At 66.9% G+C, this 224,659-nt stretch carries 225 protein-coding genes, 6 tRNA genes, 1 other RNA gene and 4 pseudogenes (2 of these 236 cut by a window edge); 136 read left to right on the top strand and 100 right to left on the bottom strand.

Annotated features, from left to right (window positions below):
* From FGL91_RS15565 to FGL91_RS15545, 5 genes are all read left to right on the top strand, one after another.
* Positions 1-589, top strand: partial view of an acetoin reductase gene (locus FGL91_RS15565; RefSeq protein WP_025104939.1) — the 3' portion only. The gene continues 197 nt to the left of window position 1, outside the view; the window shows 589 of its 786 coding nt (coding positions 198-786); its start codon lies off the left edge, out of view; its stop codon occupies positions 587-589.
* A 377-nt stretch (positions 590-966) separates the two neighbouring features.
* Positions 967-1,566 (top strand): hypothetical protein, encoded by a 600-nt coding sequence (locus FGL91_RS15560; protein WP_153244268.1) that lies wholly within the window; start codon positions 967-969, stop codon positions 1,564-1,566.
* Complete coding sequence (locus FGL91_RS15555; protein WP_079113303.1) at positions 1,563-2,042, top strand: cupin domain-containing protein; 480 nt, start codon at positions 1,563-1,565, stop codon at positions 2,040-2,042. The genes FGL91_RS15560 and FGL91_RS15555 overlap by 4 nt, the downstream gene beginning before the upstream one ends.
* Positions 2,043-2,595: 553 nt before the next feature.
* Positions 2,596-2,928 carry a cupin domain-containing protein gene (locus FGL91_RS15550; RefSeq protein WP_058631432.1) on the top strand — a complete coding sequence of 111 codons (333 nt, stop codon included), beginning with the start codon at positions 2,596-2,598 and terminating at the stop codon, positions 2,926-2,928.
* A 19-nt stretch (positions 2,929-2,947) separates the two neighbouring features.
* Positions 2,948-3,559 (top strand): uracil-DNA glycosylase family protein, encoded by a 612-nt coding sequence (locus tag FGL91_RS15545; RefSeq protein ID WP_054682934.1) that lies wholly within the window; start codon positions 2,948-2,950, stop codon positions 3,557-3,559.
* 403 nt (positions 3,560-3,962) lie between these two features.
* Here the strand turns inward: FGL91_RS15545 and FGL91_RS15540 are convergent.
* The 5 genes from FGL91_RS15540 to FGL91_RS15515 form a co-directional block, all read right to left on the bottom strand.
* Positions 3,963-5,215 (bottom strand): IS3 family transposase gene (locus FGL91_RS15540; protein WP_153244267.1). Its coding sequence is split into 2 segments (ribosomal slippage): positions 3,963-4,933 and positions 4,933-5,215, totalling 1,254 coding nucleotides; the frame shifts between segments, so codons are not numbered across the junction.
* A 395-nt stretch (positions 5,216-5,610) separates the two neighbouring features.
* Positions 5,611-6,606 (bottom strand): ATP-dependent DNA ligase, encoded by a 996-nt coding sequence (locus tag FGL91_RS15530; RefSeq protein WP_153244266.1) that lies wholly within the window; start codon positions 6,604-6,606, stop codon positions 5,611-5,613.
* A 3-nt stretch (positions 6,607-6,609) separates the two neighbouring features.
* Positions 6,610-6,837 carry a DUF2188 domain-containing protein gene (locus FGL91_RS15525; protein WP_153244265.1) on the bottom strand — a complete coding sequence of 76 codons (228 nt, stop codon included), beginning with the start codon at positions 6,835-6,837 and terminating at the stop codon, positions 6,610-6,612.
* Positions 6,780-7,097, bottom strand: coding sequence for a TetR/AcrR family transcriptional regulator (locus FGL91_RS15520; RefSeq protein ID WP_265491530.1), 318 nt, complete (start codon positions 7,095-7,097; stop codon positions 6,780-6,782). Before FGL91_RS15520 ends, FGL91_RS15525 begins: the two co-directional genes overlap by 58 nt.
* 334 nt (positions 7,098-7,431) lie before the next feature.
* On the bottom strand, positions 7,432-7,635 hold the full coding sequence (locus FGL91_RS15515; protein WP_153244263.1) for a hypothetical protein: 204 nt from the start codon (positions 7,633-7,635) through the stop codon (positions 7,432-7,434).
* 203 nt (positions 7,636-7,838) lie between these two features.
* Here FGL91_RS15515 and FGL91_RS15510 point away from each other — a divergent pair.
* Positions 7,839-8,510 (top strand): annotated as a pseudogene (locus FGL91_RS15510) (IS3 family transposase); the annotation flags it as partial.
* Positions 8,511-8,697: 187 nt separating this feature from the next.
* Here FGL91_RS15510 and FGL91_RS19150 read toward each other — a convergent pair.
* From FGL91_RS19150 to FGL91_RS19420, 4 genes and pseudogenes are all read right to left on the bottom strand, one after another.
* Complete coding sequence (locus FGL91_RS19150) at positions 8,698-9,279, bottom strand: hypothetical protein (RefSeq protein WP_227991648.1); 582 nt, start codon at positions 9,277-9,279, stop codon at positions 8,698-8,700.
* A 250-nt stretch (positions 9,280-9,529) separates the two neighbouring features.
* Positions 9,530-9,928, bottom strand: coding sequence for an MFS transporter (locus tag FGL91_RS19145; RefSeq protein ID WP_227991646.1), 399 nt, complete (start codon positions 9,926-9,928; stop codon positions 9,530-9,532).
* A gap of 76 nt (positions 9,929-10,004) precedes the next feature.
* On the bottom strand, positions 10,005-10,232 hold the full coding sequence (locus tag FGL91_RS19425) for an FCD domain-containing protein (protein WP_416202668.1): 228 nt from the start codon (positions 10,230-10,232) through the stop codon (positions 10,005-10,007).
* A gap of 137 nt (positions 10,233-10,369) precedes the next feature.
* Positions 10,370-10,609 (bottom strand): annotated as a pseudogene (locus FGL91_RS19420) (GntR family transcriptional regulator); the annotation flags it as partial.
* A 210-nt stretch (positions 10,610-10,819) separates the two neighbouring features.
* On the opposite strand from FGL91_RS19420, the gene FGL91_RS15495 reads away from it, so the two are divergent.
* The 3 genes from FGL91_RS15495 to FGL91_RS19415 all read left to right on the top strand — a co-directional run bounded on the left by FGL91_RS15495 (position 10,820) and on the right by FGL91_RS19415 (position 12,789).
* Positions 10,820-11,545, top strand: coding sequence for a tyrosine-protein phosphatase (locus tag FGL91_RS15495; protein WP_153244261.1), 726 nt, complete (start codon positions 10,820-10,822; stop codon positions 11,543-11,545).
* An 18-nt stretch (positions 11,546-11,563) separates the two neighbouring features.
* Positions 11,564-12,079 (top strand): AAA family ATPase, encoded by a 516-nt coding sequence (locus tag FGL91_RS15490; RefSeq protein WP_227991645.1) that lies wholly within the window; start codon positions 11,564-11,566, stop codon positions 12,077-12,079.
* Between the two features lie 257 nt (positions 12,080-12,336).
* A complete protein-coding gene (locus FGL91_RS19415) occupies positions 12,337-12,789 on the top strand; it encodes a GNAT family N-acetyltransferase (protein ID WP_153244260.1) in 453 nt (150 codons plus the stop codon).
* 470 nt (positions 12,790-13,259) lie between these two features.
* Here FGL91_RS19415 and FGL91_RS18960 read toward each other — a convergent pair whose 3' ends face one another.
* Positions 13,260-13,868 (bottom strand): NADPH-dependent F420 reductase, encoded by a 609-nt coding sequence (locus FGL91_RS18960; RefSeq protein ID WP_194239245.1) that lies wholly within the window; start codon positions 13,866-13,868, stop codon positions 13,260-13,262.
* 133 nt (positions 13,869-14,001) lie between these two features.
* The gene (locus FGL91_RS15475) at positions 14,002-15,117 is read right to left on the bottom strand and encodes a hypothetical protein (RefSeq protein WP_153244258.1); all 1,116 of its coding nucleotides are present in this window, start codon (positions 15,115-15,117) and stop codon (positions 14,002-14,004) included.
* A gap of 153 nt (positions 15,118-15,270) precedes the next feature.
* On the opposite strand from FGL91_RS15475, the gene FGL91_RS15470 reads away from it, so the two are divergent.
* Complete coding sequence (locus FGL91_RS15470; protein ID WP_153244257.1) at positions 15,271-15,753, top strand: hypothetical protein; 483 nt, start codon at positions 15,271-15,273, stop codon at positions 15,751-15,753.
* Between the two features lie 101 nt (positions 15,754-15,854).
* Here FGL91_RS15470 and FGL91_RS15465 read toward each other — a convergent pair whose 3' ends face one another.
* The 6 genes from FGL91_RS15465 to FGL91_RS15440 form a co-directional block, all read right to left on the bottom strand.
* Positions 15,855-16,202, bottom strand: coding sequence for a hypothetical protein (locus tag FGL91_RS15465; RefSeq protein ID WP_153244256.1), 348 nt, complete (start codon positions 16,200-16,202; stop codon positions 15,855-15,857).
* Positions 16,203-16,292: 90 nt separating this feature from the next.
* Positions 16,293-16,481 carry a hypothetical protein gene (locus FGL91_RS15460; RefSeq protein WP_153244255.1) on the bottom strand — a complete coding sequence of 63 codons (189 nt, stop codon included), beginning with the start codon at positions 16,479-16,481 and terminating at the stop codon, positions 16,293-16,295.
* Between the two features lie 346 nt (positions 16,482-16,827).
* Positions 16,828-17,901 carry an endonuclease NucS domain-containing protein gene (locus FGL91_RS15455; RefSeq protein ID WP_153244254.1) on the bottom strand — a complete coding sequence of 358 codons (1,074 nt, stop codon included), beginning with the start codon at positions 17,899-17,901 and terminating at the stop codon, positions 16,828-16,830.
* Between the two features lie 573 nt (positions 17,902-18,474).
* Positions 18,475-19,614, bottom strand: a complete 1,140-nt coding sequence (locus tag FGL91_RS15450) for a plasmid recombination protein (protein WP_153244253.1) — start codon at positions 19,612-19,614, stop codon at positions 18,475-18,477.
* Positions 19,615-20,065: 451 nt separating this feature from the next.
* Positions 20,066-21,667 (bottom strand): phage/plasmid primase, P4 family, encoded by a 1,602-nt coding sequence (locus FGL91_RS15445; RefSeq protein ID WP_194239244.1) that lies wholly within the window; start codon positions 21,665-21,667, stop codon positions 20,066-20,068.
* Between the two features lie 322 nt (positions 21,668-21,989).
* Positions 21,990-22,214: a helix-turn-helix domain-containing protein gene (locus FGL91_RS15440; RefSeq protein ID WP_153244251.1), complete on the bottom strand. Its 225-nt coding sequence runs from the start codon at positions 22,212-22,214 to the stop codon at positions 21,990-21,992.
* 471 nt (positions 22,215-22,685) lie between these two features.
* Between FGL91_RS15440 and FGL91_RS15435 the strand changes: the two genes are divergently transcribed.
* Positions 22,686-22,949, top strand: coding sequence for a hypothetical protein (locus tag FGL91_RS15435; protein WP_153244250.1), 264 nt, complete (start codon positions 22,686-22,688; stop codon positions 22,947-22,949).
* 28 nt (positions 22,950-22,977) lie between these two features.
* Here FGL91_RS15435 and FGL91_RS15430 read toward each other — a convergent pair whose 3' ends face one another.
* Positions 22,978-24,639, bottom strand: coding sequence for a recombinase family protein (locus tag FGL91_RS15430; RefSeq protein ID WP_153244249.1), 1,662 nt, complete (start codon positions 24,637-24,639; stop codon positions 22,978-22,980).
* A gap of 411 nt (positions 24,640-25,050) precedes the next feature.
* Here FGL91_RS15430 and FGL91_RS15425 point away from each other — a divergent pair, with 411 nt between their 5' ends.
* From FGL91_RS15425 to holA, 4 genes and pseudogenes are all read left to right on the top strand, one after another.
* Positions 25,051-27,798: a TrlF family AAA-like ATPase gene (locus tag FGL91_RS15425; protein WP_153244248.1), complete on the top strand. Its 2,748-nt coding sequence runs from the start codon at positions 25,051-25,053 to the stop codon at positions 27,796-27,798.
* Between the two features lie 103 nt (positions 27,799-27,901).
* A pseudogene (locus tag FGL91_RS19275) lies at positions 27,902-28,585 on the top strand (ComEC/Rec2 family competence protein); the annotation flags it as partial.
* A gap of 54 nt (positions 28,586-28,639) precedes the next feature.
* Positions 28,640-29,500 (top strand): ComEC/Rec2 family competence protein, encoded by an 861-nt coding sequence (locus FGL91_RS19270; protein ID WP_265491528.1) that lies wholly within the window; start codon positions 28,640-28,642, stop codon positions 29,498-29,500.
* A gap of 48 nt (positions 29,501-29,548) precedes the next feature.
* Entirely contained in the window at positions 29,549-30,586 is a 1,038-nt protein-coding gene (gene holA, locus FGL91_RS15415) for a DNA polymerase III subunit delta (RefSeq protein ID WP_153244246.1), read from the top strand.
* A 99-nt stretch (positions 30,587-30,685) separates the two neighbouring features.
* Here holA and rpsT read toward each other — a convergent pair whose 3' ends face one another.
* A complete protein-coding gene (rpsT, locus tag FGL91_RS15410) occupies positions 30,686-30,946 on the bottom strand; it encodes a 30S ribosomal protein S20 (protein WP_047519918.1) in 261 nt (86 codons plus the stop codon).
* Positions 30,947-31,168: 222 nt separating this feature from the next.
* Between rpsT and FGL91_RS15405 the strand changes: the two genes are divergently transcribed.
* Positions 31,169-32,542: a glycoside hydrolase family 1 protein gene (locus tag FGL91_RS15405; protein ID WP_153244245.1), complete on the top strand. Its 1,374-nt coding sequence runs from the start codon at positions 31,169-31,171 to the stop codon at positions 32,540-32,542.
* Positions 32,539-33,774, top strand: coding sequence for an MFS transporter (locus tag FGL91_RS15400; RefSeq protein WP_153244244.1), 1,236 nt, complete (start codon positions 32,539-32,541; stop codon positions 33,772-33,774). Before FGL91_RS15405 ends, FGL91_RS15400 begins: the two co-directional genes overlap by 4 nt.
* Here FGL91_RS15400 and FGL91_RS15395 read toward each other — a convergent pair.
* The 5 genes from FGL91_RS15395 to FGL91_RS15375 all read right to left on the bottom strand — a co-directional run bounded on the left by FGL91_RS15395 (position 33,769) and on the right by FGL91_RS15375 (position 40,223).
* Positions 33,769-34,500: an alpha/beta fold hydrolase gene (locus FGL91_RS15395; protein ID WP_153244243.1), complete on the bottom strand. Its 732-nt coding sequence runs from the start codon at positions 34,498-34,500 to the stop codon at positions 33,769-33,771. The genes FGL91_RS15400 and FGL91_RS15395 overlap by 6 nt on opposite strands.
* Positions 34,501-34,572: 72 nt before the next feature.
* Positions 34,573-36,282, bottom strand: coding sequence for an ABC transporter family substrate-binding protein (locus FGL91_RS15390; RefSeq protein ID WP_153244242.1), 1,710 nt, complete (start codon positions 36,280-36,282; stop codon positions 34,573-34,575).
* A gap of 116 nt (positions 36,283-36,398) precedes the next feature.
* Positions 36,399-38,327: an ABC transporter ATP-binding protein gene (locus tag FGL91_RS15385; RefSeq protein ID WP_153244241.1), complete on the bottom strand. Its 1,929-nt coding sequence runs from the start codon at positions 38,325-38,327 to the stop codon at positions 36,399-36,401.
* Positions 38,324-39,238, bottom strand: a complete 915-nt coding sequence (locus FGL91_RS15380) for an ABC transporter permease (RefSeq protein ID WP_047519929.1) — start codon at positions 39,236-39,238, stop codon at positions 38,324-38,326. Before FGL91_RS15380 ends, FGL91_RS15385 begins: the two co-directional genes overlap by 4 nt.
* Position 39,239: 1 nt before the next feature.
* A complete protein-coding gene (locus FGL91_RS15375; protein ID WP_047519931.1) occupies positions 39,240-40,223 on the bottom strand; it encodes an ABC transporter permease in 984 nt (327 codons plus the stop codon).
* A 240-nt stretch (positions 40,224-40,463) separates the two neighbouring features.
* Between FGL91_RS15375 and lepA the strand changes: the two genes are divergently transcribed.
* From lepA to hemW, 4 genes are all read left to right on the top strand, one after another.
* Positions 40,464-42,317, top strand: a complete 1,854-nt coding sequence (gene lepA / locus FGL91_RS15370; RefSeq protein WP_047519933.1) for a translation elongation factor 4 — start codon at positions 40,464-40,466, stop codon at positions 42,315-42,317.
* A gap of 29 nt (positions 42,318-42,346) precedes the next feature.
* The gene (locus FGL91_RS15365) at positions 42,347-42,814 is read left to right on the top strand and encodes a DUF1990 family protein (protein ID WP_134351397.1); all 468 of its coding nucleotides are present in this window, start codon (positions 42,347-42,349) and stop codon (positions 42,812-42,814) included.
* Between the two features lie 77 nt (positions 42,815-42,891).
* On the top strand, positions 42,892-43,545 hold the full coding sequence (locus FGL91_RS15360; protein WP_047519935.1) for a DUF1990 family protein: 654 nt from the start codon (positions 42,892-42,894) through the stop codon (positions 43,543-43,545).
* Entirely contained in the window at positions 43,545-44,762 is a 1,218-nt protein-coding gene (gene hemW / locus FGL91_RS15355; protein ID WP_153244239.1) for a radical SAM family heme chaperone HemW, read from the top strand. The genes FGL91_RS15360 and hemW overlap by 1 nt, the downstream gene beginning before the upstream one ends.
* 13 nt (positions 44,763-44,775) lie before the next feature.
* On the opposite strand, the gene FGL91_RS15350 is transcribed toward hemW, so the two are convergent.
* Positions 44,776-46,194: a carboxylesterase/lipase family protein gene (locus FGL91_RS15350; RefSeq protein WP_227991644.1), complete on the bottom strand. Its 1,419-nt coding sequence runs from the start codon at positions 46,192-46,194 to the stop codon at positions 44,776-44,778.
* 102 nt (positions 46,195-46,296) lie between these two features.
* On the opposite strand from FGL91_RS15350, the gene hrcA reads away from it, so the two are divergent.
* The 12 genes from hrcA (at position 46,297) to FGL91_RS15290 (ending at position 56,388) form a co-directional block, all read left to right on the top strand.
* Positions 46,297-47,328 (top strand): heat-inducible transcriptional repressor HrcA, encoded by a 1,032-nt coding sequence (gene hrcA / locus FGL91_RS15345; RefSeq protein ID WP_047519941.1) that lies wholly within the window; start codon positions 46,297-46,299, stop codon positions 47,326-47,328.
* Between the two features lie 36 nt (positions 47,329-47,364).
* Positions 47,365-48,480, top strand: a complete 1,116-nt coding sequence (dnaJ, locus tag FGL91_RS15340) for a molecular chaperone DnaJ (protein WP_131491196.1) — start codon at positions 47,365-47,367, stop codon at positions 48,478-48,480.
* A 2-nt stretch (positions 48,481-48,482) separates the two neighbouring features.
* The gene (locus FGL91_RS15335) at positions 48,483-49,211 is read left to right on the top strand and encodes a 16S rRNA (uracil(1498)-N(3))-methyltransferase (protein ID WP_153244237.1); all 729 of its coding nucleotides are present in this window, start codon (positions 48,483-48,485) and stop codon (positions 49,209-49,211) included.
* Positions 49,212-49,268: 57 nt separating this feature from the next.
* Entirely contained in the window at positions 49,269-49,619 is a 351-nt protein-coding gene (locus FGL91_RS15330) for a histidine triad nucleotide-binding protein (protein ID WP_047519947.1), read from the top strand.
* Positions 49,620-49,698: 79 nt separating this feature from the next.
* Entirely contained in the window at positions 49,699-50,724 is a 1,026-nt protein-coding gene (locus FGL91_RS15325; RefSeq protein ID WP_153244759.1) for a PhoH family protein, read from the top strand.
* Complete coding sequence (ybeY, locus tag FGL91_RS15320; RefSeq protein ID WP_047519949.1) at positions 50,721-51,179, top strand: rRNA maturation RNase YbeY; 459 nt, start codon at positions 50,721-50,723, stop codon at positions 51,177-51,179. The genes FGL91_RS15325 and ybeY overlap by 4 nt, the downstream gene beginning before the upstream one ends.
* Positions 51,176-52,471, top strand: coding sequence for a hemolysin family protein (locus FGL91_RS15315; RefSeq protein WP_047519951.1), 1,296 nt, complete (start codon positions 51,176-51,178; stop codon positions 52,469-52,471). The genes ybeY and FGL91_RS15315 overlap by 4 nt, the downstream gene beginning before the upstream one ends.
* The gene (gene era / locus FGL91_RS15310) at positions 52,446-53,360 is read left to right on the top strand and encodes a GTPase Era (RefSeq protein ID WP_153244236.1); all 915 of its coding nucleotides are present in this window, start codon (positions 52,446-52,448) and stop codon (positions 53,358-53,360) included. The genes FGL91_RS15315 and era overlap by 26 nt, the downstream gene beginning before the upstream one ends.
* Positions 53,361-53,414: 54 nt before the next feature.
* Positions 53,415-53,936: an RNA polymerase sigma factor gene (locus tag FGL91_RS15305; protein ID WP_153244235.1), complete on the top strand. Its 522-nt coding sequence runs from the start codon at positions 53,415-53,417 to the stop codon at positions 53,934-53,936.
* Positions 53,936-54,916, top strand: coding sequence for a hypothetical protein (locus FGL91_RS15300; RefSeq protein WP_153244234.1), 981 nt, complete (start codon positions 53,936-53,938; stop codon positions 54,914-54,916). Before FGL91_RS15305 ends, FGL91_RS15300 begins: the two co-directional genes overlap by 1 nt.
* A complete protein-coding gene (locus FGL91_RS15295; protein ID WP_153244233.1) occupies positions 54,913-55,386 on the top strand; it encodes a hypothetical protein in 474 nt (157 codons plus the stop codon). The genes FGL91_RS15300 and FGL91_RS15295 overlap by 4 nt, the downstream gene beginning before the upstream one ends.
* A gap of 12 nt (positions 55,387-55,398) precedes the next feature.
* Entirely contained in the window at positions 55,399-56,388 is a 990-nt protein-coding gene (locus FGL91_RS15290) for an NADP-dependent oxidoreductase (protein WP_153244232.1), read from the top strand.
* Here the strand turns inward: FGL91_RS15290 and FGL91_RS15285 are convergent.
* Entirely contained in the window at positions 56,360-57,007 is a 648-nt protein-coding gene (locus FGL91_RS15285) for a hypothetical protein (RefSeq protein ID WP_153244231.1), read from the bottom strand. The two genes, FGL91_RS15290 and FGL91_RS15285, sit on opposite strands and share 29 nt — an antisense overlap.
* 194 nt (positions 57,008-57,201) lie before the next feature.
* Here FGL91_RS15285 and leuA point away from each other — a divergent pair, with 194 nt between their 5' ends.
* On the top strand, positions 57,202-58,956 hold the full coding sequence (gene leuA / locus FGL91_RS15280) for a 2-isopropylmalate synthase (protein ID WP_153244230.1): 1,755 nt from the start codon (positions 57,202-57,204) through the stop codon (positions 58,954-58,956).
* A 97-nt stretch (positions 58,957-59,053) separates the two neighbouring features.
* Here leuA and FGL91_RS15275 read toward each other — a convergent pair whose 3' ends face one another.
* Positions 59,054-59,752, bottom strand: a complete 699-nt coding sequence (locus tag FGL91_RS15275) for a trimeric intracellular cation channel family protein (RefSeq protein ID WP_047520132.1) — start codon at positions 59,750-59,752, stop codon at positions 59,054-59,056.
* Positions 59,753-59,786: 34 nt separating this feature from the next.
* Here FGL91_RS15275 and recO point away from each other — a divergent pair, with 34 nt between their 5' ends.
* Complete coding sequence (gene recO / locus FGL91_RS15270) at positions 59,787-60,530, top strand: DNA repair protein RecO (RefSeq protein WP_047519966.1); 744 nt, start codon at positions 59,787-59,789, stop codon at positions 60,528-60,530.
* Positions 60,527-61,330, top strand: coding sequence for an isoprenyl transferase (locus tag FGL91_RS15265; RefSeq protein ID WP_131491188.1), 804 nt, complete (start codon positions 60,527-60,529; stop codon positions 61,328-61,330). The genes recO and FGL91_RS15265 overlap by 4 nt, the downstream gene beginning before the upstream one ends.
* Here FGL91_RS15265 and FGL91_RS15260 read toward each other — a convergent pair.
* Entirely contained in the window at positions 61,270-61,881 is a 612-nt protein-coding gene (locus FGL91_RS15260; protein ID WP_153244229.1) for an AAA family ATPase, read from the bottom strand. The genes FGL91_RS15265 and FGL91_RS15260 overlap by 61 nt on opposite strands.
* Before the next feature lie 69 nt (positions 61,882-61,950).
* Here FGL91_RS15260 and FGL91_RS15255 point away from each other — a divergent pair, with 69 nt between their 5' ends.
* Positions 61,951-62,637, top strand: a complete 687-nt coding sequence (locus FGL91_RS15255; protein ID WP_153244228.1) for a DsbA family oxidoreductase — start codon at positions 61,951-61,953, stop codon at positions 62,635-62,637.
* Here the strand turns inward: FGL91_RS15255 and FGL91_RS15250 are convergent.
* Positions 62,634-63,128, bottom strand: coding sequence for a glutathione peroxidase (locus FGL91_RS15250; RefSeq protein ID WP_047519974.1), 495 nt, complete (start codon positions 63,126-63,128; stop codon positions 62,634-62,636). The two genes, FGL91_RS15255 and FGL91_RS15250, sit on opposite strands and share 4 nt — an antisense overlap.
* Positions 63,129-63,187: 59 nt before the next feature.
* On the opposite strand from FGL91_RS15250, the gene dusB reads away from it, so the two are divergent.
* The 5 genes from dusB (at position 63,188) to FGL91_RS15225 (ending at position 68,558) form a co-directional block, all read left to right on the top strand.
* Positions 63,188-64,339: a tRNA dihydrouridine synthase DusB gene (gene dusB / locus FGL91_RS15245; RefSeq protein WP_131491186.1), complete on the top strand. Its 1,152-nt coding sequence runs from the start codon at positions 63,188-63,190 to the stop codon at positions 64,337-64,339.
* A complete protein-coding gene (locus FGL91_RS15240) occupies positions 64,329-65,714 on the top strand; it encodes a deoxyguanosinetriphosphate triphosphohydrolase (protein ID WP_131491185.1) in 1,386 nt (461 codons plus the stop codon). Before dusB ends, FGL91_RS15240 begins: the two co-directional genes overlap by 11 nt.
* On the top strand, positions 65,714-67,576 hold the full coding sequence (dnaG, locus tag FGL91_RS15235) for a DNA primase (RefSeq protein ID WP_131491184.1): 1,863 nt from the start codon (positions 65,714-65,716) through the stop codon (positions 67,574-67,576). The genes FGL91_RS15240 and dnaG overlap by 1 nt, the downstream gene beginning before the upstream one ends.
* Positions 67,577-67,612: 36 nt before the next feature.
* Positions 67,613-68,386 (top strand): ATP-binding cassette domain-containing protein, encoded by a 774-nt coding sequence (locus tag FGL91_RS15230; RefSeq protein WP_153244227.1) that lies wholly within the window; start codon positions 67,613-67,615, stop codon positions 68,384-68,386.
* A gap of 96 nt (positions 68,387-68,482) precedes the next feature.
* Positions 68,483-68,558: transfer RNA gene (locus tag FGL91_RS15225), tRNA-Asn, on the top strand.
* Positions 68,559-68,630: 72 nt separating this feature from the next.
* Here the strand turns inward: FGL91_RS15225 and FGL91_RS15220 are convergent.
* Positions 68,631-69,119 (bottom strand): septum formation family protein, encoded by a 489-nt coding sequence (locus tag FGL91_RS15220; RefSeq protein ID WP_153244226.1) that lies wholly within the window; start codon positions 69,117-69,119, stop codon positions 68,631-68,633.
* A 5-nt stretch (positions 69,120-69,124) separates the two neighbouring features.
* The gene (gene def / locus FGL91_RS15215; protein ID WP_153244225.1) at positions 69,125-69,691 is read right to left on the bottom strand and encodes a peptide deformylase; all 567 of its coding nucleotides are present in this window, start codon (positions 69,689-69,691) and stop codon (positions 69,125-69,127) included.
* Between the two features lie 61 nt (positions 69,692-69,752).
* Here def and FGL91_RS15210 point away from each other — a divergent pair, with 61 nt between their 5' ends.
* A complete protein-coding gene (locus FGL91_RS15210; RefSeq protein WP_131491354.1) occupies positions 69,753-70,862 on the top strand; it encodes a DMT family transporter in 1,110 nt (369 codons plus the stop codon).
* Positions 70,863-70,888: 26 nt separating this feature from the next.
* Here the strand turns inward: FGL91_RS15210 and pgl are convergent, their stop codons facing one another.
* Genes pgl through tkt form a run of 6 tightly spaced genes read right to left on the bottom strand, consistent with a single transcriptional unit; the run spans position 70,889 to position 79,002 of the window.
* Positions 70,889-71,668 carry a 6-phosphogluconolactonase gene (pgl, locus tag FGL91_RS15205; protein ID WP_194239242.1) on the bottom strand — a complete coding sequence of 260 codons (780 nt, stop codon included), beginning with the start codon at positions 71,666-71,668 and terminating at the stop codon, positions 70,889-70,891.
* A gap of 5 nt (positions 71,669-71,673) precedes the next feature.
* The gene (locus tag FGL91_RS15200; RefSeq protein ID WP_047519988.1) at positions 71,674-72,609 is read right to left on the bottom strand and encodes a glucose-6-phosphate dehydrogenase assembly protein OpcA; all 936 of its coding nucleotides are present in this window, start codon (positions 72,607-72,609) and stop codon (positions 71,674-71,676) included.
* A complete protein-coding gene (gene zwf, locus FGL91_RS15195; protein WP_047519990.1) occupies positions 72,606-74,156 on the bottom strand; it encodes a glucose-6-phosphate dehydrogenase in 1,551 nt (516 codons plus the stop codon). The genes FGL91_RS15200 and zwf overlap by 4 nt, the downstream gene beginning before the upstream one ends.
* 21 nt (positions 74,157-74,177) lie before the next feature.
* Positions 74,178-75,785 (bottom strand): glucose-6-phosphate isomerase, encoded by a 1,608-nt coding sequence (locus tag FGL91_RS15190; protein ID WP_131491179.1) that lies wholly within the window; start codon positions 75,783-75,785, stop codon positions 74,178-74,180.
* Positions 75,782-76,894 (bottom strand): transaldolase, encoded by a 1,113-nt coding sequence (gene tal, locus FGL91_RS15185; protein WP_153244224.1) that lies wholly within the window; start codon positions 76,892-76,894, stop codon positions 75,782-75,784. The genes FGL91_RS15190 and tal overlap by 4 nt, the downstream gene beginning before the upstream one ends.
* Positions 76,891-79,002, bottom strand: a complete 2,112-nt coding sequence (gene tkt, locus FGL91_RS15180) for a transketolase (protein WP_131491353.1) — start codon at positions 79,000-79,002, stop codon at positions 76,891-76,893. Before tkt ends, tal begins: the two co-directional genes overlap by 4 nt.
* 251 nt (positions 79,003-79,253) lie before the next feature.
* Between tkt and FGL91_RS15175 the strand changes: the two genes are divergently transcribed.
* The gene (locus FGL91_RS15175; RefSeq protein ID WP_131491177.1) at positions 79,254-80,159 is read left to right on the top strand and encodes a heme o synthase; all 906 of its coding nucleotides are present in this window, start codon (positions 79,254-79,256) and stop codon (positions 80,157-80,159) included.
* 69 nt (positions 80,160-80,228) lie between these two features.
* On the opposite strand, the gene FGL91_RS15170 is transcribed toward FGL91_RS15175, so the two are convergent.
* Positions 80,229-80,666 carry a tetraspanin family protein gene (locus tag FGL91_RS15170; RefSeq protein ID WP_131491176.1) on the bottom strand — a complete coding sequence of 146 codons (438 nt, stop codon included), beginning with the start codon at positions 80,664-80,666 and terminating at the stop codon, positions 80,229-80,231.
* Between the two features lie 65 nt (positions 80,667-80,731).
* Positions 80,732-81,850, bottom strand: coding sequence for a COX15/CtaA family protein (locus FGL91_RS15165; protein WP_227991640.1), 1,119 nt, complete (start codon positions 81,848-81,850; stop codon positions 80,732-80,734).
* 245 nt (positions 81,851-82,095) lie between these two features.
* On the opposite strand from FGL91_RS15165, the gene sufB reads away from it, so the two are divergent.
* The 6 genes from sufB (at position 82,096) to FGL91_RS15135 (ending at position 87,674) form a co-directional block, all read left to right on the top strand.
* Positions 82,096-83,514: a Fe-S cluster assembly protein SufB gene (gene sufB / locus FGL91_RS15160; protein WP_131491175.1), complete on the top strand. Its 1,419-nt coding sequence runs from the start codon at positions 82,096-82,098 to the stop codon at positions 83,512-83,514.
* Positions 83,514-84,719: a Fe-S cluster assembly protein SufD gene (sufD, locus tag FGL91_RS15155; protein ID WP_047520003.1), complete on the top strand. Its 1,206-nt coding sequence runs from the start codon at positions 83,514-83,516 to the stop codon at positions 84,717-84,719. The genes sufB and sufD overlap by 1 nt, the downstream gene beginning before the upstream one ends.
* Positions 84,716-85,042: a non-heme iron oxygenase ferredoxin subunit gene (locus FGL91_RS15150; RefSeq protein WP_131491174.1), complete on the top strand. Its 327-nt coding sequence runs from the start codon at positions 84,716-84,718 to the stop codon at positions 85,040-85,042. Before sufD ends, FGL91_RS15150 begins: the two co-directional genes overlap by 4 nt.
* A 3-nt stretch (positions 85,043-85,045) precedes the next feature.
* Positions 85,046-85,816, top strand: coding sequence for a Fe-S cluster assembly ATPase SufC (sufC, locus tag FGL91_RS15145; RefSeq protein WP_047520007.1), 771 nt, complete (start codon positions 85,046-85,048; stop codon positions 85,814-85,816).
* Positions 85,817-85,825: 9 nt separating this feature from the next.
* Positions 85,826-86,155, top strand: coding sequence for a metal-sulfur cluster assembly factor (locus FGL91_RS15140; protein WP_021200756.1), 330 nt, complete (start codon positions 85,826-85,828; stop codon positions 86,153-86,155).
* A 778-nt stretch (positions 86,156-86,933) separates the two neighbouring features.
* The gene (locus FGL91_RS15135) at positions 86,934-87,674 is read left to right on the top strand and encodes a hypothetical protein (protein ID WP_153244223.1); all 741 of its coding nucleotides are present in this window, start codon (positions 86,934-86,936) and stop codon (positions 87,672-87,674) included.
* Positions 87,675-87,906: 232 nt separating this feature from the next.
* Here FGL91_RS15135 and FGL91_RS15130 read toward each other — a convergent pair whose 3' ends face one another.
* Positions 87,907-88,344 (bottom strand): hypothetical protein, encoded by a 438-nt coding sequence (locus FGL91_RS15130; protein ID WP_153244222.1) that lies wholly within the window; start codon positions 88,342-88,344, stop codon positions 87,907-87,909.
* A 38-nt stretch (positions 88,345-88,382) separates the two neighbouring features.
* Positions 88,383-89,552, bottom strand: coding sequence for a hypothetical protein (locus tag FGL91_RS15125; RefSeq protein ID WP_153244221.1), 1,170 nt, complete (start codon positions 89,550-89,552; stop codon positions 88,383-88,385).
* A 141-nt stretch (positions 89,553-89,693) separates the two neighbouring features.
* On the opposite strand from FGL91_RS15125, the gene FGL91_RS15120 reads away from it, so the two are divergent.
* Positions 89,694-90,272, top strand: coding sequence for a hypothetical protein (locus tag FGL91_RS15120; protein WP_153244220.1), 579 nt, complete (start codon positions 89,694-89,696; stop codon positions 90,270-90,272).
* 416 nt (positions 90,273-90,688) lie between these two features.
* On the opposite strand, the gene FGL91_RS15115 is transcribed toward FGL91_RS15120, so the two are convergent.
* Entirely contained in the window at positions 90,689-91,726 is a 1,038-nt protein-coding gene (locus FGL91_RS15115) for a DUF4062 domain-containing protein (protein WP_153244219.1), read from the bottom strand.
* 55 nt (positions 91,727-91,781) lie between these two features.
* Between FGL91_RS15115 and FGL91_RS15110 the strand changes: the two genes are divergently transcribed.
* The 3 genes from FGL91_RS15110 (at position 91,782) to FGL91_RS15100 (ending at position 94,737) form a co-directional block, all read left to right on the top strand.
* Positions 91,782-92,552, top strand: a complete 771-nt coding sequence (locus FGL91_RS15110; protein WP_153244218.1) for a hypothetical protein — start codon at positions 91,782-91,784, stop codon at positions 92,550-92,552.
* Between the two features lie 323 nt (positions 92,553-92,875).
* The gene (locus FGL91_RS15105; RefSeq protein WP_153244217.1) at positions 92,876-93,187 is read left to right on the top strand and encodes a hypothetical protein; all 312 of its coding nucleotides are present in this window, start codon (positions 92,876-92,878) and stop codon (positions 93,185-93,187) included.
* A 395-nt stretch (positions 93,188-93,582) separates the two neighbouring features.
* The gene (locus FGL91_RS15100; protein ID WP_153244216.1) at positions 93,583-94,737 is read left to right on the top strand and encodes a MalY/PatB family protein; all 1,155 of its coding nucleotides are present in this window, start codon (positions 93,583-93,585) and stop codon (positions 94,735-94,737) included.
* Positions 94,738-94,818: 81 nt separating this feature from the next.
* Here FGL91_RS15100 and FGL91_RS15095 read toward each other — a convergent pair whose 3' ends face one another.
* Complete coding sequence (locus tag FGL91_RS15095) at positions 94,819-95,403, bottom strand: TetR family transcriptional regulator (protein ID WP_052193278.1); 585 nt, start codon at positions 95,401-95,403, stop codon at positions 94,819-94,821.
* A 76-nt stretch (positions 95,404-95,479) separates the two neighbouring features.
* Here FGL91_RS15095 and FGL91_RS15090 point away from each other — a divergent pair, with 76 nt between their 5' ends.
* On the top strand, positions 95,480-96,178 hold the full coding sequence (locus FGL91_RS15090) for an ABC transporter ATP-binding protein (protein ID WP_322619398.1): 699 nt from the start codon (positions 95,480-95,482) through the stop codon (positions 96,176-96,178).
* Positions 96,175-96,768 (top strand): CbiQ family ECF transporter T component, encoded by a 594-nt coding sequence (locus FGL91_RS15085; RefSeq protein WP_153244214.1) that lies wholly within the window; start codon positions 96,175-96,177, stop codon positions 96,766-96,768. The genes FGL91_RS15090 and FGL91_RS15085 overlap by 4 nt, the downstream gene beginning before the upstream one ends.
* Before the next feature lie 3 nt (positions 96,769-96,771).
* Here FGL91_RS15085 and FGL91_RS15080 read toward each other — a convergent pair whose 3' ends face one another.
* From FGL91_RS15080 to FGL91_RS15065, 4 genes are all read right to left on the bottom strand, one after another.
* On the bottom strand, positions 96,772-98,082 hold the full coding sequence (locus tag FGL91_RS15080; protein ID WP_153244213.1) for an acyltransferase family protein: 1,311 nt from the start codon (positions 98,080-98,082) through the stop codon (positions 96,772-96,774).
* A gap of 98 nt (positions 98,083-98,180) precedes the next feature.
* Positions 98,181-98,852, bottom strand: coding sequence for a response regulator (locus FGL91_RS15075; protein WP_131491169.1), 672 nt, complete (start codon positions 98,850-98,852; stop codon positions 98,181-98,183).
* Complete coding sequence (locus tag FGL91_RS15070) at positions 98,849-100,099, bottom strand: sensor histidine kinase (protein WP_153244212.1); 1,251 nt, start codon at positions 100,097-100,099, stop codon at positions 98,849-98,851. Before FGL91_RS15070 ends, FGL91_RS15075 begins: the two co-directional genes overlap by 4 nt.
* A gap of 5 nt (positions 100,100-100,104) precedes the next feature.
* The gene (locus FGL91_RS15065) at positions 100,105-100,722 is read right to left on the bottom strand and encodes a DedA family protein (protein WP_153244211.1); all 618 of its coding nucleotides are present in this window, start codon (positions 100,720-100,722) and stop codon (positions 100,105-100,107) included.
* Between the two features lie 163 nt (positions 100,723-100,885).
* On the opposite strand from FGL91_RS15065, the gene FGL91_RS15060 reads away from it, so the two are divergent.
* From FGL91_RS15060 to FGL91_RS15050, 3 genes are all read left to right on the top strand, one after another.
* Positions 100,886-102,484 (top strand): ABC-F family ATP-binding cassette domain-containing protein, encoded by a 1,599-nt coding sequence (locus FGL91_RS15060; RefSeq protein ID WP_047520019.1) that lies wholly within the window; start codon positions 100,886-100,888, stop codon positions 102,482-102,484.
* Between the two features lie 66 nt (positions 102,485-102,550).
* Positions 102,551-103,129: a pyridoxine/pyridoxamine 5'-phosphate oxidase gene (locus FGL91_RS15055; protein ID WP_131491166.1), complete on the top strand. Its 579-nt coding sequence runs from the start codon at positions 102,551-102,553 to the stop codon at positions 103,127-103,129.
* A complete protein-coding gene (locus tag FGL91_RS15050; RefSeq protein ID WP_131491165.1) occupies positions 103,126-103,560 on the top strand; it encodes a cupin domain-containing protein in 435 nt (144 codons plus the stop codon). Before FGL91_RS15055 ends, FGL91_RS15050 begins: the two co-directional genes overlap by 4 nt.
* A gap of 15 nt (positions 103,561-103,575) precedes the next feature.
* On the opposite strand, the gene FGL91_RS15045 is transcribed toward FGL91_RS15050, so the two are convergent.
* The 4 genes from FGL91_RS15045 to FGL91_RS15030 are packed head-to-tail and all read right to left on the bottom strand — an operon-like array spanning position 103,576 to position 105,483.
* The gene (locus FGL91_RS15045; RefSeq protein WP_131491164.1) at positions 103,576-104,388 is read right to left on the bottom strand and encodes an SURF1 family protein; all 813 of its coding nucleotides are present in this window, start codon (positions 104,386-104,388) and stop codon (positions 103,576-103,578) included.
* Positions 104,385-104,579 carry a hypothetical protein gene (locus FGL91_RS15040; protein ID WP_047520029.1) on the bottom strand — a complete coding sequence of 65 codons (195 nt, stop codon included), beginning with the start codon at positions 104,577-104,579 and terminating at the stop codon, positions 104,385-104,387. Before FGL91_RS15040 ends, FGL91_RS15045 begins: the two co-directional genes overlap by 4 nt.
* Positions 104,576-104,923: a DUF3099 domain-containing protein gene (locus tag FGL91_RS15035; RefSeq protein ID WP_047520031.1), complete on the bottom strand. Its 348-nt coding sequence runs from the start codon at positions 104,921-104,923 to the stop codon at positions 104,576-104,578. The genes FGL91_RS15040 and FGL91_RS15035 overlap by 4 nt, the downstream gene beginning before the upstream one ends.
* A 50-nt stretch (positions 104,924-104,973) precedes the next feature.
* Complete coding sequence (locus FGL91_RS15030) at positions 104,974-105,483, bottom strand: DUF4190 domain-containing protein (RefSeq protein ID WP_227991638.1); 510 nt, start codon at positions 105,481-105,483, stop codon at positions 104,974-104,976.
* 139 nt (positions 105,484-105,622) lie between these two features.
* Here FGL91_RS15030 and FGL91_RS15025 point away from each other — a divergent pair, with 139 nt between their 5' ends.
* A complete protein-coding gene (locus tag FGL91_RS15025) occupies positions 105,623-106,333 on the top strand; it encodes a beta-ketoacyl-ACP reductase (protein WP_153244209.1) in 711 nt (236 codons plus the stop codon).
* A gap of 15 nt (positions 106,334-106,348) precedes the next feature.
* Here FGL91_RS15025 and FGL91_RS15020 read toward each other — a convergent pair whose 3' ends face one another.
* The 3 genes from FGL91_RS15020 to FGL91_RS15010 are packed head-to-tail and all read right to left on the bottom strand — an operon-like array spanning position 106,349 to position 109,015.
* The gene (locus tag FGL91_RS15020) at positions 106,349-107,044 is read right to left on the bottom strand and encodes an alpha/beta fold hydrolase (protein WP_047520035.1); all 696 of its coding nucleotides are present in this window, start codon (positions 107,042-107,044) and stop codon (positions 106,349-106,351) included.
* 44 nt (positions 107,045-107,088) lie between these two features.
* Positions 107,089-107,724, bottom strand: a complete 636-nt coding sequence (gene serB, locus FGL91_RS15015; RefSeq protein WP_131491162.1) for a phosphoserine phosphatase SerB — start codon at positions 107,722-107,724, stop codon at positions 107,089-107,091.
* A gap of 49 nt (positions 107,725-107,773) precedes the next feature.
* A complete protein-coding gene (locus tag FGL91_RS15010; RefSeq protein ID WP_131491161.1) occupies positions 107,774-109,015 on the bottom strand; it encodes a glucose-1-phosphate adenylyltransferase in 1,242 nt (413 codons plus the stop codon).
* A gap of 46 nt (positions 109,016-109,061) precedes the next feature.
* On the opposite strand from FGL91_RS15010, the gene glgA reads away from it, so the two are divergent.
* The 3 genes from glgA to FGL91_RS14995 all read left to right on the top strand — a co-directional run bounded on the left by glgA (position 109,062) and on the right by FGL91_RS14995 (position 111,398).
* Positions 109,062-110,246 (top strand): glycogen synthase, encoded by a 1,185-nt coding sequence (gene glgA / locus FGL91_RS15005; RefSeq protein WP_153244208.1) that lies wholly within the window; start codon positions 109,062-109,064, stop codon positions 110,244-110,246.
* Between the two features lie 17 nt (positions 110,247-110,263).
* On the top strand, positions 110,264-111,049 hold the full coding sequence (locus FGL91_RS15000) for an ABC transporter ATP-binding protein (RefSeq protein WP_047520043.1): 786 nt from the start codon (positions 110,264-110,266) through the stop codon (positions 111,047-111,049).
* A 91-nt stretch (positions 111,050-111,140) separates the two neighbouring features.
* Entirely contained in the window at positions 111,141-111,398 is a 258-nt protein-coding gene (locus tag FGL91_RS14995; protein ID WP_047520045.1) for a type B 50S ribosomal protein L31, read from the top strand.
* 80 nt (positions 111,399-111,478) lie between these two features.
* On the opposite strand, the gene FGL91_RS14990 is transcribed toward FGL91_RS14995, so the two are convergent.
* Genes FGL91_RS14990 through FGL91_RS14980 form a run of 3 tightly spaced genes read right to left on the bottom strand, consistent with a single transcriptional unit; the run spans position 111,479 to position 115,073 of the window.
* On the bottom strand, positions 111,479-111,760 hold the full coding sequence (locus FGL91_RS14990; RefSeq protein ID WP_047520047.1) for a hypothetical protein: 282 nt from the start codon (positions 111,758-111,760) through the stop codon (positions 111,479-111,481).
* 59 nt (positions 111,761-111,819) lie between these two features.
* Positions 111,820-113,067: an alpha/beta fold hydrolase gene (locus FGL91_RS14985; protein ID WP_194239239.1), complete on the bottom strand. Its 1,248-nt coding sequence runs from the start codon at positions 113,065-113,067 to the stop codon at positions 111,820-111,822.
* Positions 113,068-113,069: 2 nt separating this feature from the next.
* Positions 113,070-115,073, bottom strand: a complete 2,004-nt coding sequence (locus FGL91_RS14980) for a DUF262 domain-containing protein (protein WP_153244206.1) — start codon at positions 115,071-115,073, stop codon at positions 113,070-113,072.
* Between the two features lie 176 nt (positions 115,074-115,249).
* Between FGL91_RS14980 and FGL91_RS14975 the strand changes: the two genes are divergently transcribed.
* Together FGL91_RS14975 and FGL91_RS14970 are read left to right on the top strand one after the other, a co-directional pair.
* On the top strand, positions 115,250-116,023 hold the full coding sequence (locus FGL91_RS14975; RefSeq protein ID WP_047520053.1) for a hypothetical protein: 774 nt from the start codon (positions 115,250-115,252) through the stop codon (positions 116,021-116,023).
* Between the two features lie 183 nt (positions 116,024-116,206).
* A complete protein-coding gene (locus tag FGL91_RS14970; RefSeq protein ID WP_028501717.1) occupies positions 116,207-116,710 on the top strand; it encodes a DUF3145 domain-containing protein in 504 nt (167 codons plus the stop codon).
* 139 nt (positions 116,711-116,849) lie between these two features.
* Here FGL91_RS14970 and FGL91_RS14965 read toward each other — a convergent pair whose 3' ends face one another.
* Positions 116,850-118,253 carry a PLP-dependent aminotransferase family protein gene (locus tag FGL91_RS14965; RefSeq protein WP_153244205.1) on the bottom strand — a complete coding sequence of 468 codons (1,404 nt, stop codon included), beginning with the start codon at positions 118,251-118,253 and terminating at the stop codon, positions 116,850-116,852.
* Positions 118,254-118,347: 94 nt separating this feature from the next.
* On the opposite strand from FGL91_RS14965, the gene FGL91_RS14960 reads away from it, so the two are divergent.
* On the top strand, positions 118,348-119,013 hold the full coding sequence (locus FGL91_RS14960) for a YczE/YyaS/YitT family protein (protein ID WP_052193280.1): 666 nt from the start codon (positions 118,348-118,350) through the stop codon (positions 119,011-119,013).
* 196 nt (positions 119,014-119,209) lie between these two features.
* Here the strand turns inward: FGL91_RS14960 and FGL91_RS14955 are convergent, their stop codons facing one another.
* The 6 genes from FGL91_RS14955 to aceE form a co-directional block, all read right to left on the bottom strand.
* Positions 119,210-120,448, bottom strand: coding sequence for a beta-ketoacyl-[acyl-carrier-protein] synthase family protein (locus FGL91_RS14955; RefSeq protein WP_131491155.1), 1,239 nt, complete (start codon positions 120,446-120,448; stop codon positions 119,210-119,212).
* Positions 120,449-120,545: 97 nt separating this feature from the next.
* Complete coding sequence (locus FGL91_RS14950; protein WP_017202249.1) at positions 120,546-120,794, bottom strand: acyl carrier protein; 249 nt, start codon at positions 120,792-120,794, stop codon at positions 120,546-120,548.
* 68 nt (positions 120,795-120,862) lie between these two features.
* A complete protein-coding gene (locus FGL91_RS14945; protein WP_153244204.1) occupies positions 120,863-121,864 on the bottom strand; it encodes a beta-ketoacyl-ACP synthase III in 1,002 nt (333 codons plus the stop codon).
* The gene (locus FGL91_RS14940) at positions 121,861-122,781 is read right to left on the bottom strand and encodes an ACP S-malonyltransferase (RefSeq protein WP_131491153.1); all 921 of its coding nucleotides are present in this window, start codon (positions 122,779-122,781) and stop codon (positions 121,861-121,863) included. Before FGL91_RS14940 ends, FGL91_RS14945 begins: the two co-directional genes overlap by 4 nt.
* Before the next feature lie 99 nt (positions 122,782-122,880).
* Complete coding sequence (locus FGL91_RS14935; RefSeq protein ID WP_047520064.1) at positions 122,881-124,077, bottom strand: PucR family transcriptional regulator; 1,197 nt, start codon at positions 124,075-124,077, stop codon at positions 122,881-122,883.
* Positions 124,078-124,108: 31 nt separating this feature from the next.
* The gene (gene aceE, locus FGL91_RS14930) at positions 124,109-126,835 is read right to left on the bottom strand and encodes a pyruvate dehydrogenase (acetyl-transferring), homodimeric type (RefSeq protein ID WP_131491152.1); all 2,727 of its coding nucleotides are present in this window, start codon (positions 126,833-126,835) and stop codon (positions 124,109-124,111) included.
* A 153-nt stretch (positions 126,836-126,988) separates the two neighbouring features.
* Here aceE and FGL91_RS14925 point away from each other — a divergent pair.
* Positions 126,989-127,061, top strand: a tRNA-Val gene (locus tag FGL91_RS14925).
* Here the strand turns inward: FGL91_RS14925 and FGL91_RS19410 are convergent.
* Positions 127,021-127,242, bottom strand: a complete 222-nt coding sequence (locus tag FGL91_RS19410) for a helix-turn-helix domain-containing protein (RefSeq protein ID WP_227992081.1) — start codon at positions 127,240-127,242, stop codon at positions 127,021-127,023. The genes FGL91_RS14925 and FGL91_RS19410 overlap by 41 nt on opposite strands.
* A gap of 161 nt (positions 127,243-127,403) precedes the next feature.
* Here FGL91_RS19410 and FGL91_RS19130 point away from each other — a divergent pair, with 161 nt between their 5' ends.
* The 23 genes from FGL91_RS19130 to FGL91_RS14810 all read left to right on the top strand — a co-directional run bounded on the left by FGL91_RS19130 (position 127,404) and on the right by FGL91_RS14810 (position 142,254).
* Positions 127,404-127,619 (top strand): helix-turn-helix domain-containing protein, encoded by a 216-nt coding sequence (locus tag FGL91_RS19130; RefSeq protein ID WP_153244203.1) that lies wholly within the window; start codon positions 127,404-127,406, stop codon positions 127,617-127,619.
* Between the two features lie 6 nt (positions 127,620-127,625).
* Positions 127,626-127,877, top strand: a complete 252-nt coding sequence (locus FGL91_RS14910) for a hypothetical protein (RefSeq protein WP_153244202.1) — start codon at positions 127,626-127,628, stop codon at positions 127,875-127,877.
* Positions 127,847-128,125 (top strand): hypothetical protein, encoded by a 279-nt coding sequence (locus tag FGL91_RS14905; protein ID WP_194239237.1) that lies wholly within the window; start codon positions 127,847-127,849, stop codon positions 128,123-128,125. The genes FGL91_RS14910 and FGL91_RS14905 overlap by 31 nt, the downstream gene beginning before the upstream one ends.
* Positions 128,122-128,250, top strand: coding sequence for a hypothetical protein (locus tag FGL91_RS19265; protein WP_265491354.1), 129 nt, complete (start codon positions 128,122-128,124; stop codon positions 128,248-128,250). The genes FGL91_RS14905 and FGL91_RS19265 overlap by 4 nt, the downstream gene beginning before the upstream one ends.
* Positions 128,243-128,575: a hypothetical protein gene (locus FGL91_RS14900; RefSeq protein ID WP_153244200.1), complete on the top strand. Its 333-nt coding sequence runs from the start codon at positions 128,243-128,245 to the stop codon at positions 128,573-128,575. The genes FGL91_RS19265 and FGL91_RS14900 overlap by 8 nt, the downstream gene beginning before the upstream one ends.
* Positions 128,572-128,754 carry a hypothetical protein gene (locus FGL91_RS14895; RefSeq protein WP_153244199.1) on the top strand — a complete coding sequence of 61 codons (183 nt, stop codon included), beginning with the start codon at positions 128,572-128,574 and terminating at the stop codon, positions 128,752-128,754. The genes FGL91_RS14900 and FGL91_RS14895 overlap by 4 nt, the downstream gene beginning before the upstream one ends.
* Positions 128,726-130,033 carry a DNA primase family protein gene (locus FGL91_RS14890; RefSeq protein ID WP_153244198.1) on the top strand — a complete coding sequence of 436 codons (1,308 nt, stop codon included), beginning with the start codon at positions 128,726-128,728 and terminating at the stop codon, positions 130,031-130,033. The genes FGL91_RS14895 and FGL91_RS14890 overlap by 29 nt, the downstream gene beginning before the upstream one ends.
* Before the next feature lie 276 nt (positions 130,034-130,309).
* The gene (locus tag FGL91_RS14885) at positions 130,310-130,699 is read left to right on the top strand and encodes a hypothetical protein (RefSeq protein ID WP_153244197.1); all 390 of its coding nucleotides are present in this window, start codon (positions 130,310-130,312) and stop codon (positions 130,697-130,699) included.
* Between the two features lie 13 nt (positions 130,700-130,712).
* The gene (locus FGL91_RS14880; protein WP_153244196.1) at positions 130,713-132,335 is read left to right on the top strand and encodes a hypothetical protein; all 1,623 of its coding nucleotides are present in this window, start codon (positions 130,713-130,715) and stop codon (positions 132,333-132,335) included.
* Between the two features lie 9 nt (positions 132,336-132,344).
* A complete protein-coding gene (locus FGL91_RS14875) occupies positions 132,345-132,578 on the top strand; it encodes a hypothetical protein (RefSeq protein ID WP_153244195.1) in 234 nt (77 codons plus the stop codon).
* A 22-nt stretch (positions 132,579-132,600) separates the two neighbouring features.
* On the top strand, positions 132,601-133,707 hold the full coding sequence (locus FGL91_RS14870) for a hypothetical protein (protein ID WP_153244194.1): 1,107 nt from the start codon (positions 132,601-132,603) through the stop codon (positions 133,705-133,707).
* 2 nt (positions 133,708-133,709) lie between these two features.
* Positions 133,710-135,434 (top strand): hypothetical protein, encoded by a 1,725-nt coding sequence (locus FGL91_RS14865; protein WP_153244193.1) that lies wholly within the window; start codon positions 133,710-133,712, stop codon positions 135,432-135,434.
* Positions 135,435-135,436: 2 nt separating this feature from the next.
* The gene (locus tag FGL91_RS14860) at positions 135,437-135,793 is read left to right on the top strand and encodes a hypothetical protein (RefSeq protein ID WP_153244192.1); all 357 of its coding nucleotides are present in this window, start codon (positions 135,437-135,439) and stop codon (positions 135,791-135,793) included.
* A complete protein-coding gene (locus tag FGL91_RS14855; RefSeq protein ID WP_153244191.1) occupies positions 135,783-136,169 on the top strand; it encodes a hypothetical protein in 387 nt (128 codons plus the stop codon). The genes FGL91_RS14860 and FGL91_RS14855 overlap by 11 nt, the downstream gene beginning before the upstream one ends.
* 9 nt (positions 136,170-136,178) lie before the next feature.
* Positions 136,179-136,601, top strand: a complete 423-nt coding sequence (locus FGL91_RS14850) for a hypothetical protein (RefSeq protein ID WP_153244190.1) — start codon at positions 136,179-136,181, stop codon at positions 136,599-136,601.
* 3 nt (positions 136,602-136,604) lie between these two features.
* Entirely contained in the window at positions 136,605-137,099 is a 495-nt protein-coding gene (locus FGL91_RS14845; protein WP_153244189.1) for a hypothetical protein, read from the top strand.
* 2 nt (positions 137,100-137,101) lie between these two features.
* Positions 137,102-138,232, top strand: coding sequence for a hypothetical protein (locus FGL91_RS14840; RefSeq protein WP_153244188.1), 1,131 nt, complete (start codon positions 137,102-137,104; stop codon positions 138,230-138,232).
* The gene (locus FGL91_RS14835; protein WP_153244187.1) at positions 138,232-138,588 is read left to right on the top strand and encodes a hypothetical protein; all 357 of its coding nucleotides are present in this window, start codon (positions 138,232-138,234) and stop codon (positions 138,586-138,588) included. The genes FGL91_RS14840 and FGL91_RS14835 overlap by 1 nt, the downstream gene beginning before the upstream one ends.
* Complete coding sequence (locus tag FGL91_RS14830) at positions 138,585-140,294, top strand: hypothetical protein (protein WP_153244186.1); 1,710 nt, start codon at positions 138,585-138,587, stop codon at positions 140,292-140,294. Before FGL91_RS14835 ends, FGL91_RS14830 begins: the two co-directional genes overlap by 4 nt.
* Position 140,295: 1 nt before the next feature.
* Positions 140,296-141,123, top strand: coding sequence for a tail fiber domain-containing protein (locus FGL91_RS14825; protein ID WP_153244185.1), 828 nt, complete (start codon positions 140,296-140,298; stop codon positions 141,121-141,123).
* Positions 141,110-141,724, top strand: a complete 615-nt coding sequence (locus tag FGL91_RS14820) for a hypothetical protein (protein ID WP_153244184.1) — start codon at positions 141,110-141,112, stop codon at positions 141,722-141,724. Before FGL91_RS14825 ends, FGL91_RS14820 begins: the two co-directional genes overlap by 14 nt.
* Positions 141,721-141,933 carry a hypothetical protein gene (locus FGL91_RS14815; protein ID WP_194239236.1) on the top strand — a complete coding sequence of 71 codons (213 nt, stop codon included), beginning with the start codon at positions 141,721-141,723 and terminating at the stop codon, positions 141,931-141,933. The genes FGL91_RS14820 and FGL91_RS14815 overlap by 4 nt, the downstream gene beginning before the upstream one ends.
* Before the next feature lie 12 nt (positions 141,934-141,945).
* Positions 141,946-142,254 carry a hypothetical protein gene (locus tag FGL91_RS14810; protein ID WP_153244182.1) on the top strand — a complete coding sequence of 103 codons (309 nt, stop codon included), beginning with the start codon at positions 141,946-141,948 and terminating at the stop codon, positions 142,252-142,254.
* Here the strand turns inward: FGL91_RS14810 and FGL91_RS14805 are convergent.
* From FGL91_RS14805 to FGL91_RS18950, 3 genes are all read right to left on the bottom strand, one after another.
* Positions 142,251-142,577, bottom strand: a complete 327-nt coding sequence (locus FGL91_RS14805) for a hypothetical protein (RefSeq protein ID WP_153244181.1) — start codon at positions 142,575-142,577, stop codon at positions 142,251-142,253. The genes FGL91_RS14810 and FGL91_RS14805 overlap by 4 nt on opposite strands.
* Positions 142,574-143,452 (bottom strand): tyrosine-type recombinase/integrase, encoded by an 879-nt coding sequence (locus FGL91_RS14800; RefSeq protein WP_153244180.1) that lies wholly within the window; start codon positions 143,450-143,452, stop codon positions 142,574-142,576. The genes FGL91_RS14805 and FGL91_RS14800 overlap by 4 nt, the downstream gene beginning before the upstream one ends.
* 151 nt (positions 143,453-143,603) lie before the next feature.
* On the bottom strand, positions 143,604-143,771 hold the full coding sequence (locus FGL91_RS18950) for a hypothetical protein (RefSeq protein WP_194239235.1): 168 nt from the start codon (positions 143,769-143,771) through the stop codon (positions 143,604-143,606).
* 27 nt (positions 143,772-143,798) lie between these two features.
* Here FGL91_RS18950 and FGL91_RS14795 point away from each other — a divergent pair, with 27 nt between their 5' ends.
* The 4 genes from FGL91_RS14795 to FGL91_RS14780 all read left to right on the top strand — a co-directional run bounded on the left by FGL91_RS14795 (position 143,799) and on the right by FGL91_RS14780 (position 147,199).
* Complete coding sequence (locus FGL91_RS14795) at positions 143,799-144,584, top strand: potassium channel family protein (protein ID WP_194239234.1); 786 nt, start codon at positions 143,799-143,801, stop codon at positions 144,582-144,584.
* 74 nt (positions 144,585-144,658) lie between these two features.
* Positions 144,659-145,216, top strand: a complete 558-nt coding sequence (locus FGL91_RS14790) for a dihydrofolate reductase family protein (RefSeq protein ID WP_131491150.1) — start codon at positions 144,659-144,661, stop codon at positions 145,214-145,216.
* An 83-nt stretch (positions 145,217-145,299) separates the two neighbouring features.
* The gene (locus FGL91_RS14785; RefSeq protein WP_131491149.1) at positions 145,300-146,187 is read left to right on the top strand and encodes a TIGR01777 family oxidoreductase; all 888 of its coding nucleotides are present in this window, start codon (positions 145,300-145,302) and stop codon (positions 146,185-146,187) included.
* Between the two features lie 58 nt (positions 146,188-146,245).
* Positions 146,246-147,199 carry an L-lactate dehydrogenase gene (locus FGL91_RS14780; protein ID WP_131491148.1) on the top strand — a complete coding sequence of 318 codons (954 nt, stop codon included), beginning with the start codon at positions 146,246-146,248 and terminating at the stop codon, positions 147,197-147,199.
* Between the two features lie 37 nt (positions 147,200-147,236).
* Here the strand turns inward: FGL91_RS14780 and FGL91_RS14775 are convergent, their stop codons facing one another.
* The gene (locus FGL91_RS14775; protein WP_153244178.1) at positions 147,237-148,001 is read right to left on the bottom strand and encodes an SDR family oxidoreductase; all 765 of its coding nucleotides are present in this window, start codon (positions 147,999-148,001) and stop codon (positions 147,237-147,239) included.
* 100 nt (positions 148,002-148,101) lie between these two features.
* On the opposite strand from FGL91_RS14775, the gene FGL91_RS14770 reads away from it, so the two are divergent.
* Positions 148,102-148,938: a helix-turn-helix transcriptional regulator gene (locus tag FGL91_RS14770; RefSeq protein ID WP_131491146.1), complete on the top strand. Its 837-nt coding sequence runs from the start codon at positions 148,102-148,104 to the stop codon at positions 148,936-148,938.
* A 12-nt stretch (positions 148,939-148,950) separates the two neighbouring features.
* Here the strand turns inward: FGL91_RS14770 and FGL91_RS14765 are convergent, their stop codons facing one another.
* Entirely contained in the window at positions 148,951-149,799 is an 849-nt protein-coding gene (locus FGL91_RS14765; protein WP_153244177.1) for an aldo/keto reductase, read from the bottom strand.
* Positions 149,800-149,841: 42 nt separating this feature from the next.
* On the opposite strand from FGL91_RS14765, the gene FGL91_RS14760 reads away from it, so the two are divergent.
* The 5 genes from FGL91_RS14760 (at position 149,842) to FGL91_RS14740 (ending at position 154,746) form a co-directional block, all read left to right on the top strand.
* Positions 149,842-150,264, top strand: coding sequence for a YchJ family protein (locus FGL91_RS14760; RefSeq protein WP_153244176.1), 423 nt, complete (start codon positions 149,842-149,844; stop codon positions 150,262-150,264).
* A gap of 36 nt (positions 150,265-150,300) precedes the next feature.
* Positions 150,301-151,035 (top strand): zinc ribbon domain-containing protein, encoded by a 735-nt coding sequence (locus FGL91_RS14755; RefSeq protein ID WP_047520074.1) that lies wholly within the window; start codon positions 150,301-150,303, stop codon positions 151,033-151,035.
* Positions 151,036-151,057: 22 nt separating this feature from the next.
* Positions 151,058-152,758 (top strand): bifunctional 3'-5' exonuclease/DNA polymerase, encoded by a 1,701-nt coding sequence (locus tag FGL91_RS14750; RefSeq protein ID WP_131491143.1) that lies wholly within the window; start codon positions 151,058-151,060, stop codon positions 152,756-152,758.
* Between the two features lie 40 nt (positions 152,759-152,798).
* Positions 152,799-153,155, top strand: an RNA gene (gene rnpB / locus FGL91_RS14745) — RNase P RNA component class A.
* A 109-nt stretch (positions 153,156-153,264) separates the two neighbouring features.
* Positions 153,265-154,746, top strand: coding sequence for an arylsulfatase (locus FGL91_RS14740; protein WP_153244175.1), 1,482 nt, complete (start codon positions 153,265-153,267; stop codon positions 154,744-154,746).
* 71 nt (positions 154,747-154,817) lie between these two features.
* Here the strand turns inward: FGL91_RS14740 and ppgK are convergent, their stop codons facing one another.
* The gene (gene ppgK / locus FGL91_RS14735; protein ID WP_047520080.1) at positions 154,818-155,564 is read right to left on the bottom strand and encodes a polyphosphate--glucose phosphotransferase; all 747 of its coding nucleotides are present in this window, start codon (positions 155,562-155,564) and stop codon (positions 154,818-154,820) included.
* Positions 155,565-155,632: 68 nt separating this feature from the next.
* Between ppgK and FGL91_RS14730 the strand changes: the two genes are divergently transcribed.
* From FGL91_RS14730 to FGL91_RS14715, 4 genes are read left to right on the top strand one after another with little or no spacing between them, the layout of a single operon-like run.
* On the top strand, positions 155,633-155,857 hold the full coding sequence (locus FGL91_RS14730; RefSeq protein WP_047520082.1) for a hypothetical protein: 225 nt from the start codon (positions 155,633-155,635) through the stop codon (positions 155,855-155,857).
* 2 nt (positions 155,858-155,859) lie between these two features.
* The gene (gene glnA, locus FGL91_RS14725) at positions 155,860-157,197 is read left to right on the top strand and encodes a type I glutamate--ammonia ligase (RefSeq protein ID WP_047520084.1); all 1,338 of its coding nucleotides are present in this window, start codon (positions 155,860-155,862) and stop codon (positions 157,195-157,197) included.
* Positions 157,198-157,204: 7 nt separating this feature from the next.
* The gene (locus FGL91_RS14720) at positions 157,205-160,180 is read left to right on the top strand and encodes a bifunctional [glutamine synthetase] adenylyltransferase/[glutamine synthetase]-adenylyl-L-tyrosine phosphorylase (protein WP_153244174.1); all 2,976 of its coding nucleotides are present in this window, start codon (positions 157,205-157,207) and stop codon (positions 160,178-160,180) included.
* A gap of 50 nt (positions 160,181-160,230) precedes the next feature.
* The gene (locus FGL91_RS14715) at positions 160,231-161,151 is read left to right on the top strand and encodes a diacylglycerol/lipid kinase family protein (RefSeq protein WP_131491140.1); all 921 of its coding nucleotides are present in this window, start codon (positions 160,231-160,233) and stop codon (positions 161,149-161,151) included.
* A 34-nt stretch (positions 161,152-161,185) separates the two neighbouring features.
* Here FGL91_RS14715 and FGL91_RS14710 read toward each other — a convergent pair whose 3' ends face one another.
* Together FGL91_RS14710 and glnA (FGL91_RS14705) are read right to left on the bottom strand one after the other, a co-directional pair.
* Positions 161,186-162,319 carry an AI-2E family transporter gene (locus tag FGL91_RS14710; RefSeq protein WP_131491139.1) on the bottom strand — a complete coding sequence of 378 codons (1,134 nt, stop codon included), beginning with the start codon at positions 162,317-162,319 and terminating at the stop codon, positions 161,186-161,188.
* Positions 162,320-162,490: 171 nt separating this feature from the next.
* Complete coding sequence (gene glnA, locus FGL91_RS14705; protein ID WP_047520093.1) at positions 162,491-163,915, bottom strand: type I glutamate--ammonia ligase; 1,425 nt, start codon at positions 163,913-163,915, stop codon at positions 162,491-162,493.
* 147 nt (positions 163,916-164,062) lie between these two features.
* On the opposite strand from glnA (FGL91_RS14705), the gene FGL91_RS14700 reads away from it, so the two are divergent.
* Positions 164,063-164,491: an RDD family protein gene (locus tag FGL91_RS14700; RefSeq protein WP_047520095.1), complete on the top strand. Its 429-nt coding sequence runs from the start codon at positions 164,063-164,065 to the stop codon at positions 164,489-164,491.
* Positions 164,492-164,518: 27 nt separating this feature from the next.
* Here FGL91_RS14700 and FGL91_RS14695 read toward each other — a convergent pair whose 3' ends face one another.
* Complete coding sequence (locus tag FGL91_RS14695; RefSeq protein WP_153244173.1) at positions 164,519-165,010, bottom strand: ATP-dependent zinc protease; 492 nt, start codon at positions 165,008-165,010, stop codon at positions 164,519-164,521.
* A 20-nt stretch (positions 165,011-165,030) separates the two neighbouring features.
* On the opposite strand from FGL91_RS14695, the gene FGL91_RS14690 reads away from it, so the two are divergent.
* On the top strand, positions 165,031-166,218 hold the full coding sequence (locus tag FGL91_RS14690) for a RimK family alpha-L-glutamate ligase (protein WP_047520097.1): 1,188 nt from the start codon (positions 165,031-165,033) through the stop codon (positions 166,216-166,218).
* Positions 166,219-166,275: 57 nt separating this feature from the next.
* On the opposite strand, the gene FGL91_RS14685 is transcribed toward FGL91_RS14690, so the two are convergent.
* Entirely contained in the window at positions 166,276-166,986 is a 711-nt protein-coding gene (locus FGL91_RS14685) for a DUF4191 domain-containing protein (protein ID WP_047520099.1), read from the bottom strand.
* Positions 166,987-167,275: 289 nt separating this feature from the next.
* Here FGL91_RS14685 and FGL91_RS19125 point away from each other — a divergent pair, with 289 nt between their 5' ends.
* Positions 167,276-168,673: a hypothetical protein gene (locus FGL91_RS19125; protein WP_227991637.1), complete on the top strand. Its 1,398-nt coding sequence runs from the start codon at positions 167,276-167,278 to the stop codon at positions 168,671-168,673.
* Between the two features lie 9 nt (positions 168,674-168,682).
* On the opposite strand, the gene sucB is transcribed toward FGL91_RS19125, so the two are convergent.
* From sucB to FGL91_RS14665, 3 genes are all read right to left on the bottom strand, one after another.
* Positions 168,683-170,437: a 2-oxoglutarate dehydrogenase, E2 component, dihydrolipoamide succinyltransferase gene (gene sucB / locus FGL91_RS14675; protein WP_153244172.1), complete on the bottom strand. Its 1,755-nt coding sequence runs from the start codon at positions 170,435-170,437 to the stop codon at positions 168,683-168,685.
* Positions 170,438-170,504: 67 nt separating this feature from the next.
* Complete coding sequence (lpdA, locus tag FGL91_RS14670; protein WP_153244171.1) at positions 170,505-171,878, bottom strand: dihydrolipoyl dehydrogenase; 1,374 nt, start codon at positions 171,876-171,878, stop codon at positions 170,505-170,507.
* 3 nt (positions 171,879-171,881) lie between these two features.
* Positions 171,882-173,354 carry a leucyl aminopeptidase gene (locus tag FGL91_RS14665; protein WP_153244170.1) on the bottom strand — a complete coding sequence of 491 codons (1,473 nt, stop codon included), beginning with the start codon at positions 173,352-173,354 and terminating at the stop codon, positions 171,882-171,884.
* A 113-nt stretch (positions 173,355-173,467) separates the two neighbouring features.
* Here FGL91_RS14665 and FGL91_RS14660 point away from each other — a divergent pair, with 113 nt between their 5' ends.
* From FGL91_RS14660 to FGL91_RS14650, 3 genes are all read left to right on the top strand, one after another.
* The gene (locus FGL91_RS14660) at positions 173,468-174,409 is read left to right on the top strand and encodes a proteasome assembly chaperone family protein (protein ID WP_131491133.1); all 942 of its coding nucleotides are present in this window, start codon (positions 173,468-173,470) and stop codon (positions 174,407-174,409) included.
* 168 nt (positions 174,410-174,577) lie between these two features.
* Positions 174,578-175,819, top strand: a complete 1,242-nt coding sequence (locus FGL91_RS14655) for an RNA polymerase sigma factor (RefSeq protein WP_047519402.1) — start codon at positions 174,578-174,580, stop codon at positions 175,817-175,819.
* The gene (locus FGL91_RS14650; RefSeq protein WP_153244169.1) at positions 175,816-176,511 is read left to right on the top strand and encodes a coenzyme F420-0:L-glutamate ligase; all 696 of its coding nucleotides are present in this window, start codon (positions 175,816-175,818) and stop codon (positions 176,509-176,511) included. Before FGL91_RS14655 ends, FGL91_RS14650 begins: the two co-directional genes overlap by 4 nt.
* A gap of 62 nt (positions 176,512-176,573) precedes the next feature.
* Here FGL91_RS14650 and FGL91_RS14645 read toward each other — a convergent pair whose 3' ends face one another.
* Entirely contained in the window at positions 176,574-177,590 is a 1,017-nt protein-coding gene (locus FGL91_RS14645; RefSeq protein ID WP_153244168.1) for a sugar-transfer associated ATP-grasp domain-containing protein, read from the bottom strand.
* 80 nt (positions 177,591-177,670) lie between these two features.
* Here FGL91_RS14645 and FGL91_RS14640 point away from each other — a divergent pair, with 80 nt between their 5' ends.
* Both FGL91_RS14640 and FGL91_RS14635 read left to right on the top strand, forming a co-directional pair.
* Positions 177,671-178,381 (top strand): alanine racemase, encoded by a 711-nt coding sequence (locus tag FGL91_RS14640; RefSeq protein WP_227991636.1) that lies wholly within the window; start codon positions 177,671-177,673, stop codon positions 178,379-178,381.
* A complete protein-coding gene (locus tag FGL91_RS14635) occupies positions 178,378-179,418 on the top strand; it encodes an alanine racemase (protein WP_153244167.1) in 1,041 nt (346 codons plus the stop codon). The genes FGL91_RS14640 and FGL91_RS14635 overlap by 4 nt, the downstream gene beginning before the upstream one ends.
* A 21-nt stretch (positions 179,419-179,439) precedes the next feature.
* Here the strand turns inward: FGL91_RS14635 and FGL91_RS14630 are convergent, their stop codons facing one another.
* Entirely contained in the window at positions 179,440-179,658 is a 219-nt protein-coding gene (locus FGL91_RS14630) for a hypothetical protein (protein ID WP_047519411.1), read from the bottom strand.
* A 181-nt stretch (positions 179,659-179,839) separates the two neighbouring features.
* On the opposite strand from FGL91_RS14630, the gene FGL91_RS14625 reads away from it, so the two are divergent.
* The gene (locus FGL91_RS14625; protein ID WP_407665288.1) at positions 179,840-181,978 is read left to right on the top strand and encodes a DNA gyrase/topoisomerase IV subunit B; all 2,139 of its coding nucleotides are present in this window, start codon (positions 179,840-179,842) and stop codon (positions 181,976-181,978) included.
* A gap of 61 nt (positions 181,979-182,039) precedes the next feature.
* Here the strand turns inward: FGL91_RS14625 and FGL91_RS14620 are convergent, their stop codons facing one another.
* Complete coding sequence (locus tag FGL91_RS14620; RefSeq protein WP_131491130.1) at positions 182,040-184,481, bottom strand: DNA gyrase/topoisomerase IV subunit A; 2,442 nt, start codon at positions 184,479-184,481, stop codon at positions 182,040-182,042.
* Between the two features lie 44 nt (positions 184,482-184,525).
* Between FGL91_RS14620 and FGL91_RS14615 the strand changes: the two genes are divergently transcribed.
* Positions 184,526-185,647: an alkaline phosphatase family protein gene (locus tag FGL91_RS14615; RefSeq protein WP_227991635.1), complete on the top strand. Its 1,122-nt coding sequence runs from the start codon at positions 184,526-184,528 to the stop codon at positions 185,645-185,647.
* A 31-nt stretch (positions 185,648-185,678) separates the two neighbouring features.
* Here the strand turns inward: FGL91_RS14615 and sepH are convergent, their stop codons facing one another.
* Positions 185,679-186,725 (bottom strand): septation protein SepH, encoded by a 1,047-nt coding sequence (gene sepH / locus FGL91_RS14610; protein ID WP_153244166.1) that lies wholly within the window; start codon positions 186,723-186,725, stop codon positions 185,679-185,681.
* A 198-nt stretch (positions 186,726-186,923) separates the two neighbouring features.
* On the opposite strand from sepH, the gene FGL91_RS14605 reads away from it, so the two are divergent.
* On the top strand, positions 186,924-187,217 hold the full coding sequence (locus FGL91_RS14605; protein ID WP_029259298.1) for a DUF4193 domain-containing protein: 294 nt from the start codon (positions 186,924-186,926) through the stop codon (positions 187,215-187,217).
* A 66-nt stretch (positions 187,218-187,283) separates the two neighbouring features.
* Here the strand turns inward: FGL91_RS14605 and FGL91_RS14600 are convergent, their stop codons facing one another.
* Positions 187,284-187,754 (bottom strand): DUF3093 domain-containing protein, encoded by a 471-nt coding sequence (locus FGL91_RS14600; protein ID WP_153244165.1) that lies wholly within the window; start codon positions 187,752-187,754, stop codon positions 187,284-187,286.
* Between the two features lie 12 nt (positions 187,755-187,766).
* Here FGL91_RS14600 and dut point away from each other — a divergent pair, with 12 nt between their 5' ends.
* From dut to dxs, 5 genes are all read left to right on the top strand, one after another.
* A complete protein-coding gene (dut, locus tag FGL91_RS14595; RefSeq protein ID WP_153244164.1) occupies positions 187,767-188,240 on the top strand; it encodes a dUTP diphosphatase in 474 nt (157 codons plus the stop codon).
* Entirely contained in the window at positions 188,233-188,820 is a 588-nt protein-coding gene (locus FGL91_RS14590; protein WP_047519423.1) for a DUF3710 domain-containing protein, read from the top strand. Before dut ends, FGL91_RS14590 begins: the two co-directional genes overlap by 8 nt.
* Positions 188,817-189,551 (top strand): DUF3159 domain-containing protein, encoded by a 735-nt coding sequence (locus FGL91_RS14585; protein ID WP_134353779.1) that lies wholly within the window; start codon positions 188,817-188,819, stop codon positions 189,549-189,551. Before FGL91_RS14590 ends, FGL91_RS14585 begins: the two co-directional genes overlap by 4 nt.
* Positions 189,552-189,704: 153 nt before the next feature.
* The gene (locus FGL91_RS14580) at positions 189,705-192,539 is read left to right on the top strand and encodes an aconitate hydratase (protein ID WP_153244163.1); all 2,835 of its coding nucleotides are present in this window, start codon (positions 189,705-189,707) and stop codon (positions 192,537-192,539) included.
* A 156-nt stretch (positions 192,540-192,695) separates the two neighbouring features.
* Positions 192,696-194,636 carry a 1-deoxy-D-xylulose-5-phosphate synthase gene (gene dxs / locus FGL91_RS14575; protein ID WP_131491126.1) on the top strand — a complete coding sequence of 647 codons (1,941 nt, stop codon included), beginning with the start codon at positions 192,696-192,698 and terminating at the stop codon, positions 194,634-194,636.
* 16 nt (positions 194,637-194,652) lie between these two features.
* On the opposite strand, the gene FGL91_RS14570 is transcribed toward dxs, so the two are convergent.
* Together FGL91_RS14570 and FGL91_RS14565 are read right to left on the bottom strand one after the other, a co-directional pair.
* Entirely contained in the window at positions 194,653-196,104 is a 1,452-nt protein-coding gene (locus FGL91_RS14570) for a glycerol-3-phosphate dehydrogenase/oxidase (protein WP_153244162.1), read from the bottom strand.
* Positions 196,101-196,679: a TetR/AcrR family transcriptional regulator gene (locus FGL91_RS14565; protein ID WP_047519431.1), complete on the bottom strand. Its 579-nt coding sequence runs from the start codon at positions 196,677-196,679 to the stop codon at positions 196,101-196,103. The genes FGL91_RS14570 and FGL91_RS14565 overlap by 4 nt, the downstream gene beginning before the upstream one ends.
* A gap of 20 nt (positions 196,680-196,699) precedes the next feature.
* Here FGL91_RS14565 and FGL91_RS14560 point away from each other — a divergent pair, with 20 nt between their 5' ends.
* From FGL91_RS14560 to FGL91_RS14550, 3 genes are read left to right on the top strand one after another with little or no spacing between them, the layout of a single operon-like run.
* The gene (locus FGL91_RS14560) at positions 196,700-198,322 is read left to right on the top strand and encodes an FAD-binding oxidoreductase (RefSeq protein WP_227991634.1); all 1,623 of its coding nucleotides are present in this window, start codon (positions 196,700-196,702) and stop codon (positions 198,320-198,322) included.
* Between the two features lies 1 nt (position 198,323).
* A complete protein-coding gene (locus FGL91_RS14555) occupies positions 198,324-199,229 on the top strand; it encodes a YegS/Rv2252/BmrU family lipid kinase (RefSeq protein WP_131491123.1) in 906 nt (301 codons plus the stop codon).
* Positions 199,222-200,853 carry a GMC family oxidoreductase gene (locus tag FGL91_RS14550; RefSeq protein ID WP_153244161.1) on the top strand — a complete coding sequence of 544 codons (1,632 nt, stop codon included), beginning with the start codon at positions 199,222-199,224 and terminating at the stop codon, positions 200,851-200,853. Before FGL91_RS14555 ends, FGL91_RS14550 begins: the two co-directional genes overlap by 8 nt.
* A 110-nt stretch (positions 200,854-200,963) precedes the next feature.
* On the opposite strand, the gene FGL91_RS14545 is transcribed toward FGL91_RS14550, so the two are convergent.
* From FGL91_RS14545 to FGL91_RS14530, 4 genes and pseudogenes are all read right to left on the bottom strand, one after another.
* Positions 200,964-203,108: a 3-hydroxyacyl-CoA dehydrogenase NAD-binding domain-containing protein gene (locus tag FGL91_RS14545; protein WP_153244752.1), complete on the bottom strand. Its 2,145-nt coding sequence runs from the start codon at positions 203,106-203,108 to the stop codon at positions 200,964-200,966.
* A gap of 8 nt (positions 203,109-203,116) precedes the next feature.
* A complete protein-coding gene (locus FGL91_RS14540; RefSeq protein ID WP_047519437.1) occupies positions 203,117-204,322 on the bottom strand; it encodes a thiolase family protein in 1,206 nt (401 codons plus the stop codon).
* A gap of 73 nt (positions 204,323-204,395) precedes the next feature.
* Positions 204,396-205,588, bottom strand: a pseudogene (locus FGL91_RS14535) (ribonuclease D).
* Complete coding sequence (locus FGL91_RS14530) at positions 205,581-206,162, bottom strand: DUF3000 domain-containing protein (protein WP_047519441.1); 582 nt, start codon at positions 206,160-206,162, stop codon at positions 205,581-205,583. The pseudogene FGL91_RS14535 and the gene FGL91_RS14530 overlap by 8 nt, the downstream one beginning before the upstream one ends.
* A gap of 25 nt (positions 206,163-206,187) precedes the next feature.
* Here FGL91_RS14530 and FGL91_RS14525 point away from each other — a divergent pair, with 25 nt between their 5' ends.
* Entirely contained in the window at positions 206,188-207,342 is a 1,155-nt protein-coding gene (locus FGL91_RS14525; RefSeq protein ID WP_131491120.1) for an alpha/beta hydrolase family protein, read from the top strand.
* Here the strand turns inward: FGL91_RS14525 and FGL91_RS14520 are convergent.
* Entirely contained in the window at positions 207,326-207,757 is a 432-nt protein-coding gene (locus tag FGL91_RS14520) for a SufE family protein (protein ID WP_047519445.1), read from the bottom strand. The two genes, FGL91_RS14525 and FGL91_RS14520, sit on opposite strands and share 17 nt — an antisense overlap.
* Positions 207,758-207,776: 19 nt before the next feature.
* Positions 207,777-208,670 carry a sulfurtransferase gene (locus FGL91_RS14515; RefSeq protein ID WP_131491119.1) on the bottom strand — a complete coding sequence of 298 codons (894 nt, stop codon included), beginning with the start codon at positions 208,668-208,670 and terminating at the stop codon, positions 207,777-207,779.
* A 146-nt stretch (positions 208,671-208,816) separates the two neighbouring features.
* Here FGL91_RS14515 and zapE point away from each other — a divergent pair, with 146 nt between their 5' ends.
* The 3 genes from zapE to FGL91_RS14500 all read left to right on the top strand — a co-directional run bounded on the left by zapE (position 208,817) and on the right by FGL91_RS14500 (position 211,820).
* Complete coding sequence (gene zapE / locus FGL91_RS14510) at positions 208,817-209,842, top strand: cell division protein ZapE (protein ID WP_134353770.1); 1,026 nt, start codon at positions 208,817-208,819, stop codon at positions 209,840-209,842.
* A 134-nt stretch (positions 209,843-209,976) separates the two neighbouring features.
* Positions 209,977-211,215 (top strand): ammonium transporter, encoded by a 1,239-nt coding sequence (locus FGL91_RS14505; RefSeq protein ID WP_047519451.1) that lies wholly within the window; start codon positions 209,977-209,979, stop codon positions 211,213-211,215.
* Positions 211,216-211,235: 20 nt separating this feature from the next.
* Positions 211,236-211,820, top strand: coding sequence for a type II toxin-antitoxin system PemK/MazF family toxin (locus FGL91_RS14500; RefSeq protein ID WP_194239232.1), 585 nt, complete (start codon positions 211,236-211,238; stop codon positions 211,818-211,820).
* Here FGL91_RS14500 and FGL91_RS14495 read toward each other — a convergent pair.
* Positions 211,786-212,943, bottom strand: a complete 1,158-nt coding sequence (locus FGL91_RS14495; protein WP_153244159.1) for a DUF1611 domain-containing protein — start codon at positions 212,941-212,943, stop codon at positions 211,786-211,788. The genes FGL91_RS14500 and FGL91_RS14495 overlap by 35 nt on opposite strands.
* 244 nt (positions 212,944-213,187) lie before the next feature.
* Between FGL91_RS14495 and FGL91_RS14490 the strand changes: the two genes are divergently transcribed.
* Positions 213,188-213,574 (top strand): SPW repeat domain-containing protein, encoded by a 387-nt coding sequence (locus tag FGL91_RS14490; protein WP_047519453.1) that lies wholly within the window; start codon positions 213,188-213,190, stop codon positions 213,572-213,574.
* Positions 213,575-213,633: 59 nt separating this feature from the next.
* Here the strand turns inward: FGL91_RS14490 and FGL91_RS14485 are convergent, their stop codons facing one another.
* Positions 213,634-214,080, bottom strand: a complete 447-nt coding sequence (locus FGL91_RS14485) for a GIY-YIG nuclease family protein (RefSeq protein WP_153244751.1) — start codon at positions 214,078-214,080, stop codon at positions 213,634-213,636.
* 134 nt (positions 214,081-214,214) lie between these two features.
* On the opposite strand from FGL91_RS14485, the gene FGL91_RS14480 reads away from it, so the two are divergent.
* Positions 214,215-215,276: a PQQ-dependent sugar dehydrogenase gene (locus tag FGL91_RS14480; RefSeq protein WP_153244158.1), complete on the top strand. Its 1,062-nt coding sequence runs from the start codon at positions 214,215-214,217 to the stop codon at positions 215,274-215,276.
* Between the two features lie 17 nt (positions 215,277-215,293).
* On the opposite strand, the gene FGL91_RS14475 is transcribed toward FGL91_RS14480, so the two are convergent.
* A tRNA-Val gene (locus FGL91_RS14475) sits at positions 215,294-215,369 on the bottom strand.
* Between the two features lie 151 nt (positions 215,370-215,520).
* Between FGL91_RS14475 and FGL91_RS14470 the strand changes: the two genes are divergently transcribed.
* The 6 genes from FGL91_RS14470 (at position 215,521) to FGL91_RS14445 (ending at position 219,336) form a co-directional block, all read left to right on the top strand.
* Positions 215,521-215,593 (top strand) — tRNA-Gly (locus tag FGL91_RS14470).
* Between the two features lie 54 nt (positions 215,594-215,647).
* Positions 215,648-215,718: transfer RNA gene (locus FGL91_RS14465), tRNA-Cys, on the top strand.
* 27 nt (positions 215,719-215,745) lie between these two features.
* Positions 215,746-215,817, top strand: a tRNA-Val gene (locus FGL91_RS14460).
* Positions 215,818-216,074: 257 nt separating this feature from the next.
* Entirely contained in the window at positions 216,075-216,560 is a 486-nt protein-coding gene (locus FGL91_RS14455) for a hypothetical protein (protein ID WP_153244157.1), read from the top strand.
* A 205-nt stretch (positions 216,561-216,765) separates the two neighbouring features.
* Positions 216,766-217,626 carry a M15 family metallopeptidase gene (locus tag FGL91_RS14450; protein WP_227991633.1) on the top strand — a complete coding sequence of 287 codons (861 nt, stop codon included), beginning with the start codon at positions 216,766-216,768 and terminating at the stop codon, positions 217,624-217,626.
* Between the two features lie 411 nt (positions 217,627-218,037).
* Positions 218,038-219,336 carry a VCBS repeat domain-containing M23 family metallopeptidase gene (locus FGL91_RS14445; protein ID WP_131491082.1) on the top strand — a complete coding sequence of 433 codons (1,299 nt, stop codon included), beginning with the start codon at positions 218,038-218,040 and terminating at the stop codon, positions 219,334-219,336.
* Between the two features lie 133 nt (positions 219,337-219,469).
* Here the strand turns inward: FGL91_RS14445 and FGL91_RS14440 are convergent, their stop codons facing one another.
* The 6 genes from FGL91_RS14440 to FGL91_RS14415 all read right to left on the bottom strand — a co-directional run bounded on the left by FGL91_RS14440 (position 219,470) and on the right by FGL91_RS14415 (position 224,419).
* The gene (locus FGL91_RS14440) at positions 219,470-220,696 is read right to left on the bottom strand and encodes a Dyp-type peroxidase (RefSeq protein WP_131491081.1); all 1,227 of its coding nucleotides are present in this window, start codon (positions 220,694-220,696) and stop codon (positions 219,470-219,472) included.
* Complete coding sequence (locus FGL91_RS14435; RefSeq protein WP_227991632.1) at positions 220,696-221,244, bottom strand: copper chaperone PCu(A)C; 549 nt, start codon at positions 221,242-221,244, stop codon at positions 220,696-220,698. Before FGL91_RS14435 ends, FGL91_RS14440 begins: the two co-directional genes overlap by 1 nt.
* A complete protein-coding gene (locus tag FGL91_RS14430) occupies positions 221,241-221,828 on the bottom strand; it encodes a copper resistance CopC family protein (protein ID WP_153244156.1) in 588 nt (195 codons plus the stop codon). Before FGL91_RS14430 ends, FGL91_RS14435 begins: the two co-directional genes overlap by 4 nt.
* Positions 221,829-221,945: 117 nt before the next feature.
* Complete coding sequence (locus tag FGL91_RS14425) at positions 221,946-222,551, bottom strand: hypothetical protein (protein ID WP_153244155.1); 606 nt, start codon at positions 222,549-222,551, stop codon at positions 221,946-221,948.
* A 42-nt stretch (positions 222,552-222,593) separates the two neighbouring features.
* A complete protein-coding gene (locus tag FGL91_RS14420) occupies positions 222,594-223,970 on the bottom strand; it encodes a cryptochrome/photolyase family protein (protein WP_153244154.1) in 1,377 nt (458 codons plus the stop codon).
* Between the two features lie 53 nt (positions 223,971-224,023).
* The gene (locus FGL91_RS14415; protein ID WP_153244153.1) at positions 224,024-224,419 is read right to left on the bottom strand and encodes a hypothetical protein; all 396 of its coding nucleotides are present in this window, start codon (positions 224,417-224,419) and stop codon (positions 224,024-224,026) included.
* A gap of 119 nt (positions 224,420-224,538) precedes the next feature.
* Here FGL91_RS14415 and FGL91_RS14410 point away from each other — a divergent pair, with 119 nt between their 5' ends.
* Positions 224,539-224,659: the 5' end (the start) of a GIN domain-containing protein gene (locus FGL91_RS14410; RefSeq protein ID WP_131491076.1), read on the top strand. It continues 650 nt past the right edge of the window; 121 of the gene's 771 nt are visible here — the first part of the coding sequence; its start codon is at positions 224,539-224,541; the stop codon falls past the right edge of the window.

Here is a 224,659-nt window from a genome sequence, read left to right as displayed (position 1 = left end):
GAAGCGCGACCAGGTCGTTGCCGCTGTCGACGCAGCCGCCGAACAGCTCGGCGGGTTCGATGTGATCGTCAACAACGCCGGCATCGCCCAGATCAAGCCCGTACTCGAGATCACCGCCGAAGAGCTCGATCAGATCTTCCGGATCAACGTCGACAGCGTGGTCTGGGGCATCCAGGCGGCCGCAGCGAAGTTCGAACAGCTCGGTCACGGTGGAAAGATCATCTCCGCGGCATCCATCGCGTCGATCCAGGGGTTCCCCATCCTCAGCGCGTATTCGGCCTCGAAGTTCGCCGTTCGCGGCTTCACCCAGGCGGCCGCGCAGGAGCTCGCTCCGAAGGGCATCACGGTGAACGCTTACGCGCCCGGCATCGTCGGCACCGGCATGTGGGAACTCATCGACGCCGAGCTCAGCAAGATCAACGGCAAGCCACTCGGCCAGAACCTCAAGGAAAACGTGGAGGGCATCGCGCTCGGCCGCATCGAGACCCCCGAGGACGTCGCGAAGGTCGTGTCGTTCTTCGCCGGCCCCGACTCGGACTACGTCACCGGCCAGGTGCTTCTCGTCGACGGCGGCATGCTTTACAACTGAGTCATCACTGACCGTCTCACCACCCGCCGCGCGTCGGCGTGTGACCCTCCCGGGCGCCCTCCGGTATCGGCAGCTCAGCCCGCAGACCGAGCAGTCGGAAAGGCCTCGTGAAGATCAGACGAAGTCACGACCGGATCGTACTCACCTGCCCCTCGACGCGACCTGCGTCGGGGGGCTTTTTCGCGCCCACAAATCGGCGCCCAGTGGTGCAGCCACCTCGATACGCCTGTACTGAATTACGTATCGAACGCGTCAGCCGCAACCTCCGCGAGCTCGAGGTCAGGGCGCGCACGCACGTCCGGCGGGTTCTGCCTGCCGGGACGCTCACCGCGCGTCGAGGGCTCCCGGCGAATGTGGTGTTCGCAGCCGCCTTGTCCATGGCGTTCTTCACCGCAGACCTGTTCATTCCGCTCGCCCTTACCAGCGTGCGAGGGATCAGCGCTACACTCGCCGGGATCGTCCTGACCGCAGGCATCATCGGGTGGACCGCCGGCGCCTATGCCCCCGCCCGGCTCCTGAAGTGGGGCATGACCAAGGGGGGCATCGCGCGCCTCGGAGCGATTCTCGTCATCGCGGGTTTGACGGTGATCGGTGCCGTGATCCTCACCACCGTCCCCGTCCCCGTCGCCGCCGTGGGCTGGATCATCGCCGGGCTCGGCGCCGGTCTCGGTTTCACGATCAACTCCATCGCCGTCCGCGATGATGCCGCTGGCACGGTCGGGCGCGCCTCATCGCAGATGGAGCTCGGCAACCAGGCCGGCATCGCCATCGGCACCGGGCTCGCCGGTGCCCTGGTCGCCACCATGGGCGCCACTGCAGCCGGACTAAGCGGCGTCCTCGTCGTCGCTGGGGCCGGCGTCGTACTCGCTCTCCTCGCCCCCCACGAGGTTCGCCGAAACCCACCCACCCTTGACTCCCCCCCGAAAGATGATGCTGACTTGGACTCGAAGTCCGAGCACAAAAGGAGAACACAATGACCATCAACGACATCGGGCCCCGCCCGAACGCGTTCGACATCGAAGAGGCCACCCGGCGGAACGAGAACTACCGCAGCGTGGCGTGGACCGGGAAGTATTTGCAGGTCACGCTGATGTCTATCCCGGTCGGGGAGTCCATCGGCCTGGAGGTCCACCAGAACACCGATCAGTTCCTGCGCCTCGATGCCGGACAGGGCAGGGCCGTCATGGGCCCGGCCAAGGACCGGCTCGACTTCGAGCAAAACGTCTCGGATGGGTGGTCTGTCCAGGTCCCCGCCGGCACCTGGCATGACGTGATCAACACTGGCGACGAACCGCTGCGCCTCTACGCGATTTATGCCCCGGTGCACCACGCACCTGGCATCACCCAGGGAACCAGCGACAAGGCAGAACAAGACGAAGCGACCGGTAAGGACGAGCCTCCCGCATGGACCGTCCAGCCCGAGGACAGCGCGCCGGACGAGCACGCCAACTGACGTCTACTTGTGTCACCGCTCCGTAAGGATGTTGCGGACGAGGATCGTCTTGGTCCACCCCGGGCAGCGCGCCCCGCCGCCGCGTGAAGACATCGGCCGGTCTCGACCGGCCGATGTCTTCACGCTCCCGCCCCTCACGCTGGTAGGTCTGACGATCACGGATGTCGAGGACCTCGACTGGGCCTCGTGTCAGAGTGTCGGCAAGGCCGCATGGTTCCTCGGGCAGGCCAACACTGTGCCCTGTCTGCGACACCGTGCGATCACAGAACGCCGCCACAAAGCGTCAAACTCCACACGCATGGGAACGATGCATCTGGCGGCGGAGAAAGCGGGTGCCCAGAAGCCGCTGGCAAAAATTTCACCGAGCTAAGAGGACGCCCGCCGAAAACGATCGTTCTCGGTGACCAGCGTGCTGAACGAGTGGCAGGCTCGGAGAGTAAGCCGAACGGGGACAGATAATAGGTACGAGCTTGAGCCAAGCTGTGTCGGCCAGCTTGGTTCCCGTAAGGCCGAGCAACCCCACGCACGATGACATTCGAACATCGGAAATGCTATGCAAAAGACCTCACTCATCGCCCTCGCGCGACACGAACTCTCTCAGGCGAAGGAAGCGTCCAGTGGTAGAAGCGCGAAGACCGTCTTCGGAGGACACGAGCATCAACTCCGACAAACGCTTATTGCTCTCAAGGCCGGCGAAAGCCTGGCTGAGCACGAAAGCTCCGGAGAGGCAACCCTGCAAGTCCTCGAGGGCCGCGTCCTGCTCAGATTCGGAGACCTGTCGTGGAACGGATCTCCCGGTGACCTCCTCATCATCCCGGACGGGCTCCACTCACTCGACGCCATCGAGGACTCAGTCATCCTCCTGACCGTCGTTAAGAAGCACTGAAGCAGGTTGCGTACGGATCGTGGGAACTCCGCAGTACGGTGCACTTGATCCTCTCGCGCTCATCCATGATGAGCTGATACACGATTCCACCAACAACGCGCTGCGAGAGCAGGGCATGGACCCCATTTACACGGTGGGTGCCGCTGCGCGCGTGGCCGTCATTGGCCAGGCGCCGGGACGCCGCGCGCAGGCAAGCGGGGTGCCGTGGGACGACGCCAGTGGTGCCACCCTCATGCAGTGGCTTGGTGTCACCGAAGGACAGTTCCGAGACCCGGACAATTTCGCTCTCTTGCCGATGGACTTCTACTACCCCGGCCCCGGTCGCAGCGGGTCGGGAGATGCGCCGCCGCGTCGAGGCTTCGCGGCCAGGTGGCATCCGCCGCTCTTCGCGTTGATGCCTGATATTCGTCTGACTTTGTTGATCGGACGCTACGCACAGCAGGCGTACTTGCCGATTGCGAAGACCGCGACGCTGACCGCGACGGTACGGAATTATCAGCAGTTTCTTCCTGAGCTGTTCCCTCTAGTGCACCCGTCGCCGCTCAACTTTCGTTGGCACGCGAGGAACCCATGGTTCGCCGCAGACGTCGTGGAAGATCTCCGTTGGCACATCGAGACCGCGTTGCGGTGAAACCGTTTCTGGGGGTGAATCAATCGCTGATGCCCGCGCACTACATCGGGTCGCGCCGGCCCGTGATGTCCTCCGTTTGGGGGACACCCAGTGGTAATGTCTGTGTGGTAGCTGGGGCTACGCGCGGGGCGTCTGGGGCGCTGCGCCAAACGCAATGAGGCGATGTCACATTCCGTGTGACGAGCCCTCTCCGAGCCACGATTCTGGGGAACTCGACGTTCTGAGAGGGCTACTCGCTCGGCTCACGAGGTTCTCCTGGCATGAGCCGTCCGTCCTCGTGATGCCGACGCTCCCGGCAGGCCTCCGAGCACCGACCAATGCCGGCGGCGGTCATCCTGTCGGAGCTTCGAGCACTTCATCGAGATGAGTCGCCCCGGCGTGTCCGGAGGGCTGGTTTCTGGTGTCAGCCCGCTCGTTCGAGGGGTTCGGTCAGAGCGTAGCTGAACTGCTCGGCCTCGAGCGGGGTGAGGCCGTCGATCGAGCCGTGGATTCGGTCGGTGTTGAACCACTGCACCCAGCCGGCGGTCGCGACCTCGACCTGATCGACGTCGCGCCACGGGCCTTCGTGGTGGATGAGTTCGGACTTGTAGAGCCCGATCTGGGACTCCGCGAGGGCGTTATCGTACGCATCACCGACGGACCCGACGGACGGGTCGATGCCCTCGTCGATGAGCCGGTCGGTGAACGAAATCGATGTGTAGACCGACCCGGCATCGGTGTGATGCGTGAGTCCGGCGAAGCCGGTGGCGCCTTCGCGCCGCCGAGTCCAGAGCGCCATCTCGAGGCAGTCCAGCACCAACGGGGTCGTCATGCTCGTCGCGGCCCGCCAGCCGAGGATGCGACGGGAGTGCGCGTCGAACACGAACGCGACGTACACCCACCCCGACCACGTCCACACGTAGGTGAAGTCGGCCACCCAGAGCTGATTCGTGCGGAACCGGGCGAAGTGCCGGTCGACGAGGTCGGCCGGCCTGCTTTCCCTCGGATCCGCGTCGACCGGGTTCTTGCGCCGCCCACGGACGACACCAGCGATCCCGAGCTCCCGCATGAGCCGCTCGACCGTGCGGCGGGCGATGTCATGCCCCTCACGTCGCAACCGCAACCAGAGCTTTCGAGCGCCGAGCAGCCGCCGTTGCTTGCGCCACGTGGCCAGGATGATCGGCTTCCACCGCTCGTCCGACACCTCCCGCGCCGACGGCTCCCGGCTCCGGGTGTCGTAGTAGCTCGATGGGGCGACCTTGCAACCGTGCTGGGTGAGCATGGCACAGATCGACTCGACACCCCACCGGAGCCCACCATCGGTGCGATCCTTGTGCTCGTCGATGAAGGCGACTATCGCAGGTGTGGCCGGTCGAGTTCGGCCGCGAAGAAAGCCGAGGCCGCCTTCAATATCTCGTTCGCACGCCGCAACTCAGCGTTCTCGCGCTTCAGCTTCTTGATCTCTGCCTGCGCGTCGCTCGTGACACCGGGCCGCTGCCCGCCATCGACCTGGACCCGGCGAATCCAGGTGCGGATCGTTTCGGGCGATCCGATCCCCAGCATGCCCGCGACCGCGGTGATCGCCGCGTACTCGCTCGGATACTCGGACCGCACCTCGGCGACCATACGGACAGCGCGCTCACGAAGCTCGCGCGGGTATTTGCTGGGACGTGCCATGAGACAGATCCTTCCAAGGAATTCTGCCTCCGGACACACCGGGGCGACTCAACCCGCGTGCCGCTCGACGTCGTGTGGATCCGCGACGGGCGCGTGGCGGGGATCGCTACGCTGCAACCGTGCTCGATCGCGCCATGTCCCCACGAAGCCTCCCCGGGGCCCGTAGACGCGATCCTCGAAGCTCCGGCCGGCACATTCGGCAGCGCCGCTCCCGGCTCAGTCGTCGACGTGGGGTCCGTGCCCGATTAAGGCGGCAGTGCTCAGCCCAGCGGTCGGGGCGGGCCCACCGGTCGAGGGGCTAGATGTTCCACCATCGAAGCGCAAAGGCGAAGAGCGGATCGACGATCCGCACTGCCGATGTCGGGCCAGACTCCTGAAACTTGGTGACGCCTCAATCAGCGAGAAGCCTCGACCTCGGCAACAGGGACGTCCGGCCTAGCGCGCAGGAAGCGCACGACATGGCGGAAGGACCGGCCCGTCATAGCCACGTCTGCTGCTATCTCGACGACAAACGGTTGGACGAGCGTCAGCCGTACCGGCTCCCTTCCTGACCGATTGAACCGGCTAAGGGCCCCCGGCTTCACCTCCTGCGGCCACGGGTGAGGCTCCGCAGGCTCCCGCAGCAACCGACCCAGTTCCCGCGCGGTGCTCGTCGCGAGGGTCGTCGAACGTCCAACTATCCGCAGCTCCCCGTCTATCGGCAGACCGATCACGAGTTCTTCGGGCCGCTCCCGCGCACCGATCACGGCGGCACAGATGACGTCGAGCGTGTCACGGTGTTTCACATTCACCCACGTTCGATCACCGCCGACGTAGGGCTGCGCGCCGCCCTTGACCACGAGCCCTTCAACCCCTGACGCCACGAGAGTGTCGAACCACTGGGCGGCTTCCGCCGCATCCGCGGTGACGGGGGAGAGGTTCAGCGGCGGCGACCATTCCCGCGCCAGCTCTTCGAGCAGCGCGCGCCGATCGTCCAGACGTAGGGCGCGTGCGTCGCGATCCGCGATCGCGAGGATGTCGAAGGCTACATACGACGCCGGCTGTGCACGGGAGAGCTTCGCGACGGTGCTGCTACTGCCGTTGGTACGGCGCAACAGGGCGTCGAAGTCCAGGCGGTCGTCCGACCACACCACGGCCTCGCCATCGAGGATGACGCCGCTGGGCAGCTGCGCGGCCGCGGCGACCAGTTCTGGGAATGCGCGGGTGAGGTTCTTGCCCTGCCTGGACCACAGAGTTACGTCCTCGTCGTCGACGACGAGCAGCAGCCGAAATCCATCCCACTTCGGCTCATACCGCGCGCCGCCCGGTAGCGCATCCTCGGCCGGGACCGTTCCAGCCGGCCGGGCCAACGCCACGCCTAGCGGCGGCCGCAGCCCGACCGGCAGGGGCATGGCTTAGCCCTTCACGTCTCGGGGGTCGTTGCCGTAGCTGTTGCGCTCGGCAATTTGTCCGTTCTCGTTCTTGATGATGTGCTCCACCTGGCGTTCCTTCGCGAGGTCACGTCCAGCGGTCACCGCATCTTCTTTCGTTCGGTGCGGGCCGCCTGTGGTCGAGCTGTCGCCGGTCACGCGGTTGTGCCAGGCGCCGTCCTCGTGGAAGGTCTCAACGTCTCCGGTAGGCATGTTGCTCCTTTCGTCTGGAGCTTCATTGTCGGCCCGGCGCGCGGTGAAGGGACAGCCCCTTGCGGGAACCCCATCTGACGCATCTTATGGGCGACATCCTGCAGAAAGCCTTGCCAATGCTCGGCGAACTCCTCATCCAGGTTCGATGTCAACTGTCCGAGGAGCAGAGCGATCACACCCTCAAGCAGATCCTCACGCCCGTGCACGTACCGGTAAAGAGACATCGCCTCCACACCCAACTCCTGAGCGAGCGAACGCATCGAGAGCCCCTGCGCACCAGAGCGATCAATCTGGCCAAGAGCAGTCTCGATAATGAGTTCGCGGCTCAGGCGGCCGGCCGCTGACCCTCTGGACTCCCGGCTAGATTCTCTCGACATGACGCGTCATCCCTCCCACCGGTCAAAGCACGCACCCTATCCGCGAGTGCAGCAGGACCGACCGATGTATGCCCACGGTAGCCCCGCTTACGTTGTAAGCAGGGCTACCGACCCTTGGCGCTGTCCAAGACTCCCGAGCGACTCCGACCACTAGACGGGTTGAGCTTGATTGGCGGACAGGAGAGAAGGCTTCGGTCGTAGGCGATAGTCGGCAGCGTCAATCGTCCCCGTCGGCGGCTTCGTCTTCTTCTGGGTTGAAGTGCGAAGGCGAGTCGGACAGGCCTGCGGCTACCCCGTCGGGGTTCGCGGGGATGGTGTTGTCTTCCCCCAGACCCCCGGGCTTGACCGTTCCCTCGGAATCGTTGGTCGAAACATCGGTGTCGGAGTATTCACGGCTCGATGCATTGCTATCGTTCGTCATCGGCTTCTGCTTTCACTATGTTCTGTACTGCAAGAGACGGCAAGAGTACCTCCTGTGACACGCTAGTTAGCACCCCACTGCCTATGGGACCCAGGTAACGGACAGGCGATGTTAGGAACTTCGCCACGCCTCAGCGTCAAGACGGTCTCACGACGCCGCGACTCAAGTCGGACACTAGCGGTCGACTGCTGCGCATGATCAGGTACCGGCGGGCGTATCACGACGCCCGCGCCGAGGGGTGGGTGGTGAACCACAAGAAGATCCAACGCCTGTGGCGTGACGAAGGGCTCCGGGTCCCGCAGCGGCGTCGACGCAAGCGCGTCGGGTCCTCGACCGTCGACGCGCCGACGGCGGACGCGCCGAACGTGGTGTGGGCAGTGGACTTTCAGTTCGACGCCGACGAGCACGGCCGACCGATCAAGATCTGCTCGATCGTCGACGAACACACCCGGGAGTGCATCGGCGGCCTCGTGGAGCGCTCGATTACCGCCGACCGACTCACCGCCCACCTCGAGGACCTCGTCGCCGCCCGGGGCGCCCCGGCGGTGCTCAGGTCGGACAACGGGCCGGAGTTCATCAGCGAGGCGATGGCCGACTGGGCCGGCACCCGCACCGGCCTGTCCTACATCCCTCCGGGCTCGCCGTGGCGCAACGGGTACGTCGAGTCGTTCAACAGCCGGATCCGCGACGAGTGCCTCAACATCAACAGCTTCTACTCGCTGCTGCACGCGCAGGTCATCATCGGCGACTGGAAGGACGAGTACAACCACCACCGCCGGCACTCCTCGCTCGGCTACCTACCCCCAGCCGAGTACGCTCGACAGTGCACCCATCAAATGGAAACCGACGACTCACAGAACGTCCGGACCGAATGAAGGGGGCGGCTCACGATCACAGGCGCCCTGGGCGCAGACGTCACCATGCCACTCCCGCTGCACCTCGACTGCATGGCGTCCTTGACGGCGACCGGCCCGCGGGGATCGCAAGCAGCTCGGAGCCTGGCGGCTGCCTCCGGAGCAACCGCGCTGCCAGTCCCATCGGACGGCGATGCCCGGCGACGCGCTACGGAAGGTGCCTGCGCCAGCTCAGAGCGACGATGCTGAAACTGATGAGCGCAAGAACCGCGCCGATGACGAACATGACCGTGTACGGGAGCCACGCACCCACTAGCGCAAGAACGGCCGGGATGAAGAATCCGATGTAGGTCAGCGAGTAGTACACGGCCGTGAGCCCCGCGAGATCGTCGGGGCCGGCGATACGCTGGATCTCGCGGAGACCACCAACGAGCAAGAGTCCATACGCAGCCCCGAGCGCGGCAGCGGCGACGACGACCCACGCCAACGAGTCGAGACCGACCGCGACGGCCGCCAGCACCATCCCCACGACGGTGACTGCGAGCGCCAAGCCGACACCGCGGGCCGAGCCGGGGTCATCGAAGCGGCCCGCAAGCCGCTGCGCGCCGACGCCGCATCCTAGTGCGATCACACACAGGAGCCCGCTCATCGCGATCTCCAAGCCCGGAGCCTTCGACATCATCAGGCCAGGCAGTATCGCGTAGGCACTGGCCGCTGTGCCGAAGACCCAGGGCGCCATGGGCACGACGACGAAAAGGAAGCGACGATGCACAGCGGACGGAATCTTCAAGTCCTCGAGTAACGGCCGACCGTCATCACTTGTCCGCCTACTCTCCGGCACCCGCCACAGCAGCGAGAATGATGCGATGGCTAGCACGATGTGCACGAAGTATGGGCTCTGCTGCGGTGCGGGCCCGAATTGCGCGAGCGCCGCAGCAACCCCCGCGCCCAGGGCAAAGCCCGCTGTGAGGGCGAGCGCCGCGCGCCCTGCGCCGCTCCCTTCCGGGCTCCGGTGTCGAACGGCGCCTGCGACAGCTCCTTCACCCAGGCAGTCCCCACCGCCATAACCAACCCAGCGCCACACCCGAGAGAACTCGCCCGGCGAACAACACGGTCGGCGATGAAGCGCCCAGCGCGAGCAGAACGCTCCCAGCGACAGCGACGAGCGGAGCAGGAAGGAAGAACGGCCGGCGTCCGAATCGGTCGGAGAGAGGGCCTCCGAGGATCAGAGCGGGCACGATACCGAGAACGTACGCACCGAGCAGAACGTCGAGCACGAGAGGCGTCATCTCGTCCTCCTGTCGGTACATCACCAGCAGGGGGGTGAATTCGTTACCACCCCACGCGACCGCGAAGAGCGCCGCGCACACGGCCATCCAGGGGCGGATGCGGTGCCGAGGACCCGCATCCGGGATCGGGAGGGAGTCCGTGATACTCATGGCAACAGCTCCCGATGTGTACGCCGGATGTGAGATTCGAGCGCGATTCGGAATGCGTCGCTATGCGCACCATCGATCAGCCGCGCGAGCTCGGTGTGGTCGTCGAGGACCCCTCGAGGCGGTCCGCGCGCTTCCACAGCGATCGCGCCGTCATCCGCCTCTGCCGATCGCTCAACGACGCGAAAAAGTCCGATAGCAGACGGTTTCCGCCGGCATCGACGACCGCAGCGTGAAAGTCCGCGTCCAGGACCGCGAAGCCGTGAAGGTCTTCCCGCGCAGCGGCATCACGCTGCCCCCCGAGGATCGTCTGCAGTCGCTCGACAAGTTCGGAACGCAGCCGGCATCGCCCGAGACCCGGGAGACGGCATCCGACTCGAGGAGAACGCGCGCCCGCACGATCTCCTCGCGTTCGTGTGGCCTCACCTCAACGACGAACGCACCGCGCTTGGGGTACAAACGCAACCACCCCTCGCCCTGCAGTCGCAGGAACGCCTCACGCACCGGAGTGCGACTCATACCAAGCTCGTTGGCCACCATCCCCTCGCTGATCATGCTTCCCCCAAGTAACGCGCCATCCAAGATCTGGGCACGCAAATGGTGGTAGGCAACCTCGGACGCGGATGCATGGCTAGCGGCACCAGATTCGGTCACGCTTGCCCCCCTTGTTTCTGAATACAACATAGATACTAGTCGCATACTCTACAAAAGACAACAAGAGAATGGCGGGGTGTTTTTACGGCGCGGCCTGAGCCAGCCTGGGCACAGGTTGTGGGAGTGGACCTGCCGAAAACGATCGTTTCCGGCGCTGTCACTCCTCGGGCCAGGGAATCACTGCCGCTAACGTTTGCCACAACCCCGGTTCGGCAAGGGTTTTCGGCAAGGCTGGCAAACATGAAACCCACGCTCCGCATCGATGGTCTCGCCAATGTGCGAGACCTCGGCGGTCTAGAGCGCACAGACGGAACCGTGACACCCTCGGGCGTATTTATCCGCTCGGAGAGGCTGGAACGAGTCGACTCGGAGGGGTGGCAAGCAATTCACGCCCACGGAGTACGCACCGTGATCGACCTTCGTCGACCAGATGAGTCGACGGGACAAGTCCCCCCGGCGGTCAAGCGCATCCACGTAGATCTTGACGGCAGCGATGAGACGGACTTCTGGAAGCAGTATGAAGAGGATGGCCGGTGGGGCACGCCCCTCTACTATCTCGCGCACCTCCAGGCGCTTCCAGACAGACTCGCGCTTGTACTGAACGCGATCGCTGACGCCGATGATGGAGCGATCCTCTTCCACTGCTCGGCAGGGTGGGATCGAACCGGCCTCGTCGCCGCCGTACTCCTGCGGGCGGTCGACGTCACCGACGATGCCGCCGTCGCCGACTACCTCAAGTCATTCACGAACGCGGACGCGATGGCTGCGCTGCACGAACGATCTATTGAGGTCGAAGAACGACAGCAAATCCTTGGCCGATTCGGCCACACCGCAGAATCCGCGTTCCGCGACATGTACGGGAACTTGGATCTCGAAGCCTGGTTTAGCGAATCGTGCATCGCGCCTGAAACACGAGTTGCCATCGAGACGTGGCGGGGAGCGGCTGCCTCACTACGCCCGGTTTGACCTTCGCGTCTGCCGTAAATGATCGTTGCCAGAGCGGGCGGGGCTATCGTCGGAGTGATGATCAGAGTTGTTTTGATGTGCGGGCCGGCGGGATCCGGAAAGTCGACCGTTGCGAGGCGACTGGAAGCGGAAGGCATGGTTCGTCTTTCATTCGACCAGGAAGCCTGGCGCAGGGGCATCCGGACGATGCCCCTGCCGAGCGATGTGCATGAAGAGATCGAGCAGGAGCTCCGCGCCCGCCTCATCGCGCTCGTCGCGGCTGACCAAGACGTGGTACTCGACTTCTCGTTCTGGTCCAAGCGTGCCCGTCTCATCTATCGGAACTTGCTGCGCCCGCTTGGAGTAGTGCCTGAGACGATCTATCTCGCGACGCCAAGGGCAGTCGCACTGGGACGACTCGCGGCACGGAGCCACGAGCACGCGGACGACTATGCGCTTTCCAACGACGTCGCGGCAGACTACTTCGACCACTTCGAACCCCCGACCGCCGAGGAAGGTCCCCTGACGGTGCTCGGCGCGGAACCGTCGCACTGAGCGATCGATCGATGAGACGCAGACCTGAAGATCGATCACTGTCCGGCCACGATCGGCGTTGAGGCTCACGAGGGGTGTTCACGTCCAGTCTCACCAGGGTCAGCGTTGATGAGAAGCTCGCGGTCGGAGGCCCACCGAAAACGATCGTTTTCGGTAGAGCCACCCGTATGCACCGCGGCCATCGCCGCTAACGCTCCCCGGAACTGCCATTCGGCAGACGGTTTCGGCGCTTGGTGTCTGCTCCATAAGCTGTGTTCATGTTCCGCCTACGCCGCCGGACCCCGAGCGACTGTGAAGCAGTTGTCAGCTGGGTCCCCGATTCAGACGCCTTGTACTTGTTCACAGGTCCCCGACTTCGTTGGCCCCTCGACACCGTGCAGCTATCGGAGATGGAAGATGAGGGGCACAGCGGATGGACGCTTGTCGAGGACGAATCAGACGAGGCGCTCGGACATTTCGATCTGGCAATCGATGGTGAGGCCGCTCGCCTAGGTCGCGTCTGCATCGATCCGATGCGCAGAGGGCAGGGTCTCGCGCACGTGCTCGTCGGCTGTGCCATAGACCGGGCGAGATCGCTCGGTGCGTCAGAAATGCGACTAAACGTGATCGTCGGCAACGACGCCGCGATACGAACCTATGAGCGTGCGGGGTTCACGACAAGTCCACGGTCGGATCGGCCGGACGTGCTCGTGATGTCCCGCGTACTGTAGCGCTCGGGAACGAAGGGGCCGGGCGCGCCGAGCGAAGCTGCGCTCTTAGCGCCCGCCGAAAACGATTGTGTGCGGTGAGTGCGAGGCTGAGGAGTGAATACGCCTGCCGCAAACGTTCTCCGAAACCCTGTTATGGCGGGGAGTTTCGGCGCACACGGCCAGAAGCACGGCGATCAGGATCTCCAGCGAGCCGTCGTCTCCGTACACGGGTCGGTCGCGATCTCCGATGGCGAACCTGTTCAGTGGATTCGGTACTCGGATCCCTCTGCGTCATACATCGTCAACGACCAGAAAGCGTCCGCGGGAGGATCTCCTCAGCCGCGGAGCGAAGCATGTAATCGCGCTGTCCGGTCAGCAACTCAGGATTCGTCAGTAGCTACCCGTTTCCAACCAAAATAGGAGTTCTGGTTGATGATGGGCGGCTGCCCCCTGTCACGCCGTCATCGCCGCGTTGTCGCTGGATCTGCTCATTAGGGCAAGAGAGCGAAACCGGATTCATTGCGCGTCTTCCCGAGCGCAGCGAGCACGATTTGGAGGAAGCCCATCGCCTCGAGCTCCCTCGCGCGGGAGAGGGGGCCAACGTCGACCGCCCGGAGCCCGGATGCCTCGATGAGGTTCGCAACCGCGATTTTCGCCTCGGCATAGTCTCCGGCGAACAGAACTGTCGTGGGGGTCGTGCCGTTCGTGCCGGTGGTGAGGGTGTCGCCAAGGTTGACGTTGAACGCCTTAACGACTGCCGTGCCTTCGGGGAGTTGCTCGGCGAGCTGGGCCGCGGTCGAGGAGTCAGCCGGCACCGCCAGTTCGTCGTACGTGGAGAAATCGATCGGATTGCTGATGTCGATCACGACTTTGCTGCGGAGTCGTTCCCGGTAATGCTCGAGGATGTTCGGGTAGGCGGAGTGCGGTACGGCGAGCACGACGAGGTCGCCGGTGAGCTCGTCGCCGAACCGCGCGTACGTGACGTCCGAGCGGTCACCCGATGAGCTCAGAAAGAATCTTGCGATCCGTTGAATCCATGCAAAAATTCTTCCACGAGCGCCCGATATCAGCGACATAGTTGGAATCGGATTGCGGGACATTCTCAATAGTCTTCTAGGGTGAGAAGCGCGAATCGGCGGGTGATGTGAGCGTTACCTCGCTGCTCGCCTTCTGGGGCGTGTCGGCACTGTTCATCACGCAGTCGTGCGCGACGGGTGGTGTCGTCGAGATCGGTCACGTGTTTCCCTTCTGTGTGATGGCGGCGTCTTCGTTGGCACCCTCGGTGGGCTCGGGGAGGTCGCGCGTGCGCATCACGGCGTCGACGCCGACCAAGCCGGCAAAGCGCACGGCATCGTTCCCGCCCATGAAGCGGTTCAGCGCGAACTTGGGCGGGAACTGCGCGAGGACAGAGATCTCCTCGTCGAAGTACTCCGTGGTCCTCATGGCGAAGATGCGCGTGGTGTCCAGGGCGCGGAAGCTGTCGATCGACAGGATCGATGTCTCCACGCTGCCGAAGATGAGCCGGTCGAACTCTTTCTGGTTGGTCCAGTGCTGACGAATGCGCTTGGCGATCCCCGCAGACTCGGATGACGCACCGACGTAGACCTGCCGGTACTCGTCGAGCACCATGATGTAGACCCCAGGCACGCCAATCCATTCGGTGAGATCTGTCACCTCGACCATGTCCGGGTGGCCGTCAAGCGCCAGCTGCAGAGTGGCTTCGAACTCGACCGCGTCGAGCGAAGCGAAATGGGCCATGTTCATGTCGAAGTTCGCCAGCGCGTCGGCCTGGTGCGCTTCGCACCACTCGTCGGTGAGGATGCGGTGCTCGGGATCATCGAAGTAGTGGTTCATCCGGTCCCACGCCCCCGGGCTGTCGTCTCGGGACCAGCGAGGCATCGAAGAACGCTTGTTGATGGTCGCGTAGGTGTCGCGGGAGATCTTCAGGCCACGGCCTGCGTTGCAGCGTACGGTCGTGCCGAAGTGCGTGGCTCGCTCGATACCGCTGGCGCGCGGCCGGCCGCGGCGTGGGATCGCGATACTGACCCCCCACACCTTCCGCGCAAGACGTGTCTGCCAGCGGTGCCAGACGAGCGTGTGACCGAAGTCGACCAGCGCCTGGAGAGTCACATTGGCGTTGGGGCCTGTCGCGACATTGAAGATCCGGGCGGGATCGAACTCGAGGTGCTCGCCTTCCGGGATGAGACCGGCACTGGTCAGCTCGAACGGGTCCGCGTCGAGCACCAGGTAGCCTTCGTCGAGCAGAGCCCGGCGCAACTCCTGACCAGTCGGCGCACTCGGCGCCCAAACGAGCGTCTCGCGCGGGGTGACGGTTATCTCCAGTTCCACCGGGATCAGCTCGACTCGATCATGTGGAACGCCTGAGCAGTCGTCACGATCAGCACGCCCAGCGATACGCGGGTTGGCAGCGGCATGGTGAGACTCTAGCGCCGAGCCCTTGGCTGCTGGGTGATCCTCTCACCACTGCGAGAGGATGGCGTCGTGCCCGAGACTGTCCGCTTCATCCTGAACCGCACCAGCGAGCCTCCCGGTGTGCTGCATCGGGAGGATTGCCCGACTATCCAGCATCAGGTACGAGGTGATGCTCGAATCGAGCAGTCCGGCGGGGTCGAGATCCTCGAAACCTACGAGGACGGTCTGGCGCTGGTCGGCCCTGGGGACGACACTCATCGAAGCTACTATCGGGCGTCGTACGTCAGCGTCGAGGAAGTCGCGACCATCGGCCAATATCGGCGCTGCAGGACATGCGTCCCTGACGTGCCGGAAGGGCCTCCGTCAGCGCAGGTGAACATCAAGACGGCAGAGACGCTCAATGCGTCCGACCTCGGTCGGGTCACCGTCGACGGCGAGGTCGAGCGGATCGAACACACGAGGGCGGGCACCGCGGTCACGCTGACGACAGGCGAGCAACTTCAGCTCCAAGAGGGTGAAACCGTCGCGTTCCCCAGGAAGACGCGGAAGTAGCCAACCGGCAGTAGCCGGAGCAGCGTGAGGATCAGCATCACCACCCACGTCGTTGACTCTGGCCCTAGATCCCTGCCGCATGAAGCGCGATGGACGCTCGTTCAGATTGAGTCGCTGAGAGCCAAATCCGAGAGGTCCCGGAAGGTGCGGATCGCGAAATCTCGGGCCGAGCCACCGGAGCTTGAAACGATGAGAGCTTCGGCGACGTTCACAATTGCCCATTCTGGGTCTTCACCGCGTCGAGCAAAGGGGTGCGATTCTGAAGCGTGTGGGCCAGCGGTGAGTGGTGGGCTCCAAACGAATCGCCAGACTCTCCCGGTGATCATCAGTCGGTAGTAGGCCTCTTCCATCGCGAACTCGACGCCCTTGGGGATGGTCCGAATGTCGAGGAACGGGAAAGCAGCATGCGTGATGTCAGCGATACCAGCGAGGTGGGGCCCTTCAAACACGTTGACTTCCTCGCACCGCTTTTCGAGCGGTGGTGGTGCTCGCCCGCAGAGAGCTACACCAGATTCTCGTGGTCATGCTATCGGTACGTTTCAGGCAAACGGCTCCAGCAGAGTCGGATCGGTGGGATCGGCGGTGCGCGAGCTGCTGACCTTCCGGTCGACGATGTGCTCGCGGATGGTCGAGGCGACGTCGCTCGAGGCGTGCTCGAGCATGGCCAGCGTCTCCGTCTTGCGGTCGCCGGTGAGCTTCTGGGCGCCATCAAGGTGGATCCTGGGCACCGCCAGGTACGCCGTGGGGGAGATCGAGGCCTCTACACCGCCGTTTAGCCCGTCGTAGCCCGCGGTAGCGTCCGGGTAGCGGACCGGCGAAAGGCTGAATCCGTTTCTGAACTGGTATTTCTGTTCAATGTAGCCATGTAGCTCGGTGCATCCCGTTCTGGCGAACCGGGTGGTGGGAGCTGATGATCTGTTCCATTCACAGGGTTAACAGATATACGGCTACAAAGCTACACGTATAAAAAAACCAGGTCAGGCTATATTACGAGCGTAGCTAGTCCGTAGCTCGAGTGATCCTCCGAGCTACGCTCGGGCTACCTCCGTCATTCGCGCCCCCGCGAGCAACGCTCTAATTGCGCGCATAGCCGCGCAGTAGTTGGCCTCGTGAGGGCAAGATCCATTGCCTCACGAGAAATCGAAGGCGTTCATTGACCAAAGAGGGGTCCTCGTCCCAGTACTTTCGCTCCTTGCGCCAGCCGCCCGCAAGCTCGATGGCGATTGCTAGCTGATGAGGAAAGTTGTGTGCTGGCTTGACTCTCTCGACACCGAGCGCAGCCTGCTCGTCGACCCACCAGTCGTAGAGCGCGTCGAGTAGCGAATATGGAACGTATGCCGTTGTAAATCGTGGCATGTACAACAGGGCGAAGCACAAGATGTCGCCGTGAGTACCTTTTCGAAAGAACGGGCGCTCATGGCCGGTTCGTCGTGGCTGTTGCTTCCTGAGCTGCACGAGGAGTTGGCTTGTACCCTGTTCGACCGCAGCGACTGTCGCAACGTGGAGTTCTTGAAACTGGGCACGCAAGCTGATCGGTCTGTCCCTCGCGGGGTCGAGATCGATCCATTCGGTGCAGGTTACCCACGTTTCGCCGCGCGCAGAGTAGCTTCCTACCAGGTGCACACTCATCGGCAGATCTTTATCGCGCATGAACCTGACCGCGCCTAGCGTCGCAGCGTCGATTGTCCGAGCTACGAGTGTCAACGTCTGCGTCTGATTCACCCTTGGCGGCAGAGCCACGCCGAAGACTTCGAAGAAGGCTTCGTTCAGGCCTGGCGGCGGCCCAGCGACTGCTCGTCTCTGCATGCTGTAGTCGCTGAAGATGCGCTCCAATTCAGCTCGACCGAGCGTCGCCGCCCATGCGCCGTACGCCACAAGCTGGCCGACCGCATCGTCTTTCGCACGGTCCCTCTTGAGCTCGATGACCTTCGTCGACGCGTTCTCATCTAGTGCTAGTAGGTCGAGCACTCGGCCGAGCGGTGTCGTGACCTGTCTCCCGATCACTAGGAGTTTTTCGCCGAGAACGTCGGGCGCAGACTCGACCATGTCCTCAAGGTCCGTCTCAACGCTGAACCTTTGCGCGTGCACAGGCTCGAGCCCGTCGGGCGAGACTCTCCAGAGGGGGACGGCGTTGACTCGGGTGGTCACCCTCACTTTTGTCCGCCTGAGGGCGTTCCGATCCTAGCGAGATCAGACAGGTGTGTGTGCAGCAGACGCGCGCTGGGATTAGTCATCATTGGTACCCTATTCACGACCACCGACACGGCTGATAAGCGTGGCGGTTGCCCCAGTTCTCACGGTCTTGTACCGGCTTGCCCGCCGATGAGCGAGGAGAGCCGCCTGTCTTAGGTGGGCCGTCAGCTGGCCGCGCCAACTCGCCCTCAAGCCTCGAGGGATCCAGGAAGCATCCGCCTGCACTCTGTGCAACCTGTTGGCTGGCGGCGGTGAGTTTCTTAGTCGGTCATCCTGGACTCATCGCTCTGGATCAGCCGTCCCGAGTGGCCACGAGTGGGCCACCGCGTGACCATAATGTGGACAGCAGGTCCAATGGAGGCCGTGGTCGCCACCTAGCGTGGCCGCGAGGTGGCCGTCTCCCGGCCATAGTATGGCCAGTTCACGCCCAGGAGATGCGAAGATCCAAGAGAAAATGGCTGGTGGCCGCGGGCTGACCGTATAGTGGTCACCCCGCGGCCACCAGCCGCCCACCCGCCGTCGAGCGGGTTATCTCTCGCGATCGAACCCTTTGAGTTCTGGTCGAGCGTCTTTCTCTATCTTTTCGAGCAACGCCCTCCGGGTGTTGCGTGATTTTGCCATGTCGGCGTCAAAGAGCTCGCGAAGTGGCTTACCGCCAACCTTCGCCTTGTCCAGCCACCGTTCCACGTCCGCGGGGACGCTCTCAAGGCGCGCATTGATGTTCCGCATCCGTTGGCTCTCCGCGTCGGCATCTTCTCGCGCTCGCGCGGCCATTCGCTGAGTAAGCTGCGCCTGGAGTCGAGTCTCATTCGCGTCGCGGACTGCATCCTCCGCTGCGAGCCTGCGAGCCGCCAGCTCTCGCTCCCTTTCGAGAACGGCGGACTCCCGATCATCGAGGTCGGAAACCCAGGCGGCCAAGTTTCGACGCATATATTCGCTCGCCTCCCGTTCCTTCTCGAGCTCACCGGTGGCGTCACGGAGCCAATCTGCTCTTCTCTGAAACTCGCTGCTACTGAGATGTTCTCTCGAGCGTTCCGTAACTCGATGCTCCACGTCGTAGCCGGCTTCGGCCATCACAGCGCGAAGCTCTTTGTGTTGGCGCCTCAGATCGGCTGGCCCCTTGAAGAAGTCCTTTTGGGAGAGCCGTCCGTCGTTTGTTAGGGGGACGACTGCCACATGGAGGGCCGGATGCAGTTCATCTAGGTGCACGGAAAACCCCACGATGTTGTCCGCGCCGAACTCCGCGACAACCCAATCCAGCGCCGTTCCCATGTATGCGTAGGAGTCCTTGCTCGGCCCCTTCTCGCGCCACGAGACATCGTGCTCGGCGAACCACTTGGGATCGAGCTGGAGGACGACGCCGCGAATCAAGACGGCGTCCTTCCGGAGAGCCCTCCCGACTGAGTCAAGGCGCTGCTTGAGGTAGTCATCGAGCTCGTCCGAAGGTGGCCGGCCATCGACGGATTCAAGACGCCTCACACTGCCCGAGCCGTCGTTGACCATCGTCATGTTGAGAGCAGTTCTCTCCGGGACGATGTTCGGATTCGACTGGGGGAAGATAAAGCCGGCTCTCTGGTCAGCGTCTCGCGCGATGTGCCTGAAGAAGGTCTTCGCGTGCCCGCCGCGCCCCACCTTGTGAGACACGTCATAGGTCATGGTGTAGCTCATGCTTCACCCCTCTCGACCTCGTCTGTGGTCTGTTCCGTCCTCGACGCAACAGACCACGGCGCCTGGTTTTCGGATACCGACAGGAGAAGCCCCTCGGGAAAGCCGCCGGAGCTTCTGACGAGCGAAGCGGGGTCAGAAGTGTATGGGGCTACACCTTTCTTCTGACGTGAGGGAAAACACCACCCGCCCAAGTAAGCGCAGGGGTGCTCCTGGCGCCCTGCGGGGCAAAGACCCCGCAGGGCGATGGCGCGGCCGGGCCGCGGGCAGGACACGGTCTGACAGCAGCCTCGTTCCCGTCCGCGCAAGTACACCGCGTCGTAGGCATCGCTGCGATCGCCGTCGGCGACGAGATGCACGTCAGTGCCGCTTGGGAGAGATGACGCCCGCAAATGGTGGACGCCGCCGCCGGGTCGTGGTGAGACTTCTCGGCGGGACTCGATGGATACATGCATCAGTCGTCTTGCCCGTCCAGCGGCGCGGTCGAGACCACACGACGAAGCAACCCCTTGTAGTTCGCCTTGAGCACGGGCACACAGCGCCTCCGCGGGTCGGTGCCTGTGTAGGTCGGATTCATCCAGCGCGTGAGGTTGTACTCCTCAATGAGGGGCTCTGGCTCCACCATCCGGCCGCCGGGGCGCGTCGAAGTGGCAGTGGGCATCCATTCTTCCGAGGCCCGGAGATGCTCTCGGAGCGACTCCGTGAACTGATTGAGTCCCTCGACAATTCCGCTGGGCTCGACCGTCGAGTGCCACGCTTTATACGCGTCGTACAGGAACGCCCAGGGGAGCAAGTCCCAGGCGAACTGGTCCTTGTGTTCCATCCACCAACCGACGACCTTATTGTTCGAGCTAAACCAGCGCTCGCTCGCTTGCTGCGATACGAGCGGGACATCGAACGCGGTGTGGGTCATGTGGAGCGCGCGCTTGAGTACGTAAGCGAGCACCTCAGGGTCTTTGAGGTATACATCGCGAATTGCCGTGTTCTCCATCCCTGAAAAGTTCTTGACCATCGGAACGAAGAGCATCCGTCGCAGCATGGACCGCGACTTGTCCTTGACCCGGGGGTTCGTCTCGTTCAAACACTGAATATCGAAGCCGAGCCAGCGCATGTAGACCGCACGCTCGTACTTCTCCTCGAGCTTGATCATGTCTCCGGTGATGCATGCCTTCCACGGGTCGAGGTTCGTGGCGAACACTCCCACTGCGTTCTCGTCGACCAGATTGACGTTGCGCGTCATCAGGGCGGCCAGGCTGAAGGTGTTACCGAAGGCGGCCAGCGGGATTGCGCTGTGCCCAGACGCTCCAACGAGGTTGCTGAGCATCTTGAGGAAGCTTCCCTTTCCGCCGTTTCCGGCGGGCCCGATGAGGAATGCAGATTTCTTCCAGCCGACGAATGGCCGCAGAGCTGCGCTCGCGACCTGCCACAGAAGCTCGGAGACTCCTTCGTCGTCAGATAGGGATTGGAACCACTCCTCGACTTCCCACTCGGTCCCGTCGGCCTGAGCTATGCGGGGGCTTTTTGCATGTTCGTCATACGCAGATTGAACTTTCGAGAGGAATACCCAGTCCTGTGAGAACTCGCGTAGGCGCTGGCGCGCGTGGTCGAAAACGCCGTTTGCAACTGGTATCAAATGCGCTTCGAGCGTGCGGCGCCGGACGGGGGCATGGGTGTGCATGCGTTTGAGTGCAGACTCGATCGCCGAGCTCTTGAAAGACGGACGGAGGTCGCTAATTAGCTTCTTCAGACGCGATTCGTCGGTGTTGTAGATTCCGTTGAGGTCGCCGGAGTCCTCATAAATCGCTAGCACGCCGTGCTTCTCGTTGCCGTGACCGTTGGTCAGGTCGACCTTGATAATCGGATATCGAGCAAGCAGGATGTTCACCACAGAGAGTTCGTCCAGCCAGAGGTGGGGGAGGAGCTTCGGTGCCGATGTGGACTGTCGCCCAATATTCTCTAGCTGAATCTCGGCATTGATGCGCGCAAGAACTCCGTCCCGGATCGCGCTCAGAGCTAGGTCAGGCTCGTCCGCAATGGAGTTCAGGTAGTCCACCACGGTGCGCCCGATGAGAGTCTCAAGGGACGGCGTTGTCGTACGCGATGATTGCGCGCTTCCGTAGCTAACCGAATGTCCCTGTTCAGCAGTAGAATCGAAAGCGACGCCGCCAAGTGTCTCTCCCGCCTCAGAGCTTTCCGCGCTGGGGCGGATTTCTTTCTCGGTCACTTGTGACGACCTCCCGAGAACAGTCCCTGCAACCGGAGCGACTGCTGCTGCGAAAGCGGGGGAGCGGCCGCTGCTCGATCCCGAGCCCAGATGCGAATGCTCTCCGGGTCGTGCGAGATGGTCGGACTCTGAATCCGCTCCAGCACGCCCGCGCTCAACGTGCGCTCCGCGACGGAGTGATCAGAGATGCGCGGTACGCCTCAAGATCCGAGGGGAGGATCCTCCAGAGGCCACCAAATTTGTAGGCGGTCAGCTTGCCTGCGCGGATGTCAGCGCGGAGAACGAAGCTCGATCGAGCGGTGATGTCCTCAGCTTGAGCGACAGAGAAGGCACTCAGCAGAGTTTCGGGCGTTGGTGTCGTTGAATCGGTGGACTCCACGGAACACTCCTTACGGTTATGTCCCGAAGAGGCCGCCGCGACGGGACTGAGTGTTCCGGCCACGATGGAAGTTGAAGATGGCTCCGCCGGTTCGTTCTTCTGTTGTGTTTGATACATTACATGCGTTGCCTAGCTCGGACAAGTCTGGGAATCGATAGGATGGTCGTCGTGCCGATCACACCCGAGACAGACATCGAAGACCGGGGATGGAGTATCGACCTCAGCGCCGATCGCCATCTTGTGTATCCGGGGGTATGGGCACCCGCGACTGTCAGAGCTTGGGGCGAGCTAGCGAACCTCCCCGGGGTGCAAGCTAACGAGCGTGATGGTTCAGTTCTCGAGATAGAAGCTCACCTCGGGCGTTCCAGTGGAAGCTACCGACTAAATAAGGTGACAGTGACCGCTGGACGAGGGGCCGAGGTCAGCGGTTCCCTGCTTCGTGCGGTAGCTCCGCTAAGCGTCCTGCGGTGGGTGCTTCCGCGCACGTTCCAGCTCGAAGGACGCGCGCTGTCAGACGCTGTCGTCGATTTTGTTGCCCCTGAATTTCGGCAACACCGAGATCGTCTCGCGCACCGGAAAGGGCAGGGCGTCGATGTGGCTGATGTGGCAACGGTCTACCGCCTCGCCAGTGTCGTCAGATACCCGCCCGCTAAGGCAGTGGCGGAAACCTTCGGGCTGCACGCACGGACCGCGACGAACTGGATCGTGCGAGCTCGTGAAGCCAACCTGCTCTGAGGGCTCAGGCTGAAGACCTGTCTAGTCGTCAGCGCCAGTCGAACGTCACACGCTCGGGATTGAGGCCGCGTTTGCCGACGGCTTCCGGCGGCACGCGATGCACCTGAGGCACGATTAGCTCGCGAATGACATGGCGCTGACGCACGATATCGCCCTTGTCAGTCCACTCTGCCCACGTTTCTCTGATCTGTCGGGATCGGACGAGTTCGACGATGAGAGGGTCAGCGCCGGCAAGCGACTCAAGCCGCTTCTGCGCCGCCTCAATCTTCGGTTCGACGAGATCACGCTGTTCGGTGAGCATGCGAAGATCCCGACGCCGCTCGGCTTCCATCGCGACTTGTTCGAGCCATTGCTCATGGCCTCGAATCTCGTCGACGATCGACCTCCGCTCGGCATCCACTTCCTCGTCTTGTCCACCAAGGGTGGCGAGGAAGTCAGGGCGTTCGAGGCGAGCGAGGACTAGCTCGGTAACCAGCAGGTCGAGATGTTCTTCGCGCATCGAGACGTGGAATCCCGGTCGTCCCGGCGTGCCGATGCAGTTATAGGCGTAGTAGCGAGGCCGGGGGATAACGTTGCCGTCCTCGTCGACCTTTGACGAGCCAGCATTCTGTTTTCCGGCTCGCATCCGGGCGCCGCAGATTCCGCACAGAGCGATCCCGGACAGCAGATGGGTAGCGGGCCAGTTGTTCGACTTGAATCCACGTGATGTCATCGCAGACTGGAGGCGCTGCCAGTCGTTGGGGTCGATCAAGGCGGGCCAGATGCCGTCGTACGTCGCAGCCTCGCCCTCGCGGGGGTTGTGCACTCGCTGACCCATGTACACGGGCATGGTCAACATCTGTTTAACAGCGGGCGCGGTCCAGCCAAGCGACCGTCGGTGCTCAGAGCGCGCGGGCCGTCGCGGTGGGATCTCGCGTTCATTGAACGTCGCTGCAATGTCGTAGTACGAGCGGCCAGCAAGCACCATCGCTGCCGCTTCCTTGACAACCCAGGCTTGATCCGGGTGCTCGATGATCTTGTCCAACACCTTGGTGCCGTTTGAGGTCACAGAGTAGACCCGTTGATAGCCGTAAACGTTCTTACCGTGGGGGCGACCGCGTTTCGCCGCCGCACGCATATCGCGTCTCAGCCTTTCGCTGGTCTTATCGGACTCGTACTCGGCGTCAGAGGCGTCTTCGCGGAGGCTGCGGCGATCCCGAGCGTTCGCTGGGTCGTAGACGCGGTTATGGGTCAGGACCCAGATGCTGACGCCGCGTTCACGGCAGAGGTCCACGAGGTCAATCCACTCACCAGTGCGGCGGGAACCGCGGCTCGACTCCCATATCGCGAGGAGATCAGCGTCGAAGGTGTCGTCCTCAAGATCTGAAATCAGCTGGGCGAATCCCTCACGCTGCCGTCGCGCGTAGCGGCTGGCACTTCGGTTGTCATCACGGTAGGGGGAGGAATGAACCTGCCATCCGCGTCCCTGGGCCTCAGCGACGATCTCATCGTGCTGCTGATCAGGACTCTTCCCCGTGCCTGAACGATCGAGCGAGACGCGGAGATACTCACGCACACGTTTGGCTGAGTCGAGAGGCATCGCGTCGAGCTTACCGCTGGGCACTCGCACGACATGCGCTCGCAGCTCGCGGTCGGCGATCCGATCGACCGAGTTCTCCGGCGCTGATCGGCTTCGTTTGTCGTCCGCCACGTTTGCATCATGATTCACCGTCCCTCTTCACTGGTCGTGTACAGGGCATCTAAGACGTCGCGACCGCGACCGTCGCGAGGGTGGCGTAGGCGGTCGGGCTTAGGGGCGGGGATCCATCCGCTGGTCACCTCGGGCGTGACGTCGGTGCCCTCCGATATGGTTTCCGACGTTCGATCGGTTGGGCCAGGCGGGGGCGAGCGAGGCCTGAGCATCTTCATCAAACCGGGCGTGCATGCCAGAGTTTTCGGCCGACTCGTGCCTTCGTGAAGAGCCAACCTTTGTCTAATCCATGTCCATGCGGTCTGACCCGGTAGTAGCGCGAGCGCCGCACGCTCGAACTGGTTTTGTACATCATCGTCCACTCGTGCCCGTCGGGCGGTTCTGGGGCCGATCCTCATGCCACGATGAAGCATGGAAAACTCAGAGGGTGAACCCCCCGCATATCTTGAGGGCGCAGCGCCTCAAACAGGCTATGTTGGCGCGAGATGGTGGAGTTTGGATATCCATGCTCACTCGCCGGCATCGTTCGATTACGGTGGGTTAGAGGGCGAGACAACGACCAATCCGCGGCCTTCGTTTGAGACTTGGGTCCGTGCATACATCGATGCTGGCGTCGACGGGATCGTAGTAACTGACCACAACTCGCATGAAGGGATTGACGCGGCGCGAGCCGCGCTCAGAACACTCCAGGACGCAGATCCCGGTTTGCCGCCACTTGTGATTTTTCCAGGAGTCGAGCTGACTCTCGCTGGAGGGTTTCATGCGCTTGCCGTGTTCGAGCACACGTGTGATGCCTCCATCGTCATCCGGGTGCTCGCGCGGTGCAAGTTCAACGGAACGCCAGGACGAAGCGATGATGTCGCCGACATGACTGTGAACGCGGCCGCTGAAGTGGTTCGCGACTTGGGCGGCATGCTAATCCCGGCCCACATCGACCAGCGCGCTGGCGTCCTCGATATGGATCCCCGCGAACTAGACACCCTCGCCGCCAGTGGTCATGTCATCGCGGCCGAAGTTGCTGATGACGGCAAGGTGGGCGAGGCAAGCAAACGTGGGTGGGTGCCGCTTCTCGGGTCCGACGCGCATCACCTAACCACGGATGGTGCTCCGGATCCGGCTGCAGCAAAAGCGCCGGGGACTCACCTGACGATGGTTAAAGCTGAGACACTCACTATGGAGGGCCTTCGGTTGGCGCTGGCCGAGCCGTCAGAGTCGATCCGTCGTTTTCGACGAGGTGACCACGACCTGAATGATGTGAAGCACGACCATATCAAAGCGATCATGGTGAGGCACAGGGGCGAGCATCGTGAGTTTACGTTCGGCCCATGGATGAACTGCCTGATCGGCGGTCGTGGCGTCGGGAAGTCAACGCTCGTTGAGCTCCTTCGCCTGGCGCATGGTCGGGTAGAAGAGCTGCCAGCCAATCTCGCGGCTGATCTGGCTCGATTTGCGCCAACGACAGATGCGAGCGAGCGATGGTGGAATGACGAGACTGAGATTGAGGTGATCTACGCACGAGGCGGACAGCTGCTGAGGATCAGGTGGGAGGGTGCTTCACCTTCACATTCAAGCCTCGCGCTTTGGGATGGTTCGGCGTGGGAGCAGCAATCGGGACGAGTAGTCGATCGTGCGCCTGTGCGAGTCTTCAGCCAGAAACAGATCTATGAAATGGCGACCAAGCCGCAAAGCTTCCTCCAGCTTGTCGACGACATGCCGGAGATTCAAAAAGCCGAGTGGGAGGAGCAATATGAGGAACTCCGGCTCAGGTTCAAGACCGAGCGGAACAAGCTCCGACAGCTCCTTGCAGAGTCGGAGAAGGCTGACCGCCTGAAAGGACAGCTCCAAGAGGTGCAAGCGCGACTACGCCACCTCGAAGATCTTCGTGCTAGCCCCGAGTACGCGACGCTGTCTCAGCTCGAGACGAAGACGCGGACTGTCGACTCGGCGAACTTGATGAGCAGCGAGATCGAAGCGATCATCGCTCAGCAGGCCGCCTCGCTTCGCACCCTGCCCATGGACGCCGATGAAAGCACCGAGTATCTGGACTACGTGGCTTCTTACGAGAGCGCCGCCATACTCCTCGATCAAGCCGCGGCAGTTGTCCGCTCCGCTCGTCAGGCTTGGATAGCTACAGGCACAGCGAAGTACTGGACCGAAGAGGCTGCGCGGCTGGGTGCGTGGATGAACGAACAGGGTGGTGTATCCGCTGCGTCCGCCGATCAGACCAGTCACGACCGAAAACTTGAAGCAGAGCTGACGGCCGAACTCAAACAGCTTGAGAACGCGGAGGCTAGGCGCAGCGCGCAAGAAGGGGTGATAGACGAGGTAATGCGGAGTATCCGTGCGAAGCGGGCTGAGCTTTTCACCCGCAGGCGGGACTATACGAAGAGTCTCAACGCTACGCAGGGAACTCGCACGAAGCTGGAGGTCTTCGAACAGGGAAGCGTTGCAGGCCTCGGTGATGAGTTGCGCACGTTGTTGCGGACACCTGATTCGTTCGAAGGAGCGTTCGCTCAGGATGGGATCCCGTTGTTAGTGAGCGATAAGGTGCCGCAAGACTCGCGATTCCCGCAGGACGTTTCGGGCTTCAAGGGCAAGTTGATTCAGCTCGTTGAGGCCGGCATTGAATCGGAGATTGCCAGCGCAGTGAGGATCGATGGTCGGTTTTACTCCAGGCTAGCTACTTCTGACAGCTTCGATCTGGTCACCGACATCATGCTTTGGTTCCCCGACGACCTCATTCGTGTGATGTACCAGGCGAACGGGCAGGCAGACTTCGTGGCCGTCGATCGAGGATCGCCTGGTCAAAAAACTGCAGCCCTTCTGGCTGTGATCCTTCAGATGGGGGACGAGCCCCTCTTGCTCGACCAGCCTGAGGACGACCTTGAGAACAAGCTGATCAGGTACCTCGCTGTGGAAACCCTCAAGAAGATCAAACAGAACCGGCAACTGATCGTGTCCACACATAACGCTAATGTGGTTGTGACCTCCGGAGCCGAGAACATCCTGGTGCTCGAACACGACGCGGCGTTGCCCGCTATCGAAGCTTCTGGAACATTGCAGCACCCCGACGTCAAGGACAGCGTTCGCGAGATCCTCGAAGGCGGAGAGGACGCAATCCGCACGCGCTTCATGCGATTGGTCGGCGTGCCTAGCTAGGTAGCTGATAGCGCTGCTCCTGTGTCGCCCATCATCCTTGGTGGCACAGGGGTAGCGTCATCCGGTTAGCTACCCACCTCTTTGACAAACTGTATCCGGCGCGAACTGCGCGATCGTCGTCGTCGCGCTCTTCTGGCTGACGGCGTTGTGCGGAGGAGGGCGCGCGTTGCGCGTCGCGCTCTCCCTCGTGGGCTTGGCCGGGTTCGTCGTGCTGGTCACCCCGGAGCCGAGCGTCATCCGCGCAGCGGTCATGGCGGCCATCGGGATGCTCACCGTGCTGCTGGGTCGTCCGAGTGCGGGCGCGGGCATGCTCTCCCTGTGCACCGCGGGCATACTCCTCGCCGATCCGTGGCTCGCGACGTCACCGGGTTTCGCGCTCTCGGTGGCGGCATCCGGGGCGTTGATACTGCTCGCCCCGCCTCTTGCCCGGGGGCTGGCGACAGTCATGCCCGACACGGTGGCGCTGGCGATCGCGGTCCCGCTCGCCGCGCAACTGGCATGCGGGCCGATCATCGCCTTGTTCGCAGAGCAGCAATCGCTGATCGGGGTCGCTGCGAATCTCCTCGCCGCTCCGGCGGCACCGATCGCCACGGTGATCGGTCTGTTGGCGTGTCTTGCTGCGCCGTTGCCGTTCCTCGCTGATCTGCTGACAGCGGCGTCCTGGCTTCCCGCCGCCTGGATCGCGACGACCGCCACGACGACGGCGCGACTGCCGAACGCGCAGCTGCTGCTTCCGGCGGGGATCGGCAGCGCGGCATTGGTGGCACTCGTCAGCGTGTGCGTGTCGGTCGTCCTCCTCCGATCCGCTGATGTTCCGCGCCGGCCGGCCACCGTGCGTGCGATGGCGTTCCTGCGGCGCGGCGCGGCGGCGGTTCTCATCATCGTGTCGTCGCTCGCCGGTGCCCGCATTCTCCTCGACGGTCCGCTCGCGACCGTGGCGTCGCCGGAGGGATGGTCCGTCGCCGCGTGCGACGTCGGTCAAGGAGATGCGCTGATCGTGCGCTCCGGCGACCGCGTCGCACTGATCGACACCGGGCCGGCGCCGGAACCGCTGGAAGCGTGTCTGCGGTCTCTCGGGGTGGAGCGGATCGACCTCCTCGTCCTGACACATTTCGACCTCGACCACGTCGGCGGGACCACCGCCGTCGTCGGTCGGGTGGACGCGGTGCTGCACGGACCCGTCACCGAGGATTCCGAGCGGCGCCTCCTCGCCGTGCTCCTCGACGGGGGTGCCCGTGTCGACGAGGCGTGGGCAGGGCAGCGGGGCGAACTCGGGGAGGCGACGTGGCGTGTCCTCTGGCCCCGGAGAGGGTCTCCCGTGTTTCCCTCAGGCAATGACGCCAGCGTGGTGATGGAGTTCGACGGGGGAGGAGTGCCGCGATCCCTGTTCCTCGGAGACCTCGCTGCGGCCTCCCAGCGCCTGCTGATGCGTGCGGCAGACCTCGGCGGGTATGACGTGGTCAAGGTGGCCCATCACGGCAGCGCGGATCAGGACCCCGGCCTGTACGAGGCGCTTCGGGCCCGGGTGGCGTTGTTCAGTGTCGGTGCGGACAACGACTACGGTCATCCGCGTAGCGAGACCCTCGACCTTCTGACAGCGACCGGGGCGCAGGATCTGCGCACGGACCAGCAGGGGAGGATCCTGCTCGGTGTGCACGGCGACGAACTGCAGGTGTGGACGGAGCATGCAGGTGAGGAGTGAGGAGAACGCCAGCCGGGCGGTGTCGGTGAGCGCCGGTAGGCTGGACCCATGGCAGCTTCGCGTACCCCCTCTCGCAGTGGTGCGAAGCCCACCAAGATCCCGCAGGTGTCGTGGCGAGAACCGCACCCCGCGCCGATCGTGCTCGTCTCGGGGCCGGAAGAGGTGTGCGCAGAGCGTGCGATCGCCGGCGTGCGCGACTACCTGCGCGCGGAAGATCCTGCACTCGAAGTCAGTGACGTGCGGGCCGACGACTACGCCCCGGGCGCACTGCTGTCCCTCACTTCTCCCTCGCTGTTCGGAGAACCGCGACTGGTGCGCGTCTCGGGTGTCGAGAAGTGCTCCGACGCCTTCATCCAGGAGGCCGTGTCGTACCTCGGCAACCCCCAGGAGGGGGCGACGGTCATCCTTCGCCACACGGGCGCCAGCGTGCGTGGCAAGAAGCTGCTCGACGCTCTTCGCACCGGTACCGGCGGAGGCATCGAGATCGCGTGCCCGGCCGTAAAGCGCGACAGCGACCGAGTGGACTTCGCCGCCGGAGAGTTCCGGGCGGCCAAGAAGCGCATCGCGCCGGCAGCCCTGCGTGCGCTTGTCTCCGCGTTCGCGGACGACCTGACCGAACTGGCGGCGGCCTGCCAGCAGCTCATCGGCGACGTCGACGGAGACATCTCGGAAGAGATCGTCACGAAGTACTACGGCGGTCGCGTCGAGGTCTCGGCGTTCGTCGTCGCGGATACGGCCATCGCCGGCCGCTACGGCGAAGCGCTCGTCGCGCTCCGGCACGCGCTGTCGTCCGGCGCCGACCCGGTGCCGATGGTCGCCGCCTTCGCAATGAAGCTCCGGACGATGGCGCGCGTGGCAGGCAACCGCGAGCCCAGCCGACAGCTCGCGCAGCGCCTGGGGATGAAGGATTGGCAGGTCGATCGTGCCCGCCGCGACCTGGCCGGCTGGAACGAGCGCTCTCTCGGGATGGCCATCCAGGCGACCGCCCGAGCCGATGGTGAGGTCAAAGGAGCGGCCCGCGACCCGATCTTCGCCCTGGAGCGCATGGTCACCGTGATCGCCACGCGCCAGCCCTTCGGCGAGTAACCGTCCCCCGCTTTCTCGATCCCGCGGGGGCCTCGAACCCGAGGGGACGAAGAAGGCCCGCCCCGATGAACGGGACGGGCCTTCCTGAGAAGCTTCGGCTCAGAGGGAAGCGACCTGCTTGGCGAGCGACGACTTGCGGTTCGACGCCTGGTTCTTGTGCAGGACACCCTTGCTGACGGCCTTGTCGAGCTTGACGGAAGCCTTCTTCAGGCCGGCCTCGGCTGCTGCCTTGTCGCCGGCGGTGACTGCCGTGCGGGTGGAGCGGATGAGGGTCTTGAGCTCGCTCTTCACGGCCTTGTTGCGCTCGTGTGCCTTCGCGTTGGTCTTGTTGCGCTTGATCTGCGACTTGATGTTTGCCACGTGTGGACGCTTTCTGTACAGGAGTGTTCGGAATGCCGGCAGCAGAAGAGGGCTGCTGCACAGCGGTCGTGAGGGAAGAACCCACACGCAAGCCAAGAGTCGAGTCTACCAGCAGACGGGGCGCTCGCGCGAAACGGCGAGCAGAATGCGAAACTCGGTCGCGCAATCGATGGTACCGGGTGCAGAATCATCACTGTCCCGACATCGATGTCAAGGAGCCCCATGATCCCTGCACGTGATCGTCCGTCTGTGCCCGTCGGGCTCCGTTGGTCCGCAGCGACCTCGGCCTTCCAGATCGAGGGGGCCCGTCCCACGGGGTCGACCGGGCGCTCCATCTGGGACGACTTCCTCGAACGGCCGGGCGCGATCATCGACGGGTCGACGGCGGACCCTGCATGTGACAGCTACCGACGACCGGAGTCCGACGTGGCCCTCGCCGCGGGGCTGGGCCTCGACCGTTACCGGTTCTCCATCCCGTGGGCACGCGTGCAACCCGGAGGTCGGGGCTCGGGGGACCGCGCGGCGCTCGACCATTACTCCCGGCTGGTTGACCACTTGCTCGAGGCCGGGGTCGCACCGTTTCCGACCCTGTTCCATTGGGAGATGCCCAGCGAGGTCGAGGCCGACGGTGGCTGGCTCCAGCGCGACACGGCCGAGCGCTTCGCCGACTACGCGACCATCGTCGCCGCCTGTCTCGGCGATCGCGTCGAGCAGTGGTACACGCTCAACGAGCCGGCGATGACGACGTTGCAGGGGTATGCGGTCGGCGCGCTCGCTCCCGGGAAGGAACTGCTCTTCGGCGCCCTGCCCACCGCCCACCATCAGCTCCTCGCGCACGCCCGTGCGGCTACGGTGCTGCACGGCCACGGCGCCGCCTCCGTCGGCCTCGTGAACAATCACACCTGGGTCCTCCCGCTCCGCGACACCGCCGAGGACCACCAGGCCGCCGCCGTGTACGGCGTGATCCACAACCGCGTTTTCAGCGAACCGCTCCTCGCCGGCCACTATCCGGATCTCGAGGCACTCGGGCTGCCACCGCTGCCCGTGCGCGACGGGGATCTGGAGGAGATCGCACGGTCGATCGACTTCTACGGCATCAACTTCTACAACCCCACGACGGTCACCGCTGCGGCGGAGGGAAGCCCGATACCGTTCGACATCGTGCCGACCCCCGGCGTCCCCGTCACCGGCTTCGGACCCGAGTGGCCCATCATGCCCGGTGCCCTGCGCGATCTGCTGATCGACCTGCACACGCGGCATCCGCATCTCCCGCCCGTGATCATCGGAGAGAACGGGGCGTCCTTCCCTGAGCCCGAGCGGGCTGCGCTCGTGGACGACACCGATCGCATCGACTATCTCTCAGGTCACATCGCGGCGGTTGGCGAGGCGATCGACGCCGGGGTGCCCGTCGAGGAGTACACGGTGTGGTCGCTCCTGGACAACTGGGAGTGGGCCGACGGGTACACCCAACGGTTCGGATTGGTGCACGTGGACTTCGAGACGGGCGAGCGCACACCCAAAGCGTCGTACGAGTGGTATCGCGACCTCATCGCGCGGTCGCGGGCGGCTTCCATCGCCGCGGAGGAGGCGCGGTGACCGGCGTCTCCGGCCCCCGCACGGTCAAGGCGGGCGCACGATGGATGTCGGTGTTCACGCTGGCGTGGCTCGCGATCTGGACGGTGCAGCTCACCCCCGTGCAACTGCTGCTTCCTCTGCAGCTCGACACTCCCGAAGACGACTGGATCCGCGGCGTGGTGTCTTCGGGGCTCGTCCTCGGGATCGGGGGACTCGCCGGTATCGTCGCGGGTCCCGCCGCCGGGGCGCTCTCTGATCGTGCGGCCGCGGGACGCCACCGCCGACGCCCCTGGGCCCTCGGGGGCGTTCTGCTCACCGCCGTGTGTCTCATCCTCACCGGTTTCGCCGAGGGACCCTGGGCCGTGGGCGCGGGCTGGGTCGGTGTGTCGATCGGCGTCGCCGTCTCCTCCGCAGCTTTCACGGCGCTCATCGCCGACCAGCTGCCCTCGACGCAGCGCGGCGCGGCGTCCGCAGCGGTGGGATCGAGTCAGGCGGTGGGCATCGTGCTCGGTGTCGGACTGGTGGTACTGCTCGGGCTCGACGTCCGCGCCGGCTATCTGCTGCTCGCCGCGGTGATCGCCGTCGTCGGCACCGGTGCGGCCCTGCTGCTGCCCGACCCGCCGAGTACCGAGGCGCTGCGGCCGAAACCTGGCGGACGCCGACCGCTCGCCTCCCTCCGCGACCGCGACTTCGCTTGGATGCTCTCGGGACGCCTCGTGACGAACGTCGGCAATGCTCTCGGCACCGCGCTGTTCCTCTTCTTCCTCTTGCATGGTCTCGGTCAGCCGACCGCTGCCGCTCAGGACAATCTCCTGCTGCTGATCGTGGTGTACACCGTGTTCGTCGTGCTCGCTTCCGTGGTCACCGGCATCGTGTCGGACCGGACAGGGAACAGGCGCACGCTCACCGTCGCCGCAACCGTCGTCCAGGCGGCCTCGGGCGTGGCGATCGCCCTGGTGCCCACGTTCGAGATGACCATGGTGGCCGCGGCTCTCATGGGATTGGGGTACGGAGCCTTCTCGACGGTCGGTCTCGCGTTCGCGGCCGACCTGCTCCCTGACGCACAGGATCACGCCAGGGACCTCGGGATCGTCAACGTCACCGCAGCCCTGGGACAGCTGATCGGACCGGTGCTCGGTGCGGCACTGGTCGCTCTCGTCGGCGGCTTCTGGCTCGTCTTCGTCGCTGCTGCCCTGCTGTCGCTGGTGGGAGGACTGCTCACCGCGTTCGCGCGCCAGCCGTCGCGCTCATGAGCCGGGCTGCTCCTCTTCCACCGTCGCGATGGCCAGCTGCAGCACGGCGTTGAAGACCCGTGGCCGCATCGCCGTGACCAGGTGCGTCGTGCGGGGCACGATGAGGAGCTCCGCATGGGGCGCGAGACGTCGGAACAAGGACTCGTTCAGACGCAGCTGGTCGTACTGCCCGTTCACGAACCAGAGCGGGACCGTGATCCGGGGGACGGCGGCGGCGATGTCCAGTGCGGCGAGGCTGCGCAGCGCCGTGTCCTGCATGTCCAGTGCATATCCACCGGCGGCGAAGTCGGATCTGGTCTCCGTGGGGATGGTGGCCTCGAGGACGCGACCGGTCAGCCACATACCGCGATCAGGCAGCGAGTCGACGGCCCGGGCGAAGAGGCGATAGGCGCGGAGTCCCGCACCGTGGGGGAGCGAGGTGCACGACGCCGCGACGAGAGCGGCCACCGGCGGTCGCTGTGCCCCGCCGACGTAGGCGAGACACAGCAGCCCGCCCATCGAATGCCCCACGAGCACGACGGGGCCCTTCTCCGCTGCCGCACGTACGGCGGCATCGATCGTGTGGAGCGCTTCGTGCAGCGTGAAGTCCTCTTCCATGCGGCTCCCGTGCCCGGGGAGATCGACCGCGGTCGACGCATACTCCTGCTCGTCGAGATACGTGGTCTGTGCGCGCCACATCGTCGCGGACGTGCGGATACCGTGCACGAGGACGATCTGGGTGCTCACGCGAACAGCATAAAGAAAGCGGGGCCGGTGAATGAACCACCGGCCCCGCTTCGATGCGAACGTCAGAGGATGTTACTTCTCCCAGCCGACGTTCTCGACGGGCTGGATGCCGAACAGGTCGAGACCCACGTAGGGCTCCGGCGTCAGGTTGGCGAGGCCTTCCTGGACCGTGTAGATCTGCGGGCCGTTGTACAGCGGGATCAGGCCCCAGCGCTTGTAGATCTCGGGCTCGAGCTCCATCGCGGCAGCGGTCTGAGCCTCGGGGTCGGACTGCGACTCGACCTTGTCCTTGATCTCGGCGTCGAGTTCGGCGTCACCGACACCCGACAGGTTGAGACCCGAGTCCGAGCAGTACAGCTGGCAGAACCAGGCGGCACCGAACGGGTCGGACGAGGTGAAGCGGAGACCGGAGACATCCCAGTTCTTCGAGGTGTAGTCCTCAGAGAACTGGCTGGCGGGACGGACCTCGACCTGGACGTCGATGCCGACCTCCTTCTCCTGCGCCTGCAGCGACTGTGCGAGAGCCTTCGAGGTGGCCGTGTCGTTCCAGATGGGGTAGACCACCGAGAGCTTCACGCCGTCCTTCTCACGGATGCCGTCCGAACCCTCGGTCCAGCCGGCCTCGTCGAGCAGCTTCTTGGCGCCCTCGACATCGAACTCCCAGCCTGCGGCCTTCATCGAGTCGGTGTAGCCGGGCTGGAACGAGAACAGGGTCAGCGAGCCGGCCGGGTCCTCTTCATAGCCGAGGCCGTTCCACGCGATCTGCTTCTGCTGGTCGATGTTGATGGCCTTGAAGAACGCCTCGCGGACCTTGACGTCCTCGAACTGCGGCTTGGAGGAGTCGACCTGCAGAATCGTGTTGGCCGTCTGCTGCGCGCGGTAGACCTTGGCGCCGTCGACGTCCTTGACCTGGTCGATGAGCTCCTGGGAGCCCGTCTCCACCATGTCGACCTCGCCGTTCTTGAAGGCGTTGACGCCGGCCTGGCCGTCCATACCCGTCATGGTGACCTTGTCGAGCAGCGGAGCGTCGCCCCACCACTCGGGGTTCGGCTTGAACGAGATGTAGCCCTTGGTCGCGTCATACTCGTCGACCGTGTAGGGACCGGCGCCCCACTCCGGGTGCGGGTTCTCGATCATCGCTTCGTTGAAGGTGTCCGGGTCTGCGAGTGCCGGGTGGATGACGCCACCGTTGAAGGGCATCTGCGGCCAGGCGAACTCGCCCTTGAAGGTGACGATCGCCGTCTTGGCGGTGTCGCCCTGCTCGACGGACTCGATGTCCTTGTAGCCGTCGGTGGCGTTCGGGTTGAAGCCCTCGTCGTAGGAGCGGTTGGCCTTCCACGTGGCGTCGATGGCGGTCCAGTCCATGTCCGTGCCATCGTTCCAGTGGGCCTCGTCGGTGAACGTGAAGGTCAGGACCGTCTTGCCATCCTTGACTTCGTTCTTCCACTCGTCGAGGTAGTTGTCGTTCTTGTACTGCGTGCCGTCCGGCTCCATCAGGATCAGCTGCGGCGTGTACCACGCGGCGATGCGTGCGGTGTCGGCGCTGCCGTCACTGTTGAAGGCGTTCAGCTGCGGCGGCACCTCACGGATCGCGAAGTTGACCTCGCCACCCTCCTGGAGGTTCTCGCGAGGCTGCGGGTTGTAGTCCGCCATCTCGACGTCGGTCTTCTCGCCGTTGTCGCCATTGTCGCCACTGCCGCTGTTGCCGGCAGCGCACCCGCTGAGCGCGAGTGCGAAAGCGCCGGTGAGTGCCAGCGCTCCCATCAGCTTGTACTGCTTCATGGTGCTCCTTTCGCCTTTCGGCGTGTCATAAGGGGAGAATAGTTCGCCCGGTACACGAATGCGGCCGAGCCAAGTGAATGCCGCCTAACCGTTATCGGACGGTGATCCGTCTCCGGTCAGGAGACGTTCGACAGGCCCGAGGTGGTCTCTGGATCGAAGACGATCCGCTGCCGCGTCCGCTCGATGTCGGGGTCGGGGACCGGGATCGCCGACAGCAGCGCCTTGGTGTACGGATGCCGGGGATTGTCGAAGACATCGTCCACGTCGCCGTGCTCCACGAAGTCGCCCAGGTACATGACGGCGACGCGATCCGCGATGTGACGTACCACGGAGAGGTCGTGAGCCACGAAGAGGTACGACAGGCCGAGCTTGACCTTGAGGTCGTCCAGGAGGTTGATGACGCCCGCCTGAATCGACACGTCGAGCGCCGACACCGGCTCGTCGAGCACCACGATCTTGGGGTTCGTCGACAGTGCACGGGCGATGCCGATGCGCTGCCTCTGCCCGCCCGAGAACGCCTGCGGGAACCGATCGCGATGCGCCGGGTTGAGGCCCACGAGGTCCATCAACTCACCGACGCGTCGGTTCACCTCCGCCTTCGGGGTGCCGATGGCCGTCAGCGGCTCGGAGATGATGTCCGCGACCGTCATGCGCGGGTCGAGCGCACCCATCGGGTCCTGGAACACGATCTGGATGTCGCGCCGCAACTCCCGCTCCACCTTGCGACTGCGGATGTCGTTGACACTCGTCCCGGCGATGACGATGTCACCCTCGGTCTGCTTGACCATGTCCATGATCTGCAGCAGCGTCGTGGTCTTCCCGCTCCCGGACTCGCCCACGATCGCCATAGTCTCGCCTTCGCGGACGTCGAAGCTGATGCCCTTGACGGCATGCACCTCGCCGACCTTGCGCTTGAGGAAGGCGCCCTTGAGGAGCGGGAAGGTCTTGGTGAGGTTCTTCACCTCGAGCGTGATGGGACGCTCCTCGCGGGGCAGGCGGGTGAGTTCGCTCTCCGGCGCCTCCCTGACCGGATACACCGGCAGTCCGCCGAGCAAGCCGCCGTCCTCGATCTCACTCGAACGGATGCAGGCGGCGCGATGTGCCTCGCCACCGCTGGTCAGGACGGGGAGGAGTTCCGGCTCACGCGTCCGGCACGCATCCATCACGATCGGGCAGCGGTCGGCGAACGGGCAGGCGTCGGGGAGGTTGATCAGGAGGGGCGGGTTGCCCTTGATCGGGGTCAGCGGTTCCTTCTCGGCCTTGTCCACGCGGGGGATCGCGCCGAGGAGTCCGATGGAGTAGGGCATCCTCGTCTGGTGGAACAGCTCGCGCACGGGCGCCTGCTCCACGGGCTTGCCGGCGTACATCACCATGACGTCGTCCGCGGTGCGGGCCACCACGCCCATGTCATGCGTGATCATCATGACAGCGGCGCCGGTCTCGGCCTGCGCCTTCTCGATCAGGTCGAGGATCTGCGCCTGGATCGTGACGTCGAGCGCCGTCGTCGGCTCGTCGGCGATGATCAGCTTCGGGTCGTTCGCCATCGCGATCGCGATCACCACGCGCTGACGCATTCCTCCGGAGAACTCGTGGGGGAACGCCTTCATCCGCTTCTCGGGCTCGGGGATGCCCACGAGCTTGAGCAGATCGATCGCCCGGGCGTTCGCCTCCTTGATGCTGAGGTTGCGGTGCACCGTGAGCGCCTCGATCAACTGGGTGCCGATCGTGTACACGGGCGTCAGCGAGGTCAGCGGGTCCTGGAACACCATCGAGATGCCGTTGCCACGGATACGGGAGAGCTGCGCGTCGGTCTTTCCGAGAAGCTCCTGCCCGTCGAACAAGATCGAGCCGGAGATCTTCGCGTTCTCGTCGAGCAGGCCCATGACGGCCAGCGAGGTGACGGACTTCCCGGAGCCGGACTCACCGACGATGCCGAGGGTCTTGCCGGCCTCCAGGTCGAAGGAGACGCCGCGCACGGCGTCGACACGGCCGGCTTCGGAGGCGAAGCTGACGGTGAGGTCGCGGACGGACAGTACGGGGCTCATGCGCGGCCTCCTGCAGCCGAGGTGGGGTCGAGGGCGTCACGCAGGCCGTCGGCGATCAACGCCATCGACACGGTCAGCAGCGTGAGCGTCAACGCCGGGAAGTAGAAGAGCCACGGAGAGCTCGTGATCGACGTGCTGCCCTCTCCGATGAGTGATCCGAGGGAGACGTCGGGGATCTTCACACCGAAGCCGATGAACGACAGGCCGGTCTCCGTCGTCACGGCCGCGACGATACCGAGCGTGAAGTTGATGACCAGCAGAGATCCGATGTTGGGGACCAGGTGTCGCAGCACGATGCGTGTGCCTCGGACGCCCATGTAGCGCGCCGCCTGCACGTACTCCCGCTCGCGAAGCGACAGTGCCATGGTCCAGATGATGCGCGCGGGGAAGAACCAGCTCACGAAGATCATCACGAGGGCGATGACCCACCAGACGCCTCCCGAGTCGTTCGAGATGACGGACAGCATCAGGAAGGTGGGGACAACCATCATGAAGTGGATGACCAGCAGCGCGATGCGTTCGAACCAGCCGCGGAAATAGGCGGCGGCCGTGCCGACGAGGGCCGACAGAATGGTGGTTCCGACCGACACCGTGATCGCGATCATGAGCGAGCGCTGCAAGCCGACCGCGGTCTGGGTGTAGGTGTCGTTTCCGGCGCCGTTCGTGCCGAACCAGTGCGCTGCCGAGGGCGGCGTGCTCAGTGCGAGGAAGTCCATGTCATTGACGGCGTACGGAGACAGCACCGGGCCGAGGGTCGCGAACAGGATCAGGGCGAGCAGGACGACGATGCCGCCGACGGCCGGCTTGTTGCGCATGTAACGGCGTGTGTAGAGCGTCCACTTCGAGAGGGACTTGCGGGGAGCTGCCTCGGTGGACGGCTCGACCAGCGGATCGATCATTTCGGTGGTCATATCAGCTCACCCTCACTCGCGGGTCGAGGACGACGACGACGACGTCCGCGAGGACCGCGCCGATCGCCGTCAGCACGGCGCCGAACGCGGCGACCGCCACCACGCCGTTGATGTCGTTCTGGTTGATGGTGTCGAGGAAGTAGCGGCCCATGCCCTGCCAGGCGAAGATCGACTCGGTCAGGATCGCGCCGGTGAAGATCGTCGGGATCGTGAAGGCGACCTGGGTCGCGACCGGGATGAGCGACGTGCGGAGGGCGTGTTTGCGGACCGCCTGCGCTTTGGTCAGTCCCTTGGCGCGAGCGGTGCGCACGTAGTCCGCGTTGATGTTGTCGAGCAGGAGCGAGCGCTGGAGGAAGTGGTACTGGGCGTAGCCGACGAGCACGAGCGCGATCGTGGGCAGCGTGACGTGCTGGAGCGCGTCGATGATGGTCGGGAAGAAGCCGGTCACGCCCGGGCTGGAGGAGCCGGTGACGTAGAAGATCCGCACCCCTGTCCACTCGTTGAGGGCGATGGCGAGGAGCACGACCGCGAGGCCGGCGACGATGATGTTGATGTTCATCGTGATGATCGAGGTCGCCTGGCCGATGCGGTCGGCGAGCTTGTACTGGCGGGACGCGGTGTAGACACCCAACCAGATGCCGAGCACGGCGGCGATGATCGTCGCACCGAGCACGAGCTCCGCGCTGACCCACATGCGGTAGGCGACCTGCTCGTTGACCGACTGCCCGGTGGGGCTCGTGCCCCAGTCCCAGCGGAACAGGATGCCGCTGAACCAGTTCCACCACCGCTCCATGAGCGGCACGGTGTCGCTGAGGTTGCGCGGGATCAGGACGTTGTCGATCTGCTCCGGCGTCAGGGGTGGTCGTCGCCCCACGTAGTTGCTGCGCGGGTCGAGGAATCCCCACGCGAGGAAGAACGTGAGGTTCGTCGCGACCACGATCATGAGCAGCCAGCCGAGTGTTCGGCGCAGGAGGTACTTGATCAAGGGGTCAGTCTTTCTCTTCTACAGACGCGCTCGGGATCAGCCGACGCAACGCTGAGTCAGTTGGATTACGGAATCGCCATCCACCGAACTCTGCGATGCGACAACCGCCACGGGGTCTGTGATGGAGTCTTATCGCTTGCGGGATCCGGTGTCACGGAATTTCCCAGGCAACTTCGGGAGACTATCACCGGAATGCGGGAATCGGGGATTAGCGCCCCCTCACCGTAGAATCGAAGGGACATGTCCCCACGCGCTCTCACACCTCTCCAGCCTGCCTCGACGCCGGCTGCGCAGATCCGCAATTTCTGCATCATCGCCCACATCGACCATGGCAAGTCGACGCTCGCCGACCGGATGCTCCAGATCACCGGCGTCGTCTCGGACCGCGACATGCGGGCCCAGTACCTCGACCGCATGGACATCGAGCGCGAGCGCGGGATCACCATCAAGAGCCAGGCCGTTCGGATGCCGTGGGAGCTCGACGGTCAGACCGTGGCCCTGAACATGATCGACACACCCGGCCACGTGGACTTCACCTACGAGGTCTCGCGTTCGCTCGCGGCCTGCGAGGGAGCCATCCTGCTCGTCGACGCGGCGCAGGGAATCGAGGCGCAGACGCTCGCGAACCTGTACCTCGCGCTGGAGAACGACCTCCACATCATCCCGGTGCTGAACAAGATCGACCTGCCGGCCGCCGACCCCGAGAAGTACGCGAAGGAACTGGCCTCGCTCATCGGAGGCAAGCCCGAGGATGTGCTGCGCGTCTCGGGCAAGACCGGCGTCGGCGTCGAGGAGCTGCTCGACCGGCTGGTCCAGGACATCCCGGCTCCGGTCGGCGACGCGGATGCCCCCGCCCGCGCGATGATCTTCGACTCGGTGTACGACGCGTACCGCGGTGTCGTCACGTATGTGCGCATGGTGGACGGCAGTCTCTCGCCGCGCGAGCGCATCCAGATGATGTCGACCGGGGCCAACCATGAGGCGCTCGAGGTCGGCGTGTCGAGCCCGGAGCCGACCCCGACCAAGGGGCTCGGCGTCGGCGAGGTGGGCTACCTGATCACGGGTGTGAAGGACGTTCGCCAGTCGAAGGTCGGAGACACGATCACCACGTCTCGGAAGCCGGCATCGGAACCTCTGCCGGGGTACACCGACCCGAAGCCGATGGTCTTCTCCGGTATCTACCCGATCGACGGCAGTGACTACGCCGAGCTCCGCGAGGCCCTCGACAAGCTCAAGCTCTCGGACGCCTCGCTCCAGTACGAGCCCGAGACCTCGGTCGCGCTCGGTTTCGGTTTCCGCTGTGGTTTCCTCGGTCTGCTCCACCTGGAGATCGTCACGGAGCGCCTCGCCCGCGAGTTCGGACTCGACCTCATCACGACCGCGCCCAGCGTGATCTACGAGGTGCTCACCAGTGACACGGGCGAGACGGTCACCGTGACCAACCCGAGCGAGTACCCTGACGGGCGCATCGGATCGGTCTCGGAGCCCATGGTGAAGGCCGCGATCCTGCTGCCGAAGGACTACGTCGGCACCGTGATGGAGCTGTGCCAGTCGCGCCGCGGCACCCTGCTCGGCATGGAGTACTTCTCCGAGGAGCGTGTCGAGCTGCGCTACAACATGCCGCTCGGTGAGATCGTGTTCGACTTCTTCGACCAGCTGAAGTCCAAGACGCAGGGCTACGCCTCTCTCGACTACGAACCCTCCGGACAGCAGGAAGCCGACCTCGTCAAGGTCGACATCCTCCTCCAGGGCGAGAAGGTCGACGCCTTCAGCTCGATCGTCCACCGGGACAAGGCCTACGCCTACGGCACGATGATGGCCGAGCGCCTGCGCAAGCTCATCCCTCGTCAGCAGTTCGAGGTCCCGATCCAGGCGGCGATCGGCGCGCGCATCATCGCCCGTGAGACCATCCGGGCGATCCGCAAGGACGTGCTGGCGAAGTGCTACGGCGGCGACATCACCCGTAAGCGCAAGCTCCTCGAGAAGCAGAAGGAGGGCAAGAAGCGCATGAAGATGGTCGGCCGCGTCGAGGTCCCCCAGGAGGCGTTCATCGCCGCGCTCTCGGGAGACGTCGAAGGCAAGGACAAGAAGTAGTCGTGCCGCTGCCCGCGTATCCGCGGGGGATGACGCGTCATCCGCTCGTCGCCGTGCCCGAGGGCATGCTCGGCGAGGAGAACTCGACCACCGTGGCACCGGCGGTACGCGACGCGGTCGCGGCGCTGGTGAGCACGTGGGAGTTCAAGCGGCGCGCGGGTTTCGAGACACCTGCGGGTGCACCGATGCCTGAACTCGAGGGCGTGCTCGCCAAGCGTGTCTTCGGCATCCGCTTCGCGGAGCCCGTGCGCGTCGTCTGGGCCGACGCGAGTGGTTTCGGTTACGAGACCCGTCCGGGGCATCCGATCTACGGCGAGGAGTCGTTCCGGATCGACGAGCGGGGCGTGTTCACCGCCCGGTCCGTCTCGCGCCCTTCGACCTGGTTCTGGCGGATGCTCGCGCCTGCGCTGCGGAGGATGCAGCGCTCGACCCACGCCGAGTACGTCCGGATCGTCCAGGAGGCGGCCAGGGCAGCGGAGGCGGAGAGCCCGCGCTGAGCGGTTCGGAGCCGGCATGTGACCTCGTGCGGCGCGTGGGGGTGTTCGCTCAGGCAACGCGAAGTAGGGTGGAGGTCATGCGGCGCGGGACTTTCCGAGACGACACGGTGGACTATGCGGCCGTGGGTGCGACCCATGCGCCCGATCTGATGCACTACCCGCCGGAGCGCAGCATCCCGGCGGAGGAATCCTGGCGGATCGGCAGCGGCGTCGAGCGGTTCCAGACCGCCGGGGAAGCTCTCCTGTCCTGGACGGCGCAGCGCGCTGCCGGGCTCTCGGTCGAAGACGTGCGGCCGGCACCCGGACCCGCATACGCGGGCGTGAGCTTCGACGCCGAGGGGAATCCGATCGCCCCGAGCAAGCGCGATGTCGAGCCCCGCTACGACGCCGAGGGCATGCCGTTCGTCGGTGCAGGGATGACGTTGCACCTGCGCGGACGAGTCGCGGGGATGCGCGCCGACGCCGAGCTCCGCGTGATCTCGGTCACGGAAGAGACCCGGCGCATCGGATTCGTCCTCGGCACCGTCGGCGGGTCCGTCGTCAGCGGTGAGGAGTCGTTCGACGTCGACTGGCGTGAGGACAACGACGAGGTGTGGTTCACCGTGCGAGCGTTCGACGCACCGAACGCCCTCATCTACCGGACGATTCCCGCCCTCATGAAGCGTCGACGCCGCGAGCTGTTCGCGCGCTACCTGCGGGCGATCTCGCCGCTCTACGCGACCCCCGTCTGATGGCGGGACCGCTCCCTCTCGGAGATCCGGCGCCGACGGACGGGCATCTTCCCTCCGACCTCGTGATCGACCCGAACGTCCCGTTCTCCGCCTACCTGCACATTCCGTTCTGCACCGTGCGCTGCGGTTACTGCGACTTCAACACGTACACCTCGACCGAGCTGCGCGGGGCGAAGCAGGAAGACTACGCATCGACGTTGATCTCCGAGATCGCGCTCGCCCGTCGGGTGCTGGCTGATGCCGGGGCACTGCGTCCGATGGACACGGTCTTCTTCGGGGGTGGCACTCCGACACTCCTCCCCGCGGGAGATCTCGCCCGCATGCTCGAGGCGGCGACCGGAGCCTTCGGCCTCGCGGACGGGGCGGAGGTGACCGTCGAGGCGAACCCCGACACCGTGACCCCCGCGGTCGCCCGCACACTCGCCGACGCCGGCGTCACGCGGATGTCGGTGGGCATGCAGTCCGCCGTTCCCCACGTGCTCGCGGCCCTCGATCGCACGCACCGCCCCGAGAACGTGCGCACCGCGGTGGCTGCGGCGAAGGACGCCGGACTGGCGGTGAGCGTCGACCTGATCTACGGTGCACCGGGGGAGTCGCTCGCGGATTGGGAGGCATCTCTCGATGCGGCACTCGACCTCGAGCCCGACCACATCTCGGCGTACGCGCTCATCGTCGAGGACGGCACCAAGCTCGCGCGCCAGATTCGTCGGGGCGAGGTCCCGACGCCGGACGATGACCTGCAGGCCGACATGTACGAGCTCGCCGATGCCCGCCTCGGGGCCGGGGGTTTCGATTGGTACGAGGTGAGCAACTTTGCGCGCACTCCGGATCGACGCTCGCGGCACAACCTGGCCTATTGGCGGGGGACTGACTGGTGGGGGTTCGGCCCCGGTGCGCACAGCCACGTGGCCGGTCTGCGGTGGTGGAACGTGAAGCACCCGGCCGCCTACGCGCAGAGGCTCGCGGCATCCGAGTCGCCGGCGGCGGGAACCGAGCGCCCCGATGTGGAGTCGCGCACGCTGGAGCGGATCCTGCTGCTCAGCCGGATCCGCGAGGGGATCGCCGTCGATGAGATGCCCGCCGGGAACCGGAGCCGGGTCGCGGGCCTCATCGCCGATGGCCTCGTCGACCCTGCGGCCGCGATCCGGGGGCGCATCCAACTGACTCTGCGAGGGCGGCTCCTCGCAGATGCCGTGGTACGTGCGCTGACCGACTGACGCCGGAGCGCTGTCAGCCCGGAAGCAGGTCCATGCCCGCGGTGCGGCGCTGCGGCACCGTCGCACTGACCGTATCGAACACCCGCGTGCGACGCTCGGAGCCGTACACGGGCCAGCCCGGATCTCCGCCGCTCACGAACCCGACCCAGGCTGTGTTCATCTCGGTCGCGAGTGCGCCCGGTGCCGCGGTGCCGGCGAGTCGGCGCGCCTCCTCATCGTCGAGCCGGTCGAACACGAAGCCGAGTTCGAGCGCATGCGCCGCTCGGAGGTCTCGAATGGGACTGGGCCACGCGAATTCGTAGACGTGCGTGCTCTCGGGGCGTGCGGATGCCACACGGCTCAGCGGTGCGCGCAGCATCATGTCGGTGACGAGTTGCCCGAAGACCTCTCCCGTGTTCGCTCCGGGGAAAGCGGACCGGTACTCGGACACCGCGCGGCGCGGGATGCGCGAGAGGACACGTGCGGCCTGCAGCTTGAACTCGCCGATGCCGGCGAGCGCCTCGGGCGGGAACCACAATCGGTACTCGTCGGTGTTGCTGCCGATGAGCAGCGGCGTGTCGATCTCGCCGAGGACCTCGTGTGGGGACCGCGGAAGGCTGTCCGGATCGATCGCGATCTGGAAGCCGGGTGCGCCGCCGAGCGGAGACGAGCCTGCGGACTGTTCTCTCCTCGCGTCGAGGAGCTGCGCGGGCGAGAGCGCGGCGAACGAGTCCCGATCGGCGCGGACCCCGAGGCGCTTCGCGAGCTGCGCCGTCACACGTCCCGCCTTCTTCGGGGTCTGCGCCTGGAGCGGGCCCGACTCGATGATCGCGCGACTGATGAGAGCGCGGGAGTCGTCTCGGGCGAGCAAGGCCGCGACGATCGCGCCGCCCGCCGATTCCCCCATCGCCGTGATCTGCGACGGATCCCCGCCGAACGCCGAGATCTCGCGGTGCACCCACTCCACGGCCGCGGCGGCGTCGCGCAGACCGAGATTGCGGGGGGCGCCGTCGAGGACGGAGAAGCCCTCGGAACCGAGACGGTAGTTGATGGAGACGAAGACGATGCCCGCCCTGGCGAACACCGCCCCGTCGTAGAGCGGCAGCGCGGCAGTGCCCCGCTCGAGCGCTCCGCCATGAATCCACAGCAGCACGGGGGCATCGGACGCGTCGGTCGGAGCCCACACGTTCGCGGTCAGGATGTCGTCACCGTCGAGGATCACCGACCCCAGCAGCTCGCCGATCGGACCCGCGTACGGCACCTGCGGTGAGGTCGGGCCGAAGCGGGTGGCCTCGCGGACGCCGGACCAGGCATCGACCGGCTGGGGGGCGCGGAATCGGTTCGCCCCGAACGGCGCCTGCGCATAGGGAATGCCGAGGTAACGGACGACCCCGCCCTCCTCGGTGCCGCGGACGATGCCGCACGACAGGGTGGCCTGGGGTGAGGTGGTCATGAGCGTCATCCTAGGGTTGCGCGTCTGCAGTACGGAGATTACCGAGCTGAACGGGGTAGGATTGGCACTCTGAACGTCCGAGTGCCAGCGGAAGGGAAGGCGATGGTCACAGAGCGAGGACTCCAGGTTCTCCGCGCGATCGTGCAGGACTACGTCGAGACCCACGAACCCGTCGGCAGCCGTTCCATCGTGGACCGCCACTCCTTCGGGGTCTCCGCGGCGACCATCCGCAACGACATGGCGCTGCTCGAAGACGAAGAACTCATCACGGCGCCGCACACGTCTTCAGGGCGGGTGCCCACCGACAAGGGCTATCGCGTCTTCGTGAATCATCTCGCGCAGCTGCGACCACTCTCCTCGGCGCAGCGGTCCGCCATCGAGTCGTTCCTCGGCGAGCCGGCCGACCTCGACGACCTCATGGTGCGCACGGTCCGGGTGCTGACCCAGCTCACCGGCCAGGTCGCACTCGCGCAGTACCCCTCGTTCGCCCGCGCACACGTCACGCATGTGGAGCTCGTCGCGCTGGCGCCCAATCGGCTCCTGATCGTCCTCGTCACCGACGCCGGGGGAGTGTCGCAGCGTGTGGCCATGCTGCCGGAGGCGATCGACGAGGCCGAGATGGCGGTGCTGCGGGCGCGCCTATCGGCACTGATCACGGGGCAGGGCATCGGCGAGGCATCCGATCGGCTTCAGGGGCTGCTCGCGGCGGATGAGGTGGCCAAGGACCGCGTGCTGCGTTCGATCGCCGGTGTCGTGATGGATGAACTCGGCGGGTTCCGGCAGGAGCGTCTGGTGATGGCGGGTGCCGCCACCCTCGCACGTCGAGAACAGGACTTCCGTGGAAGCATCCACCCGCTTCTCGAAGCGATCGAGGAGCAGGTGACGCTGCTGCGGCTGATGAGCGAGATGGTGACCGACGAGCACGGACTCGCGGCCAGCATCGGCACGGAGAACGCGCCGTTCGGCCTCGGTGAGGCATCGATCGTCGCCAGCAACTACGCCGCCCCGAGCGGTACGGCGCGGGTCGGCGTCATGGGGCCGACGCGCATGGACTACCCGAGCAACCTCGCCGCAGCACGGGCCGTTGCCCGCTACCTGTCGCGGATGCTCGACGAAGACGAGGCCGGCCGCTGACGCGGCCGCCGAGAGAACACACGCAGAAAGGCGATTGTGGCGGACCACTATGAGGTTCTCGGGGTGTCCCGGGACGCTTCCACCGACGAGATCAAGAAGGCGTATCGACGTCTTGCGCGACAGCTGCACCCGGATGTGAATCCCGGTGAAGACGCAGCGGAGCGCTTCAAGCTCGTCACCCACGCGTACGACGTCCTCAGCGATGACGACTCGCGTCGCCGCTACGACATGGGCGGCGGGGACGGCGCTGCCGGCAACTTCGGCGGCTTCGGCGGCTTCGGGGACATCTTCGAGACCTTCTTCGGTGCGTCGCAGGGCGGTGGGCGCGGCGCGCGTCCGCGTTCGCGTCGGGAGCGCGGGCAGGACGCACTCGTGCGGGTGTCCCTCGATCTGGGCGACGTGGTGTTCGGTGCGCATCGCGACATCGAGGTCGATACGGCCGTGCTGTGCGAGACCTGTCAGGGGTCCTGCTGCCAGGAGGGCACCTCGCCCGTCACGTGCGACATCTGCGGTGGCTCGGGGCACGTGCAGCGACAGGTGCGGAGCCTCCTCGGCAACGTCGTGACCTCCCAGCCGTGCGGCACCTGCGAGGGGTACGGCACCACCATCCCGCATCCGTGCGGCACCTGCGGCGGGCAGGGACGCGTGCGCTCGCGTCGGACGGTCTCCCTCGACATCCCGGCCGGCGTCGAGACCGGACTCCGCCTCCAGCTCCCCGGTTCCGGGGAGGTCGGCAAGGCGGGCGGTCCGAACGGAGATCTGTACGTCGAGGTGACGGTCAACGCCCACCCGGCGTTCAGCCGTGACGGCGATGACCTGCTCGCGACGCTCGAAGTGTCGATGACCGACGCGATCCTCGGCACCGAGACCACGATCCAGGGACTGGATGGTGAGGTCGATCTCGAGATCCGGGCCGGCGTGCAGTCCGGTGACGTGCTGACCATCAAGGGGCGAGGCATCACCCCGCTCCGTGGCACGCAGCGCGGTGATCTGCGCGTCGGCGTCCAGGTGCTCACCCCGACCAGGCTCGATTCGGCGCAGCGGGCTCTCATCGAGGACTTCGCGAAGAAGACCAAGGCCCCGGACCCCCAGCTCGCGCAGTTCCAGCAGGGCCTCTTCTCGAAGCTCCGCGATCGTTTCCGCAGCCACTGATCATGGCGCTGCACTTCGTGGTCGAGTCGGCATCGGACGCGGTCGCCGGCGATGTCGTCTCCTTGACCGGGGCCGAGGCGAAGCACGCGGCCGTCGTCCGTCGACTTCGGGTCGGTGAAGAGGTGACCGTCGGCGACGGAGCAGGAGTGTGGCTGACCGGTGCAGCGGAGGAGGTGTCCCCGACACGCGTGGAGGTGCGAATCGCCCGGCGCTCGGAGCACCCGGCTCCGTCTCCGCGGATCACCCTCGTCCAGGCGCTGGCGAAGGGCGACCGGGACGAGCTCGCCGTGCAGGCGGCCTGCGAGCTCGGAGTCGACGAGATCGTGCCCTGGCAGGCGGCGCGCAGTGTCTCCCGCTGGGAAGGGCCGAAGGCGGTGAAGGGCCGCGAGCGGTGGTCGACCATCGTCCGCGAAGCCGCCAAGCAGGCCCACCGCGCGTGGCTTCCGGACGTCGTCGCGCCGGTGTCGACGAAACGACTCGCCGAACGTGCGAGCTCACAGCGTCTCCTCGTGCTCGACCCCACCGCGGCGGTGCGCCTGTCGGAGATCGAGGCAGACGGCCGTGATCTGATGCTGGTGGTGGGGCCGGAAGGCGGGATCTCGGACGAGGAACTCGACCGGCTCACCGAGGCGGGTGCCGAGCGCGTGCGTCTCGGCGACACGGTGCTGCGCACATCGACGGCAGGTCCGGCCGCGATCGCCGTGCTCTCCGTGACCCTCGGGCGCTGGTGACCTCCCGCGCCGAGGCGACAGGGGAGCGCGCATGCCGCGATCAGTAGACTTGAGCACATGACGGAACCCTCGATCTTCACGCGCATTCTGAACGGGGAGATCCCTGCCGAGATCCTCGGGGAGACGGAGCGGGTCTTCGCGCTGCGGGACATCGCTCCGCAGGCTCCCGTGCACCTGCTCGTCGTACCCAAGTCCGCCGACTACCGCGACGTCACCGAACTCGCTGCCGGAGACCCGTCGCTCCTGGCCGAGATGGTCGCGTTCGCCACGGAGTTGGCTGCGGAGCACAGCGACGACGGCGACTTCCGCCTCGTCTTCAACACCGGCGCCGGTGCCGGACAGACCGTTTTCCACGTCCATGCGCATGTGCTGGCCGGAGGATTGACTGAGAAGAGTGTCGGTGCCTGAGAATCACGAACCGCAGGAGCGCAGCCTGGGCGGCCGGCCTCCCGAGTCCGTCGAGACGATCTATGCCGACGGAGTCGCCATGGTGCAGCTGCTCGGCCCGCAGGACCGTCTGCTGCGGATGCTCGAGAGGGAGCATCCTGACGTCCAGGTGCTCGTCCGCGGGAACGAGATCACCCTCAGCGGTGACACCGACGCGGTCGGGAAGGCGAAGACGCTCGTGGAGGAGCTGCTCGCGATGACCCGGGCCGGGCACGATCTGGCTCCGAGCGACGTCTCCAGTTCCGCACGCATGCTGCGTCAGGAGGGGGGACCGCGTCCCAGCGAGGTGCTCGGTGAGGCGATCCTGACGACGCGCGGCAAGGTGATCCGTCCGAAGACCCTCGGCCAGAAGGAGTACGTCGACGCGATCGAGGAGAACACGGTCGTCTTCGGCATCGGCCCTGCTGGTACCGGCAAGACCTACCTCGCGATGGCGAAGGCCGTTCAGGCGCTGCAGCGCAAGGAGGTCACCCGGATCATCCTCACGCGGCCCGCGGTCGAGGCGGGGGAGCGGCTCGGGTTCCTTCCCGGCACGCTCACCGACAAGATCGACCCGTACCTGCGGCCGTTGTACGACGCCCTCAACGAGATGATGGACCCGGAGATCGTCCCGCGTCTGATGGCGACGGGGACCATCGAGGTCGCTCCGCTCGCTTACATGCGCGGGCGCACGCTGAACGATTCTTTCGTCGTGCTCGACGAGGCCCAGAACACCACGCCCGAGCAGATGAAGATGTTCCTCACCCGTCTCGGCTTCGGCACGCGGATGGTGGTGACGGGCGACATCACCCAGGTCGACCTCCCGCAGGGCTCGTCCGGTCTCCGACTCGTGACGCGTGTGCTCGACGGTATCGACGACATCCACTTCGCGCGGCTCACGAGCGCCGACGTCGTGCGGCACTCGTTGGTCGGCCGCATCGTCGACGCGTACAGCGAGTACGACGAGAAGCGCACCGCCCAGCGCTTCGAACGCGAACAGGCCGCCGAGTTCGCCAACAGGGCCGACCGCCGAGGGGCGCAGCGCCCCGGACCGCGGGACCGCATGCCGAAACGAGGACTCTCATGATCGAGATCAACAACGAGTCGGCCATCGACGTCGACGAGACCGTGCTGCAGCGGCTCACGGACTACAACCTCGCGCAGCTCCACGTCAGCCCGGATGCCGAGGTCGCCATCGTCCTCGTGGACGAGGGTGCCATGGAGGCGCTTCACGTGCAGTGGATGGACGAGCCCGGTCCCACCGACGTGCTCAGCTTCCCGATGGACGAGCTCCGTCCCGGTACCGAGGACCGTCCGACCGCTCCGGGACTGCTGGGCGACATCGTGCTGTGCCCCCAGGTGGCCGAGACGCAGGCTCAGGCGGCGAAGCACACCCTGATGGACGAGCTCATCCTGCTCACCACGCACGGGCTGCTCCACCTCCTCGGCTTCGATCATGCTGAACCCGACGAGGAGCGTGAGATGTTCGGACTGCAGAAGGAGCTGATCCAGGGCTTCGCCGCGTCCGAACGCCGCCGATGACGGCCGTCCTCCTGCTCATCGGAGCCGTCCTGCTGGTCGCCTTCGGCGGTCTCATGGCCGCGATCGATGCCGCGTACGGTGTCACCTCCCGCGTCGGTCTCGCCGATATGGCGAATGAGGGGCGCAAAGCGAAGGCTCTGCGACGCATCGCCGCCGATCTGGATGCGCACGTCAACGCGGTCGCCTTCATCCGCGTGCTGGCGGAGGTCACCGCAGCCGTCCTCGTGACGGTCGCGTTCACGATCCTCATCGACAACAACTGGTGGGCGATGCTCGCCGCCGCCGTGCTGATGACGGCGATCACGTTCGTGCTCGTCGGTGCGAGTCCGCGCTCCTTCGGCCGCCAGCACGCCGAAGGCATGATCCGCCGGACCGCGTCGATCGTGCGCGGCCTCCGCATCATCCTCGGCCCGCTCGCCCAGGCGCTCGTGGTGCTGGGCAACAGGGTCACGCCGGGCACCGGCCGCAGCTCCTTCACCAGTGAGGATCAGCTGCTCAGCATGGTCGACGAGGCCGCCTCGAACGACCTCATCGAGGAAGACGATCGCGACCTCATCCACTCGGTGTTCGATTTCACCGATCAGTTCGTCCGCGCCGTGATGGTGCCCCGGACCGAGATGGTGACGGTCGATGCGACCGCCACGACCGACGAGGCGATGTCGCTGTTCCTGAACCGCGGCGTCTCGAGGATGCCGGTCGTGGATGATGACGCGGATGACGTCGTCGGCGTTCTGTATCTCAAGGACCTCGTGCAGTTCGCGTATCGCGATGACAGCGCCTGGCGGGCCGCGTCGATCCGGCCGATCGCACGGCCTGCGACCTTCGTGCCGGAGTCCATGCGCGCGGAGACGCTGCTGCAGCAGATGAAGCGCGACGCCGTGCACGTGTGCCTGGTGATCGACGAGCACGGAGGAATCTCGGGGCTCGTGACGCTGGAGGACCTGATCGAGGAACTCGTGGGAGAGATCTCGGATGAGTACGATCAGGTATCCGCAGAATTCGTCGATCTCGGTCACGGACGATACCGCGTGAGTGCGCGTCTCTCCCTCGAAGACGTGGGCGATCTCTTCGGCCTCGAACTCGAGGATGAAGACGTCGACTCGATCGGCGGCTTGCTCGGCAAGGCGCTGGGGCAGGTTCCGCAGCCCGGCGCGACGGCCACCGTGGCAGGGCTGGTTCTGACGGGTGGGGCATCTCGTGGTCGTGGTCGCGGGATCGCGACGGTGTTCGTGGAACGGGCGGCAGGGGAACCTGTCGCGACGCAGGATGAAGGAGAGCGAGACGATGACTGAGGAAACCCGAAGCGGGTTCGTGACGTTCGTCGGTCGACCCAACGTCGGCAAGTCGACGCTGACGAACGCTCTCGTCGGTGAGAAGATCGCGATCACCAGTGAGAAGCCCCAGACGACACGGCGCGCCATCCGCGGCATCGTGAACCGCCCGGAAGGGCAGCTCGTCATCGTCGACACCCCGGGGATCCACAAGCCGCGCACGTTGCTCGGCGAACGGTTGAACGACCTCGTGGAGCAGGTGCTCGGTGACGTCGACGTGATCGGATTCTGTGTCCCGGCCACTGAGAAGGTCGGCCCGGGGGATCGACGGATCGCGGCTTCGCTCGACGGCTACCCGCGGGCGAAGAAGATCGCGATCGTGACGAAGACCGATGCGGCGGCCCGTGACGAGATCACCGCGAGGCTGCTCGAGGTGGATGCTCTGCGCGAGGACTGGGCAGCGGTCATCCCGCTCTCGGCACTCACCCGCGATCAGCTTGATGTGCTCTCCGACGAGATCCTGCTGCTGATGCCGAAGGGCCCCGCCTTGTATCCGGAGGGGATCACGACGGACGAGTCCCAGGAGGACCGCATCGCCGAGATGATCCGCGAAGCAGCGCTCGAAGGAGTGCGTGACGAGCTCCCGCACTCGATAGCGATCGTGATCGACGACATCGCGCCGCGCGAGGGCACCGACCTGACCGACGTGCACGCCTCGATCGTGGTGGAACGTGATAGCCAGAAGGCGATCATCATCGGTCACAAGGGCAAGCGTCTCAGCGAGGTGGGAGCTCGTGCCCGTAGCGGTATCGAGGAACTGCTCGGCACCCGTGTGTTCCTGGGCCTGCATGTCAAGGTCGCGAAGGAGTGGCAGCGCGACCCGAAGCAACTCGGCAGACTCGGCTTCTGACATGCGAGCAGGTCACACGTCGATGGCGGCGGGAAGGCCGCCGACCCCGGCGACATGAACGATCGCAGCGAAGACCCGAATCCGCTGCGCGACGAGGTCTTCATCCGAGTGTTCGATGAGCACTGGGCAGCAGTTCGGCACCACATCGAAGGAGTCGTCGCGGACGACCAGGAAGTCACCGAGATCGTCTCGGAGGTCTTCCTGAGCGCGTGGACCCGGCTCCGGCCTGCTCGTCCGCCCGGCCGGGTCTGGTTGCTCCGCGTCGCCGACCGGCACCTGCGTGCGCGTGTCGGACCGAAGTCGATGCCGCACAGTGCGCTCGAGGCCGTGCATCGGGGGGTCTTCGGGGAGGACGAGGAATCCGGCCGGGAGGGTCGTTTCGAAGTCATCCGTGCTTTGGGTGTCCTCACTCAGGAACAACGGCGTATCATCATGCTGACGTACTGGGATGGACTCGCGGTGGGGGAGATCGCGCAGTTGATGCGCGCTTCCGAGTTCCGCGTGCGGAAGAGGCTGAGCCAAGCACAGGATCGCCTGCGTGCGGAGCTGGGCCTGGGAGGGGGTGATGACGGGTGATGACGCAGAACGCGGTGCTCGAGCGCATGCTGACCGACGCCGACCCTGCTTCCACGCCTCGTGACGCGTCGCCGGATGTACGGGCGCTCGCGACCCGCGATCGCATCCTCCGCACGACGCGTGCTCCGAGACGACCTCGCGCGCGCACGCTCGGGTGGGCCGGCGGTCTCACCGCGGTCGCGGCGTCCGCCGCGCTGGCGTTCGCCGTCTTCGCACCGCAGGGTGCCGCCGTCGCCGGAACGCCGTCGCCGCTCGACTTCAGTGGCTCATCGACCGTCGCCCAGATCGTCGATGAGGCGGGCGTCGCCCTCGCGAACTCGACGGGACCTTCGATCCCGTCGCGCACGGTCAGGACGGCCTCGTGGGGATTCTCGGTCGAGGTCGACACCGAGACCACGACCGTCGTCCCCCAGCTCTCGACGCTCACCTGGGAGCCCGACGGTTCCGGACGGATGACCATCATCGCGGGTGTTCCCTACGATCCGGAAGACGCGGTCGCCAGCAATGGGGCCGAGGTCACCAGCAGCGGCGAGGTCGTCACCGATCTGATCATGGGAGAAGGCGACTTCGAGACCCCGTGGAAGACGGTTCCCGGCGAGACCGGCGAGGACATGGTCGCTATGCTCCGCGCGTTCGGCATGCCGGAGGATCCGACGGCCTTCGAGGTGGAGACGGCGATGACCACGGCGCTCGACCAGTGGACGCTGACCGACGCGCAGCACGAGGAACTGCTCGTTCTGCTCGCGGAGACGGGCGGCGGCGAAGCTCTCGGGACGACGACGGATCGACTGGGCCGACCGGTGGCCGGCATCCGCGTCCTGTCACCGGACGAGGCCGTGAGCGACCTGATCCTGGTGTCGCGCGAGACCGGTCGGATCGTCGGCATCGAACGCACGGTGCTGAAGGATGACGGGGTGTTCTCCGCGGGCGCCATCATCTCCTACCGGATGTGGGACCTCGATGAGGACACCGTCCGATGAAGCTCCGCACCGTGCTGGCGGCCGTCCTGTTCGGCGCCGTCCTGGCGTGGGCAGCGGTGCCGACGATGGCTTCGGCGCGCGATGATCATGACGTGGACCCGCTGGTCGCGGCGATACTCGACGAGGTCCCCGGTGGTGTGATCGTCGATGCGACTCACGCCGTGTGGCCGGCGCTGGACATGGCTCTGAGCGTGCCGTCGGCATCGGACCTGACGGCGCGCTCCGTCGGGAGCTGTGCGACCGGCAGGTTCTGCGCATACAACGCGCTCTCCCTGGCCGGAGGTTCGCTCTCGTTCGGAGGCTGCGGAGTCAACACCGTGCCGCCGAGCTTCACCGTGCGGTCCGTGGCGAATGCGCGCAGTGCCGGATATGTCCAGGCACGCAACGGTGCCACCGTGTTGAAGACGGTGAGTGCCGGAAACTGGGCGAACGTGTCCGGTACCGTGAACAACCTTCGCTGCGCCGCCTGAGCGAGTCCGCCGATGTCGACGTCGAAGAAGCTCCTCGAAGCACGACATTGGGTCGCGACGTCGTGGGGCTCGCCCGAGGCATGGGAGTTCACCGACGTCAGCCTTCCGCCGCCGACGGCGGGTGAGGTGACGATCCGTGTGCGCGCCGCGGGGGTGAACCCGGCCGACGCGAAACACGTCGCCGCGGCGAGGTCCGACTCCGCTCTTCCGGTCCCGATCGGCTACGAGGTCTCCGGTGAGATCATCGCGATCGGACCGGACACGCGGATCGGCTCCGGGACCGCGTCGGAGGGCGATGAGGTCGTGGCTTTCCGGGTGCGGGGCGGATACGCGACGGCACTCACCGTTCCCGCAGAGAAGGTGTTCGCGAAACCGTCGACCCTCTCGCATCCGGAGGCGGCGAACCTGCTGCTCGTGGGCACCACGGCCGCCGAGATGCTCGCGGTCACCGGGGCGGCGCCAGGGGAGACCATCCTCCTCCACGGTGCCTCAGGCGCGGTCGGGGTGAGCGTCTTGCAACAGGCCCGGCTGCGAGGCATCCGTGTGATCGGTACGGCGAGCGAGAACCGCTTCGATGAGGTGACCCGATTCGGCGGCATACCTGTCCGCTACGGCACGGGGCTCGCCGATCGCGTGAGAGAGGTGGCGGCGGGGCCCATCTCGGCGGCACTCGATGCTGTCGGTACGGACGAGGCCGTGGACGTGTCGCTCGCTCTCGTGTCCGCCCCTCGCCGCATCGTCACGATCGCGGCCCCCGGTCGCGCCGCGGCCGCAGGGTTCCTCGCGATCGCGGGTTCCCTGCCGGCCAGTGCCCGCTTCCGCGACAAGGCGCGGGGGGAGCTGATCGCGCTGGCCCAGAACGGCGACCTCGTGGTGCCCCTCGCGCAGACCTTCCCGCTCGAGGGAGCCCAAGACGCCCACCGCCTCCTGGCGACGGGACACCCCGGAGGCAAGCTGGCTCTGATCCCGGAGGTCAGTCGGTCTCGCGAAGTGCGGAGCTGACGACCACCACTCCTTCTCCGTACTCGGCGTCCATCGCTTCCTGGATCGTGCCGTCATCCCAGACGACCTGTACCCAGACATATCCGCGATCCGTCCCGACCGTGACCGCTTCCGTGCCGAGGCGTGCCGCGATGTCGTCTTGGACCCGTGCGAGCTCATCCTCGGGAGTCGTGCCGTCGACTCCTCCCGTCGGATCCTCCGGAGCGATCGAGTCGTACAGTGCGGTCATGATCGGCGGATCGGTCATGGTGAGTCGCTCGCCGTCGTAGGTGGCGTACACCGCATAGTCGCCCCAGGTCGTCTCGCCGCTGTCGTCGCTGCCTTCGACGCCGTCCCAGGTCCAGCCGTCCAACGGCACGCCGAGGCACTGCGGCGGGTAGGACTCCATGATCGCCCCCAGGCACAACTGCACGTCCCCGCTCGCGTCCAGCACCATGCCCACCCCGACCACACGCCCCTCCGGCGGCACGGGGTGCGCCTCTTCCAGCCGTTGATCGGACGGAACCGTGGTGCTCGTGGGTGCCGCCGCGGGTCCGGGGACGAACGCGCAACCGCCGAGGAACAGGAGACCGACGGCGGATACCGCGGCGAGGGCCAGAGGACGTAGCGATGTGCTCATGTGCGGGAAGTGTCGCGCGGCGCGCAATCGTCTCAGATTCGTCGAAGTGGAGGCGTGTTCCCTGCTAGCATGACGACATGCCTTTCGGCGGTCTGCTTCTTCTTAGCTGCCGCGACGAGTCCTCAAGCTAGGGCCTCCCTCGTCGCGGCGCTTGTGTTGGCCCGTTCATTTTGACGAAGAGAAGAAGCCCCATCATGCAGAACACTCAGCGCCCGTCCGCGATGCCGATCCACAAGTATCGGCCGTTCCACGAGCAGATCAACGTCCACCTGCCCGACCGCACCTGGCCGGACGCCCGAATCACCGAGGCTCCCCGCTGGTGCGCCGTCGACCTCCGCGACGGCAACCAGGCTCTGATCGACCCGATGTCGCCGGAGCGCAAGCGGGTCATGTTCGAGCTGCTCGTGAGCATGGGCTACAAGGAGATCGAGGTCGGTTTCCCGTCGGCGAGCCAGACCGACTTCGATTTCGTCCGTCAGCTCATCGAAGAGAACCTGATCCCGGACGATGTGACCATCCAGGTGCTGACCCAGGCCCGCGAGCACCTCATCGAGCGCACCTATGAGTCGATCGCCGGTGCGAAGCAGGCCATCGTGCACCTCTACAACTCCACGAGCGTGCTGCAGCGCGAGGTGGTCTTCCGGACCGACAAGCAGGGCATCATCGACATCGCGCTCGAAGGAGCGCGCCTGTGTCGGAAGTTCGAGAAGACGATCCCCGACACGAAGGTGTACTACGAGTACTCGCCCGAGAGCTACACGGGTACTGAGCTCGAGTTCGCGGTCGACATCTGCAACCAGGTCATCGAGGTGTTCGAGCCGACGGCGGACCGCAAGGTGATCATCAACCTGCCGGCCACCGTCGAGATGGCTTCTCCGAACGTCTACGCCGACTCCATCGAGTGGATGAGCCGGCACCTGAACCACCGCGAGAACGTCATCCTCTCCCTGCACCCGCATAATGACCGCGGCACCGCGATCGCGGCCGCGGAACTCGGCTACATGGCCGGTGCCGACCGCATCGAGGGATGCCTGTTCGGCAACGGCGAGCGCACGGGCAACGTCGACATCGTGGCTCTGGGGATCAACCTCTTCACGCAGGGCATCGACCCGCAGATCGACTTCAGCGACATCGACCAGGTCAAGCGCACGGTCGAATACTGCAACCAGCTCCCCGTGCCGGAGCGCAGCCCGTGGGCCGGCGACCTGGTCTTCACCGCCTTCAGCGGATCGCACCAGGATGCGATCAAGAAGGGCTTCGAGGCGATGGAGGCGCGGGCGACCGCCGAGGGCGTGACGGTCGACGAGATCGAGTGGGCCGTTCCTTATCTGCCGGTCGACCCGAAGGACCTCGGACGTTCGTACGAGGCGGTCATCCGCGTCAACTCGCAGTCCGGCAAGGGCGGAGTCGCCTACCTGCTGAAGTCGGACCACGCGATCGACCTGCCGCGCAAGCTGCAGATCGAGTTCTCGGGGGTCGTGCAGGCCAAGACCGATGCCGAAGGCGGTGAAGTCACGTCCGACCAGATCTGGTCGATCTTCAACGACGAGTATCTGCCTGCCGATGACTCGACGGCCAAGTGGGGGCGCTTCGAGCTGCTCGCCACGCAGACCCGCAGCGACATGTCGGGTGACGTCGTGCTCGATGTCGTCCTGCGTGACGATGACGAACAGCTGGCCGTGTCGGGGAACGGCAACGGACCTGTGGCCGCCTTCGTCGAGGTGTTGCGCGGCCAGGGCTTCGACATCACGGTGTACGACTATGTCGAGCACGCTCTCAGCGCGGGCGGCGACGCGCAGGCTGCGGCCTACGTCGAGTTGCAGGTCGGCGACCAGCGGCTGTGGGGTGTCGGTATCGACGGCGATATCTCGACGGCGTCGCTCAAGGCGATCGTGTCGGGTGTGAACCGTTCGATCCGCACTCGGCAGCACGAGCTCGCAGCGGTCTGATCTCCGACGTGGAACGCCCCCGGCCTTGTACCGGGGGCGTTTCGCATTCGGATCACTCTGATCGTCTGCTGCCGCGCCGCATCCCGGAAGCCGAGGTTCAGAGGTCGGCGCTGGGCTTCACGATCGCGATCGCACCCGTCTCCGCGGCGACCTTGCGGCGGTAGATGCGGCGCTGCTCCGGGAGGGAGACGTCGAAGGTGACGGCGAGGACGCGGATGACGGCGGTGACCGCGATCCCGATGATCGCCGCGAGCGTGATCGGCATCCCCAGTGCGACGGCGATCACGATGAAGGTGCACCCCGCGCCGGCGGCCACCGCATAGAGGGATCCGACGTGCATGATCGCGGTCGGCAGCCCCATGAGCATGTCACGCAGGACGCTTCCGCCCACCGCGGCGCAGACCCCGATGAACACGGCCGGGACCTCGGGGATTCCGAACGCGAGAGCCTTGCTCGTCCCGAACGCGCCGAACATCCCGATCACGACGGCGTCGAGGACCACGATCGCGGTGTTCAGCCGGGTGAAGAGGCCGGCGAGCAGCATCCCGAAGAGGGCCGCACCACCGGCCGTCACGAGGTACCACTGGTTCTGCAGGGTCGCGGGCGTCTGCCCGAGCAGGATGTCGCGGATCAGACCGCCGCCCATCCCGATCATGATCCCGATGATGGCGACACCGAGCCAGTCGAGCCGGCGTTGGCCCTGGAACCCCGAGGCGAACATCGCACCCTGGACCCCGCCCAGGCCGACGCCGAGCAGGTCCGCCCACAGCGGAATGATGAAGAGCGGTTCGGTCACGCGTCCATTCTCGCGCACGGAGGATAATCGAAGGGTGCCCACCTATCGAGACGAAGCGGTGATCCTGCGCACCCACAAACTCGGTGAGGCGGATCGCATCGTCACGATGCTCTCCCGACGTCATGGCAAGGTCCGTGCGGTGGCGAAGGGGGTGCGCCGCACCTCGTCGAAGTTCGGCGCCAAGCTCGAGCCGTTCATGGTGGCCGATGTGCAGCTCTACCAGGGACGCTCGCTCGACATCGTGCAGCAGGCCGAGTCGCTCGGCTCCTACGGCGCGGACATCGCGGCGCACTACGACCGCTTCACCGCGGCGAACGCCATGGTGGAGACGGCCGATCGGCTGAGCGATGCCGAAGCGACCTCCGACCAGTACCTGCTCCTCGTCGGCGGACTGCGTGCTCTGTCGCGCGGCGAACACGGAGCACGGAGCATCCTCGACTCCTACCTGCTGCGGGTGATGTCCCTGTCGGGGTGGGCGCCGTCCCTCGACGAGTGCGCCCGATGCGGCGTCCCCGGCCCGCATGCGCGGTTCGTCGCACAGCTGGGCGGAGTGGTGTGCGAGAACTGCGCTCCGGCGGGAAGCCCGCGCGTCGCCGAGAGGACGCTGGCGCTGCTCCGCTCCCTCCTCGCGGGGGAGTGGGACGTGATCGATGCCGCTTCGCACGCCGACACGGCCGCAGCCTCCGGCCTCGTCTCCGCTTATGCCCAATGGCACCTGGAGCGCGGCATCCGCTCGCTCGCGCATGTGTCCGACATCCCCTCCGAAGGAGCACGGTGACTCCCAAGCCGTACACGCACAAAGACGCCGTTCCGTATCGTCCCTTGGACTGGACCGGTGTGTATCCTCCCGCTTTCGCTGCGGTGCCGGAGCACGTGGCGATCGTGATGGACGGCAACGGTCGGTGGGCGAATCGCCGGGGGCTCAATCGCATCGAAGGTCACAAGGCAGGGGAGGAGGTGCTCCTCGACGTGGTCGCCGGTGCGATCCAGGCCGGCGTGAAGCACCTCTCCGTGTACGCCTTCTCGACGGAGAACTGGGCGCGTTCCCCCGAAGAGGTCCGCTTCCTCATGGGATACAACCGTGACGTGCTGCACCGGCGACGCGATCAGCTGAACGAGTGGGGCGTGCGCATCCGGTGGGCGGGGCGCAAGCCGAGGCTCTGGGGAAGCGTCATCAAGGAGCTGCAGTACGCCGAGCAGCTGACCCGCGGCAACGACGTCCTCACCCTCACGATGTGCGTGAACTACGGCGGAAGGGTGGAGCTGGTCGACGCGATGCGAGCCATCGCCGAGGATGTCGCTGCCGGACGCGTGAAGCCGAAGGCGATCAGCGAGAAAATGGTCCGCCGCCACCTGTATGTGCCCGACATGCCGGACGTCGACCTGTTCCTGCGCAGCTCCGGGGAACAGCGCACCTCGAACTTCCTGCTCTGGGAGTCGGCGTATGCCGAGATGGTGTTCCTCGACACGCTCTGGCCGGACTTCTCCCGGGAGGAGCTGTGGCGGGCGATCGGGATCTACGTGGCGCGCGACCGTCGCTTCGGGGGCGCGATCGACACCCCGGACGCCTCAGCCTGAGAGCGCAGCCACCGCTCCGTCTCCCGCGGATGACGCAGCCGGACGATCGTGAGGTGGGGAAAGTCGTCCTGCAACTCGGGGAAGCGCTCGGCCCACTTGTGGAGCGTGGCCGTCTGCCACGCGAGGATGTTCTTCTCGGGATCGCGGCTGAGCATGTTCCACGGCCCCTTCTCGCGGTTGCCGTTCCAGAGCTCTCGTCGCAGGGCGCCGCGGGCCAGGGTGCGCCTGATCAGACGTCTGCGCACCACGGGATACGGATAGTCGAGCCAGATCGCGAGCTGCGCGCGCGGGGTGAGGACGGCATCCGTGCCTTTGCTCGTGTACTGCCACTCGGTGATCCAGCGGTCGTCCGACGCGAAGGCGCGTACGTCGTCGAGGAACTCCGGCCTCGGAGTCCAGCCCGGCCCATGGAACAGCCCGTCGATCTCGACGTGACGAAGGTCCCACATCTCCGCGATGCGACCTGCCAGTGTGGTCTTCCCCGACCCGGACACCCCGGCCACCAGCACCCTCTTCGGGCGGAAGGGGAGCGGGTCGTCCACGGAGAGCATCCGAGAATCCTATCCGCCGGTCCCCGCAGCAGCGGAATAGCTCACAGGCGCATGCGGTTGGATCAAAGTGTGACTGAACCCATCTCCATCGACATCTGGTCCGACATCGCCTGCCCCTGGTGCTACATCGGCAAGCGCAACCTCGAGAAGGGTCTCGAAGCCGTAGCTGCCGACGCGGATGCGCCGCAGGTCGACATCACGTTCCACTCGTTCGAGCTCTCACCCGACACCCCCGTCGACTTCGACGGGGACGAGATCGACTTCCTCGCCGGCCACAAGGGCATGCCCCGCGACCAGGTCGAGCAGATGCTGGCGAACGTGACCGGTGTCGCCGCCGACGCGGGGCTCCAGTACCGCTTCGATCTGCTGCAGCACACCAACACGGTGAAGGCGCACGAGCTGCTCCACTTCGCGAAGGCCGAGGGGTTGCAGCACGAGATGGAGGAGCGGCTCATGTCCGCCTACTTCACCGAGGGCAAGCATGTCGGGCGCATCGACGATCTCGTCGCGCTCGCGGCCGAGGTCGGTCTCGACGCCGACCGTGCTCGTGCGGCGCTGGAGAGTGAGCAGTACCTGCCCGCCGTGCGTCAGGACCAGGCTCAGGCGCGCGCCTACGGCATCCAAGGGGTGCCGTTCTTCGTCGTCGACGGCCAGTACGGCATCAGCGGTGCGCAGCCGCCGGCCGCATTCGAGAACGTCCTTCGCGATCTCTGGGCGAAGCGCGGGGAGACCGAGGCGGAGGCCGCCGCGGTCTAGCGGGGCAGCGCCGCTTCGATCGCGCTGACGATCTCGGGGGCGTCCGGCTTCTGCTTCGGACGGAAGCGCAGGACGTCCCCGTCCGGCAGCACGAGGAACTTCTCGAAGTTCCACTCCACCCGTCCGGCCTTCCCGCCGGCATCGGGGGTCTCCTTGAGTGCCTTGTAGAGCTCGGCGGCGTTCTTGCCGTTCACCTTGACCTTGTCGGTGACGGGGAAGCTCACGCCGTAGGTGGTCGAGCAGAACTCGAGGATCTCATCGACCGAACCCGGCTCCTGACCGAAGAACTGGTTGCACGGGAACCCGACCACGGTGAACCCGCGGTCACCGTAGAGACGCTGCAATTCCTCGAGCTGTTCGTACTGGGGCGTGAGGCCGCACTTCGACGCGACGTTCACCACCAGCACCACATCGGCGCCGAGATCGTCGAGCGTCTTCTGCTCGCCCTTCGCGTCGGTGAACGGGATCGTGCGGAGCGAGGATTCGGTCATATCCACAGCTTAGATCGCCGCATCCCTCTCGGCTCCGCGTCTGGGAGAATAGAGACGACATGACTCTCGCCACCACCGCCCGCCCCCTTCGCATCGGTCCGATCGATCTCGACGTGCCGGTCGTCCTCGCACCCATGGCGGGGATCACGAACACCGCATTCCGACGTCTGTGCCGTGAGTACGGAGCCGGACTCTATGTGAGCGAGATGATCACCTCGCGCGCACTCGTCGAACGCAACGAGACGACGATGCGACTCATCAGGCACCACGAGTCCGAGACCCCGCGCTCCATCCAGCTCTACGGCGTCGACCCGAAGACCATCGCGGAAGCGGTGCGCATCATCGTCGCCGAAGACCACGCCGATCACATCGACCTCAACTTCGGGTGTCCCGTGCCGAAGGTCACCCGTCGCGGCGGGGGAGCGGCGTTGCCCTGGAAGTCGAAGCTGTTCGCAGACATCGTCGATCAGGCCGTCAAGGCCGCCGGGGATGTGCCTCTCACCGTCAAGATGCGAAAGGGCATCGACAAGGATCACCTGACGTTCCTCGATGCCGGTCGAGCCGCCGAGGATGCCGGCGCGGCTGCTGTCGCGCTGCACGCGCGCACCGCGGGCGAGTTCTACTCCGGACACGCAGACTGGAACGCCATCGGTGAGCTGAAGCAGGCCGTCACCAGCATCCCGGTGCTCGGCAACGGCGACATCTGGTCGGCCGACGACGCCGTGCGGATGATGGCCCAGACCGACTGCGACGGGGTCGTGGTCGGTCGCGGTTGTCTCGGACGCCCGTGGCTGTTCGGCGAACTCGCCACGGCATTCGGGGGCGAGGGAAAGGTCGTCGACGCGACGCTCGGCTTCGTGGCGGACGCCTTCCGCCGACATGCCGAACTGCTCGTCGAGTTCTTCGAGGACGAGGACCGGGGCTGCCGGGATGTGCGCAAGCACGTGTCGTGGTACTTCAAGGGGTATCCGGTCGGTGGGGACATCCGGACGGGACTCGCCACCGCGTCCAGCCTGGCGGAGATCGACGAGCTGCTCGGACGGCTCGATCACACGGCGCCGTACCCCGGCGCGGACGCGGAGGGCCAGCGCGGACGGGCAGGACACCCCAAGCGCACGGCGCTGCCGGACAAGTGGTTGGAGTCGCGCGAGCTCGCGTCCTCCGCCTCGGAGATGATGCGTGGAGCGGAGATCGAGAACAGTGGCGGCTGACTCCCCGGTCGGGCTTCGCGCCGACGGCTACGATGCGCGAGACGCCGAGCGCTTCTTCGCCGAGACCCATCGATCCGAGCGCAACGACTTCGCCAGAGACCGCGCTCGCGTGCTGCACTCGGCCGCGCTGCGCCGTCTCGCCGCCAAGACGCAGGTGCTGAGCCCCGCGAGCACGGCGGACTTCGCGCGCAACCGACTGACCCACTCGCTCGAGGTGGCCCAGGTCGGACGGGAACTCGCGGTGGCACTCGGCGTCTCCGCGGATGTCGTCGATACCGCGTGTCTCAGCCACGATCTGGGACACCCGCCGTTCGGTCACAACGGCGAACGGGCACTCAACGAGTGGGCCGAGCACATCGGCGGCTTCGAGGGCAACGCGCAGTCGCTGCGCATCCTCACCCGGCTCGAGGCGAAGGTCCTCGATGATGACGACCGCTCCGTCGGCCTGAACCTGACCCGTGCGAGCCTCGACGCGACGTGCAAGTATCCGTGGACGGTGGACAGCCCCGTCCCGGATCCCGGGGGCCGCCTGAAGTTCGGCGTGTATCCCGAGGACGAGGCCGTCTTCCGCTGGATGCGCGAAGGCGCGCCTGGTCGGTTGCGCTGCATCGAGGCGGAGATCATGGATCTCTCCGACGACATCGCCTACTCGGTGCATGATTTCGAGGACGCGATCGTCAACGGCTACGTCGATGTCGCCCAGCTCGCGGACCCCCTCGCCCACGATGCCCTCGTCGGACGCATCCAGCAGTGGGTCGGATACGACTTCACCAGGGACGAACTCGCCGATGCCCTGTATCGCCTGGCATCCCAGCCGATGTGGCTCGCGTCGTTCGACCGTTCCCGTCAGGCTCTCGCCCGCCTGAAGAACCTGACGAGCGACCTGATCGGCCGATTCGCCCGCGCGTCGGTCTCCGCCACCAAAGACGCCTACGGTTCGACCGCACTCGTGCGCTACAACGCGCACGTGATCGTGCCGCGGGTGGTCGAGGTCGAGATCGCTGTCCTGAAGGGGATCATGGGCCAGGCGATCGTGACGATCGAAGCGCGAAAAGGCGTCTACAAGGAGCAGCGGCGGGTGCTGAAGCGTCTCGCCGACGCGCTCTGGTCGACGGATGCGCTGTGGTCCGCCGGTTCGGACGTTCTCGAGCCCGCGTTCGCCGCGGACTTCGTGGCGGCCGAGGACGATGCCCAGCGTGCGAGGGTCGTGGTCGATCAGATCGCCAGCCTCACCGACCAGAGCGCGATCGACTGGCACAATCGCCTGGTCGGGGAGATCGATCCGGCCGAGGTCGGCATCTGGACCCCGCGTCACGCACGACCCGGTGCACGAGCGCACGCTGAGCGGCGACCCGTCGCCGAAGGGGCGCACTGATGCCACGCATCCGGCAGGCTGACGTCGACGAGGTCAAGGCGCGCACGAACATCGCGGACATCGTCGGTGAGCGGGTCGCTCTCAAGTCGGCCGGCGTGGGATCGCTCAAGGGCCTGTGCCCGTTCCACGATGAGAAGAGCCCCAGCTTTCACGTGCGTCAGCAGGTGGGTTATTACCACTGCTTCGGCTGCGGCGAGTCGGGCGATGTCTACTCGTTCCTGCGCGAGATGGATCACATCAGCTTCACTGAGGCCGTCGAGCGCTTGGCCGGACGCATCGGATACACCCTGCACTACGAAGACGGGGGAGCGGCACCGGAGACGAGCGGTCGAAGTCGCCTCTACGCGGCGAACACGGCGGCGGCGGAGTTCTTCCGGGCGCAGCTGCTGTCGCCGGACGCCGAGGCCGGCCGTCGCTTCCTCGGAGAACGCGGATTCGACGCCGGTGCCGCCGCGCACTTCGGAGTGGGGTTCGCCCCGCGCGGGTGGGACGGGATGCTCAAGGCCCTCACGGCGCAGGGGTTCACCCGCGAGGAACTCAGCACGGCAGGACTCGTCTCGACCGGACAGCGGGGGGTCTACGACCGGTTCCGTGGGCGTCTGGTGTGGCCCATCCGCGACGTCTCCGGTCAGACGATCGGATTCGGCGCGCGCAAGCTCTTCGATGACGACAACGGGCCCAAATATCTGAACACCCCGGAGACCCCGATCTACAAGAAGGCGCAGGTCCTCTACGGACTCGACCTCGCGAAGCGGGACATCGCGCGGGGTGATCCTCGACGTGTCGTGGTGGTCGAAGGGTACACCGACGTGATGGCGTGCCACCTGGCCGGTCTCACGACGGCCATCGCGACCTGTGGCACGGCGTTCGGCACCGAGCACATCAAGGTGCTGCGTCGTGTGATGGGCGACGACAACGCCTCGGGGGAGGTCGTGTTCACGTTCGACGGCGACGAGGCCGGTCAGAAGGCGGCGCTGCGTGCGTTCACCGAGGACGATCGATTCAACGCACAGACCTTCGTCGCGGTCGCACCGGATGGGCTCGACCCGTGCGATCTGCGACTCCAGCGGGGCGACGCCGCCGTGCGCGGACTGATGGACAAGAAGCAGCCGATGTTCGAGTTCGCGATCGACCGCAAGCTGGCCGGCTTCGACCTCGGCACGGTGGAAGGACGCGTCGGTGCTCTTCGCGCCGCTGCACCGATCGTGGCGGAGATCCGCGACCGGCTTCTGCGCCCGGGCTACGAACGGGTCCTGGCACGCCGGCTCGGGATGGATCCGACCGAGGTGCGCAGCGAGGTCGAGCGCGCGGCCCGCGGTGCCTCGATGGCTCCGCCGGTGCGTCGGGAGGCTCCGCAGCAGGTCGATGGGGCGACGGGTGCGCCCGTGATGGCGCCGGTCACTCTGGCGACTCTGCCGCGCAGCCCCGATGTGGCCGTCGAGCGCGACGCCCTGATGGGCGCCCTGCAGTACGGGCATCAGGTCGACCAGGCACTGCTGAGCAGGGCACTGGCCGTGCCGTTCCGCACTCCGGGGCTGGACGCGGTGCGCGAAGCCGTGGTGGGGGCGCCGGATCGGACGAGGGCAGGCTGGGTGACGGAGGCGGTGAACGCGGTGCGTGAGCCGTATCGTTCGCTCGCCGGTGAACTGCTGATGACTCCGTTCCCTGCGCGCGACGAGGAGCGTGCCGTCGCGACCGTTTCAGACCTGGCCCGCAGACTCGTGCTGCGCCAGCTCGAGTCCGAGAAGCAGGAGCTCCTCGGGGCGGTGCAGCGTGTGCCCGCAGACTCCGACGGCGGACGTGCGCTGCGCATGCGCCTGCGCGACATCGACGCCGAGCGTCAACGCTTCGCCGAGTCGTAACCCCGCGCGGCATCGCGCAGCGGGCAGGATGGAGACATGTCCCGCAAGCCCGAACCCACGAACGCCATCGATTGCTCCGATCTGGTGATCGACCGGATCGGTCATGGCATGCCGACGCGGGCCGTCGACGGTGTCACGTTCTCGCTCGCGCCCGGGGAGCTCATCTGCGTCGCGGGGCCGACCGGATCCGGGAAGTCGACGCTGGTGGCGGCCCTCGCCGGCTCCACCGATCCCTCGGTGAGGGTCGTCGGGGGCAGCGCGCAGGTGTGTGGGGTGGACGTCCGCCGCCCCGGACGCAAGCACCGGATCCTCACCTATCGCGCCGGTTTCGTCCCCCAAGGGGCGGGCGCCGATCTTCCGCCGCGCCTGACGGTCAACGAGGTGATCGCCGAACCGATCCTGATCCGCGAACGGCGGGTCAACACCAAGGCTCTGTCGATCCGCGTGGCCACGCTCCTGGACGAACTCCACCTTCCGCTCGGGACGGCGGCGAAGTTCCCCTATGAGCTCAGCGCCGGTATGCGCCAGCGCGTGGCGATCGCCCGCTCCTTCGTCCTCGAGCCGCGGGTGCTCATCGCGGACGAGGTGCTCGCCAACCTCGACCTCGAGGTCCGCCCCGTGGTCTTCGATGCGATCACCCGTCGCCGCAAGGAACAGTCGATGGCGGCGCTGCTCGTCACGAACGACGCGGACTTCATCCGCGAACTGAACGCCGAGACTCTCATGCTCCGTGGCGGTCATGTGGTCGCCCGCGGTGTCGGCCGGGATCTGCTCTGGGTGCCGAACGCGGAGTCGGATTCGCGGCGCTGACGCCGACACGCCCGGCATGCGCGAAGGGCGCCCCGGTGTCATGAACTTCGTCGGGAGTTTGCTAAGCTTGTCGAGTTGCCCGCGCAGCGGGCGCATTCCTCGGTAGCTCAATTGGCAGAGCAGCCGGCTGTTAACCGGCAGGTTCTTGGTTCGAGTCCAAGCCGGGGAGCCAATGACGAAAGCCCCCTCTTCGGAGGGGGCTTTCGTCATTCCCACGGGCGCTCTGCGCACCCGGTGCGGATGGTCAGCGGGCCGCGCCCTCGAGCGTTCCTTCGACGGGGCCGGCCGGATCGGCGAGCAGGCAGGAGAGCACGCGTCCGTCGGGCTGGTCCCAGGTCTCGGCCGTGGGGGGGATCAGATACACGATGAGTGCCGACTCCTCTCGCGCGACTCCGACGAACTCGGTGAACGCCTCACCCACGCACTCCGTCGTGTATGCGTCGACCGTTTCGACGCTGAAGTCCTCCTCCCGCACGGTGACCTGGTGGAAGACCTCTTCGTCGTGCGGTTCGTCGCACGGCACGACCTCGGCGTCCTCGGGCATCCCGGAGGCGGCTTCGAGGCGGCAATCGCCGACCTGCACGGCAGGAGTCGTGACGTTTCCGGTCTCCGCGCCGTCCGCCGTCGAGCTCGGATCCGGTGCGGAGGCGGATCCACCACAACCGGTCAGAACGACCGAGAGGGTCAGGGCGCCGGTGGCGAGGAACAGGGAGAGTCCGGGATGGAGCTTCATTCGGGTCATCCTTCGAGGTCGTCGACGCCGGGCATCCAACTCGCGCCCGGGCGTCCCCATCCACGCTTGCGCGCGATCTTCTGCACGGTCTTCCAGTCCCCGTCGGAGAGTCGATCCACGTAGAGGATGCCGTCGAGGTGGTCGAACTCGTGTTGCATGATGCGGGCACGCCATCCGTCCACGTCGATCGAGACAGGCTGCCCGTCGAGGTCGGTCGCTGTGACGTGGACGTGCTCGGAGCGTCGAAGCGGGAACCGCTCGCCGGGGAAGGACAGGCAGCCCTCCGACTCCAGCTCCGGGTCGGGGTCGCCCGGCTCCAGGGGAACCATCCAGAGCTCCGGATTGATGAGCACGCCGCGCCAGGGCTCGTCGTCGTCGTCGACGTAGGCATAGGTGTAGATGCGCAGGGGGACACCGACCTGAGGCGCGGCGAGCCCGACGCCCGGGGCGGTGTCCATCGTCTCGAACATGTCCTCGACGAGGGTGCGGATCTCGTCCGTGATCTCGTCGACGGGTGAAGCGGGGGAGTGCAGGACGGGGTCGCCCATGATGCGAATCGGTAGTACAGCCACGTCACAACCCTAGTCGGCACGATGCGGCAGGTAGGCTCATATCGTGACTGCTGGGGTGTGGATGAACGCGGTGGACGACGTCGGCGACCAGCTCGTCGGCGCCTTTCAGAACCCCGGTCTGCTTCTGGGGATCCCTCTCGCCCTCGCCGGCGCCGTCTTCATGTCGCTGGGAGCGCAGTATCAGCACCGCGGCGTGGAGAAGGTCGAGCGTCTCAGCGGCTCCGACGGAGCGTCAGGACTCAGCTTCGATCAGATCCGGCGCCTGCTGACGCGGCCGTCGTGGCTCATCGGCACGTTGATGCTCGGGCTCGCCGTGGTCTGCCAGCTCGCGGCTCTGGTGAAGGCCCCGCTGATCGTCGTCCAGCCCCTCGGGGCGATCGCTCTCGTGATCACGACCCTCCTGAATGCGCGGGTCTCCGGTCATGCTCCGACGAAACAGTCGCTCACCGCCATCGTGTGCTGCGTCGGCGGCATCTTCCTCTTCGTCTTCTTCGCGGCGATCTATGCGACCGAGCAGGAGGTGACCGATCGTGAGCTCTTCGTGATCCTCGCTCTGCTCCTGGTGGTCATCATCATCCTCGGCGGCGGCTGGCTCATACTCCGGCACCGCATGCGTGCGCTGTTCTACGTGATCGGCGCCGGCGTGCTCTACGGTTTCGTCGCCACGCTCGCGAAGGTCGTCATCAAGCGCATCGAGGCCGGGCAGTTCGAGTGGATCACGGCGATCTGCGTGCTCGCGCTCGTCGCCGCAGCAGCCGTCGGTGGCTACTTCGTGCAGACCGCGTACAGCTCGGGTCCGCCCGACCTCGTCATCGCCGGGCTCACGGTCGTCGATCCGCTCGTCGCCGTCGTCATCGGCATGGTCGTCCTCGGTGAAGCCGCGGCAGCTCCCCCCTGGGTGATGGCGATCTTCGTGATCGCGGGCGCCATCGCGGTGTGGGGAGTCGTCGGGCTCGCCCGCTACCACCCGCAGGTGCTCAGCGAGAGCCAGGAGCTGGGGATCGCGCGCGGCAGCACCTCGCCGGACACGGCCCAGACCACACCGGCCGCTGCCGGCACGTCCGTACCCCCTCCGGCCTCTCCCGGTACCCCCGGGGCCACGGATCGTCCGGACAACCCGGAGGATCCGCGCGAGCAGCCGTGGCGCTCCGGTTCGCCGGAACAGCCCTAGAACGGCACCCCAGCCGCGATGTCCGTTCAGTAGGCCTGATCGATGAGGTCGGGGGAGACCTCGGCGGCGGCGGCCTCGTCCACGAAGAACACCGTGCGCTTGCGTCCCTTGGCGCCGGCGGCGGGCACGCTCGTGTAGCTGGCACCGGCGAGGGCCAGACCCAGGGCAGAGGCCTTGTCTGCGCCGGTCAGCACCAGCCAGACGCGCTTCGACGAGTTCAGCACCGGACGTGTGAGCGTCACACGCTCCGGCGGCGGCTTGGGCGAGTCACGGACGGCGAGCACTGCGGCATCCGTGACCGTGACCTCATCCCGGTCGGGGAAGAGCGAGGCGACGTGGCCGTCGGGTCCCACTCCGAGGAAGCACACGGCGAAGGACGGCCATGCGTGGTCTTCGGTGCCGAAGCGGGCGAGCTCCGCCGCATAGGCTGCGGCAGACTCGTCCAGAGTGAGCCCGGTGTCGGGGCCGGCCACCTCATGCACGTTCTCGGCGGGTACCGGGATGTGGTCGAGCAGAGCCTGCCGCGACTGCAGGGAATTGCGGTCGGCGTCATCGCGCGGAACGAATCGCTCGTCACCCCACCAGAAGTGCACCAGCGACCAGTCGATCTCGGCCGACCGAGGGTCTTCCAGGGTCGCGCGCAACACCGCTCCGCCCATCGATCCGCCGGTCAGGGCGATGTGGGCCAGACGACCGTTCCTCGTGCGCGCGCGGACACGCGTCAGGAATCGATCGGCGACACGGTGGGCGAGGGCGGCAGGTGTGGATTCCACCACGACCCGCTTCTCTGCGGATGATACCTGCATCGACGTCACTCTCCAGTCTCGGGCGGACCCAGCTTCTCCCAGCCCTCGGTGATGACTCGACCGTACAGGACATCGGGGTCCAACCGACGCAGCTCCTCCGCGAGGCACTCACGAAGGGTCCGGCGCGGCAGGTGGAGGTCGTGGTTCGGCTGTCCGGGCTGCGTGAGCACCGCGACGCCCGGCGTCGGGCGCTCCAGCAGGATGTCGCCGGACTCACGGGTCAGGCGCACGGACTTGATGCCCTCTTCCCAGTGCTCAGGATCCTCGTACGACCAGCGCACCCGAACCTCGAGCGCCATCTGCAGCCAGGCGGCCAGCAGAGCGGTGGACGGGGAAGCCGCGGCTCCACGGACCTCGACGCCGGTGATCGGCTCGTAGGGCGGCTGATCCAGCACGGCCGCCAGTTGTTCACGCCAGTGCGTCAGCCGGGTCCAGGCGAGGTCGGTGTCACCGGGGGCGTGGGTCTCGCCGAGGAGGGCGAGCCGGTCGCGGACGTCGCTCGCCGTCGCCGCATCCGTGATGCGTCGCTGGGCGATCTTGCCGAGTGGTGACTGCGCCGGTGCGACCGGAGCTGCTTCGGGCCACCACGCGACGACGGGAGCATCCGGCAGGAGGAGGCCGGTGATCAGGCTCTCCTCGTTGCTGGCGGCGTCACCGAAGGCACGGAGGACGACGACCTCGCTGGCGCCGGCGTCCCCGCCGACGCGGATCTGCGCATCGAGGCGGGAATCCCCTTCGCCGGTCGTGAGCACGATGACGCGCATGGGGTGCTCGCGGGACGCATCGTTGGCGGCATCGATGGCGGCCTCGGCCACCCCGTTGCGTGCGGAGATGACCAGGGTGAGGACACGACCGAGAGCGACGGCGCCGCCCTCCTCGCGTACCTTGACCAGCTGCTTCGCGACCTGGCTGACGGTGGTGTCGGGAAGATCGATGATCACGGGCGTCTCCAGACTCGTCCATCGCGGGCCAGCAGGTCGTCGGCTGATGCCGGTCCCCACGAGCCTGGCGCGTACTGCTCGACCGGGCCGCCCTCGGCGGCCCAGTACTTCTCGACGGGATCGAGAATCTTCCAGGAGAGCTCGACCTCCTCGTGCCGCGGGAACAGCGGCGGGTCGCCCAGGAGGACGTCGAGGATCAGACGCTCGTACGCCTCGGGGCTCGCCTCGGTGAACGCGTGGCCGTAGCCGAAGTCCATCGTGACGTCGCGGACGTTGGATCCGCTGCCCGGAACCTTCGAGCCGAACCGGATGGTGACGCCCTCGTCGGGCTGCACCCGGATGACGAGCGCATTCTGTCCGAGTTCCGAGGCGTTGCCACGCCCGAACAGGTGCTGGGGTGCGCGCTTGAAGACCACGGCGATCTCGGTCACACGGCGTCCGAGACGCTTGCCGGTGCGCAGGTAGAACGGCACCCCGGCCCACCGACGCGTGTCGATCTCGAGCTTGATGGCCGCGTAGGTCTCCGTGGTCGACTCGGGGTTCATCCCCTCCTCCGCCAGGAAGCCGGTCACCTGCTCGCCGCCCTGCCAGCCGCCGTCGTACTGCCCACGCGCGGTGGCGAGGGAGAGGTCCTCCGGGACGTGGACGGCAGCGAGCACCTTCTCCTTCTCAGCACGCAGGTCCGCAGCCGACAGGCTGATCGGCTCTTCCATGGCGGTCAGGGCGAGGAGCTGGAGGAGGTGGTTCTGAATCACGTCGCGCGCGGCGCCGATGCCGTCGTAGTAACCGGCCCGGCCGCCCACGCCGATGTCCTCGGCCATGGTGATCTGCACATGATCGACGTAGTTGCGGTTCCAGATCGGCTCGTACAACTCGTTCGCGAAGCGCAGCGCCAGGATGTTCTGGACCGTCTCCTTGCCCAGGTAGTGGTCGATGCGGAAGATCGAGTCGGCCGGGAAGGCCACTTCGAGCGCAGCGTTGAGGGCACGCGCGGACTCGAGGTCATGTCCGAAGGGCTTCTCGATCACCACCCGCCGCCAGCGCTCGTCATCGTCGCTGTTCTCGCCGACGAGCCCGGAATCCTTCAGCTGCTTGGCGACGAGCGGGAAGTCCTTCGGCGGGATCGACAGGTAGAACGCGTGGTTCCCCATGGTGCCGCGTTCGAGGTCGAGCTTCTCGACGGTCTCACGAAGCTTGTGGAACGAGTCCGGGTTGTCGAACTCACCCGAGACGAAGCGGATGCCCTGCAGCAGCTGAGTCCACGTCTCTTCGCGGAACGGCGTCCGGGCGTGCTCCTTCACCGCGTCGTAGACGACCTGCGCGAAGTCCTGGTCTTCCCAGTCCCGGCGAGCGAACCCGACCAGGGCGAACCCCGGAGGAAGCAGCCCGCGGTTGGCGAGATCGTAGACCGCGGGCATCAGCTTCTTGCGTGAGAGGTCACCGGTGACGCCGAAGATCACGAGGGCGCTGGGCCCCGCGATCCGATTGAGGCGGCGGTCATCGGGGTCACGCAGCGGGTTGTGCCCGCGCGAGAGGGGAACAGACATCAGTGGGGGATTCTCCTGCTGTTACTTCTGTGCGGCTTCGAAGAGGGCGAGCACGTCGTCCGAGGACTCGGTGATCGTCAGCGTGACGACGGGACGTCCGTGCTCGGCGAGCACAGCGGCGTCACCGGCGGCCTGGGCCTGGATGAGCTGCCCGAAGGTGAAGGGACGATCCGGGATCTCGAGATCGACGTCCGTGCGCTCGAGGATCTGCAGGAACACCCCCTGCGCGGGACCGCCCTTGTGATACTGGCCGGTCGAGTGCAGGAACCGCGGACCCCATCCGAAGGTGGTCGGTCGTCCGGAGTCGGCGGCCACCAGTTCGCGCAGCCCCTGGAGCTGAGGCACCTCGAGCCGGTTGACGTAGGCCTGGATCGACACGTAGCCGTCGGCGGGGAGCTGCGCCCAGAGTGCGTCCAGGACGCCCTCGACGGTGCCGGAGGCCGCGAGTGCCGGGTCGGACACACGCACCTCGACGCCGTTCTCGACGAAGGCCGGGGCGGTCGGCTCGGGGCGTGCGTCGAGAAGGCCACGGGCAGCGACCTTGGCCGATTCGACATCGGGCTGATCGAAGGGGTTGATGTGCAGCAGGTGGCCCGCGATCGCGGTCGCGTACTCCCAGACGATGAGCTGCGCGCCGAGCGTCCCGCTGACGAGGATCTCGCCCTCGTAGCGTTCGTGCAGGTGGAACTCGTTCGCGTCGTCGACGAGCCGCACGATCTGCAGGTCGGCGGGCACCGGGTCGAGCTCCGGCGAGACCGGAAGGAGGACGACCGGGAGGATACCGGTACCGTCCTTGCCGGTGGACTCGGCGATGAGCTGCTCGATCCAGTCCGGCAGACCCTTGATGTGCGTGCCGTCCGTGATCAGACCGAGCTTGTCGCGACGGGGGTTCGTCGCGGCGATGGCCGCACCGAGGCGGAGCGCCGGGTTCTCGGCGGAGTCGACGGCCACCTCGAGCGACGAGGCCTCGGCTTCGTTCAGCAGCTCGTCGATGTCGACGCCCGCGAGACCTGTCGGCACCAGTCCGAACGCTGTGAGCGCTGAGTAGCGCCCTCCGACGTTCGGGTCGGCGTTGAAGACGCGGTACCCTGCTTCGCGCGCCGACGCATCGAGCGGGGAACCGGGGTCGGTCACGACGACGATGCGTTCCACGGGATCGATGCCGAGGTCGCGGAAAGCGGCCTCGAAGGTACGACGCTGCGAGTCGGTCTCGACCGTGGACCCGGACTTCGACGACACGACCAGAACGGTGCCCTCGAGCCCTTCATCCAGGGCGGCGAGCACCTGGCCGGGAGCGGTCGAGTCGAGGATGGTCAGCGGCACCCCTGCGGTCTGTGCGATGACCTCGGGAGCGAGCGAGGAGCCTCCCATGCCCGCCAGGACGACCCGCGTGACCCCTTTGGCGTGGAGGTCGTCGCGCAGGGCGACGATCTCGGCGACGAGGGGGCGCGAGACCGAGACGGCCTCGACCCATCCGAGCCGGATCGACGCCTCCGCCTCTGCCGCGGTACCCCAGAGCGTGGGATCTCCGCCGGTGATGCGGGAAGCGACGAGATCGTGGACGAGGCTCGGCACCGTCTCATCGATCGCGGCGCGCGCGGCTCCGGATGCGTGGATGGAGAACGTCATCGCTGGGACTCCAGACCTTCGGCGACCTGCGTCAGCAGATCGTGCCACGAGTCGATGAACTTCGCGACGCCCTCGTCCTCGAGCACCTGGGTGACATCGGTGAAGTCGATGCCGACCTCGGCGAGTCCGGCGAAGACGGCGCGGGCCTCTTCGTAGCCGCCCGTGATCGTGTCGCCGGTGACGACGCCGTGGTCGAACGTCGCCTCGAGGGTCTTCTCCGGCATCGTGTTGACGACGCCCTGAGCGACGAGCTCGGTCACGTAGAGGGTGTCGGGGAGTGCGGGATCCTTCACGCCCGTCGAAGCCCACAGCGGACGCTGCGGGTTGGCTCCGGCATCGAGCAGGGTCTTGGCGCGGTCACCGGCGAAGCTCTGCTCGAAGAGCTCGTAGGCGAGGCGGGCGTTCGCCAGGCCCGCCTTGCTCTTGAGCGCCTCCGCGGCGTCGGTCCCGATGGCGCTGAGACGCTTGTCCGTCTCGGTGTCGACCCGGGAGACGAAGAACGAGGCGACCGAGTGGATGGTCGACAGGTCGATGCCGGCTGCCTTCGCGGTCTCGAGTCCGGTGAGGTAGGCGTCGATGACCTCGGCGTAGCGCTCGAGGCTGAAGATCAGCGTGACGTTGACGCTGATCCCGGCACCGATCGCCTCGGAGATCGCCGGGAGACCCGCCTTGGTCGCCGGGATCTTGACGAGCAGGTTGGGGCGGTCGATCTTCGCCCACAGCTCCTTGGCCTGTGCCACGGTGCCCGCGGTGTCGTGGGCGAGGTCGGGGGAGACCTCGATCGAGACACGACCGTCGACGTGGTCTGACGCTTCCCAGACCGGACGGAAGACGTCGAGTGCCGCGGCCACGTCCTGCGTGGTGGCGGCGAAGACCGCCTCCTCGGCGCTCGCCCCGGATTCCGCGAGCTCGGTCACCTGCGCGTCGTACGAGGTGTCGTTCTTATCCGTGATCGCGTTCGCGAAGATCGTCGGGTTCGTGGTGACTCCGACGATGTCGCGCGACGAGATCAGCTCGGCGAGGTTGCCGGAGGAGATGCGGGTGCGGGAGAGGTCGTCGAGCCAGATGCTGACACCTGCGGCGGCGAGCTGTGCGGTGGGGGTGCTCATGCGTTCTCCTTGGTGCTGTGTGCGGCGATGGTCTCGCGTGCGGCCGCGATGACGGCCTCGGTCGTGATTCCGAATTTTTCGAACAGGGTCTTGTAGTCCGCGGAGGCACCGAAGTGGTCGATGCCGATCGAGCGACCGCGGTCGCCGACGATCTCGCGCCAGCCGAGCACCGATCCCGCCTCCACGGAGACGCGGGCCGTGACGGAAGCCGGGAGCACGCTCTCACGGTACGCCTCGTCCTGCTCGTGGAACCACTCCAGCGAAGGAGCGGAGACGACGCGAACGTTCACACCTTCCGCGGCCAGCGCCTCGCGGGCGCCCACGGCGAGCTGCACCTCCGAGCCGGTCGCGATGATGATGACGTCTGGCGTTCCGTTCGGTGCTTCGGCCAGGACGTAGGCGCCCTTGGACGCGTTGTCGGCGGAGGCGAACACATCACCCGAGGCCGCACCGTCGCCGCGCTCGAACACCGGGATGTTCTGCCGCGTGAGGGCGATGCCGGCGGGGCCCCCGTGGCGACGCAGGATCTCCAGCCAGGCGGCCGAGGTCTCGTTCGCGTCCGCCGGGCGCACGACCGTGAAGTTCGGGATCGCGCGGAGGGTGGCGAGCTGCTCGATCGGCTGGTGGGTGGGCCCGTCCTCGCCGAGGGCGACTGAGTCGTGCGTCCAGACGAAGACGGACGGGATGTCCATGAGCGCCGCGAGGCGAACCGCGGGCCGCATGTAGTCGCTGAAGATCAGGAACGTGCCGCCGAACGCGCGGGTCGGGCCGTGCAGCACGATGCCGTTCACGATCGCACCCATGGCGTGCTCGCGGATGCCGAAATGCAGCACGCGTCCGTAGGGGTTGCCCGACCACTCGTGGGTCGACCACTCGGTGGGGATGAACGACGGCGCATCCTTGATGGTCGTGAGGTTCGACTCGGCGAGGTCAGCCGATCCGCCCCACAGCTCGGGGAGCTCGGCGGCGAGGGCGTTGATGACCTGGCCGGATGCGGCGCGGGTCGACACCTCCTTGCCGGACTCGAACACGGGCAGCGCGCCGGTGATGTCGGCCGGGAGCTCCTGGGCCTCGAGCCGGTCGAGCAGGGCCTTCTTCTCCGGGTTGGCTGATGCCCAGGCGTCGAACGACTCCTGCCACGCGGCACGTGCCTCGGCAGCGCGAGCGGCGAGACCACGCGTGTGCGCGATGACCTCGTCGGCGACCACGAAGTTCTGGTCGGGGTCGAAGCCGAGGACCTTCTTGGTCGCGGCCAGCTCGTCGGCACCCAGGGCGGAGCCGTGGATCTTGCCGGAGTTCTGCTTGCCGGGCGAGGGCCAGCCGATGATCGTCTTGAGGATGATGAGCGACGGCTTCGAGGTCTCGCCCTGAGCCGCCTCGATGGCCGCGTTGAGCTCGGCGACGTCTTCGACGTACTCGCCGGTCTTCTTCCAGTCGACGACCTGGACCTGCCAGCCGTAGGACTCGTAACGCTTCGCGACGTCCTCGGTGAAGGCGACGTTGGTGTCGTCCTCGATCGAGATCTGGTTGGAGTCGTAGATCGCGATCAGATTGCCGAGCTGCTGGTGGCCGGCCAGAGAGGAGGCTTCGCTCGTGACGCCCTCCTGCAGGTCGCCGTCACCGGCGATCACGTACACGAAGTGGTCGAACGGACTCGTGCCCGCAGCGGCTTCGGGGTCGAACAGGCCGCGTTCGTAGCGGGCGGCGTAGGCGAAGCCCACGGCCGAGGCGAGTCCCTGGCCGAGAGGTCCGGTCGTGATCTCGACGCCCTTGGTGTGCCCGTACTCCGGGTGTCCGGGGGTCAGCGAGCCCCACGTGCGAAGCGCCTTCAGGTCGTCGAGCTCGAGCCCGAAACCGCCGAGGTATAGCTGCACGTACTGGGTGAGGGAGGAGTGCCCCACGGACAGGATGAAGCGGTCGCGGCCCAGCCAGTCGGTGTCGGTCGGATCGTGGCGGAGCACCCGCTGGTAGAGGAGATACGCGGCCGGAGCGAGGCTCATCGCCGTGCCGGGGTGCCCGTTGCCGACCTTCTCAACGGCATCGGCCGCCAGGATCCGGGCGGTGTCCACCGCACGTCGATCGATCTCATCCCACTGCAATTCCGACACGTTCATGCCCTTTCCGACAGTTTCGAGGGCGCCCGTATTCCCTGGCGCATCCGCAACTTCCCTGGCGCATCCTGCACCGTCGCGGGGACGGGTGGAGGGGAGTGCGCAGCGCCGGGCGCGCGAGTGCTTTCAGCATAGCGAAGACGACTGTCGTGCTACGCGGATCGACGGCGCAGAGGACGTCACGCCGTGTCATACACTGGAGAGGTTGTCCGGTTACGTGCGCGGAGGAGGCGATCGAGATCTCGACGATGTCTGATCAGACCGTGAGGAAGTCGTCCATCGGTCGCACGGTGAAGGCGTACGTGACGCTCACCAAGCCGCGTGTCCTCGAGCTGCTGCTCGTGTCGACCGTGCCGGTGATGTTCCTCGCGCAGGGCGGACTGCCGGACCTCTGGCTCGTGCTGGCCACCGTCATCGGCGGATCCCTCAGCGCAGGTTCGGCGGCGGCGTTCAACATGTACCTCGACCGCGACATCGATGCGCACATGCATCGCACCGAGAATCGGCCGCTGGTGACCGGCGAGGTCAGTGCGCGCGGCGCACTCGTCTTCTCGTGGACGCTCGCGATCACCTCGACCGTCTGGCTGCTGCTCACGACCAACTGGCTCACGGCGACGCTCTCCGCCACGGCGATCTTCTTCTACGTCGTGATCTACACGATGATCCTCAAGCGCCGCACCGAGCAGAACATCGTCTGGGGTGGCATCGCCGGGTGCTTCCCGGTGCTCATCGGCTGGTCCGCCGTGACCGGCTCGCTCGACTGGCCGGCGTTCATCCTCTTCCTTCTCGTGTTCCTGTGGACCCCGCCGCACTACTGGCCGCTGTCGATGAAGTACAAGGACGACTACGAGGACGTCGACGTCCCGATGCTCGGGGTCACGCGCAACGCCTCGCAGGTCGGCCTCCAGGTGATCCTGTACGCCTGGGCCACGGTCGCCTGCTCGCTCCTGCTCGTGCCGATCGCGGACATGGGGCTGGTGTACACGGTCTCCGCCGCGGTGTTCGGCGGATGGTTCATCTACGAGTCGCATCGCCTGTACAACCGTGCGGTGCGCGGTACCGAGCCTCGCCCGATGCGCGTGTTCCACGCTTCGATCACCTATCTGACGTTGATCTTCGTCGCGGTCGCGGTCGATCCGCTGCTGCCTTTCTGACCACTCCTCGAACACGACGGGGCGGCACCGATCTCTCGGTGCCGCCCCGTCGTGTTCCAGCTCGGGTGATCAGCGGGTGACGGAGGGGTCGTCCTCGGTCTTCTCGTCGGCCGCCGGCTCGACTGTGTCGGGGGCACCGTCCGCGGGAACCTCGGTGGTCGGGACCGCGGTGGACTCGGGTGCGACCGGAGTCGACGGCTCCTCCGCTTCCACCGTCCAGTCGATCGTCTCGACGACGGCCGGAGCAGGGACGGGGACGAGCGAACGCGCGGCGACAAGTCCGAGCGTCAGCAGGATGCCGACGATGCCGGCGGCGAGCACGCCGGCGCCCACGACGACGAGCGACTGTCCGACGTACACCTCGATGCCGGTGGCGGTGCCATCGAGCAGCGTGCTGGTCATCGTGGCGATCTGACCGGAGATCAGCCATCCACCCACCGCGGTCGCGGCGAGGGAGACGACGAGCAGGAGCCAGAAGCCGATGCTTCGTGAGAGTGACTTGTTCATGCGGCCATCATCGCCGACCTGCTGATGAGTCGGCGATGCGGCGCCTGTGCATCGCCTGTGCGACCTCAGTCTTCCGCAGGGACCGGACGCCGCAAGCGCAGCACGACCACCGTGTAGGTCGCGGCCGAGAGTGCGGCAAGGACCATGTGGATGCCGACCAGCACCGGGGGGAGTCCTTCGCGGGCCTGCCACACCCCGACACCGACCTGCACGAGGATCGCGAGGACCAGCACGAGCAGCCAGCGCCGGGGCTCCAGACGGAGCACCCAGGCAGCGATCGTCAAGAACAGCACCAGGCCGGCGAGGATGTATCCCGGCCAGGAGTGCACATGCGCGAGCACTGTCGCATCGAAGCCGTGGCGCAGCACGTCGGCGTCACCGGAGTGCGGACCGGAACCCGTCGTCAGGACGCCGAACAGGATCGTCATGGCCAGGACGAGGCCGGTCAGGTGGGTGACGATCGCGAACCAGGTCGGCACCGAGCGCTCGCGCGGCCCCGGCGCGGTCTTCAGACGCACCAGGAAGGCAGCCGTGACGCACACCAGCAGCAGTGATGACGCGTAGTGGAATCCCACGATGAACGGGTTGAGTCCGGTGAGGACCGTGATGCCGCCGACGAGCGCCTGTGCCACGACGCCTGCCAGGACGATCCAGGCCAGAGTGACGAGATCGCGTCGTGCGGCGGTCGTGCGCACCGAGTGGACCGCGGCCGCGATGATCGCGAGGAGGAGGACACCCGTCGCGAAGGGGAACGCGAGAGGAGCCTCTTCCGCTCCGGACAAGCCGGAGACGAGGGTCACGAGGAAGTAGGTGAGAACGGCTCCCACGATGCCGCCGACGGCGAACCACAATGCCCGGACCAGGCCGCGCTTCCCGCTGTACCGACGCAGGACCAGGAGCACGACCACGAGCGCGATGATCCCGACGACGCCGGTCATCAGGCGGTTGCCGAACTCGATCAGGCCGTGGATGCCCTGCACCTCGAAGACCGGGACGAGGGACTCGGGAGTGCACAGCGGCCAATCCGAGCAGCCCAGTCCCGAACCGGTGAGGCGCACGGCGCCACCGGTGCCGATGATGATGGTCTCGCTGAGGAAGGAGAGCCAGGCGAAGACCGTCAACGCACGGCCCCACAGCGCTGAACGCGGCGGTGCCGTGTCCGTCTTCGGGGAGGCGGGGATCATCGTCTCGGGCATAAGTCCTCCGGACCGCGCGCGACGCGGCGGGCATGGCCCGTCTGTCAGGCGGAACCTGTAGAATCGGATTGTTGCGATGAGCGCTGACCGCGCTGAAGCATCGTCAACAGTTTAGGCGCGATGGAAGCGCCGGTGATGAGGGCCCACCAACGGCACCCGCTCCCGCAGACTCGACGGGGATCAGGTGTGTCGGGGCGGATGACACCGTTTGGGACCTGTGAGGAGAGTGTTGGATGTCGGATGTACTGATCGACCGCCCGGAGCTTGACGGTCTGGGGGTGTACGAGTTCGGCTGGCACGATGAGGACGCTGCGGGTGCCATCGCGAAACGCGGTATCTCGGAAGAGGTCGTCCGCGGCATCTCGGCCCTCAAGAACGAGCCCGAGTGGATGCTGAAGACCCGTCTCAAGGGATATCAGCTCTTCGGGCGCAAGCCGATGCCGACGTGGGGCGCAGACCTCAGCGAGATCGACTTCGACAACATCAAGTACTTCGTCCGCTCCACGGAGAAGCAGGCGCAGTCCTGGGAAGACCTTCCGGCCGAGATCCGGGACACCTACGAGAAGCTCGGCATCCCCGAGGCCGAGCGTCAGCGCCTGGTCGCCGGTGTCGCCGCTCAGTACGAGTCCGAGGTCGTGTACCACCAGATCCGCGAGGACCTGGAGCAGCAGGGCGTGATCTTCATGGACACCGACACGGCTCTGCGTGAGCACCCGGAGTTCTTCGAGGAGTACTTCGGCACCGTCATCCCCGCGGGTGACAACAAGTTCGCCGCGCTCAACACGGCCGTGTGGTCGGGCGGTTCCTTCGTCTACGTCCCCAAGGGCGTGCATGTCGAGATCCCGCTGCAGGCGTACTTCCGGATCAACACCGAGAACATGGGCCAGTTCGAGCGGACCCTGATCATCGCCGACGAGGGCAGCTACGTCCACTACATCGAGGGCTGCACGGCTCCGATCTACAAGTCGGACTCCCTGCACTCGGCCGTCGTCGAGATCATCGTGAAGAAGAACGCCCGCGTGCGCTACACGACGATCCAGAACTGGTCGAACAACGTCTACAACCTGGTCACCAAGCGCGCCGTGGCGCACGAGGGAGCGACCATGGAGTGGGTCGACGGCAACATCGGCTCCAAGGTGACGATGAAGTACCCGTCGATCTATCTGATGGGCGAGCACGCCAAGGGGGAGACGCTCTCGGTCGCCTTCGCCGGCCCCGGTCAGCACCAGGACGCGGGCGCGAAGATGATCCACATGGCGCCGTACACCCAGTCGTCGATCGTCTCGAAGTCGATCGCGCGTGGCGGCGGGCGCGCCGGCTATCGCGGCGAGGTGCGCGTGGACGCCGCGGCGCACCACTCGGCGAACACCGTGCGATGCGACGCGCTGCTCGTCGACACCAAGTCACGCTCCGACACCTACCCGGCGATCGACATCCGTGTCGACGACGTGCAGCTCGGCCACGAGGCCACGGTCTCGAAGGTGAGCGAGGAGCAACTGTTCTACCTGCAGTCGCGCGGAATGCCCGAGGACGAGGCGATGGCGATGATCGTGCGCGGCTTCATCGAGCCGATCGCACGCGAGCTGCCCATGGAATACGCGATGGAACTGAACAAGCTCATCGAGATGGGCATGGAAGGATCGGTCGGCTAGTGACCGCCGCTACGACAGCGCCTGCCGAGGCGCAGCACACGAACGCGCACATCGACCCCGCGGCCCAGGTCGCAGAAGCCGGATTCGTCCCGGTGCAGACCCGCTCGGAGCGGCCGCACTCCTTCGAACCTTCCGACTTCGGCGCCCCCACCGGGCGCGAGGTCAACTGGAAGCACACCCCGATCGCGCAGCTCACGCCGCTGTTCGAGGTCGCGTCACCGAACGACGGCGTCAGCTACGCGCACAGCGCAGGGGAGCAGTACATCGCCGCCCCGCTCGCCGTCGGCGCGGAGCCCCGTGGTGAGGTCTTCCTCGCGGAGGACATCACGGCCGCCGTCGCCTGGCAGGGCAGCTCCGAGGCCCTTCATGTGCGCATCCCGCGTGAAGAGGAGGTCGCAGAGCCGATCTTCATCGCCATCACGGGGCTGGGCGCTGAGCGTCGGGCCGATGCGCACATCGTCATCGAAGCGCTCGAGCACAGCGCGGCGACGGTCGTCCTCCAGCACACTGGCTCAGCGCAGTACGCGCAGAACGTCGAGATCATCGTCCGCGACGGGGCGAAGCTCACCGTCATCAGCCTGCAGCAGTGGGCCGATGACGCCGTGCACGCCGCCGCGCACCAGGCCAGGGTGGGCGCGGATGCGACCCTCAAGCATTTCGTGGTCAGCTTCGGTGGCGGCGTCGTGCGGGTCAACCCGAGTGTCGAGCTCGCCGGCGCCGGCTCCGAGGGGTACCTCTATGGCCTCTCGTACGCGGACGCCGGGCAGCACCTGGAGAGCCAGGTGTATCTGCACCACAAGGGGCCGCACACGAAGGGCGACGTCCTCTACAAGGGGGCATTGCAGGGACAGAGCGCCCACAGCGTCTGGATCGGCGACGTGCTCATCGGTGCAGACGCGACGGGCACCGACTCCTACGAGGCGAACCGCAACCTGGTGCTGACCGAGGGCGCGCGCGCCGACTCGATCCCGAACCTCGAGATCGAGACCGGCGACATCCTCGGTGCGGGCCATGCCAGCGCCACCGGTCGTTTCGACGACGAGCAGCTCTTCTACCTCCAGGCCCGCGGTATCACGGAAGAAGAAGCGCGACGACTCGTCGTGCTCGGCTTCCTCACCGACATCGTGCAGCGTCTCGGCATCCCCGCTCTCGAGACCGAGTTGCTGGCGGCGATCGAGGCGGAGCTCGCCGAGGTGAGTGCATGACCGCCGAACGCGTCTGCGGTGTCGCCGACCTCGAGCAGGACACGCCTCTGCGCGTCGACCCGGGTGGTGTGCCCATCACCGTGATCAAGGACGGTGACGGAGTCATCCACGCCATCGGCGACACCTGCACCCACGGCGACATCTCGCTGTCCGAGGGGTTCGTCGAGGGAGACACCGTGGAGTGCTGGGCGCACGGCTCGGCCTTCTCGCTGCTCACCGGCAAGCCCCAGAATCTCCCCGCATATGAGCCCGTCCCGGTCTACGTCGTCCAGATCGACGGCGACGACGTGCTCATCGATCCGACTGTGATTAAGGAAGTCTGAAGAATGTCTGTTCTCGAGATCCGCGACCTGCACGTGACGGTCGAGACCGAGGCGGGGACCACCCCGATCCTCAACGGAATCAACCTCACCATGAACACCGGTGAGACCCACGCCATCATGGGCCCCAACGGCTCCGGCAAGTCGACCCTGGCCTACACGATCGCAGGTCACCCGAAGTACACGGTGACCTCCGGTTCGATCACCTTCGACGGCCAGGACGTCCTGGAGATGAGCGTCGACGAGCGCGCTCGCGCAGGACTGTTCCTCGCGATGCAGTACCCGGTGGAGATCCCCGGCGTCACGGTGACGAACTTCCTGCGTACTGCGAAGACCGCGCTCGACGGCGAAGCACCGGCGATCCGCGGGTGGACCAAGGACGTCAAGGCCGCCATGTCGAACCTGCGCATGGACCCGAAGTTCGCGCAGCGCAATGTCAACGAGGGCTTCTCCGGCGGTGAGAAGAAGCGTCACGAGATCCTGCAGCTCGAGGTGCTCAAGCCGAAGTTCGCGGTCCTCGACGAGACCGACTCCGGCCTCGACGTCGACGCGCTGAAGATCGTCTCCGAAGGTGTCAACCGTGCGAAGGAGTCCACCGGGCTCGGCGTGCTGCTGATCACCCACTACACCCGCATCCTCCGTTACATCCGTCCCGACTTCGTCCACGTGGTCGTCGCGGGCAAGATCGTGGAAGAGGGCGGCCCGGAGCTCGCCGACCGGCTGGAGAACGAGGGATACGACCGTTTCCTCGACCCTGCAGCCCCTATCGAGGCGTAGGCTGATCGCATGACAGCGACCCTCACGGACGAGAAGTACGACGCGGTCACCGAGGCTCTCAAAGACGTCATGGACCCCGAGCTCGGGATCAACGTCGTCGACCTCGGCCTCATCTACGACCTCGCCTGGGATGACGAGAACGATGCTCTCGTCATCCACATGACGCTGACCAGCGCCGGGTGCCCGCTCACCGATGTCCTCGAGGACCAGACGGCTCAGGCTCTGGACAGCGTCGTCGATCGCTTCCGGATCAACTGGGTTTGGATGCCACCATGGGGTCCGGAGCGGATCACCGACGACGGCCGTGACATGATGCGGGCCCTCGGTTTTGCGATCTGATCGTGCCTTGGCACTCTGACCTGGGTTACCCCAGGTCAGAGTGCCTTTTTTTGCACCCGACTCGCTGTCGTTACGGATATCTCGGGTCAATTGCGAACGCTCACGCCGCGCGATCTGGCTGACGGCTGCGCCGCTGCGAACGCGCGCGTAGCTGAGTAATCTACAGATGATGTGGTGAGTTTTGTGTCCATATGTGGCGGTTAACATCACGTCCGGGGTCAGAGAGGGTGCTGGCGGGTGCTGAAGGGCGATCACGGTGGAAATGCGAGGTGGGCAGGCCAGGACATCGCAGGATAGCCCAGGGTGATGGAGGGGGATCGCGGGTACTGCAAGGTGCAGAATCAAGTCGGTATGGATGCACCCCTCGATCGTCCTCGTCGGATCCTCCGCGGCCTCGGAACCCCTCGACACGGCTCAGGCCGAGGTCCCGCCGTGGGCGATCTCGCGAAAGGGCAAGGCGGTCGCTAAGGGCAAGGCGGTCGCCAGGGCGATGCCGCAGAAGCCGAGGTCCCGTGCGCCGCGACCCGGGCAACTGCATCGACCCCGACGGGGCAGAATGGGCGGTCTTCGCCGAGCCGCGGCGTGAGCTGGTCGACCTGGCCTGCGGGATTACGCCGACGGAGAGCTGGATCTGGGCGCTGCGGGGGCAACCGGTAGCGGCTCACAGGTCGTCTTCGATCGGTAGAAGGCACCGGTAGTATTGCCGGCAGCAGCCCATGCTGATCAAGTGACGGCGCTCCGAAGGGAGATCGGGCGACAACTCGATCGGCTAAAGATTATGAACCCGGACAAGGCCCGACGAACCTTGGAATGGTATGTCTTCCGTGCCCGCCGTGTCGCCGACCACTCCCTCCTCTCCGACCAAGATCACTTCCTTGCATGGTGCCGTGGGACGCTGAAGTTCTCGATCGTCCCTGGCGGCGAGTCCACGGTGAGGATCTCGCTGCCGAAGGAGGAGGCTTTCGAATCGCTGGCAGGCCGGTGCCGCCCGTTCCTGATGTTGCGCGACGACCTGCACTTCAAGAAGGTCCTGGACTCGCTGCGCCCGCACGTGGCCGCGGATCCCCAGCGTCTGGCGCACCTCGATGAACTCGCCGAGGCTTGGTCGAAGCTTGACCCCAAGTCCGGCGCGACGCTCGGGCTTGCGTCGCAGGTCGGCTCCGCTGCTGGGCCGCTCGGCGCGCTGATCCCCGACACGACCCTGGCCGACGCTTGGCTGTACTGCGATTTCGGCCATGGCGACATCGATGCGGTTGAGCGCGTCGGGGAGCATGGTCTCGACTCGCGATACTTCGCTGCCGTCCTGCTAATCACGAACATCGCACGCGTGGCGGTGGCGACTCTGAACTTCATCCGCAACTGCTGCAACGTCGGTCTCATGGAACTCCATCCAGAGGTGTTCGCCGCGCCAGTGCTCGCGAAGCCCGAGCGCACCATGGTGCTCACCGCCATGGCGACCGGTCCGGTCGGCACGAAGCGTGAAGACCTCGAAGCCGCTCTGCGCGAAGCTGAAGGCTGACCCTAAACGGAGGTGTTGGAGCGGGTCGACCAGACTCTGCACCCCCTGCGTCGGGCACACGAACGCGATCCTCGCGCCGTGCTCATCTGTACGAACGACACATCCGGCTCGCAATCGCCGCCGCAGATCGAGCACGTCCGGTAGAGGTCGCTGGTGGCACGCGGATCGGCGCGCCCTCTACGACGCCGAGCTCGTCGTACTCCATTTGGCCAGGCTGTCGGGTTCCCGGCCGTCAGGCGGTTTCTGCGATCAGTTCGCCGTCGGCCAGTGGCTCCTCGGTCGGGATCTCCCCGCGCTCGAGGGCACGCATGAGAAGCACTGCCCGGATCTCCCTGATCCGGGGTTTAGGCAGACCACGGAAGTCGACGAAGCAGTGGCCCGGAGCCCGCCGAACGTTCGCTGGAAGCGGTGTGTCCGAGTCGTCAACGAGGTAGCGTCCAGTCTCGATCACCTCGCTCACAGACACCGCCCATACGCCTGCCGACGGCGTGTTCGCATACGCCGTGTGCCAGTTGCGTGCGGCCTGCGGCGTCACGATGCTCGACCGGGAGTAGGACGGCTTGCCGCCGTCCGCGCTGCTGGGCCCGAAGACATGCGACGACGGCTTTCCGTTCTGCTCGAGCATCTTGGGAGTGAGCTGTCGGTAGGCGAGCTCGTCGGCGTCCGTCATCAGCCGTTCTCCTTGCAGGAGCTCAACGTCGGGAGCGGTCATGCCTCGTCCGCCCTGATGAACGCGACGACGACGCTCAGGTCGCCAGTGCTGTCGTGCTCGCCGGTCTGTTGGCCCGACGTGATTGTGAAGGTCTCGAACGTGCCGTCCTCGAGGATCTCGATGCTTCGGACCGCGGCAGGGCTGCTCCATTCGAGGAGTACTCCGCCGTCCTCGGTCGGGAAGATGCCAGGTGCGGGTTTCCCCGTCGCGTCAATCTCGCGCAGCAGGAGCTGCGCGGCGTCGAGGGAGACCGACGAGACCTGCCCGGCCGCGGCCCCGTCCCACTGCGGGGCCAGGCCCGCAAGCTCTGCGAGCCGAGCGCCCCATACGGTGTCGTCGAACTCGACCTGCTCGAGCGAGCGCGTCTCCCAGAACCGCCAGATGGATCCATCCGCTTTCCGCTGGAGCTCGCCGGTGATGCGCGTCAGCGGCCCCTGCTCTTCCGAGTTCAGCACCTTGCGGAAGTCTTCGAGAAGCGTCGGCGCGTTGCGGTAGTGGCCACGGATCTTGTGCCCGTCTGGAAGCGCCAGCTCGTACGACATCTTGTTCGCGTCCAGCAAGGTGATTCGGCCGATGAGGCTCTGCTCGTCCTTCTGGAGCTTCGAAGTCGGCGTCTCCTCGGGCGATTGAAGAAAAGAGTCGATCTTCGCCAGCCTGAGGATCGCGGTCTTGCGCGTCTCGACCGTCACCGTGACCGGAGCGGCGTCGGGCCCGTCGATGTAGAACTCCATCGACTGCTCGGGGGTGAGGGTGCCGCCGAGATGCGACAGCGTCTCGAAGAAGAGCGAATCCTCCTCCGGCGAAAGCACGGGAAGGTCTGGAACATCCTCGTCGCGGTACGCGGCTGCGATCACGCTGTTGACCATGGCGCTCGCGTCCTGAGCTTCGGCCTGATACTGCACGTACTCCTGTTGCTGCTCGAAGGAGAGGAAGACGTCGGCGCTGCCTTCGTGGATCTCCTCGATCGTCAGGCTTACCGCCCCAGCGAAGCCGGCCGGCAGTTCCTCACCGGGGTGCTCGCTTCGCCATTGCGCCGCCGCGGCGATGCGCACGACTTTCTGGTAGTCCTGGAGCTCGGAGAGCGAGTCGATGGGCAGACGACCTCCATCGAAGCGCGCGCCGGTGAGGCGGATGCGCTTGACGTCTGGACGGTCTTCATCTCCCACGGGCTCATGCTACCGGGCTCCCGGACACCGCCGTCTACGTGCGCAAGCGGGAGTCGCTGACCCACGCGCGCCTTTCGTAGTCGATCTCCCGCGCGGCGGCTGAGCGAGGCGAATGTCCTACGCGGGTGGAATGATTTGCGCATGGACGCGATTGACCCTGGCTGGCTGGACACGTCGGTGAGCATCTATCGCTGCGACGCTGATGCCGACGTCTTGCGGGGCTTCAGCGCGACGGTGCGCTACGCCGGCGACGACGACGCCGAGCCCCGAGAAATCGGGCGGCTCAGCGGCTGGCTCACCCGGGAGGTCTACTCCGACGTCGCCGATGCCGGCGATGCCCTGAGCGCCGACGGGATGATCCTCGGCTATGCCGCGCAGAAGCTCGTCGAGGAGCACGAAGGCGATCGAATCCTCGACGCAGTGGTCATGCTCGACCGGGCGACGCTCGAACCCGAGTACCGCGGCCAGAAGCTTCTCGGCGCGCTGGTGGACGACCTGCTGGACGTGCTCCAGCTCGAACCGACGGAAACGATCGTCGTCGTGTTCCCCGAGCCGCTGCCTCTGGTCAAAGGTGCCCCGCGCCCGGAGGGAGACGAGCGCGAAGCAGGCCTGCGCAAGCTCGAGCGTGCTCTCGCAGCAGCCGGATTTCAGCCGATAGACGAGGAACAACCTACCGACGACGAGTCCGACACCGTCTGGTGGCGGCCGTTCCCGGACTGATTGGTCCTGGCCGCGCCGGCCACGGCGACCACAGCGACAGCATCGCAGGTTCGAGGGTCCTCTTCGACTAGATGACGCAGCCGGACGGGGTAATCGAACTCCAAGAGGTCGTACAAGGCTCGTCGACTGGGTCCGCGGCGACTCGTCGCCGAACCGACCGCTGGGAACGAAGCTGCCGGTCAACGGCGACTGGAATGAGTTTGGCCTCGTCGTCGAGTTCCAGGTTGGACGCGGCGAACAGCGCCGCCTCTACGACGCCCGCAAGAGGGAGCTCGTGCCGGCGAACGGGCTGAAGCTCGTTGTTATCGCGAAGTCCGAGTTCCTCCTCAGAGCGAAGCGGATCGTCCGCGCGCGCACACGAGACAGCGGTATCGTCGAGGCGCTCCTCGGACGGGTTCGTGCCTGAGCGGTCGACGCTACGCGACTGTCTTCACCGCACTCGGCACAGCCCGGAGCGAGACGAGGTAGTCGTCCCCAGCTTGAGTGAGCTTCCAGTAGACGGCCCGGTCGCTGACAGTGCGCTTCTTCGTCCCATTGGTGATCAGTCTGAGCGCACGCAACTGCACGATGATCGAGCCCCAGGACTTGTCGGATACGGTGACCTTATCGTATTCCCAGTTCTTGTCCCAGTTGCTGTCCTCGGCAAGTATGTCGCGCAGTATGTGGCTTTCCAATGTCGCGCGGAGGACGGGCTCGGAAGCCTCATCGAGCATGAACGGTCCGAGCACTTCGAAGATCTCATCCCAGCTGTATTCCAATGATCCTTCTTCTTCATAGGACCTGAAGGACTGTCGGCCAGTATGAATCACTGTCAGCTCAACCTGCTCCTCACCGTGCGCGAAGTTGTCATCAAGCTGCGTGGCCGGTGAAGTAGTCGCCTCGAGCTCCTGCTTCTCGAGCTTGGCGATCTTCGCTTCCAGCTCCGCGATCTCAGCGCGGGTCTCCGGCGTCATGGCCCGATCGCCTCGTACCCAGCCGGGCCGCGGGTTGTTCTTGATCAGATGGATCAGGCCGCGAGTGACCTTTGACCCGAGGTCCTCCGCATTCTTCCAGTCCTTGGTCATCCGTGTCTGGACCTTAGCGCGGAACTCATCGAGCTTCTGCCTCGCTGCCTCGTTCTTGTCGGTCTTGCCGACCTCCACCTTCTCGGGATCAGCGATGACGAAGCCCATCACGGGGATACCGAGCTCGACGGCATAGTCGTACTCCTTCTCGGTGTAGCTGATGCCCTCCTCGGTCATGGAGCCGTACCGGCCGCCGATGATCACCAGGTAATAGTCGCTCTGCTCGATGACGCCCTTGATCAGTGTCCACTGGTCCTCGTTGCCCGCCGGAAAAAGTTCCATGCCGGCAGGCATGCAGTCCAACTCGAGGAGCGCCTGCATCACCTCGCGGCGCTCGTCGACAAGGTCGACAAAGGTCGAGCTGATGAATACCTGGTACCGCTTGTCCATGTCTCAGATGCTATCGGCGGCATACGACGCTGGACCTCGCCGCTAGTCTCGGGTCATGCCAGCCCGCGCAAAATTCTTCGTATTCAAGCCTGTCGCTGCCTTGGGCACTTTCGTGGCCGCGGTCCTCACGATCCTTCTGCCATCGCTGCAGGGTGTGGCGTGGGTCAACGAGCATGCGGTCTGGACTATTTGGGTCGCGCTACTCATGCTGACGACTGCGGTGGTGCTGCTGCATGCGCGACTGGCCGCCGTGCAGAAGGTGCTGACGGACGCGCGAGCTGATGCGGCGAGGGAGAAGATCCGGGCCGAAGATGCCGAAGCACGTGCGGCGGAGGCCCGGATGCGCGCTGACCTCGAGGCGCGCAAGGCTGCGGAAGCCGTGGAGGCGTCCACCGCTGCGATGGAAGCTCGTATGGGCGAGTCCGATCGCGCCCTCGCGGACAAGCTCAACGAGTATGCGTCCGACGCGACCGTCCTCAACGAGCTCGCTGACTTCTTCCCGTACAAGATCCCGCGAGAGCTCGTCAACGTGGTGCGGGAGTTGTCCGAACTGCCACGAACGCGAGCCCCGCACAACCCGGCGCTCAAGGAGCAGCTCTCGGTGTTGTCCGACGCTGCGGAGGCATGGTTCGGGCAGTTCCTCCGCGTGGCCTGGACTGAAGACGAGCACTACTCCACGAAGCTCGATCCCATCGCTTCCATGGCTGCGCGCAAAGAACACGAAGTGCAGACTGACAAACTCGTCCAACTCGGCTTTGACCTGCACTCGAAGCTCCTCGGGTATCAGCAATACCACGCGTCGTTGGAGACGCCGGCGCAGGGTTGAACGGCCGACGTGCGGGTGGAGGCTGCCGGCGACCGAGCGGGAGAGTTTGATGAGGCCGTCCACTGCTTCGGTACTGCCGTTGGATGAGTGGCCCTCGACGTCGTACGCGAACATCTCGCCGAGCTCATCGTTGTACCTCGAACGGATCAACGATCGAGTTCCCACCGTGCGCCGGACACAAAGACTTGATCTGGCACCCAAGGGGTCCACACTGACCGGTGGATCCGGGCAACGGATCGGGACACTGGCCGGGCCATCGATCTCGTTGTAGTCCAGCTGCCGAGCCTATGCGCCAAGGGGCGATTGCTGGAAGACTGGTACGCGTGGCGAGTGATGCAAGGTCAGTATCGGAGCGTTGGGAAGCTCTCCCGCGGTCGCTTCGTCATCCGAAGAACTTGGCGTTCCTCGCACTCGAGATACTCTCGCCGACCGTGGATCGCAACTGCCGGATCACCATCATCTCGACTCAGCCGTGGACCGGCGGACTCACGTACGTCGAGGTGCGAATCCCCGGGGGAGTGATTCGCGACGTAGCGATCGAGGCTGAGGATGATCCGTCATCACTCGCAGCGAGAATCGACCGTGAGATCCTCTATGACGGTAAGGGCCGGAGCACGACACGAGGCGTGAAATAGGGTGCTGAATACTCCGTTGCGGTAGGACGGAGAGCGCAGCCCTCTGGACTTCTCACGACAAAAATCTTCGTCTCAACTGGCGGTTTCACAGCGCCAGTGCTCTCGATGGTTTGAGCGGCAAACTGTGTCTGATTTTGTGTCGACCTGAGGTGATTTTGGCGTTATGATATGGCTTAAATCCCTGATGAAAGAGGATTTACGAACAGTGAGCATAGTTGTCAACTGGGTCTGGATGCCGCCGTGGGGTCCGGAGCGGATCACGGACGACGGGCGCGACATGATGCGCGCTCTCGGCTTCGCGATCTGACCGTCACGGAGGACCGTCGGTCGGCGTCATCGACGCGCGCCGGTTCGGAGGACACCGCGATGGCGTGTGTCGAATCTCGGGAGAACGAATGCTTCAGGTGAAGGCGCTGCCTCTGGCAGAACTCCGTGAGCGCAGCAGCGAGAAGTGGCGCGAGTACCCGGCCGACGTGCTTCCGCTCTTCGTCGCAGAGACCGATTTCCCGCTCGCACCTGCCGTCTCCGCCGCGCTGCAGCGCGCGGTGGAGGTCGGCGACACCGGTTACGTGGCCTCCCGGACACCCCTCGCCGAGTCGTTCGCGGCGTTCGCGGCGCGCCGCTACGGGTGGTCCCCGGATCCCGCCCGCATGCGCAGCACCGCGGATGTCAGCATGGGCCTCGTCGAGATCCTGCGTCGGGTGACCCAGCCGGGCGAGCGAGTCGTCGTGACCCCGCCGGTGTATCCGCCCTTCTACGACCTGGTCGCCGAGTCCGGTGCCGAGGTCGAGAGGGTGCCGCTGCGCGACACGGGGATCGGGTGGGAGCTCGACCTCGCTGGGATCCGCGGCGCCTTCGAAGACGGCGCGACGGCGATGCTGCTGTGCAATCCGCACAATCCGACCGGAAGCGTGCACGCTCGGGAGAGTCTGGCTGCTCTCGCGGACCTGGCCGAGGAGTTCGGCGTCGCGGTCATCTCGGACGAGATCCATGCGCCGCTCGCACAGCCCGGGACGGGGTTCACTCCTTTCCTCGCCGCGAGCGACGCCGCTCGACGGGTCGGATACGCGGTGGTCAGCGCCAGCAAGGCGTTCAACCTCGCCGGGCTCAAGTGCGCGCTGATGGTCACGGCCGATGAGGAGACGACCGCGGTCGTGCGGGGTCTTCCGGTGGAAGTCGAGTGGCGCACGGGGCAGTTCGGGCTCCTGGCTGCCGTCGCCGCGTTCTCGGAAGAGAGCGATGAGTGGCTCGACGGTCTGCTGCGCACCCTGGACGAGAATCGCGTCCTCCTCGAAGACCTGCTCGCCTCGCATCTGCCCGGCGCGCGCTATCGCATACCCGAGGCGGGATACCTTGCCTGGATCGACCTCTCCGCCCTGGGATGGGGGGAGAACCCCGCACGACGTATCCTGAGGGACGCCAAAGTCGCTCTGCACTTCGGCCCCGCGTTCGGGATCGAAGGCGCCGGGCACGTTCGGTTGAACTTCGGCACGAGTCCGGAGATTCTCACCGAAGCAGTCGAGCGCATCGCCGCGCTCGTCGATCGCTGACCCCGGGACCGACGCTGAGACGTGCGTGGTCGTCGCTCCACGGGGCGGCACCGCTCACTGTGGTAGCCGAGGATCCCGGACTCAGCCTCGGGGAGGCGTCGGAGTCGCCCGCGCGCTGAGTTCGCCGGCGAGGGCGCGGACACCGAGGTCGAAGACCCGGTCGAGCCCGGCCGTGACATCGGGCTCCGGGGTGGGGAGCAGTGCTCCGTGACTGTCGGCGTGCATTCTCTGCTGGACGAGGGTGGCGTGCCCGAGGACGAAGTGCAGGAGGGCGGCACCACGCTCGTCGGCATCGATCGCTCCCTGGGCCCGCAGCGCCTGTGTCAGCGCAGACTGGGCGTGCGATGAGCCGAGCTGCAGGGCATAGGTGCTGAGCACCAGTTCCGCGCCGTCGCGATAGGCGAACAGGGCGTCGCGGATCCCGCGTGCGGTCTCCAAGACGTCGGTGCCGTGGAGGGGGATCGACGCCGTGATGCGATCGGCGAGTTCGGCGAGCAGCTCCTGTTTGCTCGCGAAGTGCCAGTACAGGGCACTCGGCTGGACGTCGAGCCGACCGGCGATGCGCCGCATCGAGAGGTCCGCGAGCCCGACCTCATCCAGGAGTTCGAGCGCGTTGCGGGCGACGCTGTCTCGATCGTGTCGGGCCGGATTGGGGTCGGGGGTCATGCGCCCATTATAGTGAACGGCGTTCAGGTGAACACTGTTCAGGTTCACGGGCGCGGCAGCGGAGGAAGCGATGACGATGGCAGGACGAACCCCGGTCGCACACGGTGTGATCGCGGTCGACGGGGTGTCGGTGGAGTTCGATGGTCGCTCCGTGCTCGAGGACGTCACGCTGGAGCTGAGCGCCCCCACGATCGCCGTGATCGGAGCGAACGGGTCGGGGAAGTCGACGTTCGTGCGGCTTCTGAACGGGCTGGTGGCACCGAGCCGCGGTCACGTGTCGGTACACGGGATCGATCCGCAGCGGGATCGGGCGGACGTCCGCAGGCGTGTGGGGTTCGTGTTCACCAATCCCGACGCGCAGATCCTCATGCCGACACCGGCTGAAGATCTCGCGCTCTCGGTGCGCGGGCGTCCGAAAGCAGAGGCGGACGCGCTGGTGCGCGCGGCGCTCGACGCGCATGGTCTGGCGCGCCACGCCGATGTCCCGGCGTCGAGTCTGTCCGGCGGACAGAAGCAGATGCTCGCGCTCGCTTCCGTGCTCATCACCGAGCCCGAGTTGATCGTGGCCGATGAGCCGACGACTCTCCTCGATCTCCGCAACGCGCGCCGCATCGGCGATCTCCTGCTCGCGCAGCCGTCCCAGGTGGTGGTCGTGACGCACGATCTCGAGCTGGCCGCGCGCTGCGAGGCGGTCGTGCTGTTCGAGGAGGGGCGGGTCAGTACCGTGGGTGAGCCGGCGACGGTGATCGAGGCCTACCGTCGGGCGTGCGCATGATCGCACTGTACATTCCCGGGCACGGCATTCTCTATCGGGCTCGTGTCACGTTCAAGCTGGCGGCCCTGGCGCTCGGATCCCTCGTCCTGTCGCTGTACCCGCATGACCCGCTCAGCATCACCGTATCCCTGACCCTCGTGCTGGCGCTGTACGCCATCGGCGGTCTCCCGCTCCGGGTGCCGTTCGTCGAGATCTGGCGTCTGCGCTGGCTCGTCGTCGTGCTCGGCGTCGCTCTGGCGGTCTTCGTCTCGCTCTCCGCCGCCTGGGTCAACACGGGGCGAGTCGTCGCCGTGCTCCTCCTTGCGAGTCTCTTGACGCTCACGACGCGAGTGTCCGACCTCCTCGCTGTGCTCCGTCGCGTCCTGCGGCCGCTCCACCGTTTCGGGGTGGATCCCGATGCCGCGGCCCTCACCGTCTCACTCACCCTCACGACGATCCCGGTGATGGCCGGGTTCCTCGAGCGCCTCCGGGAGGCGGAGCGCGCCCGCGGCGTGCGGTTGGGGGTGCGCGCGGTCGTCCCGCTGCTCGTGCTGGCCCTGCGTCATGCGGACGAGGTCGGTGACGCGCTGGCGGCCCGGGGTATCGGTTGACCTCTAGGCTGGGACGAGGACACCCGTTGCCGGTGACGGCGAGGTCTTCTCCCGGGAGCAGAGGCGGAGAGCGCTCAGGAGCAGTGCGACGGCGATCAGCGCGGTGGCCACCGAGGTGCCGAGCACCAGGAGCAGCACGATGCCGATCAGACCGCTCAGGACACCGACCACCAGCCGCGGTCGCGAAGCCGTCGCCTGCGGCGCGGGCTGTGCCTCGAATCGAGTGAACGCGACGGCGGCGAGTGCGGTGAGTGCCAGGGCGGTGACGAGCCAGAGCGGACGGCCGGCCCACCAGCCCGCGCTGTCGAGTGCGGGAAGGGTGTCCCCGACGGCCATCGCAGAGACCGCGGTGACGCCCGCCATCACGAGCAGCACGGGCATGTGCCAGAGGTAGATCGTCATGGTGCGGACGGTCACGAATCCGGTGAAGGCTGCGACGCGGGGTCGCCGGCTGAAACGTTCGAGCCGCTCGCGGTGCAAGGACAGCAGGCTCGTGTGCGCAACACCCACGAGGAGGAGCGCTCCGGTCGGCGGATTGATGTTCGCGATCAGGTCGGAGGAGTAGAGGCCGGACGCGAACGTGGCGACGAGCACCAGCAACGCACCGAATCCGGCTGCCGCCCGTGTGCGCCTGCGGAGCGCGTCGATGCGTCCGTCGGCGAGGAAAAAGCCGAGTTGCTGCAGGGCCATCCAGACGAAGGCGAGGTTCAGGAAGCCGAGCCCTTCCAGTCCGGTCACGGCGCGCAGCACATCGACGGCGATCGCCGCCGCGGCCAGCACGGTGATCGTACGATGCGGAGCCCGCTCGTGCGCCGAGGCGAGCAGCGGGAGCAGGGTCTGGCAGAGCAGGAACACGCCGAGGAACCACAGGGGTTGGCCGTAGCGGAATCCCGCGGTCGCGATGAGGTCGGCAGGGACCCCGGCGACCGTGAGCAGTGCCAGACCCACCCCGACGGCCGCGATCGTGAAGACGGCGGGCCGCAGCAGGCGGTGCAGTCGACCCGCGATGAATCCGATCGCCGTGCCTCCGCGCTCCCGAGTCCGCCGGTAGGCGAGGAGTCCGGAGAAGCCGCCGATCACGAAGAAGAGAGGCATCACCTGGAGCAACCAGCTGAGCGGCGCGATCCACGCGGTGCCGTCGCTGGCATTGGTGAAGACAGGGCCCTGGTCGGCGACCGTGACCCCCACCATGATCGAATGCAGGAGCACCACGCCCAGCACGCAGAGCGCCCGGACGAAGTCGATCCCGGTGTCGCGGGCTGGGCGCCGGGGACGCGCGGAAACGGCGGCGTGCGGCGTCTGGACGATGGCCATGAGTCCTCCTCGGGAGCGGTGTCCCAGGAGACTATGGATGCGGTGACCGCAGCGGCATCACCCCCGGGTGCCGTTGCGACCCCCTACGAGGGGGTGAGTCAGGACGACGGCTCGACCAGACCGGTGTCGTACGCCAGGATCACGGCGTGCACGCGATCGCGCAGGTTCAGCTTCGCGAGCACCTTGCCGACGTGTGTCTTCACCGTCTGCTCGGCGATGAAGAGGTCGGCGGCGATCTCGGTGTTCGAGCGGCCCCTGCCGATCAGGACGAGCACCTCGCGTTCACGATCGGTGAGTTCTGCGAGCGCGGTCGCGGAGCGTGGCGCGCGGGGGCGGCGGCCGGCGAACTGCTCGATCATCCGCCGCGTCACGCTCGGTGCGAGGAGGGCGTCTCCGCCGGCGACGACCCGCACGGCGTGGACGAGCTCTTCGGGCAACGCGTCCTTGAGCAGGAATCCGCTCGCCCCGGCCTCGAGCGCGTCGTATACGTAGTCGTCGATGTCGAAGGTGGTGAGCATGAGGATCCGGGGGACATGCGCGGCCGGGTACGACGGGCCGAGGATGCGTCGGGTCGCCTCGATCCCGTCGAGCTCGGGCATGCGCACGTCCATCAGGATCACGTCGGGATCGAGACGTGCTGCGAGGGTGACGGCCTCGTCCCCGGTCGATGCCTGTCCGGCCACCCGGATCCCCTCGTGGGCATCGAGGAGCGCGGCGAATCCGGCGCGGACCATGGCCTGGTCGTCGGCGATGAGCACGCTGATCGTCACGGATTCTCCTTGTCGAGGGAAGAGGCGGTGCTACCGGGGGCGACGGGAAGGACGGCGTCGACATCCCACCCGCCGTCCTCCGCGGGGCCGGCGGAGAGGCTCCCGCCGAGGATCTCGGCGCGTTCCCGCATGCCACGCAGGCCGTAGCCGCCTCCGTGACCATCAGGACGGTGCGGCGGCGCGGCGTTGTGCACACGGATGTGGACGGCGCGAGCGTCCGCGTGCAACCGCACCGCGATCCTTGCGCCGGGCGCGTGGCGGACCGCATTGCTCAGTGCTTCCTGGACGATACGGAACGCGGCGATCTGCACGGCGGGTTCGGCGTTCGTCGTGTCTCCGCCTTCGAGCACGAGGCCGACCTCGACACCGGCGCGCCGGATGCTGTCGACCAGGGCAGGGATGTCGTCGATGCCCTGCTGGGGGGCCAGCTCGGCACCCTGATCCTCGGTTCGGAGGACACCGAGCATCCGTCGCATCTCGGTGAGCGAGCTGCGCGCGGTCGCGGCGATGTCGTCGAACTCGGCCGTCGCCACGTCGCCCAACTCGGGGATGCGGTACCGCGCGGTCGACGCCTGGACCTGGATCACCGACATGCTGTGCGCGACGACGTCATGCAGCTCGCGGGCGATCCGGGTGCGCTCCTCGACGAGGGCGCGCCTGGCTTCCTCGAGCGCGCTGTGCTCCTTCTCGCGCGTCAGCTCGGCGGCGACCCGGACGCGACCGGCGACCAGAGCCGCGATGAGGAACATCGCGGCGGCGACCGCCGTCGTGACGATGAGGTCGGCTGTGGCACTCGCCGAGGACTCCGGCCGCGCCACCAGGTCGGGGCGGATGACCGGCGCGAGAAGCGACGCGATCGCACCGAGGAGCAGGGCGAACGCGCCGAGTCGTCCGCCGTGGACGAAGGTGACGACGCCGACGAAGAGCACGAACGTCAGGAGTGCGGGGACGGACCACGGCCACGGGGACTCGACTGCGGTCTCGGTGACGACCGTGAGGGGCAGGGTGAGGGCGGCCGCCGTGAAGAGGCCGATGGCCAATGCCGGGCGGGAGAGTGCGAGCAGCGGCGAAGCGCACAGAGCGGCACCGAGGATGAACGACAGGGGCAGCGGTGTTCCGTACAACACGGTCTGCAGCGACACCAGGACGGCGTACAGCGCCGCGGCCGCCGCACCCAAGGCCACGAGGGCGGCGGTGCGGCGGCTGATGCGTTGGCGCAAAGGTGTGCGCTCGCGTCGGCGTGCCATGACTGTCATCCTGCCAGTTGCGCGGCCGGGGCGCGGCGGCGACGGGCTGCGGCGATCCGGTCGATCACGAGCCCGACGACGAGGGCGATGACGATCCCGAGGCCGCCGCTGAGCAGCGGCTGATCCTTGATCCAGGCACCGGCGAGCAGGCCGATCGCGAGGCTGAACACACTCCAGCTGGTGCCGGCGATCAGGCTCAACGGGAGGAACCGCCGCCAGGGGAAGCCGAGAGCGCCGGCGGACATGTTGACGGCGACGCGCCCCACCGGGATGTAGCGGGCGCCGAGGATCAGAGTGGCGCTGCGTCGGTCGAGTGCATGCTGGGCGTAGGCGAAGGTGGCGGCGACCCGGGGGCGCCGCATCCAGGCGAAGCGTGTGGTGCCGATCGCCCGCCCGATCAGGAAAGCGAGGTTGTCGCCGATCGCGGCACCGACCGCCGCGACCACACCGAGGAGCAGGAGATTCCCCTCGCCCGTCGACGCGGTGACGGCCGCCGCGGCGACGAGCACGGTCTCACTGGGCACGGGCGGGAAGAAGCCATCGATGACCGTGACCGCGAAGAGGACCACGTACAGCCAGGGGGAGGCGATGGCCTGCATGATGAGCTCGTTGAGGATGTCCACTCGAGCACGTTATGCGGCGGGTGCGGCGGTGGGCATCCCTCCGCGGTATCGCCTGCGTCACTCTCCGGATTGATCTTGCTGAGCGAGGCCCCCGGCTACGACGCATATACTGGGAGGCTGGCCGATCGGCCGACCACCCTCCCCGAAAGAACGGACGTCTGCTGTGCTTGCCGTGCACGACCTCGAGATCCGCGTTGGCGCGCGCCTGCTGATGGAGAACGTCTCGTTCCGTGTCGCCGACGGAGACAAGATCGGACTCGTCGGCCGCAACGGGGCCGGGAAGACGACGCTCACCAAAGTGCTCGCCGGTGACGTCCTGCCGTCCGGCGGCAGTGTGACCCGCTCGGGCGAGCTCGGCTACCTGCCGCAGGACCCCCGTTCGGGCAACCCTGAAGACCTCGCGCGCACCCGCATCCTCGACGCTCGTGGTCTCGGCCAGCTGAACCTCGGGATGACCGAGGCGGCACTCGCGATGGGATCGGATGATCCGGCCGTGGCCGACAAGGCGATGAAGCGCTACGCGCGTCTGACCGAGCAGTTCGAGGGTCAGGGTGGCTATGCGGCGGAGGCGGAGGCGGCTTCGATCGCCAACAACCTCTCCCTTCCCGACCGCATCCTCGACCAGCCGCTGTCGACGCTTTCCGGTGGGCAGCGTCGTCGCATCGAGCTCGCGCGCATTCTCTTCTCGGACGCGCAGACGATGATCCTCGACGAACCGACCAACCACCTCGACGCGGACAGCGTCGTGTGGCTGCGAGAGTTCCTCAAGGGCTACAAGGGTGGTCTGATCGTGATCAGCCACGATGTCGAACTGGTCGGCGAGACCGTGAACCGGGTGTTCTACCTCGACGCGAACCGCCAGATCATCGACACCTACAACATGAACTGGAAGAACTACCTGCGTCAGCGGGTGGCGGATGAGGAGCGTCGCAAGAAGGAGCGCGCGAACGCCGAGAAGAAGGCGACGACGCTGCAGCTGCAGGCCGCCCGTTTCGGCGCGAAGGCCTCGAAGGCCGCGGCCGCCCACCAGATGATCGCCCGCGCCGAGAAGCTGCTCGCCGGTCTCGACGAGGTCCGTCAGGAGGACCGGGTCGCCAAGCTGCGCTTCCCGAAGCCGGCACCGTGCGGCAAGACCCCGATGATGGCGAGCGGCCTCTCGAAGTCCTACGGTTCGCTCGAGATCTTCACCGATGTCGACCTCGCGATCGACCGCGGGTCCAAGGTCGTCGTGCTCGGCCTCAACGGTGCCGGAAAGACCACGCTGCTGCGGATGCTCGCAGGCGTCGATCAGCCCGATACCGGCCAGCTCGAGCCCGGTCACGGACTGAAGGTCGGGTACTACGCGCAGGAGCACGAGAATCTCGACGTCAGCCGTTCGGTGCTCGAGAACATGGTGTCTGCTGCGCCCCACATCACCGAGACCGAAGCGCGCAAGGTGCTCGGCTCCTTCCTGTTCACCGGGGACGATGTGCTCAAGCCGGCGGGGGTGCTCTCCGGTGGGGAGAAGACCCGCCTGTCCCTCGCGACGCTCGTCGTGTCGTCCGCCAACCTGCTGCTGCTCGATGAGCCGACCAACAACCTCGACCCCGCCTCACGTGAGGAGATCCTCGGAGCGCTCGCGCACTACGAGGGCGCGGTGGTCCTCGTCTCGCACGACCCCGGCGCCGTGCAGTCGCTCAACCCCGAGCGCGTGCTGATCCTGCCCGACGGCGTCGAGGACATCTGGAGCCAGGAGTATCAGGACCTCATCGAGCTCGCCTGACCGCGCTCGCCCTGCTGTGCAGGTCGATGACGGATCCACTCGGCGACTCATGGCATAGTCGGGAGCATGTCGACTGAGCCGCGATCCCGTCCTTCCGAGATGAGTGCGTGGTTGCGCGTGCAGCCCTCGCTCACGGGAGCAGTACCTCCGGGTGAAGCCGTCGAACGTCCCGATGACCCGGTACCGCTCTTCCGGGAGTGGATCACGACGGCGGCCGCGACGGGAGTGCCGGAGCCGCACGCGATGACCCTGGCGACGCTCGACCTCGACGGCATACCCGACGCCCGGACGCTGATCCTCAAAGACGTGGATGAGCGCGGATGGGCCTTCGCGGGTTCCCGCTCCTCGCGCAAGGCCGCCCAGCTCGACGCGCACCCGGTGGCCGCGCTGAACTTCTGGTGGCAGCCCGTCCTGCGTGCCGTGCGTGTCCGCGGACGGATTCAAGAGGCATCCGTCGAGGAGAGCGCAGCCGACCTCGCGGCGCGTTCGGCCCAGGCCCGTGCCGCTGTGGCGCCCGGGGAGTGGGTCCTCTGGAGGCTCCTCGCGACCCGTGTCGAGTTCTGGCAGGGTGCGCCCGACCGGCACCACACACGAATCGTCTATGACCGTACCGACGCCGGTTGGAGCATCGAGGAGCAGGCATGAGTGACTATCAGGTGGTCGAGATCGGGGCGCTCGACGAGTGGCGTGCCCACCACGGAGGTTTTGACGCCGCCCGGGCGCGCGACGGCCGAAGGGTCGTGGATCACGAGCTGACCATGCAGTACATCGGGATGACGGCGAACGCGCTCGAACCGGGTGAGGAGGCCGGGTACTGGCACGTGCACAGGAAGATCGAAGAGGTGTACGTGTTCCTCGGTGGGCGCGGTCAGATGGGTCTCGACGACGACGTCGTCGAGGTCGGACCCGGAACCGTGATCCGCGTCGGTCAGGGCGTCGCCCGCACCTGGCGAGCACGGCCGGACAGCCCGGGGGAGCTGCGCTGGCTCTGTCTCCGCGCCGCCGGCGAGGAGTTGCCTCGCTTTCCGGATGACAGCGCGCGTCTGCCGGAGCGGCCGATGCCCTGGGTGGACTGAGCGTCCGTCCCGGCGTCACCGCACGTCGAGCAGCTCATCCTCGACATCGGCGTCGTGATCACGGCGACGCGGACTCTTCACGGGCGCAGGAACACCTTCGACCTCTTCCCGGTGTTTCACGATCTCCGTGCGGATGATGTACCCGATGAAGATGAATCCCATGAGGGCGAACAGGATCCACTGGATCGCGTACGACAGGTGCGGGCCGGGGTCATCGGTGGGGGAGTCGAAGCCTCCCAGAGACCCGGATCCTGCGGGATCTTCGCTGATCACCCGACCATAGGCCCCCGTGATCACCTCGCCGTCGACCTGCTCGGCGATCGAGGGCAGGTTGATCGTGGGCACCTGCCCCTCGGGCGCGCCACGTCCCGAGGCGGGAAGCTGCTCGCCCGGGCGCAGACGCACGGTCACCTCGACCTCTCCCTCCGGTGGCGACGGCACCGAGTCCGGCTCGGCGCCCTCGCCCGGAGGTACCCAGCCGCGGTCCACGATGAAGATGCGCCCATCGGCGTCACGGAACGGGACCAAGACCTCGAAGGCGCTCGTCCCGCCGTGCGGACGGTTGCGCACCAGCAGCTCCTGATCGGCCAGATACTCACCCTGCAGCGTGACGGGCCGCCACTCGTCGTCGGGATCGAGCGCACCGTCCTCGCCTATCACCGCGGACAGCGGGACGGGAGCCGCGTCGTAGTTCTGCTCGACGAGCTCGATCTGCGCGGCGCGCGTCTCGTTCCTCTCGAACTGCCAGTTCGAGAGGAAGACGCAAGCGATCGCGAAGCCGATCGCGATGAGCACGTACACGCTCCAGCGGGTCAGGCGCCGGCTCATGCGGGAACCCCATCACGAACGGTCACCGGGAAGTCGCGCGCCGCCAGGTAGTCGCGGAGGAAATCGACATGTGCATCGCACGCCAACCAGATCTTCTCGCGATCGGCGGCATGGATACGGGGATTGCGCCACACCACCTGGCGGGTCGCCGCGCTCCGGCAACCGGCACGCGAGCACTCGAAGTCGTTCATGGTTCTTTGGGGCCTTCGTGGATCGTGAAGATCTGCGGAGCCGATGGTTCGGAGTCGAGCGGCGTGGGCCGCGGGGCATCGATCTCCCGCAGGGGGGATTCCGCGGTGGTCTCGGTGCTGTCGCTCCCGGCGTTCGCGAACACCACGGCGATGTAGGGCAGGACAGCGGCGGAGATGCCGAAGACCCAGGTGTACCACCCGTACGGCTGGACCAGCACCATGAGCCCGAAGCACACGATGCGGATCGTCATCGTCAAGGCATAGCGGCGCACACGATGGTCTGCCTCATCCCGCGGAGACTGCGGCAGTGAGGTGACGGCCGGGACTTGACGCGCGTTCTTCACGATGCATCCAGCCTACGCCGATGCAGACCCCTCGGATGCCCTTCGGGGACTCAGCCGGCGAAGATGAACGGCAGGCTGAAAGCCCCGAGGAACAGGAAGCTGATGATCGTGCTGACCAGGATGAACACGCCCACGCCCACCACCGCATAGCCGAGGATCAGTCCGGCGATCGCCATTCCCCGGCCACCGATTCCCGGATTGCGCTTGGTCTGTCCGAGAGCCATGTGACCGGTGATGACCGCCGCGACGGATGCCAGGAGCGGGATGACCGCCCAGAAGAGCACGATGCCGGCGAGGCCGCAGACCAACGAGGTGACCGCCAGCGGGCTGGTGGGGCGCGACACGACGACGGGGTACCCGGGCGCCGAAGGAGGGCTGTAACCGGGCTGGACGGGTGCCGCTCCCCATCCGGGTTGCGACGGAGCGACGCCGTATCCCGGCTGCGCGGGCGGGGCGTACCCCGGCTGCGGCGGCGGCGCGGACGGTGCGGGCGGAGCGGGCGGTGGCGGCGGGCTGTCCGGCGTCTCGTCTCCGGGAGAGGGGGTGCGGTTGTCGCTCACGAGGAAGCCTTTCGTCGATTTCAGATTCCCAGCATGCAGAGTGTCTGTCAACGCGGTGCCGCGGCCGGCGTCGGCAACATCGGTAGGATCGATGACGGCCCGGAACCCCGCGCCACCTGCCCAGATCAGGAGTGTCCCCATGAGCGCTGAGCGCGTCGTCCTCGTCACCGGCGGCAATCGCGGCATCGGCCGCGCGATCGCAGAGCGCTTCGTGCGCGAGGGATACCGCGTCGCCGTCACCGCGCGCAGCGGCGAGGGCCCTGAAGGCACCCTCACGGTCCGTGCGGACGTGACCGACGCCGCAGCGATCGACGCCGCGTTCACCGAGGTGGAGCAGCAGCTCGGTCCGATCGAGATCGTCGTCGCGAACGCGGGGATCACGAAGGACACGTTGTTGCTGCGCATGAGCGATGACGACTTCGACAGCGTCGTGGCCACCAACCTGGGCGGGACGTTCCGCGTGGTCAAGCGCGCCTCGAAGGGGATGCTTCGGGCTCGCTTCGGCCGGATCATCCTGATCTCCAGCGTCGTGGGTCTGTACGGCTCCGCGGGGCAGGTCAACTACTCCGCGTCCAAGAGCGCACTGGTCGGCTTCGCCCGCTCGATCACGCGCGAGCTCGGTGCTCGCGGCATCACGGCGAACGTCGTCGCTCCCGGGTTCATCGAGACCGACATGACCGCGGAGCTCCCGGAGGAGACGCAGAAGCAGTACAAGGCGAACATCCCGGCTGCCCGTTTCGCCACGCCGGACGAGGTCGCCGGGGTGGTGACGTGGCTCGCCGGCGACGATGCCGGCTACATCTCCGGTGCGGTCATCCCCGTCGACGGCGGTCTCGGGATGGGGCACTGACGCATTCCGAGAGCATCACCGCGCGATCGCGGCGTTGAGGAGCCCGCCCAGCCGCTCCGGCACGGAGAACTGCGGCCAGTGGCCGGATCCGATGCGGACGACTTCGGCTGACTCGATCGCGTGGAACTCGTCGGCGAACGGGCCCCACTGCTCGATCACCTTCTCGAACGCGGACTGATCGAGGTCGCCCATCAGCAGGGTCACCGGCACACGGTAGCGCGCCGGATCGCGGAGCGCGATGCCGTCCGTCGGCACCCGTGCAGGGACGCTGTGCGTGAGCGGTGCGGTCCGTGCGCGCGTGGCCTCATCGAGGTCGTTGACGTCTTCATCGGGGAAGTGATCCCATCCCGGGAACGGCACGACCCCGTCGACGACGTCGAACTCGCTGATCCCGTGTCCGTCCGCGGGCGGCGCCGTGTCCACGAAGATCACGCGGCGCACCCGGTCGGGGCGAGCGTCTGCGACACCCCAGGCGACATTGCCGCCGCCGCTGTGCCCGACGACCACGACGTCCCCGTCGACGGCATCGACGGCGGAGGCGGCGGCAGCGATCCACTCGGCGATGCCGATCTCGGAGGAGACGGATGCGTCTTCGCCGAGTCCGGGCATGCTGAGCGGGTGCACCCGATGACCTGCCTCCTCCAGCGCCGGGATCACGTCGTCCCAGCTGGATGCGTCGAGCCAGAGTCCGGGAATGAGGATGATGTCCATGAGCCGACGCTAGTGGCGGGTTCGGACAATCGCCAGGAGTTCTCCTACGGAAGCAGCGCGATGACCTCGGAAAGGTCCTGCGGGCCGATCACGAGGCTGGCCGCCTCACGGACCGCGGGCTTCGCGTTGAAGGCCAAACCGAGCCCGGCGACGGCCATCATCGCCAGGTCGTTGGCACCGTCACCGATCGCGATCGTGGCGTGTGGCGCGACCCCGAGATCGGCCGCCCACTCCTGGAGGGAGCGCGCCTTCGCCGCCCCGTCGACGATGTCTCCGTCGACGTGACCGGACAGCGAGCCGTCGACCACCTCGAGCCGGTTCGCCCGCCAGCGGTCCACGCCCAGGTCGGGCGCCACCACGTCGAGGATCTCGTGGAAGCCTCCGGAGACGACGCCGACGACACCGCCGCGGGCGCGGACGGCGGCGGTGAGTTCGCGCACGCCCGGGGTGGGTTCGATCCGCGCGCGCACACGCTCGAATGCCGACACCGGAACGCCCTTCAGCGCGGCGACCCGGGAACGCAAGCTCGTCGCGAAGTCGACCTCGCCGCGCATCGCCGCCTCCGTGGCAGCCTGCACCTCGTCGCGCCGTCCGGCCTCGTCGGCGAGCAGTTCGATCACCTCATTGCGGATGAGGGTGGAATCGGCATCGAGGACGACGAGGAATCGTGCAGCAGTCACTCGTCGAGCCTATCCATCACCCGGTGGGTCGACGCGCCGCGTGACGTCTTCAGCGTTCGATGAAGACGCCCTTGCCGACCACCGTGATGCCTGATTCCGTCACCGTGAAGCCACGAGCGAGGTCGCGCTCCCGATCCACGCCCACCGTCGCGCCGTCGGCCAGCACCACGTTCTTGTCGAGGATCGCACGATGCACGCGCGCTCCTTGACCCACCTGGACGTGGTCGAACACGACCGAGTCGGTGATGGTCGACCCGCCACCGGCGAGCGTCCACGGTCCGACGACGCTGCGTTCGAGATGGGTGCCCGAGAGCACGGAACCGAGCGACACGATCGAGTCGATCGCGTTGCCGATCCGCCCGACGGAGTCGCGCACGAACTTCGCCGGAGGCGAATTGACCGCCTGCGAGTGGATGGGCCACTCCATGTTGTAGAGGTTGAACACGGGCAGCGTCGAGATCAGGTCACGGTGCGCGTCGAAGAAGGAGTCGATGGTTCCGACATCGCGCCAGTACGAGCGGTCACGCGGGGAGGACCCGGGAACCTCGTTCTGCTTCATGTCGTAGTACCCGGCCTCGCCCCGGTCGACGAAGTAGGGGACGATGTCGCCGCCCATGTCGTGGCCCGAGGTGGGTGATTCACCGTCGGCCTCGACGGCCGCGATGAGGGCATCGGCATCGAAGATGTAGTTGCCCATCGAGGCGAGCACCTCGTGCGGCGAGTCCTCGAGACCGGCGATGTCGGTCGGCTTCTCGAGGAACTGCTTGATCCTTCCCGACTCCGCGTCCGCATCGATCACGCCGAACTGCGAGGCGAGGGCGAGCGGCTGGCGGATACCCGCGACAGTCGCCTTCGCCCCGGACGCGACATGGGCCTCGAGCATCTGCCGGAAGTCCATCCTGTACACGTGGTCGGCGCCGATGACCACGACGATGTCGGGCTTCTCGTCGTTGATCAGGTTCATGCTCTGCAGGATCGCGTCGGCGGAGCCGGAGAACCAGCGCTTGCCGAGGCGCTGCTGCGCGGGGACCGAGGTGACGTAGGAGTCGAGGAGGGCCGACATGCGCCAGGTCTGAGAGATGTGGCGATCGAGGCTGTGGGACTTGTACTGCGTCAGCACGACGATCTGTCGCAGACCGGAATTGATGAGGTTCGAGATCGCGAAATCGATGAGTCTGTACTGTCCGCCGAACGGCACCGCCGGTTTCGCGCGATCCGCGGTGAGAGGCATGAGTCGCTTGCCCTCGCCGCCGGCGAGGATGATCCCGAAAACCTTCTTTGGAGCGGACATGGCTCCACCATAGATGCGTTCACGGCTGCTGTACTAGCGTTCAGACATGCGAGTCGAAATGATCACGAAGGAGTACCCGCCCGCGGTCTACGGCGGTGCCGGCGTGCACGTCGCGGAACTGGTCGCTGCGCTCCGCGAGCACGTCGATGTGCGGGTGCGTGCGTTCGGCGAGCCGCGCGAAGAAGCGGGTACGTTCGCCTATCGCACGCCTGTCGAGCTCGCTGATGCCAACGCTGCGCTGCAGACGCTGGGGACGGACCTCGAGATCGTGTCAGCGATCACCGACGCCGACGTGGTGCACAGCCATACCTGGTACGCGAACTTCGCCGGTCATCTCGCCTCTCAGCTGCACGGCATCCCGCACGTGCTCACCGCCCACAGCCTCGAGCCCCTGCGCCCGTGGAAGGCCGAACAGCTCGGAGGGGGCTACGCCATCTCCAGCGGCGTCGAACGCCTCGCCTACGAGAACGCCGCCGCCGTGATCGCCGTGAGCGCCGGCATGCGGGAGGACATCCTGCGCAGCTACCCCCAGGTGGATCCCGCGAAAGTGCGCGTGATCCACAACGGCATCGATGTCGAACGCTGGCGGCCGGTGCAGGACGAGGCGTTCCTGCGATCGATCGGGATGGATCCCTCGCGACCGTCCGTCGTCTTCGTCGGGCGCATCACTCGGCAGAAGGGGTTGCCGTATCTGCTCCGGGCCGCGCAGCTGCTCCCGCCTGAGGTCCAGCTCGTGCTGTGCGCCGGGGCCCCGGACACCCCAGAGATCATGGCGGAGGTGCAGGAGGGGGTGCGGATGCTCCAACAGAGTCGCGACGGAGTGATCTGGATCGAGCGGATGCTGCCGCGTGATGAACTCTCCGCGATTCTCACCGCCGCCACGACGTTCGTGTGCCCCTCGGTGTACGAGCCTCTGGGCATCGTGAATCTCGAAGCGATGGCCTGTGGAGCTGCCGTCGTCGGCACCGCGACCGGGGGTATCCCCGAGGTGGTCGCGGATGGGCGCACGGGACGGCTCGTGCCGATCGATCAGGTGCAGGACGGTACCGGCACGCCGGTCGACCCGGACCGCTTCGTCGCCGATCTCGCCGCCGTGCTCACCGAAGTGGCCATGGATCCGGAGCGGGCGCGGGCCTACGGCGAGGCCGGGAGGGAGCGTGCACGCAGCGACTTCAGCTGGGCATCGATCGCGGAGACGACGCGCGCGCTCTACGCGGAGCTGACGCCCTGAGCCGATAGGCTGGGACCATGCCGAGTGCTCTGGAATTCACCGACGTCGTCGTGCGCCGTGAGGGGCGCAACATCATCGATCACGTGACCTGGGAGGTCGACGACGATCAGCGATGGGTGATCCTCGGCCCGAACGGCGCGGGCAAGACGACGCTGCTGCAGCTCGCCGACACGCTCATGCACCCGACGTCGGGAACCGTGACCGTGCTCGGGGAGACCCTGGGACGCACCGACGTGTTCGAGGTGCGTCCGCGCATCGGATTCGCGTCGTCGGCGATGGCCAAGCGTGTCCCTCGTGACGAGACGGTCCTCAACACCGTGCTCACCGCTGCGTACTCGGTGCTCGGCCGCTGGAACGAGAACTACGAGGACATCGACGAGCGTCGGGCCCTCCGCGTTCTCGGCGACTGGCGTCTCGACCACCTGGCCGACCGCACCTTCGGCACTCTCAGCGACGGAGAACAGAAGCGTGTGCAGATCGCGCGTGCGGTGATGACCGACCCGGAGCTGCTGCTGCTCGACGAGCCGACGGCATCCCTCGACCTCGGTTCGCGGGAGGAGCTTCTGGCGCTGCTCAGCGGATACGCGTCGTCCCCGACCACCCCGGCGATGCTCATGGTCACGCACCATGTGGAGGAGATCCCCGTGGGCTTCACGCACGTGATGCTGATCCGTGAGGGTTCCGTCGTCGCGGCGGGCCCCATCGGCGAGACGCTCACGGCCGAGACCCTGACCGAGGCGTTCGGCATGCCCATCGTGCTCAGCAGCGAAGACGGCCGCTACGCCGCCCGCGCAGCTGCGTGACCAGCGTCTGATAGAATCGACCCTTGGTGCTCTCTGCACCGCAGACTTCCCTCGTCCCTGGCACAATCCAGGGCAGCAACTAAGGAATCCCATGAAGACTGACATTCACCCCGACTACCAGGCAGTCGTGTTCCGCGACCTCGGCTCGGGCGAGACGTTCCTCACCCGTTCGACCGTCACCAGCGACAAGACCATCGAGCTGGACGGCGTGGAGTACCCGGTGATCGACGTCGAGATCTCCTCGGCATCGCACCCGTTCTACACGGGCAAGCAGCGCATCATGGACTCGGCCGGTCGCGTCGAGAAGTTCAACCAGCGCTTCAAGGGCTTCGGCGGCTCGTCCAAGTAACGACTGCCACGACGAAGGCCCCATGCTCCTCGGAGCGTGGGGCCTTCGTCGTGCCCGGCCGTGTGCGTCGGATCCGGTCGTCAGATGTCGAGCCGGATCCGGCCGTCGTCGATCGTGTCCGGAGGATCGCCCGGGGATGGGGCCGGGGCGGTCCGCTGCGTCTGACGGTCGCGCTCGATACCCGCCTCATGCGCAGACGGCGACCAGACGGCATCGAACGCGCCGCCGAGGCCCCCTCCGCCGGATTCGTACTTCTTCTCGATCGGTATCCGCGAGAAGCCGAACGCGATGGCGACGATCACGGCGGAAAGCAGGAGCAGCAGCACGCCGACCGTGACGAGTACGCCCACACCCTCTTCCATGCCCTCCAGGGTAGACGGCAGCGGGAACGAGGGCATCCGCCCCGAGGGGGAGGAGTCGCTCAGCGCAGACGGCGCCCGTGGGCCAGGTCGATCAGGCGCGACAGTACCGGCCCGGAGCGGAGTCCGTTGTGCTCGTGTTCGCTCGTCACCCACAGCGTGACGTCGGGAAGCAGGCGTGCCGTCTCGAGGGAGAACTCCATCGGGACGTAGACGTCGTTGACGTAGACCGCGGCGGCGCCCGTCGCTCCGGATGAGGCGATCGCGTCTGCATCGTAGATGCTCGGCCACTCGTGCTCCGCGAGCGCGAGGGTGACATCGCGCCACGGCTGGAAAGCGGGCACAGTCTCGGTCCACTCGCGACGGATGTGCTCGCCCGTGAACAGCGTCGGGTCGTCGCGGAAGTCGGAGGGCTCGGTGCGTTCAGCCGACCACCGCGTGGCGTGTCCGTCGGCGTAGCTCGACTCGTGGAAGGCGAAGTAGAGCGGGTTGCGGCCGTCGAAGGGCATCGCGTGCATCAGGTCGTACCGGAAGGCGTTGGAGGACGGGTCGCGTTCCAGAATCGACCACACCGTCTGCCAGCCGTCGTCGGTGCCGAGAGCGGATCCCAGCGACCGCAGCCGCGAGCGTGAGACGACTTCTCCGTCGGGCAGGACGATGTCTCCGGCATCCGCACGTTCGACGAGGCGCCGCATCACGTCGCGATGCTCGGGGAAGCGGCGGTAGTAGCGCTCCGAGGCGTCGCGCATCTTGTCGTAGCAGAGCGCATACACGTCGTCCGGGTGGCGCCCGACGGCGCTGAGGCCACCGGTGATGAACACGTCGTCGAGCGAAGAGGCGTCGGTGGAGAGATACGCGAGGGTGGTGAAGCCGCCGAACGACTGTCCGAGCACGCTCCAGGTGGTGGCACCCAGATGCTCGCGCACGGCCTCGCAGTCGCGCACGATCGCGTCCGCACGCAGATGGGTGAGGTGCTCGGCCACGGCGTCCGTACCGCGCTCCAGGTCGTGATCTCCGACCGGAGTCGAGCGCCCGGTACCCCGCTGGTCGAGGAGCACCACCCGATAGTGCGCGAGTGCGCCGTCGAGCCACGCGGGCGCGGTCGAGGAGTGGAACGGACGCGGCGCCTCGTGGCCCGGACCGCCCTGGAGGAAGACCAGATACGGGAGCGACTCCCCGCCGGCGCGGGAGACCACACGGGCGAACACCTCGATCGTACGGGGGTCGGAGGCGTCGTCCCAGACCAGGGGGACGGTGAGGGTGTGGTCCTCGACGGTGAGGTCGAGCAGCTGGCGGACGGTGGTGCTCATGGTCACATCACGTTCCCGATGTAGGAGTACTTGACGAAGACCTCTGAGGCGATGCCCGACTCCTCGAGCACGCCCTGCACAGCGGTCATCATGTAATTGGAATCCCAGCCCATGTAGAGGAAGTGGCCCTCGTCGAGCTGGTCCCACTGGCCCTTCCACGCCATGTCCCGGTAGATCGGTCCGCCGTGTGCCGCGCAATAAGCCAGGGCTGCCTCCCTCGTGTCGGTCCAGGCGCGACGGAAGACCCGGTTGAACAGGTACTTGACGTCGGGGACCTCCCAGCGCTCACCGCGGTACTCGACATAGTCGAACTCGCGCTCCCATCCGGTGGGCCATCCGCGACGCCGAACGGCGTCCAGGATCGGTGTGAGTCCGTCGTCGTCGATCTCCGGGAGGGCGGGGCGCGCCCAGATGCGGATCAGCTCGGCGGTGAGGGCGACGGTGCGCTGGGTGATGGCCGCCGTGCCCCAGGAGGGGATCTCAGCGAGCTCGCGCGTCGCAGGCACGGAACTTCGGGCGTAGGCCTCGACGCGCTTGATCGGGAAGGAAGCACCGAACACCCGTTCCGCCAACGGCTGCTCGAGAAGAGTCAGATTGCCGAGGGTCGGCGCGAGCGCCCGGTGGCTGTTCTGCTCATCCTCGGTGTATTCGCTCCACGGGCGCTCACCGTCGCCGGACCAGGCGTCTCCCGGAACGGTCGGCACGATGTGCTCGATGTCGTACGCATCGAGGTCGTCGACGCCTTCCACACGCCCCAGGACGTAGGCGGGGTGGGGGAGTTCGCTGTACTTCAGAACTGCGCTCACTCGCTCGTCCGACGGAGTGATGCGGGCGAACGCGCGTGCGAGCGCGTCACGGCCGTCGCGGCGCGCGCGGCAGAGGCGAGCGATGAGACGTTCGGACGGCAGGTTGACCAGTGCCCGACGGAGATACAGCGCCTGAAGCCACTCCAGGGTCTCGATGAGTTCGGCGCGGTCGATGAGACCGCGGAGGTGGTCGCTGTAGGCGCTCATCACCAACGGGGCGGAGGCGCGGCCGAAGGTCGTGACCTGGCGCAGCTGCCGCGCGATCTCCGGATCCGGCTCGCGCGTCGGGTCGAGCAGGACGCCGTAGATCTCTGCATGGTGTCGCCACTCCTCGGCGTCGGCCTGGAGATGCGCGACGTCGACGCGGGGGAAGGACTGCCGGAAGGCGCTGTACACGCCGTGCTCGCCGTTCGCTGCGACCTCACGCCCCGTCACGAGGACGAGGTAGTGCCGCCAGAACGCGCCGATCGCCTCTCCCGTGTGGTGCTCGATCGGCACCCAGAAGCGGGCTTCGACGTCGACCTGCTCCGCGTGGCTGAGGCCCATCAGGATGTAGTTGTGGATGAGCTCGTGATCGCGCAGAGGCTCGCCGGTCGAGTTCAGGCTCTCGAAGATCTGCTGCGCGTTCGCTCGGGCGCCGAGAGTGATCGACACGTGCTCGAGCCGCTGCAGCCCGCGCCAGATCAGGGGGACCTCATCCACGTGGATCTGGCTGCGGAAGAACGCGTAGTTGTCGTCGAAGCGCGACTCGCGATCCGCGTCGTCGCGGCGGTCGAGCACGACGGATTCGTAGAGCTCGGCCCAGGCGTCGTGGGGGCGCAGCTTCGTGCGTCCTGGGTCATCGGAGCGGACCAGGACGCGTTCGAGCGACGACGCCAGCACGGGGTCGGTGTCGCGGATGGCATGGTGCAGGGCCGCCACGAGAAGCATGAGCGTCGTGATGCGCTGCTGTCCGTCGATGAGGATGAGGTCGGACTCCCTCGATGCGCCGTCCTGCGCGGACAGGATCGACCCGAGGAAGTGGCGGTGTGCGTCGTCTTCGCGCGCGACAGCACGGATGTCGGAGAGGAGCCGTTCGCAGCCGCCGATGTCCCACCGGTACTGGCGCTGGTACACCGGCACCACGATCGTCGACGTGTCCGCCGCGAGCCATTCGATCGTGTTGACTGCTGTCGCCTCGACGTTGGTCGCGGTGCTCATGCTGGTGTCTCGTCCTCCCGTAGCGACGGGTGCCGAGACTTCGCCGGGCACCCCGATCAGTCTATTCGGTTATGCACGGCCGACCTCCGAAGGGGGCGCAGGCTTCGCTGTTAGGCTTGCCTTATCAGGGCCTGTTAAAACGTGCTGGCCCCCGATGAAAGGAACATGACTCGATCATGGGTTACATCAAGTCCGCTGCCCTCGAGGACAAGGGATTCGTCGTCCTCGACAGCTACAACCAGGAGCTCGACCCCAAGGAGTGGCTCGACATCGAGTACAACGACTGGAAGTCGTCGGGTGACACCCGCTTCGCTCCGCTCGCGAGCGCTTTCGGTGACATCGAGTGCAACGGTTTCTGGAACCACAAGCCGCCGCGCACCGACAAGGACGGCGTCTGGATCGACTCGCAGACCGAGAAGGCCCCGAACCTGACGCGTCGTGCGCAGGAGCCGGGCGCCAACGTCGGACGCTGCCGCGTCATCGAGCTGCAGCCGACCCCGTACGGCGACTGCCTCTACAACCTCCACCAGGACGACAACAACCGTCTGAACCCCGACGGCACCGGCTGGGTCGTGCGCGGGTTCTTCAACCTGACCGATGACAAGGACAGCTACTTCGTCCTGCGCGAGAACCGCACGGACCCGAGCATCGAGTACCGCATCGCGCTCCCGGCCGGCGCGCAGCTCATCGTCGACACGCAGCGCCTGTGGCACGCGGCGACGCACAACGGCACCGAGCCGCGCTACTGCCTCATCACGTCGTGGACCTCGGGCCCCGAGCTCGACGCCTACATCGAGAAGTACCACGGCACCGACGACGTGCCCAACTACGAGGTCGACCAGGAGACGCTCGAGTTCGGGTACGCCGAGCAGGCTCGCAAGGACGCCGCTCGCGCGGCCTACTATGCCGCGAAGGGCCAGCAGGTGAAGCAGGCCATGAGCGAGGCCTGATCTCGTCAGACTCCGGACCGACTGCGGTCCGAAGGCCCCGGTCCCGGTGACCGGGGCCTTCGTTATGAATGACATGCTTGTGATTTCGGGCGAACTCGGCGAGAATGGGCGCACAACCGCATATTCTCGCCACTTCGTGGTTCAGGTCGTTGGGGAAGACGCACCTGATGAAACGGAGAGATCATGGCGACGGCTTACGCACGCGGAGTGGTGTTCATCCACTCTGCGCCTCGCGCGCTCTGCCCGCACCTCGAATGGGCGGTGGGTCGCGCTATCGGGCGTGCAGTGAACTTCGATTGGACCGAGCAGCCCGTGCTGAACGGCGCGCGACGCGCCGAGTTCTACTGGGACGGTCCGGTCGGGACCGGAGCTGCCCTCGCCACCTCGATCCGCGGTTGGGAGCACCTCCGCTTCGAGGTCACCGAGGACCCGACACCGCGCAGCGACGGCGGACGCTGGTTGCACACTCCCGACCTCGGCATCCACTACGCACAGACCGATGCGGCCGGGAACATCGTCATCGGTGAAGACCGGATCCGCTACGCGATGGAGATCGCCGCGGGCAGCGCGGTGGAACTGCAGCGCGAACTCGACATCGCCCTCGGGTCCGCGTGGGACGAGGAGCTCGAGCCCTTCAGGCACGCCAGCGACGACGCCAGGGTCGTCTGGCTCCACAAGGTCGGGTAGTCCCGACTCCAGAGACCGGGAGCGGGGAGGCGTGAGTATCGGATGCCGGTGAATCATCCCGGACGCTGAGAAGACGTATCCCCACCCCGCACGATGAGGACCCCGCCCCGGGGACGAGGCGGGGTCCTCGTCGTCCGGATCAGATCACGGCGGCGTGCTCGAGTTCGTCGGCACGGGATGCGGTGCCCTTGCGCACGTCTTCCCAGGCCAGGGCCAACCGCGTCATCGCCTCCGCGGTGCGGTCGGGCGGCAGGGCGATGGGCAGACGCAACCGTCGTTCCAGGACGCCACCGGTGGTGAAACGAGGGCCCGGCGGCAGGATGAGCTGCCGTTCACGCGCGGCCAGTGACAGCGCGGTGGAGAGCGGACCGCCGATGTCGACCCAGGCTGAGAGCCCACCCGGCGTGCGAGGCATGTGCCAGCCGGGGATCCCGGCGACGACGGCTTCGACGGCAGCGCGACCTGCGCGCAGACGTCGGCCCACGTGCGAGGTGAGGGCGGGCATCTCCGTGAGCAGCTCGATCGCGATGCACTGCTCCAGCAGTGCGGTACCGAGTTCGAAGGAAGGCCGTACCGCGAGCAGCCGCGCGACGACGGAGCGTTCGGCACGGATCCACCCGATCCGCATTCCTCCCCAGGCGATCTTGGACATCGATCCGACGGTGATGACGTTGGGTCCGCTGGCGGCCATCGGCGTGGGCGACCACCCTCGGTCGATGTCCAACTCCGTGGTCGTCTCGTCGACGATCAGATGCGTGCCCACGTTGCGCGAGGTCGTCACGATCCGCTGGCGGTCCTCGTCCGGCAGGGTGGCCCCGGTCGGGTTGTGGAAGTCGGGGATCAGATAGGCGACGTGAGGACGCGCGTTGAGCAGCGTCTCGTTGAGGTGCCGTGTATCCCACCCCTCCACGTCGACCGGGGTGGGGACCAGTCGGTACCCGTGGCGGTGCAGAGCCTCGAGCGCGTGGGGGAAGGTCGGTTGCTCGACGAGCGCTCTCTCGCCCCGTCGGCCGATCGCCGTGAGGATCAGGTTGACCGCGTTGAGCGCCCCGGAGGTGATGATGATCTCCTCCGCCGATGTCGGGGCTCCGCGCTCACGGAACCGCTGCGCGACCGCGTCTCGGAGTTCCGGCAGTCCTTGCAGCGAGTACCCGCTCGTGCCGCGCAGTGCGGCCAGCCGCGGGAGCGACCGCACGGTGGCGTCGTACAGCCCGGGGGTGGAGTCCATGGAGGCGATGGAGAGGTCGATGGCCGTGTCGTCAGCGTCGAGGCCGGGGGCTGCGTGATCGTGGGGGAGGGCGACGCGCGTGCTGCCCCCGTGCAGCCGGGTGACGTAGCCGTCATCCTCCAGCAGGCCGTAGGCGCGGGTGATGGTCGAGCGAGACCGACGCAGCTCCCGCGCGAGGGCGCGTTCGCTGGGCAGGCGTTCGCCGACGGTCAACCGGCCGTCGAGGACCAAGGCGCGGATGCGATCGGCCAGCACGCTCGCGGCGGCACCGGCCACGTTGTGCGCCCCGAGCTGTTCGACGAGTCGTGATCCCATGAGTCCAGCATGGCGCAAACTGGACTCGTATCGGCAGGCCACTTGTCGCCAGTGGCCTCGGCATCGCGCTATATGCGGGAGCCAGAGTGGAATCATGCTCCTCCGTGCCGTGCTGCTCCCCATCCAGGCCTCCTCCCGCAGGGACCTCGTCGAGCGTCTCCTGCAGCTCGTGTTCGGCCTGTTCCTCTACGGCGTCGCGCTCGGGTTCATGGTGCGCGGCGGCATCGGGGTGGCGCCGTGGGACGTCCTAGCGCTCGGACTGGCCGGCCAGACGGGTGTCGGTTACGGCGCCATGACCGTGATCGTCTCGGTCGTCGTCCTGTTGCTGTGGATCCCGCTACGTCAGCGTGTGGGCCTCGGAACCGTGTTGAACGCGCTCCTGGTCGGGCCGAGCGCTGATCTCGCGCTGCTCCTGATCCCGCAGCCTCCGTCCGTCTGGATCGGGGCTCCGATGTTCGTCTTCGGGCTGGTGCTGTTGGCCTTCGCGACCGGCCTCTACATCGCCGCGGACTTCGGTCCCGGTCCGCGTGATGGGCTGATGACCGGTTTGGTTCGGCGCACCGGATGGGCCGTCTGGGTGGTGCGCACCCTGATCGAGGGCAGCGTCCTGGTGATCGGCTTCATCCTCGGAGGCCCTGTGGGCGTCGGTACGGTGCTTTTCGCGTTCGGGGTCGGCCCGTTGATCGGGGTCTTCCTCCCGTATCTCACCCGATGGCGTGAGGCTCGTTCGCGGCGACTCGGAACACTGCGCCCAGCCTGAGCGGCATCCACATCCGTCCGGGCTCTTCCCGGATCCGTCCCGAGTCTTCCGGGCCGAAGTGCGCTCGACACGTGCATGATCCGCGCACGCCTGCATGACCGAGCGCCAGGAGGAGGCCAGACATCCGTCGGATTCTCATGCATATGCGAAGAGAGGCCCTCCGGAATCCCGGAGGGCCTCTCGCTGCACGGTGGCGTCAGTCGGCGCTGGCGACCACGAGGACCGCGTTGTGTCCGCCGAAGCCGAACGAGTTGCTGATGGCGATCTGCGGACCGTCGCCGAGCGCCGTGGGTGCGCCCGAGAGGCGGAACGGCACGGCGGGGTCCGGCTCGGTCATGTTGATCGTCGGGGGTGCGACACGGTCACGGAGCGCGAGGATCGAGAAGATGGCCTCCAGTGCGCCGGTGCCGCCGAGCAGGTGTCCCGTGGAGGCCTTCGTGGCGGAGACGGGGATCTCATCGATCCGGTCTCCGAAGACCTTCTTGAGCGCGACGTACTCGTTGGGGTCGCCGACCGGGGTGGACGTCGCGTGCGCGTTGATGTGCGTGACCTGATCAGCGGTGATGCCGGCCTCTTCGAGCGCCTGCGTGACGGCACGGGCCGCGCCGTTGCCCTCGGGGTCGTTGCCGGTGATGTGGTACGCGTCGGCGGTGACTCCGCCGCCCAGAACGTAGCCGTAGATCTTGGCGCCGCGAGCCTTGGCGTGCTCTTCTGTCTCGAGGATCAGCGCGGCGGCGCCCTCGCCCATGACGAAGCCGTCACGGTCGATCGCGCCGGGGCGGGAAGCGTGGGCCGGGTCGTCGTTCCGACGCGACAGCGCCTGCGCCGAAGCGAAGGAAGCCATCGTGATCGGGTGGATCGCGGACTCGGTACCACCGGCGATCACGACGTCGGCGAGACCGTCCTGCAGATGGTGGTACGCGTGGATGATCGATTCGGTGCTCGAGGCGCACGCGCTGACGACGGTCTGCGCGTAGGCGCGGGCCTCGAACTGCAGGGAGAGGTTGCCGGCGGCCGCATTGGGCATGAGCATCGGGACCGTGAGCGGCATGACCCGACGGGGGCCCTTCTCGCGCAGCGTGTCCCAGGCGTCGAGGAGAGTCCAGAGTCCGCCGATGCCGGTGGCGAAGTCGATACCGAGGCGCTCGGGGGCGACCTCGGGGGTGCCTGCATCCGCCCACGCCTCGCGTGCTGCGATCAGGGCGAACTGCGAGGACGGGTCGAGGCGCTTCGCCTCATGGCGGGGGAGAACCTCTTCCGGGCGGACGATCGCCTCGGCGGCGAAGGTGACGGGCAGCTCGTACTGCTGGACCCAGTCGTGTTCGAGCGTGCGGGTGCCGGACATGCCGGCCAGCAGGTTCGTCCAGTTCTCCGGGGCCGTTCCGCCGATGGCGGAGGTGGCGCCGATGCCGGTGACGACGATGCGCTTGGTCATGGGGTGTGGTTCCTTGTCGAAACGAAGTCGAACGGGTGAGAGGGCAAGGCGGAGGATGCCACTCCCCGCGAGGTGCGGGGGTGGCATCCTGCCGGGATTACTCCTGGCCCGCGACGATGAAATTGACGGCGTCGCCGACGGTCTTGAGGTTCTTGACCTCGTCGTCGGGGATCGTGACACCGAACTTCTCTTCGGCGTTGACGACGATCGTCATCATCGAGATGGAGTCGATGTCGAGGTCGTCGGTGAACGACTTCTCCAGGGCGACCTCGGAGGCGTTGATGCCGGTCTCGTCGGTGATGAGCTCTGCGAGGCCCGCGAGGACCTCATCGTTGGTGAAAGCCATGTGGTCTTCCTCTTTCTTACGGGTTGTATTCGGAACCGTGGAACAGTCTAGAGAAGGTCAGCGCATTCTCAGGGAAGGACGACGACCTGCGCGGCGAACACCAGTCCTGCTCCGAACCCGATCTGCAGGGCGAGCCCGCCCGAGAGCTCGGGGTGCTCGGCCATCAGCCGGTGGCTCGCGAGCGGGATCGACGCGGCCGAGGTGTTGCCCGTGGTCTCGATGTCGCGGGCGATCACCGTCGACTCGGGGAGCTTCAGCTGCTTGGCGAACTCGTCGATGATGCGCATGTTGGCCTGGTGCGGGATGAACGCGGCGATGTCGGTGGGCTCCACACCCGCCTTGTCGAGTGCCTCTCGGGCGACCTTGGCCATCTCCCACACCGCCCAGCGGAAGACGGTCGGCCCTTCCTGACGGAGTGTCGGCCAGGGCGCGACGCCGTCGCGGAAGTCCGTGAGCGTGGCGTTCATGCCCACGGCATCGGCCTTCGAGCCGTCGGAGCCCCAGACGGCGGGTGCGATCCCCGGCGTGTCGCTCGGACCGAGGAGCGCGGCGCCCGCACCGTCGCCGAGGAGGAAGGAGATGCTGCGATCGGTCGGGTCGACGACGTCGGACAGCTTCTCGGTGCCGATCACCAGGGCGTAGCGCGCGGCGCCGGCCTTGATCAGTGCATCGGCCTGGGCGATCGCGTAGGCGTAGCCGGCGCAGGCGGCATTGATGTCGTACGCCGCGGCGGGGTTCGCGCCCACGCGGTCGGCGACGATGGCCGAGACGGAAGGGGTCTGCTTCGGGTTGCTGATCGTCGCGACGATGACCAGGTCGACCTGATCGGCCGCCACGCCCGACTTCTCGATGGCTTCGGATGCGGCCTCCGCGGCGAGGTCGATCGCATCCGTGTTCTTGTCGGCGCGGACACGGGTGATGATGCCGGTGCGCTGGCGGATCCACTCGTCGCTGGAGTCGATCGGGCCGATCAGATCTTCGTTCGGCACGGCGTTCTCGCCGCGGGCGGCGCCGTAGGAGTAGATACGCGTGTATGCCGGTCCGGTCACCTGGGCGAGGGTGGGGCTCATGCGGCTTCTCCGTTCAGCAGCGCGACGGCTGCATCGAGGTCTTCGGGGGTCTTCACGGCGACCGTCGGCACGCCTCGGAGGCCGCGCTTGGCGAGGCCGACCAGCGCACCGGCGGGCGCGAGCTCGATGACACCGGTGACGCCGGCGTCTGCGAAGGATGTCATGCAGAGGTCCCAGCGCACCGGCGACGAGACCTGGTCGACCAGGAAGCTCAGCGCCTGGGTGCCATCCGTGACGGCAGAACCGTCACGGTTGGTCCAGAGCGTGATGTCGGGGTTCGCGGGGGTGACGTCGGCGACCGCGTCGCGGAGGACGGAGACCGCGGAGGCCATGTACCGGGTATGGAACGCGCCGGCGACCTGCAGCGGAACCACGCGGGTTCCCTTCAGCGGTTCCTCGGCGAGAGCGGCGAGAGCCGGAAGCGCGCCGGCGACCACGATCTGGCCGCCGCCGTTGTAGTTCGCGGGGGAGAGGTGGAGTTCGGCGAGTCGCGCCAGGAGGGCTTCTTCATCGCCGCCGAGCACAGCGCTCATGCCCGTCTGCTCCTGCGCTGCGGCGTCGGCCATCGCGCGGCCCCGGATGCCGACGAGGCGCATCCCGGTGTCGGCGTCGATGACGTTGCTGCCGACGAGAGCGGCGATCTCACCGACGGAGTGTCCGGCGATGCCGTCGGCGCGTCGGCCCGCCCGCTGGACCAGTGCGTCACCGGCGATCAACGAAGCCGCGACGATCAGCGGCTGCGCGATACGCGTGTCGCGGATCGTGTCGGCGTCGGACACCGTGCCGTGTTCGCGAAGATCGACCTCCGCGGCGTCCGAGTACGCGGCGAGGCGTTCGGCCACTCCGTCGAGCTCGAGCCAAGGAGCGAGGAAACCGGGGGTCTGCGAGCCCTGACCAGGGCATACGACGACAATCACCCACCCAGTCTGCCAACGATTACGGCAGAGCGGTGGATGATCCATCACAAGATTCCGAAAAACCCTTGTGTGTGGCGTACAGAACGGCGGCGGACGGACTCAGCGCTGCGGGCGTCGCAGCGGCGCCCGCTTGCGCACCTGCTCGGCGGCGCCGATGGATCCGAGGATGAGGGCGGTCTGCAGGATGAGCGCCTCGCGGGGCCCCGTGGCGTCCCAACCGATGACTTCGCTCACGCGCTTGAGGCGATAGCGCACGGTGTTGGGGTGCACGAAGAGCTCGCGCGCCGTCGCCTCGAGGGAGCGTCCGTTGTCGAGGTAGCTCCAGAGCGTGGTGACCAGATCGGTCGAATGCGCCTGCAGGGGGCGGAAGATCCGCTCGATCAGGGTCTGCTTCGCGAGCGGATCTCCGGCGAGCGCCCGCTCAGGCAGCAGATCATCGGCTTCGACGGGGCGCGGAGCACCGCGCCAGGCACGCGCGACCGCGAACCCGGCGAGGGCGGCCCGAGCGCTCTGGCTCGCATCGACGAGTGCGGCCACGGGGGGCCCGAGGACGACGTAGCCCGGCCCGAAGGACGGCTCGAGGCGGGAGGCGATCTCCTGGAACCCGAGTTCCTCCTCCTCGTTCTCCTGACCGTCCACGCGTGCGCGTCCGAGGACGAGCACGAGACGGGATCCCTGCACGCCGATGAGGACATCGACGGCGAGCTTCCTGGCGGTTCGGCGGACCAGGTCCACGTCGAACTGCGGCGGTGTCGTACCGACGAGGACAGCGACCTCGCCGTGACCGTGCCACCCGAGCGCAGCGATGCGGCTCGGAAGCTCTTCGTCGGCCTCACCGGTGAGGATCGAGTCGACGACGAGGGCCTCGAGACGTGCGTCCCAGAGCCCTCGGGCCTCCGCGGCCCTGGCGTACACGTCGGCCGCCGCGAAGGCGACATCGCGGGAGTAGAGCAGGATCGCCTCGCGCAGGTCGTTCCCGCGCCCGGCGACGCGCTCCTCGGTGACTTCCACCGTCACGCGGATGAGTTGCAGCGTCTGCTGGAGGCTGACGCTGCGCAACAGCTCCCGGGGAGCGGCGGCGAAGATGTCGGCCGCGATCCACGGGGTGGAGGTCGGATCCTCATACCACTGGATGAACGACGTGATGCCCGCCTGGGCCACCAGCCCGACCGCGGAGCGGCGGGCTGGTGGCATGTCGGCGTACCACGGAAGGGTGTCCTCCAGGCGCTTGATCGTCACCGAGGCGATGTCACCGGAGATCCGGCGCAGCCAGGTGAGCGTCGCGGCCTTGTCCATGCCGGAAGGAGAGGATCCTGTCACCGAGGGCTCAGCTTTCGCCGCCCGCGTTGCCGCTGGTTCCCGCGTTCACGTCGTGCAGGCTGTACTTCTGGATCGCCTGTGCCGCGAGCGAACGGTCGATCGTCCCCTCTTCGGCGAGCGACTGCAGCGTCCGGACCACGATGGACGGTCCGTCGATCTTGAAGAACCGTCGTGCCGCGGCACGGGTGTCGGAGAAACCGAAGCCGTCGGCGCCGAGCGTGGCGAAGCGGTTCGGAACCCACGGGCGGATCTGATCCTGCACGGCGTGCATGAAGTCGCTCACGGCGACGACCGGACCCTCGGCGCCCTGCAGCTTCTCGGTGAGGTACGCGGTGCGCGGCTCGGCCTCGGGGTGCAGGAAGTTGTGCTCGTCGGCGGCGAGGCCGTCACGACGCAGCTCGGTCCAGGAGGTGACCGACCAGACATCGGCGATCACACCCCAGTCGTTCTTCAGGAGTTCCTGCGCCTCGAGCGCCCACGGCAGGCCGACGCCCGACGCGAAGAGCTGGGCGCGGGGACCGTCGCCCTCGCCGACCGACACGCGGTGGATGCCTCGCACGATGCCGTCCACGTCCACGTTCTCCGGCTCAGCCGGCTGCACGAGGGGCTCGTTGTAGAGCGTGATGTAGTACATCACGTTCGGGTCCTCGTGCTCGCCGCCGTACATGCGGTCGATGCCGGATCGCACGATGTGCGCGATCTCGTAGCCGTAGGCAGGGTCGTACGAGAGCGTCGCCGGGTTGGTGGCGGCCAGCAGGTGCGAGTGACCGTCGGCGTGCTGCAGGCCTTCACCCGTGAGGGTGGTGCGACCCGCCGTCGCGCCCATGATGAACCCGCGGGCCATCTGGTCGCCCGCCGCCCACTGGGCGTCGCCCGTGCGCTGGAAGCCGAACATCGAGTAGAAGATGTAGATCGGGATGAGCGGCTCGCCGTGGGTGGCGTACGAGGTTCCCGCAGCCGTGAATGCCGCGACCGCGCCCGCCTCGTTGATGCCGACGTGCACGATCTGCCCCTGCGGGCTCTCCTTGTAGGCGAGGAGCAGCTCGCGGTCGACCGAGGTGTAGTGCTGGCCGTTCGGGTTGTAGATCTTCGCGGTCGGGAAGTACGCGTCCATACCGAACGTGCGTGCCTCGTCGGGGATGATCGGCACGATGCGGTGGCCGAAGTCCTTCGTGCGGAGGAGATCCTTCAGCAGACGGACGAAAGCCATGGTCGTGGCGATCTCCTGGGTGCCGGAGCCCTTCTTGGGAAGCGCGTACGCGGCGTCGTCCGGCAGCGAGAGACCCACATGGGTCGACCGGCGCTCGGGGAGGAATCCGCCGAGAGCCTGACGGCGCTCGAGCATGTACTGGATCGTCTCGTCCTGGGGCCCCGGGTTATAGTAGGGCGGCAGGTAGGGGTTCTCCTCGAGCTGCGCGTCCGTGATCGGGATGTGCATCGCGTCGCGGAACGTCTTGAGGTTGTCCAGCGTCATCTTCTTCATCTGGTGGGTCGCGTTGCGCCCCTCGAAGTGCGGACCGAGGCCGTAGCCCTTGACGGTCTTCGCGAGGATGACGGTGGGCTTGCCCTTGTGCTCGGTCGCGGCCTTGAACGCGGCGTAGACCTTGCGGTAGTCGTGGCCTCCGCGCTTCAGGTTCCAGATGTCGTCGTCGGAGTAATCCTTGACGAGGGCGGCGGCACGCTCGTCGCGTCCGAAGAAGTGCTCGCGGATGTACGCGCCGGACTCGGCCTTGTAGGTCTGGTAGTCACCGTCGGGGGTGACGTTCATCAGGTTGAGCAGCGCACCCTCGGTGTCGCGCGCGAGCAGATCGTCCCACTCGCGGCCCCAGACGACCTTGATGACGTTCCAGCCCGCGCCGCGGAAGAACGACTCGAGCTCCTGGACGATCTTGCCGTTGCCGCGCACCGGACCGTCGAGACGCTGCAGGTTGCAGTTCACGACGAAGGTCAGGTTGTCGAGTCCCTCGTTCGCTGCCACCTGGAGCTGACCGCGGCTCTCGACCTCGTCCATCTCACCGTCGCCGAGGAACGCCCAGACGTGCGACTGGGAGGTGTCCTTGATGCCGCGATTCTCGAGGTACTTGTTCGACATCGCCTGGTAGATCGCATTGATGGGGCCGAGGCCCATCGACACGGTCGGGAACTGCCAGTACTCCGGCATCAGACGCGGATGCGGGTAGGAGGGGATGCCGTACGGCGCGTGCGACTTCTCCTGACGGAAACCGTCGAGCTGGTCCTCGCTCAGGCGTCCCTCGAGGAACGACCGTGCGTAGGTGCCGGGGGAGGCGTGACCCTGGATGAAGATCTGGTCGGCCCCGCCGGGGTTGTCAGCGCCCTTGAAGAAGTGGTTGAAGCCGACCTCGTAGAGAGCGGCCGACGAGGCATACGTCGAGATGTGACCGCCGACGCCGATGCCGGGGCGCTGTGCGCGGTGCACCGTGATCGCAGCGTTCCAGCGGATCCAGGCCCGATAGCGGCGCTCGACCTCTTCGTCACCCGGGAACTCGGGCTCGTTCTCCGGGGCGATCGTGTTGATGTAGTCCGTCGTCGGGACCATCGGCACGCCCAGGTGCAGTTCCTTGGAACGCTTGAGCAGGCTGAGCATGATCTCGCGGCCGCGGCCGTGGCCCTTGGCATCCACCAGCTCATCGAGGGACTGCTGCCACTCGCCGGTCTCCTCCGGATCGCTGTCGAGGGGGCCCTGGGAGTACGGATCCTGGTCGTGCACGGTCACGGGGGAACCTTTCGTCAAGCTGGCAGGTCATGCCAAGGAAACGGGAAGCGACACGGGCAGCCTTGTCAGCTGTGCACAACGCGCGCCGGATTCAGCCTATCCCTCTTCCACGACACGGGTGCGCATCGGCCTCCCGATAGACTGACGGCACCAGGGCCTTTAGCTCAGCTGGTAGAGCGCCACGTTTACACCGTGGATGTCGTCGGTTCGATCCCGGCAGGGCCCACCGGATTCGGAGCACTCGTCTCGCCGACGAGGTAGCCCACAGTCGTGCGCAGGTGTGCCGCGATCGCTACGAGCTGCTCGATGCTAAAGCGCTGCTCAGCGCGCAGCTTCTTGCCGACGCCGGTCGCCTCGATGCCGAGTAGCTCGGCGATGTCCTTGTTCTTGACTCGCTGCTCCCACATCAGAGTGTGGATGCGGCGGCCTACGACGACGTCGATCGGCTCACTAGTCCGAATCGGGCTCACTGTGCTCATACGGGAACACTAGCGGACAAAGCGGACATTCCGCCTGAGTGTTTACTGAAATTCCCATTACTGCCAATTTGTCTGCTACTGTCCCGAACATGCCAAAAAGTCAGCTTCCGGATTCTGAGCCGACCTCGTGCACTTGGATCACACCGGCCGAAGCCGCGGGCGCATTGGGCGTGACGACAAAGACCGTCTCGCGTCTCGCGGATCGCGGAGACATTCGCGCGATCCGTCCTGGCGGCACGCAGCGCCGCTACGCGGCCGAGGACATCGAGGCGATCCTCTCGCGCGAGCCGTGGGATGCAGCGTGACCGGCGATGAGTACGCATCGGACCCTGCCGCATGCCCCGGTGCGGCCGCACATTTCGCACGAGAGCTTCCTCTTCATGCGTGCGGAGATCGAGCGGCTGACGGCGGAGCTGCACGCGGTCACGGTCGACCGCGACCACTGGTACATGAAGGCGAACTACACGCCCGAGGAGATCGACGAGATGCGTCATCGGGCGACCAAGGGACTCGACGAGAACGGAGCATGGCTATGGCCGGACAGCGTGAGAACGACGAGGTGATGCGCGACGTTGAGGCGTCGTTCGCGCAGATCAAGAATCTCCGACCGTCGCACCGCCTGGTGTCGATGTGGAGTGACCTCCGGGCGGTTCTCAACAACATCCACCAGATCGAGTTCTACCTCGGGTACCTGCCCGAGAAGCCGAACACGGTCGGATACGACCACGAGTCCATCCGCGTGCAGCTCGACGACGCCCGCCGCGCTATCGGGATGCTCGCCCTCGCGATCGCGGAAGAGGCCGACTCGTGATCATCAACGGCTCCCATCTGCTGATCGTCATCGGGGCGTACCTCGCGTACCGGCTCGGGTGCTGGGTCCACGACCGCGCCGACGCCCGGACTCCCAACCACGAGGTTGGGAGCCACGATGCCTGAGCGTCGATTCAAGGGCGAGTCCAATCCGATCGCCACCGACCCGGTCTTGCGCGGCGTCGACCTCGCAGTGGATCGGCTCGTGCGTCAGGACTGCTTCACCGAGCGCACGATGCGCATCCTGGACGATCTGCGCGCCGAAGTGCTTGGCGTCGAGACGCCCGCCGAGGTCCGCGCGCGCTACACGCCCGGAGATGTCGAGGTTGGGAGACGCTGTGGCGAACCGCATCCGCACTACTCCGCAATGAGTTGCGGGCGCGCACCCGGACACGAGGGAGCGCACTCGTACGGCGTTCCGGCAGATGTCGAGTTTGGTGGTCAGCCGTGACCGGCCTCGCGTGTCTGTTCGGCATCCACGCCCCTGCGCTGACCCGCATCCTCAACGTCGACGAGGCGGAGGGTAAGCACGTCCTGACCCTGCGACGGGTCTGGGCGTGCTCACGGTGCGGCGTGCGGATCTCGGAGGAGGTGGCTACGGTTGCCGAGCTTCCTGAATCCGACGACTGATCGTTTCGATGCGACGCTGCTCGCGGACGACATCGCGCACGAGCCCACGAAGCTCGGGCGCGATTTCGCGGGCGACCTGTACGAGTACCGCGACGGCGTGTACGTGCGCGACTCGACCGTGGTCACGCGTCGGTGCGCGAAGGCGCTCGGCGCGTCGTACACGAAGAACGTGGAGTCGCAAGCGGCCGCGCACCTGTTGAACATCGAGCTTCCCGAGGTGGGCCTCCCGGAGCTCCCGCGCGGGTACCTGGATCACATCGTTCTCGAGAACGGCGTCTATTGGTGGCGTGAGGATCGTCTCACCCCGCATACGGAGATGCTCGGCGCCCTGACGAAGCTCCCGATCACGCATGACGCGATCGCGCTCCCTCACGAGTTCCGCGCCTGGTTGCGGGTCGTGTTCGGTGACGATGAGGAAATGCTCCGGCACGTGTGGGAGGTGCTCGGCTACCTCCTCATGACCGGTAACCCGCTGCAGAAGATCATCCTGCTCTACGGAGGTGGTGGCGACGGCAAGGGCACGTTCCTGCGCCTGTTGCGCGCGATGCTCGGGAAGGTCAACTACTCGTCCGTGTCGCTGCACCAGCTCGTCGAGGACCGTTTCGCGTCATCGAACCTCTACGGCAAGACGGCCAACATCTCGGGTGACCTCTCCTCGAAGTTCCTGTCTGATCCGCAGATCCTGAAAGAGATCACGGGTGGCGACTCGATCAGCGCGTCACGCAAGCACGGCCAGGCGTTTGAGTTCGTGCCCTACGCGGTGCCGATCTTCGCCGCGAACGAGTTCTTCCGCACCTCGGATAGCTCGTATGGGTGGCGTCGGCGGTGGATGGTCATCGAGTTCCCGAACAAGGTCGAGAACGACACCGAGGGCGCTCCCGTGTTCGACGAGTCGGTCCTCCACGACGACATCCCCGGCATCTTCAACGAGGCGATGGAGGGACTCCGGCGACTCATGGCCCGCGGCCGGTTCGCCGCCCCCGAGGCCGCACGGGAGGCTACCACCCGCATGCACGATGAGGCTGACCCGTTCATGGTGTGGCTCGACGACGACGAGAACGTCGAGCTAGACGCGGAGACCTCCTCGTCGTGCTCGGACGTGTACAAGGCGTACACCCGCTGGTGCCGCGCGAACGGCGTAGCGGCCCTGTCCGCGATCACCTTCGGCCAGCGCCTCCGCCCCCTCGGCATCACGAAGATCCGGCCCCGCATCGCGGGCGGCCGCGTGCAGCACTACCAGGGCATCCGGGTCTACGTCCCGGCCGGCGTGGAGGCATGACCATGGCGACGGTACAGGCGGGCCAGGTGCGACCGGGAACCGTGACCCCCGCTCCCCGCGCCCCTCGGAATGAGGAGCTTCGCTCTGACAATGGCGGGTGGTCACGGTTGTGGTCACGGTGCGGTCACACCTGTGGTCACGGCTTCGATCCCAGTGGGGGAGGGGGCTGGTCACGGTGGTCACACCTTCTCTCTACTTCTTCTCGCGTAAAGGAAAGAAGAGAGAGAAGTAGGGATTCAACCGTGACCACCGTGACCACCCCGACCGGAGAGCATCATGACCGCGAAGCACCGCGACCCCGAGTACATCCGCAACGCGGCCGTCGTGCGCGCTCGCGTGCGTCGCGACTGGAAGCTCGGCGTCGAGGTGCGGTGCTGGCGGCGCGGGTGTCCGATCCATCCCGGCCAGCGCTTCGACGTGGGACACCTCGACCCGAATGGCGGGCACGGGCTATCGAACCTCGCACCCGAGTGCGTGCGGTGCAACAGGTCCGAGGGTGGACGGCGTGGTGCGGCGCTGACCAATGCCCGCCGGTCCGGTGCGGCGCGGCCACGCACGAGCGTGCGGCCGGCGGCGGTCGAGGGGCTCGCGCCGTGGTTCGAGGCTCTTTTTTTGTGGATCGGTCGCACCCCCGCCTTCGGCTCCAAGAGCACCTTTTCCCCCTGAGATGGAGACTCGCATGACCAACGCAACGCCGACGCTCGCGGATCTGTGGGACGAGGGGACGTGGCTCGAATGGCGTTCGAAGATCGAGCACCTGACGCCGATCCGGCTCGACGCGCTCGTGACCACGGCGCAGTCGCGGGGTGAGTTCATCCAGGGGGCGCGGCTGCTCCGCCTCGACGAGCGGCAGCGGGCCGGGGATCTCGGGTACGGGCCGTCGCCGATGCAGCTCATGGTCGCGGACCTGCTCGCGGCGGGGAAGTTCATGAACGTGATCTTCGAGCCGCGTCGCTCCACGAAGACCACCGCGGTGCAAGCGGTGATGCTCGGGCGGTGCTGGTCACGTGAGGACTACACGGTCGGGTGGACGATGTTCACGACAGGGCAGAAGGCGGGGAACCGGTTCCGCGAGGACATCGTGAAGCACCTGCGCAAGATCTGGCCGGACCCGCGCACGAGCCCGATCGGTATCGGGCTGTCGAAGGGCGGCGAGCTGCTGGAGTTCCGCGATACCGGTTCGCTGCTCATGGTCGGCACCCCCAACGGGGACATGTTCCGATCCGGCGGGTTCGATATGGCGTTCGGGGACGAGGCCGGAGAGGCCGACATCGAGCAGGGCGACGATGTCAAGCGCGCCGTCATCCCGACGATGGACACGAAGATCGGTGCGCAGTTCGTGATCGCGGGGACCGGGCAGAAGTGGCGCACCGGGCAGCTGCTGTGGGAGAAGCTCCACGACAAGAAAGCCGCGGTCCTCTGGCACGGCATCCCCGAGACGGTCGACCGCGCCGAGCTGGTGTCATGGGAGCCGGACGAGCCGCACCCGAAGACCGGGGCGACAGGCGGCCGGATGCGGGAGTGGATCGAGCGCACACACCCCGGCCTCGGATTCACCACCCTCACCGACGCCCCGCAGAACAGCTTCGATGACTTCTCGCTCGACGACTTCCTGATCGAGTACGGCGGACAGTTTGGCACGGAGGGCGCGGCGGATGTCGCGATCCCGCCCGCGCACCTGGAGCGGGCGCTCACCCGGGAGGCGTTCCCCGCGGTCCCGGACCGGTTCGCCGCGGTGATGAAGGTGCACCACCTCGGCACGCACGGCTCCCTCGCGATCGCGTGGGACTACGAGCCGCCGGGGGATCTCGTGACCGCGGCGCAGAAGCTCGCCGGGGCGGACGCCGCACCCCGCAAGCGTGCTGTCGCGCTGTGGCACTGGCAGCAGGGTCTTCCCGGGTTCGATGCCGAGGTGCTGCTCCGGATGCGCCGCCACCCGGGGAAGACGCTGCACTACGACAAGCGCGGGTTCACGGAGGAGATCGCGGAGAAGAAACTCGCGACCGCGGTCCCCGCGCCGCCGCTCAAGCCCACGACGCCGGCCGACATCCCCGGCTCCACGGTCGGGTTCCTGCGTGCGCTGGAGGAGGAGACCGTGGTCATCTTCGAGCACCCCGAGCTCGTCCGCGCCGCCCGCATCGCGACGCGTCAGGCGTTCGGGAACTACGGCACCTTCCGGTTCGGTGCACCCAAGTCCGACCCCGAGGCGGACGTGACGCCGCTGGAGGCGGCGGCGCTCGCGCTCCGGTTCCTCGGCGACGCGCCCACCACCGTCAAGCCCACCGACGCATTCCAGTTCTAGGAGCCCTCCATGATCCGACCCAAGATCAGCCTCGAAGCGACCGCCGGCGGCGTCCGAATCGGCTGCACGGCATGCCCTCACTGGCATGCGTTCGCGACCGATCGCGGCTCCGGACACGTGAGCGCAAGTGATCACGAACGGCGTGTGCACCCGGGGGAATACCGGGCGCGCAACGCGGCGAAGATGTACGCCAGACGGCATCCTGAATCGGCCGACACGCCGACGCAAATCATGAATGTGTAAGGTCGGGTCCACTCTCTGAGGCGTGGGATTCTTCCGTGATCTGTTCCTCGGCCCGGCCGCGTCTGCGGCGAGCGGTCTGCTGTCCTGGTACTCGCCGCAGGACAGTATCCAATCGCTGTTCGTCGCCGACGCGCTCCCGGTCACCACGGATGCGATCACGCGCGAAGTGGCCCTCCGTGTCCCGGCCGTCAAGCGAGCGCATGACCTGACGTGCGGCGTCATCGCTGACATGCAGTGGTTCGCCCACGACGGCAACAACATGGTGGAGGATCCCGACACTGGGGAGATGGTAGCGCCGCGTCTCGAGGCCCAGCCCGGGTGGCTGACGAACACCAGGAGCGGTATCCCGCCCTACGATCTGCGCTGGGCGGTCACCTCCGACATGTTCATGTCGGGGTGGGGCGCGATCGGCTTCGAACTCGGTAGCGACGGGCTCCCGGCCGACGCGATGCACATCCCCCGCGTGATGTGGAAGATCGAGGACGACGGCGCGATCCGTGTCAACGCCAAGATCAATCCGAAGTACCGGCAGCGCGTCGTTCCGATCCGCATCGGGTACGGGTCCAACGGCATGCTCGTCGACGCGATCGAGGACATCCAAGACGCGATCGGAATCCGCGACGCCTACCGCGATCGCATCGACAACCCCATCGCGTTGACCATGCTTACTGTCGCCGCCGAGCGGTGGGACCAGTGGACTCCGGAGGAGCGCCGCGAGTTCCTCGAGACGTTCAAGAATGCGCGCAGCGCGAAGGGCGGTGCCACGGGCATGAAGCCCGAATGGGTCACCGTCGACACGACGGCCGGGACGCTCCCCACCGACCTGTTCGAGTCTGGCCGCAACGGGAACCGCCTCGATCTCGCCAACCACGCCGGTCTTCCCGCATCGGTCCTCGAAGGCGTCCGCCAAGGCGGTTCCGGTGGCGGCACGGAGATGCGCTACACCGGCGTGCAGAACGGCGGACAGCGGTCCGAGATGTGGGACTTCGGGCTGTCCAAGTACGCCGCCGCGATCGCCGCGCGCCTCTCCCTCGACGACGTGTGCGCGCCGGGGGAGCTGATCCGGGTCGACACGTCCCGGTTCCTCACCGCACCCAACCCGCCAGACCAGCAGACAAGCGAGGACTGACCATGCACGACATCACTATCCAGGGCGGCGAGGTACTCGCCAGCCTCGACGAGCGCTCCATGACGGGGCTGCTCCTGCCATTCAACGAGGAGGGGCGCACCAGCTCCGGACGCTTCACCGTCCAGGCCGGCTCGATCGAGCTGCCCGCTGACCCGTCCGTCGTCACCCTCAACCTCGACCACGACCGTTACCAGCCAGTCGGCCGCGCGACGCGACTGTGGGAAACCGCGCAGGGCATCATGGCGACGTTCAGCATCGCCCGGACTCCTGCCGGCGACTCCGCCCTCGCCGATGCCGTCAACCCCAACGGACTTCGCCGGGCACTGTCCGCCGAGTTCAAGACCGACATCGACTCCTCCCGCGTCGCACGCAACGGCATCCTCACCGGTGCCGCGCAGCTCGTCGCCGGAGCGTTCCGCTCCGCCCGCGTGCTCGCCGAACTCGCCGACGACGAGGAGATCGAGGCAACGGCCGAGGGCGAGGGGGAGATCACGTCGCTCGACAAGTCCGAGTACATCTACGAAGACGAGAACGGCCGCAAGTACAAGCGCACCTACCAGTCCGTGACCACGACCGCTGACGTCGAGGGCGGCACCGAGTCCACCACCGTCACCACATCCACCAACACCGAGGTCACCTCGGACAACACCGAACAGGAGGCCACCGTGGCCGAGCAGGAAACCGTCATGGCCGGGGCCGTCCCCGGCACTCTCACCAACGCCGGCGGCAACGCCTCCACGGCATCGCGGCGGCCGAGCATCCAGACCATCGCGGAGGCCATGGCCGACGTGAAGGCACACCGCAGCAACGCCGCTCAGGCATCCGTCGAGGTGCTCGCCGCGCTCAGCGACATCGTGCTCAGCGACGCCGGTCCCGTCATCCAGCCCAACTGGATGGGCGACATCGGCGCGGGCGTGCCCTACGTGCAGGAGTACATCACCCTGTTCAACCCCGGCACCGACATCACCGCCGGAGGAAAGAAGGGCTGGAAGGTCAAGCGCGGCACCGCCGGTGCACCACAGAACGCACCGATGGACGGCACATGGCCGGGCAACAAGACCGCGATCAAGTCGAACAAGGGCCACGTCACCGAGCACGCGAGCGTGCTCGACCGGTGGGCCATGGGCGAGGACATCGGCCGCGAGTTCTGGGACCTCGACGGCGGCATGGCCTTCATCCTCGCGTTCCTCGCGCTCCAGCAGGAGGACTACTTCATCTGGCAGGACGAGCTCGCGCTGGAGTACACCGTCGAAACCGCTGGCGCACCCATCGCGCCGAACAGCCCCACCCTGCCGGACAACTACCCGACCGCGCTCAAGCACCTCATCCAGGGCATCCTCGCGGTCAAGAAGCGCAAGGCAGACGGCCGACGCGACACCCCCGACTTCGCGATCGTCAACGACATCGACTACGAGGAGCTGATCTACGCCGCCGGCGGCGATCAGAACCTCCCCGCGTTCGTCAGCATCGCCCTCTCGACCTCCGGCAACGGCACGGTCGACGGCAACGTGCACGTCGTCAACGGCGACATCGGCATCGAAGACACCGGTGCATGCCTCGTCGGCTCGTCGTACGCGATCGACTTCGACCGGCCCGCGGGCGGACTCCTCGAAGTCGATGCCCTCGACCTCGCCCGCGGTGGCATCGACAAGGCCGTGCACGGCTACCTGCAGACGTTCGTGAAGCGTCCCGAGGCGCTCGTCCTCATCGGCACCGCGGACGCCTGATCGTGGCCACCTGGTACACCGCTGACACGCCGGAGGCGCAGCAACGCGTCAAGGGCGCGTGGGTCGACGCCCCGGTGCAGAACGCCGAGCTGCTCGGCATGCTGCTCAACGTCGCCCGTGGCCAGGTGATCGCATTCGCCCCGGCACCGGCTCCTCAACCCCCCGAGGAGCCGGTGCCGGACCCGCCGGACAACTACGTGCTCGCGCAGCTCATGCAGGTCCGCAACCTCTGGAACGCTGGCCGCACGACCGGCGACGGCGAGGTAGGGCCAGACGGCTTCACCTTCCGCCCCTACCCGCTAGACAACACCATCAAGGCGGTCATCCGCCCGATCGACTGGAAGCCCCATGCTCTCTAGCATTCCCGCCGTCCGGGACGAACTGAAAGCACGGCTGGAGGCCGCGCTCCCGGACGACTGGGCGATCGTCAAAGACCTCACCGCCGCGAACGTCTCCCTCGTCCCCGCCGTCTACATCGAGTTCACCGAGCTGTCCACCCTCGCCGAGGGCGCACAGCTCCCACCCGGGCAGGTGTGCGCGACGGTCGATCTCGTGCTCGTCGACCCGCGCACCGCGGACGGCGAGGCCGAGGCGGCGATCGAAGACGAGATCGTGCCGCTGCTCAAGGAACTCGACACGTCCTCCGATCTCGGATGGTCCACCGCCCGCAAGATCCGTCAGGACTCGGGCCCGCTGTCCTGGCGGGTCAGTCTCATCGCTCTCACCACTCTCTAGGAGGACATCATGACCACCGTTCCCAACGTCGCCTACATGGGCGCGAAAGGCACGCTCGTGTGCGCGGAGGACGACTACACCGCCGCCGTCACCTCGTTCACCCTCACCCCGACCGCGGACAAGGCATCCGTGACCGACATCGGCGGCGGCGTGCAGCAGTTCGCCGGGCCCGCCGCGTGGGTCGCCGGGATCACGTACAACCAGGACTGGACTACCGTCGGGTCGCTGTCGCAGAAGTTCATCGAGTGGCACGGCCAGCGCAAGACGTTCGTGTACACCCCCGAGGACGGCGGGCTCGGATGGTCCATCCAGGTCGTCTGCGAGGCGGGCGCGATCGGCGGGGCGTCGAAGTCCGTGCACCAGGCGACCGGGAACCTCGGCTGCATCGACCAGCCCGAGCCCGTTCCGCCGACGACGCCGCCGGCGGAGTAGATCGTGGCCGTGCGCATCTCGTTGCTCGTCGACTCGCCCTTGCGGTCGATGCTGATCGCGATGCGCACGGTCAGCGAGGACGTTCGCAAGCAGATCGCCGCCGAGACCAAGAGCGAGGCGCAACCGATCTGGTTCGAGGAGCTCCGCGACGGTGCCGGCACCCGTCTCCAACAGCAGGTGCTGGTGAAGTCCGGTCGGGTCGGCGTCACCCAGCGCAACGTGTTCCTCCGCTCCGGATCGGTCGGCACGCTCCGTTCCGGAACGCCCGTCTCTCGGCTCGCGCACGCTGCCGAGTACGGGATGGGGCCGGAGAAGCAGATCACGACTCGCTCCCGCAAGGGCACCGTCTACACGCGCCGGGCCGGTTCCGCGTTCCCCGCACCGAAGCGCGGCGGGCACGTGTTCAACCCCGCGGCCTCCCGCTCCATCGTCCGGTTCGCATCCCTGTGGATCCAGACCGCCGTTCGCACCATGCTCGACAAGCTCGAAGGGAAGTAGCCGTGGCACGCGCACACGAGATCGCGATCGCCGCCGACGCGAAGCAATTCGACCAGGGCATCCGCGACGGCGTGATCAAGCCGCTCGAGAAAGCCGAAGACGCACTCGAAGACCTCGCCGACGCCGCCGACGACGCAGGCCGCGACAGTTCGCGGAGCGTCGAGCGTCTCGAAGATGCGTTGAAGGACGCGCAGCGCGAGACGAAAGACCTCGGCGACAAGGCTGGCGATGCCGGCGACAAAGCCCGCCGCGGGATGGAGCGCGCCGAGGACGGCGTGAAGGACTTCAAGGAGGAGGCCCAACAATCCGCGCGGGAGACGGCGGCGAGCTTCGACGGTTCCTTCGAGTCGATCGCAGATCTCGCGCAGGAGGTCGCGGCCAACGCGTTCTCAGGCTTCGGGCCCGCAGGTGCCGCAGCTGGAATCGCGGTGGCCGCGGGTCTGGGCGTCGCAGTCGACCAGTTCAACAAGATCGACGAGGCGTCGAAAGAAGCTCTCCAGTCCGCGTTCGACTTCGCGTATGGGATCGGGGCGGCATTCGACGCGGCCGACAAGCTGAGGGCGGTCGAGGAGTGGACGAGTGACCAGGAGAAGTTCAAGCAGGTGCTCGACCTGACGGTCGGCTCGGGGTGGGACCAGGTCGATGTGATCGATGCTCTCGTCGAAGGTGGAGACAAGCTCGACCAGCTCACTCGTGCCTGGGCCGACAATGGAGCAGCTTCCGGTCTCACGATCGGTCGTCAACAGGAGCTGGACGCTGTGCTCCCATCTGTCGCGCGCGGGCTGGAGCAAGGAGCCACCGCGGCGAATGCGCAGGCGGAGTATTTGTACAAGCTCTCGCAAGAGGCAGGTACGGCCACCGGTGAGGTCGATGCGCTCGGCAACAAGATCGTGGCGCTCCCTGGCGATGTCGAGGTCTCGGTGAACGCTGATACCCAGACGGCGACCACGGACATCCAGCGAGTCGAAGACAAGGTGAACGCCGTCGACGGCACGGAAGCCGTCGTCAAGGCACGAGTAACCGGCTTGGACCAGGTGCGTGTGGATCTCGATGCCCTGACTCGGCCGCGGACGATGACGGTCACGGCGAAGTTGAATCAGGCGTTCTCGTCGAGCATGGGGTGGGACCGGTAGTGGCTACGATCATCAATCACTCTGCCGGCACGCTCACTCCCGTGGCGGTGAGCTCCTGGGAGTCTTCCGTCGAGGTTCGTACGATCGTGCATCACATCCTGGGACGCACCGATCCCGATGTTACGTTGCGTCCCGCGAGCATGAGGCAGGGGACTCTCACCCTCACGTTCGATGCCGCGGCCGCTGCAACGGCTGCGCGCTCGGTGCTCGAGCTTCCGCAACTGCTCACCCTCGTGAGTGCCGAGGTACCCGAGGTCGGAATGTCGTTCGTGGTCGCGAACGGCAGCATCGGCGAGGTGCTCGGGGCTGCCGGGCAGTGGACGATCACGGTGCCGTTTCAGGAGGTGTCGGTATGACGAGTGTGTCTCGGCACGTCTACACGGCGCGCACCGATCTTGGTGCGGAGCTGTCGCTTCGCTCTGGACGCATCACGCTCGATGCGGGTTCGATCCCGCACGTCACGGCATCGCTGACTCTGGCTGTTGAGGATGTGGCGTTGCTTGATGAGCTTGACCCGCGCGGCTCTCGTCGGATCACCGTGGGAGCGACTCGGCAGGGGCACATGGACGGCAGCGGTGAATGGGTGCCCGAGGGATTCCGTGAGTTCGATCTGGGCATCCGATCGACGACGCCGAACCGGGCAGACGGCACCGTGTCGGTGGAGCTCGCGTCAGACGAAGCCCTCCTCGCAGACTTCGCCCAGCTCGACGAGGACATCACACCGCGCTCGCTGGAATCATCACTCAGGGACGTGGTGGAGTACGCGCTCGGGAAGATCGGGGCCGTTCTGCAGCCGGGAGCGCTCGATGCTGACGTAACCGCGTTCTGGCCTGTCTCGCTGCTAAACTCCAACCCCGCCGGCATCACGAACACCGCGGGGTACTGGACCGGTACGGGCGCGTCCGCGTTGACGTCGGTCGTGGTCAACAGCCCGGCGCCCGCGCTCGGCAATCGTACGGTGCGCTGGACCGCCGCGGCCGGTTCGTCGGCGGTCGGTGTTGCCGGGTGGGACGGTACCTCTTCCACGAAGGAGGGCCGGGTGACGCCCGGTCGACGGTACGGCACGGTGGTGCGGATGCTGTCCAATCCTGGCCGGTCGACGACGATCACGATGGGCTTCCGGGACGAGAACGGTCGTCACTTCAGCAGCGTGACGAGCCCGGCTCAGGTCACCTCGATTGGCGCGTGGACGGAGTTCTATCTCAACGCCGAGGCACCTCCCGGTGCGGCGTACGCCTACGTGTCGGTGACCACCGTTGGTAACTCGTCGGGGCAGAACCACTGGGTGCAAGCGATCCTCTATGAAGGTCGATGGCGCATCCCCATGTTCTACGGTGACAGCGCCGGTGGCGGGTACACGTACGCGTGGTCTGGTGATCCGAATGCGTCGCCGTCGAAGCGCACCCCGGTTCTCGAACGCGACCCTGAATCCCTCGTGTGGCCCGCCGGCGTCTCGGCGATGGACTTCCTGCACCCGGTGTTGCTTATGACGGGAACGCGGCTCGTGTGCGACGAGGGGCGACTGTTCTCGCTCCGTGACGAGGACTACCGGGCCGCAGGTTCCCAGTCGTGGCGGTACGGGGTGAACATCACCGCTGCCGACGAGAAGCTCTCTCGCGACGATGAGACGTGGTTCGACGCCGCCGTTTACCTCTACACGTGGACGGATGCCGACGGCATCGAGCAGAGCCGCGTTGACGCTTACAGTCTGACGGGCAGCCCGACCAAGGTGCTCCGGGTCGAACTGCGAAACACTCCCTATCCGGGGCCAGGGCGCGCCCAGCACGTTGTTCAGCGGGCGCAAGGCAAAGGCCGGGAAGTGACCGTCACCGGCATCCCGTCGTGGGCGGAGCAGACCGATCAGCCGCTCTCGATCATCCTCGACGGCACCCCGGTTCAGACCGGCATCAGCGCCCGTATCCGGTTCGACCTGGACACCGACTCGGTGTCGGTGACGACCCGCACTACGGACACCCCCGCCTTCGCCTGGGAGCTGCTTCCCGCCGACGAGGCATGGCTCGACTCGCCCCCCGGCGCGTCCTGGATAGGAGAAGTGATCTGACATGGCCAACGGAGACGACGCCCTCGCGGCCGGGATGGACATCCTCGCCGGTACCGACGACCGCCGCAACGGGTGGGATGAGGAGAACAAGACCCGCGACTACATCGCACAGCGCACGAACGCCATCACCCCGGTCATCAAGGGTGGGACCGGTGCCGACAACGCCGAGGCCGCCCGTGCGAACCTCGGGCTCGTCAAGTGGGCGTCGTCCGCCGATGCCGACGGCAAGGTGCCGATGTATCACAGCGGCGGGCGCCTCGCCGTCGCCCGGCCGACATCGAACGGGCATGCCTCCGACAAGGAGTATGTCGACGACATCTACAACCTCCTCAACGGCAACAAGCTCGACAAGACCGGCGGCACCATCACCGGCAGTCTCTTCCTGCCGAACGCGACCCCCGCGACGAGCGGCTACACGGTCGCCTACTTCAACGGGGACGGACGCCTCGCGAAGAACGCGTCGAGCGAGCGATACAAGAAGCACATCAGCGAAATTGACCCCGGCGCGCTCGGTGACATCTGGCCGCAACTCCACCGCTACCAGATGCGCAACGGAGACGGATCGTGGAAGTACGGCTACATCGCCGAGCGGCTGGCCGAGTCCGACGATCTGCGACCGTTCGTCGTGTATCGCACCGAGAGCACCACCGACCCCGAGACAGGACTCACCGAAGTCAGCCTCGTGCTGGACCGGGACGGCGGTGATCCGGTCCCGGAATCGATCGACTTCATCGCGCTGCTCATGGCACAGAACGCGCAGCTGCACCAAGCCGTCGACCTCCTCGCGCAGCGCCTCGATGCCCTGGAGGCCCGTGATGAGTCCGCTTGACATCATCCCGATTCCAGGACACCCCGGCATGCACGCACGCCGGATCGCGGTCGAAGCGTGGCGCGCCGCCGGGTCGCCCCCGATCAACAGCGCGGGCCGACTCTACGGCGCCCAGAAGTACTTCTGGGACGGATGGGCGCAACGGCTCCCCGGATTCAACCCGGCCGACAACCCGGACGACGAATCGCAGCGCCTCGCGCACGTGCGGTTCGTCGCGTTCGACATCGACCCGACCCCGGACCGCATCCGCCGCCTCCACGCAGCGGGCATGATCCGCCCCTACGCGTATGAGCCGTGGCACTGGGAGCTTCCCAACGTCCGCAGCTACGCGATTGTCCGATCCCTCCCGTCAACCGCCGGCGGGACCACCACACCCACACAAAGGAGAGACCCGATGGGCATGCAGATCGCACGAAACAAGGACGACTCATCAGCCGAAGGCGCACGGTTCCTCTGGGGCGACGGCAAAACCCCCGAGCTCATCAGCGCCAGCACCGCCGAGATCTTCAAAGATGCGGGCGTGCCCGAGTCACCGATGCAACGTAAGCGCTGGCTCTGGCTCCTGGAATGGGCACGCGAACGCGCCCGGACCAACCCGTGATCCCGGACGCGGTGGCCCTCGCGATCCTCGCCCTTGCCGGCGTCGTCCTCGCGGCCCTCATCGCCGGAGGGATCACCCTCGCCGTCAACCTCACCAAGTGGCAAGTCCAGAACCAGCGGCTGTGGCACTGGAACCGCCAGCTCGTCGACCACATCTACCGCGGCTCACCCCCTCCACCACCACCGCCACCCGCCGACCTGTTCGACTGAAAGGAAACCGAAATGAGCAACCCCCAAACCCGCACCGAACGCCGCGAGGCACTCATCGCCGCCGGCGCGATCCCCAGCAGCGAAGAAACCGCGGTTGCAGAAGACACGTACCGCCCCGAGGTCTCACCCCGTGTGCGCGATGCCGTCTACTGGACGACCCTCGCCACCGCGGCCGCGTCAGCGCTCGCTTCGGGTGTAGCCGGAATCTGGTTCCCCGACATCGCCCCGCAAGTCCTCGCCACCGGCGGCGTCGCCACCACCGTCATGGGCATCATCGGCGGCGGCGTCGGCGTCGTCTACCGCCCGGGCAGAACGACTTAGCCCATCTCAACGGCGGCGTCGACCTTCGCGACGCTGATGACGTACGGTATGTACTCCGTTGGCGTCGTCCAGAAGTGGACGAAGTCGGCCTCGCCCTGCGACTCGATCCAGTTGTCGCAGGGCGTCGCGGTGTCCGCGGGCTCGCCGGATTGCTCCTCCAGCGTGGCGATGACGTTAGGGAGTTCACGATATGCAGAGAGGCAGTTCTCGCGAGCATCGCCCATCGTAGGCTCGCTCGCTGCCTGTGGCTCAGGTGCCGGTGCGGCTGTGCAACCGGCGAGCAGAGCAATCGTCAAGGTGAGGAACAGCAGTGCGCGTCTCATGCCGCGAGCCTAGCGGCACCTCTCCCGGAGTGCTCGGGCACCGCGCGCGGGGTCAGCGTCCGGATGCCGTCCTGCTTCCGCCGCTCGCTCACGGCGGTGTAGATCTGGGTGGTCGATAGGTGCTCGTGCACGAGCAGCTCTTGGACGACTCGAATGTCGACTCCCTGCTCGACGAGATCCGTCCCGAACGCGTGGCGGAGTGAGTGCGGCGTGAGCTTCTCGTCGAGGATCCCCGCGCGCAGCTTCGCCTTCGTGATGAGGTCCGTGACCGACGACGGACGGATGTGGCCGTCGGAGCCGTCGCGGGCGGGGAACCAGTAGCCGTGGCGGGGCATGCTGAGCGAGAGCTCGGCGATCACCTCGTGCAACGGCAGCCGTCGCACCTTGCCACCCTTCACGACGGTGCCGATCGTCATGCCGGCACGGTCGATATCGTCGCCGTGGACGCGGGCGATCGACGAGACGCGGAAGCCCTGGTAGTAGCCGAGCAGGATCATCGCTCGAGTCTTGGTGTACGCGCCGGAGGTGAGCATCGCGTCGATCTGCTCGGCGGTGAACGGCCGGGGCTGGCCCTTCGGCACCCGGACGACGGGGAGTTTGGTCGCCGGGTTGTCTTCGCGGAGCCCCTCGTCGTGCAGGAACGTGTAGAACGCGATGAGCGCGCCGCGCTCGGTGCGGCGTGTTCCGGCGCTCACGGGCTCGTCGCGGCCGATGTAGCGGCGGAGCGTGAACACGTCGCAGTCGACGAGCATCCCGGTCTTGCGGGCGAACGTGGTTAGGATGCTTCGGCGGTTCCTGATCGTCGTCGCGGCGAGATTCTGCGCGCGCTGGTAGTCGATGAACATCTGCAGTGCGGCGGTGTCGTTGTCGTGCATGTCGCTCCCTCGTGCGTGGCCCCCTCTGAGCCCGTGCTCTGAACGTATGGATTGGCGCGAACCCCCCGCGACGACCAACGCGCCCAGGAATCACGGCGATTCACTGAGCGCGTCGTTCACGCGGCATCCGCTTGCGGGCGGTGTAGGCCGGTCAGTAGCCGTCCGGCCGATCGAGCACGTAAAGGCAGAGCTTGCACGTCACGTCTCGCAGGTCGCGCGAGGTGCGCTCGAACATCGACGGCCCGCTGCCGTGCAGCACCGTGGGAGCGTCGGCGACGAAGTGCACCGCCGCCGGGTCGTTCCCTGCGCGGACGCTCACGATGCGTCCCGGAGCGTGAAGATGTCGGTGACGGGTGCCAACCGCGGCGACTCCACCGTGGATGTCGTCGGTTCGATCCCGGCAGGGCCCACCTCGCGCGCGACGCTCGTGTTAGATGGGCGCATGGATTCGTCACGTTCGTCTTTCGATCGCTGGGATCGCTTCGCGCGTGTGCCGCTCGTGTTCGCCGGGGTCATCTTCATCATCGGCTTCTCCGTCTTCGTCATCGCTCCCGATCTGCCGCCGCTCGTGCGGACGGTCACCGGCAACACGACGATCCTGACGTGGTTCATCTTCGCCGTGGACTACATCGTCCGTGTGTGCCTCACTCGGAAGGGCACCAGGTGGCGCTATGTCGTGCGTCACCCCGTGGAGCTCCTCGCGGTCCTGCTTCCGGTGTTCCGGGCCGTGCGCGTGGTCGACCTCGCTCGTCAACTGCCGTTCTTCCATGCCCGCACCGGCAGCGTGGTGAGGACCGAGCTGATCATCTACTCCGCCGCATACTCGGTGACCTTCGTCTACTTCCTCGCTCTCTCGACGCTGAGCGTGGAGCGGTCCGCGCCGGATGCGACCATCGACAGCTTCGGCGATGCCGTGTGGTGGGCGTTCGTGACCCTGACGACGGTCGGCTACGGCGACATGTACCCCGTGACCGTCGCGGGACGGTTCTTCGCCGTGCTCCTGATGCTGGGCGGCATCGTCATCATCGGCATCACATCGGGAACCGTGGTCTCCTACATCACCGACCGCGTGCGCGAGTACGCCTTGAGCTCGTCGTCGAGCGACAAGACGGACTCTGACGGGAGCGCGTGAGTCATCTCCCGGCGATGCCCACCGCACGCCTGCGGACTCTGGCGGTCACGCGGCCACGGACCTAGGCTCCCGGCATGGGACTCCTGACCTTCAGCATCAACGTCACCCTCGACGGCTGCATCGATCACGAAGTGGGCATCGCCGACGACGAGACACACGCGTATTACACCCGTCTCCTCGAAGAATCCGGCGCGATGCTCTGGGGGCGCACCACCTACGAGATGATGGAGGATGCCTGGCCCGCCGTCGCGCGAGGAGAGACGGACGCCCCGCCGGCGCTGCGCGACTGGGCTGTCGCCCTGGAAGCCACACCCAAGTACGTGGTCTCCGCCACACGCCAGGATTTCCCGTGGACGAACAGCCACCGGATCCACGGCGATCTGCGCGCCGGAGTGCAGAGACTCAAGGATGAGACGCGCGACGGGGTCCTCGTGGGAAGCGGCATGCTCGCGACCGAACTCGACCGGTTGGACCTGATCGACGAGTACCGGTTCCTGGTGCATCCGCGGATCGCGGGCCACGGTCCCACGCTGTACGAGCGGGGGCTCCCCGCCACTCGACGCCTGGCGCTGGTCTCGTCGACACCGTTCCGTAGCGGTGCGGTAGCCCTGCACTACCGTCGCGCCGACTGACCTCGGCTAGGGGCATCGCCGGGACGGCGCGTACGCTGGTGAACCATACGATTCGACGACCGACGGACAGGAAGCTGCAGCACATGGCGCGACGCATCGTCGTGAGCGGGGCCTCGGGCCTGATCGGTTCAGCCCTCGTCTCCTCCCTGCGCGCCGACGGGATCGACGTCACCGTTCTGGTCCGTCGTGCGCCGCACGGAGCGGGTGAGGCGCAATGGGCACCGGGGGAGCGTCCGCTCGATCCGGACGTGCTCGCCGGTGCGGAAGCCGTCGTCGCGCTCGGCGGCGCCAGCGTCGGCCGTCTGCCCTGGACACGCCGCTACCGTGCGGAACTCGTCGATTCGCGCTTGCAGACGACCCGCACCATGACGACGGCCCTGCGTGCCCTGCGCTCGGATGCGCCGGCACTGGTCTCGGCGTCCGCTGTCGGGTACTACGGGTCCGCTCCCGGCGAAGTCCTCACGGAGGAGTCCGCAGCCGGTGAGACCTTTCTCGCCGATCTGACCGTGCGCTGGGAGGCCGAGGCTCGACGCGCCGAGGACCACACCAGGGTCGCGCTGCTCCGCACCGCCCCCGTGATCCATCGTCGCGGAGTGCTCAAGCCGCTCATCCAGCTGACCCGCTTCGGCGTCTCCGGTCCTCTCGGACGCGGAACACAGGTCTGGCCCTGGATCTCGCTCGACGATGAGGTCCGGGGGATCCGGCACGTCCTGGACACGAAGCTCGCCGGACCGGTCAACCTCACGGGGCCGACCCCCGCGTCTGCGAACGACATCGGCCGGGAGCTCGCTGCGCGCATGCACAGACCGTTCTGGCTCCCCGCGCCGGCCTGGGCTCTGCGCCTCGCCCTCGGCGACGCAGCGGACTCGCTGCTCCTTCCGGACGCCGATGTGCGGCCGCGGGTTCTAGAGCGCGGGGGCTTCGAGTTCGCTCATCCGACGGTCGCTCAGGCGGTCGCCGCCGCGCTGTGAGCATTTCCGACGGCGTTCCCCCTGCCGGAGAGGCGCACTGCACTGCGAGACTGAGCGCATGGAGATCATCGAGAACTCGAAGCTCACGGTCGTCGGCGCGGGAAGCGTGGGATCCAGCGTCGCCTACGCCGCACTGATCCGCGGATCTGCGCGTCATGTCGCGCTCTACGACATCGCCACCGAGAAGGTCGAGGCGGAGGTCCTCGACCTCGCGCACGGAACGCAGTTCACGGGTTCGAGCGACATCGTCGGTGGCAGCGACATCTCGGTGGCCGCGGGTTCGCACGTCGTCGTGATCACGGCGGGAGCCAAGCAGAAGCCGGGACAGACCCGGATCGAGCTCGCTGAGGTCAATGCGGGGATCATCCGCCGCATGATGCCCGAACTGCTCGAGGTCGCACCGAACGCGGTGTACGTGATCGTCACCAACCCGTGCGACGTGCTCACCGTGATCGCTCAGGAGGAGACCGGACTCCCGCCGGAGCGGATCTTCGCGTCCGGTACGGTGCTCGACACCTCGCGGCTGCGCTGGAAGCTTGCCGAGAGGGCGGGCGTGTCGACGGCCAGTGTCCACGCCCATATCGTCGGCGAGCACGGTGACACGGAGTTCCCGTTGTGGTCTCGGGCGACCATCGGCACCGTGCCGATCCTCGAGTGGGAGACGCCGGGACACCCCCGGTTCACCCTCGAGGAGTTGCAGGAGATCGCCGTCGACGTGCGCGATGCCGCCTACAAGGTCATCCTCGGCAAGGGGGCGACGAACTACGCCATCGGGCTGTCGAGTGCGCGAATCGTCGAGGCCATCCTTCACGACGAGCACGCCGTCATGCCCGTGAGCACGGTGTTGCGCGACTTCCACGGTGTCGACGGAGTCGCGCTGTCGGTGCCTTCGATCGTCAGTGCGACGGGCGCTGTCCCGATCCGCAACACGTCGTTCTCCGACCACGAGCTCGCGCTGCTGCGGCAGTCCGCCGACGCGTTGACGGCGGCTGCGGCGTCTCTGCACCCGTGAGCGGGGCGCCGGTGCGCGACCGGCACCCCGCGTCGGCTCAGCGCCCGTGCGGGTCGGTGGCGTTCAGCGTGGCGACGACCCGGTCGTAGTCACCGCGGGCCTCTCCGTAGCGGAGGAATTTCACGCGTTCCACCTGGATCTCGGTGGCGTTCGGCCGCGACTCGATCAGCTCCATCACTTCGTCGATGAACTCGTTGAGCGGCATAGCGGACTCGTTCTCCTCATGTCCGGGCATGAGAGGCGTGCGCACCGCCGGCGGTTCCAGCTCGAGCACCGACACACTGCTCCCTTCGAGCTGCAGGCGCAGGGATTCGCTGAGCATGTGGATCGCGGCCTTGCTGGCGTTGTAGCTCGGCGTCGCGCGGAGCGGGGCGAAGGCGAGGCCGGACGAGACCGTCATGATCGTCGCTTCCGGCTGCGCGCGCAGATGCTCGACGAAAGCGGCGATCAGCCGGATCGGCCCGAGGATGTTCGTCTCGACGGTCTCCTCGGCGGTGGAGAGGAATCCTGTGGGCGTGGTCCAGTCCTCGGCCCGCATGACACCGGCCATCGTGATCAGCACGTTCAGGGCGGGGTGCTCTGCGAGGACAGCTCGGGAGGCCGCATGGATGCTGTCGGCGTCGGTCGTGTCGATCCGCACCGTGTGGATACCGGGATGCTCGTCGGCGATGGCTGTGAGCCGGTCTTCGCGGCGTCCTCCCACGATCACGGTGTTGCCGCGGGCATGCAGACGCACGGCGAGGGCGAGGCCGATGCCGCTCGTCGCGCCCGGGATGAAGATGGTGTTTCCGGTGATGTTCATACGATCAGCCTCGGCGTCCCGGAACCGTCCCTCCAGAGAGCGGTCATCCAGGGATCACCGGTCCCTGGAACCTGCGCGGACGTCGGGGGATACTTCAGAGGTGGATCGTGATGCACTGGCCGAGTTCCTGCTCCGGCGACGTGAGGCCCTGCGGCCTGCCGACGTGGGGCTTCCGGCCGGACCTCGACGCCGGACCTCCGGGTTGCGCAGAGAAGAGGTGGCACAGCTGGCGACCATGTCGACGGACTACTACACGCGCCTGGAGCAGCGGCGGGGACCCCAGCCCAGCGTGCAGATCCTCTCCTCCCTGGCACGTGCTCTGCGCCTGACCGAAGACGAGCGCGACTACCTCTTCCGGCTCTGCGGACACAGCGCCCCGGACCGCGCCCCCCTCACCGAGTACGTGCGTCCCGGCATCCTCCGCGTGCTCGACCGGCTGCACGACACCCCGGCATTCGTCGTCTCGCTGCTCGATGAAGTTCTCGTGCAGAACGATGCCTCCCGCGCTCTCGTGGGCGATTCGACCGCACTCACCGGGCTCGACCGGAGCGGCATCTACCGCTGGTTCGCCCATCCCGACGTCGAGCGGCGGCGATATCGCGAGGTCGATCACCCGCGACAGGCTCGTGCCCTCGTCGGCGCTCTGCGCGCCGCACACGGGGTGATGGGTCCCCGGTCGCGGGCGGGGGAGATCGTCGAGGCGCTGTCAGCCCGGAGCCCGGAATTCGTGGAGCTGTGGGAGGCGCACGTGGTGAGCCGACGGTTCGAGCAGCACAAAGTGATGGTGCACCCGGAGCTGGGGGAGATCGAGGTCGACTGCCAGGCGCTGTTCAGTGAGGACGAATCGCAGGCGCTGATCGTCCTCACCGCCGCACCCGGGAGCGAATCGGCGGGCAAGCTCGAGTTCCTTCGCGTGCTCGGCACGCAGCGCGTCTGACGCGATGCCGGGTCAGGCCTCCTCGTGCGTCCGGGGATCCGCGTCGAACAGTCGTCCGTCCGGACGTCCGAGCGCGGTGATGGCCGTGACCTCGCCTTCGTCGAGCACGACTTCTGCGGCGGCGAGGTTCGCGACCTGGTGCTCCAGCGTCGAGGCCTTGGGAATCGACACCGTCCCCCGTGCCACGTGCCAGGCGAGCACGACCTGGGCAGGAGAGATCGCGTGCGCTGCGGCGACCTCGCGGATCACCGCCTCGTCGAGCAGCGCCTTCGCGCGACCGAGGGGGCTCCAGGCTTCCGTGAGGATTCCTTTCTCCCGGTGGTACGCGAGCTGCTCCTCCTGGGGGAAGTAGGGGTGCACCTCGATCTGGTTGACGACCGGACGGACACCGGTCTCGGCTTCGATGCGCTCCACATGTTCCGGGAGGAAGTTCGAGACGCCGATCTGCCGCACGACGCCACGGGACTGTGCATCGACCAGAGCGGCCCACGCCTGGACGTACTCGTCCTGGCTGGGGTTCGGCCAGTGGATGAGGTGCAGATCCGTCACGTCGAGTCCCAGGCGCGAGCGGCTCTCCTCGATGCTGTCGCGCGCTCTCTCGGACGGGTGGTGGCGGCCGGGGAGCTTCGTCGTGACGACGATCTCCGAGCGATCCACCTCTGCGGCGGCGACCCCCCGGCCGACCGAGCCCTCATTCTCGTAGTTGAAAGCCGTGTCGATGAGTCGGTAGCCCGCCCCGATGCCCCCGGCGACGGCATCCGCTCCGCTATCGCCGTTCAGTCGATAGGTGCCGAGGCCGATGGCCGGAAGGGCGAAGCCGTTGTGCGCGGTGAACGAGGGGACGACGGGTCTAGTGGTCACGATTCTCCTTCTGGGCGTGTCTCCCGAGCGTACGCTGGAGGGATGACAAAGGACGCGGACACGGCGCTGGACGACGCTTCGGCTGTCGAGTCGTCGCGGTGCCCGTGCTCCTCCGGAGACGTGTTCGAACGGTGCTGCGCACCGTTGCTGCGAGGCGCACCGGCCCCGACCGCGGAGCGTCTCATGCGCTCCCGCTACACCGCGTTCCGCCTCGGCGATGCCGCGCATCTGTTGCGGACCTGGCACCCGACGACGAGGCCCCACGCCATCGAGTTCGACCCGGAGCTGCACTGGCGGCGTCTGATCGTCCTGGATCGCGGGGCGGGTGGTCCGTTCGATCGGGAGGGCGTCGTGGAGTTCGAGGCCTTCTGGCGCCAGGGTGCGGAGCGCGGTTCCTTGCACGAGCGCAGCCGCTTCGTGCGCGAGGACCGACAGTGGCTCTACGTCGACGGAGACGTCCGCTGATGGGCGGATGTCGCTGTAGCGACTAGATTTGAGAGCGTGAACGCCAGCCCCGAGAACCAGCGCACCCTGCTCGACATCGCCGACCTGGATCGGCGCATCGCGCAGGCGGAGCGTGCACGAACGAAGCCGAGTCAGGCGGGCCGCATCACCGAACTCGTCGCCATCCGTCAGGAGCAGCTCCGTGAGCTGACCGCTCTCACCGGTGCCCGCGATGACGTGCGCACCGAACTGACACGGCTCGAATCCGACGTCGCGGTCGTCGCGGCGCGTCGGAACCGCGATGCCGAGCGCCTGGCCACGGCCACGAACCCGAAGGACGCACAGGCCCTCGAGCACGAACTGGCGAGCCTCGCCAAGCGGCAGAGCGATCTCGAAGACGCGCAGCTCGACGTGATGGGACGACTCGAAGAGGCGGAGGCCTCCGTCGCCGCGCAGCAGGCGCTGCTGGAGACGACGACGGCCGAAGGCACGTCGCTCACGGCCCAGGCGAAGGCCGACGTCGCGGCGGCGACCGATCTGGGGAGTCAGCTCGCCCGCGACCGTGCGGCTGTCGCCGAGAGCGTGCCGCCGCAGTTGCTCGCCGAGTACTCGCGCCGCGCAGCGAACAGTGCGGGCGCGGCGTTGCTCACCCGGGGAACCTGTGAAGGCTGCCGCATCCTGCTCCCCAGCACCGACCTGAACGACATCCGTCGTGCGGCGGACGACCTCGTCGTGTCGTGCCCCGAGTGCGGCTGCATCCTGGTTCGTACCGAGGAGTCCGGGCTCGCATGAGCGGTGCCCGCACGCACCGCTCATGACGGTGCCGGCGTCGGGCGTCGAACGGCGGATCGCGCTGATCTCGCTGGGGCCGCAGGACCACGTCGCCATCGAGCTCGATGCCGACGACGAAGAGCAGAGCCGCACGCCACTGCGCTCAGACGATCTCGCGACGTGGGTGCAGTCCGTCGAGGCCGCCGACGCTCCGCGATGGATCATGCGTTCGGCCGTGGAGACGTACGCGCTTCTGCTCGCCGACGGGGTGCGGATCGCGCGCAGTCATGATCTGGTACTCTGCCACGCGATCCTCCGGGACACGTCCTCGGTGGAGACTCCGCTGCCGTCCTCCCCGGAATGGGAGCGTCGCGAGCCCACCGTGGCGTTGCCCTCGCTGTTCGATGTGTTCGACGATGAGCGAGGCGACGATCCGATCGCCTCGACGCTCGATCAATACCGTGCGCAGCGCCGGGTGATCGCTGGCGCGCCGGACGGACGCCTCACTCTGCTGTGCGCCGCGGAGTCGGCAGGCGGTCTCATCGCGGAGGAGATGCGGGTCGCGGGCCTTCCCTGGGATGAGGACGTGCACGATGCGATCCTGACCGAGACCCTGGGCACCCGTCCGGTCGCCGGAGGCGTGCCGAGCCGGATGGTCGAGCTCGGTGATCGCGTGCGAGACCTCTTGGGGGACGCATCCCTTCACCTCGACAGCCAGCAGAAGCTGCTCCGCGCGTTGCACCGCGTGGGGGTGCAGGTCGAGTCCACGAGTCGGTGGGAGCTCGCTGAACACGATCACCCGGTCGTCGAACCGCTGCTCGCGTACAAGAAGTTGTCCCGGCTCCTGAGCGCCAATGGCTGGGCCTGGCTCGCCGAGTGGGTGCATGACGGGCGGTTCCGTCCGGTGTACATCCCCGGGGGCGTGGTCACCGGACGATGGGCGTCGGCCGGCGGGGGAGCGCTGCAGTTGCCTCGCAGCCTTCGTCCTGCGGTGCGGGCCGATCCCGGATGGACCCTCGTCGTCGCCGACGTGGCGCAGCTGGAGCCCCGCATGCTCGCCGCGATGGCTTCGGACGAGGCGATGGCGCTCGCGGCGCGGGGGAGCGACCTCTACGCCGGCGTCGTCGACTCCGGTGCGGTCGCGACGCGGGAGGAGGCGAAGTACGCGGTGCTGGGAGCGATGTACGGCGCCACGACGGGAGACAGCGGACGATTGGTGCCGCGCCTGCGCAAGGTGTACCCGCGCGCGATGGCGTTGGTCGACGCGGCGGCACGCACCGGTGAGGACGGAGGAATCGTGTCCACGTGGCTCGGCCGTTCGTCGCCGCGGCCGTCGACGGAGTGGATGCGTCTGCAGTCGGATGCGACGGGGGCCGATGCCGAGCCGGCGGTGGTGGCGCTCGCCCGACGCAGGGCACGCGATTGGGGACGCTTCACGCGCAACTTCGTGGTGCAGGGAACCGCTGCGGAATGGTCGCTCATCTGGCTCGCCGAGATTCGTCATCGCCTGCAGCTGATCCCGGAGGTTTCCACGGCGGCCGCGGCCTCCGGTCCGTTCGCGCGGGTGCCGCACCTCGCCTTCTTCCTGCACGACGAGGTGATCCTGCACGTCCCGCAGGAGCATGCGGAGACCGCGGCCGAGGCGGTCCGGGAAGCCGCGTCCGTCGCCACCACCCGTCTCTTCGGCTCTTTCCCGATCGATGTGCCCCTCGATCTGCGCATCGCCGAGTCCGCCGAGAAGTAGCGGGAGCGTGCGCGGGGAGAAAGTAGACTGGGTATGCGAATGGGTCGACTGGACGGTCGCGTTGCGGGGAACCGCACCGAGGAACGTCCGGGCTCCACAGGGCAGGGCGGTGGGTAACACCCACCCGGAGCAATCCGCGAGAAAGTGCCACAGAGAGTAGACCGCCCCGCAAGGGGTAAGGGTGAAAGGGTGGTGTAAGAGACCACCGGGGGACATGGTGACATGGCCCGCCAGGTAAACCTCGTCCGGAGCAAGGTCAGACAGAGGATGTTGACGCGGCTCGCCGAGTCCTCGGGTAGACCGCTAGAGTGCCACGGCAACGTGTCGCCGAGAGAGATGACCGTCGAAGGGGCGAAGAACCCCGGAACAGAACCCGGCGTACAGGTCGGCCCATTCGCACCGCTTGTATCGATCGTCTCCTCCCGAAAGGGTGAGCGGCGGTTCCCGCACGAGGAGCCGCTTGCTACGTTCGCCTCCATCACGCACGAAACGACGGAGGAGAGCTCATGGCGAAGAAGCCCAACATCATTCTTTTCATGTCCGACGACGTCGGGTGGGGCGACCTCGGATGCTACGGAGGCGGCGAGAACCGCGGTGCTCCGACGCCGAACCTCGACCGACTCGCCGCAGAGGGACTGCAGTTCATGTCCTTCTACGGACAGCCGAGCTGCACGCCCGGACGCGCTGCCGCTCTGACGGGCCGCCTCCCGATCCGCAGCGGGATGACGACGGTCGCGTTCCCCGGAGACGGGGGAGGGCTGCCGGCCCCGGAGTGGACGCTGGCGAGCGTGCTGAAGAAGGCCGACTACGCCACGTGCCACATCGGGAAATGGCATCTGGGTGAAGCGGACTACGCGATGCCGACTGCGCACGGCTTCGACGAGATGTACAACACGACTCTCTATCACCTGAACGCGTACACCTACACCGACAAGGCGTTCAACCCCGACTTCCCGTTCGACGACGAGGCCACCATGAAGATGTGGGGCAACGTCATCGGAGCGCTCGACGGGAAGGCCGGGGAGGAACCGACCGAGGTGGAGAAGCTGAGTTCCGAGAACATCCCGTTCATCGACGAGAAGTCGACGGATCGCGCGATCGACTACATCGAAGCCCATGCGAATGCCGATGAGCCGTTCTTCCTCTACCTGAACACCGCCAAGCTGCACCAGCCCAACATCCCGCACCCGGACTTCGAGGGGGCTTCGATGGGCAAGTCGAAGTTCCTCGACTCACTCGTCGAGCTCGATCACCGTGTGGGGACCGTCATGGACAAGATCCGTGAACTCGGGATCGCCGAAGACACCCTCGTCGTGTGGACCACCGACAACGGTGCCTGGCAGGACGTGTATCCGGACTGCGGATACACGCCGTACCGCGGGACCAAGGGCACGGACTACGAGGGTGGCAGTCGGGTCCCCGCGATCGCCTGGTGGCCCGGAACCATCGAAGCCGGTCGTCGCAACTCGGAGATCGTCGGATCGCTCGACCTGATGGCGACGTTCGCGAGTCTGGCGGGAGTGGACCTCCCCACGGAGGATCGCGAAGGGGAGCCGACGATCTTCGACAGTTACGACCAATCGGCGCTTCTGAAGGGCGAGAGCGGCTCCACGCGAGACCACTGGCTCTACATGACGGAGACCGAGATGATCCCCGGAGCCGTGCGCGTCGGTAAGTGGAAGGCGATCTGGAACGTCCGGGATCAGTGGCGCGGGCCTTCGTCCTACACGGCGATCGTGCCCGAGCTCTTCGATCTCTGGCAGGATCCGCAGGAGCGGTACGACATCTTCATGACGAGTTTCGCGGAGAAGACGTGGCAGGCGCCGCAGATGGCAGCGCGACTGCTGAGCGTTCTTCCCAGTTATCAGAAGTATCCGAACCGACCTCTCCAGTCGGCCGGCATCAGCTACGCGATGTTCGATGTCGAGGATGCGCAGGTGCAGCAGCAGATCCAGAAGATGCTCCACGGCCTGACATCCAGCGCCTGAGTCCGCGCGGGACGGATGAAGGCTCCGACGACCGCGTCGTCGGAGCCTTCACTGTGTCTGGAGGGACGGGATCAGTCGCCGGCCAGAGACGCCGCACCGATGATGCCCGAGTTGTTCCGGTGGATCGCCGGGACGATCGGCGTCTTCAGGTCGAGCAGCGGGAGGAAGTCGCCGGCGTTCTTCGACACGCCACCGCCGACCACGAACAGGTCGGGGCTGAACAGGAACTCGATATGCGAGTAGAACGCCTGGAGGCGCTCCGCCCACTCGGCCCAGGTGAGGCCTTCGCGTTCGCGCGCCGACGTCGCGGCGTAGGTCTCGACCGACTCGTACTCGCGGAAGTTGAGGTGTCCGAGCTCGGTGTTCGGCAACAGGATGCCGTCGTAGAGGAAAGCGGAACCGATGCCTGTGCCGAGTGTCGTGAGCAGGGTGAAGCCACGCACATCCCTGGCCGCGCCGTGTCGGGCCTCGGCGACGCCGGCCGCGTCCGCATCGTTCACGAACACGATGTTGCGGCCGAGGCCGTCGCGGAAGAACCGCTCGGCGTCGAAGTCGATCCATTCCTTGGACACGTTGGCGGCGGAGAGCGTCTTGCCACGCTTGACGATCGCCGGGAACGCCACGCCGAGCGGAAGCGTGGATTCATGCACGTCGAGGGTCTTCAGGACCGTCTGCACGGCCACGAGCACGTCCTGCGGCGATGCGCCCGCCGGAGTGGGGACCCGCACCCGATCGGATGCCATGACACCGTGCTCGAGGTCGACGATTCCCGCTTTGATTCCCGTGCCGCCGATGTCGACGCCGATCGCTTTTGCCATGGGGGATAGCTTAGCGACCGCCGTGCACGCCAGTAGGATCGATGACATCACGTGAAGAAGGGGCAGCCATGACTGACGGTGACCACAAGTACTGGTACAACTCGGAGACCGGCGAGGTCGAGTTCGGGATGATCTCGCCCTCCATCGATCGCATCGGTCCGTTCGACACGGAAGCGGAAGCCCGCCGCGCGCCCGAGGTGCTCCGCGAGCGTTCCCGCGCCTGGGCGGAGGAAGAGGCCGTCGAGCAGGGCTGGGACGTCAAGGGCGACACAAAGGGCCAGGGCACGGAGTAGCAATGGACAAGCAGAGGGACTTCGTCCTGCGGACGATCGAAGAGCGCGGCGTCAAGTTCGTGCGCCTGTGGTTCACGGACGTCATCGGCACGCTCAAGTCGGTGGCGATCGCCCCGGCCGAGGTCGAGGGCGCGTTCGCGGAGGGGATCGGCTTCGACGGCTCCGCCATCGAAGGACTGACCCGTACGCAGGAGTCCGACCTGCTGGCCCAGCCTGATCCGACCACGTTCCAGACGCTGCCGTGGCGCGGCGAGATCGATCCGACGGCGCGCATGTTCTGCGACCTGACGACGCCCGACGGTCAGCCGGCCGTCGCCGACCCGCGGCATGTGCTCAAGCGCACGCTCGCGAAGGCCGCGGACGCGGGCTTCACCTTCTACACGCACCCCGAGATCGAGTTCTACCTGCTCAAGTCGTCGTCGTTCGGGCCCGAGGGACCCGTCCCCGTGGACTCGGCCGGCTACTTCGACAACGTCCCCGGTGGCACGGCGCACGACTTCCGCCGCCGTTCGGTGCGCATGCTGGAAGACCTCGGCATCTCCGTCGAGTTCAGCCACCACGAGGGCGGTCCCGGACAGAACGAGATCGACCTGCGGTACGCCGATGCGCTGACGACGGCCGACAACGTGATGACCTTCCGCACCGTGATCAAGGAGGTGGCGATCGAGCAGGGCGTCTACGCGACGTTCATGCCGAAGCCGCTCAGCGGGCAGCCGGGGAGTGGGATGCACACCCACATGTCGCTCTTCGAAGGCGACCAGAACGCCTTCTACGAAGAGGGCGCCAAGTACCAGCTCTCCAAGACCGGGCGCCACTTCATCGCGGGCCTGCTGAAGCACGCCAACGAGATCTCCGCGGTCACGAACCAGTTCGTCAACTCGTACAAGCGGCTCTGGGGCGGCGACGAGGCCCCGAGTTTCATCACCTGGGGACACAACAACCGCTCTGCGCTCGTGCGGGTGCCCATGTACAAGCCGAACAAGGGGCAGTCGTCTCGAGTCGAGTACCGTGCGCTCGATTCCGCGGCGAACCCGTACCTCGCCTACGCACTCATGCTCGCTGCCGGGCTGAAGGGCATCGAAGAGGGCTACGAGCTCCCGCCCGAGGCCGAGGACAACGTGTGGGCGCTCAGCGACGCCGAGCGACGTGCGCTGGGCTACTCGGCTCTGCCGGCGAGCCTCGACCACGCCCTCGAGTACATGGAGGAGTCGGAGCTCGTCGCCGAGACGCTCGGCGAGCAGGTCTTCAACTACGTGCTGCTCAACAAGCGCAAGGAGTGGGAGGCGTACCGGGGGCAGGTCACCCCGCTGGAGCTGAAGAACAACCTCGAGCTGCTCTGAGTCGCGCATGGTCCGTCCGGACGACTCCGTCTCGCTCTCGGCGCTGGCCCGGCTCGGCTTCGCGGAACTGAGCGAGGCCGCGGCTTCCCTCACGGAACTCGCGGAGATCCTCGACCGACCGCACGGGGTGCTGCTCGAAGCAGACGATGCCGCGGACCCCGACGCCGCCGTGCGCGGGCTCCTCCGAGTGGCGCGCCGGGATGCGGGACCCCTGCGGGCGCTGCTCGACGACGAGGTGACCCGTCGACAGGTGTGGCGCGTGTTCGGTGCGTCGGAGGGGCTCGCCGACTTCTTCCTCCGTCACCCGGAGCAGCTCTCGGTCCTCGAAGACTCGATCAGCGGTCTGCCGACCTCGCAGGAGATGCAAGAGCGCCTGCTCGCGTCGGTGGGTGCGCGAGACGGATTCGCGCAGACGGGTGATGACGACGCCGTGGTCGCGATCAGGGTCGCGTACCGTCGCAGCCTCGCCGCCATCGCGGCATACGACCTCACGCACCCGTCGCCCGCGACCATCGTCGCCGAGGTGTCGGCCGCACTCGCTGATCTCGCCGGCGCCGCACTCGAAGCGTCGCTCGCCGTCGCCAGGACACGGCTCCAGGAGTCGTTGAGCACGGACGAGGTCGCCGCCACGCGCCTCGCCGTCATCGGTATGGGCAAAGCCGGTGCCAGAGAACTGAACTACGTCAGCGACGTGGACGTGATCTTCGTCGGCGGCACCAGAGACGAAGACGTCGTGAGCGAGGCGAAGGCGATGGACATCGCCACCCGGCTCGCGCGCGAGACCATGCGGAATCTGAGCGGCATCGAAATCGAGCCGCCGCTGTGGGAGGTGGACGCCGCGCTCCGACCGGAGGGCAAGCAAGGTGCCCTGGTCCGTTCCGTCGCCTCCCATCTGGCGTACTACGATCGCTGGGCCAAGAGCTGGGAGTTCCAAGCCCTGCTCAAAGCGCGCCCCCTCGCAGGGGACCCCGAGCTCGGTGCGGAGTACATCGCTGCCGTGCAACCGAAGATCTGGTCGAGCGCGGCCAGGCAGGACTTCGTCGAGAGCGTCCAGCGGATGCGTGAGCGGGTGATGGAGTACATCGACCCCGAAGACGTGCCCTATCAGCTCAAGCTCGGCGCCGGCGGACTCCGGGACATCGAGTTCACGGTCCAGCTTCTGCAGCTCGTCCACGGCCTCACCGACGAGACGCTGCGTACGCGCGGCACGCTCGAGAGCCTCGATGCACTGGTCGCCGGCGGATACATCGGGCGCGCGGACGCGGCCACCTTCGCCGACGACTACCGGGTGTTGCGGCTGATGGAGCACCGTCTGCAGCTGCGCGAGCTCAGCCGGACCCACCTCATGCCCCGAACCCCCGCGGGGCTGCGGGTGCTCGCTCGTGCCACCGGATTGGCCGAGAGCGGTGGCGCGGTCTGGTCCCGCTGGGAGAGCGTGCGGCGTGAGGTGCGGGAGATCCACACACGGCTGTTCTACCGGCCGCTTCTCAGCGCGGTCGCCGGACTCCCCGAAGAGGAGCGCACGCTCTCGGCTGCGCAGGCGCATGACCGACTGGCGGCGATCGGGTTCCGCGACCCCGCGGGAGCCCTCCGTCACATCGGCGCTCTCACGAGCGGGCTCTCTCGCAAGGCCACCATCCAGCGTCATCTGATGCCCATCATGGTGCGCTGGTTCGCCGACGGGAGCGACCCCGACTATGCGCTCCTCGCCTTCCGGCGGATCAGCGAGCGCCTCGGCGACACCCCTTGGTTCCTCCGGATGCTGCGGGACTCCTCCGGCGCTGCCGAGAGCCTGACACGCTTGCTCTCCTCCTCGCGGTACATCGGTGAGCTGTTGGAGTGGATCCCCGAGTCGGTCGCGTGGCTGGACAGCTCCGGACGGCTGCGCCCCCGCGGAGCCGCGGCGTTGGATGAGGAGGCGCGGGCGATCCAGACGCGTCACGAGACCATCGGCGACGCCCTGCGTGCCGTGCGCGCGCTGCGTCGCCGGGAGCTCCTCCGTACGGCGATGGGGGCGGTCCTCGGAGTACTCACCATCGAAGAGGTGGCGACGGCGCTCACGGACATCACCGAGGCGACCATCCAGGCCGCCCTGCGCGCCGTGCTCCGCGAGGTGGTCCCCGCGGAGGACGAGGATCTGGACTTCGCCGTCATCGCGATGGGGCGTTTCGGAGGAGCCGAACTCGGTTTCGGTTCGGATGCCGACATCCTCTACGTGTACGACGCGAACGGCGTCGACCCGCAGCGCGCGCAGAAGCTCGCCACGCAGATCGTCGCCGGACTCCGCGAGCACGTCACCGACCACAGGCTCCCGCTCGACCTCGATGCCGATCTCCGTCCGGAGGGGCGCAACGGTCCCGTCGTTCGATCCATCGAGGCGTACACCGAGTACTACCGTCGCTGGTCGTTGTCGTGGGAGGCGCAGGCGCTGCTGCGCGCACGAGGCGTGGCCGGGAGCACGAAGCTGATCGAGAAGTTCACCGCGCTGGCGGACACGATCCGCTATCCCGAGGCGGTCGACCTCCAGAGCACGCGCGAGATCAAGCGCATCAAGGCCAGGGTCGAGGGCGAGCGACTGCCGCAGGGCGCGGACCCCAGGCGGCATCTGAAGCTCGGCCCCGGAACGCTCAGCGATGTCGAATGGCTGGTGCAGATGCTGCAGCTCCAGCACGCTCATGCGATTCCCGGTCTGCGCACGACCTCGACGTTGGGCGCGCTTGATGCCGCCGTCGAAGCGGGGCTCGTGACCGAAGACGACGCCGAGCGGCTGCGCGAGGCGTGGCGACTGTCGAGCAGGCTCCGCTCGGCGATCACCCTCCTGACGGGCAAGACGAGCGATCTGCTTCCGGTGGATCGACGACAGCTGGATGCCATCGGTCGCCTTCTGGGCTATCCCGACCGGTCGGCGACCGAGCTCGAGGAGGACTACCTGGGTGTCACACGGCGTGCACGCAAGACCTTCGAGGACCTGTTCTACGGCTGAATCCGCGCCGCGAGTTTGCAGTATCGGGGCGCGTGTCCCAAGCTGACGATATGACTCACGCGCGCATCGGCATCGTCTGGAATCCTTCGAAGGTCGAGCAGGCGGATCTGCACGATGCGGTAGCCGGCGTCTTCGACGATTCGTATGACGTCCGTTGGTGGGAGACGACTCCGGAGGACCCCGGTCGCGGCATGGCTCGGGAGGCGCGTGCTGACGCCAGGGACCTGGTGATCGCGGTCGGCGGCGACGGCACCGTCCGCGCGGTCGCAGAGGCGCTGGCGGGCTCGGAGACGGCACTCGGGATCGTGCCGCAGGGGACGGGCAACCTTCTCGCTCGCAACCTCGAGGTCCCGCTGAACGATGTGACCGCCGCGCTGGAACGCATCCGTGATGCCGAGGCACGTCGCATCGACCTGGGATGGGTGTCGTACGACGGAACCGAGCATGCGTTCGCCGTGATGGTCGGCTTTGGTATCGACGCGCAGATGTTGGTCGAGACCGACGACGACCTCAAGTCGAAGGCCGGATGGCTCGCCTATGTCGAAGCGATGGGCCGCGCCCTCGCCGGCACCGAGATGACCGAGATCACTCTCGCCATCGACGGGGAGAAGGCGGTCGCCCTGCGCGGGCACACCATGCTGATCGGCAACTGTGGGATGGTGCAGGGCGGGATCAGACTGCTGCCGGACGCCGTGCTCGACGACGGCAAGCTCGATGTGCTCATGGTCAGTGCAGACGGGGCGCTGCAGTGGCTCGACACGCTGCGGTCCTTCGTCTGGGACAACGGCATCCGACGTCTGTTCGGCGCCACCGACGAAGCCGTCAGCACGGATTCCACGCGCCACCTTCCCGTCGAGCGCATCGACGTCGAGTTGGCGACGCCGCTCATGTTCGAGATCGATGGCGAGGAGATGGGGGAAGTCTCCGCCTTCGAGGTGCGCGTGGAGCCCGGCGCTCTGCTCGTCCGCTAGGCCCTCCGCTTGCGCGAACGGCGGCGGAGTCCGATCAGTGCGACGTCGCCGGGGGAACGATCTTCCGGTCCTGCGCAGGGAACGTCACCTTCTGCACGATGATGATGATGCTCGCGGCGACCGGGATCGCGACGAGCGCGCCGAGGATGCCGCCCAGCGTTCCACCGGCCACGGCGGCGATCACCACCAGCGCTCCCGGCACCGCAACGGCTCTGCTCATGATGCGGGGGGAGAGCACGTATGCCTCGATCTGCATATAGACCAGGTAGTAGATGATCGCGATCAGGGCAGTCAGAGGTGACGCGAAGAGGCAGATCAACGAGTTGATGATCGACGCGGTCAGCGTTCCCACCAAGGGGATCAGGGACCCGATGAAGGCGATCAGGGCGAGCAGCGCAGGAACGGGCGCGCCGATGATGCTGAGGAAGATCAGGCTCAGGATGCCGTTGATGAGCGCCAGGCTCGCTTGGCCGATCACATAGCGGCCGACGGCGCCGGAGACGTCTTCGAGGAGTCCGCTGAAGGTGTCGCGCTGGTAGGCCGGCACGAAGCGGGCGGCCACGTGCTTCATGCTCCGCAGCGAAGCCATGAAGTACAGGGTCAGGATCAGGACGATCGTGACGCCGGTCACCCCGCCCGCGATGCCCGCTCCGACGGCGAAGACACCACCTCCGATGTCGAGGAAGTTGTCCGGGTCCTGGACGAAGTCGAGAACGCCCTGGACGGCGTCCGTGATGGTGGAGCCGAACTGGCCGCTGACGTCCTTGTACCAGGCGCTGGCCATGAAGTCCTCGACCATCTGCGGGCCGTCCTTGATCAGGTTGCTGATCTGCTCGACGAGGAGCGGGATGATGGCGAGGATGATGCCCGCGAAAGCGAGGATCACGCCCGCTACGACGATCGTGACGGCTGCCGGTCGGGGGAGTCTCCGTTCGATGAACGTGACGATCGGGTCGAGGCCGAGCGCGAGGAACACCGCCACTCCGATGTACACGAGCACGGTGGCGAGCTGACCGATCACGCCGCCGATCGCCAGCGCCACGAGCACACCGAGTGCGCCGAGCAGGCCGAACTTGAACGGGTTCGTCCGCGCATACGCGCTGACGGCGTTCGATCGCTGTGTCGCGGTGTCTTCCGCCGGCGCGCGCAGCTCGGTCTTCACGGTCATTCTTCTACGGCGCATGGTTCCCCCGGTCGACGCTCAGACTCACAAGTTGATCACCCGGATGCCACGCGGTCAAGCGCGCCACGGCGCAACGAGCAGCGGGTTTCAGAGACGCGAAGGGCCCTACCGCCGCAGTCGCGACGGTAGGGCCCTCTCCGTGCCGTTCCGAGGTGGTCAGACCCCGAAGTACAGCTCGTACTCGAACGGGTGCGGGCGCTGTGCCATCGGCAGGATCTCGTTCTCGTACTTGTACGAGATCCAGGTCTCGATGAGTTCCTTGGTGAACACGCCGCCCTCGAGGAGGAACTGGTGGTCCGCCGCCAGCGCGTCGAGCGAGTCGAGCAGGGAGTTCGGGACCTGCGGGATGTCCTTGGCCTCTTCGGGCGGGAGCTCGTAGAGGTCCTTGTCGACGGGCTCGTGCGGCTCGATGCGGTTCTTGATTCCGTCGAGGCCCGCCATCAGCTGTGCGGCGAAGGCGAGGTAGGGGTTGCCCGAGGCGTCAGGGGCGCGGAACTCGATGCGCTTGGCCTTCGGGTTGGAGCCCGTGATCGGGATGCGGATCGCGGCGGAACGGTTGCCGGCCGAGTAGACCAGGTTGACCGGAGCCTCGAAGCCCTTGACCAGACGGTGGTAGCTGTTCAGGGTCGGGTTGGTGAACGCGAGCAGCGCCGGCGCGTGTGCCAGGATGCCGCCGATGTACCAGCGCGCGATGTCGCTGAGCTGACCGTAGCCGGCCTCGTCGTAGAACAGCGGCTCGCCGCCGTTCCACAGCGACTGGTGCGTGTGCATACCCGAGCCGTTGTCGCCGTAGAGGGGCTTCGGCATGAAGGTCGCGACCTTGCCCCACTCCTGGGCGGTGTTCTTGACGATGTACTTGAACTTGAGGATGTCGTCCGCCGCGTGGACCATCGTGTCGAAGCGGTAGTTGATCTCCTGCTGACCGGCGGTTCCCACCTCGTGGTGCGAACGCTCGAGCGTGAACCCGGACTCGATGAGCTTGAGGGTGATGTCGTCACGCAGGTCGGCGGTCTTGTCGACCGGGCTCACCGGGAAGTAGCCGCCCTTGTACGGGGTCTTGTTGGCGAGGTTGCCGCCCTCTTCCTCACGGCCGGTGTTCCACGCGGCTTCCTCGGAGTCGACCTTGTAGAAGCTCTCGCCGGCGGTGACCGAGTAGCGGACGTCGTCGAAGATGTAGAACTCCGCCTCGGGGGCGAAGAAGGCGGTGTCGGCGATGCCGGTCGAGGCCAGGTACTTCTCGGCCTTCTTGGCGACCTGACGCGGGTCCTTCGAGTAGATCTCGCCGGTGCGCGGGTTGTAGATGTCGAAGAGCATGACGAGCGTGCTCGCCTCGCGGAACGGGTCGACGTACGCCGTCGTGACGTCGGGGATGAGCTGCATGTCCGACTCGTGGATGCTCGCGAAGCCGCGGATCGAGGAACCGTCGAACAGCTGGCCGTCGGTGAAGAAAGCCTCGTCGACCGTCGATGCAGGAATGTTGAAGTGCTGCTGAACACCCGGGAGATCGGTGAAGCGGATGTCAAGGAACTTGACGTCGTTCTCCTTGATATAGGTCAGTACTTCGGACGAATCTTTGAACATGTACGACTCCTGTAATGCGGATCGATGGCTTCACGGCCACTCTGCAGAGTACGGACGGGGGATTTCTCTACGGTATCCGCTTTGTTTCGGGCGTGTTACAGGCGTGAGGTCGTCACGGCGACTTTTCGGGCTCGGTAGGCTGGGGGAGTGACGGATGCTGTGAACACGTACCCCGGTGAGCGACTCGGACTCCCGGAGTCGGGTACCGGGAGCATCGCCCGCCCCGGTCGGCGCATCGGCGCTCTTCTGATCGACTACGCCGCGGCGACGATCATCGCGACGGGCTTTCTCGGATACGACCAGTTCGCGCTCCCCACGGAGGCCGGGCTCACCCAGTTCGCGCCGATGCTCGTGTTCGCGGTGCTTCAGATCCTCTTCATCCCGACGGCGGGCGGCAGCCCGGGCCACCGCATCCTCGGAATGCGTCTGGTGCGTCGAGACGGCGGCTGGATCGGTCTGTGGCGTCCTGTGGTGCGGACACTGCTGCTCATCGTCGTCGTCCCCGCGGTGATCTGGGACAGCGACCAGCGCGGCCTCCACGACAAGGCCATCGGGACGATCCTGATCCGCGCCTGAGCCGTGATCCGAGCCTGCGCCGAGGGCTCAGACCTTGCCGCGGTTGCGACGTCGCGCTTCGCGGGGTGCGCGGCCGCCGAGGAACGATCGCGCCGGGTCGACGGAGAAACCCCGTCGAAGGGCCTCGCGTCCGATGAGCATGCGGAACCCCATCTCGTCGCGGTTGCTCAGCGTCACCTCCGCGAGGACTTCGCGGTCCACGAGACGGATCAGCAGCTCCACCACGACACGCTCCTGCGCGTGCCCTGAGGAGCTTCGTACGGCCCGACGGTCGTGCACGGGGCACTCCACGACCACGGCGTCCTCCTGGCTGTCCTGCCAGGGTTTGACCTTGAAGCGGACCCAGTTCTCGCCGTCCTGTGCGAACTCCACGATGTCGAAGGCGTGCAAGGACGAGGTGCGCGCACCCGTGTCGATCTTGGCCTTGATCCAGTCCACTCCGAGATCGGGCAGGCTCACCCATTCTCGCCACCCCGTAAGGGTGTTTGAATGGGGGGTAGACCTACTCACCTGATACATCCTGGCAGGAAAAATCCCCCGTGAAGATCGCAGTGCTCTCCCGTGCGCCGCAGGCGTACTCCACCCAGCGACTGCGCGCCGCGGCGCTTCAGCGCGGACACAACGTGAAGGTGTTGAACACCCTGCGTTTCGCGATCGATCTGACTGCCGATGAACCCGATCTCCACTACCGCGGTCGCCAGCTGAGCGACTACGACGCCATCCTGCCGCGCATCGGCAACTCGATCACGTATTTCGGCACCGCCGTGGTGCGGCAGTTCGAGCAGATGGACGTCTACACACCGAACACCGCCAACGGGATCTCGAGTGCCCGCGACAAACTGCGGGCGAACCAGATCCTGTCACGGCACAACATCGCGATGCCGCCGACCGCGTTCGTGCGCAACCGCGCCGACGTGCGACCGGCGATCGAGCGGGTCGGTGGTGCTCCCGTCGTGATCAAGCTCTTGGAGGGAACGCAGGGAATCGGCGTTATCCTCGCTCCGCAGGTCAAGGTGGCCGAGGCGATCATCGAGACGCTCCACTCCACCAAGCAGAACGTCCTGATCCAGAAGTTCATCTCCGAGAGCCGTGGCCGCGACATCCGGGCGCTGGTGGTCGGTGATCGAGTGGTCGCGGCGATGCGTCGTTCCGCGGCCGGCGACGAGTTCCGCTCGAACGTGCACCGCGGCGGATCGGTCGAAGCGATCGAACTGGACCCCGTGTACGAGCGTGCGGCCGTGCGATCCGCCCAGATCATGGGTCTGCGGGTCGCGGGTGTCGACATGCTCGAGGGCGACGACGGCCCGCTGGTCATGGAGGTCAACTCCTCGCCCGGGCTTCAGGGGATCGAGTCCGCGACGAAGCTCGACGTCGCCGGTGCGATCATCGACTACATCGCCGGGCAGGTCGCTTTCCCCGAGATCGACGTCCGCCAGCGTCTGACCGTCTCGACGGGCTACGGCGTCGCCGAGCTCATGGTGCACGGCGCCGTCGACCTGGTCGGGAAGACTCTCGGCGAGGCAGGGCTCTGGGAGCGCGACATCACGGTCCTCACGCTCCACCGCGGCGTCAGCGTGATTCCCAATCCCCGCAAGCACGTCGTGCTGGAAGCGGACGACAGGCTGTTCTGCTTCGGCAAGCTCGACGAGATGCGTTCGATGGTCCCCGAGCGACGCCGTCGTCGCGCGAAGGTCCGCCGCCTGCCACGTCAGCCGCTCTCGGAGTGAGCGAGAACGCGGCCGCCCTCGAAAGAGGACGGCCGCGTTCTTCGTGCGGGTGTCAGCTCACCGCGGGCGCTGGGAGCGCACCTTCGTGGGGTCGATCCCCTTGGGAATCGGCAGCGAGGACAACGACTGCGACACGGACTCCACGCGGCGGATGACGGCAGCCATGGTGGCCTTGTCGATCGCCTTGGGGATCTTCTTGATCGTCTTCGCGAGGTCGGCGATCGCGACCTCGTCTTCCCCGTGTCCGACATAGATCACCGTGATCGGGACGCCGTGTGCGACGCGCTGGGCCTTGCTGCGCTCCTCGTTGACCAGGCGGGTGAGTCGGCCACGCGCGCCCTCGCCCACGACGACGATGCCACCACGGCCGATCGTGCGGTAGACGGCTTCCTGCGTCTTCGGGTTGATGCCGACCGGTGTCTCCGAGGCCTGCCACTTGCGGCCGAGACTGGTGCTGAGCACGTGGCCGGTGGCGCCGGGCATGCCGTCGATCTTCGCGTACATGGCCGACGTCGACAGGCGCGTCATGAGGAACAGCGCGCCGAGGATACCCAGCATCAGGCCGGTGATGCCCCAGAGGATGAGGGTCCAGACCTGGAAGGGCGGGATCAGATAGCCGGCGACGAGGCCGAGGAGGACGCCGCCGATGAGGATCGCGAGCTGTGCCCAGGGAAGCCACGAGTAGGCCTCGCGGGTGAACCGGAAGAGGGACTTGATCTGGGAGAAGAACCCAGGACGCTTTTCGGGTTCAGAAGCACGCTTTGCCATGAGGACCAGCCTACCGAGTCCTCGACCCTCCTGATGTCGGCGTTCGCGCGAAGCGGAGGCGCACGCACCTCTTCTGCACATGCGTGGAAACCCTCGGAGTCTATTCACAATGCCTCCGAACACCCCGTCGAGCGCGCTCGGTGCGCTCTGATGGAGCAATGGCGGAGATCGAAGCGGGTGCCCGACGGGGCGAGGTGCTCCTTCCCGGGGCGCACCGGGTGGTTCGGACACTCGATGGCGCGGAGGGGCCGTTCGCCGGTGCGCTCGTCACCTCTGGGAGGGGGTGGCAGTGCGTGTCGATGCAGCGGCACTCAGCGGCTGGGTGGGGTGGCGCTATGCCGGGGCGGAGCATGTCGCTGCGCCTCTCGATGTGGTGCGTCGGAGGGGAGGGCATGACGTACTGCTGCCGTGGTGCACGGACCGGGTGCTGGGGTTCCTGGTCCGTCGCACGGCTGCGGGCACGGTGCTGACACCCGGGGAGTGCAGCACTCTCGTCATAAGCCTGTTGCGCGGTCTCCACGAGGTCGGGGAGGACCCCGGGGAGGCCCGCAGCGGGGAATGGTGGGTGACCGACGGCGGACGCCCCGTCTTCGTCGTCGGTCAGGGAGGGGATGTGCGGGAGGGCATCGGCGTCATCCTCGAACGGCTGCAGGAGCACAGCCCCGACAAGGTGGTGAAGCGGGTGCTCGACAGCGTCGGGCGAGGGCTGGAGAAGGCGGCTGCGCAGCCGCGCCTCCCGGTCAAGCTGCTGGCACAGTGGGAGCAGGAGTTGCTGGGAGTCGCTGCTCCGCAACCCCTCGATCGCGCGCTGCATGCTCCGGAGCGCGCGCGGGAGGTCGCGCGCGCCGTCACGTCGCACGACCTTCGCGTGTCACCGCGACGCGGGGAGCCTTCTCGATCCGCAGAGGGCCTGCGTGGTCGTCGTCGCGGGAGGAGAGAGTTCCGCCGCTCGCGGGGCGACAGGGACATCGCGGACCGGGTACGGGCGGCGGGCGCCCTCGCGCGTGTGCTCGGCGTAGCGGTGCGGGAACGGACGGCGTTCGCCCGCCGGAACGGGCCCAGGCGAGCGACGGAGAGTGCGGGCGCCGGGAGCGCCGATGTGTCGCGGCGGCGGCGGGCTCTGCTCATCGCAGGTGCGGCTGCCGCGGCGGTGCTGGCCGTCGGGCTGCTGTGGCCCAGCGGGGGAGTGTCCGGAGAGGCTGCGGATGTGGAGGCAGCGGATGTGGAGGGCGGTGCGACTTCCCCGGAACCTTCCACTGCAGCGTCGACCGAGGCCGGGGCGGACTCCGAGGCGACGCAGGATCCCCGTCGACGCGCCGGGTCGCCGGACCCCGACGAGGTGTCGCCGGAGCCGGACGAGGTCACTCCCGCAGAAGACGACCCTGCCGCGGCGGCAGCGTCGTTGCTCCGTGTCATCGCGGACTGTCGGGTTCAGAGCGACGTGTCCTGCGAGGACGCCGTGGCGGAGGGGGCGACCAGGGTCCTGGATGCCCTCGACGCGGCGACGGACGGAACACCGACATTCGAGTTGGTGGATGAGTACGGGGACATCGCCGTCGTTCGTGTCGCCGTGGACGCAGAGGCGGATGCCGCGAACACGTCAGGGCGTCTCATCATGGTGCTTCTCCGCACGCAAGAGAAATGGCTGGTCCGCGACGTGTATGACGTCGCGGACCAGCCAGGGTGAACTCTCGGGTCAGGCGCCGAGCTGAGCGGCGAACTGAGCCGACTCGAGGCGTGCCTTGACGGCGCCCAGGAAGCGGGCAGCGTCGGCACCGTCGATGATCCGGTGGTCGTAGGAGAGTGCGAGATACACGTACGACCGGACAGCGATGGCATCTGCACCGCCGACCTTCACGAGACCGGGGCGCTTCACGACCGTTCCGGTGCCCAGGATCGCCGACTGCGGGAGGAAGACCACCGGAGTGTCGAAAAGGGCACCACGGGAACCCGTGTTGGTCAGCGTGAACGTTCCACCGGCGAGCTCGTCGGGCTTCAGCTTGTTGTCGCGGGTCCGGGCGGCGAGATCGGCGATCTCATGAGCGATCTGCGCGATGTTCTTCGAGGCGGCGTCGCGCAGCACGGGGGTGAGCAGTCCGCGCTCGGTGTCGACCGCGATCGACACGTTCTCGCTTTCGGGGTACACGATGTTCTCGCCGTCGACCGTGGCGTTGATGATCGGGAAGGCCTGGAGGGCCTCGGCGGTCGCCAGCGCGAAGAACGGTAGGAAGGAGAGCTTGTCGCCCGTCTTCTCGAGGAAGGACGCCTTGACACTGTCGCGGTACTCGGCCAGAGCCGTGACATCGACCTCGACGACCGTCGTCAGCTGAGCGGTCTGCTGCATCGACTCGACCGCACGCTTGGCGAGGACCTTCCGCAGACGCGACATCGGCTGGGTGGTGCCGCGCAGCGGGGAGACCTCGAGCGGCGCCGGGGCGGGAGCGCTGGCTGCGGCGGGCGCAGCGGACGCGGTCTCAGCGGCCTTGAGGACGTCTTCCTTGCGGATACGACCCCCCACGCCGGTTCCCTGGACGGAGGCGAGATCGACTCCCTGCTGCGAGGCCAGACGGCGCACGAGGGGCGTCACGTAGAGGTTGTCGCTCTCGGTCGGCAGCGTGAGCTTCGGTGCAGCGGGAGCGGCGGCGGGTGCCGGAGCAGCGGCCGCCGCGGGAGCAGCCGGAGCCGCAGCCGGTGCAGGAGCAGCAGCCGGCGCTTCGGTGGCCGGGGCCGGGGTAGCGGCGGGTGCCTCCGCAGCGGGTGCCTCCGCAGCGGGCGCTTCCGGCTCGGAGGCGGATGCCGGAGCAGCACCCGAACCGACGCGGGCGAGCACGGCGCCGACGGCGACGGTCTCGTCTTCTCCGGCAATGATCTCCTGGAGCACGCCGGCGACCGGCGAGGGGATCTCGGTGTCGACCTTGTCGGTGGAGATCTCCAGAAGAGCCTCGTCGACGGCGACCTCGTCACCCACCTGCTTCAGCCAACGGGTGACGGTGCCCTCGGTGACGCTCTCGCCCAGTTCCGGAAGCACGATGTCGGTCGCATCGCCTGCGGACGCCGACGGCGCCGACTCGGCGGCCGGGGCGGGTGTCTCCGCCGCAGGTGCGGGTGCCGCCTGCTCAGCCGGCGCGGATGCCTCGGGTGCGGCTTCGGCAGGAGCCTCTTCGGCAGCCGGGGCGGCAGCGGCCGGGGCGTCCTGGGTCGGAGCGGCACTGCTGCCGTCGCCGATGCGGGCCAGGAGGGCACCGACCTCGACGGTCTCATCCTCGGCCACGAGGATCTCCTCGATCACACCGGTGACAGGGGAGGGGATCTCGGTGTCGACCTTGTCGGTCGAGATCTCGAGCAGGCCCTCGTCCGCCTGCACGGTGTCTCCCACCTGCTTGAGCCAGCGGGTGACCGTACCCTCTGTGACGCTCTCGCCGAGAGCGGGGAGGACGACGGATGTGCTCATGACTGAGTCTCCTTCAGGAAGTTGTATGACGCTTGTCTAGCTTAGTGACTCGGGCACCGGTTGGTGCTCAGAGGGCGTGCAGGGGCTTGCCGGCAAGGGCGAGGAACGCCTCGCCGAGTGCCTCGCTCTGGGTCGGGTGCGCGTGGATGAGAGGAGCGATGTCCTCCGGATGCGCTTCCCAGGCGACGGCCAGCTGCCCCTCGGTGATGAGCTCGCCGACGCGGTCGCCGAGCAGGTGGACACCGATGACGGGGCCGTCCTTGAGGCGGACGACCTTCACGAGACCACCGGTTCCGATGATCTCGCTCTTGCCATTCCCCGCGAGGTTGTACTCGTAGGCGACGATCGCGTCCGCGCCGTGTTCGGCTGCGGCCGCCTCTTCGGTCACGCCGACCGAGGCGACCTCAGGACTCGAGTAGGTGACCTTGGGGATCTGCGCATCGGGGATGTTCACCGGCGAGAGACCCGCGATCCGTTCGGCGACGGCGATGCCCTGCTGGAATCCGCGATGTGCGAGCTGGAGGCCGGGGACGATGTCGCCGACGGCCCAGAGCCCCGGAACACCGGTGCGCAGGTCTTCGTCGACGATCACGAAGCCACGATCGAGCGTGACGCCCGCCTCCTCGAAGCCGAGATCGGCGGTCACCGGACCACGCCCGACGGCGACGAGCAGGTAGTCGGCGGTGAACTCCTTGCCGTCTTCGAGCGTGACGGTGACGGAGGAATCGTCTTGAACCGCGCTCCGGAAGCGGGTGCCGAGGGAGTACTGGATGCCACGTCGGCGGAACGCCCTCTCCAGTCCCTTGCTGAGGGCGATGTCCTCGTTCGGGACGAGATGGGGGAGCGCCTCGATGATCGTGACCTCCGAGCCGAACGAACGCCACACGCTGGCGAACTCGACTCCGATCACGCCTCCACCGAGGATGAGGACCCGCTCCGGGATGACGTCGAGGGCGAGGGCCTGCTCGCTCGTGAGGACGCGTCCGCCGATCTCGAGGCCGGGGAGCGTTCGGCTGTACGATCCGGTCGCGAGCACGACATCCGCGCCGACATAGACGTCGTCGCCGACGCTCACGCTGCGGTCCGGGTTCAGGCGACCGAGTCCGGCGACCGTGGTGATGCCGCGAGCCTTGACGAGTCCCTCGAGGCCCTTGAACTTCTTGGCGACGATGCCCTCGCGGTACGTACGGACTCCTGCCGGGTCGACGCCTTCCAGCGTGGCGGTCACGCCGACGGAAGCGGCATCGCGCACGTGCTCGGCGACCTCTGCCGCGTGCAGCAGGGCCTTGGTGGGGATGCACCCGCGGTGCAGGCAGGTCCCACCGACCTTGTCCTTCTCGATCAGCGCGACGGACTTGCCGAGTTCGCTCGCGCGCAACGCCGCGGCGTATCCGCCGCTTCCGCCGCCCAGGACGACGATGTCGAAGGTGTGGGTTGTCATAGGTCATGCCTCCTTGTGGGATGCTTCGGCGAAGGCGACGATCGATCGGACCATCGCTCCGGTGGGGCCCTTCTCGGTGAAACCGTACGGGGCGCCGGCATGTTCGCCGGATCCCGCGATGTCGAGGTGCACCCAGGGGATGCGGGGAGCGTCCTCAGCGTCCGAGGTGCGCCCGACGAAGCGCCGCAGGAACAGTCCTGCATAGGAGGCGCCGCCCATCCGGTCACTCATGTTCGCGTTCTGCAGGTCGGCGATGGGGGACTCGAGCGACTCCTCCATGTAGTCCGGCAGCGGCATGTGCCAGGCGGGCTCGTCGACCTGGGCGGTTGCCGAGATGAAGGACGAGACCGTCTCGACGTCGCCGAAGACTCCGGTGTGCCGGTGGCCGAGTGCGGCGACGATGGCGCCCGTGAGGGTCGCCACATCGATGATGACGTCCGGATTCTCGCGGCTCGCGGCCACGAGGCCGTCTGCGAGGACGAGCCGTCCCTCGGCGTCGGTGTTCTGGACCTCCACCGTGGTGCCGTCGAGGATGCGGATGACGTCGCCCGGGCGCAACGCACGACCCGAGGGCATGTTGTCGGTGATGCAGAGCCACGCGGTGACGTGGACGGGGAGGCCGAGTGCGGCGATCGCCCGGATCGCGGCGAGGGACGTCGCGGCGCCCGCCATGTCGAACTTCATGCCGACCATCGAGGCCGCGGGCTTCAGGGACAAGCCCCCGGTGTCGAACGTGATGCCCTTGCCGACGAGCGCGATGTGTCGCACAGCGTCAGCGGGGGAGTAGTCGAGGCGAACGAGACGCGGCGGCCGGTCGGAGCCCTGTCCCACGCCCAGGATGCCGCCGAAGCCCTGCTCGGCGAGGGCCGTCTCGTCGAAGATCTCGACCGTGACATCGAGGTCGGCGACGCTGTCAGCCGCGCTCTGAGCGAGCTGCGCGGGGCTCTGCCACTCGGCGGGCACGTTCACGAGGTCCTTGATGAGCGCGACCGCCCCGCCGATGACCTGGGCGTGCGCGACGTCTTCATCGTCGAGCGCGGCGTGCAGAGTGATCTCGCCAGCGCGCGTCTTGCCCTTCTCGGTGCGGTAGCCGTCGAACTTGTGTCCACCGAGCACAGCGCCCTCTGCGGCTGCCGGGGCGAAGCCCTCGAGCCCGTCGGCGAGGGCGACCGCGACGTGCTCGAAGCCGGTCAGCGTGCGCAGCGCCGTTCCGGCCGCATTGCGCACCGCCGCGGCATCCGGCGTGCTGCCGGCGCCGACGACGGCGAACGGCAGGGAGGTCACCTCGGGGGCATACACGCGGGTGAAGGATCCGGCGGAGCCGGTGAATCCGACACCGGCCAAGGCATCCGCGAGGCCGGGATAACCGGCCAGTGATTCCGCCGACTCGGGGAGAGCGGCGACGACGAGCACTGCGGCATCGGCAGCGCTTCCGGGGAACTGAGCGGTGGTGTGCGAGAGCACGGGAAGCGTCATGTCTCCATCCTAGGATCTCCGCCGGTGCGGGGAGTCGCGCGCCGGGTGGGTGTGTTCGCTCTCAGCGAGACGGCTCGGGGCCCGGCACCGGGACCTGCTCGTAGCATGGACACATGCCCTTCTCCGGAGAGATCCACGAACGCGTCGCGAATGCGCCGACCGTGCCGCACGGCCTGCCACTGGTGCTGCTTCTCACCGGCTTCACCGACGCGGGGAGTGCAGTCTCCGGGCTCATCGAGCACCTGCGTGAGACAGCCTCTCCTGAGCCCGTCGTGGTCTTCGACAACGATGCCCTTCTCGACTACCGTGCGCGGCGGCCGGTGATCTCGTTCGATCAGGACCATCTCACCGAGTTCAAGCCATCGCGGCTCGAGTTGTCGCTCGCGACGGACGCGCTCGGTCGTCCTTTCCTGCTCCTCGCCGGCTACGAGCCTGACTTCGCCTGGAACCGCTTCGCGGACACCGTCCTCGCGCTGGCTGCCGAGTTCGAGGTCTCCGGGTTCCACTGGGTCCATTCGATCGCCATGCCGGTTCCGCACACGCGTCCCATCGGTACGACGGTCAGCGGCAATCGTCGGGAGCTCACCGTCGCGCACTCCGTCTGGCGTCCGCGCACCCAGGTGCCGGCGACGGCAGGGCACCTGCTCGAGTTCCGTTTCGTCGAGCGCGGCGACCGCGCCGTCGGTTTCGTGCTGCTGGTGCCGCACTACCTCGCCGAGACGGAGAACCCGGATGCGGTGATCGCCGCCGCCGAGCGGCTGATGGCCTCGACGGGGCTCGTGCTGATGCTGGACGAGGTGCAGGAGCGTCGCGAAGACTACGTGGCCCGTGTCGACGAACAGGTCGCCGGGAACGATGAGCTCCAGCAGATGGTCCACAACCTCGAGCGCCGATACGACGCGTACATGGCGGGTCGGAACCCCGACGACGACTCGTACGACGAGGGCGGGTTCAGCGAGCGTGATCTTCCCAGCGCCGACGAACTGGCTGCGGAACTGGAGCGCTATCTCGCCTCCCGTCCCTCCGGCGACGAGGACAAGCCCGGCCGGGCCTGAGCCCGTTCGGGGAGAACTTCGTCGGAATGCGCCTGCATCGCCACACGTGTGCGATACTAGGACTCTGACCCGTTGTCAATCGGCGTTTTCGAGCGCTGGACTTGACAAGGGTCTTACTAGTGTCCGAAATGTCCCGGGGTGAGAGATTCGCCCCGTGAAAGGCGAAACGTGACTCCTGCCACGACGAAGAACACCCGGACGAAGAAGGCTGCCGCTGAGACCGCCGTCGACGCCCAGGTCGAGGCCGAAGCGTCTGAGAAGCCCGCGCCCTTGAGCGCTGCCAAGCGCGCTGCTGCCAAGCGCGCCCCGGTCAAGAAGAAGAAGTCCGACGACGTCGTCGAAGAAGACGAGGCCCCTGTCGTCGCTGCGGAGGACGCCGACGAAGAGGACGAGGACTCCAAGCCGAAGTTCACCGAGCCGCTGCCGACCGGCGCCATCGTCATCTCGTCCAACGACGACGAAGACGTGCCGGTCTACTCGACGCAGATCACCGGCGCCACGGCTGACCCGGTCAAGGACTACCTGAAGCAGATCGGTAAGGTCGCTCTGCTGAACGCCGCCGAAGAGGTCGAGCTCGCGATGCGCATCGAAGCCGGTCTCTTCGCCGAGGAGAAACTGTCAGCGATGACGCCGGCCGAGAAGACGAGTCAGCTCGGTCTCGACCTGCAGTGGGTCGCCCGCGACGGTCAGCGCGCGAAGAGTCACCTGCTCGGAGCGAACCTCCGACTCGTCGTCTCGCTCGCGAAGCGCTACACGGGCCGCGGCATGCAGTTCCTGGACCTGATCCAGGAGGGCAACCTCGGTCTCATCCGCGCGGTCGAGAAGTTCGACTACACCAAGGGCTTCAAGTTCTCGACGTACGCCACCTGGTGGATCCGTCAGGCGATCACGCGCGCGATGGCCGACCAGGCCCGCACGATCCGTATCCCGGTGCACATGGTCGAGGTCATCAACAAGCTCGCCCGCGTGCAGCGTCAGATGCTCCAGGACCTGGGACGCGAGCCCACCCCGGAAGAGCTCAGCCGTGAGCTCGACATGACGCCGGAGAAGGTCGTCGAGGTCCAGAAGTACGGCCGCGAGCCGATCTCGCTGCACACGCCGCTCGGTGAGGACGGCGACAGCGAGTTCGGTGATCTCATCGAAGACACCGAGGCCGTCGTGCCAGCGGATGCCGTGGGCTTCACCATGCTGCAGCGCCAGCTCGAGCAGCTCCTGGACTCGCTGTCCGAGCGCGAAGCTGGTGTGATCCGCATGCGCTTCGGCCTGGGCGACGGTCAGCCGAAGACCCTCGACCAGATCGGCGACACGTTCGGGGTGACGCGCGAGCGCATCCGTCAGATCGAGTCGAAGACCATGGCGAAGCTCCGGCACCCGAGCCGCTCGCAGTCGCTGCGGGACTACCTCGAATGAGCCAGGCGAACGACGGCAAGGCGCTCGAGACGGTCGTCGACGGCACGAGCTATGCGCGTATCCCGCTGCGCACCCGTGTGGTCATGCCCGAGGACGACCTCGACGCGATCATCACGGAGTATGCGAAGGATGCGGTGCAGCCGGGCGACCTGCTGTTCGTGACCGAGAAGATCGTGGCGATCACCCAGGGGCGGTCGTACCGTCTCGACGAGATCAAGCCGCGCAAGCTCGCGCTGTTCCTCTCGAAGTACGTCACGCGCACGCCGTACGGGATCGGACTCGGCATGCCCGAGACGATGGAGATGGCGCTCCGCGAATGCGGCACGCCCCGAATCCTGTTCGCGTCCGCCGTGGCCGCCGTCACCAAAGCGTTCGGTCGCCGTGGTGACTTCTACCGCATCGCGGGTGACAAGGCGCGTGCCATCGACGGTCCCACCAAGCACACGATCCCGCCCTACAACGAGGCGGTCGTGCTCGGACCCAAGGACCCGGATGGCGTCGCCGCTCGGCTGAAGGCGTTGATCGGTGGCCAGGCAGAGGTCGCCGTCGTCGACATCAACGACCTGGGTGGCAACATCCTCGGCTCGACGCTCGACAAGAACGGTGAGCACCGGCTCGTGAAGATCCTCGGTGACAACCCGCTCGGTCAGGGACTGGAGTCCACGCCGCTCGGGATCGTCCGCGCGGTCTGAACCGCTCAGATCTACGGAGAAGGCCCCGGATGCGCAGAGCATCCGGGGCCTTCTGTGTTTCCTCAGAAGCCGATGACCTCGCGGTAGCGCGGCTTGTGGCCGGTGCGGATGCCGGTCACGCTGGGCTTGTTCTCGTACACTCCTGCTCCCCAGTTGCCCTCGACGAGAACGGGGCCGTCGGGGGAGACCACGATGTCCCAGCCCACGTACTGCACCTGCGGCACGACGCGCGCGACGTCGTCGATGAAGGCTCGAACCTCCTCCATGTGCGGCAGCTGGAAGTCGGCGATGCGGAAGCCGGAATCCGGATGCGTCTCGTGCACATGTCCGTGGGAGTCGTACCCGGCGCCGATCGCGTGCCCGTTCTGGTCGAGCATCGTGTAGAAGCCGCCGAAGGTCATCTGGTCGCTGACAGCGCCACGGCCGAACTTCTGCGCGATCGCGAGGATGTGCGCTTTCTCACCGTCGAAGAAGGCGGTGATGCGCGTCGTGTTCACGGTGCCGGGGCAGACGGCGGCCAGGGCGTCGTGCTGCCGGATCACCTCTTCGATGAGGAGCTCGCCGCGGTCCAGCAGTCCGCGATGGAACTCGTCCCAGTCGTCGATGTCCGCCGCGTGATAGCGATGCACACCGGTTCCCGCCTGCCCGACCGGCTCCTTCGTGACGATCGTGCCGAGGCGCTCGGTCAGCTCGCGCACCGCATCCGCGTTGCCTTCCTCGACCGTCATCCACTCGCGTTTCAGGAAGGGGGAGAACTGCTTGTCGAACTCGACCTTGTCCTGGAAGATCCAGCGGTAGTCAGGGTGGTCGAATCGCTGCGAGAGCTGGTTCGACACGGGGTGGGTCATGTAGGTCTCGCGCTCCGCCTTGGTGAGCATGGCGAAGTCGTAGTCGATGTAGTCCTGGAACCCGACGTTGTGCCGGGCCGCGGACCAGAGCATGTCGACGACGATGGCAGGGACGGCCTTGTGGTGCTGTTCCGATGCCTCCTTGGCCCGTTCCACCACCGATCCGACGTCGATGCGGCGAGCACGTCCCAGCAGGTAGCGGATGCGGGGCGCGAGAGAAAGACGAGACATATGGCTCCAGGGTCGGGGTCCCCACCAGTCTACGGGGGACTCGGAGGTCCACCTGGGAGGCGGAAGCTAGGGTGGAGGACGTGTGTGAGACGACTTCCAGCGCCCTGCCTTTCGCGATGATCTCCCGCTCGGCGCTGGCGGCAGGCGCGTCGGCGGCAGTGGGCGCAGGCGGACATGTCGCGGATCTGCGACGCGATGCCTGGGGCCACGGAATCCTCGCCGTCGCGCAGGCGGTGACCGCCGCCGGCGCCGAACGGGTGCTGGTCGATTCCGTCGGTGAGATCGAGGCGCTGCGGTTGGAGGGAATCGTCGGGGTGACCTCGGATGAGGCGGATATCGACCCGACTCTGCTCTACGGGCTGCCGGACGAGCACGGAGTCCTCTCGACGCAGCCGGTGATGCGCCTCAGCGGCCGAGTGATGTCCACCAAACGCTTGCGCGCCGGGGATGCGGTGTCGTACGGGTACACCTTCCGTGCGCCCGCGGAGACCACCGTGGCGTTGGTGACGGGCGGTTATGCGCAAGGGATCGTCCGTGCCCTCGGGAATCACGCACACGTCGACGTCGCCGGGACGGCGCGACCCATCATCGGACGGGTCGCGATGGATGTCTGCGTCGTGGACCTGGAAGGCCCGGAGGTCGACATCGCGCCCGGATCGGAGGTCACCTATTTCGGTGGGTGGGGCACGGCCAAGGCCGGAGTCGCCCGATGGAGCGCGATCACCGGGCTGACGGCGGCGGAACTCGTCACGGTCGCGGGCGCGCACGCTGTGCGGGGGTGGGAGGCATGACCCGCCCGCAGCTGCGGATCAGCAGTGACGTCTTCCGCGCGAACGTCGATGCCGTCAAGGCGCGGATCGCGCCGTCGACCCTCATGCTCGTGCTCAAGGACGACGCCTACGGCCACGGGCTCGCGTGGGCGGTCGAGGCGGCGTCGAAGGCGGGCGTCGACTGGTTCGGGAGCTACGACATCGCGGGCGGCTCAGAGGTTCGGCGCGTCGTCGGAGGAGACGCGCGCATCTTCGCCTGGGCCACCTCCACGGACGCGGAGGTCGATGACGCTCTGCTGCACCGCATCGATCTCGGAGTCGGCACCGCCGAGTATCTGCGACGGATCATCGCCCGCGCGGAGGCGCTGGGCGCACGGGCGCGCGTGCACCTCAAGATCGACACGGGCCTGCACCGCAACGGCATACTCCCAGAGGACTGGGCCGACGTCGTCTCCGAGGTCAGGGCCGCGGAGGCCGCAGGACTCCTCGAATTGGAGGGGGTCTGGAGCCATATCGCTGAGGCGAGCGATGCGGAGGACGACGAGGCGCAGGCAGTGTTCCTCGACGCCGTGCGAGTGGTGGGGGAGTCGGGTCCGGTTCCGCGCGCATTGCACCTGACCGCGTCGGCGGCATCCTGGTGGCGACCGGAGCTGCGTGGCTCGGTCTCGCGCATCGGAGCGTTCTGCTACGGCATCCGATCCGCGGACGGCCCGGACCTCGAGGGTGTGCGACCTGCAGCAAGCCTCGTCGCGACGGTCGTCGAGGTCGACGGTGATGATGCCGTGATCGCGATCGGCAGCTTCGACGGTCTGCCGTCGACCTTGGGCGGAGCGAGCGTGGGGACCCCCGGTGGAGCCCGAGTGCTCACCGCCGTGGGTCAGACGACGTCGATCGTCGACCGCTGGCCGGGAGCCCGAGTCGGCGACGAAGTGACGCTGTTCGGCGCGGGCGAATCCGGGGAGTCTTCCGCGACCACGCTCGCCGAGCGGATCGACACGGTCGGCGAAGAGATCCTCACCCGGCTCACCGCGCGAGTGCGCAGGGTCGTGATCGACTGACCGCTGGCCCGTCGAGGGTGATCAGACGGCTTCGATGAGACGCGCGGTCTCGTCGTGCCAGCTGGTGGCGACGCTGCGGAGCTTCTCTTCGTACTTGCGGCCGTGGTGGGCGCAGAACAGGAGCTCGGAGCCGTTCACCTCGGCGGCGATGTACGCCTGCGCACCGCAGGAATCGCAACGATCCATGGCGGTCAGGCGGAACTCGACAGTGGAGGTGTCACGTTCGGTCGTTGCGTTCATCTCGGTGCCTCCTCGGGTGTCGGCTTCGCTTCGTGATTTGGTCAATACAACCACGCTGTACCTGTGTGCATGCCCGGTTTGCGGCGTGTTTCGCTCAGCGCGTACGCGTGCGCCTCGGACTCGCTCCGCGTGGGGAGTGTCGGCAGCCCGAGCGGAGGTGGCGAGAATAGACTCGGAGATTGTGAATGCCGAGTATTCTGCCCACCATCTCCAGGTGCTTGAGGGGCTCGAGGCTGTCCGCAAACGCCCGGGTATGTACATCGGGTCGAACGGCTCCCCGGGTCTCATGCACTGCCTCTGGGAGATCATCGACAACTCCGTCGACGAAGCGGTGGCGGGCAACGGCTCGAAGATCGACATCATCCTGCACAGTGACGGCAGCGTGGAGGTGCACGACCGCGGGCGCGGAATCCCCGTCGACGTCGAACCCCGGACCGGTCTGAGCGGTGTCGAGGTCGTCTACACGAAGCTGCACGCGGGTGGGAAGTTCGGAGGCGGCTCGTACGCTGCGTCCGGTGGTCTGCATGGAGTCGGTGCCTCGGTGGTGAATGCGCTCTCCGAGCGGCTCGACGTCGAGGTCGACCGCGGTGGCAAGACCTATGCGATGTCCTTCCACCGCGGCGAACCGGGCATCTTCACGGACTCCGGCGAGAAGCGTCCTGACGCGCCGTTCACCCCCTTCGAGGAGAAGAGCGAGCTGCGGGTCGTGGGCAAGGCGCCACGAGGGGTCACCGGCACGCGTGTCCGTTACTGGGCGGATCGTCAGATCTTCACGAAGGACGCGGCGTTCCAACTCGCTGAGCTCGAGACCCGTGCGCGGCAGACCGCCTTCCTCGTTCCCGGTCTCGAGATCGTGGTGAAGGATGAGCGCGCCGTCGCCGTCCCCGAGCTCTCGAACGTCACCGAGGAGGAGGGCGCCGGGCCCGTCGCGGCCCCCGCGCCCGTGGAGACCTCGTACCTCTATGAGGGCGGTATCTCCGAGTTCGTCGACTACCTGGCGATCGACCCTCCGGTGACCGACACCTGGCGCATCCAGGGAGAAGGCACGTTCAAGGAGACCGTCCCGGTGCTCCAGGCGGACGGTCACATGATCGCCACCGAGGTCGAGCGTGTCTGCGCGGTCGACATCGCGCTGCGCTGGGGAACCGGCTACGACACCCGGGTCCGCTCGTTCGTCAACATCATCGCGACGCCCAAGGGCGGAACCCACCAGCAGGGCTTCGAACAGGAACTCCTCAAGGTCCTCCGGACCCAGGTCGAGCAGAACGCCCGCCGCCTCAAGGTCGGCAACGACAAGCTCGAGAAGGACGATGTGCTGGCCGGGCTCACCGCGGTGCTCACGGTCAACGTTCCGGAGCCGCAGTTCGAGGGTCAGACCAAAGAGGTCCTCGGGACGCCGGCCGTCCGACAGATCGTGGCGCAGGTGATCCGCAAGGATCTCGCCCAGCGCTTCACGTCGACCAAGCGCGACGACAAGAACCAGGCATCACAGCTCCTGGACAAGATCGTCTCGGAGATGAAGGCCCGTGTCTCGGCGCGCGCCCACAAGGAGACGCAGCGACGCAAGAATGCGCTCGAGTCCTCGACGCTTCCGACGAAGCTGGTCGACTGCCGTACCAACGAGGTCGATCGCAGCGAGCTGTTCATCGTCGAGGGTGACTCGGCTCTCGGCACGGCCAAGAACGCACGCAACAGCGAGTTCCAAGCGCTCCTCCCGATCCGCGGCAAGATCCTCAACGTGCAGAAGGCTTCCGTGGGGGACATGCTCTCCAACGCGGAGTGCGCATCGATCATCCAGGTGATCGGCGCCGGCTCGGGCCGGACGTTCGATCTCAGCGCGGCACGCTACGGGAAGATCATCCTGATGAGCGACGCCGACGTGGACGGCGCGCACATCCGCACACTGTTGCTCACCCTGTTCTTCCGCTACATGCGGCCGCTGATCGAGGACGGCCGTGTCTTCGCTGCCGTTCCCCCGCTGCATCGGGTGATCGTGATGAACCCGGGCTCGAAGCCCAACGAGACGATCTACACCTACAGCGAGCAGGAGATGCAGGCCTTGCTCACCAAGCTCCGCAAGGCCGGCAAGCGCTGGCACGAGCCGATCCAGCGCTACAAGGGACTCGGCGAGATGGATGCCGAGCAGCTGGCCAACACGACCATGGACCGCTCCGGGCGTCTGCTGCGTCGGGTGCGCATGGAGGATGCGGAGGCGGCAGGCCGTATGTTCGAGCTGCTGATGGGCAACGAGGTCGCCCCGCGGCGCGAGTTCATCATCGAGTCCTCCGACCGGCTCTCGCGCGAGTCGATCGACGCCTGACCTGAACTGATCGCGGGGCGTCCGGGAGGCCGCCGGTGACGGAGGCCTCCCGGACACGACGTCACACGATCGTGCGTCCGATTGTCCCGATCACGCCGTCGATGGGCTGGCCGGAGGCGTCGCGACGGGCACCGGCCTCGGGGAGCTTGCGCACCGCACCGGTCGGGTCCACGGCCTGCGCCGGACCGGGGCCCACCCACGCGACCGTGAGCCGATCCTCGCCCTTCAAGAAGGCGTGCGCGCGCACGCCACCCGTCGCGCGCCCCTTGGCGGGGTACTCAGCGAACGACGACACCTTCGCGCGACCCGGATCCGTTCCCGGCAGGATGCTCTCGCCGCCGGACACCGTGGCGACCACGGCATCGCTTGTCGGATCGACCACGCCGAAGAAGAGGACGGACGTCCCGGGGCCGAGCTTGACCCCTGCCATGCCTCCGGCGGGGGCGCCTTGGGGACGCACCGATGACGACGGGAAATGGAGCAGCCGGGCGTCGGTCGTCACGAACACCATCTCGGAGTCATCCGCTGCTTCCGCCGCGCCGATGACCGTGTCACCGGCCTTCAGGCCGATGACCTCGAGATCGGGGCGCGCGGGGAGCGACGACGGAACGACGCGCTTCACCGTGCCCTGGGCGGTGCCGAGAGCGATCGGGATGTCGCTGTCGAAGCGCACGAAGCCGAGGACACGCTCGTTCTTGGTCGTGATGCCCAGGTAGTCGCGCAACGGCGTACCGGCCGCCAACTGCACCGAGGAGGAGGGGACGGAGGGAAGGTCGACGGGGGAGAACCGTACGACTCGGCCGAGACTCGTCAGCGCTCCGATCTCGGCGCGTACCGTGGTCTCGACCGTCGCGAGGATGGCATCGTGCTTGCTCCGACGCGCCGGAACCGTGAGCTCCTGGCCCTCTCCGAGATCGACGCGCACGGCTCTGCCGGTGGTCGAGAGGACGAGCACCGTGGGGGCATCGGCGATCTGCAGGTCGACCGCGCCCTTGGTCGCCCGGGGCTTCGGGGGAGCCGCGTTCATCAGGAGCGTCCGGCGAGGTGTGCCGTAGGCGTCGGCAGCGGCATCCAGCTCTCTCGCGACCGCCGCGCGGAGCAACACGGGGCTCCCGAGGAGTTCACGGAGCGAGGCGATCTCGGCCAGCAACGCGTCACGCTCGCTCTCGAGCTCGATCCGCGAGAACTTCGTCAGGCGACGCAGCCGCAGCTCGAGGATGTACTCGGCCTGGAGCTCACTCAGATCGAACACCGAACGCAGCCGGGTGCGGGCCTGCTCGGAGTCGTCGGAGGAGCGGATGACCTGGATGACCTCGTCGATGTCGAGGATCGCGATGAGCAATCCCTCGACGAGGTGCAGGCGCTCCTCACGGCGCGCGAGACGGTAGCGGCTGCGCCGGGTGATCACCTCCAGGCGATGCCCGACGTAGACGCTCAGCATCTCCTTGAGACCGAGCGTGCGCGGCTGGCCCTCGACGAGCGCGACGTTGTTGATGCTGAAGGAGTCTTCGAGCGGCGTCAGGCGGTACAGCTGCTCGAGGACGGCGTTCGGGTCGAAGCCCGTCTTCACGCCGATCGCGACGCGCAGTCCATGGTTGCGGTCGGTGAGGTCGGTGACATCACTGATGCCCTGCAGCTTCTTCGCCTGTACGGCATCGCGGATCTTCTCGATCAGACGCTCGGGCCCGACCATGTACGGCAGTTCCGAGACGATGATGCCGGTGCGCCGCGGGCCCAGAGGTTCGATGGACGTCTTGCCCCGGACCTTGAGGGCGCCACGTCCGTTCGTGTACGCGTCCTTGACGCCGTCCAGACCCATCAGGATGCCCCCGGAGGGGAAGTCCGGCCCGGGTACGAACTCCATGAGCTCTTCGGTCGTGGCGTCCGGATTCTCCAGCAGGTGGGTCGCCGCCGCCACGACCTCGATGAGGTTGTGCGGGGCCATGTTGGTGGCCATGCCGACCGCGATACCGCTGGCACCGTTGACGAGGAGGTTCGGGAACGCGGCCGGCAGTACGGCCGGCTGCTGGAACTGTCCGTCGTAGTTCGGGATGAAGTCGACGACATCCTCATCGAGGTTCTCGGTGAGGGCGAGCGCGGCGGCGGCCAGTCGGGCTTCGGTGTACCGCGCGGCGGCCGGACCGTCATCCAGGGAGCCGAAGTTGCCGTGGCCGTCGACGAGCGGGACGCGCAACGCCCACTCCTGGGCGAGGCGCACGAGCGCGTCGTAGATCGCGGAGTCGCCGTGGGGGTGGAGCTTCCCCATGACCTCACCGACGACGCGAGCGCTCTTCACATGGCCGCGATCCGGGCGCAGGCCCATCTCGGCCATCTGGTAGAGGATGCGGCGCTGGACGGGCTTGAGGCCATCGCGGGCGTCGGGCAGGGCGCGCGAGTAGATCACCGAATACGCGTATTCGAGGAACGAACCCTGCATCTCCGTGGAGAGGTCGATGTCCTGGATGCGCTCCTCGACTGGCTCGGGCGGCGGGGTTTTCGGCATGGACTTCCTGAGGGCGTACGGGAGCCTGTGTCAGACTGGCTCGGATGTCCTTCATGCTACCGTCCGACTCTGCGGGCGCCCGGAGCGTCGTCGGGGTGGCGGCGGACCTGTTCGCCGCCCTGCGCGGCGAGTCGGAGGTGCTGCCCCCGGCGGAATCGGTCGTGCTCGTCGTCATCGACGGGCTCGGCGCGATCAGCCTTCGCGGACACGCCGGACACGCTCGGGCGCTGACGGCGGGCATGGTGAAGAAGGACGTCGCCCAGTCGGTGTTCCCCTCGACGACGGCCGCAGCCCTCACCAGCATCGTCACCGGCGCGTGGCCGGGCGCGCATGGCCTCGTGGGGTACCGCGTGCTCGACCCGAGTCGCGACGTGCTCGTCAACCAGCTCAGCGGCTGGGAGAGCGACGGGATCGACCCGCTCGTCTGGCAGGCGGCGCCCACGATCTTCGAGCGCGCCGGACGCCGCGGTCATGAGAGCTTCGCCGTCGGTCTGGCCGCCTATGCGCACAGCGGTTTCACGAAGGCGACTCTTCGTGGCGCGGAGTTCGTCGCGGCGGACACCGCGGCATCGCGGATCGAAGCCGCCTACGCACTCGCTCAGACCCATCCGGGGGCGCTCGTCTACTGCTACCTCCCCGAGGTCGACAAAGCCGGCCACAAGCACGGGATCGCTTCGCGCGAGTGGGTCGCAGCGCTCGAGGACGTCGATGCGGCGCTCTCCGCACGCGTGCCTCCAGGGGTCGGCGTTCTCGTCACGTCCGACCACGGGATGGTCGACGTGCCGCAGAAGCGTCAGATCGTCCTGGAGGAAGCGCATCTCGCGGGGATCCGTCATCTGGGGGGTGAACCCCGGATGCTGCACGCCTACCTCGAGCCTGAGGTCGATGTCGCTGAGGTGATGACGCGCTGGCGTTCCGACCTCCACGGGTCGGCCGATGTCCTCACCCGCGGCGACGCGGTGGATGCGCGCCTCTTCGGCCCGACGGTCACCGATGCCGCAGCGTCACGGATCGGTGACGTGCTGGTGATCGCGCGCGGAACCTGGGCCGTGTACGACGGCACGGCCGCCGACCAACGCGGGCGGGCGATGATCGGTCAACACGGTGCTCTCACGCCCGAGGAGCGTCAGGTTCCGCTGATCAGACTCGGGGCTTTCGCCCGCTGATCGTCGTCGGTGCGGCGACGACGATGTGGCGTCATTCGTCCGTGCGAGCGCCGAAGACGATCTCATCCCACGAGGGCATCGCGTTCCGACGGCGACGGCGCCCACCGGACTCGCCGGAATCCGTGGGTGTGGGCTGCGACGATGCGGGCTGCGAGGCCTCCGGCTCCTCTTCCGGCTGATCCAGCGCGTCGAAGAGGGAGATCGGGTCGGAGCGTTCTGCGTCCTCGACGTCGTCGAGCAGCGGAGCCGTTTCGCGCTGTCCGCGACGGCGTCGAAGGGCCTCGAGCAGGTCGGCCGTCTCGGGGTTCGTGCTCGGTGTCGAGGGCGCACGCTTGATCGCGGCGTCCTGCGCCGCGAGATCGGAGCGCTCCGGGAGGGAGGGATCTTCGAACTCCGCCTCCGGAGTCGGCAGGAGACGCGGACCGAACGCCCCCGAATCGAAGCGGCTCTCATCCTTGTAGGGCGAGGTCGTGCGTTCAGCGTCGACCGCGCGCAGTCGCGGGATGAGCCCCTCCGGCAGGGATCCCTGCCGTGAGAGCTGGGTCGCGTCGGCGTTCAGGGGTGACAGTGCACTGCGGCGAGGATCGAAGCTCCAGCGCGCGTCGTGTTCGACATCGTTGGCCGTGAACTCGAGCTTGATGGTCCAGCCGGAGTCCTCTTTCCAACTGGCCCAGCGCTCTGCAGTCGCCTCGATCTCGGCCAGCTTGGCGCGGACGGCGACGCCGAAGGTGGGCTGCGCGTCGGGCTCGACCTCGCTGCCGATCAACACCGGCACGGCGAGAGCCTGGCCGATGATGTGCTCTCGCTCGGCGAGGACCGGACCTTCGAACCGGGCGACGTCCTCGACGCTGATCCCGAGCAGCTCGGCGACTTCGGGAGCTGTCAGCCCGGCGCGGATCTGGGCCTGGATGTCACGAGGGCTCGCCGCAAGTTTCTGAGCGGTCGGCTCGGCCTGTCGGGTGGCTCGACGGATCTCGCGCTGCAGCATGTCGTCGATGGGCAGCGCGAACCGCTCGCCCGACTCGGTCGCGAGTACGAGGACTCCTGCTTCTGTGCCGACGATGGTGACGTTTTCCATGCGAATGCCCCTCTGATGGGTGTCCGTTCATGGTGTCACGCGAGGGGGCTCGTGACCGGGAATAGCGTGGGCGTGCCGTGAGTTTCCTCTGTCGCACGGACGAGCATTTGCGTTATGACCTCGGGTCGTGCAAACTATGGCCGCCGAATACCCGACGGCGCACCACCCACTCGCACCATGAAAGTGGAGATCTACCGCATGGCAACCGATTACGACGCCCCCCGAAAGAGCGAAGACGACTCCGAGTCGATCGAAGCCCTGAAGGAGCGTGTGCCGGACAAGCTCTCCGGCTCAAGCGGGGACGAAGACTCCGACAACCCGTCGAGCTTCGACCTTCCGGGTGCCGACCTTTCCGACCTCGAGCTCGACGTCGTCGTGCTGCCCGCGCAGCAGGACGAGTTCACATGCATGAGCTGCTTCCTCGTGAAGCACCGCTCGCAGCTCGACCACGAGGGCGCATCCGGGCCCATCTGCAAGGAGTGCGCTGCCTAGCAGCCCTTCGAGCGACGTCTCACGCGCCCCCGACCATCGTGGTCCGGGGCGCGCTGTCGTCTCCGGTCAGGCGCCAGTCTGCGCCGCGCGGATCGCTGCGGCCAGGCGGTCCGGAGTTCGCGTGGAGATGGTCCAGGCGTCGACCGGGTCGTCGACATCGAGGTTCGGCACGACGACGATGCCGTCGATCCCACCGCGGATGAGATGCCAACCACGCGCCGGGAGTCCGGGCCCGCGTGTATGACGCGCATCCGCTCCGGTCAGCGCCACGGGATCGCCGAGGTGCGTGACATCGATATGTGCGCGGCCGGCGCGCAGGATGGCGCCCTCGACGGACACGACCGGCGTCGCGGCGACGAACGTCAGCACCAGGAGCGCGGAGACGGCCGCTCCGACGACGAGCGCGACCGTCGATCCGATCGGGACGAAGACGAGCGACACCATCGGCCCCGCCACCGCGACGGTGACCAGCAGCCACAGGCTGGGAGCGAGTCGTTCGCGATAGCGCGGGCGTGTGTCTGTGCCGGTGTTCTGCATTAGCCTCATGGGGTGACCGATTCCGTTGATATCCCCATTATCGCCGCGGCGGTGCCCGGATACGCGCATCCGGGTGATGCCGGCGCTGATCTGGTGGCGGCCGAGGCCGTGCATCTCGGTCCGGGCGAGCGCGCCCTCGTCGGCACGGGCGTCCGTATCGCCCTTCCCGACGGTTACGCCGCGTTCGTGGTTCCGCGCAGCGGTCTCGCAGCCAAGCACGGGATCTCGATCGTGAACTCGCCCGGGACGGTCGACGCCGGATATCGGGGCGAGATCAAGGTGAGTCTGATCAACACCGATATCCACAGCGCGTACGATGTGGCGGTCGGCGATCGCATCGCACAGCTGATCATCATGCCGGTGACTCGCGCCACGTTCCTTCCGGTCGATGAGCTGCCGGAGAGCGTCCGCGGCGCCGGCGGATTCGGCTCCACCGGGTACCAGGCGGGGCACACGCAGAACGAAGCAGGGCAGACCAATGACTGACAACAACGAGACTTCCCCGAAGTCGGCGCCCGAGAACCGCGCCACCGAGGGTCCCTTCGACGATTCCGAGGCGAATCCGGTTCGTCCCTACATCGACCTGGGTGGGATCAAGATCCTCCCCAGGGAGGGCCTGAACCTTCGGCTCGAGGTCGAGGAGCAGACCAAGCGCATCGTCGCCGTGGGGCTCGACTACGCGGACTCCTCGCTGCAGGTGCAGCCGTTCGCCGCACCGCGATCGGGCGGTCTGTGGGATGAGACCCGTGTGCAGCTGCGCGACCAGGTCAAGGCGCAGGGCGGTCGCGTCGAAGAGCGCGAGGGTCCGCTCGGCAAGGAACTCCTCGCCGAGGTTCCCGCCACCGCGAGCGAGGGGTCCGGGCTGCGTCTCGCGCGCTTCATCGGCATCGACGGTCCGCGATGGTTCCTTCGTGGAGTCATCGGGGGAGCAGGCGCGTCGGATCCGGAGGCGGGTGCGAAGGTCGAGGATCTCTTCCGATCGATCGTCGTGGTCCGCGGCGGCTCGCCGATGCCCCCTCGCGACCTGATCCCGCTCAAGATGCCGGCGACCCCGGGATCCGCGTGAGCACCCCGGACCAGGACCCCGAGCGAGAGAAGCGCACCTCCGAGATCCTCGGTGAGGCGCTCGGCGGTGCTGCTCGCCGGGCCGGCCTCGACCCGGCGGAGAGTTCGAGCACCCACAAGGTCGTGTGGTCCGCGATGGGTGGGTGGCGCGGCATCCTCGAATCGGTGCTGCCCAGCCTCGCATTCGTCATCATCTTCACGATCCGCCCCGAACCGCTGATCCTGTCGCTCGGCGTCTCGGTCGGGCTCGCGGCGGTCTTCACGGTCGTACGACTCCTGCAGAAGTCGCCGCCGTCGGCCGCGCTCGGCGGTCTCATCGCTGCTGTGGCCGCCGCCGCCCTCGCACTGTGGACCGGTCGAGGGGCGGACAACTTCGTTCCCGGACTCATCACGAACGCGGTGTACGGATCGGTGATCCTGGTGTCGGCCCTGATCGGATGGTCGCTGATCGGCCTCGCGGTCGGATTCCTGATGGGGGAGGGCACGACGTGGCGCAGTGACCGCCGCAAGCGCCGCGCCTACTTCTGGCTCGGGATCGCGTGGGCTGCGCTGTTCTTCGCGCGTCTCGCCGTGCAGCTGCCGCTCTATCTCGCGGGAGACGTCACCGCCCTCGGCACCCTCAAGCTCGTCATGGGGTTGCCGTTGTTCGCTCCCCTCATCGCGGTGACCTGGCTGGTCGTCCGCGCTCTGCACCCGCGAGAGCCGGCGCGCGAGGATGCCTCCGAGGCGTGATAGATTTATCTTGATATCAAGATAAATCGCAGGCTTTCGCCCGCGGGCTGCGCGGAGCAGACTGGTTAGGTCCGCCTTGCTAGCCGCAGGGGCTCGCTGGCGAGCAAGATGGAGGCGCCTGTCGCTCCCATCCGAATAGAAGGAGACGGATTCGTGTCCACGGTGAACAGCTTCGGTGCCAAGAGCACCCTGACAGTCGGCAGCACCGACTATGAGATCTTCCGCATCGACACGGTGCCCGGTTTCGAGAAGCTCCCCTTCAGTCTCAAGGTCCTCCTGGAGAACCTGCTTCGCACCGAGGATGGCGCGAACGTGACGAAGGCGCAGATCGAGGCGCTGGGATCGTGGGATGCCGCGGCAGAGCCCAGCACCGAGATCCAGTTCACGCCGGCGCGCGTGGTCATGCAGGACTTCACCGGCGTCCCCTGCATCGTCGACCTCGCCACCATGCGTGAGGCCGTCACAGCACTCGGTGGCGACGCGAACAAGATCAACCCGCTCTCGCCCGCCGAGATGGTCATCGACCACTCCGTCATCGCCGACCTGTTCGGCTCGGAGAACGCCCTCGAGCGCAACGTCGAGATCGAGTACGAGCGCAACGGGGAGCGCTACCAGTTCCTGCGCTGGGGTCAGACGGCGTTCAGCGACTTCAAGGTCGTCCCGCCGGGAACCGGCATCGTCCACCAGGTGAACATCGAGCACCTCGCCAAGGTCATCTACGACCGCGACGTCAACGGCGTGCTCCGCGCCTACCCCGACACCTGCGTCGGCACCGACTCGCACACCACCATGGTCAACGGCCTCGGCGTGCTCGGCTGGGGCGTCGGCGGTATCGAGGCCGAGGCCGCGATGCTCGGTCAGCCCGTGTCGATGCTCATCCCGCGCGTCGTCGGCTTCAAGCTGTCCGGCGAGATCCCCGCCGGCGTGACCGCGACCGACGTCGTGCTCACGATCACCGACATGCTGCGCAAGCACGGCGTGGTCGGCAAGTTCGTCGAGTTCTACGGCGAAGGCGTCGCTTCCGTTCCGCTCGCCAACCGCGCCACCATCGGCAACATGTCTCCGGAGTTCGGCTCCACCGCCGCGATCTTCCCGATCGACGACGTGACGCTCGACTACCTGCGCCTCACCGGCCGCAGCGAGGAGGCCGTCGCGCTGGTCGAGGCCTACGCCAAGGAGCAGAAGCTCTGGCACGATGCCGCGCACGAGCCGACTTTCAGCGAGTACCTCGAGCTCGACCTCGGCACGGTCGTCCCGTCGATCGCGGGTCCGAAGCGCCCGCAGGACCGCATCCTCCTCTCCGAGGCGAAGTCGCAGTTCGAGCAGGACATCCTGAGCTACGCGTCGCCGTCCACCTCGGACTCGATCGTCGACCTCGAGTCGAAGCATTCGTTCCCGGCGTCCGACCCCGGTCAGGCACCCGGCGACGAGGAGCCGTCCACGCGTCCTGTGCACATCAACAGCGGTGCTCCCGCCAATGCCTCGAAGCCCGTGCCGGTCACCACGCCGTCGGGGGAGAAGTACATCCTCGACAACGGCGCGGTCACCCTCGCGGCCATCACCTCCTGCACCAACACGTCGAACCCGTCGGTGATGATCGCCGCCGGCCTCGTCGCACGCAAGGCGCTCGAGAAGGGCCTGAAGCAGAAGCCCTGGGTGAAGACCACGCTCGGCCCGGGCTCGAAGGTGGTCACCGACTACTACGAGAAGTCCGGTCTCGACAAGGACCTCGAGGGCCTCGGCTTCTACACCGTCGGCTACGGCTGCACGATCTGCATCGGCAACTCGGGTCCGCTGATCGAAGAGGTGTCGGAGGCGATCAACTCGCACGACCTCGCCGTCACGGCGGTCCTCTCCGGTAACCGCAACTTCGAGGGACGCATCAGCCCCGACGTGAAGATGAACTACCTCGCCAGCCCGCCGCTGGTGATCGCGTACGCTCTCGCCGGCTCGATGCACTTCGACTTCGAGAACGACGCGCTCGGGAAGGGCACCGACGGCGAAGACGTCTTCCTGAAGGACATCTGGCCGACGCCCGACGAGGTGCAGGAGATCGTCGACTCGTCCATCTCGCGAGACCAGTTCATCAAGCAGTACGCGACGGTCTTCGACGGCGACGAGCGCTGGCGCAGCCTGCCCACCCCGGATGACGCGATCTTCCAGTGGGACGAGAACTCGACCTACGTCCGCAAGGCTCCGTACTTCGACGGCATGACGATGGAGCTCACCCCGGTGAAGGACATCGAGGGCGCTCGCGTCATGGCGACGCTCGGCGATTCGGTCACCACCGACCACATCTCGCCGGCCGGAAACATCAAGCCCGGTACGCCCGCGGCCCAGTACCTCACCGAGCACGGCGTCGACCGCAAGGACTTCAACTCCTTCGGCTCGCGTCGCGGCAACCACGAGGTCATGATCCGCGGCACCTTCGCGAACATCCGTCTGAAGAACGCGATGGTCGCGGCCGTCAACGACGGACAGGTCGTCGAGGGTGGATTCACGCGTGACTTCACCCAGCCGGGTGGGCCGCAGTCGTACATCTACGACGCGAGCATGAACTACCAGGCGCAGGGCACGCCGCTCGTCATCGTCGGTGGCAAGGAGTACGGCTCGGGTTCGTCGCGTGACTGGGCGGCCAAGGGCACGAGCCTGCTGGGCGTCAAGGCGGTCATCACCGAGAGCTTCGAGCGCATCCACCGCTCGAACCTGATCGGCATGGGTGTCGTCCCGCTGCAGTTCCCCGCGGGCGAGAGCTGGGAGTCGCTGGGTCTCGACGGCACCGAGATCGTCTCGATCTCGGGTCTGGAAGAGCTCAACAACGGGGTCACGCCGAAGACGGTCAAGGTCACGGCAACCCCGAGCGAGAACTCGCCCGAGGGCAAGCAGCCGGTGGAGTTCGACGCGGTCGTCCGCATCGACACCCCCGGTGAGGCCGACTACTACCGCAACGGCGGCATCCTGCAGTACGTGCTGCGTTCGCTGGTCTGATCGCAAGGACGATGGGGCTCGGCTCTTCGGACCCGGGCCCCATCGTCCTGTCAAGGGGGTCCTCGCTCACCCGGTTCTCCCGTGTGAGCGCGATAGGATCGGGATGGCGTCGGCGCCCTGTCCGACGCTTCCGGTGAAGCCTGTGAGGAGGCGCAGATGCCCATTCTTCCGAGCATCTCAGGACCCCGTGATCTGGATGCGCTGTCGACGGATCAGCTCGCAGAACTCGCCGCGGAGATCCGCACCTTCCTCGTCGAGAACGTGTCCCGCACCGGCGGCCATCTCGGCCCCAATCTGGGCGTCGTCGAGCTGACCATCGCTCTGCACCGGGTTTTCTCCTCGCCGGACGATCCGTTCATCTTCGACACCGGCCACCAGTCCTACGTGCACAAGCTGCTCACCGGGCGACAGGACTTCTCCGGCCTCCGGGTGCGCGGCGGGCTCGCCGGCTATCCGCAGCGCGGCGAGAGCGACCATGATGTGGTGGAGTCCTCGCACGCGTCGAGTTCCCTCAGCTGGGCGGACGGCATCTCCCGGGCGCTGACGGCGACGGGGCGTGCGGATCGTCATGTCGTCGCCGTCGTCGGTGACGGCGCGCTCACCGGCGGCATGACCTGGGAGGCGCTGAACAACATCTCCGACGACAACGACCGCAACCTGGTGATCGTCGTCAACGACAACGGCCGTTCGTATGCGCCGACGATCGGCGGCATGTCGCGGTATCTCAACCGCGTGCGCACCGCTGCCGCGTACAAGGATCTCCACCGCAAGTCGGACCGACTGTTCCGCGCCTTCGGTCCGGTGGGGCGTGCCGTGTTCCGCGGTGTCCGGGGCGGCACGCACGGGTTCCTCTCCCGTTTCGCCAACAACGAGGCGCTGTACTCGAACCTCGACATCAAGTACCTCGGCCCGGTCGACGGGCACGATCTTCCCGCCCTCCTCGAGACGCTCGAGCTCGCGAAGTCATACGGCGCACCGGTCATCGTCCACACGATCACCGAGAAGGGCCGCGGCTACCAGCCTGCGCGTGATGACGAGGCGGACCAGTTCCACGCCGTCGGCAAGATCGATCCGACGACCGGTGAGACTCTGTCATCGGGTGGGCGCGGCTGGACCGACGTCTTCTCCGATGCTCTGGTCTCGGTGGGGGAGCGCCGGAACGATGTCATCGCGATGACGGCCGCGATGCTGCGACCGACGGGTCTCGCGCCGTTCGCCGAGCGGTTCCCGGATCGGGTGTACGACGTGGGCATCGCCGAACAGCACGCGGTGGCGTCGGCCGCCGGACTCGCCTTCGGTGGGCTGCACCCCGTGGTCGCGTTGTACGCCACCTTCATGGGTCGTGCTTTCGACCAGGTCCTGATGGACGTCGCGCTCCACCGCGCGGGCGTCACCTTCGTGCTCGACCGTGCCGGCGTGACCGGCCCTGACGGCCCCAGCCACCACGGCATGTGGGACCTGGCGATGCTGCAGATCGTTCCGCACATTCGCATCGCGGCTCCTCGCGATGGCGCTCGGCTGACCGAAGCGCTCGAAGAAGCCGTGCAGGTCGATGATGCGCCGACCGTCATCCGATTCCCGAAGGGAGAGGTGGCGCCAGACCTTCCGGCGATCGAGAGGCTGCATGACGGTGTCGACGTGCTCGCCCGCGGTGAATCCGAGGACGTGCTGGTCGTGGCGATCGGTCCCTTCGCCGAACTCGCGCTGGATGTCGCCGACAGGCTGCGGGCGCAGGGGATCGGGGCGACCGTCATCGATCCGCGGTGGGCCATCCCGGTGCAGCCGTCGATCGTCGAGCTGGCCGCTCACCACCGCCTCGTGATCACGTTGGAGGACGGCATCCGCGTCGGCGGGATCGGTACGCGGGTGCGGCAGGTGCTCCGCGAGGCCGGGATCGACACCGCTGTCGACGAGCTGGGCCTCCCTGACGAGTTCATCGATCACGCGTCACGGGACCAGATCCTCGGTGACGCGGGTCTGACAGCGCCGAAGATCGCCCAGGACATCGTGTCCCAGGTGCTCGGCACCCGGATCCCGAAGGCGCGTCACGCAGGGGAGACCGGGACGATCGATCTGCCACTGCGCGAAAGCCGTTGATACGGCGTCTGCTCGTTCAGCCGAGGTCGGCGAGCGTGTGCGCGACGATCGGTGCGATGATCGGTCGGCAGCGTTCGCGATCGGCACCGACGAGACCGATGCGGGTACGGCGGTCGAGCACGTCCTCGACGGTCAGCGCACCCTCCACGCGCACCGCGAAGTCGACCTCAGCATGGGTCAGGCCGGTGGACGCGTCGATCACCTCGTCGGAACCGGCGACCACTCGGTCGACGAGCCGGAGCGAGGAGGTTCTGCTGGACGATGCCGGCAATGCGCGAGTGCGGACGGCGACATCGACCGCGTCCTCGGCCATCCTTCGATAGGTCGTCAGCTTTCCGCCGAGCACGGTGATGAATCCGTCGTCGGCCGTCGTCACCAGGTGCTTCCGCGAGACGTCCGCTGTCGTGTCGCTGCCGCTGTCGACCAAGGGGCGCAGCCCCGCGAAGGCGCCGCGCACCTGGTCACGCCGGATCGATGTGGCCACGACACGGTTGAGGCTGGACAGAAGGAACTCGATCTCGCGTTCCGTCGGCTCAGCGACCTGAGGCACCGGACCGGGGGCGTCCTCATCCGTGAGGCCGACGATCATGCGGCCGTGAGCCTGCGGCAGAGCGAAGATATAGCGACTGATCGATCCCTCGTGCGGGATGGTGAGCGCGGCCGTCGGGTTCCCGAGATCGGCGGCGTCCAGCACGATGTGCGTTCCTCGACTCGGCCGCACGCGGATCGTCTGGTCGAGCCCTCCTGCCCAGACACCCGTCGCATTGATGACGGCGTGTGCGCGGAGCTCGAACCGCTCGCCGGTGATCGTCTCCTCCACGGATGCCCCATTGCCGCGCAGGGCGACGGCGCGGACCCGGGTGAGGATGCGGGCGCCGAGTGCTGCTGCTGTCCGGGCAACGGTCGTCACGAGCCTGGCGTCGTCGACGAGCTGGCCGTCGTAGGACAGCATGCCGCCACGGAGGCCTCGTGGATCCAGTGCGGGCACCAAGCGGGTCGCCGAGCGGGCCGACACGAACGAGGGGGCGGGGAGGACCGCGCGGGGCGTACGCGCCCGCATCCGAAGCAGGTCGCCCATTCCCATGCCGACCGCGCCCGCGACGCGCTGACGCAGCGAGATGCCCGATGCGAACGGGAGGAGTTGTCCGAGCGGGTGGATCAGATGCGGGGCGATCGTCGTCAGGAGCAGATGCCGTTCGAGCGCACTCTCCTTCGCTGTCTCGAAGTCGCCGGTCGCAAGGTAGCGCAGCCCGCCGTGTACGAGTTTCGAGCTGAAGCGGCTGGTACCGAAGGCGAGATCCTCCGCCTCGATCAGGGTGACGCGAAGCCCTCGGGATGCCGCATCGAGAGCGACGCCCGCGCCGGTGATTCCGCTGCCGACCACGAGGACGTCGACCTTCTCCTCCGCGGACCGCGCCAACTCCACGCGTCGCCGCGCGACGTTCAGTGCGGACGACTCGGACATCATGGCCGGAGCAGTCCGTCGAGTGCCGCCCGCAGTTCGCGTTCCCACGCGTCCTCGGAGATCAGCTCCGACACGGTCCCGTGCGACAGCACCGCGGATTGGGCCACGAGCAGGAGCATCACCGCGATCTCCGAGGGCGGCGCGGGGCGGACCGAGTCCTGAGCCTGCGCGGTGCCGATCGCGGTGGTCAGCCACTGCAGGATCAGGCGCTGACTCGATCCCACCCGTTCGAGCGTGTATCGGGTGAAAGCTTCGGGTTCATCCGCGAGCAGGCGCGCGAAGAGCGGGTCGCGGCGGAAGAGGGCGGTGAACAGCAGGATGTCGTCGACGAGCGCCGCACGGGTGTGCACTCTGGCGGGGAGCGCGCTCAGGATGCGTTCGACCCTGCGCAGGAGCGTCGAGCGGACGACATCGTCGGCGTCGGCCCAGTTGCGGTAGATCGTGGGGCGGCTCAGCTCGGAGCGACGCGCGAGCTCTGCGATCGTGACACCGCGGACGCCGCGCCGTTCGAGGAGGTCGTCGGCGGCATCGAGGATCCGGGTCTGTGTCGCATCCCCGAGAGGTTGACGTTCTTCCATGATGTGTCACACTGTAACGCATGGCGCAAGGAGATGTCGTGGTCGATGCGGACCCGTCGATGAGATGGAACGGCTGGGGTGATCCGGCGAAGGCGAAGGACCTGCCGCTCGCCGTGCGAGCGTTGCTTCCGATGCTGCTCGGCCGGGTACGCAAGCCTGACCCCGCAGTGGAACTGGCACACGTGCAGTTGGCACCCTCACGGTTGACCGATGAGGACCATGCGGCGTTCTGCACCGCGGTCGGCCCGGAGAACGTCGATGCCGCCGCCGAGGCGCGTATCCGTCACGCCGGCGGGCGGTCGACGCCGGACCTCCTCCGGCGCCGCGAGGTCCATCAGGACGCGCCGGACGCCGTCCTTCGTCCCGCGGATCATGCAGAAGTCCGAGCGTGCCTCGACGTCGCCGTCGCACGGGGGATCGCGGTGATCCCGTTCGGTGGCGGTACGAGCGTCGTCGGAGCGCTGGATCCCGAACGGGGCCTGCACCACGCCGTCGTGAGCCTCGATCTGCGACGCCTGAGCGGTCTGATCCGGCTCGATGAGATCAGCGGGGATGCCGTCCTGGCGGCAGGAACGACGGGGCCGGAGGCGGAGGCGCTGCTGTCTGCGCGCGGATACGAGCTCGGCCACTTCCCCCAGAGCTTCCGCTACGCCACGATCGGCGGATTCGCGGCGGCGCGGTCCTCGGGGCAGAACTCCGCGGGCAACGGGCGCTTCGACACGATGGTCACCGGGATCAGGGTGGCGACACCCACGGGTGACATCGAACTCGGACGCTCTCCGGGGTCCGCGGCGGGGCCCGACCTGATCAGGATCTTCCTCGGTTCGGAGGGCATCTTCGGTGTGATCACCGAGGTGCGGGTACGTGTGCACCCGATCCCGCGCGACCGGTTGTTCGAGTCGTGGTCCTTCCCTGACTTCGCGAGCGGTGCGGAGGGACTCCGCGGGGTCGCCCAGCAGGGTGGCGGCCCCACCGTCATCCGGCTGTCGGATGAGGCGGAGACCGCGGTGAGTCTCGCCCAGGTCGGCAGGATCGGCAAGGCCCTCGCGAAGGGCGCGAGCGTGGTGACGGTCTACGAAGGAGAGGACATCGCCGAGCGGCGCGCCCGGACAGGAGCCCGACTCGCTGCCGCTGGAGGGGTCTCTGCGGGCGAAGGTCCGGCCGAGGAGTGGCGGAAGGGCCGATTCGACGGGCCCTACCTGCGCGATTCGCTGCTCGACGCCGGGGTCTTCTGCGAGACGCTCGAGACCGCGACGACCTGGTCGAACCTGCAGACGCTGCGTTCGGCCGTCGAATCGGCGCTCAAGGCCGGCTTCGCCGACGTCGGTGCGAAGTCGTACGTCATGTGCCATGTGTCCCACATCTATCCGAGTGGGGCGTCGCTGTACTTCACGGTGCTCGCCGCCCTCCGTGCAGAGCCGCTCCGGGTGTGGGACGCGGTGAAAGCGCGCGTCAACGATGCGATCATCAGCTCGGGCGGGACCATCAGCCACCACCATGCGGTCGGCAGGGATCATGCGCCCTGGCTCCGTCAGGAGATCGGCGAGACCGGCATCCGCATCCTCTCCGCCATCAAGCGCGAACTCGACCCCGCCGGTGTCCTCAACCCCGGCGCTGTGCTCCCTCTCGAGCGGATGCACTGACGTGTCCGAGCACATCGCCGTGCTCGCGAACCCGTACGCAGGCAAAGGCCGAGGCGAGCGGGCGACCGAGACGGCCGTCCGTCTCCTCCGGGAGCACGGCGTCGACGTGCGCACCTACGCGGGTGTCTCGGCAACGGATACCGCCCAGCTCGCCGTGGCCGCGCTGGCGGATGAGCCGCGTGTCCTCGTGGTAGTGGGGGGTGACGGCACGCTCTCCGGCGTGCTCGACACGGTGTGCGACGCCGCCGTCCCCATCGTCCTCGTGCCCGCGGGCACAGGGAACGATCTCGCCCGGGCGCTCGGGCTCCCGCGCGGAGACGCCCGGGCTGCCGCCGAACTCGCCCTCAGGGGCGTGCCACGAGCGATCGATGTCGGCGTGGTCCGCACCGCGGAGGGCAGCCGGAGGTTCCTGACCATCGCGGCGCTGGGCTTCGACGCGAAAGTCAGTGATCGCACCAACCGGCTCCGCTGGCCGCACGGCGCGCCGCGTTACTACCTCGCACTGCTCATCGAGCTCCTGCGACTGAAGCCGATGGACTTCACGCTCGCGGTGGACGGTGAACCCGCCAGGAGGTCGCCGGGGACGCTCATCGCTGCCGGCAGCACCTCCAGCTACGGGGGCGGGATGCCGATCTGCGCCGGGGCTGTGCCGGACGACGGGTTCCTCGACATCGTTCATGTCGCTCCGCTGGGCCGACTGCGCCTGCTGCGGCTTTTTCCGCTGCTGCTCCGCGGAACGCATCTCGCGCGCGGTGAGGTCGCGCATCGTCGCGCGCAGTCGGTCACGGTGTCGGCCCCGGGTCTCGTGGTCTACGCCGACGGCGAGCGGATCGGCGAGGATGAGTGCACGATCTCGGTCATTCCGGGAGCGCTCACGATGATGGTGCCGAAGGAGGGCGATGACTGAGTTCGATGAAGATGTCGTGGTCGTGGGTTCCGGATTCGGCGGTTCCGTTGCCGCACTGCGACTGGCGGAGAAGGGATACCGTGTGCGCGTCTACGAAGCGGGGCGTCGCTTCGAGGACGACGACTTCGCGAAGACCAACTGGAACGTCCGCCGGTACCTGTGGGCACCGGCCCTGGGCTGCTACGGGATCCAGCGCATCCACCGACTGCCGCATGTGCTGATCCTGGCCGGGGCAGGCGTGGGAGGCGGATCGCTCAACTACGCGAACACGCTGTACCAGCCCGGATCGGCCTTCTTCGCGGACCCGCAATGGCACGGTATCGCGGACTGGGAGACGGAGCTCGCACCGCACTACGCCACGGCGAAGAGGATGCTCGGCGTCGTCGAGCACTACCCGCATACGGGACCTGTGGAGAGGATCATGGCCGGTGCCGCGGAGGACCTCGGCGTCGGCGACACCTTCCGGCGCGCGCCGGTCGGCGTCTGGTTCGGAAAGCCGGGGGAGCGCACACCAGACCCCTTCTTCGGCGGCGAGGGCCCCGATCGCACCGGATGCACCCTCTGCGGGAACTGCATGGTGGGTTGTCGTGTCGGCGCGAAGAACACACTGATGAAGAACTACCTCGCTCTCGCGGAACGCCGCGGGGTCGCGATCGAGGCGCTGCGCACGGTCAGCGAGGTGCGGGAGCTCCCCAGCGGGGGGTTCGCGGTCACGACACAGCGCAGCGGGGCGTGGCTCCGGCACGCGCGGAGGACGGTGACCGCCAGGCAGGTGGTGCTGGCGGCAGGCACATGGGGCACGCAGCAGCTCCTGCATCGGATGAAGGAGTCCGGCGCACTGCCGCGGATCTCGGGGTCGATCGGCCGTCTCACTCGCACCAATTCGGAAGCGCTGGACGGCGCGGTCGCCACGGACGTCCCGGAGTCTCTCCAGCTCGCTCGCGGCGTCGCGATCACGACCTCGTTCCACATCGACGAGCGCACGCACGTCGAGAACGTCCGCTACGGGCCGGGCTCGAACCTGATGGGGGCGCTGGCGACGGTCATCGTCCCCGGAGGGCGGCCGCTGGGGGTGCGGCTGCGCAGCCTCGTCGCGCAGGTGCTCCGCTCCCCGCTGCGGCAGTTCCGTCTGGGGAGCCTCCGGCGCTGGAGTGAGCGGGGGATCATCGCGCTGGTGATGCAGACGGCGGACAACTCGCTCACCCTCTCGCTACGCCGCCGCTTCGGTCGCCTCGTGATGACGAGTGCGCAGGGTCACGGATCGCCGAACCCGAGCTACCTGCCCCAAGCTCACACCGCGGCTGCGGCGATCGCCGCGCGGGTCGAGGCCGAGGGCGGGGTGCCCGCAGCTCCGCGCGGATCCTGGCCGGAGGTGTTCGGCATCCCACTCACGGCGCACTTCCTCGGAGGTGCCGTGATCTCCGCATCGCCGGCACACGGGGTCATCGACGCGTACCACCGCGTCTGGGGGCATCCCGGGCTGCACGTCGTCGACGGTGCCGCTGTGCCCGCCAATCCCGGGGTGAACCCCTCGCTCACGATCACCGCGCTTGCGGAGAGGGCACTGTCGTACTGGCCTCGGTACGGTGAGGTCGACGGCCGACCGGTTCAGTCCGCCGGCTGAGCCTCGGCGACGGGAATCTGCGGTGCCACGTCATCGCAGAACGGACGACGAAGCGCCCCACCGGATTCGCGGGGAATCCCGTGGGGCGCGTCGCGTGATGGTGTTCGCGGTCAGCGGCTCTCGACGCCGCGGATCTGCGGAGTGTGGAACGAGCTGCCGAAGGCCCGCTCGGACGCTCCCTCACGGTCGAGGTACGGCGAGGCGCCCCCGTCGATGAACGGCCAGCCGGCGCCGAGGATGAGGCACAGATCGATGTCCTCGACCTCGGGCACGACGCCTTCGTCCAGCATCAGCTTGATCTCCTGTGCCAGGCCGTCCTGAACGCGCTGCAGGATGGTCGCTGCGGAGGCAGGGGCCTTGCCGACCGCCGGCTTCAGCACCTTCTCGGCCTGCTTGGTCCAGCCGATGACGCGTCCGCCCTTGTCCTTCTCCACGACCGCGTCGAGTTTCGCGAGCGCATGGAAGTTCTCGTTGGCGTAGAACCGGTCGGGGAAGGCGTGGACCATCGTGTCCTGCACGTGGGCGGCGACCTTCCACCCGACCAGGTCGATCAGCTGGAACGGCCCCATCGGGAGACCGAGCGGGCCGAACGCCTTCTCGACGTCGGCGATCGGCGTGCCCTCGTAGACCGCGCGGGCCGCCTCGCCCATGACCTTGGCGAGCAGTCGGTTCACGACGAAGCCCGGCGCGTCGGCGGTGAGCACCGCGTTCTTCCCGAGATTCTTCGCGACGACGAAAGCCGTCGACAGCGCGGCATCGTCCGTCGCCGGTGTCTTCACGATCTCGATCAGCGGCATCACTGCGACCGGGTTGAAGAAGTGGAAGCCCACGAGACGCTCGGGGTGCGCCAGCTTGGAGCCGATCTCCTCGACGGACAGCGACGAGGTGTTGGTCGCGAGGATCGCGTCCTCGGCGATGACCTTCTCGATCTCGCCGAACACCTGCTGCTTGACGCCGACCTCTTCGAACACGGCCTCGATCACGAAGTCGCAGTCCGCGTAGAGGCTCTTGTCGGTGGTGCCGGTGACGAGCGCGCGCAGCTTGTTGGCCGAGTCGGCGTCCAGGCGTCCCTTCGCCTCGAGCTTGCCGATCTCCTCGTGGATGTACGCGACGCCCTTGTCGACGCGCGCCTGGTCCAGGTCGGTGATGAGCACGGGCACCTGTAGCTTGCGCACGAACAACAGCGCGAACTGGCTCGCCATGAGACCGGCGCCGATGATGCCGACCTTGGTGACCTTCTTCGCGAGCTGCTTGTCCGGAGCGCCGACAGGACGCTTCGCGCGCTTCTGCACGAGGTCGAACGCGTACATGGACGCCGCGAACTGATCGCCCGTGACGAGTTCGGCGAGCGCCTCGTCCTCGCGGGCGAAGCCCTCTGCCTTGGTTCCGGCTTTGGCCTTGTCAAGCAGGTCCAGTGCGGCATAAGGCGACTTCGGCACGGTGCCGATCTTCGACTCGAGCATCCCGCGTGCCATCTTGATGGCGATCGGCCACTTGGTGAGGCGTTCGATCTTGCCGGGCTCGTTCTTGCGCTCGACCTTCTTGCCGCCGAGAACGGCGTCCGCCCACGACAGGGAGTTCTCGAGGTAGTTCGCCGCGGGGAAGATCGCGTCGAAGATGCCCAGATCGAATGCCTGCTGAGGCTTGAGCATGCGGTTCTGCTTGAGCGGGTTGGAGATGACGACCTCGAGCGCGTTCTCGATGCCGATCAGGTTCGGCAGGAGGTATGCGCCACCCCAGCCCGGGATGATGCCGAGGAAGACCTCGGGCAGGGCCACTGCCGCCGCCGAGGCGTCGACTGTGCGGTAGCTGGAGTTCAGAGCGATCTCCAGGCCGCCGCCCAGAGCGAGGCCGTTCACGAACGCGAACGAGGGCACACCGAGATCGCCGAGCTTGCCGAGCACCTTGTGGCCGAGCTGCGCGATCAGGCGGGCGTTGTCACGCGAGCCGACCTTGCTGATGTCGGACAGATCGGCGCCCGCGGCGAGGATGTACTGCTTTCCCGTGATGCCGACCGCCTGGATCTCGCCCGCGGCCGCTCGTGCCGTGAGAGCGTCGAGTGTTTCACCCAGCTGAGTGAGGGTCGCCGGACCCAGTGTGTTCGGACGCGTGTGATCGCGGCCGTTGTCGAGGGTGATCAGGGCGAGCACCTTGCCGGAGGCGAGACGGATGTCGCGCACGGGCGACTGCGTGATGACCTCGCCCTCGGTGAGCGCCTGGATGGGGGAGAAGTCGATCTCGTCGTAGTTGGTCACAGTGGCGCTCACTTCTTCTTCTTGCCGTCGTAGTGCGGGTTCTCCCAGATGACCGAACCGCCCTGACCGAGGCCGACGCACATGGCGGTCAGACCGTAGCGGACATCGGGGCGCTCGGCGAACTGGGCCGCGAGCTGGATCATCAGACGCACCCCGGACGCCGCGAGCGGGTGTCCCAGCGCGATCGCGCCGCCCCACTGGTTGACGCGGGGGTCGTCGTCGGCGATGCCGAAGTGGTCGAGCAGAGAGATCACCTGGATGGCGAACGCTTCATTGAGCTCGAACAGGCCGATGTCGTCGATCGTGAGTCCGGCCTTCTTGAGGGCCTTCTCGGTCGACGGGATCGGTCCGATCCCCATGATCTCGGGCTGCACACCGGCGAAGGCGAACGAGACCATCCGCATCTTCGGCGCGAGTCCGAACTCCTTCACCGCTCCGCCCCCGGCGAGCAGCGACATCGTCGCGCCGTCGGTGAGCGGGGAGGAAGTGCCGGCGGTGACGCGCCCGTGCGGGCGGAACGGCGTCTTGAGGGATGCGAGATCTTCCATCGTGGTCTGCGGGCGGCGGCCCTCGTCCTCGGTCGCGAGACCCCAGGCGCCATCCGGACCCTTGGTGGCGACCGAGACGAGGTCGGGCTGGATCTTGCCGGCGTCGTACGCTGCCTGCACCTTGTGCTGGCTGAGCATGCCGAATCGGTCCGAGCGCTCCTTCGTGAGGTGCGGGAAACGGTCGAAGATCCGCTCCGCGGTGACGCCCATGTTGAGCGCGCCGGGATCGACCATCTTCTCGGCGACGAAGCGCGGGTTCGGGTCCGCGTTGCCACCGATGGGGTGGTGGCCCATGTGCTCGACGCCGCCGGCGAGGGCGAAGTCGTACATGCCGACGCCGATCGACGCGCCCATGGTCGTCACGCTCGTCATCGCGCCTGCGCACATGCGCTCCACCGCGAGACCGGGCACGGTCTGCGGAAGGCCGGCGAGGATCGCCACGGATCGCCCGAGCGTCAGCCCCTGGTCGCCGGTCTGGCTCGTCGCCGCGATCGCGACATCGTCGATGCGGTCGGCCGGCACGGCGGCGTTGCGCTCCATCAGGCCGATGGTCGCCTTGACGGCGAGGTCATCCGCGCGGGTGTTCCAGTACATGCCCTTTTCGCCGGCGCGCCCGAAAGGGGTGCGTACTCCATCGACGAAGAAGACGTCCGAGATCTCGGCCACTCTGCCTCCAAGTTAGTGCGTGGCCTCAGTCTACGAAGCCCGTGAAAACCGGGAGGAATCGGTTGGATCGAACCTACGAAGCGGTCGCGGGGGTCGCGTCGGGCGTTTGCGCGGCTTCTACAAAGGCCGCAGCGATCTTCTGTGCAGTCTGTGCAATCTGCCAGGGGCGGGCGCCCAGTGCGGCCAACGCAGCGCCGATCTCCTCCGGGGTCTCTCCCGGCAGCTCCCAGGCCACGCGGCGCAGATACTCCGGCGTCAGGAGGTTCTCCGTCGGCATCCCCAGCTCTTCGGCCGTGGCCTCCACGACGGGTCGCGCAGCCTTGAGTCGCGCATCCGCTTCGGGGTTCCGGTCTGCCCACGCGCGGGCGGGGGAAGGCTGTCACTCGGCACGCGCTCACGGGGGAGGTCTTCCGTCGCCCTGCCCTCGACGATGGCCTGCCACCAGCGGTCGAGCTGTGTGCGACTGGCGCGCCCCTGGAACTCCTTGACGCCGGCCAGAGCCTGCTTCGACGGCGGGTTCGCCATCACCGCCGCCACCAGGGAGCGGTCCGGCACGAGTCGTCCGGGCGAGACGTCCTGGTCCTGCGCGTATGCCTCGCGGGCTTGCCACAGAGAACGGGCGACCGCGAGGTTGCGGGCGCCGCGCACCTGATGCAGGCCGCTGAGTCGGCGCCAGGGGTCTTCTCTCGGGGGTTTGGGTGCGCGTGTCAGGGTGGCGGCGAACTCCTCCGCCGCGATCTCCGTCTTGCCCTGCTCCTCGAGCTCCAGGACGAGGACGTCGCGGACGTCGATCAGATGCAGGACGTCGAGAGCGGCATACTCCAGCCAGGAGTCCGGAAGCGGACGCGTCGACCAGTCGGCGGCGGAATGCTCCTTCTTGAGCGTGATGCCCAAGGTGTCCTCGACGACCGCCCCGAGCCCGACGCGCTCGTGACCGAGCAGGCGGGAGGCGAGTTCGGTGTCGAAGATGGTCCGCGGTTCCAGGTGGAGCTCCCGAAGGGACGGGAGGTCCTGACTCGCGGCATGCAGTACCCACTCCACGTCGCCGATCGCGTCCTGGAGCGGAGCGAAGTCACCGATCGCAGGCGGATCGAACAGGAAGACCCCCGCGTCGCGACGGAAGACCTGCACGAGGTAGGCGCGTTGCGAGTATCGGAAGCCGGACGCGCGCTCCACGTCCACGGCCACGGGCCCGGTACCGGCGGCGAGCACGGCGCACGCCGCGCGGAACTCCCCAGCATCCGAGATCACGGAGTATTCAGTCACGTACAGCCTTTCGCGCGCCGATCACGGCGATGCCCTCGGAGCCGGGCGGAAGTCCCGCCAGCATTCCGACCAGCTCGGCCCATGCTTCGACGTGGGGTCGGAACGGGCCTTCCGGAGTCCAGGACGCCCGCAATTCTATCTGGGCCCCGTCGCCCTCGATGGCGAGCCCGCCGAATCCCTTCGACAGCGTCTTGGTCGAGGTGCCCGATTCCGAGTGGTAGACGGCCTGACGGGAGTCGAGCGCATCGACCAGCCACGACCACGTCACATCGGCCAGGAGGGGGTCGGTGCCGATCTCGGTCTCGAGCGGGGCCTGCGCGAAGATGACGATGCGCCAGGAGCCGCCCCATGCCCCTGGTTCCTCCGGATCGTGCAGCAGGACGAACCGGCCGGTGCCGTACACGGACTCGCCATCACCCTCCGGGCGCACATCGGCGGCGAGGGCGATGGCGAAGGGCGCGAGGCCCTGCGGTGTGGCGATCTCGCGCACCGTGATGTCATCGCGGAACTCGGTCGCGCGCAGTTCGGCCACGGCGCTCTCGAAGGGCGTCCCGGCTTCGGGGGGTGCGGTCACGGCAACAGGCTAGAGTCAGGAAGCGATGAAGAGTCTCAGGCACGCCGTTACCCTCCTTGTCCCCGCCCTGTTCGCTTTCGGGGCGGCGTTCGCTCTCGTCGTGTTCGCCGTGGCCCGGCGAGTGGTCACCCCCATGCGTCGCGCGACCGACACCGAGATCCTCGCCGTCGACACCGGCGCACAGACCATCGAGCTGCAGCGCACTCCCGACACCGAGCTTCCCGGTCGTTACGGCCTGTTCACGACGGGCACCTACGGCTATGTCAAGCTCGGCGCCGTGCTCAGCGCGGACGCGGGGACGGTGCGTCGCAAGCTCCTGACACAGATCGAGCCGGGTGCTCGCGTCGACCGCGCCGCGGCCTTCAGCGGCTACTACTACTCCTCGCCGAGTGAGCTTCATCTGCGGTGGGAGAACCTGCTGATCGGTTCGCCCGCGGGGCCGTGCCCGGCCTGGTATTTCCCGGCGTCGTCGAAGACCTGGGTGGTCCAGGTGCACGGCCGTGGGGCGACACGCGCCGAGTGTCTCCGTGCGGTGCCGGTGCTGCATGCCGCCGGCCTTCCCAACCTCGTCGTGTCCTATCGCAACGACGGCGAGGCCCCGCGCACGAAGGCGGGTGCGTACGCCCTCGGTGCCTCGGAGTGGCGTGACGTCGATGCCGCGATCGCTTATGCGTTGCGGCACGGTGCCGAACGCGTCATCTTGATGGGTTGGTCGATGGGAGGTGCGGTGTCGCTGCAGGCAGCGGTCACCTCCGGGCACCGCGATCGCATCGCCGGGATCATCCTCGAATCGCCGGTCGTCGACTGGCGCACGGTGCTGAGATTCCAGGCGAAGCTCGCCCGCGTACGGGCGCCGCTTCCGGAGCTGGCCATGGGGGCGCTGCAGATGCCCCTCACCGCACGCCTCAGCGGAGCGGATGCGCCGATCCCGTTCGACCGGTTGGACATGGTCGCTCGTGCGGACGAACTCACCGCGCCGGTGCTGATCCTGCACAGCGACGACGACGGATTCGTGCCGGCGGATTCCTCACATGCGTTGCAGGAGGTGCGCCCCGACCTCGTGACCATGCCGCGGTTCACGGTCGCCCGCCACACGAAGCTGTGGAACTACGATCAGGTCGGCTGGACGACTGCGATCACGGACTGGCTCGAGGCTCAGGGCTTCACCGCTTCTGAATGACCTGGTTCTTCGCGCGCATGAGCATTCCGGTCATGCCCCCGATCCGCAACGGCGATACGGCCTTGGTGAGCCCGATCGACTGCGGGTAGTCGTTCGGTATCGCGAGCACCTCATCGGTGGTGAGGCCGGTCAGGCCCTGGACCAGGATGCTCGCGAACCCACGCGTGGTCGGCGCCTCGGGCGGCGCTGAGGCGTGCATGGTGACGATGTCGTCGTCGACCTCGACGTGGATGTACACCGGCGACTGGCACTCGGCGACCCGTTCGTACATCTCCGGGTGCGCCGCGACCTCTGCGGACACGTCGGGAAGCTCGTCCGAGAACTCGAGCAGCAGCAGGAGACGGTCGGCTTCGGGAATCTCCAGGAATCCGTCGCGGATGTCGGCGAGGGCCTCAGGAACGTCGCTTGTGCTCATCCCTGTCATTGTCACATGCTCAGAGCGTGCCGGGCTCGGATCCGGTGACGATGGGAACACGTACAGCGCTACCCCACTCGGTCCAGGAGCCGTCGTAGTTGCGCACGTTCTCGAAGCCCAGGAGGTGCTTGAGGACGAACCAGGTGTGGCTCGACCGCTCGCCGATGCGGCAGTAGGCGACGATCTCATCGCCATCGTTCAGGCCTGCTCCGTCGCGGTAGATCTCATCGAGCTCGGCGCGGCTGCGGAAACCGCCGTCTTCCGCGACAGCCTTCGCCCACGGTACGCTCTGCGCGGTCGGGATGTGGCCGGCACGGAGCGAACCCTCTTCGGGGTATGCGGGAGCCGTCGTGCGCTCTCCGTTGTACTCCTCGGGGGAGCGGACATCGATCAGCGGGTTGCCGATGTGGGCGAGGACGTCCTCCTTGTAGGCGCGGAGCACCGAGTCATCGCGCTCGACCACCGGGTACTCGGTCGCTGGGCGGCTGGTCGCCTCGCGGGTGATCTCTCGGCCCTCGGCGATCCAGCGATCGCGTCCGCCGTCGAGAAGGCGGACGTCTTCATGGCCGAACAGGGAGAAGACCCAGAGGGCGTAGGCCGCCCACCAGTTGTTCTTGTCGCCGTAGATCACGACGGTGTCGTCACGGGAGATGCCCTTGCGGCTCAGCAGTTCCGCGAAGCCCTCGCCGTCGACGTAGTCGCGGACGACGGGGTCGTTGAGCTCGGTGTGCCAGTCGACCTTCACCGCACCCGGGATGTGGCCCGTCTCATAGAGAAGCACGTCCTCATCCGACTCGACGACGACGAGTCCGGGCGTTCCGAGCCGCTGGGCGAGCCACTCCGTGGTCACGAGGCGACCGGGCTCGGCGTACTCGGCGAACTTGGGGGAGGAGGAATCGAACTCGATGGCCATGGGATCTCCGAAGCGTGTGAGCGGACGAGGGGGTGAGTGCGGACGGCGTAGTGTTGATCCGTCCCTTCGACGATAGATCCCCGCCGAGCACCCTGCGCCCGATTCGTAAGACTTCGACACAGGCCAGCACCCGATTCAGGACCGTGATGACCGACACGACCAGCCGCACCGTGCACCTCACCGATCGTCAGCCGACGGTCACCGGACCCGAGATGCTGGCGAGCCTGGTGCCGCCGCCCCAGTTCGACACGGCGACTTTCGACAGCTATCGCGCGGATCCTGCCTATCCTTCGCAGGAGGAGGCGAAGGAGACGTTGATGCGTTTCGCGGGCCGCGGCCCCGCGGTGAAGCGCGGCGGCCTCTTCAGCCGCGCGAAGAAGGAACCCGAGCTCAAACCCGGTGTCTACCTCGACGGCGGCTTCGGTGTCGGCAAGACCCACCTGCTCGCTTCCATCTATCACGCGATGCCGGCCCGACGGAAGTACTTCGGTTCCTTCATCGAGTACACCGCCCTGGTCGGCGCCCTCGGATACAAGAACACCGTCGACCTGCTCAAGGGCGCGGATCTGCTGTGCATCGATGAGTTCGAGCTCGACGATCCGGGCGACACCATGGTCATGACCCGCCTCATCGGAGAGCTCGTTCCCACGGGGACCCGCCTGGCGGCGACCTCCAACACCCCACCGAACGCACTCGGCGAGGGACGATTCGCCGCACAGGACTTCCTCCGCGAGATCCACGCCATGTCCGACAGCTTCCAGACCCTCCGCATCGACGGAGTGGACTTCCGCCAGCGGGCGATCGACGGACACGCCGTCGTCCTGGATGACGACGCCTATGAAGCGGCAGCAGCGACGGCGGACGGCACGGCATCCGACGACCGCTTCGACGATGTGATCCGTCACCTCGCCCAGGTGCACCCGTCTCGCTACATCCGTGTGATCGAAGGTCTCGACCAGGTCGGGCTGCGCGACGTGCATCAGCTCACCGATCAGTCCGAGGCGCTGCGCTTCGTCGCCTTCGTCGACCGCGTGTACGACGCCCAGATCCCCGTCATCGCGACCGGGCTCGGGCTCGATTCGGTGTTCTCCGAGGAGATGCTGGCCGGCGGATACCGCAAGAAGTACCTGCGCGCCGTCTCTCGACTCAACGCCTTGACGCATTCTGCGTAACCCCGAAGGGCCGCGTAACGCGATGTTCACACCAGGAGCGGCGCTGTAACGGCGGGGAAACAAACCTCACGCATGCGCGAAACGGCGCGTCGTCACACTGAAGCTCTCAATTACTTCGGATGTGAGGTTTTCCTATGGATGCTCCCGGCAACATCTCGTGGGCGATCACCGCGACAGCGCTCGTTCTGCTCATGACGCCCGGCGTCGCCTTCTTCTACGGAGGTCTCGTCAAGGCGAAGAGCGTCGTCAGCATGATGATGATGAGCTTCGGCTCGATCGGACTTGTCGCCGTGCTGTGGATTCTCTTCGGCTTCTCGATGAGCGCCGTCGACAGCCCGACCGCCTTCGCAGGCAACCCCTTCGCCGACTTCGGGCTGTCCAGCCTGGCGTCCGGTGAGGGATCGAACGTCGCGCTCCTGGGCGTCGCTTACGGCGCGACCTTCGCGATCATCACCGTCGCGCTGATCTCCGGAGCGATCGCGGATCGTGCCAAGTTCGGCAGCTGGCTGATCTTCGCCGGCATCTTCGCCACGGTCGGCTACTTCCCGGTCGCCGCGTGGGTCTGGGGTGGCGGCTGGATCATGAACCTCGGCACGACGCTCTTCGGTGAGGACAGCGGCATCGGCGTGATCGACTACGCCGGCGGTACTGCGGTCCACATCAACGCGGGTGCAGCCGCCCTGGCGCTCGCTCTGGTCCTCGGAAAGCGCATCGGCTTCCAGAAGGGCATCCTGAAGCCGCACAACGTGCCGCTGACCCTCCTCGGTGCCGCACTGCTGTGGTTCGGCTGGTTCGGTTTCAACGCCGGTGCGGAGTGGCTCGCTGAGGACATGGGCGGAGTCGGACTCATCGGGCTGAACACGCTCGGCGCCACCGCGGCCGCGATCCTGGGCTGGATCCTCATCGAGCGCATCAAGGACGGCAAGGCGACTTCGGTCGGTGCAGCCTCCGGTGCCGTCGCCGGTCTCGTCGCCATCACCCCGGCCTGCGCCAACCTCACCCCGGGCTGGTCCCTCCTGCTCGGTGCCGTAGCCGGTATCGTCTGCGCCCTCGCTGTCGAGCTGAAGTTCCGTCTCGGCTTCGACGACTCGCTCGATGTGGTCGGTATCCACCTCGTCGGCGGTCTGATCGGAACCCTGTACCTCGGCTTCTTCGCCACCGACACGGGTCTGTTCGTCGGCGGCGACGCCCGCCAGCTCGCCGTGCAGGTCATCGCCGCGGTCGGCGTGCTGATCTACTCCTTCGTGGTCGCCTTCCTCATCGGCTTCGCGATCGAGAAGACGATCGGATTCCGCGTCACGAGCGAGGACGAGATCGCCGGTGTCGACCAGGTCGTCCACGGCGAGGAGGGATACGCACTCGTCGACGCGTGAACTGCGGTTAGGGTGACCGAGTGGGCAAGAGCAACAGCATCCTGACATCACTCCTGGACATCCTGCGCAAGGCAGTGGGTTCCGGCCGGGCGCCTCGGACATCAGGTCCGAGGCGCCCGGCCGCGCGTTTGCGCACCGAGGAGCAACGGCCCGCGCCGTCGTCGTCGACGGTGGAGCGGGGGCGGATGAGCGGCAGCGAGACCGTTCGCGTCGATCCGGACCGGATCACACGTCTGGAGGTCGCCTACGCGCCGCAGCGCGACGGGGCGCCGGATGCGGGGGAGATCGTCTGGACCTGGGTGCCGTATGAGGAGAACGACGGACGCGGCAAGGATCGTCCCGTTCTCGTGATCGGACGCGAGTCCGCTGAGCGCGTGTACGCCGTGCGCATGACGAGCAGACCCCATGACGGCGACCGCGACTATCTCTCGATCGGCACGGGGGAGTGGGACGCGCAGAGACGCGAATCCTGGGTCGACATCGAACAGCTCTACAGCGTGCACGAGGGAGGACTCCGTCGAGAAGCCGCCGTCCTCGACCGACGCCGCTACGACCGGGTCGGTGCCGCTCTCACACGACGCTACGGATGGTCGGCCGCGGGGTGAGGGCAGGGAACGCCTGCAGCACCATGTCGACGAGTTCCCCCAGCGGGCGGGTCAGCGGATCCGTGGCGGGGAGGCCGGTGTCGATCTCGATCCCGTCGATCGCCGCTGTGAGCTGATCCGCGGAGAGGTTCTCGTGATTCACGGTCACACCGATCACACGCGTGTCGGCGAAGGCCTCGATGAGAGCGATCTCGCTGTCGACCGTCGGCATCGCGACCATCGGGAAGTCTCCGAGCACCGTGCGGCCCGGGGCATGCTGCACGATCACTCCGGCAGGCCGGCTCCCACGGAGGATGTGCGCCGACGTGATGTACGCCGGGTGGCTGAGCGCGCCTTGCCCCTCGACGATGATCACGTCCGGGTCTTCGCCCTCGAACGCCGCGACCACCTGGTTCTCGACCTCACCTGAGCAGTACTGCGGGACGAGTGCGTCGAGCGCCACGCCGTAGCGGCCGCCCTGGATGATCGTGGTCTGTCCGGTGCCGACCATGACGGCATGGATGCCGCGTTCGTTCAGCGCACGAACCAGGATCGTCGCGGTGGTGCGCTTGCCGATGGCTCCGTCGGTGCCGAGGATCGCGATGCGCGGGCAGGTCACGTCGAAGATCCGCCCGGAGAACAGGTGGAGGTCCTTCTTCTCGCGCGGGCGACGGATGTCGGTGATCGTCACTCCGGCCAGCAGCGCGGCGGCCACGAACTCGGCGTCGTCGGTGAGGAACTCGTGCAGACCGTTGATGATGTGCATGCCTCGAGCGATCCCGTCGAGGAGTACGGTGCGCTGACCCGCCGAGAGGAGGCCGTCTGCCGGTGCGACGCCGCAGATCAGGTAGTCCGGGACGTGACCGGCGTGCGCGATGCCCGTGACGAGATCACTGACGATCGGGAGGCCGTTCGCGGTGCCGTCCAGCAGCATGCCGGCATCCGCACCGGCGCGGGTGCTGTCGATGACACTGAGGATCTCGTACTTCTCGGAGTGGCGGACCAGTCCGTTCGCCGTCTTGCCGTCCTGCTCCCCGAATTGACCTTCGCAGTAGACGATCGCCGTCGAGCCGCTCGGGAGGGCGATGGGTGCGGCCCATGCGTGCGCAGGGTCTCGGAAAGCAGGGGTTGACGGGATGGGCATGACGCTCCTCGGGCTCACACAGAGGAGGCGACGGAGAACGAAATGACCGATGAGGCCCGTTGGTCGACGAGAAGTCTTCCCTGATGCCGGCGAGTTGCCGACAGTGCTCACCGTAGCAGCGCCGCCTGGGACCGAGCCGCGAACACTCGCCCGTCACCCTTCCTCGCGCCGCGGGCAATCCGATGCGAGGAGGGCTTCGAACCAGTGGTGAGTCGCGTTCAGCGGCGCCACACAAGGAGGAATCATGCGTTTCATCCCCACCAAGGTCCACGGAGCTCTCGACTACATCGTCGGCATCGCCCTGATCGCCGCGCCCTGGCTGTTCGGCTTCGCGAGCATGGGCGGACCCGCGGTCATCATCCCGATCGTCCTCGGCATCGGGCTCATCGTCTACAGCCTGTTCACGAAGTACGAGTGGGGTCCGTTCGGCTTCATCCCGATGCCCGTGCATCTCGTGTTCGACATCGTCGCCAGCCTGTTCCTCGCGCTGTCGCCCTGGATCTTCGGCTTCTCCGGAGAGGCTCTCAACGTCTGGCTGCCGCACGTCGTGGTGGGGGCAGCGGTGATCGTCGTCGTCCTCTTCTCGCAGCCGGAGCCTGCGAACGCACGAGGACGCGCAGCCACGGCCTGATCACGCCCCGATACGCGGTGCCGGGCGACTGGACTTCCCGAAGCAGTCGCCCGGCATCGTCATGTGACGGCCCACCCGCGGTCATCGTCTCCGCGTAGCGCTGCGCTCAGCCAACGCGCGTAGAGCACCCAGGGTTCTCCCTCGTGGCGGAGGTGCGAGACGTGCGCGCGCAGAGCCGCGGTGAGGGTGAACCATTCGCCGCCCTCGCGGATGGAGGCGAAGTCGCGGTGTCGCTGCTGCTCCAGGGACCGCCCTCCTCGTTCGAAGGCGAGGAGCTCGTCGTGCCGGAGCGCGGCGAGGCGTCTGCGGGGGTTGCTGCTCGTCCCGATCTTCACGCGCTCGTCGAAGCGGATGTAGTAGACGACGTCGACGCGGGGGAGCGGGAGGTCGGCGTCCGGTACATCACCGTAGCGCCAGCCGCACGCCGCACAGCACCAGTGCTCCTCGGTGCGGAACCCCGTACCGTCGCCGCAGAGCGTGCACGGACCGGGGAGAGCGTGAGTCATCGACACCGGGGCAGAATACGCGCACGGTCGGACAGAACCGACGATGCGACCGAGGAACGGTGCCCCCGGGTCTTCTGCCTGCGTGGTCGTGCGTTTAGCCTCGAGGGGAAGCGTACGGTCCGGAAGGAGCGGTGATGGAGTCGAAGGTGCGACGTGTCCTGTGCGCGTTGGGCATCGCGTCGTTGTCCTCGTTGCTTCTGAGCGCCTGCGCGCCGCTACCTCACAGCGTCTCTGAGGGCGAAGCCACGGGGGAGACCTCGACGGTCGTCGAAGATCTGGCCGCGCCGTGGTCCATCGCTTTCCATGAGGGGGCCGCGCTGATCAGCGAGCGCGACACCGCGCGGGTGCTGGAGGTCTCCGACGACGGGGACGTGCGTGAGGTCGCGGTGATCGACGGAGTGGAGCCACGAGGCGAAGGCGGTCTCCTGGGCATCGCCGTCCAGGAGGGATGGCTCTACGCGTACTCCACAGCGGCGGACGAGAACCGGGTGCAGCGGTTTCCGCTGTCCGGCTCCCCGGGATCGATCGAGCTCGGTGATCCCGAGATGGTTCTCTCGGGACTCGCGGCCGCGACGAATCACAACGGAGGCCGCATCGCGTTCGGTCCGGACGGCATGCTGTACGTGACCGTCGGCGACGCCGGCGATCGCGAGAGCGCACAGGATCCGAGGAGTCTTTCGGGGAAGATCCTCCGCATCGCACCGGACGGCGGCATACCCGAGGACAACCCGTTCGAGGGCTCACCCGTGTACAGCCTCGGCCACCGCAACCCGCAGGGACTGGCCTGGGACGATCGCGGCACGATGTACGCGAGCGAATTCGGCCAGGACACCTGGGATGAACTCAACGTCATCGAGGCGGGCGGCAACTACGGGTGGCCGGAGGTCGAGGGCGCCGGAGATCGTGGCACCTTCATCGATCCCGTGCAGCAGTGGGCCCCGGATGCGGCGAGTCCCAGTGGGATCGCGATCGCGGACGGTGCGATCTTCGTCGCCAACCTTCGCGGCGAGCGAGTGCGTCGTGTACCGCTGGATGACCTGTCCGCCTCCACCGCGTTCTTCTCGGGCGAGTACGGTCGGATCCGCGATGTGGCGGTGGCTCCGGATCGCGCGCTCTGGGTTCTGACCAACAACACGGATGGCCGGGGTCGGCCTGCGTCCGGCGACGACAGAGTCATCCGCATGATGCTGGAGTAGCGGCGAATCGGAGGTTATGGTGGGCGATACCGGACTCGAACCGATGACCTCTTCCGTGTGAAGGAAGCGCGCTACCAACTGCGCCAATCGCCCATACCCGCGGGGTACGTCAACCGATACTACCCGACGCTCGGAGCCCTCGCGGACCAGTCAGCGAGACACGCGCGAGATTCGCAACGGGTTTGGCGGACGGGAAATCTTCGGCTAATGTTTCATGAGTGCCCGGGACAACCGGGAACGAAATGCGGATGTAGCGCAGTTGGTAGCGCACAACCTTGCCAAGGTTGGGGTCGCGAGTTCGAGTCTCGTCATCCGCTCGAGTGCAGAGGATCTTCTTCGGAAGGTCCTTCGCACGTGGGGTCAATCCACACGGTGGCGTGGCCGAGCGGCTAGGCACCGGCCTGCAAAGCCGTTTACACGGGTTCGAATCCCGTCGCCACCTCACGGGAAAACTGAATAGCCCCAACGGGCGCGATTGGCGCAGCGGTAGCGCGCTTCCCTGACACGGAAGAGGTCACTGGTTCGATCCCAGTATCGCGCACAGACAAACCCCCGGGATTTCCGGGGGTTTTTTCGTGTTCCCACCGAGTTGGGCAACATCTGGGGAATAAGAACCTGCGCGTCTCCCGCGACGGACTGTGGGTTCGAAACTACCCGCCGGGCGTGGCGGCTCACCCTGTCTATCACTCGCTCCCGCATGCCTCGGGGGGAGGGCAGTCTAGTGGGCTACACGTGTACGCGTCTGTAGGCCGAAGAGGGGACAGCGCTCGGCGCTCATCTGTTCGTAGGCTTCAGACCATGAGCGACCTAACGATTGGCGTCAGCGCGGTAACCGTGATGGACGGTGACCAGTTGACCACCTTCAGCTACAACGATCCTGACGCGCTGATTCAGGCGCTCACCGATGCGTTCGGATCCTCACCGAGCATCACTGAGGATCCGAACGGATACGAAGTGACTTTCTACGATTGGCAAGGCGCGCGGGTGCTGCGCCTAACTGACGCTCGTGCGAGCATTACGATCTCCGCTCCGGTTGTGGGTGGTGTGAACGCCGCAACGCTCGAGGGGATCAAAGTCGGTTCGGATCGTGCTTCGGCGCTGGCAGGTGAGGCGCGTGACGTCGGAGAGGGCGCGGACTTCCTCGGCATCACCGCCCGTGAGGCAACGAACACTCAATCGCTCACGAGGCCAGGCGAAGTGGGACTCGACTTCGTGAGGCTTCGCTTCAGCAGCGATCAGGTAACTCACATCCAAGCGCCCGCCTTCGACTACGGAGACGTATGACGGTCAAAGAAACTCACATCCTTCGAACAGCGAGATCGAGAGCATGACTGAATCGAGCGCACCTGTGTCCCCTGACATCCCGATGATGAGCGCGCACGGGATCTCGCGTCGAACGCTCCTATCGTCTGCCGGGGTTTTCGTCGCCGCATCGTCAGTCGGAGCAGACCTCTTCTCCAGACCTACGAGCGCGAGCGCAGCCTCTCTCGTGGTCAAGGCGGGCGCATGGGGCGGGCATGCGAACGGCAGGATCCCACTGTCAGCGCTGTCCACCGTGCCGTGGAACACTGCCCGACGGTTGCGTTCGGATGCTGTGACGGCATTGATCGCCTTGAATAAGGCCTTCCGGGCCGCATTGGGACGAGACCTGCCGCTAAGCGATGCCTACCGCGATTTCGCGGGCCAGGTTGAAGCCCGCAATTACTGGTGCGGTCAGGGGAACTGCGGGCTGGCAGCCGTGCCGGGGACATCCAACCACGGCTGGGCACTCGCGATCGATATCGGCGTCGGACGCACGGATTGGAGTAATCCCATCTACGTGTGGATGAAGGCCAATGCGCAAAAGTTCGGATGGTTCCATCCCTCCTGGGCGGAACCGAACGGAGCTCACCCAGAGGCGTGGCACTGGGAGTACTCAGGATCAACCACGCCCACACCACTACCGGAGGATGACGTGCCGATTTACCACCGCAAGCAAGGCGACTACACCGTGCCGATTGGTACGACATCGAACACTCGCCTGTACTTCTCATCGGGTGTGTTCGATATGGCCGGGGGAGCCGGAGGCGCGGGACTCTATCAGATCACCACCCATGCCTACTTCACGGGTCTTACGCCCGAAAAGACGCTCATGCTCCAGTACTACCTTCTGCACGCTAGCACTGGCGTGTACAGCGGTGGGTTCGCGGCAACATTCCCGGGCGTGACGGATGGCGTCGCACAGATCGAATTCAGCACGATCATTCCGGTGCCGGCGGGAAACTACTTGTTCGTGGCGGCGCGATCCCCGCAAGGTGGCGTCAACCAGACCCGAGTTGCCAAAATGAGCCTAAACTACGGCTCCGTCTAGAGAGCGCATCGGCGGCCCCATTCAACTTCGGTTGGGTGGGGCCGTTGCTCATTGGTGCCGGATCGGCGCGGAGGGGTCCGCATGCGGCGCCGCGGTTGGAGCGTGTTTGCGGGGCTTCTCTGACCTCCAATCCCATCGGTGACAGCAATCACAGATCGACCGAACCAATTGATTTCGCGCTTTCTCACGCTGGCTCAAGAACGCGAAAGGGCGACACGAGGATCGCGGCGCGGGCGCCGGTACGAAAGAACCTGTGCGTGCCGGAGCGCGCGTGGGGATCTCTCAACGTATCTCGCGTCGCATGGCATGTCTGTAGGCAGAAGAGGGGACAGCGCCGCGTGCACGCCGATCGGTAGCGTGAACGTGAAACGCCCTCGGCCGCGGGTACCCATCCAACTTTAGGAACTGAAAATGAAGAGAACCCAGGCGCTTCGTCGCGCCCGAATCGGAATCATGACGGCTCTCGCGGTCGTCGTCGGTGCGCTCGTACCCTTTGCGGCACCGCCCGCTGCGCAAGCCGCATACGGCGTGATGATTCAACCGGCAACCGGATACATCGTGTCCCGCGTCGCCGATGGCTGCGGAGGCGAGCGGCCCAGCCACACTGGCATCGACATCTCGCACAACGGAGGAACGCCGATCGTTGCCGCCTACGGTGGGACGGTCAGCACTCGCACGTTTAGCAGCGGGTATGGCAATTATGTGGTGATCTCCCACCCGAGTGGATACACCACGTTGTATGCGCACATGGCGTCCCCCGGCTCAGTGAACCCTGGGCAGACGGTGACGAAGGGCCAGCAGATCGGCGTCGTGGGAAGCACCGGAAACTCAACAGGAGCCCACCTTCACTTCGAGATCTATCGCAACGGTACCAACGTCGCCAACCAGGGGTACACCTGCAAGACGAACGTCACACGAGGCGCCGCGATCCCCATGGACTTTCCGGGTCTCGGAGGCAGCAGTACCGGCGTCAATGCTGACTACAACGGGGATGGCAAGGCCGACGTGCTCGCAGTGTCGACCACCGGTCAGATGACCGCCTACAACGGCAATGGCAACGGTGGGTGGGCCACCGACACACTCGGCGGCGGCTGGGGAACGACTCGCGCTCTTATCCACGGTGACTACAACGGGGATAGCAAGGGGGACGCGATCGCTGTGCGGGACGACGGCACCCTCTGGTTCTACCGAGGCGTAGGAGGCAACTCGTTCCAGGCCTCTCAGGTTGGGCACGGCTGGGGAACCATGCGGCTAGTGACAGGGGGTGCCGACTTCAACAGTGACGGACGGGCCGACCTCGTCGCCATCGGCAATGACGCCAACCTCTATCTGTATCCGGGGAACGGCGCGGGCGGGTTCAACGGCGGAGCTATACAGATCGGAAACGGCTGGGGCAATTTCAGCATGATCCTCGCGGGAGACTTCGGGACTGACGGCAAGGGTGACATCCTCGCACGTGACACCAGCGGCAAACTTCTCCTCTATCCTGGCAACGGGTCAACGCTCAACAACCCTTACCAGGTCGGTCACGGCTGGAACACCATGACGGCGATCACGGGTGGCGTCGACTTCGGTGCGGACGGCTATGCCGACGTCCTCTCGCGTGACGAAGCAGGCGATCTCTGGCTCTACCCAGGGCTCGGTGGATCCGGCTTCGGCACTCGCATCAAGGTCGGACACGGCTGGAACATCCACCGACTGATCGCCTGACCTAGGCGTGACGAAAGACCCCCACCCGGGCGAAAGCCTAGGTGGGGGTCTCTCTCGCGAGTCGATCGCAGGCTGCACACCCGCGTGGGTCGACCCTCCTACGTGCGCCATGCGCTCACTCCAGAACGTCGCCTCATGTCAGGAGCGTCTCACCGATGAACCCGCCCTCCGCGCAACCCGGCGGGATCGCGAAGACGGCCGAGCCGATCGGGACCGTCCACTCGTTGAGCAGGTCGAGTTCGTCGAGCCTCCGCTGCATCGGGACGAACTGCGCGTCGACGTCGGCCTGGAAAGAGACGAAGAGCAGGCCCGACTCCGAGACGGAAGCGCCCGAAGGGCGTTCGTCGTAGTTGTACCCGCGCCGGAAGATCCGTTCGGCACCGTCGCCGCGGGCACGGCGGATGTGAGCGAACTGCGGGATGACGGGGAAGCCGAGGGATGTCTTCGCCTCGAAGTCCGGTTCATCGAACTCCTCGGCGCCGGTCAGCGGCGCTCCATTGGCGAGTGTCCTCCCCACCGATGCATCCCGTCCGCTGCGATCCAGCCGGTCCCACTTGTCGAGGTCCATGTGGATGCGTCGGAGCACCATGCCCGTCCCGCCGGCGAGCCAGCCGTCCGCACTCCACACGACCTCATCGAAGTCCGCCGTGCCGGGTTCCGGGTTGGTCGTGCCGTCCACCTGGCCGAAGAGGTTCCGCATCGTCGTGCCGGGGCGCTCCGTTCCGTACGCGCGGCGGAAACCCTGCTGCGTCCACCGGACGTCGGCGAAGCCCCGGGCGTCCTTCAACAGCATCCGGGTCGCGTGGGCCACGGTCAGCGGGTCATCGGCGGCGATCTGCAGGAGGAGGTCGCCGTCGGAGAATTCCGCTTGCAACCGGTCCACCCCGAAAGCAGGCAAGGTGGCGAGCCACGATGGACCCACGCCGCCTGCACGCGCGACGAAGTTCGGGCCGAAGCCGAATGTCACGGTCAGCCTCGCCGGAGCGAGCGCGAGCTCCGGCTCGGAGTCGGCGAGCGCGGCGCGGCCCTGCGTCAGGCGTGCGGCGTCATCGGTCAGGAGTCCCATCAGCCGGGCGAGCCCGTCGCGATCGACGTCGTCATGCAGGTCGAGGGCGACGAAGAGCCCGTGCGCCTGCGCAGCCGTGTCTATGCCCGCTTGATGGTCGCCGAAGAACGGTACGGTCTGCTCACCGTTCATCGGGGTGGAGGCGGGTGCCTGATCAGCATCCGCGCGGTTCAGGGCGAGATCCACTCCGACGGCAGCGACCGCGCCGACACCGGCGACAGCTCCTCCGAGAAGGAACTGTCGCCGGGTCGACCCGGAGCGTCGGGAGCGGGCGCCCTCAGAGGGCGCCGACATCAGTGATCCATACCCTCGTGCTCTTCGCCATCCTCATAGTTCTCGTTCGCGCCGGAGTAGTCCTTCACCGGGGCCGTGAACTCGTAGGTGGAGTCGTCCGAGAAAGTCACGGTGAAGGTGACGTCGTTGCCGGCGGTGAGCGGGGTGCTCAGATCCATCAGCATGATGTGGTTCGCTCCCGGCTCCAGCGCGAGCGTCCCTCCGGCGGGAATGAAGAATCCGCCGGCCTTCTCGCGCATGACCATCTCGCCTGCCTCGTTCTCGACGGTCTCGTGCAGCTCGATCATCGGCGACGCCTCGGACGTCACCGACACGACCGTCACGTCGTCGTCTCCGCTGTTGACGAGGGTTCCGAAACCGGCGGACATTCCCTCTTCGGCCGACTTCACCCACGCATCCTCGATGGTTACGGTGTCACCGGCGGGACGCGTCGTGGGCTCACTCGTGGGGCTCTCAGGAGCGCACCCGGTGAGCGCGAGCAGGGAGACCGCGATCACAGCGGCGAGTCGGGGGAGGTTCTTGGTGGTGTTCACAATGGTGCCTTTCACAGGTCATCTGCTGTCGTCCGGGGACGACGAAGGAATCGAATGAGCACGAGGAGGAGGACGGCCACAGCCGCTCCCCCTGCGCCGATGAGCAGCACCCGGAGGGTGGTGCTCGAACCTGTGGCGTTCTGATCCGGTTGTTCTTCGCCTGCGGAGGATGTCGTCGCCGTGTCACCGGATGTCGGGACCTGCATCGGTTCGGCATCGCCGACCGTGAAGGGGATGACCCCGGCGATCGGATGACCGTCTTCCGACACCACCTGCCATCGCACCTGATAGCCGGCAACGGGCATCCCCGCTTCGAGCCTTGCCGTGACCGTGCGCCCGGCGACCGTGACGTCGCCGGAGACCCAGTCCTTCCCCGAGGCGTCGACGACCATGACGACAGCCCCGGTCAGCGACTCATCGAGGACCAGGAGCTCACCGGAGAACGACATCGTGATGTCTTCCGGCGCGGCCGCCAACTGCTCGTCAGCGGCCGGGGAACTGGATACCAACTGGTCGTGGGCGGACGCGGGCGTGGCGATCGCGAGGGTCGCGATCGTCGCCAACGCCAACCCGGCCGCAATCCTGCGGACAGGGGACATGGGATGGCCTCTCATCAGACGCCGTGTGTGCGGCGTTCATGCATGCGTTCAGAACCCGCGCGCGACGATCGCGCACGGTGTGACGCGCCTCTGGACCGGGAGGGTCCAGGGCACGGATCAGATCGCAGCGGAGAGAGGAGGAGCGCGGCCCCGAAGGGTCGCCAGAAGGATGAGGCCGCGGCTGCAGGCGAGGTCGAAGACGCCGCGCAGACGGCGGGGCAGACGGAGCGCCGGGATGAGCAGGACGTGATCGACACGGCGGCGCAGCCATCGACTCAGCTGCCGGGCGAGGTCTCGCACGGCGAGGACCAGACGCTCGCCCCGGTACAGCGCGGCCACCGTCAGCAGTGCCGCGACCGTGTGGCCGAGCCACATCGAGGTGTCAGCGGCGACCGCCTCCGGGATGCCGGGCCCCGCGGGGATCACGAGCGGTCCACCGTGCACGTGCGGCGTCGAGACTCCGGAGGGTGTGACGGTGCCGAGCACAAACAGCGCATGGAACAGGAACTGACTCACTGCGACGGACACTCCGAGGCGGATGAGTGACAGAGAGCGCCCGGCGAGGAGGACGCAGACCATGAACGAGAAGATCCACGGGACGAGGATGCCGAGCGCGCCGGGCACCTCCCCGCCGCCGGTCACGTGGCCGGCGAGTGCGACGAAGATCGCGAGTGACGACGCAGCGAAGCCGCGGATGACGGCTGGCTTTCTGGATTCGGTCACGCTTCCAGTCTGGCACGGACGGCGCGAACCACCGTCGCACGCCTACCGATCGCGGACGCCGTCGTTCCCCTCGCGCCGTGTCTTCGGGGCCCGCTTGACGACGTCGTAGGCTGCGAGCGCAGCCTTCCGTGTCTCCGCGAGGTCGACGATCGGCTCGGTCGGCGCCTTCGATGCCCAACGCGAGATGTAGACGCCCTGCGGGTCGAACTTCTTGGCCTGCAGTTCGGGGTTGAACACGCGGAAGTACGGCGCGGCATCCGCTCCGGAACCCGCTACCCACTGCCAGTTGAAGGGATTGCTGGCTTCGTCGGCGTCGACGAGCGTGTCCCAGAACCACTCCTCGCCGAGTCGCCAGTCGATCATCAGATTCTTGATGAGGAACGACGCCGCCACCATCCGCACCCGATTGTGCATGTAGCCGGTATGCCAGAGCTCTCGCATCCCTGCATCCACGAGCGGCACACCCGTCTCCCCGTGCTGCCAGGCATCCAACTGCGACGGGTCGAGCGGCGGCCAGGGGAAGGCGTCGAACTCCGGCCGCAGGTTCTTCGCCGCCAGATCCGGGAAGTGGTACAGCGTGTGCCAGGCGAACTCGCGCCAGCCGAGCTCCGAGAGGAAGCGGCCGCTGCCGTCGACGCCGACTGCCTCGTGCCAGACCGTGAACGGGCTCACCTCGCCCCAGCGGAGCCGCGGTGACAGCAGCGAGGTGACGCCCGCAGACGGCTCGTCACGGGCGCTGTCGTAGCCGGGAAGGTCGTTCTCGAGGAACTCCTTCACACGGCGCCGCGCGGCCGGCTCACCCGGCTCCCACGTCTCGCGGAGTCCCGCTGCCCAGTCCGGTGTCGTGGGGAGAAGCGCCCAGTCGTCGAGGGCGTCGGATGCCGGCGGACGCGGTGCTCCCGGGATCTCCCGGGGCTCGGGGAGGGGAGCGCGAGGCGCAGGGAGGGCGAGGCACGCGCGCCAGAACGGCGTGAAGACCGAGTAGTGGGTGCCGCTGCCGGTCGTGACCGTCCACGGTTCGTGGAGGAGCGACGCGGCGAAAGACGCGACCGTGACGCCCTCCGCGCGGAGGGCCGACTTGATGCCCGCGTCGACGGCGCGTTCCGGGCCGCCGTAACGACGGTTCCAGAACACGGCCCCGGCTCCGGCATCCGTCACGAGCTCTCTCAAGACGCCGGCTGCAGCGCCCCGCTTCAAGACGAGCGTCGCCCCCTTGTCATGCAGGCGTTCCGCGAGGGAGGCGAGCGAGTGGTGCAGCCACCACCGGGCTGCGCCGCCGAGCGGACGGAGCCCCTCGGATTCCTCATCGAGCACGAACAGCGCGATGATCGGCTCGCCGTGCTCGATCGCCGCACGGAGTGCAGGATTGTCTGCCAGGCGAAGGTCGTCACGGAACCAGACGATCGAAGGAGAGGACATCGCCCCATTGTCCCTGACCCCGAGGACGATGGGCGCTGTCCGCGGAGGCGGGTTCAGCGGCCGCGCGGGGGACGCTCGTCCGTCGCCCAGAGCGCCCACAGCACGAGCAGCGGCTGCAGGAAGAGGCGCCCGAGTCGTCGGGCATCCGTATCGAGTCCCGGGGTGGATCGTCCGGTCCGCCACTGATGGACGTTCCCGGGGAAGACGGCGACGAAGAACGCGGCGGTCGCCCAGCCGATCCGGCGACGTTCGCGGGGGAGCGCGATGAGGCCGGCGGACAGGGCGATCTCGGCGGCACCGGAAGCGAGGACGATGTCGTTCTTGTCGAGCTTCGTCACCTGCACCGCCCAGTCGGGCACGACGATACGGAAGCCGCGGGTCGAAGTGAAGTGCATGATGCCGATCGCGCCCAGCGCGATCGCAAGGATCCATCGGGCGACTGCTCTCATGCCCTCACGCTACGTGATGGTCCGGCGATCCGCGCCCTGTGAACTCATACCGAGGGGGCATACGAGGTCCGTACCCCGGTGGGTGGCGGACTCCGCCGGACGCTTCGTACGCTGAGACCATGCGCTCACGTCTCGTCGGTTCTTCCGTCCTCCTCCTCGCCCTCTCCGCATCGGCGCTGACGGGGTGCGCGTCGTTCGACGCGGGACCGGTCGTCTCGCAGGAGCGTGCGGTGCCGGATG

The sequence above is a fragment of the Microbacterium sp. CBA3102 genome, assembly GCF_007954505.1.
Lineage (GTDB): Bacteria > Actinomycetota > Actinomycetes > Actinomycetales > Microbacteriaceae > Microbacterium > Microbacterium aurugineum.
This window is presented reverse-complemented; position numbering and strand designations above follow the sequence as displayed.

Bases quoted from the DNA above. Each gene is read 5' to 3' on its own strand.
- FGL91_RS15560 (WP_153244268.1), top strand. From the start codon at position 967: ATGGCGTTCTTCACCGCAGACCTGTTCATTCCGCTCGCCCTTACCAGC.
- FGL91_RS15555 (WP_079113303.1), top strand. From the start codon at position 1,563: ATGACCATCAACGACATCGGGCCCCGCCCGAACGCGTTCGACATCGAA.
- FGL91_RS15550 (WP_058631432.1), top strand. From the start codon at position 2,596: ATGCAAAAGACCTCACTCATCGCCCTCGCGCGACACGAACTCTCTCAG.
- FGL91_RS15530 (WP_153244266.1), bottom strand. From the start codon at position 6,606: ATGCCCCTGCCGGTCGGGCTGCGGCCGCCGCTAGGCGTGGCGTTGGCC.
- FGL91_RS15525 (WP_153244265.1), bottom strand. From the start codon at position 6,837: ATGCCTACCGGAGACGTTGAGACCTTCCACGAGGACGGCGCCTGGCAC.
- FGL91_RS15520 (WP_265491530.1), bottom strand. From the start codon at position 7,097: ATGCGTTCGCTCGCTCAGGAGTTGGGTGTGGAGGCGATGTCTCTTTAC.
- FGL91_RS15515 (WP_153244263.1), bottom strand. From the start codon at position 7,635: ATGACGAACGATAGCAATGCATCGAGCCGTGAATACTCCGACACCGAT.
- FGL91_RS19145 (WP_227991646.1), bottom strand. From the start codon at position 9,928: ATGAGTATCACGGACTCCCTCCCGATCCCGGATGCGGGTCCTCGGCAC.
- FGL91_RS15495 (WP_153244261.1), top strand. From the start codon at position 10,820: ATGAAACCCACGCTCCGCATCGATGGTCTCGCCAATGTGCGAGACCTC.
- FGL91_RS15490 (WP_227991645.1), top strand. From the start codon at position 11,564: ATGATCGTTGCCAGAGCGGGCGGGGCTATCGTCGGAGTGATGATCAGA.
- FGL91_RS19415 (WP_153244260.1), top strand. From the start codon at position 12,337: ATGTTCCGCCTACGCCGCCGGACCCCGAGCGACTGTGAAGCAGTTGTC.
- FGL91_RS18960 (WP_194239245.1), bottom strand. From the start codon at position 13,868: ATGTCCCGCAATCCGATTCCAACTATGTCGCTGATATCGGGCGCTCGT.
- FGL91_RS15450 (WP_153244253.1), bottom strand. From the start codon at position 19,614: ATGAGCTACACCATGACCTATGACGTGTCTCACAAGGTGGGGCGCGGC.
- FGL91_RS15425 (WP_153244248.1), top strand. From the start codon at position 25,051: ATGGAAAACTCAGAGGGTGAACCCCCCGCATATCTTGAGGGCGCAGCG.
- FGL91_RS19270 (WP_265491528.1), top strand. From the start codon at position 28,640: ATGGCGTTCCTGCGGCGCGGCGCGGCGGCGGTTCTCATCATCGTGTCG.
- holA (WP_153244246.1), top strand. From the start codon at position 29,549: ATGGCAGCTTCGCGTACCCCCTCTCGCAGTGGTGCGAAGCCCACCAAG.
- FGL91_RS15405 (WP_153244245.1), top strand. From the start codon at position 31,169: ATGATCCCTGCACGTGATCGTCCGTCTGTGCCCGTCGGGCTCCGTTGG.
- FGL91_RS15390 (WP_153244242.1), bottom strand. From the start codon at position 36,282: ATGAAGCAGTACAAGCTGATGGGAGCGCTGGCACTCACCGGCGCTTTC.
- FGL91_RS15385 (WP_153244241.1), bottom strand. From the start codon at position 38,327: ATGAGCCCCGTACTGTCCGTCCGCGACCTCACCGTCAGCTTCGCCTCC.
- FGL91_RS15380 (WP_047519929.1), bottom strand. From the start codon at position 39,238: ATGACCACCGAAATGATCGATCCGCTGGTCGAGCCGTCCACCGAGGCA.
- lepA (WP_047519933.1), top strand. From the start codon at position 40,464: ATGTCCCCACGCGCTCTCACACCTCTCCAGCCTGCCTCGACGCCGGCT.
- FGL91_RS15365 (WP_134351397.1), top strand. From the start codon at position 42,347: ATGACGCGTCATCCGCTCGTCGCCGTGCCCGAGGGCATGCTCGGCGAG.
- FGL91_RS15360 (WP_047519935.1), top strand. From the start codon at position 42,892: ATGCGGCGCGGGACTTTCCGAGACGACACGGTGGACTATGCGGCCGTG.
- hemW (WP_153244239.1), top strand. From the start codon at position 43,545: ATGGCGGGACCGCTCCCTCTCGGAGATCCGGCGCCGACGGACGGGCAT.
- FGL91_RS15350 (WP_227991644.1), bottom strand. From the start codon at position 46,194: ATGACCACCTCACCCCAGGCCACCCTGTCGTGCGGCATCGTCCGCGGC.
- hrcA (WP_047519941.1), top strand. From the start codon at position 46,297: ATGGTCACAGAGCGAGGACTCCAGGTTCTCCGCGCGATCGTGCAGGAC.
- FGL91_RS15335 (WP_153244237.1), top strand. From the start codon at position 48,483: ATGGCGCTGCACTTCGTGGTCGAGTCGGCATCGGACGCGGTCGCCGGC.
- FGL91_RS15330 (WP_047519947.1), top strand. From the start codon at position 49,269: ATGACGGAACCCTCGATCTTCACGCGCATTCTGAACGGGGAGATCCCT.
- FGL91_RS15325 (WP_153244759.1), top strand. From the start codon at position 49,699: ATGGTGCAGCTGCTCGGCCCGCAGGACCGTCTGCTGCGGATGCTCGAG.
- ybeY (WP_047519949.1), top strand. From the start codon at position 50,721: ATGATCGAGATCAACAACGAGTCGGCCATCGACGTCGACGAGACCGTG.
- FGL91_RS15315 (WP_047519951.1), top strand. From the start codon at position 51,176: ATGACGGCCGTCCTCCTGCTCATCGGAGCCGTCCTGCTGGTCGCCTTC.
- era (WP_153244236.1), top strand. From the start codon at position 52,446: ATGAAGGAGAGCGAGACGATGACTGAGGAAACCCGAAGCGGGTTCGTG.
- FGL91_RS15305 (WP_153244235.1), top strand. From the start codon at position 53,415: ATGAACGATCGCAGCGAAGACCCGAATCCGCTGCGCGACGAGGTCTTC.
- FGL91_RS15300 (WP_153244234.1), top strand. From the start codon at position 53,936: ATGACGCAGAACGCGGTGCTCGAGCGCATGCTGACCGACGCCGACCCT.
- FGL91_RS15295 (WP_153244233.1), top strand. From the start codon at position 54,913: ATGAAGCTCCGCACCGTGCTGGCGGCCGTCCTGTTCGGCGCCGTCCTG.
- FGL91_RS15290 (WP_153244232.1), top strand. From the start codon at position 55,399: ATGTCGACGTCGAAGAAGCTCCTCGAAGCACGACATTGGGTCGCGACG.
- FGL91_RS15285 (WP_153244231.1), bottom strand. From the start codon at position 57,007: ATGAGCACATCGCTACGTCCTCTGGCCCTCGCCGCGGTATCCGCCGTC.
- leuA (WP_153244230.1), top strand. From the start codon at position 57,202: ATGCAGAACACTCAGCGCCCGTCCGCGATGCCGATCCACAAGTATCGG.
- FGL91_RS15260 (WP_153244229.1), bottom strand. From the start codon at position 61,881: ATGCTCTCCGTGGACGACCCGCTCCCCTTCCGCCCGAAGAGGGTGCTG.
- FGL91_RS15250 (WP_047519974.1), bottom strand. From the start codon at position 63,128: ATGACCGAATCCTCGCTCCGCACGATCCCGTTCACCGACGCGAAGGGC.
- dusB (WP_131491186.1), top strand. From the start codon at position 63,188: ATGACTCTCGCCACCACCGCCCGCCCCCTTCGCATCGGTCCGATCGAT.
- dnaG (WP_131491184.1), top strand. From the start codon at position 65,714: ATGCCACGCATCCGGCAGGCTGACGTCGACGAGGTCAAGGCGCGCACG.
- FGL91_RS15230 (WP_153244227.1), top strand. From the start codon at position 67,613: ATGTCCCGCAAGCCCGAACCCACGAACGCCATCGATTGCTCCGATCTG.
- FGL91_RS15220 (WP_153244226.1), bottom strand. From the start codon at position 69,119: ATGAAGCTCCATCCCGGACTCTCCCTGTTCCTCGCCACCGGCGCCCTG.
- FGL91_RS15210 (WP_131491354.1), top strand. From the start codon at position 69,753: ATGAACGCGGTGGACGACGTCGGCGACCAGCTCGTCGGCGCCTTTCAG.
- pgl (WP_194239242.1), bottom strand. From the start codon at position 71,668: ATGCAGGTATCATCCGCAGAGAAGCGGGTCGTGGTGGAATCCACACCT.
- zwf (WP_047519990.1), bottom strand. From the start codon at position 74,156: ATGTCTGTTCCCCTCTCGCGCGGGCACAACCCGCTGCGTGACCCCGAT.
- FGL91_RS15190 (WP_131491179.1), bottom strand. From the start codon at position 75,785: ATGACGTTCTCCATCCACGCATCCGGAGCCGCGCGCGCCGCGATCGAT.
- tal (WP_153244224.1), bottom strand. From the start codon at position 76,894: ATGAGCACCCCCACCGCACAGCTCGCCGCCGCAGGTGTCAGCATCTGG.
- FGL91_RS15175 (WP_131491177.1), top strand. From the start codon at position 79,254: ATGTCTGATCAGACCGTGAGGAAGTCGTCCATCGGTCGCACGGTGAAG.
- FGL91_RS15170 (WP_131491176.1), bottom strand. From the start codon at position 80,666: ATGAACAAGTCACTCTCACGAAGCATCGGCTTCTGGCTCCTGCTCGTC.
- FGL91_RS15165 (WP_227991640.1), bottom strand. From the start codon at position 81,850: ATGATCCCCGCCTCCCCGAAGACGGACACGGCACCGCCGCGTTCAGCG.
- sufB (WP_131491175.1), top strand. From the start codon at position 82,096: ATGTCGGATGTACTGATCGACCGCCCGGAGCTTGACGGTCTGGGGGTG.
- FGL91_RS15150 (WP_131491174.1), top strand. From the start codon at position 84,716: ATGACCGCCGAACGCGTCTGCGGTGTCGCCGACCTCGAGCAGGACACG.
- sufC (WP_047520007.1), top strand. From the start codon at position 85,046: ATGTCTGTTCTCGAGATCCGCGACCTGCACGTGACGGTCGAGACCGAG.
- FGL91_RS15140 (WP_021200756.1), top strand. From the start codon at position 85,826: ATGACAGCGACCCTCACGGACGAGAAGTACGACGCGGTCACCGAGGCT.
- FGL91_RS15135 (WP_153244223.1), top strand. From the start codon at position 86,934: ATGAACCCGGACAAGGCCCGACGAACCTTGGAATGGTATGTCTTCCGT.
- FGL91_RS15130 (WP_153244222.1), bottom strand. From the start codon at position 88,344: ATGACGGACGCCGACGAGCTCGCCTACCGACAGCTCACTCCCAAGATG.
- FGL91_RS15120 (WP_153244220.1), top strand. From the start codon at position 89,694: ATGGACGCGATTGACCCTGGCTGGCTGGACACGTCGGTGAGCATCTAT.
- FGL91_RS15115 (WP_153244219.1), bottom strand. From the start codon at position 91,726: ATGGACAAGCGGTACCAGGTATTCATCAGCTCGACCTTTGTCGACCTT.
- FGL91_RS15110 (WP_153244218.1), top strand. From the start codon at position 91,782: ATGCCAGCCCGCGCAAAATTCTTCGTATTCAAGCCTGTCGCTGCCTTG.
- FGL91_RS15100 (WP_153244216.1), top strand. From the start codon at position 93,583: ATGCTTCAGGTGAAGGCGCTGCCTCTGGCAGAACTCCGTGAGCGCAGC.
- FGL91_RS15095 (WP_052193278.1), bottom strand. From the start codon at position 95,403: ATGACCCCCGACCCCAATCCGGCCCGACACGATCGAGACAGCGTCGCC.
- FGL91_RS15090 (WP_322619398.1), top strand. From the start codon at position 95,480: ATGGCAGGACGAACCCCGGTCGCACACGGTGTGATCGCGGTCGACGGG.
- FGL91_RS15085 (WP_153244214.1), top strand. From the start codon at position 96,175: ATGATCGCACTGTACATTCCCGGGCACGGCATTCTCTATCGGGCTCGT.
- FGL91_RS15080 (WP_153244213.1), bottom strand. From the start codon at position 98,082: ATGGCCATCGTCCAGACGCCGCACGCCGCCGTTTCCGCGCGTCCCCGG.
- FGL91_RS15070 (WP_153244212.1), bottom strand. From the start codon at position 100,099: ATGGCACGCCGACGCGAGCGCACACCTTTGCGCCAACGCATCAGCCGC.
- FGL91_RS15055 (WP_131491166.1), top strand. From the start codon at position 102,551: ATGTCGACTGAGCCGCGATCCCGTCCTTCCGAGATGAGTGCGTGGTTG.
- FGL91_RS15050 (WP_131491165.1), top strand. From the start codon at position 103,126: ATGAGTGACTATCAGGTGGTCGAGATCGGGGCGCTCGACGAGTGGCGT.
- FGL91_RS15045 (WP_131491164.1), bottom strand. From the start codon at position 104,388: ATGAGCCGGCGCCTGACCCGCTGGAGCGTGTACGTGCTCATCGCGATC.
- FGL91_RS15040 (WP_047520029.1), bottom strand. From the start codon at position 104,579: ATGAACGACTTCGAGTGCTCGCGTGCCGGTTGCCGGAGCGCGGCGACC.
- FGL91_RS15025 (WP_153244209.1), top strand. From the start codon at position 105,623: ATGAGCGCTGAGCGCGTCGTCCTCGTCACCGGCGGCAATCGCGGCATC.
- FGL91_RS15020 (WP_047520035.1), bottom strand. From the start codon at position 107,044: ATGGACATCATCCTCATTCCCGGACTCTGGCTCGACGCATCCAGCTGG.
- FGL91_RS15010 (WP_131491161.1), bottom strand. From the start codon at position 109,015: ATGTCCGCTCCAAAGAAGGTTTTCGGGATCATCCTCGCCGGCGGCGAG.
- glgA (WP_153244208.1), top strand. From the start codon at position 109,062: ATGCGAGTCGAAATGATCACGAAGGAGTACCCGCCCGCGGTCTACGGC.
- FGL91_RS15000 (WP_047520043.1), top strand. From the start codon at position 110,264: ATGCCGAGTGCTCTGGAATTCACCGACGTCGTCGTGCGCCGTGAGGGG.
- FGL91_RS14995 (WP_047520045.1), top strand. From the start codon at position 111,141: ATGAAGACTGACATTCACCCCGACTACCAGGCAGTCGTGTTCCGCGAC.
- FGL91_RS14990 (WP_047520047.1), bottom strand. From the start codon at position 111,760: ATGGAAGAGGGTGTGGGCGTACTCGTCACGGTCGGCGTGCTGCTGCTC.
- FGL91_RS14985 (WP_194239239.1), bottom strand. From the start codon at position 113,067: ATGAGCACCACCGTCCGCCAGCTGCTCGACCTCACCGTCGAGGACCAC.
- FGL91_RS14980 (WP_153244206.1), bottom strand. From the start codon at position 115,073: ATGAGCACCGCGACCAACGTCGAGGCGACAGCAGTCAACACGATCGAA.
- FGL91_RS14975 (WP_047520053.1), top strand. From the start codon at position 115,250: ATGGGTTACATCAAGTCCGCTGCCCTCGAGGACAAGGGATTCGTCGTC.
- FGL91_RS14970 (WP_028501717.1), top strand. From the start codon at position 116,207: ATGGCGACGGCTTACGCACGCGGAGTGGTGTTCATCCACTCTGCGCCT.
- FGL91_RS14965 (WP_153244205.1), bottom strand. From the start codon at position 118,253: ATGGGATCACGACTCGTCGAACAGCTCGGGGCGCACAACGTGGCCGGT.
- FGL91_RS14960 (WP_052193280.1), top strand. From the start codon at position 118,348: ATGCTCCTCCGTGCCGTGCTGCTCCCCATCCAGGCCTCCTCCCGCAGG.
- FGL91_RS14955 (WP_131491155.1), bottom strand. From the start codon at position 120,448: ATGACCAAGCGCATCGTCGTCACCGGCATCGGCGCCACCTCCGCCATC.
- FGL91_RS14950 (WP_017202249.1), bottom strand. From the start codon at position 120,794: ATGGCTTTCACCAACGATGAGGTCCTCGCGGGCCTCGCAGAGCTCATC.
- FGL91_RS14945 (WP_153244204.1), bottom strand. From the start codon at position 121,864: ATGAGCCCCACCCTCGCCCAGGTGACCGGACCGGCATACACGCGTATC.
- FGL91_RS14935 (WP_047520064.1), bottom strand. From the start codon at position 124,077: ATGGACAAGGCCGCGACGCTCACCTGGCTGCGCCGGATCTCCGGTGAC.
- FGL91_RS19410 (WP_227992081.1), bottom strand. From the start codon at position 127,242: ATGTGGGAGCAGCGAGTCAAGAACAAGGACATCGCCGAGCTACTCGGC.
- FGL91_RS19130 (WP_153244203.1), top strand. From the start codon at position 127,404: ATGCCAAAAAGTCAGCTTCCGGATTCTGAGCCGACCTCGTGCACTTGG.
- FGL91_RS14910 (WP_153244202.1), top strand. From the start codon at position 127,626: ATGAGTACGCATCGGACCCTGCCGCATGCCCCGGTGCGGCCGCACATT.
- FGL91_RS14905 (WP_194239237.1), top strand. From the start codon at position 127,847: ATGGCCGGACAGCGTGAGAACGACGAGGTGATGCGCGACGTTGAGGCG.
- FGL91_RS14900 (WP_153244200.1), top strand. From the start codon at position 128,243: ATGCCTGAGCGTCGATTCAAGGGCGAGTCCAATCCGATCGCCACCGAC.
- FGL91_RS14885 (WP_153244197.1), top strand. From the start codon at position 130,310: ATGACCGCGAAGCACCGCGACCCCGAGTACATCCGCAACGCGGCCGTC.
- FGL91_RS14880 (WP_153244196.1), top strand. From the start codon at position 130,713: ATGACCAACGCAACGCCGACGCTCGCGGATCTGTGGGACGAGGGGACG.
- FGL91_RS14875 (WP_153244195.1), top strand. From the start codon at position 132,345: ATGATCCGACCCAAGATCAGCCTCGAAGCGACCGCCGGCGGCGTCCGA.
- FGL91_RS14865 (WP_153244193.1), top strand. From the start codon at position 133,710: ATGCACGACATCACTATCCAGGGCGGCGAGGTACTCGCCAGCCTCGAC.
- FGL91_RS14855 (WP_153244191.1), top strand. From the start codon at position 135,783: ATGCTCTCTAGCATTCCCGCCGTCCGGGACGAACTGAAAGCACGGCTG.
- FGL91_RS14850 (WP_153244190.1), top strand. From the start codon at position 136,179: ATGACCACCGTTCCCAACGTCGCCTACATGGGCGCGAAAGGCACGCTC.
- FGL91_RS14830 (WP_153244186.1), top strand. From the start codon at position 138,585: ATGACGAGTGTGTCTCGGCACGTCTACACGGCGCGCACCGATCTTGGT.
- FGL91_RS14825 (WP_153244185.1), top strand. From the start codon at position 140,296: ATGGCCAACGGAGACGACGCCCTCGCGGCCGGGATGGACATCCTCGCC.
- FGL91_RS14820 (WP_153244184.1), top strand. From the start codon at position 141,110: ATGAGTCCGCTTGACATCATCCCGATTCCAGGACACCCCGGCATGCAC.
- FGL91_RS14810 (WP_153244182.1), top strand. From the start codon at position 141,946: ATGAGCAACCCCCAAACCCGCACCGAACGCCGCGAGGCACTCATCGCC.
- FGL91_RS14805 (WP_153244181.1), bottom strand. From the start codon at position 142,577: ATGAGACGCGCACTGCTGTTCCTCACCTTGACGATTGCTCTGCTCGCC.
- FGL91_RS14800 (WP_153244180.1), bottom strand. From the start codon at position 143,452: ATGCACGACAACGACACCGCCGCACTGCAGATGTTCATCGACTACCAG.
- FGL91_RS14790 (WP_131491150.1), top strand. From the start codon at position 144,659: ATGGGACTCCTGACCTTCAGCATCAACGTCACCCTCGACGGCTGCATC.
- FGL91_RS14785 (WP_131491149.1), top strand. From the start codon at position 145,300: ATGGCGCGACGCATCGTCGTGAGCGGGGCCTCGGGCCTGATCGGTTCA.
- FGL91_RS14780 (WP_131491148.1), top strand. From the start codon at position 146,246: ATGGAGATCATCGAGAACTCGAAGCTCACGGTCGTCGGCGCGGGAAGC.
- FGL91_RS14775 (WP_153244178.1), bottom strand. From the start codon at position 148,001: ATGAACATCACCGGAAACACCATCTTCATCCCGGGCGCGACGAGCGGC.
- FGL91_RS14760 (WP_153244176.1), top strand. From the start codon at position 149,842: ATGACAAAGGACGCGGACACGGCGCTGGACGACGCTTCGGCTGTCGAG.
- FGL91_RS14750 (WP_131491143.1), top strand. From the start codon at position 151,058: ATGACGGTGCCGGCGTCGGGCGTCGAACGGCGGATCGCGCTGATCTCG.
- FGL91_RS14740 (WP_153244175.1), top strand. From the start codon at position 153,265: ATGGCGAAGAAGCCCAACATCATTCTTTTCATGTCCGACGACGTCGGG.
- ppgK (WP_047520080.1), bottom strand. From the start codon at position 155,564: ATGGCAAAAGCGATCGGCGTCGACATCGGCGGCACGGGAATCAAAGCG.
- FGL91_RS14730 (WP_047520082.1), top strand. From the start codon at position 155,633: ATGACTGACGGTGACCACAAGTACTGGTACAACTCGGAGACCGGCGAG.
- glnA (WP_047520084.1), top strand. From the start codon at position 155,860: ATGGACAAGCAGAGGGACTTCGTCCTGCGGACGATCGAAGAGCGCGGC.
- FGL91_RS14720 (WP_153244174.1), top strand. From the start codon at position 157,205: ATGGTCCGTCCGGACGACTCCGTCTCGCTCTCGGCGCTGGCCCGGCTC.
- FGL91_RS14715 (WP_131491140.1), top strand. From the start codon at position 160,231: ATGACTCACGCGCGCATCGGCATCGTCTGGAATCCTTCGAAGGTCGAG.
- FGL91_RS14710 (WP_131491139.1), bottom strand. From the start codon at position 162,319: ATGACCGTGAAGACCGAGCTGCGCGCGCCGGCGGAAGACACCGCGACA.
- glnA (WP_047520093.1), bottom strand. From the start codon at position 163,915: ATGTTCAAAGATTCGTCCGAAGTACTGACCTATATCAAGGAGAACGAC.
- FGL91_RS14695 (WP_153244173.1), bottom strand. From the start codon at position 165,010: ATGTATCAGGTGAGTAGGTCTACCCCCCATTCAAACACCCTTACGGGG.
- FGL91_RS14685 (WP_047520099.1), bottom strand. From the start codon at position 166,986: ATGGCAAAGCGTGCTTCTGAACCCGAAAAGCGTCCTGGGTTCTTCTCC.
- sucB (WP_153244172.1), bottom strand. From the start codon at position 170,437: ATGAGCACATCCGTCGTCCTCCCCGCTCTCGGCGAGAGCGTCACAGAG.
- lpdA (WP_153244171.1), bottom strand. From the start codon at position 171,878: ATGACAACCCACACCTTCGACATCGTCGTCCTGGGCGGCGGAAGCGGC.
- FGL91_RS14665 (WP_153244170.1), bottom strand. From the start codon at position 173,354: ATGACGCTTCCCGTGCTCTCGCACACCACCGCTCAGTTCCCCGGAAGC.
- FGL91_RS14660 (WP_131491133.1), top strand. From the start codon at position 173,468: ATGCCCTTCTCCGGAGAGATCCACGAACGCGTCGCGAATGCGCCGACC.
- FGL91_RS14650 (WP_153244169.1), top strand. From the start codon at position 175,816: ATGAGCCAGGCGAACGACGGCAAGGCGCTCGAGACGGTCGTCGACGGC.
- FGL91_RS14645 (WP_153244168.1), bottom strand. From the start codon at position 177,590: ATGTCTCGTCTTTCTCTCGCGCCCCGCATCCGCTACCTGCTGGGACGT.
- FGL91_RS14635 (WP_153244167.1), top strand. From the start codon at position 178,378: ATGACCCGCCCGCAGCTGCGGATCAGCAGTGACGTCTTCCGCGCGAAC.
- FGL91_RS14630 (WP_047519411.1), bottom strand. From the start codon at position 179,658: ATGAACGCAACGACCGAACGTGACACCTCCACTGTCGAGTTCCGCCTG.
- FGL91_RS14620 (WP_131491130.1), bottom strand. From the start codon at position 184,481: ATGCCGAAAACCCCGCCGCCCGAGCCAGTCGAGGAGCGCATCCAGGAC.
- FGL91_RS14615 (WP_227991635.1), top strand. From the start codon at position 184,526: ATGTCCTTCATGCTACCGTCCGACTCTGCGGGCGCCCGGAGCGTCGTC.
- sepH (WP_153244166.1), bottom strand. From the start codon at position 186,725: ATGGAAAACGTCACCATCGTCGGCACAGAAGCAGGAGTCCTCGTACTC.
- FGL91_RS14605 (WP_029259298.1), top strand. From the start codon at position 186,924: ATGGCAACCGATTACGACGCCCCCCGAAAGAGCGAAGACGACTCCGAG.
- FGL91_RS14600 (WP_153244165.1), bottom strand. From the start codon at position 187,754: ATGCAGAACACCGGCACAGACACACGCCCGCGCTATCGCGAACGACTC.
- FGL91_RS14590 (WP_047519423.1), top strand. From the start codon at position 188,233: ATGACTGACAACAACGAGACTTCCCCGAAGTCGGCGCCCGAGAACCGC.
- dxs (WP_131491126.1), top strand. From the start codon at position 192,696: ATGCCCATTCTTCCGAGCATCTCAGGACCCCGTGATCTGGATGCGCTG.
- FGL91_RS14570 (WP_153244162.1), bottom strand. From the start codon at position 196,104: ATGATGTCCGAGTCGTCCGCACTGAACGTCGCGCGGCGACGCGTGGAG.
- FGL91_RS14565 (WP_047519431.1), bottom strand. From the start codon at position 196,679: ATGGAAGAACGTCAACCTCTCGGGGATGCGACACAGACCCGGATCCTC.
- FGL91_RS14560 (WP_227991634.1), top strand. From the start codon at position 196,700: ATGGCGCAAGGAGATGTCGTGGTCGATGCGGACCCGTCGATGAGATGG.
- FGL91_RS14550 (WP_153244161.1), top strand. From the start codon at position 199,222: ATGACTGAGTTCGATGAAGATGTCGTGGTCGTGGGTTCCGGATTCGGC.
- FGL91_RS14525 (WP_131491120.1), top strand. From the start codon at position 206,188: ATGAAGAGTCTCAGGCACGCCGTTACCCTCCTTGTCCCCGCCCTGTTC.
- FGL91_RS14520 (WP_047519445.1), bottom strand. From the start codon at position 207,757: ATGAGCACAAGCGACGTTCCTGAGGCCCTCGCCGACATCCGCGACGGA.
- FGL91_RS14515 (WP_131491119.1), bottom strand. From the start codon at position 208,670: ATGGCCATCGAGTTCGATTCCTCCTCCCCCAAGTTCGCCGAGTACGCC.
- zapE (WP_134353770.1), top strand. From the start codon at position 208,817: ATGACCGACACGACCAGCCGCACCGTGCACCTCACCGATCGTCAGCCG.
- FGL91_RS14505 (WP_047519451.1), top strand. From the start codon at position 209,977: ATGGATGCTCCCGGCAACATCTCGTGGGCGATCACCGCGACAGCGCTC.
- FGL91_RS14495 (WP_153244159.1), bottom strand. From the start codon at position 212,943: ATGCCCATCCCGTCAACCCCTGCTTTCCGAGACCCTGCGCACGCATGG.
- FGL91_RS14490 (WP_047519453.1), top strand. From the start codon at position 213,188: ATGCGTTTCATCCCCACCAAGGTCCACGGAGCTCTCGACTACATCGTC.
- FGL91_RS14485 (WP_153244751.1), bottom strand. From the start codon at position 214,080: ATGACTCACGCTCTCCCCGGTCCGTGCACGCTCTGCGGCGACGGTACG.
- FGL91_RS14480 (WP_153244158.1), top strand. From the start codon at position 214,215: ATGGAGTCGAAGGTGCGACGTGTCCTGTGCGCGTTGGGCATCGCGTCG.
- FGL91_RS14455 (WP_153244157.1), top strand. From the start codon at position 216,075: ATGAGCGACCTAACGATTGGCGTCAGCGCGGTAACCGTGATGGACGGT.
- FGL91_RS14445 (WP_131491082.1), top strand. From the start codon at position 218,038: ATGAAGAGAACCCAGGCGCTTCGTCGCGCCCGAATCGGAATCATGACG.
- FGL91_RS14440 (WP_131491081.1), bottom strand. From the start codon at position 220,696: ATGTCGGCGCCCTCTGAGGGCGCCCGCTCCCGACGCTCCGGGTCGACC.
- FGL91_RS14430 (WP_153244156.1), bottom strand. From the start codon at position 221,828: ATGTCCCCTGTCCGCAGGATTGCGGCCGGGTTGGCGTTGGCGACGATC.
- FGL91_RS14420 (WP_153244154.1), bottom strand. From the start codon at position 223,970: ATGTCCTCTCCTTCGATCGTCTGGTTCCGTGACGACCTTCGCCTGGCA.
- FGL91_RS14415 (WP_153244153.1), bottom strand. From the start codon at position 224,419: ATGAGAGCAGTCGCCCGATGGATCCTTGCGATCGCGCTGGGCGCGATC.